This is a genomic window from Marinobacter sp. SBS5 (assembly GCF_048285575.1).
GTDB lineage: Bacteria > Pseudomonadota > Gammaproteobacteria > Pseudomonadales > Oleiphilaceae > Marinobacter.
The window spans coordinates 172,366-403,051 of sequence record NZ_JBLWAZ010000001.1 but is presented as its reverse complement, the minus strand read 5'-3'; the positions used below and the strand labels follow the sequence as shown (position 1 = coordinate 403,051).

Annotated in this window: 212 protein-coding genes and 1 pseudogene (2 of these 213 running past the window's edge); 107 read left to right on the top strand and 106 right to left on the bottom strand. The window is 55.6% G+C overall.

The window, feature by feature from the left end; all coding sequences use genetic code 11:
- From dusB to ACNQ6O_RS01855, 6 genes are all read left to right on the top strand, one after another.
- A protein-coding gene (gene dusB / locus ACNQ6O_RS01880) for a tRNA dihydrouridine synthase DusB (protein WP_418051553.1) crosses the window boundary here: on the top strand, positions 1-382 show its 3' portion. 617 nt of this gene lie to the left of the window's left edge; only the last 382 of its 999 coding nucleotides appear in the window; its start codon lies beyond the left edge, outside the window; its stop codon occupies positions 380-382.
- Positions 379-696: a DNA-binding transcriptional regulator Fis gene (fis, locus tag ACNQ6O_RS01875; protein WP_133007327.1), complete on the top strand. Its 318-nt coding sequence runs from the start codon at positions 379-381 to the stop codon at positions 694-696. The genes dusB and fis overlap by 4 nt, the downstream gene beginning before the upstream one ends.
- 101 nt (positions 697-797) lie before the next feature.
- A complete protein-coding gene (purH, locus tag ACNQ6O_RS01870; RefSeq protein WP_418051552.1) occupies positions 798-2,378 on the top strand; it encodes a bifunctional phosphoribosylaminoimidazolecarboxamide formyltransferase/IMP cyclohydrolase in 1,581 nt (526 codons plus the stop codon).
- A gap of 22 nt (positions 2,379-2,400) precedes the next feature.
- The gene (gene purD, locus ACNQ6O_RS01865) at positions 2,401-3,687 is read left to right on the top strand and encodes a phosphoribosylamine--glycine ligase (protein ID WP_418051551.1); all 1,287 of its coding nucleotides are present in this window, start codon (positions 2,401-2,403) and stop codon (positions 3,685-3,687) included.
- A gap of 110 nt (positions 3,688-3,797) precedes the next feature.
- Positions 3,798-4,766 (top strand): alpha/beta fold hydrolase, encoded by a 969-nt coding sequence (locus ACNQ6O_RS01860; protein ID WP_418051550.1) that lies wholly within the window; start codon positions 3,798-3,800, stop codon positions 4,764-4,766.
- Positions 4,767-4,837: 71 nt separating this feature from the next.
- Complete coding sequence (locus ACNQ6O_RS01855) at positions 4,838-6,436, top strand: cation:proton antiporter (RefSeq protein ID WP_418051549.1); 1,599 nt, start codon at positions 4,838-4,840, stop codon at positions 6,434-6,436.
- Here ACNQ6O_RS01855 and senA read toward each other — a convergent pair.
- From senA to ACNQ6O_RS01840, 3 genes are all read right to left on the bottom strand, one after another.
- The gene (gene senA / locus ACNQ6O_RS01850) at positions 6,428-7,729 is read right to left on the bottom strand and encodes a selenoneine synthase SenA (protein WP_418051548.1); all 1,302 of its coding nucleotides are present in this window, start codon (positions 7,727-7,729) and stop codon (positions 6,428-6,430) included. The genes ACNQ6O_RS01855 and senA overlap by 9 nt on opposite strands.
- A gap of 338 nt (positions 7,730-8,067) precedes the next feature.
- Positions 8,068-11,178 carry an efflux RND transporter permease subunit gene (locus ACNQ6O_RS01845; protein WP_418051547.1) on the bottom strand — a complete coding sequence of 1,037 codons (3,111 nt, stop codon included), beginning with the start codon at positions 11,176-11,178 and terminating at the stop codon, positions 8,068-8,070.
- On the bottom strand, positions 11,178-12,350 hold the full coding sequence (locus ACNQ6O_RS01840; protein WP_418051546.1) for an efflux RND transporter periplasmic adaptor subunit: 1,173 nt from the start codon (positions 12,348-12,350) through the stop codon (positions 11,178-11,180). The genes ACNQ6O_RS01845 and ACNQ6O_RS01840 overlap by 1 nt, the downstream gene beginning before the upstream one ends.
- A 157-nt stretch (positions 12,351-12,507) precedes the next feature.
- Here ACNQ6O_RS01840 and ACNQ6O_RS01835 point away from each other — a divergent pair, with 157 nt between their 5' ends.
- Positions 12,508-13,110 carry a TetR family transcriptional regulator gene (locus ACNQ6O_RS01835; protein WP_418051545.1) on the top strand — a complete coding sequence of 201 codons (603 nt, stop codon included), beginning with the start codon at positions 12,508-12,510 and terminating at the stop codon, positions 13,108-13,110.
- A gap of 17 nt (positions 13,111-13,127) precedes the next feature.
- On the opposite strand, the gene ACNQ6O_RS01830 is transcribed toward ACNQ6O_RS01835, so the two are convergent.
- Complete coding sequence (locus tag ACNQ6O_RS01830) at positions 13,128-14,954, bottom strand: SLC13 family permease (protein ID WP_418051544.1); 1,827 nt, start codon at positions 14,952-14,954, stop codon at positions 13,128-13,130.
- 355 nt (positions 14,955-15,309) lie between these two features.
- Here ACNQ6O_RS01830 and ACNQ6O_RS01825 point away from each other — a divergent pair, with 355 nt between their 5' ends.
- Together ACNQ6O_RS01825 and ACNQ6O_RS01820 are read left to right on the top strand one after the other, a co-directional pair.
- Positions 15,310-16,701 (top strand): sigma 54-interacting transcriptional regulator, encoded by a 1,392-nt coding sequence (locus ACNQ6O_RS01825; RefSeq protein WP_418051543.1) that lies wholly within the window; start codon positions 15,310-15,312, stop codon positions 16,699-16,701.
- Positions 16,698-17,759, top strand: a complete 1,062-nt coding sequence (locus ACNQ6O_RS01820; RefSeq protein ID WP_418051542.1) for a transporter — start codon at positions 16,698-16,700, stop codon at positions 17,757-17,759. Before ACNQ6O_RS01825 ends, ACNQ6O_RS01820 begins: the two co-directional genes overlap by 4 nt.
- A gap of 29 nt (positions 17,760-17,788) precedes the next feature.
- Here ACNQ6O_RS01820 and ACNQ6O_RS01815 read toward each other — a convergent pair whose 3' ends face one another.
- The 7 genes from ACNQ6O_RS01815 to dauA form a co-directional block, all read right to left on the bottom strand.
- Entirely contained in the window at positions 17,789-18,280 is a 492-nt protein-coding gene (locus tag ACNQ6O_RS01815; protein WP_418051541.1) for a hypothetical protein, read from the bottom strand.
- A 4-nt stretch (positions 18,281-18,284) separates the two neighbouring features.
- Positions 18,285-18,977, bottom strand: coding sequence for a C39 family peptidase (locus ACNQ6O_RS01810; RefSeq protein ID WP_418051540.1), 693 nt, complete (start codon positions 18,975-18,977; stop codon positions 18,285-18,287).
- Between the two features lie 13 nt (positions 18,978-18,990).
- Positions 18,991-19,341: a hypothetical protein gene (locus tag ACNQ6O_RS01805; protein WP_418051539.1), complete on the bottom strand. Its 351-nt coding sequence runs from the start codon at positions 19,339-19,341 to the stop codon at positions 18,991-18,993.
- A gap of 53 nt (positions 19,342-19,394) precedes the next feature.
- Entirely contained in the window at positions 19,395-20,363 is a 969-nt protein-coding gene (locus ACNQ6O_RS01800) for a dentin sialophosphoprotein (protein ID WP_418051538.1), read from the bottom strand.
- 378 nt (positions 20,364-20,741) lie between these two features.
- On the bottom strand, positions 20,742-22,340 hold the full coding sequence (locus tag ACNQ6O_RS01795) for an isocitrate lyase (protein WP_418051537.1): 1,599 nt from the start codon (positions 22,338-22,340) through the stop codon (positions 20,742-20,744).
- Between the two features lie 235 nt (positions 22,341-22,575).
- Positions 22,576-24,522: a CASTOR/POLLUX-related putative ion channel gene (locus tag ACNQ6O_RS01790; RefSeq protein WP_418051536.1), complete on the bottom strand. Its 1,947-nt coding sequence runs from the start codon at positions 24,520-24,522 to the stop codon at positions 22,576-22,578.
- A 23-nt stretch (positions 24,523-24,545) separates the two neighbouring features.
- A complete protein-coding gene (gene dauA, locus ACNQ6O_RS01785) occupies positions 24,546-26,288 on the bottom strand; it encodes a C4-dicarboxylic acid transporter DauA (protein ID WP_418051535.1) in 1,743 nt (580 codons plus the stop codon).
- 98 nt (positions 26,289-26,386) lie between these two features.
- Here dauA and ACNQ6O_RS01780 point away from each other — a divergent pair, with 98 nt between their 5' ends.
- The 3 genes from ACNQ6O_RS01780 to ACNQ6O_RS01770 are packed head-to-tail and all read left to right on the top strand — an operon-like array spanning position 26,387 to position 28,317.
- Positions 26,387-26,575, top strand: a complete 189-nt coding sequence (locus tag ACNQ6O_RS01780) for a CopG family transcriptional regulator (RefSeq protein WP_418051534.1) — start codon at positions 26,387-26,389, stop codon at positions 26,573-26,575.
- Between the two features lie 11 nt (positions 26,576-26,586).
- Positions 26,587-27,582 (top strand): ChaN family lipoprotein, encoded by a 996-nt coding sequence (locus tag ACNQ6O_RS01775; protein ID WP_418051533.1) that lies wholly within the window; start codon positions 26,587-26,589, stop codon positions 27,580-27,582.
- 27 nt (positions 27,583-27,609) lie between these two features.
- Positions 27,610-28,317, top strand: a complete 708-nt coding sequence (locus tag ACNQ6O_RS01770) for an SIMPL domain-containing protein (protein WP_418051532.1) — start codon at positions 27,610-27,612, stop codon at positions 28,315-28,317.
- A gap of 4 nt (positions 28,318-28,321) precedes the next feature.
- Here the strand turns inward: ACNQ6O_RS01770 and ACNQ6O_RS01765 are convergent, their stop codons facing one another.
- Positions 28,322-29,389 carry a beta-N-acetylglucosaminidase domain-containing protein gene (locus ACNQ6O_RS01765; protein ID WP_418051531.1) on the bottom strand — a complete coding sequence of 356 codons (1,068 nt, stop codon included), beginning with the start codon at positions 29,387-29,389 and terminating at the stop codon, positions 28,322-28,324.
- 171 nt (positions 29,390-29,560) lie between these two features.
- On the opposite strand from ACNQ6O_RS01765, the gene ACNQ6O_RS01760 reads away from it, so the two are divergent.
- The 6 genes from ACNQ6O_RS01760 (at position 29,561) to ACNQ6O_RS01735 (ending at position 36,405) form a co-directional block, all read left to right on the top strand.
- Positions 29,561-30,598, top strand: coding sequence for an acyltransferase family protein (locus ACNQ6O_RS01760; protein WP_418051530.1), 1,038 nt, complete (start codon positions 29,561-29,563; stop codon positions 30,596-30,598).
- 184 nt (positions 30,599-30,782) lie between these two features.
- Entirely contained in the window at positions 30,783-31,859 is a 1,077-nt protein-coding gene (locus tag ACNQ6O_RS01755) for a TRAP transporter substrate-binding protein (protein WP_418051529.1), read from the top strand.
- Positions 31,860-31,966: 107 nt separating this feature from the next.
- Positions 31,967-32,512, top strand: a complete 546-nt coding sequence (locus ACNQ6O_RS01750) for a TRAP transporter small permease subunit (protein WP_418051528.1) — start codon at positions 31,967-31,969, stop codon at positions 32,510-32,512.
- Positions 32,509-33,804: a TRAP transporter large permease gene (locus ACNQ6O_RS01745; protein ID WP_418051527.1), complete on the top strand. Its 1,296-nt coding sequence runs from the start codon at positions 32,509-32,511 to the stop codon at positions 33,802-33,804. Before ACNQ6O_RS01750 ends, ACNQ6O_RS01745 begins: the two co-directional genes overlap by 4 nt.
- A gap of 166 nt (positions 33,805-33,970) precedes the next feature.
- A complete protein-coding gene (locus tag ACNQ6O_RS01740) occupies positions 33,971-35,281 on the top strand; it encodes a class I SAM-dependent methyltransferase (RefSeq protein WP_418051526.1) in 1,311 nt (436 codons plus the stop codon).
- Positions 35,281-36,405 (top strand): NAD(P)/FAD-dependent oxidoreductase, encoded by a 1,125-nt coding sequence (locus ACNQ6O_RS01735; RefSeq protein WP_418051525.1) that lies wholly within the window; start codon positions 35,281-35,283, stop codon positions 36,403-36,405. Before ACNQ6O_RS01740 ends, ACNQ6O_RS01735 begins: the two co-directional genes overlap by 1 nt.
- 91 nt (positions 36,406-36,496) lie before the next feature.
- On the opposite strand, the gene ACNQ6O_RS01730 is transcribed toward ACNQ6O_RS01735, so the two are convergent.
- From ACNQ6O_RS01730 to ACNQ6O_RS01715, 4 genes are all read right to left on the bottom strand, one after another.
- Positions 36,497-37,435 (bottom strand): porin, encoded by a 939-nt coding sequence (locus ACNQ6O_RS01730; RefSeq protein ID WP_418051524.1) that lies wholly within the window; start codon positions 37,433-37,435, stop codon positions 36,497-36,499.
- A 35-nt stretch (positions 37,436-37,470) separates the two neighbouring features.
- Complete coding sequence (locus ACNQ6O_RS01725) at positions 37,471-38,115, bottom strand: DUF2057 family protein (protein WP_418051523.1); 645 nt, start codon at positions 38,113-38,115, stop codon at positions 37,471-37,473.
- A gap of 275 nt (positions 38,116-38,390) precedes the next feature.
- Positions 38,391-40,061, bottom strand: a complete 1,671-nt coding sequence (locus ACNQ6O_RS01720) for a choice-of-anchor I family protein (protein WP_418051522.1) — start codon at positions 40,059-40,061, stop codon at positions 38,391-38,393.
- A 154-nt stretch (positions 40,062-40,215) separates the two neighbouring features.
- Positions 40,216-40,689, bottom strand: a complete 474-nt coding sequence (locus ACNQ6O_RS01715; protein WP_418051521.1) for a Dps family protein — start codon at positions 40,687-40,689, stop codon at positions 40,216-40,218.
- Positions 40,690-40,913: 224 nt separating this feature from the next.
- On the opposite strand from ACNQ6O_RS01715, the gene ACNQ6O_RS01710 reads away from it, so the two are divergent.
- Complete coding sequence (locus ACNQ6O_RS01710) at positions 40,914-41,189, top strand: DUF2061 domain-containing protein (RefSeq protein ID WP_418051520.1); 276 nt, start codon at positions 40,914-40,916, stop codon at positions 41,187-41,189.
- 25 nt (positions 41,190-41,214) lie between these two features.
- On the opposite strand, the gene ACNQ6O_RS01705 is transcribed toward ACNQ6O_RS01710, so the two are convergent.
- A complete protein-coding gene (locus ACNQ6O_RS01705; protein WP_418051519.1) occupies positions 41,215-42,654 on the bottom strand; it encodes a dihydrolipoyl dehydrogenase in 1,440 nt (479 codons plus the stop codon).
- 136 nt (positions 42,655-42,790) lie between these two features.
- Here ACNQ6O_RS01705 and ACNQ6O_RS01700 point away from each other — a divergent pair, with 136 nt between their 5' ends.
- On the top strand, positions 42,791-43,462 hold the full coding sequence (locus ACNQ6O_RS01700; protein ID WP_418051518.1) for a LysE family translocator: 672 nt from the start codon (positions 42,791-42,793) through the stop codon (positions 43,460-43,462).
- Here ACNQ6O_RS01700 and ACNQ6O_RS01695 read toward each other — a convergent pair.
- On the bottom strand, positions 43,407-44,459 hold the full coding sequence (locus ACNQ6O_RS01695; RefSeq protein ID WP_418051517.1) for a 3-deoxy-7-phosphoheptulonate synthase: 1,053 nt from the start codon (positions 44,457-44,459) through the stop codon (positions 43,407-43,409). The genes ACNQ6O_RS01700 and ACNQ6O_RS01695 overlap by 56 nt on opposite strands.
- A 368-nt stretch (positions 44,460-44,827) precedes the next feature.
- Between ACNQ6O_RS01695 and ACNQ6O_RS01690 the strand changes: the two genes are divergently transcribed.
- On the top strand, positions 44,828-45,652 hold the full coding sequence (locus ACNQ6O_RS01690; RefSeq protein WP_418051516.1) for a secretin N-terminal domain-containing protein: 825 nt from the start codon (positions 44,828-44,830) through the stop codon (positions 45,650-45,652).
- On the opposite strand, the gene ACNQ6O_RS01685 is transcribed toward ACNQ6O_RS01690, so the two are convergent.
- A complete protein-coding gene (locus ACNQ6O_RS01685) occupies positions 45,633-46,148 on the bottom strand; it encodes a DnaJ domain-containing protein (protein ID WP_418051515.1) in 516 nt (171 codons plus the stop codon). The two genes, ACNQ6O_RS01690 and ACNQ6O_RS01685, sit on opposite strands and share 20 nt — an antisense overlap.
- Before the next feature lie 356 nt (positions 46,149-46,504).
- Between ACNQ6O_RS01685 and ACNQ6O_RS01680 the strand changes: the two genes are divergently transcribed.
- The 6 genes from ACNQ6O_RS01680 to ACNQ6O_RS01655 all read left to right on the top strand — a co-directional run bounded on the left by ACNQ6O_RS01680 (position 46,505) and on the right by ACNQ6O_RS01655 (position 54,824).
- Positions 46,505-47,602 (top strand): efflux RND transporter periplasmic adaptor subunit, encoded by a 1,098-nt coding sequence (locus tag ACNQ6O_RS01680; RefSeq protein WP_418051514.1) that lies wholly within the window; start codon positions 46,505-46,507, stop codon positions 47,600-47,602.
- Entirely contained in the window at positions 47,602-50,682 is a 3,081-nt protein-coding gene (locus ACNQ6O_RS01675) for an efflux RND transporter permease subunit (protein WP_418051513.1), read from the top strand. Before ACNQ6O_RS01680 ends, ACNQ6O_RS01675 begins: the two co-directional genes overlap by 1 nt.
- Before the next feature lie 158 nt (positions 50,683-50,840).
- Complete coding sequence (locus tag ACNQ6O_RS01670) at positions 50,841-51,152, top strand: DUF3301 domain-containing protein (protein ID WP_418051512.1); 312 nt, start codon at positions 50,841-50,843, stop codon at positions 51,150-51,152.
- Positions 51,153-51,225: 73 nt separating this feature from the next.
- On the top strand, positions 51,226-52,542 hold the full coding sequence (locus ACNQ6O_RS01665) for a substrate-binding domain-containing protein (protein ID WP_418051511.1): 1,317 nt from the start codon (positions 51,226-51,228) through the stop codon (positions 52,540-52,542).
- 109 nt (positions 52,543-52,651) lie between these two features.
- A complete protein-coding gene (locus ACNQ6O_RS01660) occupies positions 52,652-53,947 on the top strand; it encodes a pyridoxal phosphate-dependent aminotransferase (RefSeq protein WP_418051510.1) in 1,296 nt (431 codons plus the stop codon).
- Between the two features lie 52 nt (positions 53,948-53,999).
- Positions 54,000-54,824, top strand: coding sequence for an inositol monophosphatase family protein (locus tag ACNQ6O_RS01655; protein ID WP_418051509.1), 825 nt, complete (start codon positions 54,000-54,002; stop codon positions 54,822-54,824).
- 11 nt (positions 54,825-54,835) lie between these two features.
- On the opposite strand, the gene slmA is transcribed toward ACNQ6O_RS01655, so the two are convergent.
- From slmA to ACNQ6O_RS01610, 9 genes are all read right to left on the bottom strand, one after another.
- A complete protein-coding gene (slmA, locus tag ACNQ6O_RS01650; RefSeq protein ID WP_418051508.1) occupies positions 54,836-55,423 on the bottom strand; it encodes a nucleoid occlusion factor SlmA in 588 nt (195 codons plus the stop codon).
- A gap of 83 nt (positions 55,424-55,506) precedes the next feature.
- On the bottom strand, positions 55,507-56,316 hold the full coding sequence (locus tag ACNQ6O_RS01645) for a thiazole synthase (protein ID WP_418051507.1): 810 nt from the start codon (positions 56,314-56,316) through the stop codon (positions 55,507-55,509).
- 80 nt (positions 56,317-56,396) lie between these two features.
- On the bottom strand, positions 56,397-56,597 hold the full coding sequence (gene thiS, locus ACNQ6O_RS01640) for a sulfur carrier protein ThiS (RefSeq protein WP_418051506.1): 201 nt from the start codon (positions 56,595-56,597) through the stop codon (positions 56,397-56,399).
- Positions 56,598-56,614: 17 nt separating this feature from the next.
- On the bottom strand, positions 56,615-56,935 hold the full coding sequence (locus tag ACNQ6O_RS01635; protein WP_418052256.1) for a DUF423 domain-containing protein: 321 nt from the start codon (positions 56,933-56,935) through the stop codon (positions 56,615-56,617).
- A gap of 64 nt (positions 56,936-56,999) precedes the next feature.
- Complete coding sequence (locus tag ACNQ6O_RS01630) at positions 57,000-57,803, bottom strand: symmetrical bis(5'-nucleosyl)-tetraphosphatase (protein WP_418051505.1); 804 nt, start codon at positions 57,801-57,803, stop codon at positions 57,000-57,002.
- On the bottom strand, positions 57,796-58,626 hold the full coding sequence (rsmA, locus tag ACNQ6O_RS01625) for a 16S rRNA (adenine(1518)-N(6)/adenine(1519)-N(6))-dimethyltransferase RsmA (RefSeq protein WP_418051504.1): 831 nt from the start codon (positions 58,624-58,626) through the stop codon (positions 57,796-57,798). The genes ACNQ6O_RS01630 and rsmA overlap by 8 nt, the downstream gene beginning before the upstream one ends.
- Complete coding sequence (gene pdxA / locus ACNQ6O_RS01620; protein ID WP_418051503.1) at positions 58,626-59,633, bottom strand: 4-hydroxythreonine-4-phosphate dehydrogenase PdxA; 1,008 nt, start codon at positions 59,631-59,633, stop codon at positions 58,626-58,628. The genes rsmA and pdxA overlap by 1 nt, the downstream gene beginning before the upstream one ends.
- Positions 59,630-60,973 (bottom strand): peptidylprolyl isomerase, encoded by a 1,344-nt coding sequence (locus ACNQ6O_RS01615; protein WP_418051502.1) that lies wholly within the window; start codon positions 60,971-60,973, stop codon positions 59,630-59,632. The genes pdxA and ACNQ6O_RS01615 overlap by 4 nt, the downstream gene beginning before the upstream one ends.
- Before the next feature lie 68 nt (positions 60,974-61,041).
- A complete protein-coding gene (locus ACNQ6O_RS01610; RefSeq protein WP_418052255.1) occupies positions 61,042-63,366 on the bottom strand; it encodes an LPS-assembly protein LptD in 2,325 nt (774 codons plus the stop codon).
- A 239-nt stretch (positions 63,367-63,605) separates the two neighbouring features.
- Between ACNQ6O_RS01610 and ACNQ6O_RS01605 the strand changes: the two genes are divergently transcribed.
- From ACNQ6O_RS01605 to trpE, 6 genes are all read left to right on the top strand, one after another.
- Positions 63,606-64,652 carry an aminoglycoside phosphotransferase family protein gene (locus ACNQ6O_RS01605; protein WP_418051501.1) on the top strand — a complete coding sequence of 349 codons (1,047 nt, stop codon included), beginning with the start codon at positions 63,606-63,608 and terminating at the stop codon, positions 64,650-64,652.
- A complete protein-coding gene (gene murU, locus ACNQ6O_RS01600) occupies positions 64,649-65,341 on the top strand; it encodes an N-acetylmuramate alpha-1-phosphate uridylyltransferase MurU (RefSeq protein WP_418051500.1) in 693 nt (230 codons plus the stop codon). Before ACNQ6O_RS01605 ends, murU begins: the two co-directional genes overlap by 4 nt.
- Positions 65,338-66,087, top strand: a complete 750-nt coding sequence (locus tag ACNQ6O_RS01595) for a DnaJ domain-containing protein (RefSeq protein WP_418051499.1) — start codon at positions 65,338-65,340, stop codon at positions 66,085-66,087. Before murU ends, ACNQ6O_RS01595 begins: the two co-directional genes overlap by 4 nt.
- Before the next feature lie 96 nt (positions 66,088-66,183).
- On the top strand, positions 66,184-66,867 hold the full coding sequence (rpe, locus tag ACNQ6O_RS01590) for a ribulose-phosphate 3-epimerase (protein ID WP_418051498.1): 684 nt from the start codon (positions 66,184-66,186) through the stop codon (positions 66,865-66,867).
- Complete coding sequence (locus tag ACNQ6O_RS01585; RefSeq protein ID WP_418051497.1) at positions 66,867-67,556, top strand: phosphoglycolate phosphatase; 690 nt, start codon at positions 66,867-66,869, stop codon at positions 67,554-67,556. Before rpe ends, ACNQ6O_RS01585 begins: the two co-directional genes overlap by 1 nt.
- Before the next feature lie 31 nt (positions 67,557-67,587).
- Entirely contained in the window at positions 67,588-69,075 is a 1,488-nt protein-coding gene (gene trpE, locus ACNQ6O_RS01580) for an anthranilate synthase component I (RefSeq protein ID WP_418051496.1), read from the top strand.
- Between the two features lie 24 nt (positions 69,076-69,099).
- Here trpE and ACNQ6O_RS01575 read toward each other — a convergent pair whose 3' ends face one another.
- From ACNQ6O_RS01575 to ACNQ6O_RS01555, 5 genes are all read right to left on the bottom strand, one after another.
- Positions 69,100-69,477, bottom strand: coding sequence for a nuclear transport factor 2 family protein (locus tag ACNQ6O_RS01575; protein ID WP_418051495.1), 378 nt, complete (start codon positions 69,475-69,477; stop codon positions 69,100-69,102).
- Between the two features lie 21 nt (positions 69,478-69,498).
- Complete coding sequence (locus tag ACNQ6O_RS01570; RefSeq protein ID WP_418051494.1) at positions 69,499-69,924, bottom strand: group II truncated hemoglobin; 426 nt, start codon at positions 69,922-69,924, stop codon at positions 69,499-69,501.
- 52 nt (positions 69,925-69,976) lie between these two features.
- Complete coding sequence (locus ACNQ6O_RS01565) at positions 69,977-70,363, bottom strand: DUF6632 domain-containing protein (RefSeq protein WP_418051493.1); 387 nt, start codon at positions 70,361-70,363, stop codon at positions 69,977-69,979.
- Positions 70,364-70,602: 239 nt separating this feature from the next.
- Complete coding sequence (locus ACNQ6O_RS01560; RefSeq protein WP_418052254.1) at positions 70,603-70,950, bottom strand: DUF1428 domain-containing protein; 348 nt, start codon at positions 70,948-70,950, stop codon at positions 70,603-70,605.
- Positions 70,951-71,096: 146 nt separating this feature from the next.
- Positions 71,097-71,528: a GNAT family N-acetyltransferase gene (locus tag ACNQ6O_RS01555; RefSeq protein ID WP_418051492.1), complete on the bottom strand. Its 432-nt coding sequence runs from the start codon at positions 71,526-71,528 to the stop codon at positions 71,097-71,099.
- A 339-nt stretch (positions 71,529-71,867) separates the two neighbouring features.
- Between ACNQ6O_RS01555 and ACNQ6O_RS01550 the strand changes: the two genes are divergently transcribed.
- The 3 genes from ACNQ6O_RS01550 (at position 71,868) to ACNQ6O_RS01540 (ending at position 74,658) form a co-directional block, all read left to right on the top strand.
- Entirely contained in the window at positions 71,868-72,572 is a 705-nt protein-coding gene (locus ACNQ6O_RS01550; protein WP_418051491.1) for a PEP-CTERM sorting domain-containing protein, read from the top strand.
- Between the two features lie 354 nt (positions 72,573-72,926).
- Positions 72,927-74,102 (top strand): hypothetical protein, encoded by a 1,176-nt coding sequence (locus ACNQ6O_RS01545; RefSeq protein ID WP_418051490.1) that lies wholly within the window; start codon positions 72,927-72,929, stop codon positions 74,100-74,102.
- A 13-nt stretch (positions 74,103-74,115) separates the two neighbouring features.
- Positions 74,116-74,658, top strand: coding sequence for a hypothetical protein (locus tag ACNQ6O_RS01540; RefSeq protein WP_418051489.1), 543 nt, complete (start codon positions 74,116-74,118; stop codon positions 74,656-74,658).
- A gap of 51 nt (positions 74,659-74,709) precedes the next feature.
- On the opposite strand, the gene ACNQ6O_RS01535 is transcribed toward ACNQ6O_RS01540, so the two are convergent.
- On the bottom strand, positions 74,710-75,249 hold the full coding sequence (locus ACNQ6O_RS01535) for a GNAT family N-acetyltransferase (protein WP_418051488.1): 540 nt from the start codon (positions 75,247-75,249) through the stop codon (positions 74,710-74,712).
- 236 nt (positions 75,250-75,485) lie between these two features.
- On the opposite strand from ACNQ6O_RS01535, the gene ACNQ6O_RS01530 reads away from it, so the two are divergent.
- Entirely contained in the window at positions 75,486-76,028 is a 543-nt protein-coding gene (locus tag ACNQ6O_RS01530) for a hypothetical protein (protein WP_418051487.1), read from the top strand.
- A gap of 69 nt (positions 76,029-76,097) precedes the next feature.
- On the opposite strand, the gene ACNQ6O_RS01525 is transcribed toward ACNQ6O_RS01530, so the two are convergent.
- Both ACNQ6O_RS01525 and ACNQ6O_RS01520 read right to left on the bottom strand, forming a co-directional pair.
- Positions 76,098-76,715, bottom strand: coding sequence for a DJ-1/PfpI family protein (locus ACNQ6O_RS01525; protein WP_418051486.1), 618 nt, complete (start codon positions 76,713-76,715; stop codon positions 76,098-76,100).
- Positions 76,716-76,781: 66 nt separating this feature from the next.
- Entirely contained in the window at positions 76,782-77,153 is a 372-nt protein-coding gene (locus tag ACNQ6O_RS01520) for a DUF805 domain-containing protein (protein ID WP_418051485.1), read from the bottom strand.
- Between the two features lie 507 nt (positions 77,154-77,660).
- Here ACNQ6O_RS01520 and ACNQ6O_RS01515 point away from each other — a divergent pair.
- A complete protein-coding gene (locus ACNQ6O_RS01515; RefSeq protein ID WP_418051484.1) occupies positions 77,661-77,906 on the top strand; it encodes a type II toxin-antitoxin system CcdA family antitoxin in 246 nt (81 codons plus the stop codon).
- Positions 77,907-77,918: 12 nt separating this feature from the next.
- Complete coding sequence (locus tag ACNQ6O_RS01510; protein ID WP_418051483.1) at positions 77,919-78,110, top strand: CcdB family protein; 192 nt, start codon at positions 77,919-77,921, stop codon at positions 78,108-78,110.
- 276 nt (positions 78,111-78,386) lie between these two features.
- On the opposite strand, the gene ACNQ6O_RS01505 is transcribed toward ACNQ6O_RS01510, so the two are convergent.
- The gene (locus tag ACNQ6O_RS01505) at positions 78,387-79,127 is read right to left on the bottom strand and encodes a hypothetical protein (RefSeq protein ID WP_418051482.1); all 741 of its coding nucleotides are present in this window, start codon (positions 79,125-79,127) and stop codon (positions 78,387-78,389) included.
- Between the two features lie 250 nt (positions 79,128-79,377).
- On the opposite strand from ACNQ6O_RS01505, the gene ACNQ6O_RS01500 reads away from it, so the two are divergent.
- The 12 genes from ACNQ6O_RS01500 (at position 79,378) to ACNQ6O_RS01445 (ending at position 92,302) form a co-directional block, all read left to right on the top strand.
- Positions 79,378-80,739 carry a hypothetical protein gene (locus tag ACNQ6O_RS01500; RefSeq protein WP_418051481.1) on the top strand — a complete coding sequence of 454 codons (1,362 nt, stop codon included), beginning with the start codon at positions 79,378-79,380 and terminating at the stop codon, positions 80,737-80,739.
- Positions 80,740-80,764: 25 nt separating this feature from the next.
- Positions 80,765-81,151 carry a hypothetical protein gene (locus ACNQ6O_RS01495; RefSeq protein ID WP_418051480.1) on the top strand — a complete coding sequence of 129 codons (387 nt, stop codon included), beginning with the start codon at positions 80,765-80,767 and terminating at the stop codon, positions 81,149-81,151.
- Between the two features lie 166 nt (positions 81,152-81,317).
- Positions 81,318-81,896, top strand: coding sequence for an aminodeoxychorismate/anthranilate synthase component II (locus tag ACNQ6O_RS01490; RefSeq protein WP_114335463.1), 579 nt, complete (start codon positions 81,318-81,320; stop codon positions 81,894-81,896).
- A gap of 16 nt (positions 81,897-81,912) precedes the next feature.
- Positions 81,913-82,941, top strand: a complete 1,029-nt coding sequence (gene trpD, locus ACNQ6O_RS01485; RefSeq protein ID WP_418051479.1) for an anthranilate phosphoribosyltransferase — start codon at positions 81,913-81,915, stop codon at positions 82,939-82,941.
- 7 nt (positions 82,942-82,948) lie between these two features.
- Positions 82,949-83,761: an indole-3-glycerol phosphate synthase TrpC gene (gene trpC / locus ACNQ6O_RS01480; protein ID WP_418051478.1), complete on the top strand. Its 813-nt coding sequence runs from the start codon at positions 82,949-82,951 to the stop codon at positions 83,759-83,761.
- Between the two features lie 22 nt (positions 83,762-83,783).
- Complete coding sequence (locus ACNQ6O_RS01475; RefSeq protein WP_418051477.1) at positions 83,784-85,151, top strand: MATE family efflux transporter; 1,368 nt, start codon at positions 83,784-83,786, stop codon at positions 85,149-85,151.
- Positions 85,152-85,237: 86 nt separating this feature from the next.
- Entirely contained in the window at positions 85,238-87,055 is a 1,818-nt protein-coding gene (locus ACNQ6O_RS01470; protein WP_418051476.1) for an IucA/IucC family protein, read from the top strand.
- Positions 87,042-88,868: an IucA/IucC family protein gene (locus ACNQ6O_RS01465; protein WP_418051475.1), complete on the top strand. Its 1,827-nt coding sequence runs from the start codon at positions 87,042-87,044 to the stop codon at positions 88,866-88,868. The genes ACNQ6O_RS01470 and ACNQ6O_RS01465 overlap by 14 nt, the downstream gene beginning before the upstream one ends.
- Positions 88,865-90,166: an AMP-binding protein gene (locus tag ACNQ6O_RS01460; RefSeq protein ID WP_418051474.1), complete on the top strand. Its 1,302-nt coding sequence runs from the start codon at positions 88,865-88,867 to the stop codon at positions 90,164-90,166. The genes ACNQ6O_RS01465 and ACNQ6O_RS01460 overlap by 4 nt, the downstream gene beginning before the upstream one ends.
- A complete protein-coding gene (locus ACNQ6O_RS01455) occupies positions 90,163-90,426 on the top strand; it encodes a phosphopantetheine-binding protein (RefSeq protein WP_418051473.1) in 264 nt (87 codons plus the stop codon). The genes ACNQ6O_RS01460 and ACNQ6O_RS01455 overlap by 4 nt, the downstream gene beginning before the upstream one ends.
- Positions 90,423-91,439, top strand: a complete 1,017-nt coding sequence (locus ACNQ6O_RS01450) for a DUF6005 family protein (protein ID WP_418051472.1) — start codon at positions 90,423-90,425, stop codon at positions 91,437-91,439. The genes ACNQ6O_RS01455 and ACNQ6O_RS01450 overlap by 4 nt, the downstream gene beginning before the upstream one ends.
- Positions 91,436-92,302, top strand: a complete 867-nt coding sequence (locus ACNQ6O_RS01445) for a sugar phosphate isomerase/epimerase family protein (protein ID WP_418051471.1) — start codon at positions 91,436-91,438, stop codon at positions 92,300-92,302. The genes ACNQ6O_RS01450 and ACNQ6O_RS01445 overlap by 4 nt, the downstream gene beginning before the upstream one ends.
- Here ACNQ6O_RS01445 and ACNQ6O_RS01440 read toward each other — a convergent pair.
- The 9 genes from ACNQ6O_RS01440 to ACNQ6O_RS01400 form a co-directional block, all read right to left on the bottom strand.
- On the bottom strand, positions 92,278-92,568 hold the full coding sequence (locus ACNQ6O_RS01440; RefSeq protein ID WP_418051470.1) for a DUF2218 domain-containing protein: 291 nt from the start codon (positions 92,566-92,568) through the stop codon (positions 92,278-92,280). The genes ACNQ6O_RS01445 and ACNQ6O_RS01440 overlap by 25 nt on opposite strands.
- 16 nt (positions 92,569-92,584) lie before the next feature.
- The gene (locus ACNQ6O_RS01435) at positions 92,585-93,370 is read right to left on the bottom strand and encodes an ABC transporter ATP-binding protein (RefSeq protein ID WP_418051469.1); all 786 of its coding nucleotides are present in this window, start codon (positions 93,368-93,370) and stop codon (positions 92,585-92,587) included.
- Positions 93,367-94,461 (bottom strand): FecCD family ABC transporter permease, encoded by a 1,095-nt coding sequence (locus tag ACNQ6O_RS01430; RefSeq protein ID WP_418051468.1) that lies wholly within the window; start codon positions 94,459-94,461, stop codon positions 93,367-93,369. Before ACNQ6O_RS01430 ends, ACNQ6O_RS01435 begins: the two co-directional genes overlap by 4 nt.
- Positions 94,458-95,606 (bottom strand): ABC transporter substrate-binding protein, encoded by a 1,149-nt coding sequence (locus tag ACNQ6O_RS01425; RefSeq protein ID WP_418051467.1) that lies wholly within the window; start codon positions 95,604-95,606, stop codon positions 94,458-94,460. The genes ACNQ6O_RS01430 and ACNQ6O_RS01425 overlap by 4 nt, the downstream gene beginning before the upstream one ends.
- Before the next feature lie 8 nt (positions 95,607-95,614).
- The gene (locus ACNQ6O_RS01420; protein ID WP_418051466.1) at positions 95,615-97,582 is read right to left on the bottom strand and encodes a TonB-dependent receptor domain-containing protein; all 1,968 of its coding nucleotides are present in this window, start codon (positions 97,580-97,582) and stop codon (positions 95,615-95,617) included.
- 123 nt (positions 97,583-97,705) lie between these two features.
- Entirely contained in the window at positions 97,706-98,410 is a 705-nt protein-coding gene (locus ACNQ6O_RS01415) for a response regulator transcription factor (RefSeq protein WP_418051465.1), read from the bottom strand.
- A 70-nt stretch (positions 98,411-98,480) separates the two neighbouring features.
- A complete protein-coding gene (locus tag ACNQ6O_RS01410; protein WP_418051464.1) occupies positions 98,481-99,095 on the bottom strand; it encodes a DUF4202 domain-containing protein in 615 nt (204 codons plus the stop codon).
- Between the two features lie 39 nt (positions 99,096-99,134).
- On the bottom strand, positions 99,135-99,752 hold the full coding sequence (locus ACNQ6O_RS01405) for a glutathione S-transferase family protein (RefSeq protein ID WP_418051463.1): 618 nt from the start codon (positions 99,750-99,752) through the stop codon (positions 99,135-99,137).
- An 18-nt stretch (positions 99,753-99,770) separates the two neighbouring features.
- Positions 99,771-100,748, bottom strand: coding sequence for an META domain-containing protein (locus tag ACNQ6O_RS01400; protein ID WP_418051462.1), 978 nt, complete (start codon positions 100,746-100,748; stop codon positions 99,771-99,773).
- 172 nt (positions 100,749-100,920) lie between these two features.
- Between ACNQ6O_RS01400 and ACNQ6O_RS01395 the strand changes: the two genes are divergently transcribed.
- From ACNQ6O_RS01395 to modC, 6 genes are all read left to right on the top strand, one after another.
- Positions 100,921-101,658, top strand: a complete 738-nt coding sequence (locus tag ACNQ6O_RS01395; protein ID WP_418051461.1) for a glutathione S-transferase family protein — start codon at positions 100,921-100,923, stop codon at positions 101,656-101,658.
- Positions 101,659-101,766: 108 nt separating this feature from the next.
- The gene (locus ACNQ6O_RS01390; protein WP_418051460.1) at positions 101,767-102,741 is read left to right on the top strand and encodes a sterol desaturase family protein; all 975 of its coding nucleotides are present in this window, start codon (positions 101,767-101,769) and stop codon (positions 102,739-102,741) included.
- Positions 102,707-103,639 carry a lysophospholipase gene (locus ACNQ6O_RS01385; protein WP_418051459.1) on the top strand — a complete coding sequence of 311 codons (933 nt, stop codon included), beginning with the start codon at positions 102,707-102,709 and terminating at the stop codon, positions 103,637-103,639. Before ACNQ6O_RS01390 ends, ACNQ6O_RS01385 begins: the two co-directional genes overlap by 35 nt.
- On the top strand, positions 103,573-104,379 hold the full coding sequence (gene modA, locus ACNQ6O_RS01380) for a molybdate ABC transporter substrate-binding protein (protein ID WP_418051458.1): 807 nt from the start codon (positions 103,573-103,575) through the stop codon (positions 104,377-104,379). The genes ACNQ6O_RS01385 and modA overlap by 67 nt, the downstream gene beginning before the upstream one ends.
- Positions 104,380-104,394: 15 nt before the next feature.
- Positions 104,395-105,072: a molybdate ABC transporter permease subunit gene (modB, locus tag ACNQ6O_RS01375; protein WP_418051457.1), complete on the top strand. Its 678-nt coding sequence runs from the start codon at positions 104,395-104,397 to the stop codon at positions 105,070-105,072.
- Complete coding sequence (modC, locus tag ACNQ6O_RS01370; RefSeq protein WP_418051456.1) at positions 105,069-106,151, top strand: molybdenum ABC transporter ATP-binding protein; 1,083 nt, start codon at positions 105,069-105,071, stop codon at positions 106,149-106,151. The genes modB and modC overlap by 4 nt, the downstream gene beginning before the upstream one ends.
- A gap of 57 nt (positions 106,152-106,208) precedes the next feature.
- Here modC and crp read toward each other — a convergent pair whose 3' ends face one another.
- Positions 106,209-106,850 carry a cAMP-activated global transcriptional regulator CRP gene (gene crp, locus ACNQ6O_RS01365; protein ID WP_114335439.1) on the bottom strand — a complete coding sequence of 214 codons (642 nt, stop codon included), beginning with the start codon at positions 106,848-106,850 and terminating at the stop codon, positions 106,209-106,211.
- Between the two features lie 206 nt (positions 106,851-107,056).
- On the opposite strand from crp, the gene ACNQ6O_RS01360 reads away from it, so the two are divergent.
- Together ACNQ6O_RS01360 and speD are read left to right on the top strand one after the other, a co-directional pair.
- Positions 107,057-107,479: an OsmC family protein gene (locus tag ACNQ6O_RS01360; RefSeq protein ID WP_418051455.1), complete on the top strand. Its 423-nt coding sequence runs from the start codon at positions 107,057-107,059 to the stop codon at positions 107,477-107,479.
- A 232-nt stretch (positions 107,480-107,711) separates the two neighbouring features.
- The gene (gene speD, locus ACNQ6O_RS01355) at positions 107,712-108,503 is read left to right on the top strand and encodes an adenosylmethionine decarboxylase (RefSeq protein WP_418051454.1); all 792 of its coding nucleotides are present in this window, start codon (positions 107,712-107,714) and stop codon (positions 108,501-108,503) included.
- Positions 108,504-108,536: 33 nt separating this feature from the next.
- Here speD and ACNQ6O_RS01350 read toward each other — a convergent pair whose 3' ends face one another.
- The gene (locus tag ACNQ6O_RS01350) at positions 108,537-109,403 is read right to left on the bottom strand and encodes a phosphoribulokinase (RefSeq protein WP_418051453.1); all 867 of its coding nucleotides are present in this window, start codon (positions 109,401-109,403) and stop codon (positions 108,537-108,539) included.
- Between the two features lie 21 nt (positions 109,404-109,424).
- Positions 109,425-113,150: a DUF1631 family protein gene (locus tag ACNQ6O_RS01345; protein WP_418051452.1), complete on the bottom strand. Its 3,726-nt coding sequence runs from the start codon at positions 113,148-113,150 to the stop codon at positions 109,425-109,427.
- A gap of 256 nt (positions 113,151-113,406) precedes the next feature.
- On the opposite strand from ACNQ6O_RS01345, the gene ACNQ6O_RS01340 reads away from it, so the two are divergent.
- Positions 113,407-114,411, top strand: coding sequence for an aminopeptidase (locus tag ACNQ6O_RS01340; RefSeq protein ID WP_418051451.1), 1,005 nt, complete (start codon positions 113,407-113,409; stop codon positions 114,409-114,411).
- Here the strand turns inward: ACNQ6O_RS01340 and argA are convergent.
- The 7 genes from argA to coaBC form a co-directional block, all read right to left on the bottom strand.
- On the bottom strand, positions 114,385-115,692 hold the full coding sequence (gene argA, locus ACNQ6O_RS01335) for an amino-acid N-acetyltransferase (protein ID WP_418051450.1): 1,308 nt from the start codon (positions 115,690-115,692) through the stop codon (positions 114,385-114,387). The two genes, ACNQ6O_RS01340 and argA, sit on opposite strands and share 27 nt — an antisense overlap.
- A 52-nt stretch (positions 115,693-115,744) precedes the next feature.
- Positions 115,745-116,914, bottom strand: coding sequence for an acetylornithine deacetylase (gene argE, locus ACNQ6O_RS01330; RefSeq protein ID WP_418051449.1), 1,170 nt, complete (start codon positions 116,912-116,914; stop codon positions 115,745-115,747).
- 20 nt (positions 116,915-116,934) lie between these two features.
- Positions 116,935-118,179 (bottom strand): acetylornithine deacetylase, encoded by a 1,245-nt coding sequence (locus tag ACNQ6O_RS01325; protein ID WP_418051448.1) that lies wholly within the window; start codon positions 118,177-118,179, stop codon positions 116,935-116,937.
- Positions 118,180-118,202: 23 nt separating this feature from the next.
- Positions 118,203-119,099: an acetylglutamate kinase gene (gene argB / locus ACNQ6O_RS01320; RefSeq protein ID WP_114335430.1), complete on the bottom strand. Its 897-nt coding sequence runs from the start codon at positions 119,097-119,099 to the stop codon at positions 118,203-118,205.
- A 39-nt stretch (positions 119,100-119,138) separates the two neighbouring features.
- The gene (locus tag ACNQ6O_RS01315) at positions 119,139-121,769 is read right to left on the bottom strand and encodes a phosphomannomutase/phosphoglucomutase (protein ID WP_418051447.1); all 2,631 of its coding nucleotides are present in this window, start codon (positions 121,767-121,769) and stop codon (positions 119,139-119,141) included.
- Between the two features lie 97 nt (positions 121,770-121,866).
- Positions 121,867-122,328, bottom strand: coding sequence for a dUTP diphosphatase (gene dut / locus ACNQ6O_RS01310; RefSeq protein WP_418051446.1), 462 nt, complete (start codon positions 122,326-122,328; stop codon positions 121,867-121,869).
- Positions 122,328-123,539: a bifunctional phosphopantothenoylcysteine decarboxylase/phosphopantothenate--cysteine ligase CoaBC gene (coaBC, locus tag ACNQ6O_RS01305; protein WP_418051445.1), complete on the bottom strand. Its 1,212-nt coding sequence runs from the start codon at positions 123,537-123,539 to the stop codon at positions 122,328-122,330. The genes dut and coaBC overlap by 1 nt, the downstream gene beginning before the upstream one ends.
- A gap of 174 nt (positions 123,540-123,713) precedes the next feature.
- Between coaBC and radC the strand changes: the two genes are divergently transcribed.
- From radC to rpmG, 3 genes are all read left to right on the top strand, one after another.
- A complete protein-coding gene (gene radC / locus ACNQ6O_RS01300) occupies positions 123,714-124,388 on the top strand; it encodes a RadC family protein (RefSeq protein ID WP_418051444.1) in 675 nt (224 codons plus the stop codon).
- A gap of 218 nt (positions 124,389-124,606) precedes the next feature.
- On the top strand, positions 124,607-124,843 hold the full coding sequence (gene rpmB / locus ACNQ6O_RS01295; RefSeq protein ID WP_114335425.1) for a 50S ribosomal protein L28: 237 nt from the start codon (positions 124,607-124,609) through the stop codon (positions 124,841-124,843).
- A gap of 11 nt (positions 124,844-124,854) precedes the next feature.
- The gene (gene rpmG / locus ACNQ6O_RS01290; protein WP_114335424.1) at positions 124,855-125,010 is read left to right on the top strand and encodes a 50S ribosomal protein L33; all 156 of its coding nucleotides are present in this window, start codon (positions 124,855-124,857) and stop codon (positions 125,008-125,010) included.
- 75 nt (positions 125,011-125,085) lie between these two features.
- Here rpmG and ACNQ6O_RS01285 read toward each other — a convergent pair whose 3' ends face one another.
- From ACNQ6O_RS01285 to ACNQ6O_RS01275, 3 genes are all read right to left on the bottom strand, one after another.
- Complete coding sequence (locus ACNQ6O_RS01285; RefSeq protein ID WP_418052253.1) at positions 125,086-125,946, bottom strand: endonuclease/exonuclease/phosphatase family protein; 861 nt, start codon at positions 125,944-125,946, stop codon at positions 125,086-125,088.
- A 54-nt stretch (positions 125,947-126,000) separates the two neighbouring features.
- The gene (locus ACNQ6O_RS01280; protein ID WP_418051443.1) at positions 126,001-126,636 is read right to left on the bottom strand and encodes a thiol:disulfide interchange protein DsbA/DsbL; all 636 of its coding nucleotides are present in this window, start codon (positions 126,634-126,636) and stop codon (positions 126,001-126,003) included.
- A gap of 185 nt (positions 126,637-126,821) precedes the next feature.
- The gene (locus ACNQ6O_RS01275) at positions 126,822-127,436 is read right to left on the bottom strand and encodes a c-type cytochrome (protein ID WP_418051442.1); all 615 of its coding nucleotides are present in this window, start codon (positions 127,434-127,436) and stop codon (positions 126,822-126,824) included.
- 179 nt (positions 127,437-127,615) lie between these two features.
- Between ACNQ6O_RS01275 and yihA the strand changes: the two genes are divergently transcribed.
- Positions 127,616-128,254 carry a ribosome biogenesis GTP-binding protein YihA/YsxC gene (yihA, locus tag ACNQ6O_RS01270; protein WP_418051441.1) on the top strand — a complete coding sequence of 213 codons (639 nt, stop codon included), beginning with the start codon at positions 127,616-127,618 and terminating at the stop codon, positions 128,252-128,254.
- A gap of 181 nt (positions 128,255-128,435) precedes the next feature.
- On the opposite strand, the gene ACNQ6O_RS01265 is transcribed toward yihA, so the two are convergent.
- A complete protein-coding gene (locus ACNQ6O_RS01265) occupies positions 128,436-129,107 on the bottom strand; it encodes a TetR/AcrR family transcriptional regulator (RefSeq protein ID WP_418051440.1) in 672 nt (223 codons plus the stop codon).
- A 175-nt stretch (positions 129,108-129,282) separates the two neighbouring features.
- Here ACNQ6O_RS01265 and ACNQ6O_RS01260 point away from each other — a divergent pair, with 175 nt between their 5' ends.
- From ACNQ6O_RS01260 to coaD, 4 genes are all read left to right on the top strand, one after another.
- Positions 129,283-130,728 carry a coniferyl aldehyde dehydrogenase gene (locus tag ACNQ6O_RS01260; RefSeq protein ID WP_418051439.1) on the top strand — a complete coding sequence of 482 codons (1,446 nt, stop codon included), beginning with the start codon at positions 129,283-129,285 and terminating at the stop codon, positions 130,726-130,728.
- 100 nt (positions 130,729-130,828) lie between these two features.
- Positions 130,829-131,461, top strand: a complete 633-nt coding sequence (locus ACNQ6O_RS01255) for a hypothetical protein (RefSeq protein WP_418051438.1) — start codon at positions 130,829-130,831, stop codon at positions 131,459-131,461.
- Positions 131,462-131,485: 24 nt separating this feature from the next.
- A complete protein-coding gene (locus tag ACNQ6O_RS01250) occupies positions 131,486-133,084 on the top strand; it encodes a GMC family oxidoreductase N-terminal domain-containing protein (RefSeq protein WP_418051437.1) in 1,599 nt (532 codons plus the stop codon).
- A gap of 255 nt (positions 133,085-133,339) precedes the next feature.
- Positions 133,340-133,822, top strand: a complete 483-nt coding sequence (gene coaD / locus ACNQ6O_RS01245) for a pantetheine-phosphate adenylyltransferase (protein ID WP_418051436.1) — start codon at positions 133,340-133,342, stop codon at positions 133,820-133,822.
- A gap of 51 nt (positions 133,823-133,873) precedes the next feature.
- On the opposite strand, the gene ACNQ6O_RS01240 is transcribed toward coaD, so the two are convergent.
- From ACNQ6O_RS01240 to ACNQ6O_RS01225, 4 genes are all read right to left on the bottom strand, one after another.
- Positions 133,874-135,166, bottom strand: a complete 1,293-nt coding sequence (locus ACNQ6O_RS01240; RefSeq protein ID WP_418051435.1) for a DUF945 family protein — start codon at positions 135,164-135,166, stop codon at positions 133,874-133,876.
- A 56-nt stretch (positions 135,167-135,222) separates the two neighbouring features.
- Positions 135,223-137,370, bottom strand: coding sequence for a polyphosphate kinase 1 (gene ppk1, locus ACNQ6O_RS01235; RefSeq protein WP_418051434.1), 2,148 nt, complete (start codon positions 137,368-137,370; stop codon positions 135,223-135,225).
- Between the two features lie 43 nt (positions 137,371-137,413).
- Complete coding sequence (gene hemB / locus ACNQ6O_RS01230) at positions 137,414-138,463, bottom strand: porphobilinogen synthase (RefSeq protein WP_418051433.1); 1,050 nt, start codon at positions 138,461-138,463, stop codon at positions 137,414-137,416.
- A gap of 136 nt (positions 138,464-138,599) precedes the next feature.
- Positions 138,600-138,821 (bottom strand): hypothetical protein, encoded by a 222-nt coding sequence (locus tag ACNQ6O_RS01225; protein ID WP_418051432.1) that lies wholly within the window; start codon positions 138,819-138,821, stop codon positions 138,600-138,602.
- Between the two features lie 272 nt (positions 138,822-139,093).
- On the opposite strand from ACNQ6O_RS01225, the gene ACNQ6O_RS01220 reads away from it, so the two are divergent.
- From ACNQ6O_RS01220 to panP, 4 genes are all read left to right on the top strand, one after another.
- Entirely contained in the window at positions 139,094-139,723 is a 630-nt protein-coding gene (locus ACNQ6O_RS01220) for a TetR/AcrR family transcriptional regulator (RefSeq protein WP_418051431.1), read from the top strand.
- 2 nt (positions 139,724-139,725) lie between these two features.
- Entirely contained in the window at positions 139,726-141,432 is a 1,707-nt protein-coding gene (locus ACNQ6O_RS01215; protein ID WP_418051430.1) for an isovaleryl-CoA dehydrogenase, read from the top strand.
- 126 nt (positions 141,433-141,558) lie between these two features.
- A complete protein-coding gene (locus ACNQ6O_RS01210; RefSeq protein ID WP_418051429.1) occupies positions 141,559-142,002 on the top strand; it encodes a DUF503 domain-containing protein in 444 nt (147 codons plus the stop codon).
- A gap of 196 nt (positions 142,003-142,198) precedes the next feature.
- Positions 142,199-143,869 carry a pyridoxal-dependent aspartate 1-decarboxylase PanP gene (gene panP / locus ACNQ6O_RS01205; protein ID WP_418052252.1) on the top strand — a complete coding sequence of 557 codons (1,671 nt, stop codon included), beginning with the start codon at positions 142,199-142,201 and terminating at the stop codon, positions 143,867-143,869.
- 54 nt (positions 143,870-143,923) lie between these two features.
- On the opposite strand, the gene ACNQ6O_RS01200 is transcribed toward panP, so the two are convergent.
- Entirely contained in the window at positions 143,924-144,190 is a 267-nt protein-coding gene (locus tag ACNQ6O_RS01200; protein ID WP_418051428.1) for a hypothetical protein, read from the bottom strand.
- Positions 144,191-144,292: 102 nt separating this feature from the next.
- The gene (locus ACNQ6O_RS01195) at positions 144,293-145,858 is read right to left on the bottom strand and encodes an inorganic phosphate transporter (RefSeq protein ID WP_418051427.1); all 1,566 of its coding nucleotides are present in this window, start codon (positions 145,856-145,858) and stop codon (positions 144,293-144,295) included.
- 187 nt (positions 145,859-146,045) lie between these two features.
- Between ACNQ6O_RS01195 and ACNQ6O_RS01190 the strand changes: the two genes are divergently transcribed.
- The 3 genes from ACNQ6O_RS01190 (at position 146,046) to ACNQ6O_RS01180 (ending at position 150,323) form a co-directional block, all read left to right on the top strand.
- Entirely contained in the window at positions 146,046-147,143 is a 1,098-nt protein-coding gene (locus tag ACNQ6O_RS01190) for a GGDEF domain-containing protein (RefSeq protein ID WP_418051426.1), read from the top strand.
- A gap of 71 nt (positions 147,144-147,214) precedes the next feature.
- A complete protein-coding gene (locus tag ACNQ6O_RS01185; protein ID WP_418051425.1) occupies positions 147,215-147,661 on the top strand; it encodes a flavodoxin in 447 nt (148 codons plus the stop codon).
- A 106-nt stretch (positions 147,662-147,767) separates the two neighbouring features.
- Positions 147,768-150,323, top strand: a complete 2,556-nt coding sequence (locus ACNQ6O_RS01180) for an EAL domain-containing protein (RefSeq protein ID WP_418051424.1) — start codon at positions 147,768-147,770, stop codon at positions 150,321-150,323.
- Here ACNQ6O_RS01180 and tesB read toward each other — a convergent pair.
- From tesB to ACNQ6O_RS01165, 3 genes are all read right to left on the bottom strand, one after another.
- The gene (gene tesB / locus ACNQ6O_RS01175) at positions 150,290-151,150 is read right to left on the bottom strand and encodes an acyl-CoA thioesterase II (RefSeq protein ID WP_418051423.1); all 861 of its coding nucleotides are present in this window, start codon (positions 151,148-151,150) and stop codon (positions 150,290-150,292) included. The two genes, ACNQ6O_RS01180 and tesB, sit on opposite strands and share 34 nt — an antisense overlap.
- 143 nt (positions 151,151-151,293) lie before the next feature.
- Positions 151,294-152,451 (bottom strand): NAD(P)/FAD-dependent oxidoreductase, encoded by a 1,158-nt coding sequence (locus ACNQ6O_RS01170; RefSeq protein ID WP_418051422.1) that lies wholly within the window; start codon positions 152,449-152,451, stop codon positions 151,294-151,296.
- Positions 152,452-152,467: 16 nt separating this feature from the next.
- Positions 152,468-152,635 carry a rubredoxin gene (locus tag ACNQ6O_RS01165; RefSeq protein ID WP_114335399.1) on the bottom strand — a complete coding sequence of 56 codons (168 nt, stop codon included), beginning with the start codon at positions 152,633-152,635 and terminating at the stop codon, positions 152,468-152,470.
- A gap of 272 nt (positions 152,636-152,907) precedes the next feature.
- Between ACNQ6O_RS01165 and ACNQ6O_RS01160 the strand changes: the two genes are divergently transcribed.
- The 5 genes from ACNQ6O_RS01160 (at position 152,908) to phoR (ending at position 157,134) form a co-directional block, all read left to right on the top strand.
- A complete protein-coding gene (locus ACNQ6O_RS01160) occupies positions 152,908-153,465 on the top strand; it encodes a hypoxanthine-guanine phosphoribosyltransferase (RefSeq protein ID WP_418051421.1) in 558 nt (185 codons plus the stop codon).
- Positions 153,446-154,012 (top strand): chorismate--pyruvate lyase family protein, encoded by a 567-nt coding sequence (locus ACNQ6O_RS01155; protein ID WP_418051420.1) that lies wholly within the window; start codon positions 153,446-153,448, stop codon positions 154,010-154,012. The genes ACNQ6O_RS01160 and ACNQ6O_RS01155 overlap by 20 nt, the downstream gene beginning before the upstream one ends.
- 55 nt (positions 154,013-154,067) lie before the next feature.
- On the top strand, positions 154,068-154,964 hold the full coding sequence (gene ubiA, locus ACNQ6O_RS01150; protein ID WP_418051419.1) for a 4-hydroxybenzoate octaprenyltransferase: 897 nt from the start codon (positions 154,068-154,070) through the stop codon (positions 154,962-154,964).
- A gap of 105 nt (positions 154,965-155,069) precedes the next feature.
- Complete coding sequence (phoB, locus tag ACNQ6O_RS01145) at positions 155,070-155,762, top strand: phosphate regulon transcriptional regulator PhoB (protein WP_418051418.1); 693 nt, start codon at positions 155,070-155,072, stop codon at positions 155,760-155,762.
- Positions 155,763-155,814: 52 nt separating this feature from the next.
- Positions 155,815-157,134: a phosphate regulon sensor histidine kinase PhoR gene (gene phoR / locus ACNQ6O_RS01140; protein WP_418051417.1), complete on the top strand. Its 1,320-nt coding sequence runs from the start codon at positions 155,815-155,817 to the stop codon at positions 157,132-157,134.
- Here phoR and ACNQ6O_RS01135 read toward each other — a convergent pair.
- Positions 157,131-158,024, bottom strand: coding sequence for a response regulator (locus ACNQ6O_RS01135; RefSeq protein ID WP_418051416.1), 894 nt, complete (start codon positions 158,022-158,024; stop codon positions 157,131-157,133). The two genes, phoR and ACNQ6O_RS01135, sit on opposite strands and share 4 nt — an antisense overlap.
- A 229-nt stretch (positions 158,025-158,253) precedes the next feature.
- On the opposite strand from ACNQ6O_RS01135, the gene ACNQ6O_RS01130 reads away from it, so the two are divergent.
- The 4 genes and pseudogenes from ACNQ6O_RS01130 (at position 158,254) to ACNQ6O_RS01115 (ending at position 162,184) form a co-directional block, all read left to right on the top strand.
- Positions 158,254-159,489 (top strand): lytic murein transglycosylase, encoded by a 1,236-nt coding sequence (locus ACNQ6O_RS01130; RefSeq protein WP_418051415.1) that lies wholly within the window; start codon positions 158,254-158,256, stop codon positions 159,487-159,489.
- 758 nt (positions 159,490-160,247) lie between these two features.
- Positions 160,248-160,331: pseudogene (locus ACNQ6O_RS01125) on the top strand (PEP-CTERM sorting domain-containing protein); the annotation flags it as partial.
- 123 nt (positions 160,332-160,454) lie between these two features.
- Complete coding sequence (locus ACNQ6O_RS01120; RefSeq protein ID WP_418051414.1) at positions 160,455-161,483, top strand: metal-dependent hydrolase; 1,029 nt, start codon at positions 160,455-160,457, stop codon at positions 161,481-161,483.
- Complete coding sequence (locus tag ACNQ6O_RS01115; protein ID WP_418051413.1) at positions 161,483-162,184, top strand: pseudouridine synthase; 702 nt, start codon at positions 161,483-161,485, stop codon at positions 162,182-162,184. Before ACNQ6O_RS01120 ends, ACNQ6O_RS01115 begins: the two co-directional genes overlap by 1 nt.
- Here ACNQ6O_RS01115 and ACNQ6O_RS01110 read toward each other — a convergent pair.
- Positions 162,181-162,672: an asparaginase domain-containing protein gene (locus ACNQ6O_RS01110; protein WP_418051412.1), complete on the bottom strand. Its 492-nt coding sequence runs from the start codon at positions 162,670-162,672 to the stop codon at positions 162,181-162,183. The two genes, ACNQ6O_RS01115 and ACNQ6O_RS01110, sit on opposite strands and share 4 nt — an antisense overlap.
- Before the next feature lie 3 nt (positions 162,673-162,675).
- Positions 162,676-163,590: a D-alanyl-D-alanine endopeptidase gene (pbpG, locus tag ACNQ6O_RS01105; protein ID WP_418051411.1), complete on the bottom strand. Its 915-nt coding sequence runs from the start codon at positions 163,588-163,590 to the stop codon at positions 162,676-162,678.
- A gap of 194 nt (positions 163,591-163,784) precedes the next feature.
- Between pbpG and ACNQ6O_RS01100 the strand changes: the two genes are divergently transcribed.
- Entirely contained in the window at positions 163,785-164,414 is a 630-nt protein-coding gene (locus ACNQ6O_RS01100; RefSeq protein ID WP_418051410.1) for an HPP family protein, read from the top strand.
- Between the two features lie 5 nt (positions 164,415-164,419).
- Here ACNQ6O_RS01100 and ACNQ6O_RS01095 read toward each other — a convergent pair whose 3' ends face one another.
- The 7 genes from ACNQ6O_RS01095 to cysZ all read right to left on the bottom strand — a co-directional run bounded on the left by ACNQ6O_RS01095 (position 164,420) and on the right by cysZ (position 172,779).
- Positions 164,420-164,710 (bottom strand): type VI secretion system PAAR protein, encoded by a 291-nt coding sequence (locus ACNQ6O_RS01095; protein WP_418051409.1) that lies wholly within the window; start codon positions 164,708-164,710, stop codon positions 164,420-164,422.
- A 112-nt stretch (positions 164,711-164,822) separates the two neighbouring features.
- Positions 164,823-165,434: a Yip1 family protein gene (locus ACNQ6O_RS01090; RefSeq protein WP_418051408.1), complete on the bottom strand. Its 612-nt coding sequence runs from the start codon at positions 165,432-165,434 to the stop codon at positions 164,823-164,825.
- 261 nt (positions 165,435-165,695) lie between these two features.
- Complete coding sequence (locus ACNQ6O_RS01085; protein ID WP_058341996.1) at positions 165,696-165,902, bottom strand: cold-shock protein; 207 nt, start codon at positions 165,900-165,902, stop codon at positions 165,696-165,698.
- 264 nt (positions 165,903-166,166) lie between these two features.
- A complete protein-coding gene (gene crcB, locus ACNQ6O_RS01080) occupies positions 166,167-166,547 on the bottom strand; it encodes a fluoride efflux transporter CrcB (protein ID WP_418051407.1) in 381 nt (126 codons plus the stop codon).
- Between the two features lie 14 nt (positions 166,548-166,561).
- A complete protein-coding gene (locus tag ACNQ6O_RS01075) occupies positions 166,562-169,009 on the bottom strand; it encodes an acyl-CoA dehydrogenase (protein ID WP_418051406.1) in 2,448 nt (815 codons plus the stop codon).
- Between the two features lie 138 nt (positions 169,010-169,147).
- Positions 169,148-172,012, bottom strand: coding sequence for an RNA polymerase-associated protein RapA (rapA, locus tag ACNQ6O_RS01070; protein WP_418051405.1), 2,865 nt, complete (start codon positions 172,010-172,012; stop codon positions 169,148-169,150).
- Between the two features lie 17 nt (positions 172,013-172,029).
- Positions 172,030-172,779: a sulfate transporter CysZ gene (cysZ, locus tag ACNQ6O_RS01065; RefSeq protein WP_418051404.1), complete on the bottom strand. Its 750-nt coding sequence runs from the start codon at positions 172,777-172,779 to the stop codon at positions 172,030-172,032.
- A 95-nt stretch (positions 172,780-172,874) separates the two neighbouring features.
- Between cysZ and ACNQ6O_RS01060 the strand changes: the two genes are divergently transcribed.
- Positions 172,875-173,255 (top strand): VanZ family protein, encoded by a 381-nt coding sequence (locus ACNQ6O_RS01060; protein ID WP_418051403.1) that lies wholly within the window; start codon positions 172,875-172,877, stop codon positions 173,253-173,255.
- 483 nt (positions 173,256-173,738) lie between these two features.
- Here the strand turns inward: ACNQ6O_RS01060 and ACNQ6O_RS01055 are convergent, their stop codons facing one another.
- Positions 173,739-174,401, bottom strand: coding sequence for a class I SAM-dependent methyltransferase (locus ACNQ6O_RS01055; protein ID WP_418051402.1), 663 nt, complete (start codon positions 174,399-174,401; stop codon positions 173,739-173,741).
- A 113-nt stretch (positions 174,402-174,514) separates the two neighbouring features.
- On the opposite strand from ACNQ6O_RS01055, the gene mnmH reads away from it, so the two are divergent.
- From mnmH to ACNQ6O_RS01030, 5 genes are all read left to right on the top strand, one after another.
- Positions 174,515-175,624: a tRNA 2-selenouridine(34) synthase MnmH gene (mnmH, locus tag ACNQ6O_RS01050; protein WP_418051401.1), complete on the top strand. Its 1,110-nt coding sequence runs from the start codon at positions 174,515-174,517 to the stop codon at positions 175,622-175,624.
- 128 nt (positions 175,625-175,752) lie between these two features.
- Positions 175,753-176,586, top strand: a complete 834-nt coding sequence (locus tag ACNQ6O_RS01045; RefSeq protein WP_418051400.1) for a mechanosensitive ion channel family protein — start codon at positions 175,753-175,755, stop codon at positions 176,584-176,586.
- A gap of 165 nt (positions 176,587-176,751) precedes the next feature.
- Positions 176,752-177,306, top strand: coding sequence for an aminoacyl-tRNA deacylase (locus ACNQ6O_RS01040; RefSeq protein WP_418051399.1), 555 nt, complete (start codon positions 176,752-176,754; stop codon positions 177,304-177,306).
- 92 nt (positions 177,307-177,398) lie between these two features.
- A complete protein-coding gene (locus ACNQ6O_RS01035; protein ID WP_418051398.1) occupies positions 177,399-178,694 on the top strand; it encodes an FAD-dependent monooxygenase in 1,296 nt (431 codons plus the stop codon).
- Positions 178,695-178,735: 41 nt separating this feature from the next.
- Positions 178,736-179,101, top strand: coding sequence for a histidine triad nucleotide-binding protein (locus ACNQ6O_RS01030; protein ID WP_418051397.1), 366 nt, complete (start codon positions 178,736-178,738; stop codon positions 179,099-179,101).
- Positions 179,102-179,263: 162 nt separating this feature from the next.
- Here ACNQ6O_RS01030 and phoU read toward each other — a convergent pair whose 3' ends face one another.
- The 5 genes from phoU to ACNQ6O_RS01005 all read right to left on the bottom strand — a co-directional run bounded on the left by phoU (position 179,264) and on the right by ACNQ6O_RS01005 (position 184,732).
- Complete coding sequence (gene phoU, locus ACNQ6O_RS01025) at positions 179,264-179,986, bottom strand: phosphate signaling complex protein PhoU (protein ID WP_418051396.1); 723 nt, start codon at positions 179,984-179,986, stop codon at positions 179,264-179,266.
- 30 nt (positions 179,987-180,016) lie between these two features.
- Positions 180,017-180,895 carry a phosphate ABC transporter ATP-binding protein PstB gene (gene pstB / locus ACNQ6O_RS01020; protein WP_418052251.1) on the bottom strand — a complete coding sequence of 293 codons (879 nt, stop codon included), beginning with the start codon at positions 180,893-180,895 and terminating at the stop codon, positions 180,017-180,019.
- A 20-nt stretch (positions 180,896-180,915) separates the two neighbouring features.
- Entirely contained in the window at positions 180,916-182,193 is a 1,278-nt protein-coding gene (gene pstA / locus ACNQ6O_RS01015; RefSeq protein ID WP_418051395.1) for a phosphate ABC transporter permease PstA, read from the bottom strand.
- Positions 182,186-183,574 (bottom strand): phosphate ABC transporter permease subunit PstC, encoded by a 1,389-nt coding sequence (gene pstC, locus ACNQ6O_RS01010; protein WP_418051394.1) that lies wholly within the window; start codon positions 183,572-183,574, stop codon positions 182,186-182,188. Before pstC ends, pstA begins: the two co-directional genes overlap by 8 nt.
- 108 nt (positions 183,575-183,682) lie before the next feature.
- Positions 183,683-184,732, bottom strand: a complete 1,050-nt coding sequence (locus ACNQ6O_RS01005) for a substrate-binding domain-containing protein (protein WP_418051393.1) — start codon at positions 184,730-184,732, stop codon at positions 183,683-183,685.
- 207 nt (positions 184,733-184,939) lie between these two features.
- Here ACNQ6O_RS01005 and ACNQ6O_RS01000 point away from each other — a divergent pair, with 207 nt between their 5' ends.
- Positions 184,940-185,344: an acyl-CoA thioesterase gene (locus tag ACNQ6O_RS01000; protein WP_418051392.1), complete on the top strand. Its 405-nt coding sequence runs from the start codon at positions 184,940-184,942 to the stop codon at positions 185,342-185,344.
- An 11-nt stretch (positions 185,345-185,355) separates the two neighbouring features.
- Here the strand turns inward: ACNQ6O_RS01000 and ACNQ6O_RS00995 are convergent, their stop codons facing one another.
- From ACNQ6O_RS00995 to ACNQ6O_RS00980, 4 genes are read right to left on the bottom strand one after another with little or no spacing between them, the layout of a single operon-like run.
- Complete coding sequence (locus tag ACNQ6O_RS00995; RefSeq protein WP_418051391.1) at positions 185,356-186,465, bottom strand: tRNA-queuosine alpha-mannosyltransferase domain-containing protein; 1,110 nt, start codon at positions 186,463-186,465, stop codon at positions 185,356-185,358.
- Positions 186,458-187,669: an organoarsenical effux MFS transporter ArsJ gene (gene arsJ / locus ACNQ6O_RS00990; protein ID WP_418051390.1), complete on the bottom strand. Its 1,212-nt coding sequence runs from the start codon at positions 187,667-187,669 to the stop codon at positions 186,458-186,460. Before arsJ ends, ACNQ6O_RS00995 begins: the two co-directional genes overlap by 8 nt.
- Position 187,670: 1 nt before the next feature.
- Positions 187,671-188,675: an ArsJ-associated glyceraldehyde-3-phosphate dehydrogenase gene (locus ACNQ6O_RS00985; RefSeq protein WP_418051389.1), complete on the bottom strand. Its 1,005-nt coding sequence runs from the start codon at positions 188,673-188,675 to the stop codon at positions 187,671-187,673.
- 37 nt (positions 188,676-188,712) lie between these two features.
- Positions 188,713-189,105: an ArsR/SmtB family transcription factor gene (locus tag ACNQ6O_RS00980; protein WP_418051388.1), complete on the bottom strand. Its 393-nt coding sequence runs from the start codon at positions 189,103-189,105 to the stop codon at positions 188,713-188,715.
- A 138-nt stretch (positions 189,106-189,243) separates the two neighbouring features.
- On the opposite strand from ACNQ6O_RS00980, the gene arsH reads away from it, so the two are divergent.
- The 3 genes from arsH (at position 189,244) to ACNQ6O_RS00965 (ending at position 191,974) form a co-directional block, all read left to right on the top strand.
- A complete protein-coding gene (arsH, locus tag ACNQ6O_RS00975; RefSeq protein WP_418051387.1) occupies positions 189,244-189,960 on the top strand; it encodes an arsenical resistance protein ArsH in 717 nt (238 codons plus the stop codon).
- Between the two features lie 9 nt (positions 189,961-189,969).
- Positions 189,970-191,040, top strand: coding sequence for an ACR3 family arsenite efflux transporter (gene arsB, locus ACNQ6O_RS00970; RefSeq protein ID WP_418051386.1), 1,071 nt, complete (start codon positions 189,970-189,972; stop codon positions 191,038-191,040).
- A gap of 136 nt (positions 191,041-191,176) precedes the next feature.
- Positions 191,177-191,974: an undecaprenyl-diphosphate phosphatase gene (locus ACNQ6O_RS00965; protein ID WP_418051385.1), complete on the top strand. Its 798-nt coding sequence runs from the start codon at positions 191,177-191,179 to the stop codon at positions 191,972-191,974.
- Positions 191,975-192,412: 438 nt separating this feature from the next.
- On the opposite strand, the gene uvrD is transcribed toward ACNQ6O_RS00965, so the two are convergent.
- Together uvrD and ACNQ6O_RS00955 are read right to left on the bottom strand one after the other, a co-directional pair.
- Positions 192,413-194,578, bottom strand: coding sequence for a DNA helicase II (uvrD, locus tag ACNQ6O_RS00960; RefSeq protein WP_418051384.1), 2,166 nt, complete (start codon positions 194,576-194,578; stop codon positions 192,413-192,415).
- A gap of 241 nt (positions 194,579-194,819) precedes the next feature.
- Positions 194,820-196,268, bottom strand: a complete 1,449-nt coding sequence (locus ACNQ6O_RS00955; RefSeq protein WP_418051383.1) for an NAD-dependent succinate-semialdehyde dehydrogenase — start codon at positions 196,266-196,268, stop codon at positions 194,820-194,822.
- A 167-nt stretch (positions 196,269-196,435) separates the two neighbouring features.
- Between ACNQ6O_RS00955 and ACNQ6O_RS00950 the strand changes: the two genes are divergently transcribed.
- A complete protein-coding gene (locus ACNQ6O_RS00950) occupies positions 196,436-197,449 on the top strand; it encodes a histone deacetylase family protein (RefSeq protein WP_418051382.1) in 1,014 nt (337 codons plus the stop codon).
- Here ACNQ6O_RS00950 and thiI read toward each other — a convergent pair.
- On the bottom strand, positions 197,446-198,900 hold the full coding sequence (gene thiI, locus ACNQ6O_RS00945) for a tRNA uracil 4-sulfurtransferase ThiI (RefSeq protein ID WP_418051381.1): 1,455 nt from the start codon (positions 198,898-198,900) through the stop codon (positions 197,446-197,448). The two genes, ACNQ6O_RS00950 and thiI, sit on opposite strands and share 4 nt — an antisense overlap.
- A gap of 140 nt (positions 198,901-199,040) precedes the next feature.
- On the opposite strand from thiI, the gene ppnN reads away from it, so the two are divergent.
- Entirely contained in the window at positions 199,041-200,423 is a 1,383-nt protein-coding gene (gene ppnN / locus ACNQ6O_RS00940) for a nucleotide 5'-monophosphate nucleosidase PpnN (RefSeq protein ID WP_418051380.1), read from the top strand.
- Between the two features lie 34 nt (positions 200,424-200,457).
- Here ppnN and ACNQ6O_RS00935 read toward each other — a convergent pair whose 3' ends face one another.
- A complete protein-coding gene (locus tag ACNQ6O_RS00935; protein WP_418051379.1) occupies positions 200,458-200,793 on the bottom strand; it encodes a c-type cytochrome in 336 nt (111 codons plus the stop codon).
- A gap of 219 nt (positions 200,794-201,012) precedes the next feature.
- On the opposite strand from ACNQ6O_RS00935, the gene ACNQ6O_RS00930 reads away from it, so the two are divergent.
- Complete coding sequence (locus tag ACNQ6O_RS00930) at positions 201,013-202,116, top strand: enoyl-CoA hydratase/isomerase family protein (protein ID WP_418051378.1); 1,104 nt, start codon at positions 201,013-201,015, stop codon at positions 202,114-202,116.
- Positions 202,117-202,131: 15 nt separating this feature from the next.
- Here the strand turns inward: ACNQ6O_RS00930 and ACNQ6O_RS00925 are convergent, their stop codons facing one another.
- Together ACNQ6O_RS00925 and ACNQ6O_RS00920 are read right to left on the bottom strand one after the other, a co-directional pair.
- Positions 202,132-202,707: an ankyrin repeat domain-containing protein gene (locus ACNQ6O_RS00925; protein ID WP_418051377.1), complete on the bottom strand. Its 576-nt coding sequence runs from the start codon at positions 202,705-202,707 to the stop codon at positions 202,132-202,134.
- Between the two features lie 74 nt (positions 202,708-202,781).
- Entirely contained in the window at positions 202,782-204,914 is a 2,133-nt protein-coding gene (locus ACNQ6O_RS00920) for a tRNA(Met) cytidine acetyltransferase TmcA (RefSeq protein WP_418052250.1), read from the bottom strand.
- Between the two features lie 253 nt (positions 204,915-205,167).
- Here ACNQ6O_RS00920 and ACNQ6O_RS00915 point away from each other — a divergent pair, with 253 nt between their 5' ends.
- Both ACNQ6O_RS00915 and ACNQ6O_RS00910 read left to right on the top strand, forming a co-directional pair.
- Entirely contained in the window at positions 205,168-207,444 is a 2,277-nt protein-coding gene (locus ACNQ6O_RS00915; RefSeq protein WP_418052249.1) for an ATP-dependent helicase, read from the top strand.
- 136 nt (positions 207,445-207,580) lie between these two features.
- Positions 207,581-208,768: an OmpA family protein gene (locus tag ACNQ6O_RS00910; RefSeq protein ID WP_418051376.1), complete on the top strand. Its 1,188-nt coding sequence runs from the start codon at positions 207,581-207,583 to the stop codon at positions 208,766-208,768.
- A gap of 57 nt (positions 208,769-208,825) precedes the next feature.
- On the opposite strand, the gene ACNQ6O_RS00905 is transcribed toward ACNQ6O_RS00910, so the two are convergent.
- The gene (locus ACNQ6O_RS00905) at positions 208,826-209,962 is read right to left on the bottom strand and encodes a methyltransferase (RefSeq protein ID WP_418051375.1); all 1,137 of its coding nucleotides are present in this window, start codon (positions 209,960-209,962) and stop codon (positions 208,826-208,828) included.
- An 82-nt stretch (positions 209,963-210,044) separates the two neighbouring features.
- On the bottom strand, positions 210,045-211,322 hold the full coding sequence (locus ACNQ6O_RS00900) for a D-amino acid dehydrogenase (protein WP_418051374.1): 1,278 nt from the start codon (positions 211,320-211,322) through the stop codon (positions 210,045-210,047).
- Positions 211,323-211,456: 134 nt separating this feature from the next.
- Between ACNQ6O_RS00900 and ACNQ6O_RS00895 the strand changes: the two genes are divergently transcribed.
- On the top strand, positions 211,457-212,266 hold the full coding sequence (locus ACNQ6O_RS00895; protein ID WP_418051373.1) for a TatD family hydrolase: 810 nt from the start codon (positions 211,457-211,459) through the stop codon (positions 212,264-212,266).
- Positions 212,263-213,471: an HD-GYP domain-containing protein gene (locus ACNQ6O_RS00890; RefSeq protein ID WP_418051372.1), complete on the top strand. Its 1,209-nt coding sequence runs from the start codon at positions 212,263-212,265 to the stop codon at positions 213,469-213,471. Before ACNQ6O_RS00895 ends, ACNQ6O_RS00890 begins: the two co-directional genes overlap by 4 nt.
- On the opposite strand, the gene ACNQ6O_RS00885 is transcribed toward ACNQ6O_RS00890, so the two are convergent.
- The 5 genes from ACNQ6O_RS00885 to ACNQ6O_RS00865 all read right to left on the bottom strand — a co-directional run bounded on the left by ACNQ6O_RS00885 (position 213,468) and on the right by ACNQ6O_RS00865 (position 218,112).
- Positions 213,468-214,376, bottom strand: coding sequence for a lysine exporter LysO family protein (locus tag ACNQ6O_RS00885; RefSeq protein ID WP_418051371.1), 909 nt, complete (start codon positions 214,374-214,376; stop codon positions 213,468-213,470). The two genes, ACNQ6O_RS00890 and ACNQ6O_RS00885, sit on opposite strands and share 4 nt — an antisense overlap.
- A gap of 69 nt (positions 214,377-214,445) precedes the next feature.
- The gene (locus ACNQ6O_RS00880; RefSeq protein WP_418051370.1) at positions 214,446-214,757 is read right to left on the bottom strand and encodes a DUF2288 domain-containing protein; all 312 of its coding nucleotides are present in this window, start codon (positions 214,755-214,757) and stop codon (positions 214,446-214,448) included.
- A gap of 97 nt (positions 214,758-214,854) precedes the next feature.
- Positions 214,855-215,250: a response regulator gene (locus ACNQ6O_RS00875; protein ID WP_418052248.1), complete on the bottom strand. Its 396-nt coding sequence runs from the start codon at positions 215,248-215,250 to the stop codon at positions 214,855-214,857.
- Entirely contained in the window at positions 215,240-216,385 is a 1,146-nt protein-coding gene (locus ACNQ6O_RS00870) for a response regulator (protein ID WP_418051369.1), read from the bottom strand. Before ACNQ6O_RS00870 ends, ACNQ6O_RS00875 begins: the two co-directional genes overlap by 11 nt.
- Positions 216,386-216,396: 11 nt before the next feature.
- Positions 216,397-218,112 carry a diguanylate cyclase gene (locus ACNQ6O_RS00865; protein ID WP_418051368.1) on the bottom strand — a complete coding sequence of 572 codons (1,716 nt, stop codon included), beginning with the start codon at positions 218,110-218,112 and terminating at the stop codon, positions 216,397-216,399.
- 97 nt (positions 218,113-218,209) lie between these two features.
- Between ACNQ6O_RS00865 and ACNQ6O_RS00860 the strand changes: the two genes are divergently transcribed.
- Together ACNQ6O_RS00860 and ACNQ6O_RS00855 are read left to right on the top strand one after the other, a co-directional pair.
- Positions 218,210-219,985, top strand: a complete 1,776-nt coding sequence (locus ACNQ6O_RS00860) for an ATP-binding protein (protein ID WP_418051367.1) — start codon at positions 218,210-218,212, stop codon at positions 219,983-219,985.
- The gene (locus tag ACNQ6O_RS00855; protein ID WP_418051366.1) at positions 219,982-222,045 is read left to right on the top strand and encodes a GAF domain-containing protein; all 2,064 of its coding nucleotides are present in this window, start codon (positions 219,982-219,984) and stop codon (positions 222,043-222,045) included. Before ACNQ6O_RS00860 ends, ACNQ6O_RS00855 begins: the two co-directional genes overlap by 4 nt.
- A gap of 34 nt (positions 222,046-222,079) precedes the next feature.
- Here the strand turns inward: ACNQ6O_RS00855 and acnA are convergent, their stop codons facing one another.
- The gene (gene acnA / locus ACNQ6O_RS00850; RefSeq protein WP_418051365.1) at positions 222,080-224,848 is read right to left on the bottom strand and encodes an aconitate hydratase AcnA; all 2,769 of its coding nucleotides are present in this window, start codon (positions 224,846-224,848) and stop codon (positions 222,080-222,082) included.
- Between the two features lie 212 nt (positions 224,849-225,060).
- Between acnA and ACNQ6O_RS00845 the strand changes: the two genes are divergently transcribed.
- Positions 225,061-226,341, top strand: a complete 1,281-nt coding sequence (locus ACNQ6O_RS00845; RefSeq protein WP_418051364.1) for a diguanylate cyclase domain-containing protein — start codon at positions 225,061-225,063, stop codon at positions 226,339-226,341.
- A gap of 114 nt (positions 226,342-226,455) precedes the next feature.
- Positions 226,456-227,910, top strand: coding sequence for a hypothetical protein (locus ACNQ6O_RS00840; protein ID WP_418051363.1), 1,455 nt, complete (start codon positions 226,456-226,458; stop codon positions 227,908-227,910).
- Positions 227,911-227,934: 24 nt separating this feature from the next.
- Here the strand turns inward: ACNQ6O_RS00840 and ACNQ6O_RS00835 are convergent, their stop codons facing one another.
- Complete coding sequence (locus ACNQ6O_RS00835) at positions 227,935-229,386, bottom strand: rhomboid family intramembrane serine protease (RefSeq protein ID WP_418051362.1); 1,452 nt, start codon at positions 229,384-229,386, stop codon at positions 227,935-227,937.
- A 231-nt stretch (positions 229,387-229,617) separates the two neighbouring features.
- Between ACNQ6O_RS00835 and ACNQ6O_RS00830 the strand changes: the two genes are divergently transcribed.
- Entirely contained in the window at positions 229,618-230,058 is a 441-nt protein-coding gene (locus ACNQ6O_RS00830; protein ID WP_418051361.1) for an OmpA family protein, read from the top strand.
- A gap of 55 nt (positions 230,059-230,113) precedes the next feature.
- On the opposite strand, the gene ACNQ6O_RS00825 is transcribed toward ACNQ6O_RS00830, so the two are convergent.
- Positions 230,114-230,515: an MAPEG family protein gene (locus tag ACNQ6O_RS00825; protein ID WP_418051360.1), complete on the bottom strand. Its 402-nt coding sequence runs from the start codon at positions 230,513-230,515 to the stop codon at positions 230,114-230,116.
- A 1-nt stretch (position 230,516) separates the two neighbouring features.
- A protein-coding gene (locus tag ACNQ6O_RS00820) for a GlsB/YeaQ/YmgE family stress response membrane protein (protein WP_418051359.1) crosses the window boundary here: on the bottom strand, positions 230,517-230,686 show its 3' portion. Its footprint extends 73 nt past the window's final position; 170 of the gene's 243 nt are visible here — the last part of the coding sequence; its start codon lies off the right edge, out of view; it ends in the stop codon at positions 230,517-230,519.

Below are 230,686 nucleotides of genomic sequence, written 5' to 3'. Positions count from 1 at the left end.
CATCACCACACCAGAGAAAGCCCGGCATGTGCTGACTTATACCGGCTCTGACGGGTTGCTGATCGGCAGAGGCGCGCAAGGCCGGCCATGGATTTTCCGGGAAATAATGCACTTTCTGGAAACCGGCGAACACCTTGCGGCACCGCCCCTGAATGAAGTGGAGCAGATTCTCCAAGAGCATCTAGCCGAACTGCACAGCTTCTACGGGGAAAAGATGGGCGTGCGTATCGCCAGAAAACATGTGGGCTGGTATCTGCAGACCCACGATGAAAGCAAACAGTTCCGCAGTCGCTTCAATGGGATCGAAGATCCACTGGAGCAAAAAGACAGCATCGCACAGTACTTTGCACGCTTACGAAATGGAGAGGTATTCGCAGCATGACCGCTGAGACTTTGGCACACGATAATCTGAGCACCCCGGCCAACGATGAATTGCATCAGTTGCACACGGTAAACGGCAGCGGCAATAGCGTCACCCTGCGCGACAGCGTAGAAGTTGCTCTGAAGAACTACTTCGCGCAACTGGACGGAGCACCCGTCACCGATGTATATCAATTGGTGCTCTCTGAAGTTGAAGCGCCCCTGCTCGAGCAGGTAATGAAGTACACCCGCAACAACCAGACCAAGGCATCCACCATGCTTGGCCTGAACCGCGGAACCCTGCGCAAGAAACTGAAGCAGTACGGTCTGCTATAATCAGACTCGATCCACAAGGGCCTCCCGGATTCGTTCGCGAGGCCTTTGTTCTTTATATTCAGGCTACCCCCGGCTTATCTGAACAGCGAAGAAACTGAACCATGGCAAACCAGGCTAACACCCCCGTCCGTCGCGCCCTGATCAGCGTGAGTGATAAAACCGGCATCGTCGATTTCGGCCGTGCCCTGACCGAACGCGGCATTGAGCTGCTCTCTACCGGCGGCACGTTCCGACTGCTGCAAGAGCACAACGTACCGGTTACCGAAGTATCCGATTACACCGGTTTCCCGGAAATGATGGACGGCCGGGTAAAAACCCTGCATCCGAAGATCCACGGTGGCGTTCTGGGCCGTCGCGGTACCGACGACGCCATCATGGCCGAACACGGCATTAACCCGATCGATATGGTGGTGGTGAACCTCTATCCGTTCGAAGACACCGTTGCCAACCCGGATTGCGATCTGGCTACCGCCATCGAAAACATCGACATCGGTGGCCCGACCATGGTTCGCGCCGCGGCTAAAAACCACAATGATGTTGCCATTGTTGTGAACGCCTCTGACTACAGCCGGGTACTGTCCGAACTGGAAAACAACGACGGCGAGCTGACTTACAGCACTCGTTTCGATCTGGCGGTTAAAGCCTTCGAACACACCGCTGGCTACGACGGTGCCATCGCCAACTATCTGGGCGGGCGCACGCCAGACAACGACAACGCTGATTTCCCTCGTACTTTCAACGCTCAGTTTGTGAAAGTTCAGGACATGCGTTACGGCGAAAACCCGCATCAGCGCGCTGCTTTCTACGCCGAACGCAATCCGCGTGAAGCCTGCGTCGCCACCGCCAAGCAGTTGCAAGGCAAAGAGCTGAGCTACAACAACGTAGCCGACACCGATGCCGCCCTGGAATGCGTTAAACCGTTCGCGGACCCGGCCTGTGTGATCGTTAAGCACGCTAATCCTTGCGGCGTAGCCATTGGTGCCGACATTCTTCAGGCCTACGACCTGGCCTTCGCTACCGATCCCACCTCAGCCTTTGGCGGCATCATCGCGTTTAACCGCGAACTGGACGCCAAGACCGCACAGGCCATCGTCGATCGCCAGTTTGTGGAAGTCATCATTGCCCCCAGCATTGCGCCGGAAGCCGTGGAGATTGTGTCCGCCAAGAAGAACGTCCGCCTGTTGGCCTGCGGTGAATTTGATAGCCACCGCGCCAAGACCATGGACTACAAGCGTGTCACCGGCGGCCTGCTGGTTCAGGACCGCGACTTGGGCATGGTAGCGATGGAAGACGTAAAGGTTGTTACCGACCGCCATCCTACCGAACAGGAACTGAACGACCTGCTGTTCGCTTGGGAAGTGGCCAAGTACGTTAAATCCAACGCCATCGTCTACGCCAAAGCCGGCCGCACCATCGGTGTTGGCGCAGGCCAGATGAGCCGTGTCTACAGCGCCAAGATCGCCGGCATCAAAGCCGCTGACGAAGGTCTGGAAGTGAAAGGTTCAGTCATGTCCTCCGACGCCTTCTTCCCGTTCCGTGATGGCATCGATGCTGCGGCCGCAGCAGGCATCACTGCGGTTATTCAGCCCGGCGGTTCCATGCGCGACCAGGAAGTGATCGATGCTGCCAACGAGCACGGCATCGCCATGGTCTTCACCGGCATGCGCCACTTCCGTCACTGATCAAAGCATTCAGGAGCACAACATGAACATTCTGATTATCGGCAGTGGCGGACGTGAGCACGCACTGGCCTGGAAAGCCGCCAAATCACCAATGGCCGACAAGGTTTTTGTCGCACCGGGTAATGCTGGCACCGCCCGCGAGCCCGGTCTGGAAAACGTGGATCTGGACGTCATGAATCTGGACGGATTGGCCAACTTTGCCGAACAGAACAACGTCGGCCTAACCATCGTTGGCCCGGAAGCCCCGCTGGTTGCCGGCGTGGTCGACAAGTTTGAAGAGCGCGGCCTGCGCATTTTCGGCCCCAGCGCCGGTGCAGCTCAGCTCGAAGGCTCCAAAGCCTTCACCAAGGACTTCCTGGCACGCCAGAAGATCCCGACCGCCGATTACGCAAACTTCACTGACGTCGACGAAGCCCTCGCCTACGTTCGTGAAAAAGGTGCACCGATTGTGGTCAAGGCTGATGGCCTGGCCGCCGGTAAAGGCGTCATCGTTGCGATGACGCTGGAAGAAGCAGAAGATGCCATTCGCGATATGCTGGCCGGCAACGCCTTCGGTGATGCTGGCAGCCGCGTCGTTGTCGAAGAATTCCTGGACGGCGAAGAAGCCTCGTTCATTGTCATGGTTGATGGCAAGAACGTACTGGCCATGGCGACCTCCCAAGACCACAAGCGCGTTGGCGACGGCGACACCGGCCCTAACACCGGAGGTATGGGTGCGTACTCTCCTGCTCCAGTGGTCACGCCCGATGTGCACCAGCGCATCATGGATGAAGTGATCATGCCAACCGTCAACGGCATGGCAGCTGAAGGCCACCCGTACAAGGGCTTCCTGTACGCAGGCTTGATGATCGACACCCAGGGTGCACCCAAGGTGATCGAGTTCAACTGCCGCTTCGGTGATCCTGAAACCCAGCCGATCATGCTGCGCATGAAGTCGGACATCGTTGAACTGTCTCTCGCAGCCGTTGAAGGCACGCTCGACCAATGTGATTCCGTGTGGGACGAACGCGCATCTGTAGGCATCGTTCTGGCCGCCGGCGGTTACCCGGGCAGCTATAACAAAGGCGATGTGATCTCTGGTCTGCCGGAAACCGAAGTAGAGGGCGAGAAAGTCTTCCACGCCGGTACCAGCCTGAAAAACGGCGACGTTGTAACTAACGGCGGTCGCGTACTGTGCGCTACGGCCTTAGGCAACACCGTCACCGAAGCTCAACAGCGCGCCTACGAACTGGCGGAAAAGGTTGAGTGGGACGGCGTATTCTGCCGCAAGGACATTGCATACCGGGCCATCGCCCGTGAACAAGGCTGATTTGTAACGCCGTTCACACGCATTGTCAGCCCGGTCATTGACCGGGCTTTTTTATGCCGTAATGTAACCCCCCTTCCAAGAAACGATCTCTACACTCGGGAACCACACTCATGCTGAAACAGTCACCCTTCACCGTCGCATTTCTGCTTCTAACCGTATTGCTCACCAGCGCCTGCTCGCGGCAGGGCATCTACGACACCGCGATTGACTGGGAACGCTCCGGCGCCGGACTGGAAGCCAGCCGGATAACCGTTGGCGAGCTAGAGATTGCCTACCTGCGAAACATTGAAGCCAACAACGGGGACACCATCGTTCTGGTACACGGCTTTGCCGCCAACAAAGACAACTGGACACGCATGGCAGGAGAACTGACCGACGACTTCAACGTTTACGCCATCGACCTGCCGGGCCACGGCGACAGCAGCAAACCGTTAGATCTTGGCTACCAGCTGGAACAGCAAGTCAGCCACCTTGCCCGCATACTCGCGGCGCTGAACATCAATAAAACGCACATGATGGGCAACTCCATGGGTGGGGCGATTACCGCACTCTATACAGCGACCTACCCTGAACAGATCGAAACCGCCGTTCTGTTCAACCCCGCCGGCATTCTTGAATACCCGAGCGAGCTCACGGATTTGGTACTCGAGGGGGACAACCCGCTCATCCCCTCCAAGCCGGGCGACTTCGAGCGCTTGGTAGACTTTGCCATGGAAGAAAAACCGTTTATCCCCTGGCCCATTCTGGGAGTGATGGAAGAAAAAGCGATTGCCAACCAAGCGATCAATGAAGTCATTTTTGCCGACATACGGGAAGCCGGCTTAAACTTCGATTTTCGGGATGCGATCACACACATCCAAGATCCAGTTCTGATTGTCTGGGGCAAGGAGGATCGCATTCTTAATTACCGCAACGGCGAACTCTTCAAGCAGGCCATTCCGGGTTCTCAACTGACCCTTCTGGAAGGCATCGGGCATGCCCCCATGATTGAAACTCCCGAAGAGTCCGCCCGCCTGTTTCTCGAGTTTTCCAAGCCTTACCGATCACAAACCGACAAAGGTCAAAGGACAGCTCGTTAGCTTTAAATCAACTTCAACAAGGGGAAAAAACAAGGTAGCCTTCTTGTTCTGTTCCCCGGGAAGGGCCTTTCATGCCTGAAGCAATCTGGATATCTTTTGCCTTTGGCCTAGGCCTGTTGATCAAGGCTGTGCACCTGCCTCCATTAATTGGCTATCTGGGCGCGGGCTTTATACTCAGTGCGATGGCCGCCAATCCGTCCATTCCCATCTCGCCAGAACCGACCGAGGTACTCGATCACATCGCCCACTTGGGCGTATTGCTCATGCTGTTTACGGTAGGGCTAAAACTCAAACTGAAATCGGTGATCAGCCCCGAAGTCATTGGCGGCAGCCTGCTGCACTTCGCGATAACCGCGCTGGTGTTCGCTCCCGGCATCTATCTGATCCTAGAAGTTACCTGGTACACCGCGCTGATGCTGGCGATCGCCTTGTCGTTCTCCTCCACCGTACTCGCCGCCAAGGTACTGGAAAACAAACGAGAACTCCGGGCCTTCCACGGGCGCGTGTCGATCGGCATCCTGATCATGCAGGACTTGATTGCGCTGCTGGTGATGAGCCTGGCGGCCGGACAAACACCGTCTCAGTGGGCGCTGATCGTATTCGGTTTGCCCTTGCTTCGCCCCGTTTTGTACAAACTTCTGGACGCAAGCGGCCACGAAGAATTGCTGGTTCTTCTGGGCCTGTTATTGGCACTGGTGCTGGGCGGCCTGGGCTTTCAAGCGGTGGGGCTCAGCTCGGAATTGGGCGCTCTGGTGTTCGGCGCTATTCTGGCTAACCACCCGAGAAGCCAAGAACTGGCAAAATCCCTGTGGAGCGTCAAAGAAATCTTCTTGGTGGGGTTCTTTCTACAAATCGGCATCGACGGCTTACCGGGGAAAGATGCCATCATCTTTGCTGTTGTGGTTGCCTTGATCCTTCCTCTAAAAGGCATTCTGTTCTTCTTCCTGATGCTGCTCTTCCGGCTTCGCGCGCGCAGCAGTTTCCTGACGTCATTGGCACTGACCAATTACAGCGAATTCGGCTTGATTGTCGCCAGCGTGGCGCTACCCGAATGGCTGGTACCGCTGGCCTTGTCAGTGGCGCTGTCGTTCCTGATTTCCGCGCCGCTAAACCGTTTGGCTCACCCATTGTATGAGCGCTGGAGCCACCGCCTAGTGCCCTTCGAAAGCGACCGACGGCACCCGGATGAATTGCCCATTTCTTTGGGTGACACCCGTGTTGTGGTCATGGGCATGGGGCGAACCGGAACCGCGGCCTACGATGCATTAAACGCCACAGAAGCCAGACTCATGGCACTGGACTCCGACCTGGCGAAAGTGTCACGACACCAGAAGCAAGGGCGCAACGTGGTGTACGCCGATGCCGAAGACAACACCTTCTGGGAAGCTCTGCACATGCCTTCGGTTGAGGCCGTGATTCTCGCCATGGGTGATATAGAAGCCAAACTGATCGCCGCGCGCATGCTCAGGAAACTCGGATTCACAGGCTACATCGTGGCTCACACCATGTTTGCGGATGAAGCTGAACGCATTCGCGAAGCTGGTGCCAACGAAGCCTATCTCACCATGAGCGAAACCGGGGTCGCCCTGGCCGGTCATTTGCAAAAAATAGCCCCTGAAATTCCCGAGCCCGAGGCAACGCTATCCGACTCGAAGCGACAATCAACTTAAAGCGCAGGTACGGAAACCCGTAAATACATCGTTTCTATGGGGCAAATAAGCCTGCCGATACGTGCCACGAATCAAACTCGATGTCGTGGCACAACTACCGCCGCGAGTGACCTTGTGATCACCGAACTGCAAGGTCGACATAAACGGGTACATATCCACCTTGAATCCGTCATACGGCAAAAACTGATCGCTGGTCCACTCCCACACCGAACCCAACATCTGCCGGCACCCGAAAGGACTCTCACCCGCCGGATAATCAAACACCGGGTTCTGCGCCATGGATCGGCCATTCATATCTACACGTGACACATCGGGCGCCTCATTACCCCACGGATAACGCCGGAAAACCTCGCCCGGCCGATTCCCCAGGGCAGCCACCTCCCACTCATACTCCGTCGGCAAACGCCGCCCAATCCAGCGACACCAAGCCTCAGCCTCCCAATAGGAAACATGCGTCACCGGCGCATCGAGATTCAAAGGCAACCAGCGATCAAACAACCGCACCTGCCACTGCCCCTCCTGACGCCGCCAATACACCGGATGCCCCGGAGCCGACGCCAACCACTGCTGCCCACCAAACGACCACAACTCAGGCTGCCGATAACCACCATCCTCAACAAACGCCAAAAACTCACGATTCGTCACCAACGACCGACTGATCGCAAACCCCGGCAACTCAACCTCAAACCGAGGCTTCTCCGCATCAAACGCAAAATCCTCCGCCGCAAAATCCATAGGGGCCCCGGGCATCCCCATCACCCAACGCCCCGCCGGCACCTCCACATCCCCAGCAACCGCCTCACCCGGCGCAGGCCGATCGCCTTTAAAATCCCCTGGCGCCGGATAACCCACCGTCTGACGACACCAAATCAGAGACTCAATGTGCATGTTCTGGTGAAAAATCGCATAGCGATACAGATACAACTCCTGATCCGTCAGCTCACAGCCACGAATACGCTCCGCCACACGGTCATACACCACATTGAAGTATCGAAGCGTTTCCTCACGCCCGGGAAACAAATCCCTACGCCAACGATCCCGATGCTGAACATGAAACGAATCCCAGAGATCATCCATCGACGGGTTATAACTCTCCGTGCCGTCCAGCAGCTTAAAAACAAACACCTCATAGAAAAACGCCGAATGCCCCATCTCCCAAAGCGGCGGATTCACACCGGGGTGATAAGGAACATCGAGTTGAGCGTCGGATAACGAATTGATGAGTTGCTCTGTTCGAGTTCGAGCGAGCGCCAGCTCCTCAAGCAACTGGGCTTTCATTTCAAGAACAGACATCGAGTTTAGGCTCACTGAAATCATCCCCCTGCGTCTGGGAATCGGCAGAGGGGAAGTGCTTCCAAAAACGTGCGCAGCCATGGATGGCGAAGCAGAAGCGCCACATGGGTTCGGCCGAGCGCTTATGAAGCAACGCTTCATGCGACAGCCGAACGACCGCAATCTGCGATTGCGGGCCGGACCCCGGAGGGGTGCCGAAGGAGCGGTTTTTGGAAGCACTTCCCCTCTGCCGATTCTTACTCCGAAAAACAGCATATCAATAAAAAACCGCCGATGGGCAGAAACCCACGGCGGTTCAATGATCTTAACAAAGAGCTGACCGAAGTCAGCCCCAAAGGTCAGGCCTGTTTACGCTGCTTGCGCCAATCCCCAAAGTCCTCAATTAACTTATAGAACAAAGGCACAAAAAACAGCGCCAACGTACTGGCCGCCAGCATACCGCCAACCACCACCGTACCAATCTCCTGACGACTCACCGCACCAGCCCCGGTACTGAACGCCAACGGCAACGACCCAACAATAAAGGTCAACGCCGTCATCATAATCGCCCGGAAACGCTGACGCGCCGCCATACTGGCTGCCTCAAACGAACTCATCCCCGACTTCCGGTTCTGAGCCGCAAACTCCACAATCAGAATCGCGTTCTTCGCCGCCAGCCCGATCAACACCAACAGCCCCACCTGGAAATAAATATCGTTCGGAAAACCACGCCACAACGAAGCCAGCGCCGCCCCAAACACGCCAAATGGAACCGCCGTCGCCACCGCCACTGGCAACCCCCAACGCTCATACTGAGCAGCCAGAATCAGGAACACCAACAACAAGCCCATACCAAACGCCATGGCACCGGAATCCGCAGAGTCCTGCAACTGATAGGCTTCACCGGTCCAACCCACCAACGTATCCCGGTCGAATTGCTCAGCCGCCACGGCCTCCAAAGCCGCCAGCGCCGCACCCGTGGTATAACCCAGGCCGGGGTCTGCTAGCAACTTGGCCGCCGGATACACGTTAAACCGATTCAGAATATCCGGCCCACTGGTACGCTCCAGCTCAACCAAGGAGCTAAGCGGAATCATCTCACCGTAATTGGACCGCACAAACACCTTGCGCAAATCCCCGGGATGGCTACGGAACTCACCTTCAGACTGAAGATTGACCTGCCAGTTACGGCCCTCCAGCGTAAAGTCGTTCACATACAAGCCACCAAAGGTGCTCTGCATGGTGGTAAAGATCTGATCAATAGGCACACCGGCAGCCTGAGCCTTCTCCCGGTCCACGTTCGCTTTATAGCGAGGGATCCCGGTATCCAGCGTCACCCGCACGTTCGTCAGCTCCGGACGAGCGTTCGCGGCCTGAGTGAACTTATCCGCCATCGCCTTGATTTCGGCCGGGGTACGCCCGCCTCGAGCCTGAATGTAGCCTTCCACACCGCCTGTGGTCGATAGACCTTGAATCGGTGGCGGCGTGAAGGCAATCACGAAGGCTTCCGGCATGCCAAAGCCAATCCCCATGATCTTCTTGGCAATATCCGCTGCGCCCTGACCATCACCTTCACGCTCAGCCCAATCTTCAAGCGTCACGAACGCGACACCGCTGTTGGTTCGCAGCGCACTGGAAATGATGTCGAAGCCGGCAAAGGCCACCACGTCTTTCACTTCCGGCAAACTCTTCATCTTCGCTGCCAACTCATCCCGGGCGGCTTCCGTCCGGCTCATGGCCGACACCGGTGGCAAAGCGTATGCCGCCAGCACAAAGCCCTGATCCTCCTGCGGCACCAAACCCGAAGGCATCTTGTTCATCAGGAACACCACACTCACCAGCATGGCCGCAAACAACAACACACCCACAAAGGCGTGCTTCAGCAGCCAGTCCACCACACCGGAGAAGCCCGCCGTCAACTTATCGAAGCCGGCATCAAACCAGCGAAACACCGTCAGTTGTTTGCTTTCCTTGCCCAGCAACATCGCGCACATAGCCGGCGTGAGCGTCAAAGCCACAATGCCAGAGATCACCACCGACACGGCAATGGTGATGGCAAACTGACGATACAACTCACCACTGAGGCCGCCCAAGAATGCCACCGGGGCAAACACTGCCACCAATACCAGCGTTGATGAAACCACCGCGCCAGAAACCTGCCCGATGGTGGTCACCGCCGCATCGTAGGCGGTCATGCCCTTTTCTTTAATCAGCCGCTCGGCGTTTTCCATAATGATGATGGCGTTATCCACCACCACCCCGATAGCCAGTATCAGCCCGAACAAGGTCAGCAAGTTCACCGAGAAACCCAGTGCCTGCATCCCCGCAAAGGTGCCCACCAGCGACACCGGGATAGCCATCAACGGTATCAGGGTGGCACTGATGTTCTGCAAGAACAGGAATGTCACAAGAACCACCAGCACAACCGCCATAATAAAGGTGCTGAACACCTCCTGAATGGAGATATCGATAAAGCGGGTGGTGTCATAAGGAACGCTGTATTCCAGCCCTTCGGGGAAGCGGTCTGAAATTTCCGCCATGGCCTTGTTCACCGCTTCAGCGGCATCCAGGGCGTTGGCGCCAGGCTGAAGATACACGCCCATTGGCACGGTCGCGCTGCCGTTATAAATCGCCGCAAAGTCGTAGTTCAGAGCGCCGAGTTCAATGCGCGCGACGTCTTTTAACCGCAGCGAAGCGCCCTGCTCATCACTGCGCAGAATCACTTCACCAAACTCCTCAGGGCTGGTCAGGCGGCCAGGAGCCGACACACTGAAGGTGAACGCCTGGCCTTTGGGAGCCGGTTCAGCGCCGATCCGCCCCGCGGCAAACTGGGCGTTTTGAGCACGAAGGGCGTTCGCTACATCGCCCGGTGTCAATTCATACTGGGCGAGCTTATCCGGCCGTAGCCAGATACGCATCGAGTAATCCTGTGCGCCGAACAAGGATGCATTACCAATCCCCGGTAGCCGCACCAACTCGTCGAGTACGTTCAGCAAGGCGTAGTTGGAGATCTCCACCACGTCCATAGAGTTATCAGGAGACGACAACGCAATAACCTGCAAAATCGAGGTGGAACGTGCCTCCACTTTCAGGCCCTGGTTACGGACAGACTGCGGCAATCGCGCCAGCGCTTGCTGCACCCGGTTGTTCACGTTGATAGTGGCCTGATCCGGATCGGTTCCGATCTCGAACGACACCGATATCCGGAAACTGCCGGAGTCGGTTGCGCTGGATTCCAAATAGATCATGTCGTCAACGCCGTTGATCTCCTGCTCCAGCGGTGCAACCACCGAATCAGAAATCACATCCGCGCTCGCGCCCGGGAACCGCCCGTCGACCACGACTTGCGGCGGCACCACGTTCGGGTATTGCTCTACCGGCAATCCGAGCAGCGCCAGCGCGCCGCCCAAGGTAATAAGGATCGATATGACCGTCGCGAAAATCGGCCGGTCTATGAATGTGCGCAACATCAGTTTGCGCCCTCCCCGGCACTCTCATTCGTAATCTTTACCGGTGAACCCGGGCGAAGGTTGGTCAATCCACTGACAATGAATCGATCACCGGCTTCCAATCCTTTCAGGATAATCTGGCGGCCATTGGTCACGGGTCCCAACTCAACACTGCGCACCTGGGCTTTGCCTTCGTCGTCCACCACGTAAATCATCGGCCCTTTTGGACCCTCGGCAACAGCAGCTTCGGGAACCATAATCACGTTCTCGAAGTTCTGAAGTTCAACCCGCACCCGCACAAACTGGCCCGGAACAATGACATGCTCGGGATTCGGGAATACCGCTCGTGCCGAAACTGATCCAGTGCGGGGGTCGAGCGTAGACGCGGTAAAATCGATGCGGCCCTCCAGCGGATACTCCTGACCGTTCGCTAATACCAACCGAGCCGTTACGTCCTGAGTTTCTTCGGAACGGGCCATGCCCTCCGCTGCAGCGCGACGGATGCTGGCGTCGTTTTCTGGCAACGCAAAGCGCACATGAACCGGATCAAGCTGCACAATCGTGGTCAGCAAGGTGCCCGCATCCACTAGGCTGCCTTCTGGCAAGTCCTCGAGACTGGTCACACCGCTCAGTGGCGCAGTCACTTTGGTATAGCCCCGGTTCAGCTCTGCTTTGGTCATACCCGCCTCAGCTACGGCCAAATTCGCTTCCGCCAGCTCTCGGGCAGACTCAGCAGAATCGCGATCCCGTTCACTCACGGCTTTACGCTTATACAAAGATGAAATTCGGGCCCATTCCCGCTCAGCCTGGCGCAAGTTCGCCTCAGCGACCTGACGCTGAGCCTTCGCCAATTGGAACGCAGCCTCTGCCGGCTTAGGGTCTATGCGGAACAGAGAATCGCCTTCGCGCACCATCTGCCCCTCTTCATAAAGCCGCTCCTCAAGAACCCCGCTGACTCGCGCACGCACCTGCACTTCTCTCGCACCTCGTGCCCGACCGGCATAGTCCTGACGCACCTTGGCATTGCTCAGCTCAGCCGTTTCCACCGTCACTGCAGCCGGGGGAAATCCTCCTCCAGCTTGCTGACCTGCGCTGTCTTCACTGCTACAGCCTGCTAACACCAACAAGGTCGATAAGCCTGCGATAATCAGCCCGGCGCGGGCTACTGGGCGATGAAATAGTTCCATGGTCATGTGCGTTCTCCTGAACACGAGGCAAGATCAATCCGGGTAAACAAACAGGCCAGAACGGTCTGCAAAATTAGCACGCTAACATACATTCATTCGTGTATGTATGTAAACAATCCTCAGCTATACTGACGGTTTATACCGACACTATAGTTACCGAATCATGGCACGGAAAACGAAAGCAGAAGCTGCGGCCACTCGCGAGTCCATCCTCGATGCCGCCGAACAGGTGTTTATCGACAAAGGCGTTGCTCGTGCTTCGCTCGAACAAATTGCCAACACGGCCGGCGTGACTCGGGGAGCAATTTACTGGCATTTCCGCAACAAGCAGGACATTCTCGACGCCATGCTTGAACGGGTGCGCGCGCCTCTAGGGGAAATGCTGGCGAGCGCCAGTCGCGGCAGCGGTAGCTTGGCCAATTTGAAAGCGGTGTGCACGCTAGCGCTGAGAAAACTGGCAGAAGACCCGAGGTACTTTCGAGTGCACTACATTCTGCTTCATCGAAACGAGTCTGATCAGGCGCTGAATAGACACCGGGAACTGTCAGCCGGTGCCATTGCTCAGCTGGTCGAGATTATGACCCTGCCCGAGAACCGGACACGCCTGCGTCCGCACCTAACCCCCGACCACGCCGCGTATTTGCTACACACACAAATGCTCGGTCTTTTTTTTCACTGGCTGATCGCACCGGAACAACGTCCACTGGCCGACATCGCCCCGACACTGGTTGAAACTATCTTTTTCGGCCTGCTCTCAGATAACTGAACCGGTAGCCGGCCCGGTCACGCCCAGACCCATAGGATGACGGGAACCGCCACCACCGTGACCACAACCGACAACGGCAGCCCCAGCCGCCAATAATCCCCAAAACGATAGCCGCCCGGTTCCATCACCAACACATTGGACTGGTGCCCAATGGGCGTAAGGAACGCACACGACGTGCCCACGGCAACCCCCATCAAGGCTGCATCGGACGACAGATCAAGCTGGAGTGAAAGCCCAAGCGCAATGGGCGCCACCAAGACCGCTGCCGCCGCATTGTTCACCACATTGGATAACAACATAGAACCCACCAGAATAATGGTCAGCGCTACCCAGCCCGCCTGACCTTCGGCAACCGCCAGTATTTGAGCCGCAATAAGATCTGCCCCACCGGTAGCATCCAGCGCTTGGCCCACCGGGATCATCGCGGCCAGCAAGACAATCACCGACCAATCAATCGCCTTATACGCTTCGGTGGTATCCAGCAGCCCCACCAGCACCATAGCCACGGCACAGGCTACCAACGCCACCGGCGGCGCAAGCAAGCCTGAAAGGATCAGGCCAATCGCCGCCATGAACAGGCCGCCGGCCAGCCACAAACTTTTCTGCCGGCCAAGCGTCAGCTCACGCTCTGCCAAGGGCAGACAACCCAGTGTTTGCAACGTGGCCATAACCTTACTTTCGTGCGCCTGCACCAGCAGAATGTCACCTGACCGGAAGCGAGTGTCCGATAAGCGCTGGGTCAATCGATGGCCCTGACGAGCGATCGCCACCACGTTCAGCCCGTAGTGTTCGCGCAGATTGAAGCGGTTAGTGGTTCGGCCTATGAGTAGAGAGGACGGTGTAATCACGGCTTCGGTCAGGCGGACATCGCCGGTCGCTATTTTTTCCTCTTTATCCTCTCGGGAACGTCCTTTTCCTGCCGGCTCCTCGCCTTCGCTAGCATCATCCTCGCCCTCGACGGCATTCGCCAGCGCCAGACCGGTACTGTCCACAAATTCCTGCAGGCTTTCGGTGTCGGCTTGTACCAGCAAAACATCACCTTCCCGTAACACCAGATACGACGAGGGTGCAGGAGAGTTTTTTTCGTCTCTAATGAGCGCAAGCACCACAACGCTCTTATCTTCCTCTCCGGAGGTCAGCAGGTTATGCAGCGTGCTCCCCGCATAGCCGGATCCTTCCGGAACCCGGAGTTCCGTCACATAGTCGCCGACATTAAACAATTTATCGTCGCTAGCCGGGTCATCCCGTTTCGGCGTAAACCGCCAACCCACCAACCCAATAAACGCAATACCCGCTACCGTGATGGCAAGCCCGGCCGGCGCGAAATCCACCAAACCGAATGTTCCGACCTCGCGGTAACTGGCAATGATGATGTTCGGCGGAGTGCCGATCAAAGTGATGGTGCCACCCAACAGCGAACCGAACGCGAGCGGCATGAGCAACAGAGAAGGGGAGCGGCCAGACTTCCGAGACATCCAGATAGCCACCGGCATCAGAAGCGCCAGAGCACCCACGTTATTGATAAAAGCAGAACACAGGGCAACCACGCCAGTCAGCGTAATCACCTGCAGCACGGCATTCTGCCCTACCTTGCCCAGAAGCTTTGCGATGGCATCCACGAACCCACTATTCACCAAGCCCTGACTGATCACCAGAACCGCCGCCACGGTAATCACAGCAGGGTGGCCAAAGCCGGCAAAAAGATCGGCGGCGGGAACCAAACCCGCAACCGCGATCGCCAGTAACGCAAGCATGGCCACCACATCAAAACGCAGGCGGTTCCAGACAAACATGGCCAGAGTGATTCCAAGCACTAAAAAAACGGTGCCTTGCTCGATATTCAATGGCACACTCCTTTTGCCGGTTGCCTATCAGAATACAACAAAGCGCGGCAAAGTAGAGCCACCGTGCCCTTTCGGACACGCCTGAACAGCGCCGAAAAGCGTCAGCTGTTTATACAGATTCAAATAACATAGTACGGCACCCTCATCGCAACTGTTTGTACAGGGGGATTTAACTCGTTTCTGGCACACAACCTGCTGACTATCGATAAAAACAACTGGATAGACATGGCGGCAGCGTGCTGTCGCAGCGGGTCACACAGGATAGTGATCGGATTATTTGCGGTACCGGTTAAGCAGTCTTTTCCTGAACGGCTGGCAGTCCTATTTCCAAGGCACCCTCCTGTGGAGACTAGCCATGGTGGAAAAGCGGCCGCTCGTTTGGCTATCAGCAACAAACAGCAGCACCAACGTACGAAAGGCACTGGAAGCCAGTTGGCTCCTGGCCGACTACCAGTTTGACCAACCCGTTGCACTGTTTGCAGCAACACCGGCCGAAGCCAAAGTAGGCGTTCTGGAACTCCCGGAATCTGCAGAGGTGGATATATCGCAACTGGAAAACTGGCTGGAATCACTGGGCATGATTTTCTGGGTCGCGCTATCACCCTCGCGGCCCGACCCTGGATCCACTTCGGCGAATGTGATCGTTCGCTATTGCTCGGATTTTCATACCATGCCCGTGGATTGTCAGCGCCTGAACACAGTGCTCGGTCACCTGTGGGGAATGGCTTCAATTATCCAGAACACGAGCCACACACACCTTCATGACTACAGCGATCTGGCACTGATTGGAAGCTCTCAAGCCATCAAACATGTTCACAACCTGCTTCGCCGATATTCCGCGACTCTCGAGCCCGTCTTAATCACGGGCGAAAGTAGCACCGGGAAAGAGGCCGCTGCTCGCTTCATCCACGCCAACTCCGCACGCGCCAACGGCCCACTGATTTTCGTTAACTGTGCAGCACTGCCCAGCACTCTCACCCAAAGCGAGCTGTTCGGTTATGAGAAAGGCGCGTTTACCAGCGCACAGCACTCACACCCAGGCAGGCTCGAGCAAGCAAACGGCGGCTCATTAGTATTTTCAGGCATCAATGAACTGCACTTGGAACAACAATCCGCCCTGCTTCGGTTTCTCCAAGAAGGTGAGGTTCAGCGCGTTGGCAGCAACACCCAGATTTCGGCCGATGGCCGGGTGATCGCAACCACCACTCAACCCCTGCCTGAACTGGTCGCGGTTGGATTATTTCGCAGCGATGTCTGCTTCCGACTAGGCAACCTTGAAGTGACACTTCCACCCTTGCGGGAAAGATGTGAAGACATAGCAACACTGGCACACTCACTACTTGAGGCATCTTTCCCGGGGCTAGAACAAAAACACCTCAGCGATGCTGCGATGCAGAGCCTGATCAACCACTCTTGGCCAGGCAACCTGCAAGAACTGCAAAACCGCTTGCGCCGAGGCGTGCTGCTCAGTGAGCAAACCCTTATCGAACCCAGCGACCTAGGGCTACGCGCCCCTGGCCCTGGAAGCAACCAGCCCTCCAACCTTAGCCTCCAGGCCTTTAGGGACCAGGCCGATCAGCAAGCGTTGATCTATAGCCTTCGTTTGTCGAACAACAACCTGTCTGAGGCCGCACGGGTCCTGAAAATTTCACGTGCATCCCTCTACCGACTGCTGGAAAAGCACAACCCACAACCACCTAGCCGGGGCTTCCGGCAGAAGCCTACGCCCAAGGGAGATGCCACATGAAAACCCAAACGCACCTACTTCTCGCTGTATCCCTATGCCTGCCAAGTGCCTTATCCATGGCAAAGCCGGAACACGAAATGCGCCCGGGTGCCTGGCGTGCTGCCGAACAAGAAAGCGAGAAAGCCTCAAATATCGCCTCTATCACCGCTGATCGAGGCATTGTCACACAGCCCGGGCGATTCATCATCGAGCCGGCCATCTCACACGCTCACAGCACCTCAACCCTGGTTGCGGTAGAAGGCTACACCGTCATTCCAGCCCTATTGATTGGCCTGATCAATATTTCCGAAGTTCAGCGAGATATTTTTGTCGGTGCGGTATCACTCAAGTATGGTTTCAGCAGTCGCTTCGAAGCCTCCCTCCGGGTGCCCTACTTGAGTATTCAGGAAGATCTCCGAGAACGAGAGGCCTTTGAAGGAACCCCGGTTGATACCTTGCGAGAATCGTCAGGGAATGGCCTTGGGGACATCGAACTGGCTGTGCGCTATCAGCTCAACGACGGCCTAGAGGGCTGGCCTTACGTGATTGGCTCTTTCCGGGTCAAAGCGCCGACGGGCGACAGCCCCTACGACGTTGACCAAGAGGTTATCAGAGACAGCCAAGGTAACCCCATTGGGGTTGAACTTGCTGAACGCCCCACAGGCTCCGGCTTCTGGTCCTTCGAGCCGGGCCTGTCGTTTATTTACCCCTCAGACCCAGCCGTTCTGTATGGCAACCTGAGTTATGTGTATACCCAAAAAGACGACAAGGGCTTTGAAAACGGCAAGACCATTGATCCGGGGAACGTCGTGCGATTCGGTTTTGGCATGGGGTTCGCCTTCAACGAGCGTACTTCATTTAGCATTGGCTATGATCAGTCGATTATTGGCGAAACCACTTATGAGCGCAACATTGACCTGTTTGCTGCGAACTTTGACCGTATTCAAATTGGTTCATTATCGTTCGGTCTATCACACAGGCTGAAGCCAAATACGACTCTCAGCCTTACCGTCAATGTTGGAGTTACCGAGAATGCGCCGGATACGGAAATCACCTTGAAGCTGCCCATCAGTCTCTAGAACGGTAGGGCAAGCTCACCAATATGCGACTAGCGTCCTAGGAATTGTAAGGGCGGGTTCCGCAGGTGATCGGGAATACGGTAACCCGTGCCCAAGTTATTCAGTTCGATATTAAGCTGGCGCACATTTTGGATTACAGAGCCATTCAGATCATTCTGAATCAACGTCATCCAGCCGCCCGAGGCCGACGAGGTAGAGACAAGCGCCTGACCGGTCTGCCCAGAATTGATCAGGCCAAGCATGGTCTCTACTTCGTGCCGCACCCCACCGTCATTCACCGTTTGATTTAAATTGGGAATGGTCAGACGATTAATCGCCAGAATTTCTCCGTTCACGGACATAATCTGCTCAAGCCCGATCGAAATCTCCAGATTATCCAACAGAAACCCGCCGCGTTGCGCTGCCAGCTCACTATCTGTCAAAGGCTGAGCTATAAACATGCTTTCAGCGTTAACGGTCAACGTACCGCTAACCAACCCCGCCACCAGCCCGAGGATCAAAAAACCGTGTCGACTCATCATGACACTACCACTCCCTAGTCGAAGGCCAGTACGGCAAGGTATGGCCAAGTGACGGACCTTCCTGTCCTTTATGCAAAGGCGCCCGAACGATCTGCGGCCAGTCGCCTTCTGCAAGGAACGTGCTACGCCCTTGCGCCAAATGGCTGCGGATAACAAATGCGGCACCATCCCAATAACGTTCAAACTCTGCTCTGGGATAGGCTTTCAACCCTCGCGCGGGGTCACCCACGAATACTTCGTCGTCGCTGATTCCTTTGATAACCACAAAGTGTCGAAAACCTTTAAGATTCAATAGAACAATCACCGGCAAGCTTACCTTCTCCCGCAAACCGGATAGCGGCATTCGAAATCCATCGGCCTGATAGCCCTCGGCTTGGAGAAACCGCTTCATGTCCAGCATGGAGAACCCCTCTTTGCGCACTTTCTCGGGGTCGGCCAATGCGAACATTTTGGAGAAAACATCATGCTCCGAAAAATCGTGGTTGTAGTGATAGGAAAGTAATGAAGCGATAGCCGCAGAACCACAACTGAAGTCATACTGCTGTTGCAGCACCGAACCGAACCGCTGCTCTTTGAAACTGCTAACATCAACCTGCAGGCTGCCTCCCATCCCTGGCAAGGTGACTGTACCGGCAAAAGCAGTGGACCAAAGCGCCACAGTGCCCGCCAAACTTAATACAAGCAGCAGCTTAACCATGGCCCACCTCCTGTCAGCGATTGATCAGTATGTTTACCTGAGTGCTGTCCTGAATCACCACTTGGTTACCGGTATTCTGAATAACCGTGGCGATCCCACTCATGTTTTGAAACGCCTGATCGGATATCAGGTTGTTCCCCGTAGTGGAGGTACCCGACAAACTGTTTCCCGTTACCAAGGCATTTTGTTGGTTTTCGTTCAGCTGCCACTGCATCGATACGCCCTGACGGCCACTAGCTTCGGCAAGCTGGTCGCTATCCATAGCCGGTAAATCCATCCATTCTTCTGAAATTGCGCCTCCCGCCAGCCCCATTGCAGCGAATAGCCAAACGACTCTCAAGGTTCCTCTGATAGTGTTCGTCATGACGCGCCTCCCGGCGAGAATCGAGCCACACCTAATGGCATGGCTCGCCTTGCTCAGTTGTCGCTTCCAGCGGTCAGGTTAGACATAACACTCACGTTGGCTTGAGTCACACTGCCCACACCGGCGTTCTGGGCAAATGCCCCCACACCTGTGAAGTTTGCAGAGCCACCGGAGATCTCGTTATGAGCCCGTACTTCGGTGTACGCTTTCTTAGCGGAAGCATCACCGTAGGTCACGCTTGTATCGGCCACCGAACCGTTGAGTTCAGCATCGTTCATGAACACGTCCAGCGAGAGACTCAGCTCAGTAACACTGTTGTTACTGTTGTCGCTGTTGTTGCTATTGTCACTGTTGTCGCTGCTATCGTTGTTCGAATTCGCTGTGTTGTACGAATCATTCGTGCTGCTGTTCGAGTTGTCGGAGCTATCTGAATTATCCGAATTGTCGGAGTTATCAGAGTTATCCGAATTGTCGGAGTTATCAGAGTTATCCGAATTATCCGAGTTGTCTGACATATCGTTACCGCTGTCAGCCACCTTGAACGAATCAGTCACGTTAGTGCTGCTGTCAGAGTTGTCCGAGTTATCGGAGTTGTCTGAGTTATCCGAATTATCCGAGTTGTCAGACATATCATTACCGCTGTCGGCGATCTTGAACGAATCCGTCGCAGTGGCGCTGTTGTCGGAGTTATCGGAATTGTCGGAATTATCCGAGTTGTCCGACATGTCATTGCCGCTGTCCGCTATTTTGAACGAATCCGTTGCGGTAGCACTATTGTCGGAGTTGTCAGAGTTATTCGAATTATCGGAATTATTCGAATTATCCGAGTTGTCCGAACTGTCCGGATAGTTCGAGTTGTCGTTACCCGAATTGGTGTTTCCGGAATAGTCATTGTTAGCCGTCGCATTATCGACAGCATTGGTGTTCGGGTCACCGTCCCCACCTACGTCTGCATAGGCCACACCTGAGAGGCCCAGACCTAATGCAACAGCAATCGCTAGCAAGCTTTTTTGAGTTTTCATGATATCGCTTCCTTCAAACATCATTGCACTTCTCTTTGGCCCGCCCCGCTCGACTACTGTTTGCTTCTATCCGAATAGGTCAGACCCTCAAACTCACTAAAGCGATTAACGTGCCACACCATTAAGAAGGTCAGGCAAGCCGCTGATTTAAGTATTGAAATAATAGAATGGCGGGAATGATAGAAAATCAGAGCCCCCTAAAAACTGTCCCAAATATGGTACAACCGCACGGTTCAAAAACGGCGTCTGACGCATATTCGTTAACTATCATGCGGTTACCAATCACACACTTGTCAGCCTTGCTGACGTTATTTCAGACACAAAAAAAGCGGCCCCGTTTCCGGGGCCGCTTTTCAATCACCTTTTAGGTAGTCGAGATTAGATGTTCTCGAACTGACCCATGGTGTTGTCTTTACCACCAGCCTTCAGCGCAGCTTCACCCGCGAAGAATTCTTTGTGGTCGTCGCCGATGTTAGAACCAGCCATGTCCTGGTGCTTAACAGTAGCGATGCCCTGACGGATTTCCTTGCGCTGTACACCAGCAACGTAGGCCAGCATGCCTTCGTCACCGAAGTAGCCTTTAGCCAGGTTGTCAGTAGACAGTGCCGCAGTGTGGTAAGTCGGCAGAGTGATCAAGTGGTGGAACACACCCGCTTCACGTGACGCGTCACGCTGGAAGTTACGAGTCCACTCGTCAGCCAGCTCAGCCAGCTCGGTGCCATCGTAGTCAGCGCTCATCAGACGATCGCGATCGTATGCAGAAACGTCTTTACCTTCTTCCTTCATGGCGTCGAACACCTGCTGACGGAAGTTCAGAGTCCAGTTGAAGGACGGGCTGTTGTTGTAAACCAGCTTCGCATCGGGAACAACTTCCTTGATGCGGTTAACCATGCTGGCGATCTGACCAACGTGAGGCTTCTCGGTTTCGATCCACAGCATGTCAGCGCCGTTCTGCAGGCTAGTGATGCAGTCCAGAACAACACGGTCTTCGCCTGAACCAGGCTTGAAGCAGAACAGGCCAGAAGCCAGACGCTTCGGCTTCAGCAGCTTGCCGTTAGACTTGATAACAACATCGCCGTTCTCGATCTGAGAAGCGTCTTCGATGTACTCGCCATCCAGGAAGCTGTTGTACTGGTCGCCCAGGTCACCCGGCTCGTTGGTTACAGCGATCTGCTTGGTCAGGCCAGCACCCAAAGAGTCGGTACGAGCAACGATAACACCGTCGTCCACACCCAGCTCCAGGAACGCCAGACGTACAGCGTTGATCTTGGCGAGGAAGTCGGCGTGAGGAACGGTAACTTTACCGTCCTGGTGGCCACACTGCTTCTCGTCAGAAACCTGGTTTTCAATCTGGATGCAGCACGCGCCCGCTTCGATCATCTGCTTGGCCAGCAGGTAAGTGGCTTCAGCGTTACCGAAACCAGCGTCGATGTCGGCAATGATGGGAACAACGTGAGTTTCGTGGTTGTCGATCTGCTTGATCAGCTCTTCAGCTTTAGCAGTGTCGCCAGCTTTTTCAGCAGCTTCCAGGTCACGGAACAAGTGGTTCAGTTCCCATGCATCGGCTTGACGCAGGAAGGTGTACAGCTCTTCGATCAGGCCAGATACAGAAGTCTTCTCGTGCATGGACTGGTCAGGCAGAGGACCGAACTCAGAACGCAGAGCGGCAACCATCCAGCCAGACAGGTACAGGTAACGACGCTTGGTGCTACCGAAGTGCTTCTTGATAGAGATCAGCTTCTGCTGACCGATGAAACCGTGCCAGCAACCCAGAGACTGAGTGTACTTGGAAGTGTCGGCATCGTAGGCAGCCATGTCTTCACGCATGATCTTCGCAGTGTACTTAGCGATGTCCAGACCAGTCTTGAATTTGTTCTGGGCGCGCATGCGAGCAGCGTGCTTAGGGTTGATGGCGTTCCAAGTCGGGTTTTGCTTCACGATGGAAGCGATCTGATCAACGTCTTGTGAGTAGGGCATGATCTCTATCCTTTCTACGTTTGTGTTCAAAAGGTACGGGTTACTGCTGCCAGGCGGTAACCGTTGCCAGCCTGCCACTGTGATAACAAGCAGAGGCTGACGTTGGGCGACACTGTACTGCGTTCAATCTTATAATTGAAATTTATATTATGTATTTTCGGCATTTTTCTTATGAATGGCAGGTTGAACCACTTCTGCCTCAATCACTTGCAGCGCTCACGCGCCTTTAGCGGACTCAGGTCTGACACATCACCAGTAGCTGATCGCCTTTCTGAAGGTCTAGGTATTGCTTCCGAGGCGGGTTCATTTGCAGGTGGCGACCACGCTCGTCCGCCGCTTCCCGGCGGATACCCAACGCAATCTCTCCCCTTGCAGCCACAATTTTCTCCAGAAACTGAAAATCCACGCTGGCAGGCAAGGGGTAGTCTTCGGGATCACGGAACTGAATTTCCGCCCCTCCCACGGTAAACAACTCGTCGAGCACGACTCTCAGCTCACGGCGTAACGCAACCTGAGCCAGCACATGACTCAGGATCATCGGACTGATCAACATTTCACTCTGATGACCGTACATCAGGTGGCGATTGTCCGGGTCGCTCAGTTCGAGTGTGACCTGCGGCCGCACCGTTGCTTCCGACAGAATATCTTCCAACTGCAGGTAACCGACCATAGCACGGGCATCTGCTTCCTCACCGGAGCCAATGCGATCACTGCTCAATAACATCACGGTATGGTAAGAGGCAGGGTCCAGCTTCCTGAGTTCATCCTCCACCATGTAATCGGATTCAAGCAGGCGGCCGTTAATTTTCTCAATATCCACTCCATAGCGGGACAGCTCCCGCTGCCGCTCATCCAACGGCGTGGCAGACACCATGTCCAATTCGAACTGCCGCCCCGAATAGCTGCCAAACTCCGCCACCAAACTCGGCACCCGACGATTCCAACCAAGCACTAGCACACGATGTTTTTCGGACTTTACGCTGGCTGTCACAGGCACCGCCACTCGCTCAACAGGAGCCAAGGGTTCCGCCTTTGGGTCTGGGCCGGTGTGGGCGTAATCTCTGGCAAGCAGCACCACTCGGTCCTCGGTTCGGATCATGGTGTTAGAGGAAGCCAGCAGATTTACTTTCCAAGCACCGTTGTTAACCGGGTGCAGCAGCCCCAATACGATCGCGTGCGGCCTTTGTGAGGCCAGTTCGCCTAACGTTAGCCCCTCGGCAGTTTCCCCGCCACGGACAAAAATCTCGTTGCAGCCATCGGCCGTCAATAACTCGTTATAAACTTCGGATAGATTCGGGTGCAGCACGTTCTGGACCATCAAACGACTGATGGTGGAGCCACCCGCAACCACCTCAACAGCACCCGGGTATGCCCGTTCGATAACAGGCAGTTTGCGCATATCCTGAATTTCAGCAACGACGTAGGGCAAGGGCGCATTCAAGTGTCGGGCTTGGGCGGCAATGGATAACAACGCTTTCACGGTTTCCACATCAGAGGTCACTATGCTACCGGCGTTATAGCCCTGACTGGGCACGATCACCGCCGCTGCATCCAGACAAGCCACTCGATGCAAAGCCTCCGGCTGAATCGCTGAACCGCTTCGCAGAATAACCTCTCGGGCACGACTGCCCACACCGGGCTCGTTGCGCAACTCGTAGAGCTGTTCGACGTTGGCTTCTTCTGCCAGCACCACGAGGCGTAGCCGCTGGGTATCGTGTTTTTCAAGAAAGCGCTGCATCCGGCCTGTTGAACCGAACAGCTCAGCTACTAACGGCGGCGTCTGTGCGGTCCAGCCGAGAACCACCACATGACTTTTCAAGGTAACGGGCGTCAGACCCCGCTCTAGGTCGGTCATTTTAGCGATCAGCCAGCGGGTCAGGATCGCCACCAGCGTACCCATGAACACCACATACCCCAGAATGGTCAGCAAGGTAGAAACGATTCGCTGCCAAGTGCCCACATCATCGCCGAGGTAGCCTGGGTCCGTCAGGCGGAGAAATGCCCACCAGATAGCCGCGGCCGGGTCATCAAATTCACCTCCCTGAGGCACCACCAGCAAACCACCTACTAGAGAGATCAAGCCAATAAAAAGCCCAACCACCAACAATTGGAAGCCGGCACCTTTAAGCAATTGGCGCTCTAAGATGAACTTAACGCGATCGATAATTCGAAATGGAAGCATGACAACCCTCTTTTGAAGGCAGTTTAACTCAGATTCCCACGAGAACCAGAAGATGCCGCTTCAAGTGCTGCCTCAAGTGTCGGGTAGAAGCTGCTGACGCCGGGCTCTGGCTTCACGCCTGCGCGGGCCAACGTTCGCAGAGGCTGAAACTGAAGGTCAGCAATCAGTATTTCTGTCTTGGCCTCACGGCAACTGGCGATCAGCTTGTTCAGTGCCGATAAGCCACCTGCATCCAGCACCGTCACACCATCCATATACAGCACAATGCCTCGGGCTTGCCGAGACAGTGCAGCCAACTCCCCGAACACCCGGTCAGCGGCCGCAAAGAACAGAGGGCCGTTGATTTTGAACACCTGCCAGCCTTCCGGCAATCCAGCCGGCTCCACACGCTTATTGCCGGAAATGTCGGTGACCTTGGTCATCTGCGCCATTTCCTGCATGAACAGCACCGCGGCCAGCAACACGCCGGTGGTTATCGCGATCACCATATCCAAGACAACGGTCAGGCTGAAGCAGGTGAGAAAAACCAGCACATCCATGCGCGGTGCGGTTTTCAGAAGATGTACGGCTTTGGGTGCTTCACTCATGTTCCAGGCCACCATGATCAGCAAAGCCGCCATCGCGGGCATGGGCAGATAGGCGAGTACGCCAGCCAGCGAAACCAGCGCGAGCAAAACCACGAGCGCATGAATGATCGCCGACACCGGCGACTCAGCCCCCGCCCGGTAGTTGGCGGCAGAACGGGCAATAGCGGCTGTGGCGGTAATACCGCCGAAGAACGGCACAACAATGTTTCCGAACCCCTGCCCCATCAACTCACTGTTGGCGCTTTGGCGCTTGCCGGTCATACCATCCAGCACCACCGCGCACAAAAGCGACTCGATGGCACCCAACATGGCAATAGCAAACGCGGCCGGCAACAACGCCTGAACCATGCCCCAAGACAAACCAACCGGCTCCCCCTCGGCGTTCAGTTGCTGCCAGGGCCATGCAAATTCGGGTAAGAATGGGGGGATGCCTGCTCCCATGCTGCCGTCTGGCAACAGGTAGCTGAAACGGGAACCGATAGTTTCGATGGCCGCACCGTTCGAGTTGAACCAAAGTGCTAACAGACTACCAATCACCACCGCCGGGAGGTGCGGAGGCACCGGCGTTTTCAGCCTTGGCCACAGCAGCATGACCGCCAAGGTTGCTCCGGCCACCAGTGTGCTCATGCCATCCATCGCCGGCATCTGCTGGGCCAGCACCGCCAGCTTGTCCCAATAATGCTCGGGTATACTTTCAACCGAAAGCCCAAAGAAGTCTTTGACCTGCAAAGTCGCAATCACCACTGCAATGCCACCGGTAAACCCTAGCGTGACCGACTCCGGGATGTACTCAATAAAGCGTCCCAGGCGCATAAGCGCCATCATCACCAGCAACACACCGGACATCAGCGTGGCCAGCAGCAAGCCGCCCAACCCATAATTCTGGGCAATGGGGTATAAAATGACGACAAAGGCGGCGGTGGGGCCAGAAATGCTGAACCGGCTACCACCAAGCAACGCGATGATAAAACCGGCAATAAAAGCGGTATACAAACCGTATTGAGGAGCCACGCCACTGGCGATAGCCAATGCCATAGCCAAAGGGATGGCAATGATGCCAACGGTAACGCCCGCCATCAAATCCTTCAAAAACCGGGAGCTGGTGTACCGCTCATTAATACAGGCTTCGCGAAGTGCGTGGGCAAACCTCAAGGAAAAAAGATGAGCGCGATGCGGCATTGGCGAACTCCCGGTTGCGAAGACATGCGCACAATTATATGCTCATACATATTACATTCAATGTTAACCTAATTAACATAATTAAGGTTCTGCCAGTCATGACAAAAGAAAACCGTACCGCGCGTCTGACCCTGCTTATCGACCCGGATAAAAAAGCGGTGTTCGAGGAACTCTGCAAACAGGACGACGTCACCCCCTCCCAGAAGGTTCGGCAATTCATCCGTGAATACGTGGAAGAAAAGCTGGGAGAAAACTGGCGAGAAGAACGCACAAAGAACTCAAAATAGGCAGGCATACCATGACCGCGATCAAGCACCTACTGGCTATATCAGCCTCGCTGTTCCTGCTCGCTTTGTCCGGTTGTGCGCTGACCCCAAACACCCTGCGACCCGCCACCTTTTACGACAGCCAGCTCATTGATAGCCAGAGCGGTCAGCCAGTTTCTTTGGTAGACGTAGTGAACGCAGCCATGCACGCCGATGTCGTGGTGATCGGAGAACATCACGGCCATCAGGCGTCGCACCTTCTTCAAGCCCGCATATTGCAACAGCTGCACAACCGCAACCCCAATGTAGTTCTGACCCTCGAACAGTTCGACCTGAACAGCCAATCGGCTTTGAACGACTATCTGGCAGGCATCACTGGCGAGACAGAGCTAGTGAAGGATGCCAAAGCGTGGGACAACTACCGCGGTTCCTACCGGCCTCTCATCGAATACGCTCTTCACCACAAACTACCGGTGCTGGCCGCCAATGCTCCGGCCGATATTGTCCGCTGCGTAGGTCGTCAGGGGCCGGATTACCTCACCCGCCTAGCCGACCCCCAACGCCGACAGCTGCCGGAGCAACCGTTTCTGGACACCCCCGCCTACCGAAAAAAATTCATAGCAGCAATCAGCAGCAGTCACGGTTCCAACGACCCAGCCATCGCCCAGCGCATGGACAACGTCTACAAAGCGCAGTTGGTCAGGGACAACACCATGGCCGACCGTATTCTGCAGGCTCGAAAGCAGCACCCCGGCCACCAGGTTCTGCATCTGACCGGTACATTTCACAGCGAGCAAAAACTCGGTACCGTGGCCTTACTGAAGCAGCGCGCGCCCGAGCTTTCGGTTGTGGTGCTGAGCCCTGTGTTCTGGCCCGAAGACGGAGCCAAACCGCCACTGCTTGAGAACCTGAACAAAGGCGACTTCCTGTACCTGATACAGCCCTTACCGCCGGAATTCCGAAACAGCGACCGTCGCCACAAAGCCATGAAAGAGCGCTTTAAAGACCGCTCAGGCACAGACTGCTAACAAACGTCATGCACAAGGAATCAAACAGTGAAAATCATCGTTGCTCTCATCCTGGGCCTAAGCGCCATCTTCTCTGCATCACTTCTAAAAGAGGGTCTTACAGGGCTGAAAACCGGAGACCGCTATGTCACCGTCAAAGGTGTCGCGGAACGGGAAGTGAACGCCGACCTGACTCTTTGGCCCATTCGCTTTGTCGCCAGCGGCAAAACCCTGGAACAGGCGCAAGCAAAAGCACGAAGCAGTCGGGAAGCCATCATGGCATTCCTGAAGCTCCAGGCCATTGAGAGCAGCGCGGTGGAGCTGCAAAGGCTGGACGTCACCGATACCCGAGCCAATCCGTATCAAGGTGAAGGCGAGCAGAAGTTCATCATCAATCAAACACTGATGGTGCGCAGTAAGCAGATTGAACGCATTCGCCAAGCGGCACAGAATGTTAGCGAACTGGTGGACTCCGGCGTTCTACTCTCGTCCGACTATGGCCCGGGCGGTCCGACCTACCTGTTCAGCGGCCTAAACTCCATCAAACCGGAAATGATTGCCGAAGCCACCAAGTCTGCCCGGCAGGCCGCAAGCCAATTTGCCCGGGATGCCAACGCCAGCTTGGGTGGTTTGCGCAGAGCCAACCAAGGTGTGTTCCAGATCCTTGCCCGGGATCAGGCACCAGGAATTTCCGAACAGCAGCAACCGGTGAAAACCGTACGAGTGGTCTCCACCTTCGACTACTACCTGGAATAACCCCTCACTGGGTTTGCACCATCTCGTCAGTCACCTGATAGTCTCCGGCCAGCCAGCGCATAATTTCGCTGGCAGCCGGGTGATCGAAGGCATCGTAGGTGTGTGCAAGAGCCCGCTTTCGCTCCTCGCTGAGACGCCCCAACCCCGCATCCTGCAAGCTCAACAAATCCTGCTGAATCTGGTTTGCCAATTCTTCGCCAAGCAGCTCACGGGCGGCATGATGAAAGGCCTGGCCGTACTGGTAGTCCGGCCCCAGTCGGTAGGATTCCGCCAGCGTCAACGCCGGGATCGAGGTCAGTACCGGCTGCAGCGCTGGATTAATGGCATGGCCCGCCAAGTGCGCCGCATTCGCGGCCGGCCGGCCGGTAAAGGCCCTGAGATGCAGGTGCCGAGACATTCTGTCGCCATCGTTCACCGGATAGTTGTCCCACAGCACCGGTTTGCGGCCCAGGCGGTCGCCCACGTGCTTTAAATGCCCCGGTGAAATTTCCCGGGAGCAGACTTCCTCACCGGTCCAGAATACTCGTACATCTTTATCAAGCTCGGCCCCCAGCGTTTCAAGATAATCCGAAGGTCGTTCACCAAACACTCGATCCAGCACCGGATCATCGGAATAATAGGTCGGGCAGATGCTGAATATGGTTGCGTCACTGTGCGCCTTGACCCAACGCATAATCTCGGCCTGAGTATTGGCCAGCGACGGCGTTTCCGAGCGCATATCATCAAACAGAATGGCCAGCTCCTGCACCCCGATCCGGTCCAGTGCTTTCAATTTGGCGGCCAGGGCGTGGCGCGCGTTCTCGTCGAACTGGTTAAAGATCTCGAAAGGGCTCAAACCCACGCCAAAACGAACGCCTTCGTGTTTACACAATTCGGCAAACTCAACTAATGCTTCAAACTCTTCAGCCGGATGCGGCTCCTGCCAGCGCCGGCGCAAATAGGGGTCAGCCTTAGGCGCGTAAAGGTAAAAGCCATAGCCGTGCCCAGCCAAGGTCTTTAACAGCTTGCGCCGTTCGGCCCACGTCCACATAGGGCCGTAAAACCCTTCGATCATACCGAGTTCAACTGTCATACCTTGCTTGCTCCTTGGCACTGGCTTTCAGCCATCATACACCCGTGTTGAAATCCACTCCGAACCTTCAACCATGAACAGATGGTCAGCTCCGGGCAACCGAATCGTATATCCGCTACCTGCCAGGCCGGTTATGATGAGCGTACAGCTTTATTGGAACGCATCAACACCATGCAAAACAACCAAAGCCGCCTAACAGCCCTCGACGCACTTCGTGGCATTGCCGCGCTTGGCGTTGTTTTGTTCCACTACCTGCCCTACTACCACGAGCTGTATGGCCACAGTTTTGACAGCCCATCCTTTCTCGAGTTCGGGCGCTACGGTGTGCACCTGTTTTTTATGCTCAGCGGCTTCGTCATTTTCATGACTCTCGAACGCACTCAAACGGCCGGCTGGTTTGGCCTCGCCCGGGCGTTCCGGCTATTACCCGCATTGTGGGCTGGTATCGCATTGACCTTTCTCTCGGTGCACTGGCTCGGGCCCGAGGATCGTGCCGTCGAGCCAGTATCCGCGCTGTTAAACATGACTCTCCTGCACGAGTACCTCGAACACCCACACGTTGATGGCGCTTATTGGAGTTTGGTGATTGAAGCCACCTTTTATGTCTGGATCGCACTGCTGTTCTACGGATTAAAGAGCTGGCAAAGACTGCGCCCAGTGCTTTGGCTCTGGACTGTCATCAGTTACATCGGCGTACTATGGTGGAAGGCGATCCCGGATGCTCTGGATTTTCTGGTGAAGGACCTTTTGTTCGTGCGCTATGCCCCTCTGTTTATCAGTGGCATGCTGCTCTTTCGCTGGTATAAATACGGCAAACCGCCCGCCGCCGATATCGCATTACTAACCCTGACCATCGGCCACTGCTTGATCGCCTACAAAGCGCCCTTCAATGTATTCGTACTGGGTTGCTATGGTGTTTTCATCCTGGCCACGGCTGGCCGCTTGAACGTGCTGTCCCACCCCGGACTGCTCTGGCTGGGCAGTATTTCCTACACGCTGTATCTGATCCACCAGAACATCGGCTACGGGCTGATCACCCTATTCTACCAATGGGGAATTCCTGGCCCTGTTGGCGTTGCCCTGGCGTTAGGGGCGATTATCTCTCTCGCGGCCCTCTTGCACTATGGCGTTGAGAAACCCGCGTTAAGTGCATTCCGCCGCTACCGACAGTACCGCACAAGAACACCGGTCTTCAGTCCCCGAGCGTAATGATCGCGCCTTTCGCTCGACCGCCCCACTCCTAGACATACGTCGTAATTCGAGCAATTTTTTGCTGCACAACACCCACCAAATATGCAAACCTCAACTAAACTATTCAGCAATGCCGGCTAGCAAACACGCTGGCCAATAACTCGACAAACAACTAAAACAATTCGACAGGTTGGAAAGAACCATGAAAATCCGATCCATTTTATCGGCGACCGTGCTCGCCATTGCTACCACATTCTCTGCATCACAGGTTCTGGCACAGGAAAAGTTCACCCTGAAACTCGCCGAAACTTGGGGGCCGAACTTCCCCATCTTCGGTGATACCACCAAACGCTTTGCCGAAACCGTTGAAAAAATGTCCGACGGTCGTCTGAAAATTCGTATCGACTCGGCCAACAAGCACAAAGCCCCGCTGGGTGTTTTCGACATGGTGAAGGCCGGTCAGTACGACATGGGCCACTCCGCTTCTTATTACTGGAAGGGCAAAGTGCCCGAAACCCTGTTCTTCACCAGCATGCCGTTCGGTATGAACGCCATGGAACAGTACGCGTGGTTTTACCACGGCGGTGGTATGGAGCTGATGCAGGAAGTGTATGAGCCCCACAACATGCTGTCGTTCCCCGGCGGCAACACCGGCATTCAGATGGGCGGCTGGTTCCGCAAAGAAATCAAATCACTGGATGACCTTCAGGGTCTGAAAATGCGAATTCCCGGTTTTGCCGGTGAAGTCTTTGCCGAAGTGGGTGTAAACCCCACCAACATTGCCCCCGGCGAGCTCTACACCGCCCTGGAACGCAATACCATTGATGCCGTTGAATGGGTTGGGCCAGCACTGGATTTGCGCCTTGGCTTCCAGCAAATTGCTGACTACTACTACACCGGCTGGCACGAGCCTGCGACCGAACTGCAGTTCCTGATCAACAAGCGCGTATGGGAAAAACTGCCGGCTGACCTGAAGGAAATCATGCGAGTGGCCATGCGCACCGCATCCTACGACATGCTGGTGCACTCTCAGCACGCCAACGCGGAAGCTTGGGCGAACATCAAGAAAGACTACCCCAACGTCCAGATCAAACGGTTCCCAGCTGACATCTTCCAGGCCATGTACGATGCCAACAAAAAGCTGCTTAAAGAAACAGCTGAAAAAAGCCCAATGGCCAAGAAGATCATCGACTCACAGTTGAGTTACCAGAAACAAAGTCGCGCCTATACCGAGATTTCTGAACGCGCATACCTCAACACCATGGGAGAAGTTCAGTAAACTCTGGGTCATGCTAAATCAGAGCCGGGATCGCTCTTGAAAAGTGGTTCCGGCTTTTTTCATTAAAAAGCCACACAAAACATCCGCTCAGCGGAGGAAGAGGTTTAATGCGCTGGATTATCAGACTGGACGAGGGCCTGGCCTGGCTCTCCAAACTCTGCGGCTGGATCGCCTGCGTGGCCATGATCCTGATGGCCGCCAACGTGTTTTATGACGTTGTCACCCGATACGTATTCAGTGACGTGTCGATTGGCATGCAAGAGATGGAGTGGCACCTGTACTCGGTGGTCTTCCTGATGGGGATTCCCTATGCCCTGCGCACGGATGGCCACGTACGAGTGGACGTGTTCTACACCAACTGGCAACAAAAAAACAAAGCCTGGATCAACCTCATTGGCGCCCTGATCTTCGTCATCCCCTTTGCGTACCTGATCGGTGTGTATGGATACAGCTTCGCAGTTGACGCCTACGAGATGGGCGAAGGCAGTGGCGATCCCGGCGGCTTACCCCATCGCTGGATTATTAAGTCCATCATTCCCCTCAGCGCGTTCTTTATCGGCACCGCGGGCTTAAACATGATCACCTACGCGATCCGCGTACTGGCCGGAGAAAAATCCTATGAAAGCGAGCACAGCGCAGGAGGTTTGGCATGATCGGTATGATTATGTTCCTCGTTGCCTTGTTCATGCTGATGCTGGGCTTCCCGGTGGCTTTCACCTTTGGTGGTGTTGCGCTGTTCTTTGGCGTCTTCGCCGAAGGCATGGACCTGTTTGCCTTCATGCCGTATCGCATCATGAGTGTCATGCAGAACACCGTTCTGATGGCCGTGCCCTTGTTCATTTTCATGGGCGTGATTCTGCAGCGCACGAAGCTGGCAGAGCAGCTTCTAACCTCGATGGGCCGTTTGTTTGGTGGCTTGCCGGGTGGTCTGGCTATTTCCACCATTCTGGTGGGTGCACTCCTCGCCGCATCTACCGGCGTGGTGGGTGCAAGCGTGGTCGCCATGGGTTTGATATCCCTTCCGGTCATGCTCGCCCACGACTACGACAAGCGACTGGCTACAGGCACCATCTGTGCGTCTGGCACCCTCGGACAGATCGTGCCGCCATCGATCATTCTGATTATTCTGGGTGATGTACTGGGCCTACCGGTTGGCGACTTGTTTAAAGCCGCGGTCGGGCCGGGCATGGTGCTGATTGGGCTGTATATTGTTTACATCCTGTTCCTGACCCGCTTCAAGCCGCAGACGGCTCCGGCCATGCCGCCGGACGACAGCATCAGCCGCAGCAAAGAAATCCGCAACGCGCTCCTAGCCATCATCCCGCCTTTGGCGCTGATCGTGGTGGTTCTGGGCTCTATCTTCACCGGTATCGCCACACCCACCGAATCCTCGGCATTGGGCGGTGTTGGCGCCGTGGTTCTGGCCATCGTTTACGGCCAGTTCAGCTTTAAAATGGTGTGGGATGCCTCCAAAGACACCGTCAAAGTAACGGCCATGGTCTTTGCCATTTTGATCGGAGCGACCGCCTTCTCCATGGTGTTCAGCTATACCGGCGGCGATTACCTGCTGGAAGAGTGGCTGATGATGCTTCCGGGCGAACAGTGGGGCTTCATTATCTTGGCGATGGTGGTGATTCTAGTGCTGGGTTTCTTCATCGACTTCGTGGAGATTTCCTTCATCATCGTGCCGATTTTGGCACCCGTGGCGGAAGCCATGGGCATCAACATGCTCTGGTTTGCCATCTTGATTGCCATGAACCTGCAAACGAGCTTCCTGACGCCGCCCTTTGGCTTCTCCTTGTTCTACCTCAAGGGTGTGGCGCCCGACGAGGTGAAAACAACCGATATCTACAAAGGCATTATTCCGTTCATTCTGATTCAAATTCTGGTACTGGCTATGATCGTCATCTTCCCGGGTTGGTTCGGGATGAGCTCCAGTTACTGAAACTCACCTCATAATAGGCAGGACCGGCCTCAAACTCGGTCCTGCCCCCTACTATCATTCCTCTAAACCTGACAAAACCTGATCATTTTCTATACTAAGTAAGTAGCGCGACTCTCAGTTTGGCTTTCGGGACCGCCCGGCATTGTCTCCAACGGGAGTCATCACCATGACAAACAGCAACGTCCACAGGGCGCCGCGTTCGGGCAAGGACAACACGCACCTTCTGAGCATCCCTCATGAGAGCCACCAGCCCAACCGCGAACCCCGCAGTTACGAGCGCTGGCTGCTCGACAAATTCATTCGGATGGCCGGCTCACCACCTGTTTGTTTTCAACTCTGGAATGGTGACCGGCTCGAACCGGAACATCAGGTTGCTCGCTTCACACTGACCCTGAACGACCCCAAAGCCCTGTACTCACTGGTGACCACTCCGAATCTGGCCATTGGCGACTTATACAGTGCCGGGCGCCTAGATATTGAAGGCGATCTCACTGAATTCATGGAGACGGTGTACCGATCTGTACACGCCGCCCAAGAACAATGGCCAAAATGGCTGGACAGCCTATGGAAGAACCCGAACCCACGATCATCGGGCATTGCTGAAGCGAAAGAGAACATCCACCACCATTACGACTTGGGCAATGAGTTTTACAAACTGTGGCTGGACAGGGCTGAAATGCAGTACACCTGCGCCTACTACGAACATCCGGAGAACACGCTGGAGCAAGCTCAGCTGGCCAAACTTGAGCACGTCTGCCGCAAGCTTCGGCTAAAACCGGGTATGACGGTCGTGGAAGCAGGCTGCGGCTGGGGTGGCTTGGCTCGCTATATGGCGAGCCATTATGGCGTCTCGGTCCGTTCCTACAACATCTCTCGGGAACAACTCGACTACGCCAAAGCCGAGACCGAACGGCAGGGCCTAACCCAACAAATCACCTATATAGAAGACGACTACCGCAACATTGAAGGTCAGTACGATGCGTTTGTGTCCATAGGCATGCTGGAGCACGTAGGCAAAGAGAACTACCCGGCCCTGTCAAATCTGATCATGCGCAGCTTGAAACCCAACGGCCTAGCCTTGCTACACAGTATTGGACGCAACCGCCCCATGCTAATGAACGCCTGGATCGAAAAGCGCATCTTCCCCGGCGCCTACCCACCCAGCATCGGGGAGTTCATGAAAATCTGTGAGCACAATGACTTTTCGGTGCTGGATGTGGAAAACCTGCGTCTGCATTACGCCAAGACCCTGACTCACTGGATGGAGAACTTCACCCACCACCAAGATGAAGTGACCCGCATGTACGATGAAAGCTTTACCCGTGCCTGGCGGTTCTATTTGGCAGGCTCCATCGCAGCATTCCGTGTGGGCTCGCTGCAGCTGTTTCAGGTGGTGTTCAGCCATGGTGATAACAACCTCATTCCCCAAACCCGTCATGATCTATACGCCACCCCGACAACACCGGAGCACTCATAATGGACAACTTCGATGCCATCATTGTGGGCGCAGGCCCGGCTGGCGCCACCGTTACCCACGCACTAGAATGCGCGGGGAAGAAGGTGCTGATCATTGATAAGGCAGACTTCCCGAGAGATAAAACCTGCGCGGGCTGGGTAACCCCCGCCGTACTTGCAAGCCTGCACATTGACATAAAAGACTACCGCCGCGGGCGAACACTGCAATCCATCAGCCGTTTCCGGATCGGCATGATGGGCCAGAGCCCGGTGGAAAATCATCATGGCGGAGTCGTCAGTTACGGCATAAGACGCTGCGAGTTTGACGCCTATCTTTTGGGCCGGGTTACGTCCGAGAAACAACTGGCCACTCCTGTAAAATCCATCACTCGGGACAACGGCAACTGGGTTATTAACGAGCAATGGCAATCCCCCCTGCTGATCGGGGCCGGGGGACATTTCTGCCCGGTGGCCAAGCTTATAGGCGCGGGCCCCGGAAAACATGAAACGGTGGTCGCAGCCAAGGAAGTGGAGTTCGAAATGACGCCGGAGCAAGCCAAAGCCTGCGCAGCCCGTGGTGACACGCCGGAACTCTGGTTCTGTCGCGATCTTAAAGGCTACGCGTGGGTGTTCCGCAAAGGTCACTTCCTGAATATCGGCCTGGGGCGTGAAGACAACCATCAGCTGACGGAGCACTTGGAAGCCTTTGTGCAAGACATGCAACAGTCCAGGCGAATTCCCAGCGACCTGCCCGGCCGTTTCAAGGGGCACGCTTACTTACTGTATGGCCATGCCCAACGGCCCCTACTGGATGACGGGGTTCTATTAATTGGTGATGCCGCCGGACTGGCTTACACCCAGAGCGGTGAAGGCATCCGCCCCGCCATTGAGTCCGCATTAATTGCCGCCAAAGTAATTCTGAACGCGCCGGATTATTCCGCTTCGTCACTGCAACGCTATGGTGAGCAAATTTCTAAGCGGTTTGGCCACCGTGCCCGCGAACAGGAGCGCGGATTTGAAGTGCCCGATTGGCTCAAGCAACCCATTGCCAGTTCCTTGATGCGTTCACATTGGTTCACTCAGAAAGTCGTCACGGAAAAATGGTTCCTGCATCAAGAGATTCCGCCCCTGGATCTTGCTGTCTAGAACGCACAAAGGCCGGGCAATGCTGCCCGGCCTTTGGTTTTCCTCGCGCCAACCGTTGGCGTGACCATGGTTGGCGGTTTGGAGGTACTGCTTAGAACTTCACGCGCATACCGGCGAGGAAGCCCATGTCAGTGTCGTCTTCATCGGTGTCGGCGATTTCAGCAAACACGCTGACGTTCTTGGCAGTCGGGAACTTGTAGGTCACGTTCGCGTACCAAGCAGTCACGTCGTCACTGTTGTCTTCTTCCTGGTTCTGCATGCCAAGCGCGACAGCAGTGGTGCTGGTAACGTCGATGGTGGCCGCAATGTTGTACAACGTCGTCTCAAGATCCGTGTTGCTGTCATCAGTGACACTGTAGTCAGCGGCCAGACCAAACATACCGAAGTCATAACCAGCACTCAGCCCCCAAGTGTCTTTTTCGTCCAGACCAATGGGAGTATTACGCTGGTACGCAGCAGCTAATTCCAAGCCAGCAATTTCGGTAGATGCAAACAAATCGAAGAACTCACCGGTAATACCGCCTTTGTCCTCAGCCTCCAGTTCGTAGGAAGCAACCAGGTAAACATTGTCCAGTTCTACATCAACGCGGAACGTATCGTCACCATCCGTTTTCACTGCGTCAAACTGATCTTCGTCCAGCGGTGATTCATAAGCTTCTTCGATGCCGAATTCGTCAGAGGCAAAGTTTTGCTTACCCATGGAGAAAGAAGTTACGCCATACTGGATACCAACGTAAGCTTCTTCAATTGGCTCATCGACGTCTTTGCCGTTGGCGTGATCTTTAAAGTCAAAATCCAGACGACCAAAGGCTTTCATATCGTTACCCAGGTCATAGCTAACGTAGTTTTTTAGCTCCAGGTCATCGAAATCCACATATTCATTGGTGTCATCACCAATCTTCTTGCGCAACTGAATCTGGAAATCACCGTTCAGCTTGTAAGTAAAACCATCTTTCTCGTAAACAGTCGCCGCATTGACAGAACCTGCAGCAACAGTAGACACAGCAACAGCCAGAAGAAGCTTCTTCATTTTTTATAACTCCACTTTCATTTTTGGTTTGGTGTTTATCGGTTGCTGGATTCGACCCAGCTGTCCCACTCTTTTCGAGTCTGTTCGTCGGCTTTCAGATACCAGTAACGCAGCATCCTGCTGACCATTTCCTGATCCGCATCGGCTTGCGGATCCAACAACAATCCTTCCGGGTTTATTTGCAACTCCGCACCGGCGGTTTGTGCTCGCACAGCTACCGCCGCAACATCGCCCGACCGATTGTAAGCGGCCAGCTCTCGTGGATAGTCCCGCACCAGCTGAAAGCCCTCTTTCTCGAGCACATCGGTAGTGAACCCCACTGCTCGGCCCTGACCATCCGTCAGCTGCCAATTGCCCTGCTGATTGAAGCTCGCCATTTCATTTCGGGTATCGATTTCCGGAGCACTCAGCCTCAGTTCGGCATCCTCAGCGCGGAAGCGGATAACAAAGGCATCACTGATTTCCCGAATTTCCTCCCGGCCGACTTCGGTGGCGCACTCCACCACCAACTGTTGTGTGCCGTCAGCCAACGTGAGGGACTGGCCGGAGGAGGCGGTCTGTTCGCTGCCCTGCACCGCCTGCACGTTTACACAAGCCCCAAGCGTCAGCTGAACCTCAGCCAGAGCCGGCAATGGCAGCAGTGCAATCATCAAATGGGTAATACGGGTATATCTCGTCACGCTCTAAATCCAATTACTGATCACCGGCAACTTGTGCTAGCAGGCTAACCACTGAATGTTAAAAACAGGTTTCAAAAAATCCCTTTAACGCCAAGGCGTTAAAAAGCCGGGCGCGCCCGGCAACGGTGTTAACTCAACTGAAATGACACTATGGAGGGGGGGTATGACAGCGCTATTACAAAGCGTTATGTGCAGGCGGTTTTTATTACTCTGTGCCTGAAAAAACAAAACCGCACCCGAAAGCGCGGTTTTGTTGGGCGATTAAGACTTCAATATCAGTTGGTTGATGCGCCCGCCACATCAACTCGGTAGAGCGTAGTGGTACCACTCACCTCGTTACCCACCGCCAGGATTGGCTGGCTGGTCGGGCTGTCTTCTGCCCGAATGAAAGCCATGCCCTCAGGCCCCAAATCTCCGGCCTTGCCAGCTTCAACCTCAGCCGTGCTAACAGAGAAATCCCGGTTGTTCAGGTACTGCACGAATTGTGGACTCTGAGGGTTGGACACGTTGTAAACCATAATGCCCCCCACTCGCTCCAAACCGATAAAGGCATAATTCTGACCTTGGATCTCGCCAACGGCCACGGCTTCGGGTTCCGGACCTTTATCATCAGAACGGTCATCCGCACCGTTATCATCGTTGGTTGCATTGAAGCCTTCAGGAATCAGATTAGCCGTGATGCGCTCGAAGTCGTTGCCAGAATCAAACACTCGCTGCCCCTGCTCGTTCCAAATCGAGAACGACCGGGCACCATAGCTGTACAGCTCACCGAACACGCAATCTTGCTCTACATCGGTGGCCTTGCTGGCCGGATCACAGCCGTTGATCACGCCCATAGTGGAAGTCACCTTCAAGCGGCCCAGGTTGGCCTTATCCTGCAGTTCCTTGCGCTGAGCCTCGTTACCGAAAGCCTCGCTCAGCTGCAGATCCTTCACCCGGAACTCTTCACTGAAACCGTCATAATCCCGAGAGTCACCTTCGTTCGCGGTAATGTAATAGGTCATGCCGTTGTAGCCATAGCTGGCAATAGCATCTGGCTGATACATACCTTTAACGGGCCAGTTCTGAAGGTTGATACCGCCATCCTTGTTACTGGCATCCATCTCGTTGCCAAACAGGCGATGATCTTTGAAGCCCAGCGGCAGAACATCGACAATCCGGGCGTTCTCAATATCCAGAACGGCCACCGCGTTGTTCTCCTGCAAAGTCACCCAGGCCCGGGTATTGTCTTGGGATACCGCAATGTACTCTGGCTCGAAGTCCTGAGCGGCTGAAGCCCCCGGTCCAAAAATACGAATACCAGATTCACGCAGCTCCTGCTCACGACCGTTGTAAGCACGGAAGTCAGCGGTTTTTACCGTAGCGTTTGCAACACCATTGGCAAGGTCGATCACGCTTACGGAACCTTCCGGGTCTGTGGTGTAGTCGTCGCTCGGTTCGCCCTCGTTAGCCACCAATACTTTTTGACCATCGCGGGTAAAGGTCACCATGTCTGGCAGCGCACCCACCGTCACCTCACCCACTTTGGACAAGTCGGATGCGTTGTAGAACACGACTTTGCCTTTCGCCTGCTTCACTTCCGCTTCAATGGCTACCGCCAGTAGGCCCCCATATACCGCGACACTGTTGGCAGATGCCCCTTCCCGGCTGGCGTCGATGGTGTCGATCAGTGCAGGCGCTGCCGGGTTGCTAATATCCAGCACATCCACCGTGGCCGCCTGGGCGTTAACGACAAACAGCCGCTGGTGAGAGGGCTCGTGCGCGATGATTTCCGCAGCGCTTTCATCGAACACATCCCCTTCTGGCACATAGCTGCCCAGCACGCTCAACTCAATCAGCCCGGGCACTTCAGCGTTGACCTGAGAGTCAGTGTCTACTGCACAAGCAGCAAGGCCACCCGCGGCAGCGAGCATGGCGGAGGTCAGGAGAGCACGTTGATAAGTCATGTTTACCTCTAGTTTGCGTCGACGTTGTGTAAATGACGACTCACCCTATGGCAAACAGATGACAGAAAAGGGACGGAAATAAGACAAGTTAAAGACTCAAATAAAAATGGCGGCTCCGAGAGCCGCCATTTGAGATACCGTTACCTTACAGGGTTTAGTGACCCAAGTAGCTCCGGTACATCCAGACTGTTTTTTCCTGCTCTGAGATGTAATCGCTCATCAGTGCAGAAGTACCTTCATCGTCGGCTTCGCCGGCAAGGCTAAGAATATCGCGCTGTTTGGCGATCAGCTTACTGAAGCTATCCACGATGTTAGTCACAGCTTCTTTGCCATCCGAAACGTTCTTGCGCTCAACCACTTCAGACTGCTCAATGTATGTGCTGTAGGCGTGAGCTGGCACGTGCCCCAGTGTCAGAACGCGTTCCGCAATCTCGTCAATTTTAAGCAGCAGGTCGTCATACAGCTCTTCAAACTTCGCGTGCAATTCGAAGAAGTTCTCGCCCTTGATGTTCCAGTGGTAGCCGCGAACGTTCATATAGAAAATTTGGTAGTTCGCCAAAAGCCCGTTCAGGGAGTCCGCCAGCTTCTGAGTTTGTTCCGTATCAAGACCGATAAAATTCTTACCCATGTTGAACCTCCTGGTTTTGTTTTGGGCTTGGAATAACTAAAACAATAAGCCCATTCGTTTCGTCATTGAAGTTTAGTTCTCCAATGGTGACGATAGCGTTAACTTATAAAAATATATTGCCACCCATAGAAATACACTATCAAGCTTCGCCAAACTTTCTATTTGCGAAATTTTCTCATTTGTCTTGGAATGAAGTTCTCGAAATCATTCTCCCGGAGACAGCCATGAGCGCCTTAAAACAGTACGTTCACAACCACGGGTCTCACGTTGACCAATCACTACTTAAAACGATTACGTTTGCCGCCACTCACTTTACCGTAGCCTTCTCCGTCGCTTATTTGCTGACCGGCGACCTTTTGATCGGTGGACTGATTGCCATGGTGGAGCCGGCCATCAATACCGTTGCTTACTTCTTCCATGAAAAGATGTGGGCACGCCACTCCCAAAATTCAACCACCCAGCCGGTAAGTAGCTTTCAACCCGCTGCACAACACGGCTGATCGGCGCCAGTACGCCCGGGATAACCTAACTTCCCGGGCCACAGTCCATGCACTCATCCACCGCTTGCGGGCCTTCCTCGAGGCTGTAATGAAGATCTTTCAATGCCGTTCTCAGCCCCTCTTCAATCACCGGGTGGTAGAACGGCATCGCCAGCATCTCGCTGACAGTCATGCGTTTTTGCGCACACCACGCCAGTAAGTGCGCAATATGTTCTGCTGCCGGGCCAAACATCTCGGCACCGAGAAACAAGCCGCTGCCGTGTTCGCCATACAACCGCAACAAACCGCGATTTTTACCGATCACTTTGCTGCGGCCCTGATTCTCGAAACTGACTTCTCCAACCGCAAATCCGCCCGGGCACTTTTTGTCTGCGTCGTGGTAGCTCAAACCGACGAAGGCAATCTGCGGATCGGTAAACACCACCCCCATCGAGGCTTTCCGCGTCACCGCACGCACGTCCGGCCAGCTGCCGGCGTTATCACCAGCAATACGGCCTTCATCAGCCGCTTCATGCAGCAAAGGCCGTTCGTTATTAACGTCGCCAACCAAAAAGATGTGGCTATCGCCGCAACGTAAGGTGTTGGGGTCAACGTCTGGCATACCGCGGTCATCCAGGTCGATACCGGCATTCTGAATGTCGAGGTTATCGATATTCGGCCGGCGGCCTGTAGCCGCCAACAGGTAGTCAAACGTATCCTTATGCTCTTTACCGTCCTCTACCCACGTAATCTGCACGCCCTTTTCAGTTCGCTCGATTCGCTTGGTCTCGGCTTTTGCGCTCAGAGGGAACTCATCACCGAAGGTATTCAGCGCGTAGTCACGAATTTTTTCATCGCGAATGCCACCAATACCGCCTCGCACGCCAAACAGCCGAATACGAACGCCCAAGCGGTTTAACGCCTGCCCCAACTCCAATCCGATAATCCCGGGGCCAAACACAGCAACCGATTCCGGCAAGTCGTCCCAGCTGAAAATGTCATCGTTCACCACCAACCGGTCTTTCGCGTCGGTAAACATACCCGGAACATTGGGCCTCGAACCGGTGGCAATAATAATGCGGTCAGCGATAACCTCCGTATGCTCACCCACCACGAGCCGGTGCGGACCCGCAAACCGGGCGTGCCCCATCAGCCGCTGTGGCTCGGGTTGATTTTCCATTGACCGGACAACCGACTGCACAAACCGGTCGCGCTCACGGCGCACCCGCTCCATCACTTGCCCGCCATCAATCTTGATATCACCAACCTGCACACCGAACAGACCAGCCTTACTAGCGTTGTGAGCACTTTCGGCGGCCGCAATCAGTAACTTGCTGGGCATGCATCCCACTCGGGCACAGGTGGTGCCGTATTGCTTGCCTTCGATCAGCAACACCTTGTCGGTTTTCTTTCGTGCCCGTTGGTAAGCCACCATGCCTGCGGTGCCAGCACCGATAATGGCGACATCTACTTCACGCTTTTCCATCAGGCCTCCTCATACAACATTTCGCTGATTTTTCTATAACTTACGCTTCGAGTATAGAAGCTTATTGACTCATGACAGGTGAAAGCGATAAAAAATCCGCTTATGCTTTCAACTTACATTACGATGGGGACGACAGGTGCAGAACTACTGGCTGGAATTTTTTACTGTGGCGTTGATTCACCTGTTGGCGGTCGCCAGCCCCGGGCCGGATTTTGCGGTAATGCTGCGCCAGGCCATCACCCAATCGCGCCGGAACGCACTGCTCAGTGCCGTTGGCATCGGGCTGGGCATTTTGTTACATGTTGGCTATTCACTACTGGGTATCGGGCTGATCATCCAGCAATCGGTCATGCTGTTTACCGTGCTGAAGGTCATCGGTGCACTGTATTTGTTGTGGATCGCTTGGCACTGCCTGCGGGCCAAGCCCGGCGGCGTTCATGTTGAAACTAAAAACGGAAAAGTTCAGTCAGGCTGGGCCGCGTTCCGGCTCGGCTTCCTGACCAATGTACTCAACCCGAAAGCGACACTGTTTTTCGTGTCCTTGTTTTCCGTGGTCATTAACCCGGACACACCCGTGTTGCTTCAGGCCGGCTACGGTCTATACATGGCCCTGGCCACCGGCCTCTGGTTCACTTTGGTGGCGCTGTTCTTCACCCACCCCCGTGTCCGCCGGGGCTTCAATCGGTTCGGACACTGGCTGGACAGGGTCATGGGTGGCATTCTGGTGCTGCTGGCCGGTCAGCTCTTGTTTTCTACAGTGAGCGGATCAGAGCCTCTGTCTGCTCCCAGCCCAGGCACGGGTCAGTAATCGAGCACCCGTAAATCAGGTCTTCGCCGTCGTCCTGACGGCCGAAGGCCAAGAAGCTTTCCAGCATCAGGCCTTTGATGTGGGCGTTACCGTTACGCTTCTGAGCCATCACCTCTTGGGCAATCTCAACTTGCCGTTCGGCCTGTTTGCAGGCGTTATCGTGGCTGCAATCCACCATCACCGAAGCCGAGACACCGGCACTCTGCAATTCCTTCACCGCCCGGGTGATACTCGCCTCATCGTAATTGGTCACGCCTCGACCGCCGCGCAGCACCAGATGCGTGTCCGGATTTCCGGCGGTGGTGATCATCGCCGGCGCTCCCGAATGAGAAATTCCCATGTGATGATGGGAATGCGCTGCAGATTTCATGGCATTGATCGCCACCGCAACGCCACCATCGGTGCCGTTCTTGAAGCCGGTAGGCATCGGCAAGCCGCTGACCAGTTCCCGGTGAATCTGAGACTCTGTGGTGCGCGCACCGATTGCCGTCCAGCTCACCAAATCGCCGAGGTAATCCATCATGAACGGACTCAATGCCTCGGTCGCCAACGGCAAACCCAGCTCAGACAGAGCCAACAGCAACTTACGGGAACGAACCAAGCCCTGATTCAAATCGCCCGCACCGGTGCGGGCCGGATCGTACAACAGCCCTTTCCAGCCCACCGTTGTACGAGGCTTTTCAAGGTAAGCACGCATCACGATCAGGAACCGGTCACTGACCTCATCCGCCAGTGCTTTCAGCTTGGTGCCGTAGTCCAGCGCTGCCTGCTCATCGTGAATAGAGCAAGGCCCGATGACGATCAAGGTGCGCGGATCTTGGCCATTCAGCACGTTGCGAATCTGCTCTCGATAACCGGCAATGGCCCGAGTCAGTGGCTCACCGGCAGGAAACTGTTGGCACAGCTCATTGGCGGTCGGCAGCTTCGCTTCCTGGCGAGGCTGGCATGTAGTCGACGATACCGTGCCCAAAGTTTCAGTTTTCAGAGGCATGTTCATATCCGTGTTCCCGTTTTCCCTAAGTCAGAATCAAAAAAGCCCCGGCTGGGCTACCAGTCGGGGCTTTTTGAGTCCGGTGGCAGCCTGGGTTGTTTGCCGGGCTGCCTTCCTCGCTAAATTCGGTCGATGAAGATCTTATGGGCGGCCCGAGCTCTGGCTAAAATAAAAGCCATAACCACACCACCAAAAATACACAGCAGAACCTGCGGCCTTCAGGTTTTCACCGAAAGCTTTCAGAACATTCAATTGACAGGCTGCGTGTAAGGTCTTCATGCTTTTTACTATATACCCACGGTTTTAGGGTTGGCAACCGGCAATTCTGATTAATTTATCGTCAGCGGCCGGAATAAAGGATAGTGGAGGTCTGCATGAACATTGTAAAACTGAGCCAGTTCGCCCGCTCGTCAGCGCTCGGCACTGCCCTTCTGTTGGCCCTGTCAGTATTTGCCAGCAACGTTCAGGCAGAACCCGAAGCTCGCATCTATCAGCTTAAAAACCGAACCGCCGAAGACGTGTCGCAGCAAATCCGAGTGCTCTATCAACAGGCACCCGTTACCGTCACCGCCCGGGGCCTCCAGCTGGTGGTTCGGGGCGAACCGGCACTGCTGGATGAAATCGGCACACTGGTGAACACCCTAGACGTACCGCCCATTCAAATGCGCATCAGCGTGCGCTACCGGCAGGATATCGGGGGCAAACAAACAGGGGCAGGCGTCAGCATTTCCAATAACAAGGCGAACGCCAGCGTGCAGCGCCGCACCTACAGCACCAACTCCAACACGGAACGGCAGCTGATCGTTCAAGATGGCCAGTCGGCACACATCACCTCGGGCAACGTGCGCAGCTTGCCGTTCGCCGTACAAGGTGGCCGTAACCCGGCGGTGATTCTGGAAAAAGTTGAAACCCGAAGCGGCTTCGTCGTCAGCCCACAGGCCATTTCAGATCAATCCATCGAGCTGAACATCGTTTCCTTTGAGGAAGACCCGGCCGCACTGGAAGGTTATGAAACCGAAGCGTTGATGACCATCCGCCGCGTTCAACCCGGGCAGTGGGTCTCACTCGGCGGCACCCGTACGCATGAAACCCACCAACGGGACGGCATTCTCTATCGGGTCAACGGCCAGCAGGCCGAAAACCAATCCATTGAAGTGAAAGTGGAAATGGTGCCCCGATTTAAACGCCGCGTTTACTGATCAGGACATCTCGGGCTTCATTCAGCTTGGCCGCCAGATAGTCATTGCCACCGCGATCCGGGTGCACTTTCTGCATCAGCTTGCGGTGGGCAGCAACAATCTCATCCCGTGAGCAACCCGGCTGCACTCCGAGAATGTCGCAGGCCTCCTGTTCTGACATTGCCCCTCGGGCAGAAGCATGTTGCCCCGACGAAGAACCACTCTGGCCGGACTGCTCGCCACTTTGAGGCCCCGACGAATCGCCCATCATTTTCCGAAACATCGGCGCATAGCGAAGTAACGCTGGCAGCTTGCGCAATAAAGGAATGAGCGCAGCCACTGCCGCCGTTAAAACGTGTACACGTCCAGTCAGTACCATAAACAGCAACATCGCACCGCCAGCAACCAGAACAATTTTCCAGATTGCGGCTTTCTGCCCTTGCGGTGACAAGGCCCCCCACTTTTTAAGCACAATAAACACGGCAGCGGCCAGAGCCAGGCCAAGTATCAGCTGCATGGTTCCATCCTCTCCTGTCCCGGCTCAGGGACCATCTCATTAGGGTTTGAAAAGCCAATGTACTGCGTTCTTTCATCCTACGCACGAATGATTTCAGAGCGCCAACACCCAAGTGATCAAAAAAGCCGCAGATTGGCGAGAATGGGCTATATTTTCACCAAAAAAAGTCTTATTAAGAAACCAAGTTAATGACAAAACACCGTAGCTTTTGTAGCATGCTACCCGATACGCTCGCTGACCATTTGTGACTCCATGACGCAATCGTCATCAGCCCTTGGTTCGCCAAGACAAGCTTTCGCTTTTCTTAATATTGGCGACGGAATACGCATCAGGAAACCAGCCCCAGGAACTCATCTATGCGCACCGCATCCCGTTTTGTCATCGCCATCATTTTTCTAGGTGTCGTCCTAGGCGGCATCTTCGGCTACAAATTCATGCAGTTTGGCCAAATGAAAGAGATGCTGTCACAGCCTCAACCACCCGCCATTATCTCCGTTACCAAAGCAACGACCGAGAACTGGCAGCCCTCTATCAAGGCCGTTGGCAGCATTGAAGCTGTAAACGGCATCGCCGTTTCCAACGAAGTTCCTGGCGTCATTAAAACCATCAACTTCGAATCCGGCGACAACGTTAAGAAAGGCGACATTCTGATCGAATTGGATGCCGCAATTGATGAAGCGGCCTTGCGCACCCGCCGGGCCGAAGCTCAGTTGGCAGACCAAGACTTCAAGCGAATCTCTGACCTGCTGCCCAAGCGCGCAGTGTCCCAGGCTCAATACGATACGGCAAAAGCCAATTACGACGCCGCTCGTGCTCGCGTCAACGAAGCCCAAGCGCAGCTCGACAAGAAAATCATTCGGGCGCCTTTTGATGGCAGGCTCGGCATTCGTATGGTCAACCAAGGCGAATATCTGCCCACCGGCAGCCCGATTGTCGAAGTGAACATGCTGAACCCCATCTACGTGGACTACACGCTGTCCGAGAAGCACCTGGCCAACGTTGACCGGGGCTTCCCGGTGTCCGTCACCGTTGCCGCCGTGCCCGACCAGAAGTTCGAAGGGAAAGTCAGCGCCATCAACACCTCTGTCAGCCCTGAAACCCGCACCGTTCGGATTCGCGCCACTTTGAACAACGATGAGCACCTGCTGCGCCCTGGCATGTTCGCGACCATTCAAACCGGTCAGCCCCGTGACAACAAAGTCGTTACGCTGCCGCGCACCGCAATCTCCTACAACACATACGGAAACTTCGTGTTTGTTGTTACTGAAAACGACAACGGTGACCTGATCGTCGAACGCCGCACCGTCATCACCGGCGAAGTTCGCAACGGCCGCACCTCCATCACCTCTGGGTTGGAATCGGGTGAAACGGTGGTGTCCAAAGGACTGCTGAGGTTACGCGCCGGTCAGCGAGTCCAGATTCAGGACGAATCTGAAAAGGAGGCGTCTGAATAATGCGTTTCACCGACATATTCGTCCATCGGCCGGTTCTCGCCACAGTGGTCAGCTTGCTGATCCTGCTGGTCGGTGCCCGGGCCGCCATGGAAATGGAAATCCGCCAGTACCCGAAACTGGAAAGCACCACGGTCACCGTCACCACGGCCTACCCTGGTGCCAGTTCGGACCTGATCAAAGGTTTCATTACCACGCCCTTGCAGCAGGCCATTGCTGAAGCCAGCGGTATTGATTACCTGACCTCCACCAGCTCCCAAAGCGTGTCGACCATTCAGGCCAAAATGGAGCTGAACTACGACGCCAACGACGCCTTGGCTGAAATTCAGGCCAAGGTCGCCAGTCAGCGCAACGTCTTGCCAGCAGAAGCTCAAGACCCGGTGATCACCTCCACCACCGGTGACAGTACCGCGCTAATGTACATCGCTTTCTACAGCACCGAACTGGATGTCCCGCAGATCACCGATTACCTGACCCGTGTCGTGCAGCCCAAGCTGCAGGCCTTGCCCGGTGTCGGTAAAGCTCAGCTGCTGGGCCGAACCTTCGCCTTACGAGTCTGGTTGGACCCGGAACGTCTGGCCGCGGTTGATATGACGCCGACGGAAGTTGTCGCTAAGCTAAGAGCCAACAACTATCAGGCCGCCGTGGGTAAAACCCAAGACAAATACACCGAAGTCAGCCTGACCAGTGATACCGACATCGCCGACCCGGAAGCATTCCGCAACCTAGTGGTTAAGCAATCCGGCGGCACCTTGATTCGGCTGCAGGACATCGCACGCGTCGAACTCGGTTCCCAGACCTACGACAAGCTTGCCCTCTACAAGGGCCAGCCGGCCACCTACGTCGCCATTGAAATCGCCCCCGGCGCCAACCCTCTGACGGTCGCGGATCTGGTGAAAGGAGAACTCCCAGACATTGAAAGCCAACTGCCTAGCGGCATGGGCGTTCGCCTTGCATACGATGCTTCAGACTTCATCGAAGACTCCATCAACGAGGTTATCCGCACCCTGATCGAAGCCATGATCATCGTACTGGTGGTGGTATTCCTTTGCTTGGGTTCGGTTCGGGCCTCGATCGTACCCTCGGTGGCCGTCCCGCTATCGCTGATCGGCGGCGCCTTCATCATGCTCATATTCGGCTTCTCCCTGAACCTTTTAACCCTACTCTCGATGGTTCTGGCGATCGGCCTAGTGGTGGATGACGCCATCATCATGGTGGAAAACGTTCACCGACACATTGAACAAGGCGAGTCTCGCTTCGAAGCCGCCATTAACGGCGCCCGGGAAATGGCCACGCCCATCATTGCCATGACCACCACTCTGGTGGCGGTTTACGTGCCCATTGGATTCATGGGCGGGCTGGTCGGCTCGCTGTTCACCGAATTCGCCTTCACTCTGGCCGGCACCGTGGTTATTTCCGGCATTGTCGCCCTGACTCTCTCGCCCATGCTGTCTGCCAAGGTATTGAAGCCCCATGGCGAACCCGGCAAGTTCGAACAATTGGTAGAGAAGTTCTTCAACGGCATAGCCAATGGATACAAATCGGCGCTGTCATCGTTGATGCAAACCAAGTCTGTCGTGGTGTTCTTCGCACTGGTGGTGCTGGGTTCCATCTACTTCATGGAGATGATGAGCCAGAACGAACTGGCTCCTACCGAAGATCAGGGCATTCTGTTCCACCAAGGCCTGGGCCCTGAAACGTCAACTCTGGACTACCTGCTCGAGCACGGTCAGGAAGTGCAAGAGCGGATGTCTGGCCTACCGGGCTACGAAGAAGATTTCATGATCATCGGCATTACCAGCCCGAACGCCGTGTTTGGTGGTTTCAAGTTGGCGCCCTGGAGTGAGCGTGAAATCAGCCAGTTCGACGTTCAGCCGAAGTTGAACGCAGAACTGAAAAAAGTAACCGGCCTGCAAACAGCCGTGTTCCCGCTGCCTTCATTGCCTGGCTCGGGCGGCGGCCTGCCCTTCCAGTTCGTGATCAGTACCGGTGGTACCTATGAACAGCTGGACCAGGTAGCCGACGAAATCCTTGGCAAAGCGATGCAAAGTGGCAACTTCATGTTCCTGAAGAAGTCGATCAACTTCGACAAGCCGGTTACCCGCATCCACATTGATCGTGACCGTGTCGCAGATCTGGGTCTGTCGATGCAGGAAGTTGGGCAATCGCTTTCCAGCATGCTCAGCGGTGGTTACATCAATCGCTTCAACATGGAAGGTCGCTCTTATCAGGTTATTCCACAGGTAGACGACCAGTTCCGCCCCAGCAAAGAATCGCTGGACGATTACTACATCCGCACCAGCGGTGGAGAACTGGTACCGCTATCCAGCGTGGCCAGCTTCACAGAAGAAGTAGAGCCGTCGAACCGTACCCAGTTTAACCAGCAAAACTCGCTGACACTGGAAGGCGTCGTCATGCCGGGCGTTGCCGCCGGTAGCGCTATGGAGTTCATTGAGAAAACTGCAGAGGAAGTGTTCCCGCAAGGCTTCAGCTTTGACTACACCGGGGCTTCACGTCAGCTGGCGAACCAGGGTAGCGCCCTGATGGTGACCTTCTTCCTGTCGCTGTTGGTGATCTATCTGGTACTGGCGGCTCAGTTTGAGAGCTGGCGCGATCCGATCATCATTCTGGTTTCCGTACCCATGTCGGTGGCGGGTGCCATGGTGTTTATCGTGCTTGGCTTTGCCACCATGAACATCTACACCCAGGTGGGCCTGATCACGTTGATCGGGGTGGTGTCCAAGAACGGCATATTGATCGTGGAATTCGCCAACCAGTTGCAGAAAGAGCGCGGCCTGAACAAGGTAGACGCTGTGGTCGAAGCAGCAGCCATTCGTCTGCGACCGATCATCATGACCTCTCTGGCCTTGATATTCGCGATGATCCCGCTGCTGATCGCGGTTGGCCCGGGTGCGGAAAGCCGTTTCGCCATTGGCCTGACCATCAGTGCCGGCCTTGGCATTGGCACCTTGTTCACCGTCTTCGTGCTGCCAGCGTTCTACATCCTGCTGGCCCGTGATCATCACAGCACGGCCGGTGACGAGTACAACGATGAGAAAGAGGTTGCCAAAAGCTCTAGCTGACCTCAAGTTTGACCCGCCACCAGAGCTGACCGCTTCTGGTGGCGGGTCAAGCGCCACAAGCTGCAACAATTCCCCGAACCGACACAATCAGGTAGTCTGGCGCATTATCGGTTTAATCGGCCGTTCATCTCCATACAACCAACAGGGCCGCCAGCACTTTGACTCTCGGAACCCTCTTCTGGATTTTCACCGCCGGCTTTGCCGCGTGGTATTGGTGGCAAGCCAAAGCCATCAAAGACTTCGTACTCGAGTCCGCTCGCCGTTACTGCAAAACCATGGACGTGATGCTGCTGGACGACGCGGTATTTCTTAGAGGCATCTGGTTCAAGCGTGACGACACCGGCAGCGTTCGAGTCTGGCGCCGCTTCTTGTTTGACTTCACCACCACAGGCGAAGAGCGATACACCGGCCGAATCATCATGCTCGGGCGCAAGATCATTCAAATGGAACTCGAACCTCACAAATTCTGAGTTCTGAAACATAGATGTCACATTTCTGTAGCATGCTGCACCCATCGCAATTGTCCTGCATGGGTGTTCATAAATGTCTGTTCCCTATCGAATTTCTTTCTCCCGCTTCACACTCTGCGTAGCGCTGACGCTACCTTCACTCGCGTTTGCCCATGATCTGGAGATTCATGGCTCCAATACGGTTGGGGCCACTCTGGCACCCTCGTTGGTCGAAGGCTATCTGGAACAGTTGACCGACGATAAGGTCTATAGCCAACCGACACCTCGCGAGAACGAGCAGATACTGGTCGCCAACCAGCAGGGAGAAAAACTGTCTGTACTGGTCGCCGCCCATGGCTCCAGCACCGGTTTTCGCACCCTGGCCAACGGCCAAGCCGATATCTGGGCTTCTTCACGTCCGGCACGGGCAACCGAGGTGGAACAAGTCAGCAATCGAGCGGACCTCACCGGCCTTTCGAGCGAGCACGTCATTGCCATCGACGGCCTCGCCATTCTGGTTCATCAATCAAACCCGGTCAGCCAGATGAGCATCGAAACGCTTCGGAAAGTGTTTAGCGGCCAGATCCGAAACTGGTCAGAGATCGGCGGTAGCAACAACCCCATTCGCCTGTATGCTCGAGACGACCGCTCAGGTACTTGGGACACCTTTAAGTCTCTGGTGCTCGATAAAACGGCCCCTCTGCATGATTCAGCACTTCGATACGAATCCAACGATCAACTGTCCGATGACGTATCCCGCGACCCATACAGCATTGGCTTTGCCGGGTTGGCGTCTGTTCGTAACAGCAAACTGCTCGCCATCTCTGACGGCGACGCCCCGGCTCTCAGGCCCAACCAGCTCACTGTCGCCAGCGAGGATTACCCGCTGTCCCGCAGGCTGTTCATGTACACACTGGGCGAGCAAACTCCCGAGCTGGCCCAAGGGCTGATCGAGTATGCACTCAGCGCCGAAGGTCAAGGACGGGTAGCGGGCTCCGGTTTCATTTCCCAGAACCCGATCGCCGTGAAGCCCGAGCTTGATGCCTCGGTCCCGAAAAGCTTCAAACGCCTGACCCAAAGCTACCAGCGCCTAACGGTGAACTTCCGATTTTCGGAAGGCCGCACCAAACTTGATAACAAAGCACACCGGGACTTGCTGCGCGTGAAACACTATTTGCAGCAACACAAACGCTCTGCCGATGATCTGCTTCTCATTGGTTTTGCCGATGCCCAAAGCGATGAGCTTCGCGCCCAGATGATCTCCGAGCTGCGGGCTCTGTCGGTGCGCCGTGCCCTGAATCACGTCGGCGTTCCTTACGTTTCGTATACCGGTTACGGCCACTACATGCCCGTCGGCGGCTCGGGTAATCAGCGCAACGGGCGGGTGGAAGTGTGGATAAAATCCCGGTGATGAACGTCCGCTGTAAAGCGTAGCGGGAAATGCCTACGCCAATACCAAACACAGGCCCGTTGAGCGGGCCTATACTGCCATTGTCACCTCCAACCAATAGACTGGGACAATGGACATCAAAAAAGACCACCTCTTCGCGATCAACCTGAATGTTCGGGGCATCCAGCCCTCGGCCACGCTTCGCATCAACGAGCAAAGCAACCAACTGCGCTCTGAAGGCAAAGACATCATCAAGCTTGGCTTGGGGCAATCGCCGTTCCCGGTTCCCGAGCGGGTGGTAGAGGCACTCAAAGAGCACGCACACGAGAAGGACTACCTTCCAGTAAAAGGGCTTAAAGGCCTGCGTGAGGCCATCTCCGGCTACATCAACCGCAATGAGCGTATGCGTTCCACCTGGGAAGACGTATTGATCGGCCCGGGCTCTAAGGAGCTGCTGTTCATCCTGCAGCTGGCTTACTACGGCGACCTGCTGATTCCGCGCCCGAGCTGGGTTTCCTATGCGCCGCAGGCCCGCATCATCGGTCGCTCGGTACATTGGCTGCCTACCCACGCAGACAATAACTGGCAGCTGACGGCTGAAGAGCTGGACATCGTTTGCCGTGATGACCCGTCACGGCCACGCATTCTGATTTTGAACTACCCGTCCAACCCCACCGGCTGCACCTACACCGACGATCAGCTGCTGGCCATCGCCAACGTGGCCCGCAAGTACAATCTGATCTTGCTGTCGGACGAAATCTACGGCGAAGTACACTTCGAAGGCCGGCACAAATCCATTGCTCGCTACTACCCGGAAGGCACCATCATCAGCACCGGTATGAGTAAATGGCTGGGTGCTGGTGGCTGGCGTTTGGGTACGTTCATTTTCCCACCCGAACTGCGGCCGCTGCAGGACGCCATGGCGATCATCGCCAGCGAGACCTTCACCTCGACGGCAGCGCCCATCCAGCATGCCGCCATCACCGCGTTCAACGGCGGTGACGACATCAACGAATACCTAAACCAGTCTCGCCGGGTGCTCAAAGTGGTGGGCGAGTACGTTCACTCTCGCCTGAGCGGAATGGGTGCCATCGTGCAAAAGCCCGAAGGTGCGTTTTATGTGTTCCCGGATTTTTCCGGCTTCAGCGAACGATTAGCCAATCGAGACATCAAAACCTCGCAGGCATTCTGTTCAGCGCTGCTGGAAGATACCGGCGTCGCCATCCTACCCTCCAGTGATTTCGGTTTTGTGCCGGACCACATGGGTGCGCGTTTGGCGTTTGTCGATTTTGACGGCGCACAGTCGCTGGCTCTGGCAGGCGGCGATTACACCGATCAGGAACTGGGGGATGAATTCGTCCAAAAGGCCTGCCCTCGCATCGTGCTCGCCATGGACAAAATGGAGAAGTGGCTGAACAGCCTGTAATGCTCGAGCATGCTAGACTGGCACCCTCACGCTTAATTTCTCTGGGGGTGCCATGTCTGATTCTCTCTCTCTGCGCGACATTACCGACTTCGCCGAAGCTCTGGCCAAAGAGGCCGGCGAGCTGATCCGCCGCGAACGGGAAGAAAGCACCCTCCGCACCGATTACAAAGACCAGACCGAACTGGTCACCCACGCCGACGTTCTGGCCGATGAGTTCATCACCAACGCCATTCGGGAACGGTTCCCCAACCACCGGATTCTGTCGGAAGAAACCATGCCGGACCTCACTCAGGCCGAGCATCTGGACACCCCGCTGTGGATCATCGATCCCATCGACGGCACCGTAAACTACGCTTACGGGCACCCGCAGGTAGCTGTTTCCATTGCCTATGCCGAACGCGGACAGGTTCAGGTGGGCGTAGTGCATGCGCCCTTCCCCGGTGAAACTTTCCGGGCCACCAAGGGCGAAGGGGCAACCCTGAACGGCCAGCCCATACAGCACAGCGGCGCGACCTCGCCAAGGCAGTCGCTGTTCGCCACAGGTTTTCCTTATACCAAAGACAACCTGGAACCCTTGATCAAGCGGCTCGACGCCATGATCCACCAGTGCCGCGACTTACGCCGGATCGGCTCGGCCGCACTGGATATTTGCTGGGTGGCCTGTGGCCGGCTGGATATTTACTACGAAAACGTCAGCCCGTGGGATTTCGCGGCGGCGCGCCTAATCGCCTGGGAGGCGGGCGCAACCGTGGGCCATTTCGGTGACGTGCCCGCCGGCTACCCGGCGGACCTATGGGGCCGCGACATTCTCATCTCGGCACCCGAGTTGTGGACACCAATACGGGCCATTCTGCGGACGGCATCGGGGTACGATTGATCCGGGGCGCTTTAGCCCCAGACCGACTCCGCTACCAAGGCCCAGGCCTCGTCAAAATCCGTGCTCGGCAGCCGGGAGAAAGACGAGCGAACAAAGCGCTGAATGCGCCCTTCCAGAAACACCATCACGAAGTCCGCACCGCGCGCCGCACTGGTGCGGGGGCGTAATCCTTGCCGGATCTCCCCTTCCTTCAACGACTGGCGCACCTGAGTTTCCAATCGCTCAAAGAACTGAGACGCACGCTTACGCAACGACTCGTCTTCCCCCATCAGGGCATCGCCTGTTAATACACAGCACAAGCCCGGGTTACGCTCGGAAAACACCAGCACCAGATGCACGATCTGCTGCAGACGCACCCGCACATCCTCTTGCTCCTGCAGGACAACCTGACAACGGGAAAATACCGCGTCCTCGGCAAACTCGATCAGCGCTTCGAACATCTTCCGTTTGCTGGGAAAATGCCGATACAGCGCCGCTTCGGTAACGCCAACGGACTTGGCCAGACTGGCCGTGGTAATGCGGACACCCGGGTCTTTTTGCAGCAATTCAACAAGGGCCTGCAGGATGGTTTCCCGCCGGCTCGGTTTTTGGTTGGTCATATCAGTACTACAGCGCTCTGGAATTCTGGTTTTAGTTTTATACGCCCTCTCCTCTGGCGGGAGAGGGTCGTTAAAGCAGGCTTTTAGAAGAAGGTGCCGTCAATCGGTGAAGACGCACTGGCGTACAGCTTCTTCGGCATACGGCCCGCCAGATAGGCTTCGCGGCCGGCTTCGATGGCCAAGCGCATGGCGTTCGCCATTTTGATCGGGTCTTTGGCCTGAGCAATGGCTGTATTCATCAGCACGCCATCACAGCCCAGCTCCATGGCGATGGTGGCATCAGAGGCGGTACCTACACCGGCATCAACCAATACCGGCACCTTGGCATTTTCCACAATCAAACGGATGTTATAACGATTCTGAATCCCCAACCCGGAACCGATCGGTGCTCCCAGCGGCATGATGGCAACGCAGCCCATCTCTTCCAGACGCATGGCCAGAAGCGGGTCGTCCGAGCAGTACACCATCACCTTGAAGCCGTCTTTGATCAGTTCTTCAGCGGCGGCCAGGGTTTCCGGCATGTTCGGATACAGAGTCTTATGCTCTCCCAGCACCTCCAGCTTCACCAGATCACGGCCGTCGAGCAGCTCGCGGGCGAGCTTACAGGTGCGCACAGCGTCTTTGGCGGTGTAACAACCAGCGGTGTTCGGAAGAATGGTGTAGCTATCGGGTGAAATCACATCCAGCAGATTCGGCTCATCCGGATTCTGACCGAGATTGGTACGACGCACCGCCACCGTCACAATCTCTGCCCCACTGGCCTCAATGGCATGACCAGTTTCCATCAGGTCGTTGTATTTTCCGGTACCCACCAACAGACGGGACTGGTATACCTGACCTGCAATTTCCAGAGGCTTATCTTCGGGGAGCTGGATTTCTGGTGTATCTGTCATAACCTACCTGAGTTGTATGAATAAAGAGGGGGCATTCGCGGGTATAAACGCATCGCGGGCTAACCACGAGAATCGTTGAATCAACCGCCACCTATGGCGTGCACGAGCTCTACCCGGTCGTTTTCACTGAGGGTAAATTCCGCGTGCTTGCTACGAGGCACTATGTCCTCGTTCACCTCAACCGCGACCCGTTTACCGGTCAGCGCGAGGTGCTCAATCAAAGCCGAAATGGTCACTCCACTGGGGAGCTCCATCACTTCTCCATTAACCTGAACCTGCATAGCTCTGCTTGTCTCCATCATCGTTTCAGCGCTGCTGCAACCAACAACGCCCAACCAATCATCAGGCACACCCCACCCATCGGTGTCACCGGCCCAAGCCAATAGGCGCCGGTCAACACCAGCAGGTACAGGCTGCCGCTAAACAGAAAAATACCCGCCAACCAGAAGCCACAGGCAATGCTCAGCAAGCGGTGATTCAGGCGCAGCGCGGGCATCAAACTCGCAACCACCAACGCCAAGGCATGGTACATCTGATAGCTGACGGCGGTCTGGAACACCTCCAACCCGCGTTCACTCACTATATGGCGCAGGCCATGGGCACCGAAGGCACCCGCCATCACCGCCAACAAACCCGCAAATGCACCGGCCACCAGCGCCCAGCGCAACACAATCGTTTTGGGGCTAACTGCAATCACAGTGAACTTTCTCCCCGGTATCCAGATTCATCAACGTCAGGGCTCCGCCCCACACGCAACCGGTATCCAGACCAATGAACCGGTCGCTGCCGGTAGCACCCTCGATGGCCGCCCAGTGACCAAAAATCACTTGCACATCGTCCTGTCGGGAGTAGCTGAACCACGGCGCGTAACCGTCCGGGGCGCTGTCGGCCGATTCTTTGGCCGTCAGTTCCAGACTGCCATCTTCGGCAATAAAACGCATACGAGTGAAGTAGTTAGTAATCACTCGCCAACGGTCCATGCCAGAAAGGGTATCACACCAGCGCTCAGGCTTATTGCCATACATTTGGCTGAAGTATTCGTCAGCATCGCTGCCTTGAATAACCGCTTCCACTTCTCGGGCGTAGGCCACCGCCTGCTCAACACCCCAGATATGAGGCAGTCCGGCATGGGTCATAAGCAAGTTGCGGTCGGCATCGTGAACACACAGCTGCTGCTGACGAAGCCAGTGCACCAAGCGGCCACAATCCGGCGCTTCGAGGATGTCGTGCAGCGTGTCTTTCTTTTTCGGGCTGTGGCCGCCCAACGCCACCGCCAAAAGGTGCAGGTCGTGGTTGCCCAGCACCACCTTAGTGGCATCGCCTAAGCCTTCAAGATACCGCAAGGTTGCCAGCGATGAAGGCCCGCGATTGATCAAATCCCCAGCCACCCAAAGCCGGTCGCGTGAGGGCGAGAAATCGACTGAGGCCAGCACATCCCGTAATCGGTCGTAGCAACCCTGAATATCGCCAATGGCGTAGTCAGTCATTACTTACCTCATCCGCGCCGCTGTTCGCTGATTTCGCGTCAGCCAGCAGATCAGCAATTCGAACATAGTCGGCAAGGCTCAGGTTTTCCGGGCGAAGGCCGTCGTTGATGTCCAGCGACTGCAGCTGCTCCACCGTCACCATCGCCGCTAGTGCTTTGCGCAGTGTTTTGCGGCGAGCATTAAAGGCCGTACGTACCACCGACTGCAGAGTTTTCAGATCTTTGGCCGGGTGTGGCAGCTCCTTGTGGGGAACCAGCCGAACAATGGCGGAATCTACCTTCGGCGCAGGGCGGAAGGCTCCCGGGCCCACTTCAAATAACGGCTGCACTTTGCAGAAGTACTGGGCCATGATGCCCAAGCGGCCGTAGTTGTTGTCGCCCGGCACTGCCGCCAAGCGTTGCACCACTTCTTTCTGCAACATGAAGTGCATGTCCTGCACCACACCGGCTTGGGCCAACAGGTGGAAAATCAGCGGGGTCGAGATGTTGTACGGCAGGTTACCGACAATCCTCAGCGGGCGATCCGTTGCCAGCTGGCTGAAATCAAAGCTAAGCGCATCGGCTTCGTGAATTTTAAAGTCCGGGTAGTTGAAGAACTTGGTACGCAGCACCGGAATCAAATCCCGATCCAGCTCAACCACCTGCAAGCGCGGGTTGATCGCCAGAATTTCTTCGGTAATCGCACCCAAACCCGGGCCGATCTCAACGATCACGTCTTCGGGCTTCGGGTTGATAGAGCGGACAATCTTTTCGATCACGCCCGGATCGTGCAAAAAGTTCTGGCCGAAGCGTTTACGGGCCTTATGGCCATGTTGGTTACTCATTAATGCTCTCCGGCTGTAGCTGCCAGACGGCAGCGGGCCATGTGTTCACCTACGCGAATGGCGGTGTGCAGACTGCCAGCATCGGCTTTGCCGGTGCCAGCCAGGTCTAAAGCGGTGCCGTGGTCCACCGAGGTACGCACAATTGGCAGCCCCAGTGTAATGTTGACCGCACGGCCAAAGCCCTGATACTTCAGCACCGGCAGGCCCTGATCGTGGTACATGGCGAGTACCGCATCGGCGTCGTTCAACCAATGCGGTGTGAATAAAGTGTCTGCCGGCAGCGGGCCGGTCAGCTGTATATTTTCTTGGCGAAGCTGATCCAGCGTAGGCTCAATCACTTCGATTTCTTCCCGGCCCAAATGACCGCCTTCACCAGCGTGAGGATTCAGCCCGGTCACCAGAATGCGCGGTTGCTCAATGCCGAAGAAGGTTTTCAGGTCTGCGTTCAGAATCCGCGTCACCTGCGTCAGGCGTTCGGGGGTAATCGCCGCGGACACGTCCTTCAGCGGTAAGTGAGTGGTTACCAAGGCTACTCGAAGCTCCTCGGTCGCCAGCATCATCACCACTCGCTCAACGCCGCATAATTCCTGCAGGAACTCGGTATGGCCACTGAAAGCAATGCCAGCTTCGTTGATCACGCCTTTGTGCACCGGCGCGGTTACCATACCGTCGAAGTCGCCTTTCAGGCAGCCTTGCGCGGCCAGCGTAAGCGTATCCAGCACGTACTGACTGTTGCCGGTATTCAGCTCGCCAGCTTCCGTAAAACGGCAACCCTCAACGTGGCAAACCGACAAATGCCCCGCCCGGGTTTCCGGCAGCACGCCCGGTTGCCAGTCGTGCAGCTCAACCGCGAGGCCCAACTGCCGGGCCCGCTGTTCCATCAGGTTTTTGCCGGCGACCACCACAATGCCTGCGGCCCGGCTTTCACCCGCCAGCTGCAAGCACAGCTCCGGCCCGATTCCGGCCGGCTCGCCGGCTGTCAGTGCCAGAATGACCGGTTTCGTCATGATGCGTCGTCTTCCTCACTGCCTTCGTTCATGCCTGCGTACTCGCCTTTGAACTCGACAAAGGCTTCGTCACGGATTTCCCGTAACCAGTTCTGCAGCTCGGTTTCAAACTTGCGCATGTAAATCGCCTGGCGAGCTTTTGAAGCGCGGCTCTCTGCCGTTACGTCCTGATTCCGGCGCTCTTCCACCAAGATCAGGTGCCAGCCAAACTGGGAGCGAACCGGGCCGTACACTTCGCCAATCTCGGCTTCAACCATGCCTTTTTCGAACTCAGGTACCATCTGGCCGGGGCTGACCCAGCCCAGATTTCCGCCGTCCGAACCGGATACCGGGTCATCCGACTCTTTACGGGCCAGCTCTTCAAAATCGGCGCCGTTTTTCAGCTGCTGACGGATGTCGCGAACCTTGCGCTCGGCCTCAACTTCGGTCACCGCCTCAGACGGACGAACCAAAATATGGCGGGTACGGTGCTGTTCAATAAAGGTTTGCTGCTCACCACCACGCTTATCCATCACCATCACCAGATGGAAGCCGCTGTTGTTTTCCAGCACGTCGGATGGCGTACCCACTTCCAGATTTGGCACGACCGGAGCGACCAATGATGGCAGCTGGCTTTCTGCGCGCCAGCCCATGTCGCCGCCTTCAAGGGCGTTGCTGGCATCCGATTCGGCAACCGCCACTTCCCGGAAGTCGCGGCCGTTCAGGATTTGCTCACGCAAGCGCTCAGCCGTTTCCCGAGCTTCCCTCGCAGAAGCTTCATTGCCGGGATCGTCCACCTGAATGAAGATGTACGCCAAACGGTATTCAGCGCCCTGGCTGCCGGAAGCTTTCTGAGCTTGCAGGTAGTTTTCTACTTCGCGGTCGGTAATACGAATGCGGTTACCTACCCGGCTTTGCTGTACCCGGCTGGTCAGCATTTCATTGCGAATCTGTTCGCGAGCCTGCCGATAGGTCACACCTTCCTCAGCCAGCTGATCCTCAAATTGCTCCAACGTCAGGCCGTTGCTGGCCGCGATGTTACTCAGGGTTTCGTTCAGCTCGTTGTCGCTGATCCGCATGCCCATCTTTTCCGCCATTTGCAGCTGAACCGATTCCACAATCAACTGCTCGAGCACTCGCTCTTCCAGCATTCTGCGAGGCGGCAAACCGGTGCCTTGCGTGCTCAAGCGGCCGACAATCGTGTTCAGCCGTGCTTCCAGCTCGGTTTGCAGAATCACACCGTCATCGACGATGGCTACCACGCGATCCAATACTTTTCGTTCCGCTTGGGCTGCCACTGACAATACCATCATGGTCAGTGCCAACAGCAGAGTCAGTCCGTGGCGTACAGTCGCCTTCATAGTCACCTCTTGGTTTTTACATTCTCAGCCGCCCCGGCGTGCGTCAGGGTTAACAGCCTTAGTTCGTTTTAACGGTACGTAGTTCCAAAACGGCGGCGTTCGCGCTCGTCATAACCGTAGATCGCATCACCGATGCTGTCAGACGCGCCGCCGCTGCCGCCAAGCCCTTTCAGCTCAATACGGAACAGCAAACGGGTATCCAGTTGTTCGTCATCGGTCAGGTAGTTCTGGTGCACCACCTGGAAACTCCAGCAGCAGTTGTTATATTCAAGACCCGCCAGCGACCCCACCGTGCGGTCGAGTTCCGAGTCCCACACCCAGCGGCCAATCGCGCTGAGTTTATTGGTTACCGGGAATACCGTGCCAATATCGGTTTGTTCAATGTCATCCGGGCGACTGTAGGTGTGCCCCAGCGTGGCCAAATAGCGGTAATCCTCGGAATGGAAGATCAGCTGGCTGCGCCCTTCTTCGGTTTTCTGGGTGTCGTGGTCCCACAGGCCCGAGGTACGAATTTCCAGATTATCCAGCGGGTTCAACACCAACTCGCCCGCCAGCGGTGAATTCGCGCGATCAGACGCGCCTGCACCAAACAAGTTCACGTCCCGGTCATCAAAGTAACGGATCTGACCAATACTGATCCGGGCGCGCTCGGCACCGGTGATCAGATCATTGAACCGGCTGGTCAACGCCACCGTCAGCTGGTTTGCATCCCCTACCCGGTCGCCGCCGTTAAAACGGTTGCGCTCGAACAACTGATCAAACCGGAAGCTTTTCACATCGGTATCAAAATCCGGAATGTCATTCTGATCCGCGTCGGCATCGGCCCAAGCGTAATACAGCCGGGGCTCCAATGTCTGGTTGTAGGGAATATCAAACAGGCTGGAGCGACGATCGAAATACAGCCCGTTATCCCATTCGAACACCGGCACGGTGCGGTCAACACTGCGGTTGGCCAGCGTGTAATCTTCCAGCTCATAACGGGTGTAATCCAGGCTCACCGAAGGCCGGCTAAAGCCCCACAGCGCCCGCATCGGCAGGGCCACTTCCGGAATAGCCCGTAACCGGTGGCCGTTGGCCTTATCCAATCCGGTCAGATTGTCGTTATCCCGGTAGAACCAGGTGTACTGGCTTTCTATTCCGGTCTGGAACGCGCCCACATCCACCGCTCCGGCGTACAGCACTTCCGGCAGCTGCGCATAGGGTTTGTTAACGTCGGCAATGCGTTCAGCCACCGTCTGGTAATCGTTCAGGTAAGCATCGAAATACTGGTACTGATCCGAATAACTCACCCCACCACGGCGTTGCAGGTGGGTCGTTTGATCAATTTCCAGCGAGCGGTTCAAATCGCTCAGGTAATCGTCATCCGACACCACGGAGAAATCTCCGTAGCCCCGCCAGCCGCCCCCGAAACTGGCACGAGTGGAGAAGTCCAAAGCCCAGCGTTCACCGTCGGCACCGGCAACTTCGTCTTTGTAGGCGGAGTCGTCATTGATGTAACCCAGCTGTAGCACCGATTCGCCATACCGGCTTAGATAACGCCCTTCCGCTTCGGTAAACAGACCGCGGCCGTGAATGTACTGCGGCGTGAGCGTGGCATCGTAATGCGGTGCCAGATTCATGTAATAAGGCAAGGCAAAGAAAGCACCGCTGCCGGCACTGGAAGATCCAAACTGCGGGTACAGAAAACCGGTCTTGCGGCGGTCATCAATGGGGAACGTAATGTACGGCCAATAAAACACCGGCGCATCCAACACTTCCAGACGCACATGCTTGGCGGTACCGAAGCCTTCGGCCTGATCCAGCTCGATGTCGGAAGCCACAATGGCCCAATCGTTCTCGCCGGGGCCACAGGTTGTAATCAAACCATCGGTGATCACCACTTGATGCTCACCCACCCGCGACAGCGAAGACGCCTCGCCGCGAATCTCGGATTGGTGCAGCAGGAAGGTGGCCGTGTTGATATCCAATTGGCCAGAATCGGCCGAGTAATTAGCGTTCTCGCCAGTCAGCAAAAAACCTTCGCCCCGGCTAACCATGGGGCCTTGCAGGCTCAACTGACCAGACTGAGTGTTATAACGGGCCTCAGATCCAGACGCCTGAAAACTGCCCTGACGCAGGCGAACATCGCCCTTCAGATACAGCTCCGCGTCTACTTCATAACGGGCATCCAGTGCACTGGCTTCCAGAGGCTGATCACCCACCGCACCGGCGGGAAACACGGGAACCTGCCCACTCTCTGAGGTCGATGGCAAATACCCGCCGCCGCAAAACACCGGAACCTGAGCCTGAACCTCGGGAGGCAATTCGCTTCTGGGGCGCCAATCCATCTCGGCAGCACTCAGGGCTTTGCCCTCATGCTCTTCCGCCTGGGAAGCCACTGGCGCAACAACCATTGCCAGCAAAAGCCCGGCTAAACGGGGCTTAAACCACAACTGCTGACGGTAACGGCTGGGCACGACGGCAGGCTTCCTGTTTCAGATGAATGGTGGCTGTTTTCAAGAACAGCTGCCTAGTTTACACGCGCCCCCCGAGCTTGTTAACGGAAACACCGCTGCAAATCCGTTTTACGCTCTTTATACTCCTCTGCTAACGTTGCAACACAACAGAACAACTCAGGAATTACCATAAAATCATGGATACCCGTCTGCAGCAGCTGACCGATTGGGTCAGGCAATTTCCCGGCTTTGACAGCGCCAGCCCGGAACCCGTTTCCGGTGATGCCAGCTTCCGCCGTTACTTCCGGGTATGGCGGGAAACCTCCGGGCAACCGCGCACGCCGTTTATCGTGATGGACGCACCGCCCGAACACGAAAACTGCGAGCCGTTCATCGCCATCGCCAAGCACTGGCACCAGCACAGCATTCATGTGCCCGACATTGCCGGCGAAGACCTGGATCAAGGTTTCCTGTTGCTGGAAGATTTCGGCGACAACCTGATGCTGGGCGCGACCACCGCTGACAATGCCGACACCTATTACCGGCAAGCTCTGGACGAGCTGGTCCGCATCGCGCAGCAGCCCTCACCCGCTGACTACCCGCTGCCCCAATACGACGACGCCATGCTGGACCGGGAAATGGCACTCTTCCCCGACTGGCTGCTGGAACAACATCTCGGCCTGAATCTCAGCAATCAGGAACGAGCGCTGCTAGACACCACCTTCAGCCTGCTGAAAGAAAGTGCGCTGACGGAGCCGGAAGTCACCGTGCACCGCGACTACCACTCCCGCAACCTGCTCATCCGCGCTGGCAAAACCGCTCCCGGCGTGATCGATTTTCAAGACGCAGTGATCGGCCCGGTCACCTACGACGCCGTCTCACTGCTCAAAGACTGCTACGTGCGCTGGCCGGAAGAAAAAATTGTGGAGTGGCTGGAACATTACCGAGTGGCCAGCCTCAACGCCGGCTTGCACCGGGCCGACCCGGACACCTTCCGCCAGTGGTTCGAACTCATGGGCATGCAGCGGCACCTAAAAGCCGCCGGCATTTTCGCCCGACTGGCGATTCGCGATGGCAAAACCGGTTATCTGGGAGACATTCCCCGCACCGTCAGCTACATCCGCGATGCCAGCGCCCGCCAGCCAGCCTTCCGGCACTTCCACGAGTGGCTGTGCGGCACCGTGATCCCGGCGATTGAAAGCAAAATCGGCCCCGTGCCCATCCCGGGGAAACGCTCATCGTGAAAGCCATGATCCTGGCCGCCGGTAAAGGCGAACGTATGCGCCCACTCACGCTGACAACGCCGAAACCACTACTCCGCGCCGGCGGCAAGCCGCTGATTGTTCATCATCTGGAAAACCTTCAACGTGCCGGTTTTCACGACGTAGTGATCAACCACGCCTGGCTGGGTGAGCAAATCGAACAGCAGTTGGGCAGCGGCCAACAATTCGGTCTGAACCTGCATTACTCCGCGGAAGGCGAACCTCTGGAAACCGCCGGCGGTATCGTGCGAGCCATGCCCATGCTCGCCAACGAAGACGACGAATGGTTTCTGGTGATCAACGGAGACATCTGGACTGATTTCCCACTCAGCCAGCTGCAACCACCGGCTGAGCCCAACTGCGATGCCTTGTTGGTGCTCACCGACAACCCCGAACACCACCCGGCTGGCGATTTCCACCTATCAGCCGATGGGGTGCTATCCTCAGAAGGCGATGCCAAGCTCACCTTCACCGGCATCAGCTTGTTGCGCCGCCGGTTGTTCAACGGGCTCGACGACACCGCGGGCAAACTGGGCCCGGTGCTTCGCGATGCCATGGCACAACAACGTGTACGAGGCTTGAAACATTCAGGCCATTGGATTGATGTGGGCACCCCTGCCCGGCTTGAACAACTCGACACCTTGCTGACGGAAAGCACACCGCAACCATGACCAAAGCCACAGGGCCGTCTTTGCCGGCAAGCATTGAATCGGTTTTCTCGGACCTGCTGCACGAACTGTCCAGTTGCGGGCATCAAGCCAACACCCTGATCGAGCGCGCGAAACTGCCACGCCGCTGCCGGAAGCCGCTGTTCTTCTTTCTGGGCTACATCGCCAAAGCCGATGGCCGAGTGATGGAAGGCGACATCCGTTATGCCGAATTACTGATAAAAGCCTTGCGCCTGTCCTCGCGGCAACGCAAAAAGGCGATCGAACAATATCAACGCGGCAAAGACGCCAGCGGAGTACCACTTCACCGCGGGCTCTGGAACCGCATAGTGGCGAAACTGTCACCCGGCGCAGCCATCAAAATGGCCATGTGTTTGTGTCACGGCGCGCAGATCCTCGGCAAGCCCAGCAAAGAGCGGCGCTACCGCTGTGAAGACGCCATCGACAACCTCGGCTTGCCAATGACCATCAGCGATGACATATTCTCCAGCTACGCCAGCAAAGTCTGGATTCGCTCCGCCGGTACCGCAGAAAAACCCAAAAACTATGAGCAAGCCTGCGAGATTCTGGGGGTTACCCGCAGAGACAGCTTAGAAACCATAAAACGCACCTACCGCAAACGCCTGTCCACCTGCCACCCGGACAAACTGTCGCAGCAGAAACTGTCGGCCTACGAGCTGGCCGCCGCCAAAGACCAACTTCTTCGCTACCAACAAGCCTGGGAGCTGATCAAACGGCATAACCGTTAACAAAACCACATCCCCCGCGCTGCGAAAACCGGCTACAAGCTGATAGACTTACTAGCTTTAACAGCTGCGATAATTCACCTGACCGAGAGTGCGCCGATGAACCCATACCTGATTGCTCCGTCTATCCTCTCTGCCGATTTCGCCCGACTGGGTGAGGAAGTCGATAACGTACTGGCCGCCGGTGCTGACGTAGTGCACTTCGACGTCATGGACAATCACTACGTGCCCAACCTCACCATCGGCCCCATGGTGTGTGAAGCACTGCGCAAGCACGGCGTAACCGCACCGATTGACGTACACCTGATGGTGTCTCCGGTGGACGATCTGATCCGCATGTTCATCGACGCAGGCGCCAGCTACATCACCTTCCACCCGGAAGCCTCCAGCCACATCGACCGCTCCCTGCAGCTGATTCGCGATGGCGGCTGTAAAGCCGGGCTGGTGTTCAACCCGGCCACACCGCTGAGCTACATGGATTACGTGATGGACAAGCTCGACATGGTGCTGATGATGTCAGTCAACCCTGGCTTCGGCGGCCAGAAGTTCATTCCCGGCACCCTCGACAAACTGCGGGAAGCGCGCAAGCGCATTGACGACAGCAACTACAACATCCGCCTGGAAATCGACGGCGGTGTGAAAATCGACAACATTCGTGAAATCGCAGAAGCCGGTGCCGACACCTTCGTAGCCGGTTCCGCCATCTTCAACACCCCGGATTACAAAGCCACCATCGACGCCATGCGCGAAGAGCTGGAACAGGCCCGCAAGGTGATTGTCTAATGAGCCTGAAAGGCTTGTTTAACCCCCGCTGGCCTGCAGCTGCCCTGTTTGACCTGGACGGCACATTGGTGGACAGCGCGCCCGATCTGGCCGCTGCCATCGACGAGATGCTCACCAAACTGGGCCGGAGCCCGGCCGGGCTTGAGAAGGTGAGAAACTGGGTCGGCAATGGCGCCAGCGTTCTGGTGCGCCGCGCACTGGCAGGGAAAACCGACTGGGAGCCCGCGTCACCCAAAGACGACGCCCTGCACCCGGATGCGCTGGGACTTTTCTACCAGAGCTATGCCAAACTGAACGGCCGCCACGCGGTGGTGTTTGATGGTGTATTCGAATGCCTGAATCACCTGAAAACCAACGGCTGTCGCATGGCCGTGGTCACCAACAAACCCGACCAGTTTGTTGCGCCCTTGCTGGAGCAAACCGGACTGGCGCCCTATTTCGAACTGTTCGTGGGCGGTGATACCTTAGACGTGAAAAAACCGGACCCCGCTCCGCTGCTGCACGCTATGGAAAAACTGGGCAGCACGATAGGCACCACAGTGATGGTGGGTGATTCCGCCGCAGACGTGAACGCGGCCCTGAAAGCAGGCATGCCCTGCGTTGCCGTGCGCTATGGTTACAACTTCGGCGCCTCCATCGACAGCCTCGGCGCCGATGCGGTGGTGGATTCGCTGACCGAGCTTTTATAAACACGCAGACCCGAATTCAGGAAACGACAAGATGACACCTGAGCACTTCTCCAGACTGGCCCAAGACGGCTACAACCGGATTCCGGTGTACCGCGAAGTACTGGCTGATCTGGACACACCTCTGAGCACCTACCTGAAACTGGCCAGTGGCCCGTATTCCTATCTGTTCGAATCCGTTCAGGGTGGTGAGAAGTGGGGCCGTTACTCCATCATCGGCCTGCCCTCGCGAGAAGTGCTGAAAGTCTACGATCACCGCATTGAAGTGAGCCAGAACGGCAAGGTGGTGGAACAAGCCGAAGTGGAAGATCCGCTCGCCTTTGTCGATGAATACCAGAAGCGCTTCAACGCGCCGGACCTGCCCGAGCTGCCCCGCTTTAACGGCGGACTCGTGGGCTACTTCGGGTACGACACCGTGCGCTACATCGAAAAGCGCCTGCGCAAGAGCTGCCCGCCCGACAAAATTGGCACCCCGGACATCCTGCTGATGGTGTCGAACGAAATCGTGGTATTCGACAACCTGCGCGGCAAGCTGCATCTGATCGTGCACGTTGACCCGGCCATTGAAGGTGCTTACGAACAAGCCCAGGCTCGCATCAACGAACTGGAAAACCAGCTGCACCGCACCACCGCCGACGCGCCGCGTACCCCAGAACATCTACGAGGCAAAACCGTGGACGAAAGTGATTTTGTCTCCGGTTTCTCGCAAGACAAATTCGAAGCCGCGGTCGAAAAAATCAAAGGCTACGTGCTGGACGGCGACGTGATGCAAACCGTCATCTCCCAGCGCATGTCAATCCCGTTTGAAGCGCCCCCACTGAACCTGTACCGCTCGCTTCGAGTACTCAACCCGTCGCCGTATATGTATTTCCTGGACTTGGACGACTTCCACATTGTGGGTTCATCACCGGAAATCCTGGCTCGGGTAGAAGACGAGGAAGTAACTGTGCGCCCCATCGCCGGCACCCGCAAACGCGGCGCCACCGATGCTCAGGATAACGCACTGGAAAAAGAACTGCTGGCCGACCCGAAAGAAATCGCCGAGCACCTGATGCTGATCGACCTGGGCCGCAACGACGCTGGCCGGGTGTCAGAAACCGGCACGGTGCGCCTGACCGACAAGATGATTGTGGAACGTTATTCCCACGTAATGCACATCGTCTCTAACGTCACCGGCCGCCTGAACAAAGACATCAGCTGCCTGGACGTACTGCGCGCCACCCTGCCCGCAGGCACCCTGAGCGGCGCTCCGAAGATTCGGGCCATGGAAATCATTGATGAACTGGAACCGGTGAAACGTGGCGTGTACGGCGGGGCTGTGGGATACCTGTCGTTCAACGGCAACATGGACACCGCTATTGCGATCCGCACCGCCGTAATCAAAGACAACACCCTGCACATTCAGGCAGGCGCCGGCGTAGTCGCTGACTCAGTACCTCGCCTGGAATGGAAAGAAACCATGAACAAGGGCCGGGCCATCTTCAAGGCCGTCGCCATGACTTACAACGACTACGACCACTAACGCCCGATACGAATTACCTGCCGATCAGTTCGCTGACGGCAGGTTTCCTCCCAACATATTCTCAACCACGGCGGCGTTGTAGAACGCTTCCACGGTTTGAATCTTATCGTCCCGAACCCGGAACCAAACCGCCAGACGCACATCGCCAATCTGCTCGAAGTAGGTCTGGTAATCCAGAATCGCAAACACATGCTCGCCGTCGGCACTGAGCTGGCGCAGCACCAGATCTTTCTGGATGGCCACCATACCGAACTGGTACGACACCATATCATCGCGATTCAGGAAACGCATGTTCGGGCCGACATACTCGAAGCCCTCTTCAGCCAGCAGCGTCTTTGCCTGATCCAAACGCTGACCATGAACGTCAGCGATAAATTGCGCCACAATGTCTTTCGGCTGCATGACTAAAAACTCCGATTATTATTAGCGTGAAATAGGTGCACTACAGACACTTCGAATTCGCTCGGCCGGCACCCAAAGCTGCTCAATCAAATACACCTTGAACGACTCATCAAAAGGCTGATCCGCCACGGCTTTCTGCATGCAAAGCATCCAGGCATCGCGGTCTTCTTCGCCCACGGGCAAATGCCGATGAACCATAGGAATGTTGATGCTACCGAAATGTTCCGCATAAAGCCTTGGCCCGCCTAACCAGCCCGATAAAAAGTAAGCCAATTTGGTGCGGGATTCGGTTAAATCCGGCCGGTGCATCGCCAGAATCTTCCGGGCTTCGGGAAGTGTTTCCATGTAATCGTAAAACGCGTTCACCAACCGGGTAATGCCTTCCAACTCCCCGGCGGCGCGGTAAGAGGTGTCACCCTGACCGTATTGCAGTGCTTCAGAATTCAAACAACTCACCTCAACTCTTGCGTGACACTACCGCCTTCCGTGTATCAGTTAGTCACTGAGCCCCGGAACGTTTTGGCATCAAATAGAAAAGAACGAAAGCAACTAAAAACAAGGCTGGAATATCGCCCAATAGGTTCGCGCGCTCGGCTTCATCCATAAGCGCTTGCACGAGCATAATGCCAGCGTGCACAACACTGGACCAAATAGTAAACCAGATAAGACTGGCATGTTCCATCGGTGCTTTAGCAGCACGAATCAAAAACACGCCGAGCGTAATGTACATACCCATGATCATTTGTTCGTATTCGGGCTGCGCCGGTTCCCAGCTCCAACCGGAGGGCCAAACAACCATCATCATGGCGGGGACACCAACTATGAAAATCACCCCGAAGACATACAGGGCAACACTGAGGTACTTGGTTTTTTGAGCATCTTGCATGGCCGTTCTCCAGCATTTGTTGGTCAATAACAATGCCAAGCAATGCCTTCCGAATACGTGCCTCGTTGTTGCTCACACTCCGTACAGAGCGGCAGGAAGTGCACCATCCCCTATGCCGACACAGCCGCTGGCTCTATACAGACCAGTCACGAAAACAGCTCAGAGAACGAACATCATTAAGTTTAGGGTAGTTCGTTAACCCGTGGGGCACCACTTTGGGGGGTAGTGCCTAGAGCGCACTACTGGTTCACTACCATCTCAAAACCACCGTAAATCAGCCGGCTGGCATCAAAGGGCATCGGGTTTTCCAGCATGCGGATATCTTCCCCAATCGCCTTCATGCCAACATCTCTTACCTGCCGGGACGGCCAGATCACCCAAGAAAACACCACGGTTTCGTCTTCACGGCATTGCACCGCCAGCGGGAAGGATGTTTTTACGCCTGCCGGCACATCGTCGCCCCAACACTCAACCAACCGGGTGGCGCCGTGCTCTTTAAACAACTGCGCCGCTTCCGTAGCATGGCGAATGTACTCTGCTTTATTCTTGGTAGGCACTGCGGCCACAAAGCCTTCTACGTAGTCCATCACTTCCCCCTTGAAGCTCACCCGCTTCATGCCGAATAGCCGCTGCAGCGGCTTATAGAAGAAAACTCACAAAATAAAGAGTAGTTCTCTCGCTGGGGGTGCACCATATTTTGGCGGAACACCAGCTTGAGCGACGAAGCGCTCTGTTAGCCGGAAAACTCTGAGGCCAGCATCGAGTACATCGCCTGATCGACATACCGGCCATACAAATACTCCCGCTCCCGAAAACCCTGCTCGACCAGTGCCTTCACCGCCAGCGCCATGATGCCCTTGCCTGAATAAGATTGGCTCAGCCAATACCCAAGGCTACCGGTGCGATTTGCCAAATCGAAAGGATGAAAGCCGCACACCCCGCATAAAATCGAGCCCGAGAAAATGGCGTACTGCGGGCCTTGGCCGGATTGGAATTGGTTAATTGCCGATTCGAGGAAGGATTCGGAATCTACCGGCGACTGGGTTGCATCGACCCAGGGCAACCATTCGCGCAGGTGTTCGCGATTGCTGTCTACGAGGGGGAATAGCTCGTCTTTGTGGTCCAAACTGAGCAATTTCAGCTCGAGGGATTCGGCTATGAGCAACTTGTTCTCCAAACGATCGCGTAATACTAAAACCGGCTCTTGGCCTGCTGCACATTGCTGACCCAGAAAGGCCTGAAAACAACTATAAACCAGCAGTTTACATCGGAAGAATCAACGTAGAATGTTTATGCAAGGCGCAGCAAATTTATGCTCAATCCTTTGTGTCGAGATCTTTAACACTTATGCATTACCAATACATTTTTTTATTTGCAAACCCCTGATAGTTGGCATTTACACCTAAACTGGCTTCAAGCTTGCATTCCAAAAGTTAAGCTTCACAGCTGCAAAAAGAACGAAAAAGCTCTGTAAAGCTTTCCCTTTTGCCGATGGAGAAAGGCCATGAAAACCAAACTAGCACTATTATCGACAGCTCCCTTATTGATGTTTGCGTTAACCGCTCAAGCAGTGCCGGTCACATACATTGCAGCCGACAATAATGTGTCTTCGCTAGCGCAAATGGTGAATTCTCAAGCCGCAGCCAGCGACTTCCTATCTGTCGCAGGCGCACTCGACACCTACGATTTTGAGTCACCGCTTCCAAGCAATCTCACAATAACCGGAGGCAGCACCACGAACAATTCTGGCTGCGGGGCACCGTGTGGCTTTAATACAACGCCGGGTGGAGGCTTTTTCCGATTGCTTTATGGCGGAATGGTAACCTTTAGCTTTACGGATCCGGTAGATGCATTTGGTTTCTATGTAAACGGCCTTCAGACTGACATTGTGCCTCAGCAAACGATCACATATGTCGACGGCTCCTCAGCCACTCAAACCATTGATTTTCCGTCAGCGACTGGCGGCGGTGGCGCTTTCGTGGGCTTTATTGATTTCGGCCAGCTCATATCCAGCGTGACCTTCAACGCGACCAACGACATTCTAGGCTTCGATGACCTCCGCTTTGGCCGGTCTGTTTCCGACCCCGGTGACCCAGGTAACCCCGGCGATCCTGTCAGCGTGCCCGAACCTGGCTCATTGGCCCTTCTAGGCCTTGGCCTACTGGGCTTAGGCATCTCTCGCCGGAGAAAGCTGAACGCCACCTCCTGAACATCTATTCTGGATGACCCCTGTGACAGGCCACTCCCTGAATGCGAGCCAAAACTCGCATTCAGGGGTTTGCCTCATCATCCCTACCGTCCAACACAGAACATTATATCGAACGCCTTAAAGGCAACGACACCCGCACCATTCTGCATACACAACATCCAGGCATCGCGATCTTCTGCACCCACCCCACAGGCAAATACCTTCCAATTCGCCGGCGACGCGTTGGTTCAGGTTCAGGTTCAGGTTCAGGTTCAGGTTGAGCAATAACAGAGATAAGTATTACCACCTACAAAAAAGCTGATCGCGACCAAATTTCATGCAATACTCAGCCTTCATACCAAAAGCGGCCGAAGAATGACCTCTTTAAAGCGAACCATTTGCATACTGACTCTACTACTGACATTTGGCGGCTGCAGCAGCAACAAGAGCATTCAGTTCGAAGGAGAAGACCTCGAAACCTCCGCTTACGACGGCACCCTGGCCCGCGTTTCGATTTACGGCATTAATGATGGTTACGACTCTGCCGACGGCGATGTTCTGGCGGAGCTACAGACTGTCGCCAAAGAGAAGCTACAGGGCAACCGCAGCCTTTTCAGCGGCTCTCGCGACAAGCTGTACATTTTAAAAATTAAGGCCTCCCCTTCAGAAAGCGGTGTGGAGTGTCTCAATACCAAATTCAGCCACACCTCAGAAGGCACGCTCGACACCCATTTCACGTTGGCGACTCTGGAACGGACTCCCCAAACGTTATTCGATGTGGAGATCGAGACAAACGGCCGCCACGAAGTTTCAACGTTCTCCGATGTCAAAGACTGGATAAACTGTGGAACGGTAACCGCCATCGCGACCGATGCCATCTCCCGAAGCATCCGTATATTTGATCTCTTGATCAAAGAGGCCAACGGCCTGGATGTCACACGTGAACTGGAAACGGTGAAAAACGACGAAGATATAAACGGTAGCACCATTGTTATGAAAGCCGTCAGCAAAACGCTTTATGGTGTCTTAGCGCCCGTTGCTATCGTTATCAACAGCGCCGCAGAAGCGGATTGGAGCAGTGCGATTTCATCAGCAGCCAAAGCCGCGGATAACATGCCCACAGCCAGTTATGACCCGCTCACAACACCCTATAAAGCACCGGTTTATACCGTTAACAGCCCTGTAACTCATCAGCCGCAATCAACACAAACCACGCCACCCCAAAACCAGCCTTCTGGCAGCTCAACTCAAAGCCGCCCGAAAACTCCGGCCGCAGCCAAGCCAACGGCAACCAGAGCGCCCCGCAAAACGGCCACGGCAGAAATCCAGGCCCGCGGAACAACTGATATGCACTTCCCTTATGACCAAGCTCTGAACCTGGCGGCCACCAATGCCGACACCCAGGCCCGACAGTCATGCCGAGAAAACTACCGGGGCAAGATCAGTACGCTGGGCGACCCGAACATGGAAAAGAAAGAATGCGTAGAAAACCGCAATCAGGAATATCGCTGCGTGGTTCAGATCGTTCATACCTGCGAATACAAACAATAGAAGGGCAATCGTTATGAAGTACCTGCTACTTCTGGCTCTAACGCAGTCTTTGCTAGGCTGCGCCATCGCGTTCCCGCCCAGTGACAAAGGCTTCAACCAACAAGCCGTAACCGGCAAAGAAAGCGTTTACATCGCCAGCGCAAGCAACAGCAACCCCGCCTGTCATGACAGCAGGCTCATCGAAGAGCTGAAAGGTCGCTTTGAGGCATTGAACTACGTTGAAGCCGAATCCGAATATAAAGCGGATCTCGCGCTTTTTCTCGATTCAGAGTGCGGCGTGGAACAAACCGGCGCAGATATGGCCACGATGATCTTCCCCATTGCCTCTTTCTTCATTCTGCCCATTACCACAACAACGGAATACGAGGTTCGTGTCGAGGCCTTCGAACACGGCGCGCCGGCAAAAGACTATTTTTTCGATGGCAGCAGCAAAGTGCTGACGCATCCGTTTTACTTTGGGCAACTCGCGGACAAGCATAAAGAATACGTGGAGCAGTCCACGCCGGCGATGAGCAGCAGGATCATCAATGCGCTTGAGGAAGATTACTTTTTGTAGGATTTCAGAGCTTGGCAGCTAGCATCAAAGTCAGCGAGTGGGCGCTCCACTTTAACTCTGCGCTTGAAACTCTGAGGCCAGCATCGAGTAAATCGCCTGATCGAGATAGCGGCCGTTCACATACTCCCGCTCCCGAAACACGCCTTCAAGCTTGAACCCCAAACGCTCCGGAATGGCTCGGCTTTTAGTATTACCGGTGGCGCAGGCAATCTCGATTCGGTTCAAATCGTATTCCCGAAAGCCTTGTTCAACCAGCGCCTGCACCGCTCTCGCCATGATGCCTTTACCCGAACAGGCTTCACCCAACCAATATCCGATGCTGCCAGTGCGATTAGACAAATCGAACGGATGAAAACCGCACACACCGCATAAAGCCGAATCGGAGAAAATGGCGTACTGCGGGCCTTGGCCGGATTGATATTGATTGATGGCGGATTCGAGAAAGGATTCCGTGTCGGCAGGGGACTTGGTTAGATCGACCCAGGGCAACCACTCGCGCAGGTGTTGGCGGTTGGTGTTAATGAGAGTGAACAGCTCATCTTTGTAGGTCAGGCTAAGCGGTTTTAGCTCCATGAGTTCGGCTATGAACAATTTTTCCTCCCGTTCTCCAAGACAAGCAAGTGTCGGTATTACCACCTACAAAAAAGCTGATCGCGACTAGATTTCATGTAATACTCAACCTTCATATCAAAAGCAGCCGTAAAAAGCCCCCTTTAACACGAACCTTTTGGATTCTGACGAATGCGTAGAAAACCGCAATCAGCAATATCGCTGCGTGGTTCAAATCGTTCATACCTGCGAATACAAACAACAGAAGGGCAATCGTCATGAAGTACCTGCTACTGCTGGCTCTGACGCAGTCTTTGCTAGGCTGCGCCATCGCGTTCCCGCCAAGCGATAAAGGTTTCAACTCGGAAGCCGTAACCGGCAAAGAGAGCGTCTACATCGCCAGCGCAAGCAACAGCGACCCCACCTGTCATGACGGCATACTCATCGAAGAGCTAAAAAGTCGCTTTGCATCATTGAACTACGTTGAAGCAGAAACCGAAGACAATGCGGATCTCTCGCTGTTTCTTAGTTCGGAATGTAGTCTGGAGCATACTGGCGCAGACTTGATCACGGGAGCCTTCAACATTCTCTCTGCGTTTATTCTGCCCAACACCGCGACAACGGAATATCATGTGCGTGTCGAGGCCTACGAATATGGCGCTCCGGCAAAAGACTACTTTTTCGATGGCAGTAGCAAAATACTGACTCATTTTTTTTACTACGGGAGTCTAGCGGAAGAGTACAAAGAGTATGTCGAGCGAACGACTCAGGCTATGAGCAGCAGAATCATCAATGCACTTGAGGAAGATTACTTTTTGTAGGCTTTCAGAGGTGTGCAGGCAGCATCAAAATCAGCGGCTGGGCACAAGCCCAGCTCCAACGATTATCCGTTAAACGAGCCCATAGAATCGCGCAAATGGATCCCAGCTCGAGTCGCTATGCCATTCGTATTCGGTCCATGTTGCGATGTCTTTCGCCATTTCCGGGCCAAGCATTTTCTGAATCAGAGCCAAGGTCATATCGATTCCAGCCGATACGCCGGAAGACGTAATAAACCGACCATCCTCAACCCAACGCGCTTCTTTTACCCAGTGAACCCGCTCGCCTTGAGACGTGGCCCAATCAAACGCTTTCTTGTTGGTTGTGGCCCTCACGCCATCCAGTATTCCGGCCTTTGCCAGCAATGCGCTGCCCGTGCACACGGAGGTAACGTATTCACAGGATTTGGATTGATCCACAACCCACTGAAGGAATACGTCGTTCAAAACTTCCGCCCGCGTTCCTATGCCACCCGGCACCAAAAGAATATCGAAGTTCGGTGCATCGCAAAATGCCACATCAGCGACCGACCTCGGCCCCTGAGCGCTGGCCACTTCACCGCCTTCTTCCGACACCAACTGGATCTCGAAATGGCCCGGTGCCTGGCCATACATCTCAAGCGGGCCAAATACATCGAGAAGCTCAAATCCGGGGAAGAGAACAACGCCTATTGATCGTTTGTTTTTCATGGGGCCTATCCTTCCTAACGAGCGATTTTGTTTAGCGGAGGGGCGAACGCACCTCCGCTGAACGTCTTAGGCAGCGGCCTCCTTCGGATTCGAGCCGTACTGGTTTTGCCCTGGCTTACTGTCCAGAACCATAAACACCAGCAGCGCAAGTGCACCGATAACCGGGACAAGTACAATCAAAAACCACCAGCCACTCCGCCCCGTGTCATGAAGCCGACGAACGGTAACCGCTATCCCCGGAATTAAAACGGCGAGCGAGTAAATACCTCCAAGCAACCCTAACCCGGCAGCTTCGCTATAGCTCCCCGTGAATCCGTCAATTACACCAAGCACAAGGCTGATGATGATATTGAACAAGATGAAAAACCAATATTCCTTACGTCGCGCCCGGCCGCTGAATACTGCGTATTTCTTTAATACTTCCAGATACCAGTTCATCTAACATCCTTTTAAGCCCCGAGTTTAATTGGGCCCGTCGGCAGAGGGGCATGCTGCCGGCGGGCCATTACTGCACAGGAAGAAGGCTAAAACCCCCACCAATTCCATATCTTGCCGATACCGCGCCAGATTCCCCCGAGAATAGCTGGAAACAGTTTCGGGAGCAGCAGGGCCAACACGGCAAAAACGATAATACAGGTGACGAGGTAACGACTACTGAGAAAACCATCCCAATACACGGCCAGTTCCAGGTTTACCCAGAACCAAACGAACGCTGCCGTTGGGATAGAGAAGAACAACGATGCGAAGAGGCTGATCAACCTTGATTCAACCGGCCCACATTGGCCGCAATTATTTGCCATAATTTTTGAACATTCCTTGTTTATTGCGCTTTGGCTTTGCCGCGCGAAGGAGCGCCAGCGTATGAGCGACGACAACAGTCATTGGTTAAATGCTTGCATGCGTATAAGGTCAAGCTGTGTATTCTATATCTTCTTGGAGGCCCTCATGGCCGGACTCTATAATTCAGCCGCCCCCAAAAAAGCAGCGAACCTCTCAATCAATAGCGACCTTCTGCGTATAGCCCGGGAACTGAACATCAACTTGTCTGCCACCTTGGAGCGAGCTCTGAAAGAAGAGCTTTCGAAACGCGAAGCCGCACAATGGGTTGAAGAAAATCGCGCTGCGATAAAAAGCTACAACGATTTCGTCGAACAACATGGATGCTTCGGCGACGAATTCAGGGAGTTCTGATGGCACAGTTCGATGTGTACCCCAACCCGAGCAAAATCAGCAAGGCTCTCTACAGAAATCAGCTTTGCCGATCAGGAGCTGTTGCTGTCAACTCCGCAAATTTCCTCCGTACCTGAAAAACACCTCAAAAACCCCATCGGTTCTCTCTCGCATTTCAGAAACCAGATTGTTGGAGCTCTGGACCTGGCTATCACCGGCATTTAACGCCAAAGCTCAGCCGCCGCTTTAGCGGTCGGCTGGAGCGCATTGTTATAAGTGCTTGATAGCCTCACCGGGTTCCAGAGGCAAAGTTCCAATGTTGAGATGTTTGTAAATAGCATCAGCTTTTTTCAGGAAGGCTACGTCTTGCGAGATGAGGAGTGAACAACGTGCCCCGCTTTGAACATGTGCTAAATCGTTACTTGAAGCATTAAACCTATCCTTTCCCTTTTTCGTGCTTGTAAAATCATCTGCACAGTAGCCAGCCCAGTTTAAAAGAGACTAACAAACAGCAATCTTGTTCTCGGGAGTATCGTCAATATGGTTACTCCAATGGAAATCAGGGTTCGACTCACGGAAAAGCTCTTCTATCAAGCCGATGACATGGGCTGCTGGGCTCTTTTCAATTTCCTTTAACTTCTCAAGCTGTCGAAATGGTCTAGGCCCTAACTCCTGGTCATTTGGTATGTCGAACCTTGGAAGATTCTCCAAATTCGACAATTGATCGCTAATTTGTATCTTTACTGATTCAATCTGAACCTTGTCGAGTTCAGTTGTCGATACGATCTCAATCTGAGCCAAGCTATCTTCCAGAATTGAACGCAAACTTGCTCGAAGCCTTGAGTTTAAATCATCAAACGTTTGGTCTACTGGAAGACCGCACAACTTTCGATTGATAAGGTCTTGAGTCTCCATGACCGAATCTATCCCGGCCGCATAGTTTTGAGATTCATTCTCAATAAAGCCATCCCAGACTGTTTTTGGATGATTCCTTACGAGCATGTTTGTTACTGGAGTTAAATAAGCGGCTCCAAGCCCATTCAAAAGCCTTAGATGTTCCAATCTAAACTTCTCATGAGGAATCTGTCGGATTTCACGCAAGTGTGTCGCCGTGTACAGGACCTCAACGTCTTTGAGAGTGCAAAGAGTTTTGAGAGCACGCAAATCCTCATTAGCAGATTCGGAAAGGACTCGCTCTCTCATGTCAGATAATACGTTTTGATCCAAATAAACGTAGGGCATGGTAATTACTTATAACTCCGTCCCTTTAAATAAAATTCAGCGCCCCACGCGGCTCCACAGAAACCATATCAAAAGCTTACTAACAGTCACGCTTTTTCCCACAAAATTCCGAGAACCGCTTCCCAATCGACATACAATACCCGAGGGCACATCCGTGGCTTTGCCCCACCCCATTCAGAACCCCACCCAATCCCGCTATACTCCAAAACCATCAGTTCTTCACCCCGAGTTCAATTCCGTAAGGCCGTCAATGACAAACAAAACCACACTACGGATTGCCACCCTTTCTCCGGTGCGCTCGCCCATCAGTGCCAACAGCGAACACCGCGCGGCCAAGGCCTTGCAGGGCGGTTCGGGGGAAGCTCCTAAGCGTTTACTGCCGGCGTCGGACGTGCTTCTTCCTTTCGATTGGCCCTGGGCCAACGGCTACGGCACGCTTGCCCACGACAGCTTGCCGACTTTCTTCCAGCCGTTTGATTGCTACGACATTGATACTGAGGCAGTTAGGGATCGTTCCGAGAACCTGGCGCGCATCTGCCATGAGTGGAACGGCGAGATCGAGGCTTGCCAGTTGTTCCTGTACGACGACACGGTGGCACTGCTGCGGTTGGATGTCATGATCCAAGTAAACGAGGCCACGCTGGCAACGCTGATTGAATCCGGCCTGCTAGATCGTTCCCTGTCGGATGCGGCGGGTGATGTTTACGGGGCGCTTATCTATCCGTGTTTTCAGGCTTACTGTCGGGAGTTTTCTGCTCGGTTTGGCAAGAACAAATCCGCCGATGAACAACAGCTTCGGGACCCGAACAAGCTGACCGTTTTTAAAGACGTTGATTTCAGCGAAGCAACCGCTCCTGCCAGCCATGTGCTCTGGACCGGGCGCAGTATTGTGGCCAGCCCGAATGAGTTGGATCAGCCTGTGGGTGAGCTATTGCGCCAGTGGGCGTCTTACGCCGGTTCCCTCGACGATCTCAAACAGGCGCGGCACTACGTGGGCTCTGGCAACATTCTGGTGGTGAGTGACCAGCCGCAAGACTGCCGCGATGATTGGTTCCGGGGCTTGTCCATCTGCCAGTTTTACAACGCCATTTTGTTTATTTACGGCGCCATTCTGAAATCCAGTTATTCACAGCTCACCGACCTGCTGGGCGCAAAGCGCACCCGCAACGGTGAACTGAACCGGTTGATGGCGAATATCACGGTGAGCCTGGATCACCTCGAGTTCAGCCGGCTGGAATTCAAGGAAGCCCGGGCGGGCGTTCAGGCTGAACGGGCCCGCATCGTGGAAGACACCTGCGTGGCCTGGCAACTGGATACCCTGATCAGCAGTGCGCTGGAGCGCACGGATTTGATTCGCTCACGCATTGCCCGGCTGCTGGAGGCGCGCAAATCCCGAGTCGATAAAACCGTCGAGTTGATCTTGGCCGGTATCGGGGGCGTGGCACTGGTGGAGCTGTTCCTCTCACTAACCACGGCCTCTCGCAGCCTACCCATAGACGACTTCCCGGGCATTCTGGATGTGTTCTTGTGGTTACCGCCGAACGGTGCCATTGCGTTATCGTCCGCCCTGTTGGTGGCGATCTTCATCTATATTTATCTCGCCAAACGCTGATCCGCGACTGATAGGTAACTCAACCATGACAGACAATGCCCGTATCCGCTTTTTGGTGCTGTTCTCAATCAGCCCGGAAAAAATGGCCGAGGTCGGCGACTTTGTGGCGGGCCAGCTGTCGCGGCGGTTTGGTGGGGCCACTGTGCTGCACTCTTCCGACAGCGCGACGCTAACCGGGTTCTGGGCCGATGATGGCCAGCAGTTCAAAACCGCCTATGAAGGGGAAATCCTTAAGGAGCCGGTTATCAGCCTGATGCTGTCGGTATTACCCGAGGATGAGGAAGAAGCCTACAGCCAAATCAAGGCCACCTTGGCCGAGGCTGCTAAACGCTTTCAGCTGGATTGCCGCCACGTGCATGTGGAAACCCTGCGCGCATCGGCACGGCATTTTGACCTTCAGGCCGAGGCTTAATGCCGCCCTCCCCGCCAGCCCGATATTGTACCTAGGCCAGTGGGCTGCAATAATCCACTGTCTGTTTGCGCCAAACCTCCGGCAATGTGCGCTGTAAATGCCTTTATGCACAGCACCGCCCGCATGGCGAACACATCCACTGCTAGAACATACGGTCCCGATCGCTATGCTGCTGATGATTGATAACTACGATTCCTTCACCTACAACATTGTCCAGTATCTGGCCGAGCTGGGTACCGAGGTTCAGGTGCACCGGAACGATGAGATCACCATTGAGGAAATCGAGGCGCTGAACCCGGAACGGCTGGTAATTTCCCCCGGCCCCTGTACCCCGAATGAAGCGGGCATTTCCATGGAAGCCATTCGCCATTTTGCCGGCAAACTTCCGATTCTGGGCATTTGCCTTGGCCATCAATCCATCGGTCAGGTGTTTGGCGGCGACACCATTCGCGCCGGGCGCGTGATGCACGGCAAGGTGTCCCCCGTTTATCACAAAGACACGGGCGTATTCCGGGGCCTGAACAACCCGCTGCAAGCCACCCGTTACCACAGCTTGGTGATTGATCAGAACACCCTGCCGGACTGCCTGGAAGTGACCGCCTGGACCCGCAACGAAGACGGCTCCATCGAAGAGATCATGGGCGTTCGCCACAAGACCTTGCCGATTGAAGGCGTGCAGTTCCACCCTGAGTCGATCATGACCGAGCAGGGCCACGAATTGCTGCGCAACTTCCTCAAATCATAAGAAAGGACACTCACGCATGGATATGAAACAAGCCCTCGACCGCATTGCCTCCAATCTGGATTTGTCCCGTGAGGAAATGAAGGATGTCATGCGCATCGTGATGAACGGCGAAGCCACCGATGCTCAGGTAGGTGCCTTTCTGATGGGGTTGCGCCTGAAGAGCGAAACCATTGACGAGATTACCGGTGCCACCGAAGTCATGCGGGAGCTGGTCACCAAGGTTGATATTAAGGCAGAGCCTCTGGTGGATATCGTGGGTACAGGCGGTGATGGCGCCAACCTGTTTAACGTGTCCTCGGCGGCGTCTTTTGTTGTAGCCGCCGCCGGCGGCTTCGTAGCCAAGCACGGCAACCGGGGCGTGTCGTCCAAGAGCGGCAGTGCGGATTTGATTGAGAAAGCCGGTGTGAATCTGAACATGTCACCGGAAGAGGTCGCCCGTTGCGTGGAACAAATCGGCGTGGGCTTTATGTTCGCCCCGTCTCACCACGGCGCGATGAAGCATGCCATTGGCCCCCGTAAAGAATTGGGTTGCCGGACCATCTTTAACATTCTGGGCCCCATGACCAACCCGGCGGGCGTAAAGCGCCAGCTGATCGGCGTGTTCACCAAGGCCCTGTGCCGCCCTATGGCGGAAGTGATGCAGCGTTTGGGTGCCGAGCACATCATGGTGGTGCACTCGAAAGACGGGCTGGATGAAATCAGCCTGGCCACCGAGACATATGTAGCCGAACTGAAAGACGGCAAGATCACCGAATACAGCATCACCCCGGAAGATCTGGGCATCAAGAGCCAGACCCTTGTAGGCCTGACCGTGGATTCGTCTGATGAATCCTTGAAGCTCATTCGCGCCGCCTTCGGTCGTCAGCACGACGAAACCACCGAAAAAGCCCGCGACATGATTGCTCTGAACGCCGGTGCTGCTATCTATATTGCCGGCCTGGCCAACACGCCACAAATGGGCGTAGAGATGGCTCTGGATGCCATGGGCTCTGGCCTGGCTGCGGGCAAGATGTCTGAACTTGCCGATTTCTCCCAATGTTTCTGAGGCCGCAATGACCAATAGGCACAATGACCGTACCCCCACCATTCTGCGCAAAATTGTTGACCGCAAATGGCAGGAAGTAGACGAGCGCAAACCGAAAACCTCCATCGCTGACCTCAAAGCCATGGCGGGTGATCAGCCACCGGCGCGAGGCTTCGCCCATGCTCTGCGTTCGCGCGTTGAGCAACAGCAAGCGGCGGTGATTGCCGAGATCAAAAAGGCCTCCCCTAGCAAAGGCATTCTGCGCGACCCGTTCGAGCCGGAAGTCATTGCTGAAAGCTACGAGAAAGGCGGCGCGGCCTGTTTGTCCGTACTGACTGATCAGGACTTTTTCCAAGGCCACGAAGACTATCTGAAAGCGGCCCGAGCGGCCTGCAGCCTGCCGGTGATCCGCAAGGACTTCATGGTAGCGCCCTATCAGGTGTACGAAAGCCGCGCCATCGGGGCCGACTGCATTCTGCTGATTGCCGCCTGCCTGACCAAAGACCAGATGCAGGAACTGGAAGGCATCGCCCACGAAATCGGGCTGGATGTGCTGGTAGAAGTACACAACGGCGAAGAGATGGATGATGCCTTGACCCTGAGCACGCCGCTGGTGGGCATCAACAACCGCAACCTGCACACCTTTGAGGTGTCGCTGGAAACCACCTTCGATCTGTATCAGCGCATTGGTTCTGACCGTTTGGCCATTACCGAAAGCGGCATCATGACCCGGGCAGACGTGCAGGCGATGACCGAGCGCGGCATTTACGGTTTCCTGATTGGTGAGTCGTTCATGCGCGCGCCAAACCCCGGCGAGAAGCTGCAAGAGCTGTTCAGCTGATTCATCTAGCCACGGCAGCGCCATGACCCATTCCAGCAACGAAGCGACCGATCCGATATTGGCCGGCCCTTATTGGCCGGCCTTTTTCCGCTATGCCCTGCCCTCGGTGGCCGGATTATTGGCCCTGACCACCGCCAACATTGTCGATGGCATTTTCATCGGTAACTTTGCCGGGGCCGATGCCCTCGCGGCGCTGAACCTGCTGATTCCCTGGTTTACCTTACTGTTCGGGCTGGCGCTGGCGCTGGCCATTGGCGGCACTGTGCGCGCTGGCCGTTATCTGGGCGAAGGCAACCGGGCTGCGGCCTCCGCGATCTTCAGCAAATGCCTGATGGCAACACTGGCGCTGGCGTTGTCCGGCGCGCTGCTCGGGTTACTGTTTCACGAATCCATCTATCGCTTGTTGGGTGCCTCGCCCGCTATTTTCCCGCTGATGTCCGAGTACTTTCTGGTGATCATCTGGGTGATGGTGCTGCAGCTGTTCACCATGGTGCTCTATTACTTTGTGCGGGTAGACGGATTCCCCGGGCTGGCCACCACGGCACTGGTGCTGGGCGCTGCCGCTAACATTGTGCTGGACGCCCTGTTGGTGGGGTATTTGGATTACGGCCTGCGCGGTGCCGCCATCGCCACGGGGCTGGCCCAGTTGCTGCAGTTTGCGGTGCTGGCGCTGTATTTCTACAAACCGGCGCGAAAGCTGGTGTTCCGGCTGCGGCAACAGAATTGGCGCGAAGTGGCCAAGGCCTTCGCCAACGGTGTGTCTGAGTGGATCAACGAGATGTCGGTCGGCTTGGTGATGCTGTTGATCAACTGGCTGTTGATGACCTCTCAGGGCTTGGCTGGCGTGGCGGCATTCACCGTGGTGAATTACCTGATCTTCCTCAGCCTGATGGTGTTTTACGGCATTTCAGACGCCATGCATGTGTTGATCAGCCACAATCTGGGGGCAGGCAATGCCGAACGCATCCGCCGGTTCATGGGCTGCGGGGCCACGGTGATTCTGACATTGGCGCTGACGCTGGTGGGCACGGTCTGGCTATTTGGCAATGATGTGATTCGGCTGTTCCTCGATACCTCGGCGGACCCGGCCACGGCGCAACTAGCCGACCAGTATCTCGCCATCCTCTGGCCGCTGTTTCTGGTGAACGGCATTAACGTACTGCTGTCGGTGTACCTCACCGCCACCCACCAACCCCTGCCTTCTGCAATGGTGGCCTTCTCGCGGAGCCTGGTGTTACCGGCTCTGCTGCTGGTGGGCATCGCCCGCTTTGCACCGGACTGGCCACTGCTACTGGCGCTGCCGATGGCCGAGTGGCTGACCTTCGGCCTCGCGCTGGCACTGTTTGTTCGCTTTCGGCCGCAGCGTTTGGTCACATCCAGCACGGCCTAGAGCCAAATGTAAAAGATGTAAATACATTTCAATTGCGCATAATTCTCATTTAGATTGACTCCAAATTCTGACTTTGGAGTGTCGACATGGGACCGTCTGCCCGCGCGATTGCCGAACAAGCAAGCTTTCAAGCTTTTCTTCATGGTTACCTGCAGGAGATTGACCCCGGCCAGTGGCGTGAAAACACGGTTTCAACGCGCCCATCCGGCCAGTGGACTTGCGAACTGTCGCTTGAGAGCCAGCGTTCCCGCCTCGCCATCGACATCGTCTATCGTTCTGATCTTGGCCGGCATCGCTACGGCAAAGTACAACAATGGCTGAACGGCCGTTATAGCTGGGCCGAGATTGAACCCTTTCAGGCCATGTGTCTGCTGGTGCGGGAACTCTATGCCCGCTCGGCCGGCATGGTGCCCGAGCTGCGCAAGCTGCGGGAACTGGAACTACTGCACCGGCTGACCGACAGCTACGGAGTGATGACCCGCTACGTTGCCAAACGCAGGCACGACCCGAGACTTTACCAAAACCGGTTTCTTGAAGCCGAGCAATCCTTACTGTTTGGCCACGCCAGCCACCCAACTCCGAAAAGCCGGCAAGGCATGCCGGAATGGCAGCAAGACGCCTACGCGCCGGAGCTGGCGAACCGGTTTCAGTTGCATTACTTCATGGTGCACCAATCCTGCGTGGAAGAGGATTCGGCAACCGCTTTGCCCGCCAGCACTATGGCGGAGTTTCTGATCAAAGGTGGTCACCCCACGTTAAACCTGCCCGACGACCACGTTCTGATACCGGCTCACCCGCTGCAGGCCCAGTGGTTATTGCTGCAACCTGCGGTGCAAAGCGCCATTCAGGATGGGGCAATTCACCCCCTCGGGGCGCTGGGGCCGGAGTTCTCCGCAACCTCTTCGGTGCGCACGCTGTACAGCGAGCAAACCGATTGGATGCTGAAGTTCTCCATTCCGGTGAAAGTCACCAACTCATTGCGGGTTAACAAGGTGCCGGAGTTGCGGGCCGGTGTGGTGATGGCGCGCTTGATCCAGCGAACCGGCTTTGCCGAAAGCGAACCGGCGTTTCGTATCCTGCAGGACCCCGCCTACTTAACGGTAAAACTGCCCGGGCAGGCTGAAAGCGGGTTTGAAGTGATTTTTCGGGAGAACCCCTTCCCCAAGGGCGAGGATCACGGCGTGATTAGCCTTGCCGCTTTGACTCAGGACCCGCTGCCCGGGCGTAATTCCCGCTTGCTCAGCCTAATTGAAGGTGTCGCACTGAATGAAAACCGCAGCCTGGCCTCGGTCAGTCAGGACTGGTTCCAGCACTACCTTGCCTGCGCCATTGCGCCAGCCCTGAGGCTTTACGACGAACACGGCATTGCGCTGGAAGCCCATCAACAAAACAGTCTTCTGGACATTCGCGGCGGCTACCCGGACGGCTATTACTACCGGGACAATCAAGGCTATTACCTGTCGGAAAGCCGGCGAGAATCGCTGACTGCCCTGTGCCCGGATGTGCTCGATACCCCGGAGCTGTTCTATAGGGACGCGATGATCCGCGACCGCTTCTGCTACTACCTGATTGTGAATCAGCTGTTTTCGGTGATTGCCCGCTTTGGTGTGGACGGATTGATTTCAGAAGCCGTGTTGTTGCGCCAGCTGCGCTGCTTTTTGCAGTCGGAACTGGCGCGCCTGGATGGCCCGGCCCGCCCGCTGGTGGCCATGCTGCTGGAAGACAGCTGCCTGCCTTACAAAGGCAACCTGTTGACCCGTGTACACGATGTTGACGAGCTGAACGCCGAACTGGAAATGGCGGTGTATACCAGCATTCCCAACCCGCTGTGCCGGCGTGTGCAATCCCTGCTCCCCAGCCAGATCCGCAAACAAGCCGTTGAGGTGCATCATGGCGCTGCGTAATCCGGTGGCCGAGTCGGCTCTGGCGGCTGCACTTTCGGAAACCCCGCGGCAACGGGTGCTTCGGCAACTGCTGGAAGCCTTGCTGTTTGAAGGCCTTGTGCCCTGTTACAAAGCCGATTCCCGCAGCGAAGGCTGGCAATGGCTGAGCTTTCCCGTGGGCACCTTGCAGGCCCGATGCCGGGGCCGGGTGCGGGGCTTCAGCCGCGTTCGTTTAGACATAGAAACGCTGAGCTTCAGCCGCAATCAACGCCCGTTGACCGTGGACTTGCCAGCGCTTATTCAGGAGTTACCCGGTTCCCGCTCACGGCACCAGATACTGTTGAAAGAACTGGCCGCCACCATCGCGAACGAAGAACAGCTTCGCAACAGCCATCAAACCCGCAGGTTGCACAGTCGGCGCTCGCTGCACGGCGAAGCGCTGGACCGGGCCATTCATGAGGGGCACCCCTATCACCCGTGTTTCAAAAGCCGGCTGGGGTTCGGGGCCGACGATCTGATGCGCTACAGCCCGGAAACCAGCACAGGGTTTCGGCTGCACTGGGTAGCCGTACCGCGCCGTTATCTGGCCAGTCAGTTGCCGGTTTCAGACCTGGCGTTCTGGCAGGCCGAGCTGGGCGAGGAAACCGCCTTTCTGCTGCGGGCCGCGTTTCATCGGGTTGGCATTGATTGGCCGCACTATGGCGCACTGCCAGTACACCCCTGGCAATGGCGACACCTCTACACCGGCGCACTGGCCGAGCACCTTGAGCGTTTCGACATCCGCGATCTCGGGCCACTGGGCGACCGCTACCAGCCTAGCCAGTCCTTGCGTTCTCTGTTCAACATGAACCACCCCCGCAAGGCCTGCATCAAGCTGCCACTAGGTATTCACAACACCTCTTCCCGACGGCATCTGGAGCCGCATTCGGTGCCATCGGCACCCGCCATCAGCTACTGGCTGGAAGCGATTGTTGAATCAGACCCACGGCTGTCGCGCGATTACCCTCTGCGACTCTTGCCGGAATACGCCAGCCTGAGCTTTACGGCGGAACCCGGCACGCTGCCCGGGCAACACCCGCTTGAAGGTGAGCTGGCCGCCATCTGGCGCACCAGCCTTAGCGCCCGGCTGAACGAGGGTGAACAGGCGGTGCCGCTAAATGCGCTGTTTCAATGGCAGCCCGACGGTCAGCCGTTCATTCATCCGTGGGTGCAGCGTTACGGCCTTGAGCCTTGGCTGAACGCCGCCCTCGCGGCCCTGATTCTACCGGTCTGGCACATGCTGGCCGCCCACGGCGTTGGTCTGGAAGCGCACGCCCAAAACAGCCTGCTGGTCATGCGCGAGGGCTGGCCGAACGCGCTCTTATTACGTGATTTTCACGACAGCGTGGAGTACACCCGGGACTATCTCGCGCCCGGTACGCCAGAGCCGGATTTAGGCGATCGCCAAGCGCTGTACGACCAGGCGCCGGACGATCTCTATTACCGAATGACCGGCCCCGAAGCCCTGCGGGAGTTGGCGGTGGACACCCTGTTCATCTACAACCTCAGTGAATTGGCCCTGCTGCTCGAAGACGCCTACGGGTTTTCAGAAGCCCGGTTCTGGGCGCGGGTGCGCAAATTGCTGAATCAATACACACAGCAGCACCCGGAACTCCGGCACCGGTTAACGCAACTCGGCTGGGCCCAGCCAAGGCTGAAAACCGAATCGCTCATCACCCGAAAACTTCAGCCGGGCACCGGGAGCCTCAGCCATTGGGTACCCAACCCCTTGGCCCTCGACTCTCTTGGTTCCCCCGTTTCCCTCAATGATCACCAGCAAGTGAGGTTATCGTGACTACCCCTTTGTTTTACGTTGATAACACCCCATACAGCCAGGACGATTGCGACCGCATCGTGGCGCCACTGGCCGGAGCCGAGCCGTTTCAGAATCCCAGTAATTGCCGCTTAGCCGTTTGCTTGCAAGACACCGCACACTGGCTGGCCCTGTGTCTTTGGCTGAAGCCGCTGGGTGCCAGTGTGTTGCCCATTCATCCCGGCACGCCCCGGCAAGCAGCAAAAACTCTAGCAATCGACACCGGCTGCAGCCATTTGCTGTTCGGTGACAACCTGCGCGATGCCGCCCCGGAGGCCCTTGAAGCTACCGAAAATCCGGGCCAAGCCGCGGGTGGCGAGTTGATTCAACTCAGCTCTGGCACCACCGGCAAGCCGAAAACCATTACCCGGCCCTGGCGCGATATCGACCGGGAACTCACGGCCTACGTCGACCACTTCACCGAAGCCCAGCCACTCACACCGGTGGTGGCCTGCCCGGTCACCCATTCCTACGGTTTGATCTGTGGCGTGCTGGCCGCGCTGGAACGGGGTGCCACCCCGCATGTGGTGACCAACCTGAACCCGAGGTTCATATTGTCCCGGCTGCGGTCGGTGCCAGAACATCTGCTCTATGCTTCGCCCACACTGGTCAGTCTGTTGATCCGGATTCTGCCCGCAAGCGAGACGCTGCATACGGTGATGCTGTCCGGCGCGCCTTTGCCCGCGCCAGTGCTGAACCAGCTGCGAGACCGGTGCCAACGGTTATGTCAACAATACGGTTGTTCGGAAGCCGGCTGTGTTGCCCTCACCCCGAACGTGACCGAGCCCGGCTTGCTGGGTACCCCCCTACCCCACGTATCGCTGGATGCGGGCACCTCCGCAGCGCAACCCGATGACGTAATGATCACTATCAAAGGCAGCGGCCAGCACATTAATACCCGGGATCTGGGCTATTTCGATGTCCACGGCCAACTGCATTTTCTCGCGCGCACCGACGACACCATCAATGTGGCGGGGATCAACGTTTACCCCGGCGCGGTGGAAGACGTATACCTGAGCTATCCGGGTATAAGGGAAGCGGTGGCCTACAAGCAAGCCGACAGTTTTGCCGGTGAACGGGTATGCCTGCGTTTCGTGGCCGATTCCGAGCTGGATATCGATCAGCTGAAACAGTGGAGCCGTGAACACCTGTCGCCCCATCAGGTGCCCGCCTTCATCGAGCAGGTCGAAACCATTCCGCGCCTGCCCAATGGCAAGGTCAGCCGACGGTTATTGAGCGAAGCGCCTGCGAACACCCTCGCTGCGGAGGTGCCCGCATGATCACCAACCGCCATGCCGCCATTAAGGCGGTTCTCCAGCAGCACTTACCCAACGCCCGACTGTCGGCGTTCGATGGCGGCGCCCGCTTGAATGCCGATCTGGCCATAGATTCCATCATGTTGCTGCAACTGATCGTGCATTTGGAGTTGGAACACGGCCTAAACCTTCCGGAAGAAACCTTGCTGACGCAGGAACTTGAAACCGTAGATGATCTGGCCCGGCTGCTGGTCGCCAACGACCAAAAGGAGCCGGCGCTGTGATCAAAGTGCACTGTTTCGTCAGTTGCGTGTGCGAAATCATCAAACGCACACCCGGGGTGGACCACCGCCCGTTCTACTTCGGGGTTTGGGATGCCGATTTTTCAGTGAACGATGAAATGGAGCTGTCGTATCACTCGCCCCACACTCGGCATAACGAGTTCCGCGATTGGTACAAATTGCTGTACGGCATCAGCATTGAACCTTGGTACGACCACAAAGCTGACAAAGAAACCAACATTCAGACGCTGGTATCGCTGGTGGAAAACCGGCCCTCGGACCGGCAAGTGATGGTGATGCTCGACCTGTACCGGCTGCCCGAACGGGAAAACAAGTTTCACCAGAATCCGTTCCCGCACTACGTGATGCTGGAAACCACCGACAACCCCGATGAATGGTTCATGTCTGACCCGGATTTCCGCTGGGAAGGGGTATTACCCAAAGCCCGGATTCTGGAATCCGTGCGTTCCCCGGCCGCTGCGGGCGGTTTCTATTTCGATGGTTTGAACATACGCCATACGCCGGCAGAAACCGTGGCCGCCTACTTCGCGCAATGCATGAAGACCGACCACAACCCGTTCACCGATGCCGTGCGGCGCATCCTTTACGCCCATACTGGCCCCGATGCCCGCCAGCCGCTGGCGCACCTGCCTCATGCCTTCCGGGAAATTCCGGTGATGGCGATTCGCAAGTACGCCTTCGAACACGCCTTCGCCTGGCTGCTGGAAGATCAGGGCAAACAAGCGGAAGGCGCGCCCTGGTTTGAAGCGGTGTGTGAAGACATCGAACGGCTGGTAAAAACCTACACCCAGATCCAGTTCCGGGCCCTGAAGCTGGTGATGTCCGGCGATAACGCTCTACTGGCAAGTGTCGAGCAGTTACTGGATGAACAGGATGAGCGGGAGTTTGCCATCAAGGCCAGCCTAATGGCGCTGTTCAACGAGTGGCAGCGGTATCGCGACATCGGGGTTCCGCAAACCCATACCGAACAAGCCCCTCTGGAGGTGCTGTCATGATTCGTTTTCACCTGTGTACCATTTCCTTTCGGCACCATCTGGTGTCGTTACCCGAGCTGGCCGACTGGGCCAAACGCAACGGTTTTGACGGCATTGAACTCTGGGCCGTCCATGCTCGCCATCTGGCCCGGCAACCTGCCTTGGATGGCCACTGGATAGAGCGCCAAGGGCTGCGTATTCCCATGGTCAGCGATTATCTGCCGCTGGATGGCAGTGAAGCAGAAGCACTTCGTAAAACTCGGGAGGCCTGTCAGCTGGCAAAGCGCTGGCACGCAAACAAGGTGCGCACCTTCGCGGGCCCATTAGGCAGTGACGAGGTTTCGCCCAGCCAGCGCCAGGCTATGACCCGGCGGCTGCAAACGCTGACCCAATGCGTGGCTGAAGAAGGTCTTTCTTTGATGTTGGAAACTCATCCGGGCACGTTGGCCGACACCGTGGGCTCCACCCTCGAACTGTTAAGCGACATTGATCACCCGGCCCTGGGAATCAACTTTGACGTGCTACACGTTTGGGAATCCGGTGCGAACCCTTTGGTTGCTCTGAAGCAGCTGGCACCCTGGGTACACCATTGTCACTTCAAGAACATTCAACAACACAGCCAGCTTGGTGTGTTTGCCCCCGCTAACGTGTATTCGCCGGCGGGTACGCGTGAGGGCATGGTGCCGGTCTTGGAGGGCGCCTGTGATTACCGACCAGTACTGGCAGAGCTAGGGGCATGGCAATCAGAAGGTATCGATCTGGACGTGTCTCTGGAATGGTTCGGTTCAGACAGCTACCGCGTACTGAACAGCGACCTCCGCCAGCTACGCAAGGTGCTGGCAGAGCAGTGCCCGCAACCTCAAGCGGTCGCGGGCTTCCACTGAACCTCAGCCACCTCATCGGCAGCAAAGCGGATGAGGTGGGACGCCACCACCTGCCCCAGCTCATCCAACTCTTCTGCTGTCGGGGACTGGCATTCAAGGGCCAGCGCTCCGTTTAGGGTGCTCAACCTGCATTCTCCGATGGAGAAGGTGAGCAACCCGTTGGTTTCGCTCCACTCGGCTTCGATCTTGTGGCTGAAGTGTTTGCACAAGCGGTTAATCAAACGGCTAGGGTTAGCGGTGGATACTCGAGCATTCATAAACGGCATAACAATCTCCTTGGGTTCAGCGAACACTGGCGGGCAACGGGCGGTCCGCCAGCACAATGGGTTGGCCCTGCGAGCAGCGTTCAATGCGGGCTTCAATGCCGTAGGTGTGCGCCAGCAACTCCGGCGTTAACACCTGTTCTGGCGCACCGAGCACAGCTTGGCCACCGGGCGATAAAACCAGAACCTGATCGCAATAGCGCAGGGCCAGGTTGAGGTCATGACACGCCACCAGAGCAACCGACTTAGCTTCGGTGGTGGCATCGCGCACGGCGTTCAGAACGTTCAGTTGCCAGTGCAAATCCAGCGCACTGGTGGGTTCATCCAGCAGCATCAGCGGGGTCTGGCGCACCAATACTTGAGCCAGACCCACCATTTGCCGCTGACCACCAGACATTTCCGACAGGCGCCGCAAGGCGAGTTCGCGAATGCCCAGCGTGTCGAACACGTTTTCAATGGCCTGTTCGGTCTGTTCACGTGTCCAGTCGCCCCGAGCGGAACGGCAGGCGCTGAAAACGGTTTCGTAAGCCACCAGCGGAATGGCCTGCGGCAATGGCTGAGGTAGATAGCCAATTCGATGAGTGCGCTGGTAGGAACTCAGTGCCGCCAGGTTTTCTCCGGCAAAAGTCATGTCACCGGAAATTGGCAGCAACCCGGCGATGGATTTCAACAGAGTGGATTTACCCACCGCGTTTGGGCCGATCACCGCCACTAACGCACCTGCCGGTATTTCCGGTAAGGACAAATCACTGAAGACCGACCGATTTCGATAGCCGGCGGTTACCGATTGCAGTTTCAACGTCACAGCGCGACCCTCCGACTACGGCCAATGATCAGCACGATGAACAGCGGAATACCCACCAACGCAGTGACGATGCCCACGGGTAAGACCACCCCGGGCACCAGTAATTTGCTGGCAATGGACGACAGCGACAGCAACACCGCCCCGGCCAGCGCACTGCCCGGGAGCAAAAAACGGTGATCTTCGCCGAGCATCAGGCGGGCAATGTGCGGCGCCACCAGACCGATAAAACCGATTTCGCCCACAAAGCACATGGCAGCGGCGGTCAACAGGCTGACCCGCATGAGCACGGTCAGGCGCAGCCGTTCAACGCGAATACCCAAACTGCGCGCCTGCTCTTCGCCACTGCGTAGAAGGGTCATAGCCCAGGCGTTGCGCAGTGAAAACGGCACACAGACCGCCAGCACAAGCGCAACAATCAGGACTTTATCCATGCTCGCCCGGGCCAGGCTGCCCATGGTCCAGAACACGATTTGCTGCACGGATTCGGCATCTGCAACAAACTGAATCAACCCCACCACGGCGTTAATGCCAAACAGCAAGGCAATACCGAACAGCACCACCGCATGCACTGAAGCGCCCAACGTGCGCGACAGAATCAGAATCAGCAACGATGCCACAGCGGCAAACACAAACGCCGACAACGGCAACAACACGTGGGCGGCCAGCCCCAGAAAAGAAATATTGAAGGCAATGACTAGGGAGGCGCCCAGAGTGGCGGCGGCCCCCACGCCCAAGGTGAAGGGGCTGGCCAGCGGGTTGTTCAGCACGGTTTGCATCTCCGCACCGGCGAGACCAAGACAAGACCCGACCACTACGGCCATCAGTGCGTAGGGCAAACGAATGTCTTCAATGATGACCCGGGTGCCGGCATCGATGCTGTCCGGGTTCAATAGTCCATGGATAACATCCCCAAGCCCAAGCATGGACGGCCCGCTGGCGATATCCACCAGCAAAGCCACCAAAGCGGTTACGGCCAAGGCAGCCAGACACACAACCCGGCGCAAGACAAAACGACGGTATTGGGCGGCCAGTGAGGTTCCCGGGGCTGAGTTATCCACAGCGCGATTTGACGATGGAGTCACGGCGCTCATTCGCGGGCCTCCTGTGCGCTAACCCAATAGACCCCATCCAGCTCGACTGGCTGGAAGCGTTGGTAAAATTCCGCCAGCGTCGCCTCCGGGTTCAGGTCGGCGAGGGCTTCCGGATGAAACCATCGAGCCAGCGCCTGAACGGCAACGACGTTCATCGGGGTGTTGTAGAAATGGTGCCAGATAGCCATCGCACGACCTTCGCGAATAGGCTCTACTGCACGCAATCCGGGTCGGTCGGTGGCCTGAGCCAGCGACGCCAGGGCCATTTCCTCATCGATACCGGCACCGAGCATCACGTAACTGTAGTCAGCGTCAGAGCGGGCGTACTTGCGCGACCCGATGGCCGTCGCTACGTAATAATCCGGCGGGTTGCTGATCAGGTATTCCAGATTCAATACACCGCTGACACCTGGCACCTTGCCCTCGGCAATGTTGCGCGCGCCGGCGGCTTGGAGGAAGTGCCCCATCATGCCTTCCACCATGGTTTCACAGCAGCTGTCGTGCAGGCCCAAGCGGCTGTGCAGGAACACCTGGGGTTTTTCCGATTCCGGAATCTGCTCAACCACTTCGGTGACTTTCACCAGCTGTTGCTGATAGAACTGATTGAAGGCTTGCGCTTCCGATTGCCGACCGAGCACTTCGCCCAACAAGGCCATGCTCTTCGGGGTATTCACCAGCGGGTTCTGCCGAAAATCGATAAACACCACCGCTATGCCTGCCCGTTGCAGCTGGTCGATCAGCATTTGGTTGCGCGCACCGGGGCCGTGACCTTCCAGACTGAAAATCGCCAGATCTGCTCCCATGGCGAGCACGCTTTCCAAACTGAAACTGTCAGCGGAGGTATGCCCTACCCGCGGCACATCCGCCAGCGCGGGGAAGGCCTTCAAGTATTGGGCATATCCGCCGGGGTCGGTCATTTCGAAATCGGGCAGCATGCCCACCAGGCGATCAGGCAAAGCATCCCCATCCAGAATAGCGAGCGCCGGGATGTAGCGGCTTTCGCCCAGCACAATGCGGTTGACCTCATCGGGAAGTTCAACCGAACGGCCGGCCAGATCGGTGACCGTGCGGGCTGCCAGAGAGAGGTCGGCCCACAAACAGAAAAGGCCGCCCAAAAGGGCGGCTAGAACTCGGGTGCGTAACATCAGTGGCCTCAGAAACGCATGGCCAGACCAAGGCGAACATCCCGGCCCGGTGCGGGCAAGCCAACCACGCCTTCGTACCCGGCTATGTGCTCGTAATTGGCGTTGCTGGCGTGATCAAGATACTGCTTGTCTCCCACATTTTTAACCGCCAGGGTCAGGCGCAAATCTTCGTTGCCAGTAGGCAGCCAGTTCACGAACAGGTCATGCACGCCGTAGCCCGGTTTGTCGATGGTGCCCACTGACGTTTCCAGGTTGTCGATGCCCTGCACAAACTGGCCCTGCCAGCCAAACTCGAGATTGCGGTTCCAGCGGTAGGCCAAATCCGCCACCCAGGTGTCACCGATGGTGTTGCCGAGCAGGTTATGTTCGTAAACGGTCAGTGGCTGGCCATCCACTTCGGCATCGTTGCTGTGGAAGCTCAAGCCTGCGCTCAGGGCGTCCCACTGATAGCCCGCGGATATGCGGTAGCCGTCGGATTCCAGATCACCAATATTCTCGTAAATGGCAGGGCCGAATAGAGCGTCCGCGATGGCATCTTTTACTTCAGAGCGATACACCTCCGCCGACAGGGTGAAGTTCTGATACACGTAGTCGAAGCCCACTTCGGTGTTCTTCGCCTTCTCGCCTTTCAAGTCCGGGTCGTTCTGGCCGCGGTCAATCTTGAACGCATCGTGAGGCATGGGGCCACGGAAGGCTTCGGCGTAGCCGGCTTTCAGGGTCAGGCCATCTAGCACGTGCCAGGCGAGGCTGGCATTGGGGCTGACAGCATCTTCACTGAACTTCTGGTCGTTGTTGTCGCGCAGAGTGTAATCGTCGTAGCGGGCGCCGGTACTGAGCAATAGTTGCTGGGTGAGCCACAAGTCCGCCTGCAGGTAGATCCCCAACACATCACCCGTTTCTTCTTCAGCACGCTTGTCGGTTTCACCACCAGCATTCACTTTATCTTCCCGGTAGTCGACTCCGTAGGTCAGACTGTGGTCGCCTAGCTGACTGGTATTGCGCAGGTCACCTCCGATGCTGCGGCTGAACCCGTAGTAGCGTCCCCAACGGTCGTCCACATTCTGCTCGACTTCAGATTCGGTCTGGTACACGGTGAACTCTGCATCCACCCAAGGATTGCCTTCCGGCGCCACACCATAATTCAATGTGGTGGTATCCCGGCGGCCATCCAGGTCGTACAGCTTGTTGAAGCTGCTGACCGCCCACTGAGGGCGCTGCGGACGCTCGCCTTCATCCGTGCGCACCTCATGACTGAGGCGAAGCGTCTGGCCATTGCCAAAATGCCCCACCAATTTCGCCATGCCCATTTGCTGGCGAGCATCGGTACCGGGTACTTCATCACCGTTGCCATCTTCATAGCGCTCGTGGTCACTTTGGCTGACCGACACCAGAGTGCTCCACTGCTCGTTCAGGCGGCCAAAAATCGTGGTGTTCGCACTGTAGCCCTTGGTGTTCGAGAAGGAGCCCAATTTCACCAGTGCACCTACATCCTCACCCTCACGTAGCAGATCTTCGGGATCTTTGGTCACGAAGCGAATGGCACCGCCCAGCGCGCCTGCACCCGCCGTGGCTTTGCCGGCACCGGTGTCAACTTCCACCCGCTTCAGCAAATCCGGATCAACAGCAATTCGACCAGTGTGATGGAACAATACGCCCGCCTGAGTAGCGCCATCCACACTGACGTTCAGCAGCGGGTCTTCAAAACCACGCACGTAGACCTTCTGAGCCACGCCCACTGAACCACCCACACTCACTTCCGGCTCGCCAGCGAAGACATCTTCAAGATCATCCGCTTGGAAGCGCTCAAGCGCTTGTGCGTCCACGACCGCGTCTGATTCTTTCGTACGCTCCGCAGTGACCTGAATGGGGTCCAGCGTGACGGGTTCAGCCTGCGCCAACGGCGCGGCTAATAAGGCCAGCCAGAGGGCACTGCGGCGAAATTGTGTGGGCTGTGCAACCGAGGAAGAAACTGCCATAACGACCATACTCCATTATGATAATGATTCGTATTTGGCACGCATTCTCGATAACTTGTGTCGCTAAGGGAACCGGTTTTACATTTGTTACATCTTTACCTCGATTCACGACCGGGATATGACCTACAAGAAGCAATACCCTTTGCCGTGAACCGTTTGCAGCCGGTCGCCCGCCACGCCGGCCTCCACCAACTTGCGGCGAATGCGGCTCAGGTGCATGTCCAGACTGCGGTCGTATCGACTGAATTCTTTTTCGAGCACCACTTGATAGAGATAGGGCTTGCTCAGGGGTTCACGTTGATGCAGCACCAAAATCCAGAGCAAACGAAACTGAATGGGGGTCAGGCTTACCTGCTGCCCCTTATGGGCAACATGCATGGTTTGCCGGTCTAGGTGTAACTCCCCTACCGAGAGGGTAGGTGGCTCAGCGCGGTGATCACTATCACCACGGGTACGCCGCAGCAGGGCTTCAATTCTCAGGAACAATTCTGTGAAGCTGAAAGGCTTGGGCAAGCAATCATCAGCGCCTTGTTGATAGCCCCTGATGCGCTCGTCTTCGGCATCGCAGGCGGTCAACATCATGACGGGGGTCTGGCAGGTTTTCCGAAGCCGTTGCAGCACTTCGAAGCCGTTCATTTTGGGCAAAAGAACATCCAGGAGGATCATATCCAGCCGCTGTCCCAAAGCCGCAACCAAGGCCTTATCACCCTCATGGCTTTGCAGGACCCGATACCCGCGAGAGGCTAACTGGCTTGCCAGCTGCTCTCTCAGCAACGGGTCGTCCTCGGCGATCAGGATCTTGGGGGTGTTCTTGGCAGGCACAGCCATTTATTGACATCCAATATCAAATGATAATGAATATCATACTCACCACCCTTGTCTACCTCAAGTGTCGTGATTATTCGCCGGTTTCAGACAAGGCTTCTTGCAGTAACGCCAATAGATGCGGCGGCAGGTTGCCCGCCAGCTGCAGCGCAGCCTCATGGCCCCGGGGGGTCATTTTGCCCCAGGTACGGCGCACGATGGTGAGCCACTTTTCCCGATCGTAGTCCGGATTTTCATCGTAGAACTGGGCAAAGTAACGTTCCAGAAACACCATGCAGGCCACATCTTCCAACAACTGGGTGTCTGGGTCGTTGCGCAGTTCGCGCTTGGTCAGGATGGTTTCTACGCGCTCGCACTCTTCCTGCGAATAGCCACAGTCGGCCATGATTTCCGCCGCGCGCCGACCGTGCATACGGCCACAAGACTGACGCCACTGGTAGTAATTCTTCCGGCCTTCTCCGAAATCACTTCTCGGTATGGTCCAACGTTCAATGTGCTGGGCACGGCAAGCAATCTGCATCCGCTCGGAAGGCTCCGCCTCCAAAGCAAACAACCAACGCGTCATGTGCAGGCTATAGGCGTATTCCTTGGGTAATTCTTCGCCCTCGACCTGTTCAATATTCGGGTCGGCCCGATTGGCCCGATCAATGGCCTCAAGGGCCTGCGTTAGCTTTTTCGTTTGAGTCATTTCTGATCCTTATAGCAAGCGGATGCAGCCGCTTATCACTTATGCCTGAGCCGACGGCCGCGCTTTGATGCGATCGTACCAGGCCAGCAGGTTAGTTTGCTCCGGCTTGGGGCGAATATTCACGACGCGAGCAAAGGCGACGGTGGTAAAGGCGTTGATGTCTGCCGCGGTAAATTTATCGCAGCAGATATACTCTTTGCCTTCAAGGTGTTTGTTCAGGAAGTGCATGAACTTTTCCACACCCAGCCCGCACTCTGCACCCCATTCTTTGATCGGGTTCATGCGATCTTTGAAGTACCCGGTGGTGTGCTGAAAGCACATGCCGGTGGGCATGAAGAAATACAGTTCGATCCAACGCAGCCACTGCTCAATCTGGGCTTTCTCCAACGCGGTTTCACCCAGCAGTTTCGGCGTGTCGGGGTAATTTTCTTCAAAGAAGCGGCAGATGGCCATGGTTTCTGCCAGGCAGGAGCCATCATCCAGCTCCATCACCGGGACTTTCTTCATCGGGTTCCGGGCTTTGAATTCCGGTGTCAGGTTTTCACCCTTTTCGATGTCTACTTGCACGAACTCGGCTTTATCCAACAGGCCTTTTTCAGCCATAAAGATACGGACGCGGCGCGGGTTAGGTGCACTTTTCGTTTCGAAGATCTTCATATTGTTGTTACCTTCGTTTTAGGGGTTTTCGATATCCGACTTATAAGCCTTGATGGTGTCACCGGATTGCGTTTTCAGCAACAACTCACCGTGACGGCCAATGTGGCCGGACACCACTTCCGACATCAGTGTCAGGAATTTCTGCTCTTGGTTCATCAAGGATTCGTGGCACGCCATCATGGTGCTGCCCATCTGGCCGAAGGTCAGGCTCTCGCCGGTCAGGGAGTAGTTGCCCATGTACCGGTTACACGAGGCGCGGCCAGAAATCCGGTTTTCGTCATGGAAGCGGATCGTCATCATTGAACGATCAATAATGCCGTCTCCGGCCAGATCTTCAACGACCCATTCAGCGCCCTGGAACAGTCGCTCACGATCGCCACCACACCCTTCGAAGGTGTTGCCATCCACGGTCAGGCGAACCTGCGCCGGATACTGGGCCCCGGACATGGGGTTTTCACACAATTGGTGGGCAACAGACACTTCAATTTCGCGTTCATCGACCTTGCCTTCATAGTCACGCCCGTGGCGGTTAGCAACCGTCTCACGCAGCCACACACCTTCCAAAACTTCGCCATCGTACGGGAGGGTCAAGTCCATCTGGTTGTTCGCGATCTCAGCCGACCAGTTAGGCTCGGTACCCATTGCTTTGAACGAGGATTCGATAGCGCCCGGCTCCAGACATTCGGGCAGGGTATTGCCTTTCAGAGTTAGCGTGGCGCGCTCTCCCTTGGCCCAAAACCGTGTTTGGGTGTCTCCCGGCGCGACGTACAAGGCGCCTTCATCCGTCGGAGAGGGCCTGAGCAGTACACGCCGGTTCAGGTATTCGATACCCAGAAGTCCACTTTCTTCAACTCCCGCAACGTTCAGGTCTAGCTGGCCGCACTGGTACACCCCGTAATCCGACACACTTTTAACTTCGGGCTTGGTGGCACAAGCTGATACAGCAAAACCTGCCGCGACTACGGCAGAAACAAAAAGGGCGCGGCGCAACAACATAAAGACATCCTCTGAAATGACAGACTGTAGCAAGCTAGTTTAGTGATTCCCGCTCGTTTTAACCATGACCATCCTGTCAGTCACCCGGTGAGCCCTTTTCTTGCCCACCTTGCCATGGGAATTGGCTGAAAGTCGGGGTAATCTTGGCCAAACTCTTTACGGAAGACCTTTCATGGCCATAAAACTCTACCAATTCTGCATATCCCACTACGCCGAAAAGGTCCGCTGGGCTTTGGATTACAAGGGCATCAATTACCAAGCGGTGAATCTGCTGCCCGGTCAGCACGTTAAAACCATCAAGCAACTGACCAAGGCCGAGTCATCCGTGCCGGTGCTGGATCACGATGGCCACATTGTTCAAGGATCCTCAGCTATTCTGGACTATCTTGAGAAAACCTTCCCGGAACGGCCCCTGACACCCGAATCCCCGGAAGCGCGGGAAGAAGCGTTGGCTTGGGAGAAGAAGTTGGACGACCTGGCCGGCCCGGCCATTCGCACCTGGGTCTACCATTACTTCCTGCAGCGTCCGAAGGTGGTGATCCCGCTTCTGGCCGCCGGCACTCCGTTTTACAACAAGATCATGCTCAGCCTGGCCTTCAGCCGGGTTGATGACATTATGCGCAAGTGGATGAAGATCAATCAAACCACCGCGGATGCCTCCCAGCAGACTCTTGAAGACCTGCTCACCGAGTTGGCCGAGGTGTATGGCAAACAGCCCTACCTTGCCGGCGACCGATTCTCCCGCGCGGACCTGACCGCTGGCGCCTTGCTGGCACCGTTGTTCCAGCCAGAGCAGTACCCGGTGCCCTGGCCCAAGCCCGCGAAAGTTCCAAAGCCGGTTCAGGCGGTTTTGGCCGAGTGGCAGGACATCGTGGCACCCGTTGAAGAGATGTACCGTAACAACCGATAACCGCAGGGGCTGTCGCAAAGCGCCACTCACAATGGCGCTATAGGACATCGGAAATACCCGGGCACGTGCCATGATATAGCCTGAATAATAACCAACATGGGTTTTGTTATGGCTCTGATCGATATGATGCATTCGGTGCTTGAAAACAGCGGTCTGCTCGCACTCTGGGAGACGCTGGCCCCTTGGTTAGCGCTCGATGAGAGGCAGCTGATTTTTGTAATCGCCACCCCGGTCTTCATTGCCGTGGCGGTTTGGGAATACCTGAAAATCCGCCACAATCCGAAGCTGATGGATGTGCCCGAGGCGATCCGCAATTTCATGCTAGGCGCAGGCTATCAGACCACTGAGCTGCTGTTTGCCGGGATTATTGCGTTTCCGGTGTATGCGCTGTGTTACCACTATCGCCTGTTCGACATCGAGCTGAACGCCTTCACGGCGGTACTGACCTTCATCGGCGTGGACTTCTGTTATTACTGGATGCATCGTTCCAGCCACCGCATTCGCTGGTTCTGGGCCGCCCATGTGGTGCATCACTCATCCGAACGCCTGAACTTTTCCACCGCGATGCGCCAAAGTGCCACCAACATTTTCAACGGTAACTGGGCGTTCTACCTGCCCATGGCCTTGCTCGGCTTCAATCCGGTGTGGATCGGCGTGGCCTACGCGCTATCTCTGGTGTATCAGTTCTTCATTCACACCACGTTGATTCATCGCCTTCCGGCTGCGGTGGAATGGGTGTTCAACACGCCCAGCCATCACCGCGCTCATCACGGACGGAACAGACAGTACATCGACCGGAACTACGGCGGCGTTTTGATCATTTGGGACCGTCTGTTTAACAGTTTCGTGCCAGAGAGCGATGACCTGCCGCCGACTTACGGCATTCCCCGACAGGTACATTCGAACAATCTGCTGGTGTTGTGGACTCACGAATATGTGGATATGTTCCGCGACATGGGCAAACCGGGCAGTCTAAGCTCTCGTTTAAAACATTTATGGAAACCGCCGGAGTGGCAACGCCCGGTTTCACAGGAACCGGTTACACACTATGAACCAGCACACTCTGAACCTGACCGCCGCTGACGGCCACCGGATTACCGGCACTCTGTTTCAGCCTAAAGCACCCGCCGCTTGCCTAGTGATCAGTCACGGCATGGCCGAGCACGGCAACCGCTACGCCGCGCTCGCGCAGTGGCTGGGCGAGCATCGAATCGCAGTGGTAAGCTTCAATCATCGGGGCCACGGCCCGGACTGTTCAGAAGCCGATTTAGGCCACTATGCCGACAGTCAGGGCTGGGCCAAGGTGGTCAGCGATCTCGGACTCGTCGTCGACCATGCCCGAACCACCTTCCCTAACCTGCCCCTGAGCTTACTGGGCCATAGCATGGGCTCGTTCATTGCTCAGAGTTATACACAGCAACAAGGTGCTTCCATCGATGCGCTGATACTGAGTGCATCCAACCGCATCAACAAAGCGGAGCTGGTACCCTCGCGCTCACTCATTGGCTTAATTAAACTGATTCGCGGCAAACGTCACCAAAGTAAACTGATCGCCAATCTGACGTTTGGCAAGTTCAATCGCATGTTCCGGCCTAATCGCACCGACTGTGACTGGCTCAGCCGGGATGAACAACAAGTTGATCAATACTTGGCCGACCCGTTGTGCGGATTCGAATGCAGCACCGGGCTGTGGCATGATTTCCTCGGCGGCATGCTCTCGATTAACCCGGAGTTATGGCGCAAAGACCTGCCGATACACCTGTTTTCCGGCAGCGACGATCCCGTCGGTGAAATGGGCAAAGGCATCCGTCAGCATTTTCAAACGATCCGCGAAGCCGGCATTCAGAAAGTGACCTTCCGGCTTTTCGACGGTGGCCGCCACGAGATGCTGAACGAACTCAACGCCGAGGATGTATGGCAACACCTGCTAACGTGTATTCCTACCGCCCAACCCGTGTGCGCCGAACCCTTGTCGGCCTGATCACGGCCTGCTTCGTACTAGCAATCGGCCCCGCCCGGGCCGAGCAAGCCACGGTGGCCGTGGCCGCAAACTTTACCGGCACTATGACGAAGCTGATTTCGCTCTTCGAGCAGCAAACCGGGCATCAGGTTCAAGCCAGTTATGGCTCTACCGGCAAGCTCTACGCCCAGATCCGGCACGGCGCGCCCTACGATGTCTTCCTGGCTGCCGATTCAGAACGCCCTCGCCTGTTGGCCGAACACGGCGTGGCCGTTGTCAGTTCACAGTTCCCCTACGCAGAGGGTCGGCTGGTGCTCTGGAGTCGCAATCCGGATCTATTCCGCGATGGCCTGCAGTATCTGCAGAGCGAGCCCGAGCGCTTGGCGATCGGCAACCCCAAAACCGCGCCCTACGGCATCGCTGCGATCGAGGTTCTGGAGAATCTCGGGCTTGCCGACTCACTCAAGCCGAAACTCGTGAGTGGTGATTCCATTGCTCAGACGTTTCAGTTTGTCGCCACCGGCAATGCGCACGCCGGCTTTGTGGCTCAAGCTCAGGTGCGAGCTTGGAAGGGAAGCAAAGAATCGGCGTGGCTGGTGCCAAAAACACTGCATCAGCCCCTTAGCCAACACGCCATTTTGCTCAACCGGAGCGCGAGTAACGCCGCAGCTCTGGCTTGGCTGCAGTTTCTGAAAAGCGTTAAAGCACAGGCGATCATTCGTGAAGACGGGTACGATATCCCGCAACAGTCCAATCACTGAACTGGCGGAGATTTCATGAGCCCGGAATGGCAGGCCGTTTGGCTGACGTTGAAACTTGCAGGCATCACCACCTTACTGCTGCTTTTTATCGGCACCCCCATCGCTTGGTGGCTAGCCCGCACCCAGCACTGGCTGCGCCAACCTATTGCCGCGATCGTGGCACTACCTCTGGTGCTCCCCCCTACGGTACTGGGTTTTTACCTGCTGATCGTAATGGGGCCAGATGGTGCCGTTGGCCAACTGACAGAAAGTCTTGGCTTGGGTCTGCTACCGTTTACCTTTGAAGGTTTGGTGGTGGCATCGGTCATTTACTCGCTGCCCTTTACCGTTCAACCCTTACACAATGCCTTTCTGACTCTCAACGAAAACCTGCTTGAGGCCGCGGCCACGCTTCGCGCCTCAGCCTGGGACCGTTTCTTGTCCATTGCGATTCCGTTGGCACGCCCGGGATTTCTAACCGCTGCGGTGCTGAGCTTTGCCCATACCATCGGCGAATTCGGCGTAATCCTGATGATTGGCGGCAACATTCCCGGTGAAACCAAGGTGCTGTCGGTCGCTATTTTTGATCACGTGGAAGCACTGGAATACACACAGGCTCATTGGCTGTCGGCTGGCATGCTGGCGTTCTCCTTTGTGGTGCTGGTCACCCTGTACACTCTGAACGGACGCTTCCAGCCGGGAGTGGTGCGATGAGCGATTCCAATCATATTCAGGCCCGATTTAAGTGCCACTTCGATGATTTCACACTCGATGTACACCTCAATCTGCCCGGCTCCGGCATTACCGCCATTTTCGGCCATTCCGGCTGCGGGAAAACCACCCTGCTGCGTTGCATTGCCGGCTTGCAGGCTGCAAAAGGCCATCTTTCGGTGCTAGGCCAACTCTGGCAAACCGCCAGCCACAGTTGGCCAGTACACCAAAGGCCTTTGGCGTACGTGTTTCAGGACACCAGTTTGTTTCCGCACCTGTCGGTTCGCAAAAATCTGCTGTACGGCTACCGCCGGGTGCCAGCCGAACAACGTAAGATTACCCCGGAACAAGTCTACGACTGGCTTGGCCTAACACCGCTGCTGGATCGCATGCCGGACCGGCTTTCCGGGGGCGAGCGCCAGCGTGTGGCCATCGGAAGAGCGCTGCTGACCAGCCCTCGCTTGCTGCTGATGGACGAGCCTTTGTCAGCGCTGGACCAGCAAAGCAAACTAGACATACTGCCCTATCTCGAACGCATGCGAGACACTCTGGAGATACCGGTCCTCTATGTTTCCCATTCCACCGCAGAGGTCGCGAGATTGGCCGACCATATTGTGATGATGGATCGCGGACAGATAGTCGCCCAAGGGCCGCTTCAGGAAACGCTGGCCCGAACGGATCAACCATTCCGACTGGAAGAAGACGCTGGCGTGATTCTGAATGGGGAAATAGCGGAAGTGGATGTACGCTGGCAGCTGAGCAAAGTGGTATTCAATGGCGGAGAACTTTGGCTGCGCCATCACGACCACCTGAATACGGGCATGTCGGTACGCATCCAAGTGTTGGCTCGGGACGTCAGTATTTCCTTACATGAACACCGTGACCAAAGCATTCAGAACCTGCTGCCGGCAACGGTCGATCACATTGCCCGGGAAGTGAGGCCCGGCATCAGCCTGGCTCGATTGCTGGCGGGAGGTACTCCGTTTCTCGCCCGGTTGACCTCGCGCTCGGTGCATCAACTTCAGCTTACCCCGGGGCAGCGGGTGTGGTTGCAGATCAAATCGGTGGCTCTGGCAGACTAACGCCCACAAAAAAGCCGCTGCGATGCAGCGGCTTTCAGTTGATTCTGCCTAGGCCAATCAGCGTGTGCCGTAAACCACCATGGTTTTACCTTTAACCTGCACAAGCCCTTGCTCTTCCAGCGTTTTCAATACTCGACCCACCATCTCGCGGGAGCAACCCACAATGCGGCCAATTTCCTGACGAGTGATCTTGATCTGCATACCGTCCGGGTGCGTCATGGCATCCGGCTCTTTGCACAAATCCAGCAAGGTACGGGCTACCCGACCGGTCACGTCCAGGAAGGCCAGGTCGCCCACTTTACGGGTAGTCTGGCGCAGACGAGAGGCCATCTGCTCACCAATGAAATACAGAACTCGAGGATCCTGCTGGGCAATTTCGCGGAATTTGGTGTAGCTGATTTCAGCCACTTCGCATTCAGTTTTGGCTTTGACCCAAGCGCTGCGCGAATCCATGTTGTCGAACAGGCCCATCTCACCGAAAAAGTCGCCGGTGTTCAGGTAGGCCATGATCATTTCGCGGCCATCATCGTCTTCAATAATGACGGTAACCGACCCTTTAACGATGTAGAAGAGAGAGTCACTTTTATCGCCCGCATAAATGATGGTGCTTTTGGCTGGGTATCGCCGGCGATGGCATTGGGATAGAAAGTAATCCAGATGTTTGGTTTTCTGCTCAACCGGCTTGATGATAGTAGCCATAATGCGAGACGTGCCTCCTCAGCGTAATGCCGATCCTGATCCTTGTTATATCCCCGCTTTTCCCTGCAGGTTACGGGTTTTCTATTTAGCCACGCAACTTATAACAAGATGGCTGCGCCGGGGCAACTCGAATGCAAAGGCGTGGGTTTCCGAAAGTCTGTGCTAGCATCCGTGCTCATCACCGATTCAACATGGGAGAACCGCACATGAAAGCAACCGTAGACTGGACAGGCAATGTCAGTTTCAAAGCCACCAGCGGCACCGGCCACAGTGTACAGATGGACGGGCCACCCGATCTCGGCGGGCAGAATTTGGGGCCCCGTCCCATGGAAATGCTGCTCATGGGTGTCGGCGGTTGTTCTTCTTTTGACGTCATGTCCATTTTGCAAAAAAGCCGGCAAGAAGTGACGGCATGCCACGCCGAACTGGAAGCCGAGCGGGCCGATGCCATACCCGCTGTTTTCACCAAGATTCATCTGCATTTTGTGGTAACCGGCCATAATCTGAAAGAAAAGCAAGTAGAACGGGCGGTTAGCTTGTCTGCCGACAAGTATTGCTCGGCGTCTATCATGCTCGGCGCGGCTGGCGTGGAGATCACCCACAGCTTCGAAATTCGAGCTGCTGAATAAGTTCGTAGAGCCCCGCGAGCCGCAGCTTTGCGGGGCATTTTCGGGTAGTGAAAAAAAGTCGCGGCAAACACTATCCATTGGCATATGCGGTATGCATAATACGCACCTTTCTCCGCCGGTCTGCGCAAAAGGTGAACAATATGTTCGCCGGGTCAGTAGTCGGTGGCGGCCTCGGTAGGGGGAGTCACCTCACCCTGTCACCATTCATCTCCACTCAACGGAGGGGCTGAGCATGGAATCAAAACTCCAACTGCACGGTTTTAACAATCTGACCAAATCCCTGAGCTTCAACATCTACGATATCTGTTACGCGCAGACCAACGAGCAACGTGAAGCTTACATCGACTACATCGACGAGATGTATAACGCCGAGCGTCTGACTCAGATTCTGTCTGACGTTGTCAAAATCATTGGCGCGAACATTCTTAACATTGCCCGTCAGGATTACGAACCTCACGGCGCATCTGTCACCATGCTGATCGCTGAGCATGACGTGGAAGACTGCGAAGAGAATTACGACGAATCGCCGGGCCCGCTGCCAGACACGATCGTGGCCCATCTGGACAAGAGTCACGTGACCGTTCACACCTACCCGGAAAGCCACCCTCACGATGGCGTCAGCACGTTCCGTGCAGATATCGACGTGTCGACCTGTGGTTTGATTTCACCGCTGAAGGTATTGAACTACCTGATTCACAGCTTTGATTCCGACGTGGTCACCGTAGACTATCGGGTACGCGGTTTCACCCGCGATATTGATGGCACCAAGCACTACATTGACCACGACATCAATTCGATTCAGAACTATCTCACTGAAGACACCCAGAACGCCTATCAGATGATCGACGTGAACGTGTATCAGGAGAACCTGTTCCACACCAAGATGATGTTGAAGGACTTCAACCTCGACAATTACGTGTTTGGCACAAACGCGAAAGAGCTTGATCCTACTGAAGCCAAGTCCATCGAAGACCGGCTACGCCGGGAGATGCTGGAAATCTTTTATTCCCGTAACGTGGAATGATCGCATTGAGAGGCAGCCTTGCATGGCTGCCTCTCAAGCAAATGCCTTACCTGCCATTAGCTTCTGAACCATGGGGCGCACAATCAAATCCATAGCCAAAGGCATTTTCGTGCCCGGGATCACCAAGGTGTCGTGCCGGGACAAACGGCTGTGGGGAATCGCCTGCAACAACCAGCTGAAGTCCACACCAGCAACTTCACGAAAATGAATTACCAACATGCTTTCGTCTTCACTCGGCACTTCCCGAGCAATGAATGGGTTGGATGTATCAACTAACGGAACGCGCTGAAAGTTGATATGAGTGTGGGAGAACTGCGGCACGATGTCTTTCACGTAGTCATCCATGCGGTTAATGATGGTCTCAACAACCGCTTCCTGACTGTAGCCTCGCTTGTTTGTATCCCGGTTGATCTTCTGTATCCATTCCAGATTCACGATGGGCACCACGCCTATCAACAAATCCACATACTGGACCAGGTTGTAGTTCTCGCTCACCACACCGCCGTGCAGCCCCTCGTAAAACAGCAGATCCGTGTCCGCCGGTAACGAACTCCAAGGCGTGAAAGTGCCCGGCTTGTGGCCGGCAGCTATCAGATCGTAATCTTCATCGTGCACATACTGGCGGCAACGGCCATTGCCGGTGTGACTGTAGTCGTACAGTAGCGCTTCCAGTCGGTCGATGTGATTGGCCGCAAGGGCGAAATGGTTGCGCTCACCAAACTGGCCTTTCGCGGCCAGCCGGGCCATCTGCTCACGGGTATAGCGATGAAAGCTGTCACCACTGACCATCGCGGCATTGATATCTTCTCGGGCGAACAGCCGGGCAAAAATCTGACCGGTGGTACTGGTGCCAGCCCCGGAGGAGCCGGTCACCGCGATAATCGGGTGACGCTTAGACATAAAAAGCAGAATTCCTGAGGGTCAGATCAAACTGTTCAATAGTTTGGGCTTTTCGATCACGAAGCCCTGAGCATAGTCCACGCCCAACTGCGCCAGCTTATCCAGAACCTCACGGGTTTCAACCTGGGTGGCTACCACTTCCCGCTCCATAAAGTGCGCCATATCAACCATCGACTTGACCATGGCCTGATCGGTCGCGTTTGTCGCCAACTGACGAGTGAAGGCACTGTCAATTTTGATCAGGTCAATCGGCAACGAGCGCATGAACTCGTAGGAGTTAGGGCCGGTACCAAAGTTACCGAGGCAGAACCGGCACCCAAGCTCTTTCATTTCTCCAATAAACCGAGCGACGGCCTGCACATCGTGAATGGCTGAGGCTTCGGTCAGCTCAAACCACAACCTTTCGATCGGGGCGTCTTTTTCGCTGAGTTTTTCGTAAATGAATTCGAGAAGGGACTGCTCGTTCAACGAGTGGCCGGAAAGGTTAATGCAGATACCGCCAACATCCCGCGCATCCGGTTTTTTCTCTCGCAGCCAATCCAGCATGTGGCCGACAACCCAACGGTCGACCGCCTGCATCCGATCATAACGCTCTGCCATGCGAACGAGATCGCGGCCGGTAACAAGTTCGCCGCTATCGTCGTACATGCTGATCAGGATTTCATATTGAGCCGACATGCGGGCGTCCGAATGCAACGGGATGATCTTCTGGCACCGCAGCAACATACGGTCATCTGTCGGGTCACCCAAGTTGGCGACACGGGCGGCAATTTGATCCTGACGCGCCTGATCCTCGTTATCCTGACTGTATACGGAAATGTGCCCTGTGCCGCCACGCGGTGCGGCAGACAGCACCTGCTCGGACGTTCTCAACCAGCGTTCGGCGGAGGTTACTGCCGGAACCGCCGGCACAATGCCGATGTTGGCGGTCAACTCATAGGCTTTGCCATCAAAGCTGTATTCTCCGGCCTCGATGGCACTGACAAGTGACTTGGCAACCGTTTCCGCCTGATCATCCGGTACCAGCATCGCAAACTCGGCGCCTTCAATACGAGACACCGGCATGCCTTCATCGACGCGTTTGCACAGGATGTCGGCCACCTGTTTCAGGGTTTCTTCGGCGGCTTTCTGGCCAGCCACATCACTCAGCAAGCGGAAGCCTTTCAAATCCAGATGCAGGAGCGTGCGGGCGGATTCTTTATTCGCCAGCTGCTGTTCCAGCATACGCTCAAATTCGCGGCGGTTAAGCAGGCGCGTCAGATCATCATGAGTCGAGACCCAAGACAGCTGGTCGTAGACGTTCCGAACCATGCGATCAATGCTTTCATCCACTAAGGGTTTCTCATACTGGCTGTCCAGAATAATGGCACCCTCTCGCATTTTGCGCGCCAATGCGATCACCTCCAACTCGACCACACGCATGCCCTGATGATTCACGAAAACATAGCGCGAAAAGTTATCGGCAACCCAAACCAGCCGAATGTAGTGCGGCTCATCGGATTTGCTTTGGTCTTTAAACCAGTCCCCGACCTTCAATTGCTGGGCGCGATTGATCCAACGCTGGAGGCTCTTCATTTCCCGTTCATCAGCAGCCGACTTTGTGGACTGCTCCGACTGGGACTTCGGCATTTCGACCAAATCCAGAGGTTCACCAGGCTGGCGAACCATCAGCTGCTTCAACTCATCCCGTATCTGGGACGACGGCGTGCGGTTGCTGGAAATCGAGGCCAAACCGTCCTGAATCAACCTCAAGAGTTCGGGCAAATTACTGCTGTTGCCGGGGCTTTCCGCATACGCCATTAACGAGTCAATGACGGCCAGGTAATCCTGCCAGAGTTGCCCCTCTTCCCCCTGCCGTATCCAGGTCAAAGACAAGAGATCTCGCCAGCCGCCTTCCAACAGGCTCACAACGGCCTTGGGTACCTTGCGGCCGGCCAGTTTTTCATCCAGTGCTGCGGCCACCGCGGCTTTAGATTCAGCCACCTTCTGTGAACCCTGGGCCGCCGCCGTCACGCGTTCTACATTGCGGCGATAGGCTAGGTTCTGGCGTTCGATCAGCGTATCGAGTTCCTCGACAGCTTCATCAAAAATAACGGTATCCTGGTCAAAATCCGTCGCTATACGCTGTACCAGTTCATCGACCTTACGCTGGACCATAGGGTTCGGACGAGCGCCTTTCACGCCGATTTGCGCCAAGCGGTTCATCACGTTCCGGACCGGGCTGGACTGATCCTCAAAAAAGCCGGGATCACGCATAACCACTTTAAGCACCGGAACCTGCAGTTGACGCATTTTGTCTTGGGCATAACGGCTGAGTTTCGGGCTTTCGGTCACACTGCGAAAGAACCGATCCACAACATCCAACGCGTCTTCGCTGTCTTCGTTCAAGCGCGCATTTTCAACGCTGCCTTTCACCTTGGCCACAACCCGCTCTTTGAGCGGAACATCGGGCTCATTCAGATCAGCGGCCTGAATTTGGAGTTCTTGCAACTCTTGGTTCAGCTCACTGCTGGACAGAGGACGAGCATCGGGTTCGAACGATTCTGATGCAGACTCTTCCCTTTCGGAGCGGCTTAGCTTCAGGGACGACAACAGATTCCGGACCGTTGCGAACGCCGTCTGCGCATGTTTGGAGTAGCCACTGAACTCACCTGAAGCCCGGGACTGGGATTTGTCCTCGGTCTTGGCCGGCGACGGTTTCGGCTCTTCGTTCTTTTCTTTGGGTTGCGCCGGTTTAGGCGTAACCCGCTCGGCCGCTTGTTCACTGAGGTATTTCGTTAAGTCGAGGTCAGGCAGCACACCGTGCCTGATAAGAATATTGTTCAGTTCGCGATAAAGCGGGGCCAGCTGGCGAATCACGGCTTGCTCAAAGACTTTCAGACAAACCTTTTCAACGTCTCGGTTCACCTTCAACTGCACCAAGGCATGGTGGAACGCTTCGCAAACCAGCGCGGGCCCTAGCGGATTATGGTGACCGGTTCGATTGGAGATGCCCAGATGATCCAACCGCAGTTTGAGCTCAAGCAGATCTCCCCGGTACATGGTGTCTGCACGAGTGACCATGACCTTGACCGCCAGCCAGTCTTCGAATTCGTTCTTATCGACCACCGACAAGAGCGCGCCGGGCGCACCTTTTGGCTCGGGCTTTAAAGGGGACTCCAAACTTCGGGCCATGTGATGCCACAGCACCCTCTGGCGACCTTCTATCTGCCCGGAGGCATCCATATATTCATTGGCCAACTGATCGTTGGGAGCGTTCTGAGCCGCGGTTTTTAGAGCGTCCACCGTGTTTACAAAACAGGCGTCCATCAAAGGCTCAATGAACTGGGTTATCACGCGCGCACATTGGTGCAGCACAAACTGAACCCTATCGCTGGGCGCTTGCAGTGACGATCGGCTTTGATTGTTGCCACTACCGCACAGCCGTATTAGCGCCTCAATCGCGTCCGGGCTCGAACGCACAAACGAGACCCCCATAGCGCGTTCAATTCGCCGCGCGGGACGAACATGCAACTCATGGTGAGCGTTGCTATCCAAGCCACGAAAGCGCACAACAACTTCTGTCGGCTCAGACCGTTCAAACGCACGATCAAGCTTGGTAGAGGTTTGGCCGGAATAACGTATGTACAGACCTTCTGCACAGAAATCGGCTATTTGGCATGGTAATGACTCACCGCTACCCACATCGATTTGAGCAGCGAGTTTGATTGGCTGTCGGGGGCTACTGCGTCGTTCTCTCGGATCCATCAATAATTAACCAGTTATAGAGCCGGTTCCGCCACCGGGAGGTAAAATCCCGGCAAATGTCCCTGTTTAGGTGGAACGTACCACCCGCGATGAAATCGGTTAAAGTGGCCGAAGGGAAATCCTGCAACCCGGCCCGGGTAAAGACAAAATGCCGTATCCGAGCCCACACTTCACCATAACATTATGATTTATGAAACAGCTTAGTCAGGTCTATCTCATTTTGCTACTGTTGGCAGCACTTCAAGGCTGCTCATCAATGAGTTACTACAAACAGGCCATTTCCGGCCATGTTTCTTTAATGATGCGTAGCGAGCCTGTCGATGACGTCATGCAACAACCCCACACCCCGCCCGAGCTGTATCAGGCGCTGTCTGTCGCCCAAGCTGCCCGCACCTTTGCGGACCAAACGCTCAAACTGCCGGTTGGCGGCGCATTTTCCAGTTTTGTTCCGCTCAAGCACCCATGGGTGGTGGTCAATCTGGTGGCGGTGCCAGAGTTTTCCCTGGCACCTAAGCAGTGGTGTTATCCGCTTGTCGGCTGTCAGGCCTACCGGGGCTATTTTGATCTGGCGATGGCAAAAAAAACGCAGAGGCACTTCGACAACAACGGGTACGACACGTTTATCGGCGCCGTAACGGCTTACTCCACTCTGGGCTGGTTTGACGACCCGCTGCACACGGGCTTCACCAGCCTTGCCGAAGACAGGATGGTTGCCCTGATGTTTCATGAACTGGCCCATCGTGTGGTCTATCTGACTGGCGATACGGCCTTCAACGAGAGTTTTGCGACGGCGGTTGAGTTGGAAGGTTTGCGTTTGTGGCTGGAACGTCAGGGCCAACCGGAGGTATTCGAACGCGCACTGAAGCAGCTGGAGCACCGCAATCGCACGCTTGAGCTGGTAGGTGAAGCCAGTGAGACGTTACGCCGGCTTTATCAACAGCATGGTGAACTTGGTCTAGAGCAACTTAGGGTGCGTAAGCAGGAGACGCTGGACGAGCTGGCAGGCCGTTACGAAGCCCTGTCGTCGCAATACCCGGACCCCGGGCCATTGGGCTCGGCGCCGGTGCAGCTTAACAACGCAAAGCTGGCGCTGTTTCAGCAGTACAACCAGCATGTTCCGGCGTTCAGGCAGTTACTCAGGGAATCCGGGTTTGATTTCGAGCGGTTTTACGAGGCGGCTTCCCGACTGTCAGAACAACCGGAACCCAAACGCCAGAAAACCCTCAAAGCACTGTCAGAGCGGCTTCACGAACACCTTTGATTTACGGAGCGGGTTATAGACTGCCAATTTGGGACCCGGTAAATTCTCCACCGCTGTCGGCTCAAACCCTCGCTCCCGGAACCAGTGTTCGGTTTGGGTGGTCAGCACAAACAGCTTCTCAATGCCCTGCCCCCGGGCCTGCTTTTCGATCATCATGAGAATGTCATCGCCGCGCCCTGCGCGCCGATAGGACGGATCCACCGCAAAGCAAGACAGCTCTCCGGCCGCTTCTTCCGGGTAGTGATACAAAGCCGCACAGCCAACCACTGTGCCGTCCCGCTCTGCCACCACGAATCGATCGACCTCGGTCTCCAACATTTCACGGGACCGACGTACCAGTATGCCCTGCTCTTCCAAAGGCTGAATCAATTCCAGGATTCCGCCGATGTCCTCCACCCGGGCCGGGCGAATCTGTTCGTAATGGTCACCACTGACCAGGGTGCCGGAGCCATCCCGGGTGAACAGCTCTTCCAACAAAGCGCCGTCTTCGGCGTAGCTGATGATGTGAGCGCGGCGCACGCCTTTGACACAGGCATCACAGGCCGCTTTCAGGAGGACAGCGTCGTGACCGGTGACGTTGTTGGCGTTCAATCGCTCCGTTGCCTGATGGGCACCCAGTTCCCGAATAAGCGAGCCATCTTCGTCCAGCAAGCCTTCGTCGTCGATGAAGACAATCAGTTTTTCGGCTTTCAAGGCAGCGGCTACTTGGCTGCCCACGTCTTCGTACGACAGGTTGAACGCGTCACCGGTCGGTGAGTAGCCCATGGGCGGCAGCAGCACGATGTGCCCCTGCTCAAGCAGCCTCTCGATACCCGGGGTATCAATCCGGCGCACCCGGCCGGTGTAACCGAAATCGATGCCATCCAGCACGCCCACCGGTTTGGCGGTGACGTAGTTACCGCTGCTGACCCGAATTCTGGCGTTGTGCATGGGGGAATTCACCAGCCCCATGGACAGCTGGCTTTCCAAGTATGCGCGCAAGCCGCCAATGGCTTCCATGACCAGCGGCAAGTGATCATCCGGCGTGATCCGCAGCCCACGCTCGAAGGTGGTCTCCAGACCGGCGTCTTCCAAACGTGACTGGATTTGCGGACGGCCACCAAACGCCACGACAAGGCGCACACCCAGGCTACTGAGCAACGCGATGTCGTGGATGATGTTGATGAAGTTCCGGTGCTCAATGGCATCCCCGGGCATGGTCAACACCACGGTACGGCCCCGATGGGCGTTTATGTACGGAGATGAGTGGCGAAACCCATGCAGCCAGTCGTTTGATTTCAATCCGGTCTCCCTTTTGAATCCTTTGTGCCCGGTTTCATCGGCCACACGTCTGTTACAAACAATACTGTTTTATCAATCCACGCAGAACATCGATGGTCGGCTGCAATTGCGACAATTCCAGAAATTCGTCCGGCTGGTGGGCCTGATCAATCGAACCCGGCCCCATCACCAACGTTTCCAGCCCAAGCTTTTGCAGCCACGGTGCTTCTGTTGCGAAGGCAACCGCATGGGCCTTGTGGCCAGTCAGGGCTTCACACGCTTTCACCAGCCCGGCATCTGCCGGCGTTTCAAACGGGGGCACGCCATCAAACAGCGGCTCAAAAGTCAGGCTTAGCTGGCGTCGCTCGGCCAACGGCTGGATGCGACTCAGAATTGCCTGGCGCAGGGTTTCCATATTCATGCCCGGCAACGGGCGCAAGTCAAAGTGCAATTCACACTGGGCGCAGATACGATTCGGGTTATCGCCGCCGTGGATACAGCCCAGGTTCATGGTTGGCACCTGTACCGCAAAATTCGGATTTCGATATTGTTCCTGCCATTCGGACCGTAATGCCAGCAATTCCGTCATGGCTTCGTGCATGCCTTCCAAAGCATTGCGGCCAAGATCTGGATTAGAGGAGTGGCCCGACTGCCCCTGAAACCGCAGCCGCTCCATCATGATGCCTTTATGCATCCGCACAGGCCGGAGTCCGGTCGGCTCACCAATCACGGCATAGCGTGCCTGAGGCTTACCCGCTTCGGCCAAAGCTCGGGCACCGTTCATCGAGCTTTCTTCGTCTGCGGTTGCCAGGATGATCAACGGTTGTTGCAACGGCTGGTCAATAAAGGTTTTGGCGGCTTCGATAGCCAGTGCGAAGAACCCCTTCATGTCGCAGGTGCCCAGCCCGTACCAACGGCCGTCTTTTTCGGTCAGGGTAAAGGGGTCTGTCTGCCAGCGCTGATCGTCGAACGGCACGGTGTCGGTATGGCCGGACAACACCAGGCCACCGGGGCCACTGCCTAGCGTGGCAATCAGATTGTACTTGCCGGGCATACCCGGCACTTCAAGAATTTCAATGGCGAAGCCCAATGCTTCCAGCCACTCGGCCAGTGTCCGCACGACAGCTTCGTTGCTGTGATCCCAATCCGGCGATGCACTGCTGATGGACGGCAAGGATATCAGCCGAGCCAACATGTCGTGAACGCCCGGCACCCGGTTTTTCGTATCCGTACTTTGCACCATGCCCGCCTCCCGGCTTTAGATCAGTTTGCCCGGCCCCTCCGCCAGACTTCGAAGCGCTCAACCGCGCGAATCAGCAGAGGGTAAGCCACTTCGCCGCCGGCAATCATACGGGCCACTTCAAGCTCCCGTTCACCGACCCTCACTAGCCTGCCCTCAACCGACTTACCATTAGAAAGCGTTACCCGCACCGTTTGCCCCTGCCACAAACTGGCGTTTTCCACAGGCTCCGCAAACCATTGCACGCGGCTCGATGTTTCAGGCTGAGTGACCGGCTCGTAGGCTTCGGGAGCAACCACAGGTGCTACAGGCTCGATTCTGGTTAAATAAACATCCGGCACCTGAGCGCCGTTATACATCACTTGCCAAGCGGCCCGGGGCTGCTCTTCGGTTCGCATTGGAATCCCGAATGTCTCGTTGCCCGGATTGAAGCCGAATTGGAGCTCGCCCCCTTCGGTCAACCACTGGCGATAAAGCGCAATCAGCTGCTCACTGGCTTGATAGCCGCGCCCTTCGATCGCTCGCGCCAACGCTTTCGCAGCCGTGACACTCCATTCATTGACGGTCAGGCCGGTTTCCCGGGAGCAGTATGCTGAAATACGGCGCATCAACCCACCGTCCCGCAAGGTGACCTCGGCCGGCTCTTCATAGCTTGTAAAATCGATACCCGTTCGTGAGAAGCTCAGGCGCGCGCCGGGCCAGTTAAGCTCCAGACTCCCCATAGCGGTGGTGTACAATTCTGCCTGGAGGCCGTTCCGGTTTTGAGCCAGCCGAAAATCGCCACCAATCGCATCGATGCCCATGCGTTTCAAATCGCCACTGCCCAGATGCTGTCTGGGATCTGGCGCGCAGGCCAAGGCAATCAGGGGAGCACTGGCCGACGACTCGTTAACATTGTCAGTCACCCAGTTCCGGAACATGGTTGGCTCCAGCACCATGCGAGCCTGTTCGACGACCAGGGTCCAGTTGCCAGTCATGGTTCCAGGATTGGCCAGCCCGGTCACCAATGCGACCGGGGATTCAGCATCAAGCTCAACCAGCCCCATACTCAGAGGCTGAGTCAATCGGAAGTCGAGCCAGCTTGCGCCTTTCAGCAACAAGCGCCCGTCCAGAGCAGAACCGATCTGCCCCCGCTCGAGAACACCGATGCGGGATAATTCGGTGCGTGCTTCCGCCAACCGCTGATCCGCCAGCCACCAGACTCCGGCTTTGTAGCCAGCAAAAGCGAGCAAACTGAATACAACAAGAAAAGACAGCAGACGCTTCATCCAATGACTCCGAGTCAGGCCGATCAGTTACGGGAAATCAAAGTACCGACGCCTTCGTCGGTGAAGATTTCCAGCAAGCAGGCGTTCGCGACTCGGCCATCGATAATGTGCGATGTACGCACACCGTTTTCCACCGCACTCAAAGCGCAACGGATCTTCGGTAGCATGCCGCCATGGATGGTGCCGTCTTCGATCAGCTCATTAACCTGCTGGGCGGTGAGGCCGGTGAGCACTTTGTCTTCTTTGCTCTTCAGGCCGGCCACGTTGGTCAAAAGCATCAGTTTTTCGGCCTTCATGGCCTCGGCCACCTTACCGGCCACCAGATCGGCGTTAATGTTGTACGAAGCGCCATCCGGCCCAACACCGATGGGAGCGATCACTGGAATGACATCACTTCGCGTCAACATATCAATCACATTGACGTTTACGCTGGCCACTTCGCCCACGTGACCGATGTCGATAATTTCAGGACGCTCAAGCTCTGGTGAACGATCAACCACTTCCAGCTTGCGGGCGCGAATCAGGTTCGCATCCTTGCCGGTCAAGCCGATGGCAGTGCCGCCCTGAGCATTGATCAGCGATACGATCTCTTTGTTGACCTGTCCGCCCAGCACCATTTCCACCACATCCATGGTTTCAGAGTCGGTCACTCGCATGCCGTTCACAAAACGGGACTGGATATTCAGACGCTCAAGCAGCTCACCAATCTGAGGCCCGCCGCCATGCACCACGATCGGGTTAATGCCGACCAGTTTCATCAACACCACGTCACGGGCAAAGCTGCTTTTCAGCTCCTCATTTTCCATGGCGTTACCGCCGTACTTAATGACGACGGTCTTACCCGTAAACCGTTGGATATAAGGCAGGCCTTGGCTCAGTACCGAAGCGACCTGCATGGCTGTTTCACGATTCAGCGCCATGATGATGTGTTGATCCTTACTGTCAGAGAATGGTTAAAATCAGAAATTTGCGACCAAATCCGGCGCAGCTTTCTGTAGTTGTTCCCGGAACACGGTCTTGATTCGTTCCAGAGCCTCTTCGGTTTCTGCCTCAAACCGCAGTACCAGAACAGGTGTGGTATTGGAGGCCCGGCACAGGCCCCAACCGTCAGGGTAATCTACGCGAATGCCGTCAATGTCGCTGACGTTGCCGTCACCAAAATCACCCAGCTCGCCAAAGCGCTCAATGATCGCGAATTTATCGCTTTCCGTCACCTCAACATTCAGCTCCGGGGTGCTGATGTCTTCGGGGAAGTCTTCAAACACTTCATCGCTGTGCCGGTCTTCGATGCCCAGAATTTCCAATAATCGAGCCGCTGAATAGAGGCCGTCATCAAAACCGTACCAACGCTCGCCAAAGAACACGTGACCGCTCAGTTCGCCGGCTAGCAAAGCGCCGGTTTCCTTCATCTTGGCCTTCATCAGCGAGTGACCACTTTTCCACATGACAGGTCGACCACCCGCCTCCGAAATCACCCCCGCCAAGCGGCGGCTGCATTTCACATCGTACAGCACATCGGCGCCGGGGTTACGGGACACCACATCCCGGGCAAACAACATCATCAACCGATCCGGCCAGATGATTTTGCCTTTGTTGGTCACCACACCGAGGCGATCTCCGTCACCGTCGAAGGCCAGACCAATATCCGCGCCGACTTCTTGCACCTTGGCAATCAGATCCTGCAAGTTTTCAGGTTTGCCAGGGTCCGGGTGATGGTTCGGGAAGTCACCATCAATGTCGCAGTATAGAGGCACGACTTCACAGCCCAGTTCTTCGACAAGAATGGGGGCCAGTTCTCCGGCAATACCGTTACCGGCATCCACCACTACTTTTAGCGGAGCGGCCACCGCAATATCACCTACGATCCGGTCTAAATAGGCCCTACGTACATCCTCATCAGTCTGAGCACCCTGTCCGGAAGTGAAGTCGCCCGACTGTATGCGTTGATAAAGCTTCTGGATCGCATCACCGGAGAGGGTTTCACCGCCCAACATGATTTTCAGGCCGTTGTAGTTGGCCGGGTTATGGCTTCCGGTCACCATGACACCCGAACCCGTGTTGAGATGATGCGTGGCAAAGTAGAGTACCGGGGTGGGCACAGCACCAACGTGAATCACGTTGCAGCCGGTCGACATCACTCCTCTGGCCAAGGCATCCTCCAGCTCCGGGCTGGAATGGCGTCCGTCGTAACCGATACATAAAGACGCGATACCGCGCTCCGTCGCCTCTGATCCAATCGCCTGGCCGATCACTTCCACAACACCGGCTGAAAGTGTTTCACCAACAATGCCCCGGATATCGTAAGCTCGGAAGATCTCGCCCTCGACCTCTACATCCGGCACGGTATTTTCAATTACCTCAAGAATGTCCTCATCAAACAACGGCGCATCGGAGCTGCCAAGACCCAAGACATCATCATCGCCATCAAGCATGTCCATGCCCAGAGTATTCTCACCCTTAAACAGGGGTTCCGCTAGTTCGCTCGGCTTTTTCTCAGGCGCCGGAGCGGCTTTCGGGGCCGCCGTTCCTTTCGCTTGGTTAATCCGCTTATCAACCACTTGAGACAGTCGGGACAACACTTCTCCGGTCGATGCGACCAGATCCCACTGAGTACTTGGCAGTTTCAAGCGTTCGCCACCAAACACTTTTTGGGCCCATTGCGTCAGCGCGGCAACGTCTTCACGCATGCTCCGCTGAGCCTTACCCAGCAACAGCCACACAATAGCTGCTGCCAGTACAACAGGAATGAGCACCAAAAGTGCGAGCAACAAGATGCTCACCGGGAGCACGGGGGCCTTGCCCGCTTGGTACACCACCTCCCAATCCGGATTCACCAAGCGGCGTGATACCTCGTCACCGCTACCACGGCCCACCCCGATCACCGGCCGAGCACTGCCAGCCGCTGTCTGTACCAGCGCCAGACGACCGCCTAACGTTTGGTTACCCACTTGCAGCAGTGGCGCAAGATGATCGGCTTTAAACACCACCAAGACCGTCCCTAACACCGCATTACCGACGGAGTTTCTAACCGGAGCGGCAAATTGCAGGTACCACTGGTTATCTCGGGGGAAAGCGTCGGGCAGCATCGGCTGGCCACTTTCAGCTCGCTGCGCCAATTCCAATCCGGCAAAGCCGAGGAGGTTATCGCCGTTTCCGGTTCTGGGAATGCCCCGCCGCGGAAACACGAAGACCGCGCTGGCGCCGTCCACAGCCGACTCCAGCTGGCTGGATAAGGGCCCAAGATCGGTTTCGCTGGACAGCGTATCGATCACGAACGGCTGATTAGCCACTGCCTGAACCTGTCCTTGCAGAGCTTTCAGGTAATGGTTCAGCCGGTGTTGCGCGCTATCGGCTTCAACGTTTACTGCGCGATCAAAATCTTTCTGTGCAACGGGTACCGAAACCAGAAAATGCAGCGATGCTGCAGAGATCACTCCAGCAAGAACCACCACCAACGCCTGAGTGACCGCCACCGAACTGAGTTTTTTCAGACCGTTACCGGCTCCGCTGAGTTTTACTTTGCCTTCCGGTACGGCCTGTGGCTGATCTTCTGCGGTAGAGTTATTGGTTTTGTTCTTACCGAATTTCATAGCGCATCCCATCGTTATTTTCTTGTTCCGGACAAACACTTACCTTCGCAGTATAGTCGTCAGACTTCCAGCGCGCTGCCATTAAGCGGCAAGGTAATCAGTGACTTCCAGTCGACCCAAAACCGCCCTCACCGCGATGACTGGCATCAAACTCGGACACAACTTCAAAATCTGCCTGCACCACTGGCACCAGCACCATTTGGGCAATGCGTTCGCCAATCTCAACGGTGAACTCCGTTTGGCCACGGTTCCAGCAAGACACCATCAACTCGCCCTGATAATCCGAATCGATCAGGCCCACCAGATTGCCCAGTACAATCCCGTGCTTATGCCCTAAACCGCTGCGCGGCAAAATCATGGCAGCAAGAGACGGGTCGGCTATGTGCACCGACAACCCCGTCGGGATCAAATGGGTGTCACCGGGGGCTACGATCAATGGCTCTTTCAGGCAGGCGCGCAGGTCCAGACCGGCAGACCCTTCGGTTGCATATTCAGGAAAGGGAATCTCTGAACCGATGCGATCATCCAGAATTCTTACCTGCAATTTTTTTCGAGTCATTACTTGTCGGCCTTCTTGCTGTGTTCTTCGATTAGCGCCACCAGACGGGTGGCAATGGTCTGTTTACTGTCAGGCCCGATGGATTCCTGACCATCCGGCCAAAAAACAGTGACTGCATTCTGGTCGCTGTTGAAACCTAATCCGGGGGTCGATACATCGTTGGCCACGATCATCTGCAACTTCTTGCGCTGCATTTTATCCATCGCGTAGCGAGCGACATCAGTAGTTTCAGCAGCAAAGCCCACGGTAAACGGCGCATCGGCTCTTGCTGCGATGGTGGCCAAGGTGTCCGGGTTACGCACCAGTGACAGGCTCATCTCATCATTGGTTTTCTTGATTTTGTCTCCCGCGCAGGACTCAGGCCGGTAATCGGCCACGGCAGCGGTGGCAATAAAAACATCGCAACCTTCGCTGACGGCCTGTTCCGACACCTGGAGCATATCCTCAGCGGTGACCACGGACCGAACCTCAACACCTTCCGGCGCCGGTATATTCACCGGACCACTGACCAGCGTTACCTGTGCACCCGCCGCAACCGCAGCCCGAGCAATGGCATAGCCCATCTTGCCGGAGCTGTGATTGGAGATGTATCGCACCGGATCGATCGGCTCCCGCGTGGGGCCGGCGGTAACCACAAACCGCTTACCGGCGAGCGCACCCTTAACCTGTGGCATCTGTTCGGTCAGAATCAACGTGGCGAGCGCTGCAGGCTCCAACATTCGACCGGGCCCGGTGTCACCACAAGCTTGTTCGCCCTGATCCGGGCCCCAAACCGTAATTTGCGGGTCTTCCGACAGCAATTTCAGGTTGCGTTGAGTGCGGTGATTCTTCCACATGGCCTGATTCATCGCCGGCGCCACCGCGATGGGCGCTTCGGTGGCGCAACAAACCGTGGTTAGCAGGTCATCCGCCATGCCGTGCGCCAGGCGCGCAAGAAAGTCTGCGGAGGCAGGCGCAATCACCACTTGATCGGCCCACTTTGCCAGTTCGATATGCCCCATGCCGGCTTCGGCTTCCGGGTCTAGCAATGATGTACGCACCGGTTCGCCGCTCAACGCCTGAAACGTCAGCGGTGTGATAAAGGCTTCTGCCCCCTGCGTCATGATCACTCGAACGTCCAACCCGGCTTTCTTCAGCTGCCGAACCAGCTCAGCGCTCTTATAGGCGGCGATGCCACCGGTGATTCCCAGCAGTATTCGTCTGACGGCCATGAGGGCTCCGTAATCCCGTAAAATGAAAGACTTGTAAGATAGCACGCGCGCCCTGACAGCGCAGCCTGCACGCACCTTGTTCCGTTTAACAAATGTTACCTTTTCGAGTACCCTTTGTAACTTTGAGAACCGCGTGCAGGACGCACGGGTTAATAACACTCGCAAGGAAGCAATATGAATGAATCCAACTGGCCCAGCGATGAGCGGCCAAGAGAGCGCCTGCTTGCCCACGGCGCCGAATCTCTGTCTGACGCCGAACTGCTGGCCATTTTTCTGCGTACCGGAACTGCCGGCATGCCAGTGATGGCCATGGCTCGCCACCTGATCGAAGAATTCTCCAGCTTACGCGGCCTGATGACGGCCTCCCGCCGCCAGTTTTGTCAGGTGAAAGGTCTTGGCACCGCAAAATACGCTCAAGTGCAGGCGGCTATGGAAATGGCCAGGCGCGTGATGGATGAACCGCTACGCCAGGGCGATCCGTTACGGTCTCCGGCCGATACCCGACGCTTCCTCACCAGCCGCCTAGCCACCTACCCCCACGAAGTCTTCGCAGGTTTGTTTCTTGATAACCGCCACCGCGTCATTCAGTACCGCGAGCTGTTTCGGGGCACCATCGATGGCGCCGCCGTGTACCCTCGAGAAGTCGTCAGACAGGCCTTGGAAGATAATGCAGCGGCCGTGATCTTTGCTCACAATCACCCGTCCGGAGTGGCCGAACCGAGCCAGGCAGACATCTCTCTGACTCGTCGTTTGAAAGAAGCTTTGGGTTTGGTCGATATCAGGGTTCTTGACCATATGGTTATCGGCCACGGTGAGGTAATATCCCTCGCTGAAAGAGGGTTGATGTAACCGCCATGAAGTCGCCACCGGAAAACTGGCCAAAATCCCAACAATTTTTTGCGTTGGGCCCCCGGTTCTGGTATAAAAGCGTCCCTTTCTGGCGGTATCTGGCGTGTTGCGCCCAGTTTACAGGCGCGAACCGGTAGCAAAGTTAGCTCCGGAGCAACCAGAGACGCGTTAAATAACGAATTCGCATTGATAGACCAGTGCTCAGGTCGGAGGCATGTATGTCCAGAGTTTGTCAGGTTACCGGTAAGCGTCCGGTTACCGGTAACAACGTATCCCACGCGATGAATCACACTCGTCGTCGTTTTCTGCCGAATCTGCAGAACCACCGTTTCTGGGTTGAGTCCGAGAAGCGTTTTGTGAAGCTGCGCGTATCCACTAAGGGCATGCGCATCATCGATAAAAAAGGTATTGACGCTGTACTGGCCGATCTTCGTGCCCGCGGCGAGAAATTCTAAGGAGCTGCATCATGCGCGAAAAAATTAAGCTGGTATCGTCAGCAAACACCGGTCACTTCTACACGACCATGAAGAACAAGCGTAACACTCCGGAAAAAATCGAGATCAAAAAGTACGATCCGGTTGTCCGTAAGCACGTTGCGTACAAGGAAGCCAAGATCAAGTAATTGATCCTGCCTCCATAAAAAAACCCGGCCTTAAAGCCGGGTTTTTTTATGCCTTACCGCTTATTACCGCGATCATCAGAACGTCTCGACATAACCTTTCGGCAAGGCCACATCCATAGCGATCGGTAGGTGATCTGAAACCGGATAACTCACCACCTCAGCCCGGCGAATCTCCAGGCTCGGACTCACCATAATATGATCCAACGCTTTTTCAGGGCGCCAGCTGGGAAAGCTATGAGCCGTGCCCGGCAATGGAATCAGGTTGGTTTCTTTCAACGGCGTTTTCGTCAGTAGCTGCTCTGCGTGGGCGTTCATATCTCCCATCAACACTACATGCTGGTAGCCAGCGATCAGATCCCTGACATACCCCAACTGTCGCTGTTGCGCCGATTTACTGAGGGATAGATGCATTTGCACCAGCACGAGCGGGTTATCTTCCGACCCGTAACGGGCAATAATGGCCCCACGCCCAGGAATCAAACCCGGCAGGCGATGCTCCGTCACATCCAATGGCCGATAACGACTCAATAAACCATTACTGTGCTGAGCAAGCTGCCCCATATTCCGGTTCAGCTGCTGGTACCAATAAGGTATACCTGCCGCCTCTGCAAGATACTGAACTTGATTCACATAACCACTGCGCAGGCTGCCACCATCGCATTCTTGCAAGGCGACAACATCGTACTGCTTCAACAGCGTTGCGATGCGATCAAGGTTTTCAAAACGACGGCGATTAGGAAGGAAATGCTGCCAACTGCGGGTCACGTAGTGACGGTAAGAAGAGGTATTAATGCCAACCTGAATGTTAAATGTTAACAGCCGGATGTGGCGGTTGGGCTCAAAGTCAGGCACGTGCTCGCTCCCCGAACACGCGCCACGCGGGGCTTCCTGTGATTTCAATATACCGTTGATCTGGCTACGAATCCGTTTATACATAATCACCCGGAATCTGAACAGAAACCCTGAAAGCCCCGCATCAGACTTTTCCTTTTATTCCGATGCTCCGCGCTCTTTGCTTACCAGATAGTCGACAACTTTCAGCACGTTTTCATGACCCTTGGCCATGGTCGCATTCACCACGTACTTACCGTTAACCAGCATAGTCGGAGTGCCGGTAACTTGCGCACCCATAATTTTGGTTTGAGCCTGGCGCACGCGCGACCGAACAGCAAAGCTGTTGTAAGCATCAACGAAGGCTTCCGCGTCGACACCATAGCCAGCCACAAAGTCTGCCAGCGATTCCGCCGAATTCAGCGGACGACGCTCGCCAGCCAGAGCTTCAAACAGGGCATCGTGCACTTTATCCAGTTCGCCCATGGATTCCAGTGCATAAAATGCGAAGGCGTGAGGCGCCCAGCTCTCACCCAGCACAGCCGGCAGACGAACATAGTTCACATAATCAGGCGCCTTCTCTTCCCACGCTTCTGACAGCGGCTTGAAGTTGTAGCAGTGCGGGCAGCCATACCAGAACACCTCCGCCACCTCGACACCCTCTTCGGAGGCCGTGCTGACCGGCGTGGTCAACGTGCGGTAATGAACACCGTTTTGCCAGGCATCGGCACTGGCGAAGCCACTGAAAGCCAGCGATGCGGCCATGGTTACTATCAGGCTTAAGGTTCTGATCATGAAACTCTCCGAGCGTTAACGTGTTTGTTCGTACTATTTAAGACGCTTGATTATGACCCAGCCACGCTCAAAAGTTCCACCGAGCGCAACGGTAAATAATTACGGAAGATTAAGAGGTTTCCTTCTCCCGAAAAACAAAAACCCCGCCGCAGCGGGGTTTTCTGATCTGAAAGAACTGAAGGGGATCAGTGCAAACCAGATACGTAGTTGGCTACAGCTTCGATTTCAGCGTCGGTCAACTTGGAAGCCACATCAGCCATGATGCTGGCATTCGCAGTGGTAGCACGAGTGCCTTCGCGGTATGCCTGAAGCTGCTTGGCAACGTACTCTGCATTCTGACCACCCAGAGCCGGGTAACCTGCAGGCTCATTCCCTTTACCGCTCGGGTTGTGACAACCCGAGCAAGCTGGCACGCCAGAGGCCATGTTACCGCCACGGAAAATAGCTTGCCCTTGCGCAATCAGCTCCGCGTCGCCGTTCGCTTGATTAACCACGAGTTCCTGCTTGTTAAAGTAAGCAGCCAGATCTTTCAAGTCCTGGTCCGTCATGCTGGTCAGAATGCCAGTCATCTCCGGTACCGAACGATCGCCGGATTTAATGTCTGTTAGCTGACGGTACAGGTACTTTTCACCCAAACCGGTCAGTTTCGGATAGCTCGCCATCATCGGCTTAGCGCCACCTTGTCCGTGACAAGCTGCACACACTGCTGCTTTCTGTTCACCCGCTGCCGGATCTCCTGCCCCGTGAGCCATAGCTGACAAGCTAACTCCGAGAACCACTCCTGCGATCAGTCTTTTCATGCCCGCTCCGCTTCTCTCATCTTAGAATCGTGAAAATATTCTGGTTGTTCGCCGGATGGCCCTGTGGGATTAGGCTCAAAACCGGGACTGACAGCGGAACGCGCAGCGTGCCGCCGGAAATTGGTGTAGCATTATACATTAATCGTCGATAACTGAAATCCAAAGGAACAGCAACCATCGTGGACCCTGATCTGACTCAAAAAAGCGTCTCATTCAACAGCGCCCGATTTCTCATCAGCGCTTCCAAGCTGGACGAGTGCCCGCCCGATTACGGCGCCGAGGTTGCCTTCGCTGGTCGCTCGAACGCTGGCAAATCCAGCGCTCTCAACGCCATTACCGTCAACGGCAAACTGGCACGCACCAGTAAAACCCCGGGGCGCACGCGGCTGATCAACTTTTTCAGCCTGAACAAAGAAAACATGCACTTGGTGGATTTGCCTGGCTATGGCTACGCAAAAGTCTCCCGAGACATGAAAGATGACTGGCAAAAACATCTGGGGCACTACCTCAACGAGCGTCGCTGCCTTCGCGGCTTGGTATTGGTCATGGACATTCGCCATCCGCTGACCGAATTTGACCAAATGATGATCGAATGGTGTGAGCATAACAAACTGCCACTGATGATCCTTGCCACGAAAGCCGACAAATTGAAGTTTGGCCAAGCCAAAACTGCGATGTTGGGCATTGCCAATAAATTGAAGAAGTATGAGTACGTGGAACACCTGGTGATGTTCTCTGCCACGTCAAAGCTGGGGCTTGATGAATGTCGTGCGGCACTGACGAATTGGCTGGAAGCTCCTGACGAGACTGAAGACTGATTTCTTCGCAGAAAAAGCCGGCCCACTTAGTAGTAGGCCGGTAAAACGTCAGGGTTTGCGACGTGCTTGCCCCCTCAAAAGGGGCAGCCTGAGAACTCACTCAGGAACAACAGAAAAGTCCGATTTTCTGTTGTACTACGTTCGACCGGCGCCGTTCGCAGAAGTTCACTTATCATTCAACTCAAGCGACATTCGACTCGAGCTTTTCCGACAAATTCGGGCGGTACTTCTCTCTCAGTGCCATCACCTGATCGCGATACTCTGGCATCAAATAGGGTATTTCAAGCGTCAGCACCTGATAGATGCCCTGTTTCAGCTCGATCAAGTTTATCCCGGCATCCCCTGTAGTGGCGTGCGCCGTTTTCAAAAACGCCATCCAGTTGGTGATCACCAACCAGACATTCAAGGTCATGGCGGCACGCAACTCTTCCGGTTGCGGCTGCAGAATGCCCGCGTCCGCAAGCTTCTCCAAAATCCTGTTCATCGCAGACAAACACCGATTGGTGAAATCTCGGTAATCACTCCGAAGCCGCACATCACTATCCAGTAAATACTCAAGGTCACGATGAAAAAACCGATAACTCCAAAGGCCGTCAAACACAGACTCAAGATAAAAGGTCATATCTTCTAGCGTTAGAGGCCGGTCTTCCGGAATATCCAAATAGTAATCAACCAGCTTTTCATATTCCTGGAAGATTTCGTAAATGATGTCCGACTTGTTCCGGAAGTGGTAATACAGGTTGCCCGGCGATATCGCCATGTGCGCGGCGATATGATTCGTCGTTGTGTTCCGCTCGCCCCGCTCGTTAAAAAGCTCAAGGCTCGCCAACAATATTTTGTCTCTGGTCTTCATGCTCACGCCGCAGTTTGTTTTTATCACATTGATGATGGCCCGTTAGGCCACCCAGCATTTCTTGACTGAGTAGAGTATATACTCTAATAATAGCTGCCAGCGCAAATTTCATACACCGAGCGCCAACAACAACAGCTTCCAGCGCCTTGACTGGAGAGCTCAGGGAGATAGCAAAATGGTAGCCACAGTCGTTCAGATGACCGAAAGCAAAACGCAGATTCAACACACCCACCGGGTTTTCGAGAACCAGAAAAAAGCGTTCCGGAAAAACCCGATGCCCTCTTCGTCTGAACGCAAAGAGAACCTGAAACGCCTGAAGCGAGCATTGCTGGCCAATCAGGATCGCTTGCTGGAAGCCATTGACCGCGACTTCAGCTGCCGCTCGAAAGACGAGACGCTGATTGCCGAGGTCATGCCGTCGATACAGGGTATCAACTACACCCTGAAAAATCTGGACAGCTGGATGAAGCCTTCAAAGCGCCATGTCTCTGTGCTTTTCCAACCCGCCAGCAACAAAGTTCATTACCAGCCGAAGGGCGTTGTGGGTGTTATCGTTCCCTGGAACTATCCGCTGTATCTTGCCGTAGGCCCGCTGGTTGCGTCATTGGCCGCAGGTAACCGGACGATGGTCAAAATGTCCGAATTCACTCCGCACACCTCATCGCTGTTTAAAGAAATTATCGAGAGTATGTTCCCGGAGGATTTGGTCGCGGTGATTACCGGTGAAGCCGATGTGGCGGCCGATTTCTCTCAGCGCCCGTTCGATCACCTGCTCTTCACAGGCTCCACTTCGGTGGGCAAATTGGTGATGCGAGCTGCGGCCGAAAATCTGACCCCGGTAACCCTGGAGCTCGGCGGCAAATCCCCTGCGGTGGTATCGCCGGACGTGCCTCTTTCCGATGCGGCCCAACGCATCGCTTTCGGTAAAGCCATCAACGCCGGCCAAACCTGCGTGGCACCGGATTACGTGTTGTGTCCAGAAGACCGAGTGCAGGCGTTTGTAGACGAGTTCCGCGCTCAGGCATCAACCATGTACCCGAGCCTGCGCGATAACGACGATTACACGGCCATCATTAACGAGCGCCAGTACGACCGGCTGCAAAGCTACCTTGAAGATGCCCGCGCCAAAGGCGCTGAGGTCATCGAGATCAACCCAGCCAACGAAAACATGAAAGATGGAACCCGCAAGATTCCGCTGACCTTGGTGTTGAACAGCACTCCGGACATGAAGGTCATGCAAGATGAGATCTTCGGGCCGATCCTTCCCATCGTCACATACTCTGACCTGGACGATGCGATTCATTACATCAACGAGCGTCCTCGTCCGCTGGCCCTGTATTTCTTTGGTTATGATAAAACCCAGCAAGAACACATCATCAACCAGACCCATTCCGGCGGCATGTGCATCAACGATGCCTTAATGCACGTAGCGCAAGATGACTTGCCCTTTGGCGGCGTCGGCGATTCCGGTATGGGCCACTACCACGGTAAGGAAGGCTTCATGACCTTCTCCCACCACCGGTCAATCTTCAGTAAACAGAAATTCAACAGCGGCAAATTCGTTTACGCACCTCACGGAACTGCCGCCCACAAGATGATCTACAAACTGTTCATTCGTTAATAACGGCCCTATTTGGCACAGGCCCCGGACAACAGATCCCGGGCCTGTGCTTACCTTCTGGACACGGCCAACCTTCATATACCACCAGCACAGGTGTCACATGCTCGATCAGACAACCCACTCTGCTGAGAACACTCCTCAACTGAGCCGACGAAGCTTCCTGAAAACCGGCGTGGGCGGTGCCTTGTTTTTAGGCACCGTCAGCATGACCGCGGGCCTTTCTGGTTGCGCAACGGATCCTGCGGACCACATCAGTGCCGTTGATAACCGGATGAATGCAAGTTATCAATTTCAGTTCTTGAGCACAGACGACATTGCCCTGTTTGAAGCCTTGGTGCCCGCCCTGTTTGTCGGTGCCTTGCCTGAAGACCCCGACAAGCGCCGGTTTGAGATTGCCGCCACCATCGAGCGAATTGATCAGGGCATCGTCCAGTTCGGCGCACCGAATCAAAAAGAGCTACGCAAGCTCTTCGACTTGCTGAACTTTGCCCCTACGCGCATCGCTCTTGCACGGGTATGGTCCGACTGGCCATCCGTCACCACCAAAGAAGCCGATGCTTTCCTGAACCGCTGGCGCAATAGCCGCCTCGGTCTGTTGAACAACGGCTACATCGCGTTGAGCAAAATCGCCAACGTAGCCTTCTATGGTCACCAGAATCAGTGGCACCTGACCGGTTACCCGGGACCACCCGCCTGGATGGTTGACGCCCTACCTCAATTCAAAAATGCCTGATGACCCCGGAAAACGGAGAGCACTATGTCCATGAATGATCCCATCGCCCGGGGCCTGGCTTCCGGCTGGAACGTTGTCGATGCCAGCAAACTGACTGAAAACCAAACCGTCGAAGCCGACGTTGTCGTCATCGGCACCGGCGCCGGCGGCGGCACCACCGCTGAAATCCTGTCCAAACAAGGCTTTTCGGTAATACTGGTCGAAGAAGGTGGCCTGTATTACCAGAAAGACTTCAAAATGGACGAACAAACTGCCTACGCCACGCTGTACCAGGAAGGCATGAGTCGCACGACTGCCGATGGCGCTATTTCGATTCTACAGGGCCGCTGTGTGGGTGGCTCCACCACCGTCAACTGGACCAGTAGTTTCCGCACACCTGAGCAAACTCTCAACTACTGGAGCCAAAAGTTCGGACTGGAAGGGCTAGCCCCCGACGTGATGGCACCTTGGTTCCAGGGGCGCGAAGAACGCCACAACATGGCGCCCTGGGCGACCCCTCCCAACCTTAACAACGACATCCTGCGACAAGGCTGCGATACCCTTGGTTACTCTTGGAAAACCATCCCCCGCAACGTCAACGGATGCTGGAACTCGGGTTACTGCGGCGTAGGTTGCCCCACGAATGCCAAACTGGGCTCCCTGATGACCACCATCCCCGGTGCGCTCGACAATCAGGCTCAGATGTTTCACGGCTTACGCGCCGAGCGCTTGGTCATGAAGCAAGACCGCATCGACCATCTGGAAGCGTCGGCCATGGGCTCCGACGGCGTCACCCCATCGGGCGTTACCGTCATCCTCAAAGCCAGTCATTTTGTGGTCGCCGCCAGCGCCATCGGCTCGCCCGGACTACTCCTGCGCTCCGACCTGCCCGACCCACACAACCGCGTCGGCAAACGCTCATTCATCCACCCGGTCAGCGCGACCGTCGCCCGCATGTCGGCGAAAGTAGACCCCTTCTACGGCGCGCCGCAATCGATCTACTCGGATGAATTCAACTTCAAAAACGGCAACGACGGCCCCATCGGCTACAAACTCGAAGTTCCGCCTTTACACCCCGGAATGGCTGCGGGCGTTGTTCCGGGCCACGGTAAAACACAACGAGACAACCTGGGCCAACTGCCCTGGCTACAATCCGTCATCGCTCTGCTACGCGACGGTTTCCACCCCGAAAGCCCCGGCGGCACCGTCACCCTGCGAGACGATGGCAGCCCCGTACTCGACTACCCGATGACCGACTACCTGTGGAAAGGCGTCCGCCAATCCTATCTGGACATGGCTGAAATCCAGTTTGCTGCCGGCGCCGAAGCGGTTCAGGCCGTGCACATGGATTCCGCCTGGTACACCAGCTGGAAAGAAGCCAAAGCCGCCATCAACGAACTTCCGATGAAATCCCACCGGGCGCGAATCTTCACTGCGCACCAGATGGGCGGCTGTGGCATGGGCAGCAACCCGGAGGAATCCGTGGTCAACGGCTTCGGTGAGCACCACCACGTAGCCAACCTGAGCATCCACGATGCTTCCATTTTCCCCAGCAGCATCGGCGCAAACCCGCAGCTGTCGGTTTACGCACTGGCGGCAAGAAACAGCGTGAGACTGGCGCAGAAGCTGGCTGCGAAAGGCTGACAGAAAAGGCCGGAGAGTCACGCACAAAGCATCGCAGCGAGGACCGGGTGCCCCTTTCCAGGAATTTTGAGAGCCAAGGATGGCCCGAAATAAGCGCACATGGATGTGCTCGAAGCGGTTCCCGGAAAGGGGCGCCCGGTCCTCGCCCACTCCGGCTCAAGCAATCCTGCACAAAAGCCCCGGATCAAAGCACAGGACTACAGCCAGAAAACCAATACTGCTATGCTACCGAGCATAAAAACCAAGGAGCTGTGCATGCCAAAAGTAATCTACCCAGGCACCTTTGACCCCATCACCAACGGCCACACCGACCTCATCGAACGAGCCGGCCGCATGTTTGATGAAATCGTTGTCGCCGTTGCCTACAACCCCAAAAAGCAGCCACTGCTCAACCTCGACGAACGCTGCGAACTGGTCAGAAAAGCCACAGAACACGTCCCCAACGTCACCGTCACCGGCTTCAGCAACCTGCTGGCAGAATTCGTGCGGGAACAACAAGCCACCGTCATCCTGCGTGGCCTCCGGGCAGTGTCAGACTTCGAGTATGAATTTCAGCTTGCCGACATGAATCGCCGACTGGCGCCAGAAGTCGAAAGCGTGTTCCTGACACCGTCCAACCACCTGTCCTACATCTCCTCCACCCTGATCCGGGAAATTGCCTCTCTGGGCGGCGATGTATCGGAGTTTGTTGATCCAGCCGTTGCTGAAGCCCTGAAGCAGAAATTCAGCAAGGCCTGAGAATACAAAGAAAGGGAAAGCACCACCGAAGAGCGGTGGTGCTGAGACAACCTAAAGCAATGGCGGCAGGGGAATCTGGACACCGTTAATATCCAGCACCAGATCCTTCATCTGCCCGTTCATCACCAACTCATCGCCATCACGCACCAATAACCCTTGCTTGATCAAAGGCGACAACTGCATCCGCACGGCCGGATATTCCTCAGCCAGCGCCAAGGGCATAGTCACGTTTACCGAACCCACCAAACGCTGCATCACCATCAGCATATTGGCACGCTCATCCTCGGAAAGCTCCGGATGCGAGATATCCAAAGAACCCTGAACTTCACCTTTCGGCGTATCCAGACTCAATTCCCGAACACCCACCGAAAAGCCACTTGCAGCCAAACCACGCACCGATTCGTTAAACCGCTGCATCAATGCCATTTGCTGCTCGTATGCTGACCGCGGATCCGCGCTGGTGTCCATCGCCATCACCTGCATGTCCGCCATGGTCGAACTGAACTCATTCCAACTCGCAACATCCAAGTGATCAACCGACACAGCGACCCGATGCGGCCCAAAAACCTTGTCGTCTACGCTGACCGCCTCAACATCCAGTACTGCTCCTGAATCCAGTGTCTGGCCGCTGTTGCTGGCTTCACTGTGGCTCTCGAAGGACAGGTTGCTTACCGACAAGGCGGGGAGTTCGGCGCCCTCGACAACCAAAGAGCCCAGAGTCATCGTGCCAGCCCCGGTCCAGACATCACCACTGAGTAGCGACATGCTCTGCTCGACATGCAGATCTGCAACTTTCACATCGGCCTGAGGCCCCGAAATGCTCAACTCTGGCCACACCATCAACACATCGGCCTGTTCTCCCAGCCGCCCTACCTCTATCCGGGCGAAACCGCCACTGGCGCTGACCGACTCAGGCCTGCCGGGTTGCTCAAACGAGACCGGTGGGGCCTTAAATTCCACAACGGCCGAACCCCAAAGGCGGGTTTCCAACGTCAAACTTGGCTCTTCATCCTCGAACCATTGAGCACCCTCATATTGCCAGCCTCCACTTGGGCTGAAATCCAACAAACTACCGGTGACGCCATGCGAAATGGCAACCTGAAAATCGATCTGGTCTGTTTCGCCGGTTTTGGGGTCTATGAGCGCAAGCGTGCCGCTGGCCTTCGCGCTAAACACCCCTCGCTGGTAGCGATTAGTATCCAATCGAACAAACGGTTGCGACTGGTTCACCTCTTCGGTTGCCTCCAGCCATTGCTGCTCCGTCACGTAACCCACAGCCCAGGGTGCTACACCCGCAACCAGTAAAACGGCTGAGCCAATCATCGTCCATTTGTTCAATTTCAACGTGTATTTCCTATCAGCAGTTAGCGTGGTTCGTTGATTTTCGTTGTTTAAAAGTATTAACTCGATTTACCCGTCAACCGTTCCAGCAAGACCAACTGAGCGGCCATTCTAGGCTCACCCTCCGCTGGCTGATTCTGTATATAGCTGCCATCGGGCTGCAGCACCCAGGACTGGCAATTATCCTCAAGATAAGCCTCCAGATCGTCTTGCAGACGCGCGATCAGCGCGGGCTCCTCAATAGGAAACGCCACCTCGATACGGCTAAGCATGTTGCGCTCCATACCATCGGCACTGGCGCAATATACGTCTGGCTTACCTTTGTTCTGGAAATAATAGATACGAGTGTGCTCCAGAAAGCGACCTACAATGGAACGCACCCGTATGTTATCCGACAACCCCGGCACACCGGGGCGCAAACAACAGATACCCCGAACAATCAGATCAATCTGAACACCCGCCTGCGAGGCACGGTAGAGCGCCTTGATGAGCTGGGCATCGGTCAGCGCATTGAACTTGAAGATAATGCGCCCGTCTTCACCATAACCCGCTTCCCGCTCAATCAAACTGATCAGGCGCTTGTGCATGGAAAAAGGCGCATGGAACAGCTTTTTGATTTTCAGTGCCTTACCCATACCGGTCAGCTGCTGAAACAGCTTATTAACATCATCACCAATGGATTCATCACAGGTCATGAAACTGTAATCGGTATACAGTCGCGCGTTCCCGGCGTGATAGTTGCCCGTACCCAGATGCACATAGCGGGACAATTTCCCCTCTTCACGCCGCACAATCAGCAACATTTTGGCGTGGGTTTTGTAGCCGACAACCCCGTACACCACAATCACGCCCGCTTCCTGCAGCCGGCTGGCCAACTCGAGGTTCTCCGCCTCGCTGAAGCGCGCCCTCAACTCAACCACGGCCGTTACCTCTTTGCCACGACGGGCCGCATCAGCCAGCGCCTCAACAATTTCCGAGCCGGTCCCAGCCCGGTAGAGCGTTTGCCGGATGGCCAATACCTGCGGGTCTTTCGCCGCTTGGCGCAGCAAATCGACCACCGAACTAAAGTTCTCGAACGGATGCGACAACAGGATTGGACGCTTGCGAATCGCATCAAACATCGATTCCTTGCTGCGTATCTGCCGCGGAATGGCCGGCGAAAAACTCGAATAGGTCAGGTCGGGCCGCTCCACCAAACCACTCACCGCCAACAACCGAGTCAGGTTAACCGGGCCGTTAACCCGATAGAGGTCTCTCTCGGCCAGACCAAACTCACGCAGCAGGAAATGCACCAGCTCTTCCGGGCAGTTATCCGCCACTTCCAAGCGCACACCGTCACCAAAACGACGACTCAGTAGCTCACCTCGAAGCGCGGACGCGAGATCTTCCAAGTCGTCCTCCAACTCCAAGTCGGCGTTGCGAGTCAGCCGGAACTGGTAGCACCCCTTCACTTCCATACCCGGAAACAGCTCATCCGCGTGGGCGTGGATCATGGACGACAAGAACACCAGATTCTCACCGCCATCGCAGACTTCATCCGGCAGACGCACCAAGCGCGGCAACGAACGCGGTGCCGGCAGAATGGCCATACCAGTCTCACGACCAAAGGCATCTTTGCCATCCAGTTCGACGATAAAGTTCAGGCTCTTGTTGACCAGGCGGGGAAATGGATGCGAGGGGTCCAGCCCGATCGGACTGACCACCGGAAGGATTTCCTCATCAAAGTAATTTCTGACCCACTCAGCTTGGGCCGGCGTCCATTCCCGGCGCCGGATAAAGTGGATATTTTCCTTTTCCAGTTCGGGAAACAGCACGTTATTCAGGATGTCGTACTGCTCATCGATGTACTCATGAGCAACACGACTGATCTCCGTTAACGCTTGTTCGGGCTGAATGCCGTCAGCACCCACGGTTTCCCGCCCGTATTTCAACTGTTCACGCAGGCCGGCGACCCGAATTTCGAAAAACTCGTCCAGATTGCTACTGAAAATACAGCAAAAAATCAGCCGGTTAATCAGAGGGTGCGCCGGGTCCATCGCCTGCTTTAACACCCGATAATTGAACTGAAGTTGACTCAGCTCCCGATTAAACCAGTTCTCGCTAGCGTCCAGATTGACCTGCTCACCCACAGGAGGAACCTCCAGCGGTGCGGGTACACTCAGATCGTCGCTTGTTACTGCTTTTGCTTTTGTTGTTTCAGTTGTCATCGCTCTCTGCATCCATTTACGTCGCGAACGGCCTGCTCATCCTTTACGCTCGCAGACGATCTCTCATCAACCTGGCGGCGCGCACTGCAAAATAAGTGAGAATGCCATCGGCGCCGGCACGGCGCATCGCCATCAGGCTTTCCATCATCACCGCGTCACCATCAAGCCAGCCGTTTTGCGCAGCGGCCATGTGCATGGCGTATTCACCACTCACCTGGTACACAAACGTCGGCACCTGGAGCTCAGTTTTGACTCGGTGCACTATATCCAGATACGGCATGCCCGGCTTGATCATCACCATGTCGGCACCTTCCGCCAAATCCATCGCCACTTCATGTATGGCTTCGTCGCTGTTGGCCGGGTCCATCTGGTAAGTCGATTTATTGCTTTTACCCAGATTACCCGCCGAACCGACGGCATCTCGGAACGGCCCGTAATAACTCGACGCATACTTGGCAGAATAGGCCAGAATTCGAGTGTTCACGTAACCGGCGGACTCCAGCGCTTCGCGAATCGCGGCGACCCGGCCGTCCATCATATCTGAAGGCGCCACCACATCGGCGCCCGCATCAGCATGAGACAGCGCCTGATTAACCAAGGCTTCAACGGTGACATCATTCAGAACATAACCGTCATTGTCGATGATGCCGTCTTGGCCGTGAGTGGTGAACGGGTCCAATGCCACATCGGTAATCACACCCAACTCAGGGTGCGCCTGTTTCAGCGCCCGGACGGCACGCTGCGCCAAACCATGGGAATCCCAAGCACCGGAACCCGACAAGTTCTTATGCTCGGCAGGCACCACCGGGAACAGCGCGATCGCTGGAATGCCCAGCTCCACCAGCTCTGCCGCCTGCTCCACCAGCAGATCAATACTCAGGCGCTCAACCCCAGGCATGGAAGGAACGGCTTCACGCTGATTCTCCCCTTCCAACACAAAAACCGGGTAGATCAGATTGTCCGGAGTCAGCTGGTTTTCACGAACCATACGGCGGGAAAAATCACTGGCGCGATTACGACGCGGACGGGTAAAGGGAAAGCTTCGACCGGAAAGCGGCAGGTGCGGCTTTGACACAGGTAACCTCCTGAACATGAAACCGTGGGAAGAGGCCTCATCATACACCTAGGAGGCGGCCTGTTGCAGGCCTGCGGTCATGCTCACCATTGACTGGCGGCAATAAAAGACAAATTCGGGCGGTTAGCCAAACACCGCCCGAACGGAAAACCCTTTAAAGCGAGCGGTTATTGAAACCCACATCCACTTTACGGGGTGTATTCGACTTCAAGGTCGTGTCGACCTCTTCAATTTTGCCACCACACTTCAAGAAGGCTTCCATATCCGCTTGCAATTGCGCTCTGACCCGAGCACGGCTAGCGATGGAATGATTATCGTCGCTCTCTCCGGCCCAGCTACCGGACTGATCCAAATTGCCTTCGTCGAATTCACTCATGCTCTTCTCTCCATCAACGAAAACCCCGCTTTCAGTGCCATGAAGGCGCTTTGGCAGGCACACCTTACCTCGACGAAAATCCCACTAAGGCCCCGTCTTGGCGTCTTTATAATCCGGTTTTTTCAACGGCGCTATTTACACGCCCAGTATTTTTTGTAACATTTTGTAATTACTATTAACTTATTGATTTTATAGCCCATAATTAAGAGCTTTCTAAGCTGTCATAAATTGACACAAAGAATGAACAGTGATTCACTACTTGGGAAGGCAGTATGGCCTATCGTGAAACGGACAAAATGCGTCAGCGGAAAGCCGAAACGCGTCAGAACATCCTTGAATGCACGTCTCGATGCGTAGCAGAGAACGGCTTTCGCAGTGCTCGAATCACGACAATTGCGAGTTTGGCGGGCGTAGCAACCGGCACCATCTACCGCCATTTCGAATCCCGTGAAGACTTGTTTGCCGAAATTTTTCGGCTGGCCACACAGCGTGAAGTCGACAAGGTAGCCGAAGCGCTGGCCGTAGAAGGCGATGCTGTTCAACGGTTGAATAACGCCTTGCGGCAGTTCGCCAGACGCGCACTGAAAGGCCCGGTAAGAGCTTGGGCATTGATTGCTGAACCAGTCGATCCGAAAGTTGAAGAAGAACGACTGCTTTACAGAAAGGCCTACGCCAACCTGTTTGAACAAACCATTCAGGAAGGCATAGCAGAAGGTTGCATACCCGATCAGGATGCCCGGATCACCAGCACCTGTTTAGTAGGCGCTATATCCGAATCGCTTGTCGGACCGCTGTCACCCGCACAGACAGCGTCATTACCAACAACAAAAACCGATCAAGAAGCGCTGATCAACACCATCGTTCGCTACTGCGTGAGGGGGTTGACCGGCACCAGGAGCTAACTATGAACAAGCCGCTAGACACCTCCCGCGATCGCAACGCTGGCTCGCCCCGCACCGATCGCTATCTGGCCGCGACACACGAGGTTCTCAACCAGCCAAACGTGCTGGCGAACTACAACCTGTTCGAGCAAGACACCGCTCTACGTGAAGCCGTATTGCGAGAAGGCGCCGCCCACGCCAACGACAGCCTGAACACCTTTGGCGCTTGGGCCGGAAAAGCCGAAACGATAGAGCTGGGCCACCAGGCCAACCACAACAAGCCCAGCTTCCGCACCCACGACCGCTACGGACACAGAACCGACGAAGTCACTTTTCATCCGGCTTACCACGAACTGATGACCGCGGCGCTGGAAAACGGCTTGCACAGCTCGCCCTGGGCCAATCCTGGTCAAGGCGCCCACGTAGCACGGGCCGCCAAATACTACATGCACTCCCAGGTAGAAGCCGCCCACTGCTGCCCCATCACCATGACCTTCGCCGCTATCCCGTCCATCCGCAAACAACCGGAACTGGCGAAGCTTTGGGAACAAAAAATCCTCACCAACGCCTACGACGGCCGCAACCGGCCAGACAGCGAGAAAACCGCCGTCACCATCGGCATGGCGATGACCGAAAAACAAGGCGGCAGCGACGTACGCGCCAACACCACCCGAGCATACGCCATTGGTACCGAAGGCTCAGGCCAAGCCTACGAACTGGTAGGCCACAAATGGTTCGTCTCCGCCCCCATGTGCGACGCCTTTCTAGTACTGGCACAAACCACCAACGGCCTGTCCTGTTTCCTGATGCCCCGGTGGCGCCCGGACGGCACCAAAAACCCGTGGCAGATTCAACAACTGAAAAACAAAATGGGCAACGTCGCCAATGCCTCCAGCGAAGTCGAGCTCCGTGGCGCTTTGGCCTGGATGATCGGCGAAGAAGGCCGCGGCGTCCCCACCATCATCGAAATGGTCGCCATGACCCGCTTTGACTGCATGATCGGCAGCTCCGCCGGCATGCGCCAGGCCGTTGCCCAAGCCACCCACCACTGCCACAACCGCAGTGCCTTCGGTGCCCGCCTGAGCGACCAACCCTTGATGCAAAACGTCCTCGCCGACCTGGCCATCGAAAACGAAGCCGCTCTCGCCTACACCATGCGAGTCGCCCGGGCCTTAGACAACCAAGACAGCGAGCACGAACGCCTGCTGGCCCGACTAGCCACCCCCGTCGGCAAATACTGGATCTGCAAACGCACCCCCAACCACGCCTACGAAGCCATGGAATGCATTGGCGGCAGCGGCGTGATGGAAGACTGCATCATGCCGAGACTCTTCCGAGAATCCCCAGTCAACGCCATCTGGGAAGGCAGCGGCAACGTCCAATGCCTGGACGCCCTACGCGCCATCCAAAAAGAACCCGAAACCCTCGACGCCTTCTTCAAAGAAGCCGCCGAAGCCAAAGGCACCGACCGCCGCTTCGATCAGTTCCTGGCCCAATTGCAAGCCGACTTCTCCGACATCAGCGACTTCCAATACCGCGCCAGAAACCTCGTAGACCGTTTGGCACTTGCCATGCAGGCTTCCGTTCTATTGCGCTTCGGCAACCACCACGTAGCCGATGCCTTCTGCACCTCCCGCCTGCAAAACAACGGCGGCCTGAACTATGGCAACCTCCCCTCCGGCACCAACGCCGCAGCCATTATCAAACGGGCAACACCTATAGTAGGCTAGAGGTATATTTCAGGAGACCTTAACAGGCAACAAGAACCCTGCCGCGATTCTGGTTGCTTGAGGACTCCCCGAACAAAATCTGAGAACCGGCGGGGAAGAGCTTTCCAAAAATGTGCGCAGCCATGGATGGCGAAGCAGAAGCGTCACATGGATGTGCCGCAGGAGCGGTTTTTGGAAAGCTCTTCCCCGGCGGTTCCTGCACCGCATAACGGAACAAGCATGTCGGAATCCCTAAGAAAGCTACTCAAAGAAGGCAAAACCCCAAAACAACAGCAACACACCATCACTCCCCACGTAGGCCTACTCACCCTGCACTTCCAGCTCTACGCCTGCGAAGACCTAAAAGCCAAACGCAAAGCCTTCACCGCCATGAAAGCCATCTGGGGCAAAGAACCCGACTTGGCCGTCAGCGAAACCGCCGACCACGACGTCCTGGACTGCGCCACCTGGACCATCGCTGCACTAGGCGGCACAGCCCCACAAATCACCCAGCGCCTCGACCAAGTCGAAAAAGACATCCAGGACCGAATCGACGCCGCCATACTCGACATCCACCGGGAAATACTCTGACGTCAAACCAACACAACAAAACACAAACAATCAAGGCATAGCGTCAACGCAGATCAAGCCTTATACTACGGCCCCTCAGGGACATATGACCTACTATCAGACAGGTCAGCTGTACATGCGCCAGGCCACGCCTGGCCCCTCATCCGCAGGGTTTCCGGAACCAACCCTCGGACAATCACTGAAAGTGTGTGGCTCTATGACCGGAAATAAAAAATCCGCCCAAGCCTCAGTAGAGGCCATGTATCGCGTATTTACGGTGCCAGAAGCACCGGAATCCACGCTGAGCCGCATCGACCAAAATATCTCCCGCAACCTCGCCGGCTTCCTTCAAGAACACATTGTCGCCGTCGAGCGGGACCTGTCTGACGTAGAAAAGAACTTCGCCGACTCCGCCATCCCGGAAAAACCCGTTTTTGTCTCCGAGCAAGCTCAATTCCTGCTCGACAAACTGGTTGCGAACTCCGTACACACCGCATCCCCGGCCTTCATTGGACACATGACCTCGGCACTGCCCTACTTCATGCTGCCCTTGTCCAAAATCATGATTGCCCTGAACCAGAACCTGGTCAAAACCGAAACCTCCAAGGCATTCACCCCCATGGAGCGCCAGGTACTGGGCATGATTCACCGACTGGTGTACGAGCAAGACGGCTCTTTCTACCGGAAGTGGATGCACAGCCCCCGACACGCTCTGGGCGCCATGTGCTCCGGTGGTACCGTAGCCAACCTGACCGCACTCTGGGTTGCCCGTAACCGCGCCTTCCCTGCTGAAGGCAGCTTCCGCGGCTTGCACGAAGAAGGCCTGTTCCGTGCTCTGAAATATTACGGGTACGAAGGTGCCGCCATCGTTGTTTCCAAACGCGGACACTACTCCCTACGCAAAGCCGCTGACGTACTGGGCTTGGGTCGAGACGCGCTGGTTCCCGTAGAAACCGACGATAACAACTGCATCCAGACCGACGCCCTTCGGGACAAGTGCCTGGAGCTTCAAAAACAGAAAATCAAAGTCATGGCCATCTGCGGCGTCGCCGGTACCACCGAAACCGGCAACGTCGACCCCCTCGATGCCATGTCCGATATCGCCCGAGAGTTTGGCGCTCACTTCCACGTAGACGCGGCCTGGGGTGGACCAACCCTGTTTTCCCGCACCTACCGCGGTTTGCTGCGCGGCATCGAAAAGGCCGACTCGGTTACCTTCGACGCTCACAAACAGCTCTACGTACCGATGGGCGTTGGCCTGGTGGTGTTCAAAGACCCGAGCCTCGCCAGTGCGGTCGAGCACCACGCTCAATACATTATCCGGAAAGGCTCGCGAGATTTGGGCAGCACCACACTCGAAGGCTCACGCCCGGGCATGTCCATGCTGATTCATTCCGGCCTGAAAATCCTAGCTCGTGAAGGTTACGAAATCCTGATCGATCAAGGCATCGAAAAAGCCAAGCTGTTCGCGGACATGATCACCAAAGAGGCGGATTTCGAACTGGTCACCGAGCCTGAGCTGAACATCCTGACCTACCGGTACTGCCCAGACATCGTGCAGGAAGCGCTGGCTGTCGCCAACGAACTGCAAGCCGAAAAGATGAACAGCTGCCTGAACCGCATAACCAAGTTCATCCAGAAGACCCAGCGTGAACACGGCAAAGCGTTTGTGTCCCGTACTCGGCTGGAACCGTCTCGTTACTACCATTTCCCCTGCATCGTATTCCGGGTGGTGCTCGCCAACCCGCTGACCACGCCAGAGATTTTGGAAGACATTCTCAAGGAACAAAAGGAATTGTCGAAAGCAGAGGGTATTGCCGACGAAATCGACATTCTGAACCAAATGGCGAACGCCGTTCTAAAGCAGGCTCAGACCGAAGTCAGGTAAAGCGGTAAGCTGCCAGACAGGGCGCCTGACAGCCTTTTCCGGAATAACCGGGAATTAGTAGAGCGCGTCCTCATCGTCCAGCACTTCGTGCAGGATCTCCAGGAACATCTTATCGGCATCGCTCCAGGTTTCCGGAATACGGATCGTGGTGTTCGCGCTGATCTCGCGAGCGATCAACTCATCAGAATCCGTTTGGCTTTTGTATTTCCGGGCAATGTCCACAGACTTGACCGCAATGGTCGGGTCACTCAGAACTTTCTTGATGAAGACTCGTAGCTCTCCAATCATCTTGGCCTGATGACTTTCAACAGATGAACTCATTCCTTACTCCCGAAATTAGATAGCTGTGGAGCACAGATGCCCCACAAACGTGCTGCCTATAGTATGGACAAAGCGCGGGGCACTAACCAGCCCCGCCAACCATCAGACCATGATTCCCCGCAGCGCAAAGAACAAGAACGCAGCCATCAGCGCCGAGGCCGGTACAGTAATAATCCATGCTGCCGCAATGCGGGTCAGATGGGAACGCTTCACCATTTCCTCTCTATAGATCTTTTTCAGACGCTTGCGCTCGGCCTTGGACAGCGGCACTTGCTGCTTTTTCTTCTTCGCGCGCTTCAGCAAGCTCTCCATCTCTTCGAGCGTTGCATTGCGGAAGTCGTCCAGGAAGGGTTTCAAGCGTTCCTGTTCAGCCGGGTCGTGAGCCTCGATGATCTTGTGAAGCTGGGTCGCATAGTTTGATTTCAGGTACTCCCGAAGGAAGCCAACGCCGAACACGCCACCAATAGCGATGTGGGTCGAGCTGACCGGAAGCCCCAACTGGGAAGCCAGAATCACGGTCAGCGCGGCAGACAAGGCAATACAGAACGCCCGGGTCTTGTCCAACTCGGTAATCTCGCTGCCCACGGTTTTGATCAGACGCGGGCCAAACAGCATCAAGCCAACAGCAAGCCCCAAAGCACCCACCAACATAACCCAAAGAGGAATGCTCGCTGAGGTGACTACCCCGCCACCGGCTTGAATGGCATCGTTAATGGCAGCCAGAGGCCCAATCGCGTTAGCGACGTCGTTGGCGCCGTGGGCAAAGCTGAGCAGAGCGGCGGCGCAGATCAACGGCCAAGTAAACAATGTATTCACACCGTCGGTACTGTTTTCCATGGTGGCCGCACGGCGACTCACCAGAGCCCGCATCGCAAAGAACACGGCTGCAGCCACGGCCAAACCGATCAACGATGCATCAACGATGTCGACCTTTACGATTTTCTTAACGCCTTTGACCATCAAATAGGTGGTGAAGGCCCACGCCATAATTGACACCAGCCATGGCACAAAAGTGCGGGCCGACGACACCAGATTCTGGCGATATAGAACCGTTTTGTTGATGGCAAACAAGAACAATGCCGCCAGCAAGCCGCCCAGCACCGGAGAAATAACCCAGCTGGCAGCAATCTTGCCCATCACAGCCCAGTCAGCAATCTGCCAACCACCAGCCGCGATACCCGCACCCAGCACTCCGCCTACAATCGAGTGGGTGGTGGACACCGGAGCACCCATCCAGGTCGCCAAGTTCAACCACAGGGCACCGGCCAACAGGGCCGCTGTCATTAACCACACAAAAGCGCGTGGGTCTTCAAGAGAGGTGGGATCTATGATGCCGCCCTTGATCGTGGAAACCACATCACCACCGGCAATGAGTGCACCGGCCGCTTCAAAAATGGCGGCCAGAATAACCGCTGCCCCCAAGGACAGTGCACCCGACCCCACAGCGGGGCCCACATTGTTGGCCACATCGTTGGCGCCAATGTTGATGGCCATGTAACCACCAATCACTGCAGCAGCCATCAGCAGCATGCCATTGGGCAAGTCATGACTGAACGATCCGACAACCAGCCAGATACCAAGTAAAAAAAGTAGACTTAAACCAACCCTGTAACGCTCTGTGGTTGGACTGCTGAGAAGAGTATCCAGATAACCGCTGGAACGTGCCATAAGCGCTATGCTCTCTTTAACCATTATGGGTTTGACAGATCATCGGGCGCGCACTATAAAATTTTTGGGCAAAAATTGAAACAAAAGTGCGATTCCGGTCACCCTTCACATTGTAGTCAAGTTGAGCTCCAATCTTGAATGCTTTTGGCGCATACTCGATAAAAATGTGTCAAAAAGAACAACATAAATGCGCGACAACATAACTCTCAGCCAAGCGCTCTCCACCGAGCACGAAGAGCAGCAGGTTTCTCGCTTGCTGACTGTTGTGTCGGTTATGGCTTGTCTGTTTCTGTTCGGCATTGGCGCAAAAGCCTGGCACTCCGGCAACCATACTCACGGGGTAATTCTCTGGCTGTTTAACCTGCCGGTTATCATCAACATGCTCTGGTTCGCTCGCAGCGGAAATCGAGACGCCCAGAAGGCCGGCCTTCTCACATTCGCCGTGTTTTTGCTCTCCTACCTTATTGCCACGGGGGGAGAAAGCAGTACTGGCCCTCTCTGGTTTTATGCGTTGCCGCCTATGCTGTTTTTCCTTACCAGCCTAAAAACAGGCACCGCCGTTCTGCTATGTTGCTATCTGGCAGCCATGGTCGTTTTCCAGTTTCCTGATCTGCCGGGCATCACAGCGGAGTACAACAACGACTTCAAAATTAGGTTCTTTGCCACATTGACCTTCGAATCGATTTTCTGTTTTGTGCTAGAGGCCGCACGCCAATCGGCGCGAAACAAACTGGTGAGCTTTGCTCAAGCCCACGAACATGCAGCTCGTACAGACGAATTAACCGGATTGGCTAACCGGCGGGAAATATTGAATCGATTGAATGTCGAATTTTCACGTTTTCAACGCGCAGGCCACCTTTTCTCCATAGTTTTGATCGATCTGGACCTCTTCAAACGCGTCAACGACACCTACGGCCACGACACGGGTGACAAAGTGCTTCAACGTTTCGCCGAGGTGACTCTCGGAGTCACACGCCAAACCGATGTTGCTGCCCGCTGGGGTGGCGAAGAATTTATGCTGCTATTGCCCGACACCACTCTTCTGCAGGCCCTGGCCTTGGCGGAGCGCCTCAGAGCCGAGATTGCAAGTACTGCATTCATCCACAACGGAGCCTCGGTCCCGGTCACCCTCAGCGCTGGCGTTTGCTCGATCTCAGGCGCGGCCTCAATCAATGAGCTACTGAAACAAGCCGACGTACAGCTTTATATGGCCAAGGAGAGCGGCAGGAACCGAATATCGCCTCGCGTTCGCAGCCAAGATAAAACGCCAGCCTCTTCGACTTGAGTACGGCCATCACGGCCGCTATGATCTCGCCACACATCAAGCCCCATACTCTCTCAAGCGAAGGCAGGATCATGGCAGCAATCCGCATCCTAACTGGCAGCGTCTACGGCGGTGCATTACAAACAGCCAAGACGATTAAGGAAACATTGGAGCCCGAAGGGCACCAAGTGTCTGTACTGGAAACCCCCAGCCTTTCAGACATCACCACCAATGACGACGCTCTTCTGGTGTGCACATCGACCACTGGTCAGGGCGAGCTGCCGCCGAACTTACTACCCTTTTATATCGAACTCAAAGACCAACTACCTCAGCAGCCCGGCCGGCCGTTCGGCATTATCGTGCTCGGCGACAGCTCCTATGGCGATACCTATTGCGGTGCTGGCGATCTGATGGAAGAAGCGCTATACGAAACCAGCGCTCGCAAAGTGGGTGATACTCTTAAAATCGATGCCTTGGAAACGCTTGAGCCGGAAACCGAAGCCTTGGAATGGGCCAAGCAGTGGGTACAAGAAATCTGATCGGGTATTCGACCGGCATCAAATCACTACACTTTCCACCTTGAGCCGCCACCTTCTAGCGTTCATACTCGATGCAAAACTACAAGAATGATAAGAGCGCCAACGCGTGAAACAACTGAACTCGGCACAATGTTTGGCAATGCTATTGTTAATGCTGGCGACCTGGTCTTCAGCATTCGCAGCTAATTCGCCTTATATTCCGGACATGGACTACGTGCGCCTGGCACCGGAAGCCGAGGTTACAGCCTCAGAAATTCTTGAAACAGGTCGCTGGCAGCGGCTGCCAGAAAAAACGGCCAATTTTGGCTACATTCAGGATCAAATTTGGCTGCGGTTCACGATTTCTAAACCCGTTAGCGACCAGCTGGTCGAGATCAGCTATCCAGCCCTCGACTATTTAGATCTTTACGTCTTTGAAGACGGCAAGCTAATCCAGCAGGCAAGCGCGGGCGACCAGCGACTCTTCTCCGAAAGACCCGTGCAACACCCTCTGTTTTTGTTTCCACTGCACCTGCAACCTGACGGTCACTACCAAATCCTGATACGAGCGCAGACCGAAGGCGCCATGCAAATTCCCCTGAAACTGTGGGACCGCCAGCAATACTTCGAACATGCTTCCGTCGAAACACAGCTGCACGCGGGATATTACGGCGCTCTGCTGACGGTCATCTGCTTCAATTTATTCGTATTTCTGGCTCTGCGCGAATCGGTCTACCTATTCTATGTTCTATCAACATTGGGCTACTTGATTCTTATTGCCAGCCTGAACGGCAGTACCTACCAACTACTCTGGCCCCGCAATCCAGATATCCAGAGCATTGCCATGGTGCTCGTTGTGCCACTTGCGGTGGCGTTCTCATCCATGTTCTCTGCCGTCTTTCTGCGATTGAAACAATCCAGCCCGCTCTTGAACCGGATACTCATGCTGGTCATCGGGCTAAATCTCGGACTGGCCGGTTTCAGTCTATTTGCCGACTACAGCACTGCAATCCGATTGGGCGTGGCGTTCGCGATACCCAGCTGCCTGTTCCTGACGCTTCTTGGGCCTGTCCAATGGTACAAAGGTAATCCACAAGCGTCGTACTACACGCTGGCGTGGGGAGCTCTGACGCTTGGCAGCGCGATCACCGGCGCAAACAAAATGGGTTTCATCCCCAACAATTTCATTACCGCCTATGGCATGCAAATCGGTTCCGTACTGGAAGCCCTGCTACTAAACCTTGCACTGGCCTCTCGGCTCTACCATGAGCGACAAGACAAGCTCAGTGCCAGAGATGCTGAAATCAAGGCGCTGGAAGCACGGCGATCGGCGGAATTGAAGTTGATGGAACAAGCTCTGCACTACCCACTGACCGGGCTACCAAACCGAAGCAGCTTCGAGATGCTGCTCAATGAGCTCATTCATCAAAATCCTGCCAAACGCTACGGGGTTGTGCTTCTGCACCTGAACAACCTGGACCCGGTGACCAAGACCTTGGGGCACCGCAATACCGACGCGATCCTGATGAGAGCAGCCAAACACTACAATGCGGTCGCTCGCGACATACATGGCTCCCAGCTGCTCGAAACGAACAACCAATCCGCCTACTATCTGGCGCACTTTGACCCACAAACGTTCGCCTGCATCGTGGATGCCAATCAAACGGCAGCGACCCAAAGGAAATTGCTCCAAAGCCTTGACGAGATTCGTTGTCCCGTTGAATTCCTCGGCATGGAGGTTCCCCTACAGCCCCGCATAGGCATTGCGGTGCACCCTGAAAACGGCAATGACGCCAACACTCTGATCCGCCGGGCAGCCATTGCCGAGGGCTCAGGCCGTGCCATCGAGCGCGGTTTAGCGTTCTACAAGCCTTCAAGAGACTCCTACAGCGCCGATCGGCTAACCCTTGTTTCAGAGCTGCGCCATGCCATCGATAACGATGAGCTTACCTTGTATTTACAACCGAAACTCGCACTAAAAACCCGCGAAATTATCGGCTTCGAGGCGCTACTACGCTGGCGTGGCCGCGAGCAAAGCGTATTCGCTGATGAGATTATTGCCGTCGCCGAACAGAGCGGCCTGATCAAACCGCTGACACGGTGGGTTATATCGGAAGCGTTAAGGATGAGACAGCGGCTAGTCGAGCTCGGCTGCGCAACCAGCATCGCTGTGAACATCTCACCTAATAACTTACGGGAGCCGGATTTTACGCAGTTTGTGCACCAGCAAATGAAAAACTATCCGGCCCACCTAGGCTCCATCATTTTCGAAGTCACCGAAACCTCAATGATGCAGGATCCAGCCAACTCTTTGAAAGCCCTGAACTCGCTCAACCAAGCAGGTATCCCACTGTCGATTGACGACTTCGGTTCCGGGTACTCATCGCTGTCTTACATCAAACAATTGCCGGCCAGCGAGATCAAGATCGACCGCTCGCTCATCACCGACTTATCAGATCGAAAAGAAGACCGGGTGATCGTTCAGACCACCATCAACATGTGCCACAGCTTGGGTTATACCGTTGTGGCTGAGGGGGTCGAGGATGAGGCCACCCTCGACTTGCTGTCAGAGATGGGCTGCGACCAGATTCAGGGCTATTTCCTGAACCGGCCGTTGCCATTTGATGAAACACTTGAATGGCTGGCCGATCAGCCTTGCCGCTCACGTATCAATGCTTCCTGAGTGGTCGATGCCACCAGAACACCTTCCCGCGTATAGAAGTTACCCCGGTTAAACCCACGCCCACCCGATGAGCTCGGGCTGTCTTTGTCGTATAACAGCCACTCATCCATACGGAAATCCCGATGAAACCAGATCGAATGATCCAGGCTGGCCACCTGCATATTCTTGCTCATGAACGTACGGCCATGAGGATCCAGTGAGGTGCCCAGAAAACTGAAATCCGAGGCATAGGTCAGCAAGCAACGGTGCAATACCGGGTCGTCCGGCAGACTCCCAGCCGCACGGAACCAGTTTTGCCGGTATGGTGGCCGTTTCTGAGGGTTGAACGGGTCACCCGGGTTGACCGGGCGAATTTCAATGGGGCGATCGCGAGTCAGTACGTCCCGTAGCTTTTCCGGCACCTGATCGGCAATCATTTTGCCCCACTCCTGCTCGGAGCGCAGGGTCTCCGGCGCTGGCGCGTCGGGCATCTCAAACTGATGGCTCAGTCCTTCTTCAGCGGTTTGAAATGACATGGAGCCGGTTAGTATCTCTTTGCCGTCCTGCCGAGCAATAACCCGGCGCACAGCAAAAGAGCCGCCATCCCGGACCCGCTGCACTTCGTAGTCGATTGGCATACTGTGGTTGCCGGGGCGAAGGAAATAGGCGTGTAGGGAATGGCACAGTCGATCTTCAACGGTGCGACTCGCAGCCATCAGTGCTTGCCCCAGCACCTGTCCGCCAAAGACATGAGGGAACCCCAAGTCTTCACTATCGCCTTGGAAATGATCGTCCCCGATCGGCGATAAATCCAGCAATTCCACCAGCTTCTTGGTTACTTCCAGCATGCCCGCTCCTGTCACGTCATTCGAGAGCTTTTCGTAGCTCCTTAGCTTACGAATAGTTTTCTACCTCAGGCGCAGGCTTTACGCAATGCTAATCGGGAAAAGAAACTTTCCCACCATGCCGTAGCGCCTTGGTAGCCACTCCCTTAATCCTGATGGATCGGCGGGACCTGCTTCGCCAACGCCTGTTTTTCAACGGCAAAGCGGCCTGTCACGGCAAAGCCCAAAATGTCCCCCGAGGAGGCCTTGAACACAGCCTTCACATCGGAACCTTCTTGCTCCACCAGCCATTCACCTTCCGCGCCTTTAGGTGGCGGGCACACGGCCGTTGGGCAGCAGGGTGTTTTGATCATGATAGGCATGGTGCCGTAGCGCACTTCCGTACGCTGGCCCAACAAGGTTTTTGCCAATGCCCGCGCACTCGCCATCAATGGTAGAACGTACAACAATACCTGGCCGTCCACCTCCGCGCAGTCACCAAGCGCGAACACGTCCGGCGCGGAGGTTTCAAGCGCACGATTGACCGTGATACCGCGCCCAATCTCCAAGCCTGCTGCTTTCGCTAATTCGACTCGAGGCCGCAGACCTACGGCCGAGACAACCAAATCTGCGTCCAATTGATCACCATTGCCCAGCGTTAAGCGAACGCCTTGCTCGTGGCGATCCACACGCTCAACCACCGTTCCCAAATGAAAACGTGCTCCCAATTCGGTCAATTCGTGCTTAACCGCTCTGGCCGCCGCCGCGGGCAACAAGCTGGGCATCACTTCGGCATCCGGAGCGATCACATCAACCTCGTATCCGCCATTGCGGAGGTCATTGGCAAATTCGCACCCAATCAGGCCGGCGCCCATAATGGCTACACGCTTGCCACCGTGCAGGGCTTTTCGGAACGCGCGGTAATCGACAAGGTCGTTGATGGAGTGGATATGCTCCTGAGCATCCCCCTCCAAGCCCAGACGAATAACATCAGCGCCCCAAGCCAGCACCAGTTTGCCATACCCCAAACGCTCGTCACCCAGGACCAGCTCGTGACTCGCGGTATCAATACCCGTCACGGTGCTGAACGTGCGCACGGTTACGTTCAGCTGTTCAGCCATGGCTGCCGTTTCAGCCTGAGCCAGACCATCAGCATCTTTGCCTTTGGTGAACCCGGTCGACAGCATCGGTTTGGAGTAACTCACCCCGTCATCGGCGGTGACCATAATGACTGGCGTTTCTTTATCGAGCTTGCGCAGCTCTTTCACCAACGAATATCCGGCTAATCCGGTTCCGACGATGACGATGGGCGCTTGGTGTGACATGATTCTGCTCCGTCTATCAGCTGATTTCGATCATCTCGAAGTCTTCTTTACCCACGCCGCAGTCCGGGCATTCCCAATCGTCTGGCACATCTTCCCAAAGCGTTCCGGGCTCGATTCCATCTTCCGGCCAGCCTTCCGCTTCATCGTATATCAGCCCACAAACCACACACTGCCACTTCTTCATAGTCGCTCCTCAATCAAAATAACTCGGCAAAAACTTGTCAGACAATACATCAATCGCTCACAATTTCAATAGAGCAACCTACTTAATATCGTCTCAGCCTTAAACATCAGCCATCATAACCGCCACACTCGCACCGACCAATGCCAGATACGACAGGCTCCGTCACTTTATCGGCCAATAGCTGTAATTACACATAGCGATCATGCTCTCCGGTCTCCCTTCAGGCGTCTCGGTTCGGTATAATCTGCCGTTTTGAGACAGGACCGACCGTTATGACCGATACCGTCGCCGAAATGAACCAAGTCATGGCTGAAGCCGACTGTTTGGTGAACAACCAAGAAGTTAGTGCAGCGATAGACAACATGGCGAAAGAGATTACTGATCGCCTGAAAGACAGCAACCCGCTGTTGTTTTGTGTCATGAATGGTGGCCTTATCCTGACTGGCCAATTACTGCCAAGGCTTAACTTCCCCGTTCAAGCCGAGTATCTGCACGCCACTCGTTACCGGCAGGAAACTACCGGGGGCATTCTGGAGTGGAAGCTTCAGCCCGAAGCAGACATGAAAGACCGCACCGTACTGATTGTTGACGACATTCTGGATGAAGGCACCACCCTGTGTGCGATCGCCGATTACTGCAAAGCACACGGCGCCAGTGAAGTTCTAACCGCCGTTCTGGTCGACAAAGACCATAACCGCAAGGCAAAACCTGATCTGAAAGCAGACTTTACCGGCCTTTCGGTCGAAGACCGCTTCCTGTTTGGCTACGGCATGGACTACAAAGGGTACTGGCGTAACGCCCCCGGTATTTATGCTGTCAAAGGACTTTGATACTGCTCCCGGGCTAACGATCCCCCCTACCCATTGGTACCGTTCACTGGCGGCAGCCGGACTCCATAACCCTGAGGTTCATGGACCGGCTCGCCACTGGTTGCTGGTTGAGGGCTCCTTTACCAAAGCGTTGCAGCAAAAATGCCGCTCAAGCTTTCAGGTAGATGTCATCAGGGAAGGGTTTGCCGAACCGTCTGACGAGGAAGCGCGGCGCTTATCCATTCCGCATCGTCAAATGGCCTGGATCCGGGAAGTCCAACTGTGCGGCGATGGTCACCCCTGGGTCCTGGCACGGACAATCATTCCGCTCAGTTGTCTCGAAGGCCGTGGCCGGCGCCTTTTGAACCTCGGCAATAAACCCTTGGGCGCATACCTGTTCAGTAGTCCGGATTGGGTGCGAGGCCCGTTAGAAACCGGGTTATGCCAACCGGAGCTCGCCAGCCAGCCTCAACTGGCCCGTCGCTCGCTCTTCCATTGCGGCCAAACCGCCCTCATGGTCTGTGAGTTCCTTTTACCCGCACTGTATCACCCGGAACACCCGCTTTAATCAACACCACACTGGTGGCTATAATCAGGCCTCCACCCCTACGCTCGACGAACGGATGATCATCACCATGTTGCAGAACGCTCTGCCTGAGCACGTTCAAGCACGCCTGACCGACTACGCCAAGCTGCTTCGTATCGACCGTCCCATTGGCACACTGCTGTTATTGTGGCCGACCTATTGGGCGCTGTGGTTGGCAGGTAATGGCAGTCCGTCCATTGCCAACATCATTATTTTTACCCTCGGTGTGTTCATGATGCGAGCCGCCGGCTGTGCAATTAACGACTTTGCTGATCGAGAGTGGGATCGGCACGTTGAACGTACCCAAGACCGCCCCCTGACCACCGGCCGCATCCAAGCTTGGGAAGCCATCGCCCTGTTCGGCGGTCTTTGCCTGATTTCGTTCCTTATGGTGGTGCTGTTTACCAACTCACTAACCCTGTACCTGTCATTTGGCGGCGCAATTCTGGCGTTCATTTACCCGTTCATGAAACGCTACACTCATCTGCCCCAGCTCTTTCTCGGGGCCGCTTTCAGCTGGGCGATTCCCATGGCTTGGGCTGCGGAAGCCAATGAACTCAGCCAACTCACGTGGCTGCTATTCACCGCAAACGTGCTTTGGACCGTTGCCTACGATACCTTTTACGCTATGGTTGATCGCGATGACGATCTCAAGGTTGGCATTAAATCAACGGCCGTCCTGTTTGGTGACGCCGACCGAGCGATTCTTGGGATCCTTCAAGCGCTGGTCATTTTGATTCTGATTCTGGTTGGCCACCAAGCTGAGCTGGGCAGCCTCTATTATTTAGGCCTGACGGCGATGGCCAGTTTGTTTGTTTACCAACAGTATCTGGCGAAAGATCGCGCCCGGGACGGTTGCTTCAAAGCATTCTTGAACAATAATTGGGCTGGACTCGCAGTGTTTGTCGGCTTGATTCTGGATTTGGCCCTGTAACCACATGCGCCTGTCATAAACTTGTAACGAAAGCACGCTGTAATGGGTCGGTAATAATACTGGGAGCGACAAATGGACTCCCCTGCTTGATACAGGTTGAAGCTCATGACTGGAAAAACCGTGCTAATTGTTGACGACGAAGCGTCGATCCGCGAAATGATTGCCGTCGCGCTGGAAATGGCCGACTACAATTGCCTAGAGGCTGCCGATGCCCTTGAAGCGCACACCCTGATTGTCGATAAACAGCCCGACCTGATTCTATTGGATTGGATGCTGCCCGGTACCAGCGGGGTGGAACTTGCCCGACGCCTGAAGAAGGAAGAGGCCACTGCGGATATCCCCATCATCATGCTGACGGCTAAAGTCGAGGAAGATAATAAGATTCAGGGGCTGGAGGTCGGCGCTGACGATTACATCACCAAGCCATTCAGCCCAAGAGAACTAGTTGCTCGCCTCAAGGCGGTGTTACGCAGAGCAACCCCCGCCGGCGTTGATAGCCCGATTGATGTCGATGGCCTTATACTCGACCCCGTCAGCCACCGAGTTTCTACGCCAACCGGCGCTCTCAGCATCGGGCCAACAGAGTACCGCTTGCTCCAGTTTTTTATGACGCATCAGGAGCGCGTTTATACCCGCACTCAACTGTTGGATCAGGTCTGGGGCGGTAACGTCTATGTGGAAGAGCGCACGGTCGATGTACACATCCGGCGGTTACGCAAAGCACTCGGCTCTGACTACGACCACCTGGTACAAACTGTACGCGGTGCCGGTTACCGTTTTTCAACCAAAGCGGCCTGAGGCTGGCGTCTGCCCCACTTACTCTCAAAGCAGCACACTCCGGCAGGTATTGATGCAATATAACTGGTCCCAATATTTGCGCTTGATTATCGCCGGCATCGGCGGAACCACCTTGATTGGCTGGTACTTTGGATATCCCCTTTACGGCCTACTTGCAGGGCTGACACTCTATTTATGGTGGACCCTGCTGCAGGCGCGCCGCCTCTATCAGTGGCTGGGTAACCCCAGCGCTTCCGACGAGCCACCCCAAAGCATCGGAATGTGGGGAAGTATTTTCGATCGCTTGCACAAGCTGCATCAAGGACACCTTAGCAAACAAGACAGCCTGCGCTCGCGCATCAACCGCGTACAAGACTCCACCAATTCCATGCGCGAAGGCGTGATCATGACCAACACCAAGGGTGAGATGGAATGGTGGAACGATGCTGCCGAATACCTGTTAGGCTTCCAACGTAGCACGGACAAAGGCCAGTACATTCAGAATCTGGTTCGCTCACCGGCGTTCAAAGCCTATTTTGACACGCGGGATTACGCCGAGCCTCTCGCACTTAATTCTCCCGCCAAGCCGCACATTCATCTGGAATTTCAGATCAACCTGTTTGGGGACGACGACCGGTTGATCGTGGCCAAAGACGTCACCCGCCTGCACCAGCTTGAGCAAATGCGCCGCGACTTTATAGGCAACGTCTCGCATGAAATGCGCACCCCGCTCACCGTGATCAGCGGGTATCTTGAAACGATGGTCGATCACGGCGATGAGCTGCCCTCGAAGTGGCGCAGAGCCATTCAAACCATGGCGACCCAGTCGTCCCGAATGGAAGCTTTGATTACAGATCTGATCCTGCTATCTAAAATAGAAACCGGTGAGCACACCTCAGACCAAGAACCGACTGATATAGAAATTATGCTCAGGCAGATTGGCAACGATGCCAAAGCGCTCAGTGGTGACAAGGGGCACCAGATTGAAATCAGCATCACTGACCACCGGCTGCTCAAAGGCGATCACAAGCAACTCCGCAGTGCTTTTTCCAACCTTATCTTCAATGCGGTGAAATACACCCCTGCCGGCGGGCACATATCCGTGGTTTGGAGCACCAACCGGGCTGGCGCCCACCTGTCGGTTCAAGACACCGGTATCGGGATAGACCCCGTACATATTCCCAGGCTAACGGAGCGTTTTTACCGGGCAGACCCGAGCAGGCATCAGGGCACAGGCGGCACCGGCCTCGGGCTGGCCATCGTCAAACATGTCTTGATCAACCACGATGGCCATCTGGAGATTCGCAGCAACCTTGGTGAGGGTAGCGAGTTCATCTGTCATTTCCCCAAAGAGCGCCTCGTTGAGCGCGCGTCTGAGAACACCGCGGGTTAACCCGCTCCGGCACGAAACCGAGCGACAAACCGGGACAGGTCTTCCATTTTTTTAGGGTCTTCATCAACAAACCGGATGGTCACGCTGACAAAATCCGTGTCTTGCCGTTTATCGACCGCCTGCAACTGGTGAACGTACCCGTTCAGGCGAGCCACATTGCCTTCACCGATATCGATATCCACAACGGCCTGATCAAGAATGCCCGGGAAGTCCTGATCTCGTTTCGCGATCACACGCACTTCGGTCAGACTGATGTCTTTAACCACCGATTTAAGCGTACTCTCAGAAAATCTCACCGCAGCCACATTCGCCGCACGTGATGCCGGCTTCCGGTCTGTCGATGCACCTTGCGATGCACTCAATAGCGGGTTTTGTTTCGACGGGGCCGCCAGCGAGTCGCTCTGCGCTGTCTCTGACACTTGCCGCTTCTGGGTGAGCAGATCTGCAGATTCTGAAAACGCGCCTGCCGGACTACTTGAGGCCGAGATCTTTTGAGATCCTGCAGCCTGTAACCGGCTCCCCATCACTTTAACGATCTTTTTACTGAGTCCTTCAGGGCTAAACGGCTTGCCCAGATATTCGGAGACCCCCTCCTTGACCGCTTCCACTACATGCCCCTTGTCGCCTCGGCTTGTGATCATAATAAACGGGACGTTCTGGTACTGCGGCTGCTGGCGCATCCACTGCAGCAATTCCAAACCCGACATTTCAGGCATTTCCCAGTCACATAACACCAGATCAAAGGTGGTGCGTGACATAAGCGATTGCGCCCGGCGGCCATTCTGGGCATCGGTTGTTTCGATCATAGGAAAACGCTGACGCACGGTCCGCTTGATAAGGTCCCGCACAAAACTGGCGTCATCCACCACCAGTGCCTTCAAACTCGCCATAACTGCCTTTACTCCGGGGTTACTGAATGTCTTCAACTATAGATCATTCGCTGCCGCCCGTGACCGGACCAACACAAAAAGACAACAAACCCGAAATGGTCCACAAACCCCATTAAACAATTGTCACCTGCGCAGCATTACAGCGATGTTTTCTTATCTGGAAAACACGCTACCATGGCCGTTCCGATTTCATTATTTCAGGCTTACGAGGTTCACTGTGGCTCAGCTCATGACACGGACGACATTACGGCGCGCAATAATCGCCCTAACCTTCTCTGCTCTGTCGCTTACGGCACAGGCGGAAACAGTGTCAGCGGGCGAGCCCACAATGACAGAAAGTGCCTTCGCCGAGTGCAAAGACACCCTGCACAACAAGGTTATTCAGGCAGGCGTGAGCAAAAGTACGGCAACCTCGGTACTGGCAGAAATCCAATACCTGGAACGCGTTATTGAACTGGATCGCCGTCAGCCCGAGTTCACCACCACCTTCGCGGACTACTTCAACCGCAGAGTCAACGAAGCCCGAATAACCAAAGGTCGGGAGCTGCTCAGAGAGCACCACGAGCTACTTGCTCGCGTAACCGATGAGACCGGAGTCCCCGCGCCCTACCTATTGGCATTTTGGGGCCTTGAAACCAACTTCGGCAGTTATTTCGGCAAAATGCAGGTGCCCAGTGCGCTGGCGACACTGGCCTGCGACCCTCGCCGAACCACATTTTTTACCGAACAGTTTGTTGCTGCGCTGCAGATCATCGACGAAGGCGCCATTCCGCTTGAGCAAATGGAAGGTTCCTGGGCAGGGGCCATGGGCCACGTGCAATTCATGCCGACGGTATTCCTGAAGCATGCCGTTGATGCCGACGGCGATGGCCGAAGAGATCTATGGAATAGTCTGCCGGATGCCATGATGTCCGCGGGCCGGTTCCTGCAGTCCATGGGTTGGGACGGCGATTATCGCTGGGGGCGCGAAGTACTGATTCCACGCAACTTTGACTTCAACCTGGCTGATGGTCGCCGCTTGCCACTGAGCAAATGGAAAAAGCTGGGCATCACCGACGTCTACGGCAATGCCCTTGACGACGAACCCATCGAAGCCGCACTGGTGGTTCCGGCGGGGCATCAAGGGCCTGCCTTTCTGGCGTACAACAACTTCCGGGTGATCATGGGCTGGAACCGCTCCGAATTTTACGCGATCGCTGTGGGCCATCTTGCCGACCGCATTGCCGGCGCAGGCGGGCTGAAAAACCCACCACCTGAGGATCAACCCGCCTTGTCTCGGGATCAGGTTATCCAGCTTCAGGAAACACTGAGTAACAAGGGGTATTCCAGCGGTACAGCCGACGGCATTCTGGGCTCCAACACCCGGAAAGCCATTCGGGCTTTCCAGAAGTCTGAAGGCATGATTGCCGATGGCTTCCCCTCGGCGCAGTTGCTCAAAAAGCTCAACATCAGGTCTGAAAACTGAGCGTGACTGTCGACATTCATTACACCTCGTTAGTTTTTGATACTCAAAAAAAACAGCTAAAGCTGAGTGATCAATAGGTTACATGGCTCGGCACAACTGTTGCTCCTTCCTCCTCGCACTACAACGTAAACAGCCAATCCTTTCGCAGTTGTGGAGCGGCAAGCCCCTAGCCACAACAAATAAGGCAAACGGGCTACAAGGAGGAATTAGCCATGATAAATCGATTGCTTTGCAGCGCTCTCGTTGCCGTAGCTGTAACCTTTAGCACCAACAGCTTTGCAGTACCAACACTGGATTTTGACGTCGACGGACCTAATTCGTCAGTGAATTCAAGCGGCCTTTCACTATGCTCAGGGTGTTCTGTAAACCTGACGCTCGACGCCAATCTGGATAATCAGATATTCAGTTTGGCTGCGGGCGACAGCTATACCTTTGATTTTTTTGACGCCGTCCTTTATGGACCCGCTTCAGGCTGGGGCGCCATCGGCGGAATGGTCAACGCAACATTGGCGTTTTCCGCACCCGATGCGGTCGATGCTAACGGAAGCGGACTCGGAGGAGCTCTTTGGGGCTGGGCCTTCGGGTTTGGTGGCGCAGGCGGCCTGACCTTTGGTCTTGGTGGACAACCCAGTGACATTACCTTGGGTGATGGCTCAGTGTTTGGCATTGCGTTTGCCACAGTTGCTGACACCTGCAAAGGCAAAGGCTGTACCTTAGCCCAAACCATAGAAGCGACCATTACTGCTAAAAATGTCGTCGCCTCCGTTCCTGAACCCGGCACTCTGGCTCTGCTCGGCCTAGGCCTGGCCGGCTTGGGTATGACACGCCGTAGAAAAGCCTGATCACATAGGCTTACCCACTGGCGGCATTCGATGCTGCCAGTGGTTTCACTCCCTTCCCCGTGAACTAACGACCGAATCCGCGCATAATATCGACACCTACACCAACGATGTTATCCGGACTCCATGGACTCAATCACTCAAATAGCCCTCGGCGCTTCTATTGCCGGCTCAGTGGCAGGCAAAACGCTTGGCCGCTCAGCTTTGCTGGCCGGCGCAGTTCTGGGCACTCTGCCCGACTTGGATGTGTTGATTGACTACGGCACTGCCATTGCCAACTTCACTCAACACCGAGGTTTCAGCCATTCGTTGTTCGTCTTGACCCCACTGTCATTACTGATTGCGTGGGGGCTGTCTCGCTTGCAACCAAAGCTGTCCTACCTAGGCTGGCTGGTGCTGGTCGGTTTGGTACTGCTCACGCACCCGTTACTCGACACCTTTACTACCTACGGGACCCAACTTTTCTGGCCGCTTGGTCGCCCGCTTGCCGTCAATAGCATCTTCATCATCGATCCGCTCTACACCCTGCCCTTGTTGATAGGTTGCGCGGCATTTCTAATCCGCCCTCCTGCAACAAAAGTACTTACACTGGGCCTGCTCTTGTCATCGCTGTACTTGGGATGGAGCGTTACCGCCCAACATTTGATCACGGAGCGGGTCAAACCTGCCGTAGCTGCCGCTGGCTTAAAAGACTCTGTTCTAATGGTGCAACCCATGCCGTTCAATACCGTATTGTGGCGGGCAACGGCCATCAGCGATGACATGCGAGTGGAAATCGTCACCGGATTTTTCGACGGGGATAATGCACTTACGCTTGAATACTTCCCCCAAAGCCCCGAGCTTGCCCGAGCGGTTGCGGACCTCCCGGAAGCCCAGCGACTGGAATGGTTTACCAACGGTTTCCTGCACTATGAACTTAATAACCAACAAATAACCGCCACGGATATACGCTTGGGCATACCCGGCGCACACCCCTTCACCTTTGCATTGGCCGAAGTTCAGGGCTCAGATCTAACCGCGCTTCCCAGCGGGCAACTTCCTCGACCCGCCATGAATCCGGATGCTCTGCCGGTGCTTTGGTCTCGACTGACCGGCAAAACACCAGCCCTTTGCCTTCGCACCCTCACTGCGCCTCTCGAAGGGGAGAGCTGTTAATGCGGCTGGACCAATACCTTGCCACCAGCACAGAGCTCTCGCGCAAAGATGCCAAGAAAGCCATCACTAAAGGTCGGGTGCGCGTAGATGGCTCCCCCGTCCGATCAGCGAACCTGCAGGTCACTGACAAGGCTGTCGTCGAACTGGATGGCTCAGAGCTTCATTTGCCGGGTGAAATCTACTTGATGATGAACAAGCCAGATGGTGTCATCAGCGCCACCACCGATAGCAGCCAACCTACGGCCGTTGATCTGCTTCCTTCCCAGTTGGCCTCGAAGGTCCACATTGCGGGTCGACTGGATAAAGACACCACCGGCCTGTTACTGCTGACCAGCGATGGCCAGTGGTCACACCAAGTCACATCCCCCCGGCGCGATTGCCCGAAAACCTATCAGGTTCAATTGTCCGAACCACTTTCAAGCGAGGCCAGGGGGAAGCTGGAAACGGGGGTACTGCTTAAAGACGAAGACAAGCCCACCCTGCCGGCTAGCGTGGTGACGTGCTCGGAAACAACGATTGAACTAACGATCAGCGAAGGCCGCTACCATCAGGTAAAGCGCATGCTGGCTGCGGTTGGTAATCACGTGGTGGGGCTGCACCGTTTGCGAATCGGAGAGATTACGCTGGACCCGGCATTGGCGCCGGGCCAATACCGGGAACTTACAGGCGACGAAATCCGCTCGATTTTCGGTTCGGCTTAACCAGCGCCTTCGGTGCGCTCAAACTTTTGGGCTGCAAGGTTTTTGCGCACAGTGCCCGCCTCAAAGACTTCACCATTCATCGCTATGTATACACCAGACGGCAATAGCTGCACTGCCGACCAGGCGAAACCAATATTAAAGAGCGCATCGGTTCGGCGCATTCGTGCAGGCTGCATGGCACCCGTCAAGACAATCGTTTTATCCGGTACCTGCTTCAAAACCTCAGCGGTTTCCGCCATGGTATCGGTGCCGTGGGTAATCAGTATGCGCCGACTGGCTGTTTGGTTCACCGCCTCAAGAATCACCGAACGGTCTTCATCAGTCAGCTCCAAACTATCCTTGCGTACCAACTCACGCAGAGCATAGCCCTCGTGAATATTGGACTCCGTCAACAGCTCTGGTAGCAAACTGTCACCAATTTCAAACTGGCTATTGGCATCAAAGTACACTTTGTCGATGGTACCGCCAGTGGTCAGAATCTGAATCATGATTTACTCGGCCTTGCTATTCATCGGTTCAGACAGGCTGGCGCTCATAGACGGCTCCAGCTCGGCGCTCTTTTCTTTCTCATAACGTTTCGCTGCATTGGCTACCGAGCCAAGCTCACCCGTCACCAGCCATCGTTTAATGCGCCCGGCATCGCCCATCGGAGATCGGGTGCCCAAAGAATCCAGCAGCACGGTGATCACGTCTTTTCCGCCCATATCAGACACCATCACCAAACAGCGCCCCGCTTCTTTGAGATAGCCGGTTTTGCTCAGGCTTACACCCCACCGCTCGCTATGGACCAGTGAGTTCGTGTTGCCATAAGACAAACTGTAACGGGGCTTTCGAAACTCGGCGCGGAAATACCCCGTGGTGGAGTATTCACGAATTTCTGGGTGTTGCAAGGCGGCCTTTGCCAGCAACACCAAATCCGCGGCCGACGACACATTCTCTGCCGACAGGCCTGTGGGATCGACAAACCGGGTGTTGGTCATGCCGAGTGCTTTGGCTTTGTTATTCATAGCCTCAACAAAGCCATCAAAGTCGTTCGGAAATGAGCGCGCCAAGGTATAGGCTGCAAAGTTCTCAGACGCCATCAGTGCGATCCGCAAAACATCTTTCCGAGGTAACTGTGAACCTGTTCGAATGCGAGTCCAGGCATTTGCCGCGGCCGGTCGATGGCGCTCTTCGAACGTCAGCCATTCGTTCATATCCAAGCCCGATTCAACAACAACCAAGGCGGTCATCAGCTTGGTAACAGAAGCCACGGGCACTGGCCGGTCTGCGTGCTTATCAAACAATAAGCCGTTCTCACCCACCACGGCGGCGGCAGCACTCACGGAGGCCAGGTTCGGCCCCCCCGAGCTTGAGGCATGGCTCGCGAATGAAAACAAAACAAGTAACAACAACCACAACCTCATGGAACCACCCGCATCTCTTTTAACCCTATTTTCAACTCGATCTAAAGGGTGCTTACTATATCAGTGCAATTCTTCCGGCGCAGACCCGAGATGCTGTTATTCACCCCCCTCTTAAGCATTATCGAAAATCCATGTTTGTCTTGGTTTTTGGCAAGCCGTATTATTGCGCACCTTTTCGGTGCATGGGAGCAAGCATGGGTATTCGTAACGAAAGGTTGCGCTGGCAACTCGCCACAGGGTTGCTCAAGGCGCTTCACTTGGAAAATCTGGCACAACGCTACAGCCGAAAGACGGTACTCGCGGGCTTTAATCTGGTCAATGGTGGGCTCAGTATCGCTCTGGTGGCTTTTGTCGCCCTGATTACTCAGGAAGCGTTCATCTTCCCCTCTCTTGGCGCGACCGCCTTCATTCTGTTTTACATCCCCATGGCCCAACCCGCATCTCCGAAAAACACCTTATGCGGCCATTTGATCGGGGCGCTGATGGGACTGCTAAGCCTTTACCTATTTGGTTTGCAGGAACAACCGTCAGCCTTCCTGACGGGCGTAGATCTACCCCGCGTTGGCGCCGCTGCTCTCTCCTTGGGACTGACAGGCTGCCTGATGGTGCTGTTCGATGTTGCACATCCACCGGCCGGCGCTACCGCACTGATTGTATCTCTGGGCTTGATGCCTGACCCAGCCCAGCTGCCGGTCTTGATGGCCGGTGTCGCTTTGCTGCTGGCGCATGCCTTTGCGATGAATCGGCTGGCAGGTATCCCTTATCCACTCTGGTCATCGAAAACGACCGAGACGGGCTCGGTCGCTGCCACGACAGCACAGTAGTGCCGTCAGCTACCAATAATAACGGTACCACTGCCGATAGTGACGCCGCCACAGGATACTGCGCCGCCAGTGATTGCTGCTGGCTGCCCATTTATCATGACGGTTGCAGAACCGGCCGCTATGGCTCGAGGGTGGGGAGGGTGTTTAGGCTTAGCGTGAGGCGCTAAAGGATCGCCGAGCCGGGCAACAGGTTTGCCGTCTACCAAGACATCGGGAGAGCCTGCAATAACAGGTGTAGGTGGGAAACCGGCGTGATCCATACCCAGATCACCCAAAAGCACAATGGCCTTACTCATCCTCTGATTCCTTTCAAAACTGAGCGTAGGGCCAACATCCTACAATGATTCCGACGGCAACCCAAGCCGGCACCTCTATCCTTAGAAGTGCCGCACATTAGCCAGCTGGCAATCAGCCACTAATAAAGACTGGACCAACCCCCAAGTTCCACAGAATGACCGATCCGCCGCGAGTTGATACCAGTATCACCAAGGCGACCGTTAACAATGCACCGCCGTACATAACAGCCCGGTCTTTATCAATGCCCATAACAATCGGCAGGCCATCGTACATCAGCCAAGCACTGTAGGCCGCCGCAGCCAAGAATACAAAAGCATTAAACCATGGAACCGGGTACAGCAGAGCAAAGCCTGCAAGGAACATGGGCGTACAAGAATAGGCAGCAAGTGCCATGCCATTGGAGGGCACGTGCTCTTCTTTCGCACCGTAGGTTTTCGCCATCCAGTTGATGGCATAGCCAAGCGCGAATACACCCACCAGCATCGCTATGTAGGTCAGGATACTCAGCTGTATGGCACTGATTTCGGTTAACTTGATCAACCGTTCGCTGCCGATCGTCCAGCCGAAATGGGCGGTGGAGATATAGGCACAAATTGGCGCAATGGCAGCTAGCGCCAGCACATAGGCCACGTAGAGCTTCATCGGACTTTCATGTTCTTTACGTATCGATGCCCATTCCTGGCCTGGATGGGTAAAGAGACCGAACGCATGAGACAGCAGCATAAACTACCCCGCATTATTACTGTTGTTAGTATCGGGACACACGGCACCTGAATCACTTCAAGCTTTCTGCCGTTTGTAGCTTTAACTATAGTCAATAACAACGAACACAACAGGCGCGTTTGATTCTATTTTGTTCATAGCCGCGCGCGGTCAGATCATTTGGTTCTTGCCCCCCAACACGAGGCATGCCCTTTTCCTTTTTTCAGAAACGCAAAAAGGCAGCCGAAGCTGCCTTTTTATGTTGTCCTTAATCTTTACAGATTACAGAGGAACAACGTTCTCCGCCTGAGGACCTTTCTGGCCCTGAGTTACGGTGAACTCAACCTGCTGACCTTCGGCCAGGGTCTTGAATCCAGAGCCTTGGATGGCGCTGTAGTGAACAAATACGTCCGGGCCGCCTTCACGAGTGATAAAGCCAAAACCTTTAGCTTCGTTGAAGAACTTAACAGTACCGGTAACAGTAGACATACGTAAACTTCCTGAAATCAATCATTTTATCTGCCGCCACACACCATTCTGGTGCTGGTCAGCGTGTATACGGAAAAACTGAACTCGCGGGATCAAAAACAGGACGGCACTACTAACTGCGGAGGTACGTCTTATTCATGAACTGCTTTGCTAATCTTTCCTTCAGTAAACACTCTACTCTGGAAAATCGGGCTTGCCAAGGGCCTTGATAAGAATTTGTGTAGGTAAAGATACACAGCCTCAAACCGGCCTATCTCAGGCTGCCTAGCCTCTAAGTATTGCGAACGTCCAGAAGCCAAAAGCGGTCATCAGCAAAGAGCCGATAACGTGCAACAGGATACCCGCTAAAGCCACAGCCCACTTGCCTTCTTGAAGCGCGCCAAACATTTCCAAGGAAAAGGTCGAGAAAGTTGTCAAGGCGCCGCACAAGCCGGTAATTGCAAACAAGCGCCACTCCGGCGCCAGCGCATTACTTTGGGTAAACAAGCCAATCAGCACACCCACCAGCCAGCCGCCAATAAGGTTGGCGGCCAACGTGCCCCAAGGTACCGCGTGGTATGAGGCGTTCAGCCATAGGCCCAGGGCCCAACGAAGGTTGGCGCCAATCACGGCGCCAACACTTACGGCAAGAACTGACAACCACATCTCAGCTCAATTCCTTAAGCCGGATTGTGGTCGATAAGCGTGTCCTTGTTGCGGGCAAACTCATCGAACGGGAAGTCATCCACAGTCAGCATTTCAAGCACCAACTCTTCATACTCGCGCATGAAGTCGGCCTCTTCCTGAGTAAAGACCTCTGCCTTAAGGGCCGCCTCAAAACGCTCTTCCGGATGCAAGGCCGTCATTGGCAGTTCGCCTTTGGCGTAGGCCTTGGTCGCCTTCCGGTAAAGCTGTTCAGCCTTGTCGTAATCCTTCAACAGATGGTTGTACTGAGCTACCGGATTCGGAATGTCTCCCTCTCCGTCAGCGGTCCAGGCACCTGCCAACAACTTGTTACGCAGCGGCGTATCCGTGGAAATTGCGCGAGCCAGCGTACGGGTCAATTTGTCGCTCGGCTCAGCCCAGCGACGGCCAAGTGGCAAAGTAATAACCCGCAACGCGATGGCCACCGGACGGTTTGGCAAGTTCTTGAGGAACTCGTCCAGTGCGGTTTCAGTGCGATTCAACAGCATGGTCATGCTGTATTCCATCAACTCTTTCTCGCCTTCAGCCGGCTGTCCTTCATGCCAGTTCTTCAGCACCATGGAACCCAAGTACAGGTTCGCCAGCATGTCCCCCAAGCGGGCTGATAGCAGCTCACGCATCTTCAGCTCGCCACCCAAAGTAGACATAGCCGCATCGGCACACAGCCCGAACGCGGAGCTGAACCGGGCCAACGCTTGCGCGTATTTGCTGGAAGCACTGTCGAGCGGCACATCAGCTTTACCGATGCCAAAGGCCTGAGTAAAGGCTCGAGCGGCGTTGCCGAAAATCAGGCCGGCATGGCCAAAGAAGGCTTCATCAAACGCCTTCAGATCATCATTATCTTTGGCTGCCAACTCTTTCAGCACATACGGATGGCAACGAATGGCACCCTGACCAAAGATCATCAGGCTGCGGGTCATGATGTTTGCACCCTCCACCGTGATCGATACCGGCATGCCGCTGTAGCCAATGCCCACGTAGTTACGGGGCCCAAGGGTCACCGCTTTACCACCGTGAACGTCCATTGCATCGGTCAGAATGTCGCGCTGGAACTCGGTGAGGTGATATTTCAGGATAGCAGACGGCACCGCCGGCTTCTCACCCTTATCAATCATGTTCGCGGTGTGATTAACCGCGGATTGAGCAATGTATGTCTTGCCGGCAATTCGAGCCAGAGGCGCCTGAACGCCTTCCATCTCAGCAACCGGAGTGTTGAACTGACGACGAACACGGGTGAAACCACCGGCCGTACCCACTGAGTAGGCAGCGGCGCCTGCAGCACCGGAAGGCAGCGTAATACAACGGCCAACGGACAAGCACTCAACCAGCATGCGCCAGCCCTGGCCCGCCATTTCCTGACCACCAATAATGTAATCCAGCGGGATGAAGACATCCTTACCCTTGATCGGTCCGTTCATGAACGGCGAACCGATCGGGCAATGACGACGACCAATCTCCATGCCGTCGGTATCGCGAGGAATCAAAGCGCAAGTAATACCATGGTCTTCGGTTTCACCCAGCAGACCGTCAGGGTCGAACATCCGGAACGCCAGGCCAACAACTGTGGCTACCGGCGCCAGCGTGATCCAGCGCTTCTCGAAGTTAAGGCGAATACCCACGACTTCTTTGCCATCCACTTCCTGCTTACACACGATACCGGTGTCTGGCAGCGACGTGGCGTCGGAGCCGGCACGAGGTCCGGTCAAACCAAAGCAGGGAATCTCGAGACCATCTGCCAAACGCGGCAGATAGTGCTTTTTCTGTTCTTCCGTGCCGTACTTCAGCAGCAGCTCGCCTGGCCCGAGGGAGTTGGGCACCCCAACGGTAACCATCAACATTTCGTTCGCGGCCAGCTTCTGCAGCACCGCTGTCTGGGCTTTCGCAGAGAAACCGAGACCACCGTATTCTTTCGGGATGATCATGCCGAAGAACTTTTCTTTCTTCAGGAAATCCCAAAGCTCTTTAGGCAGGTCCGCCCGCTCAACGGCCAAGTCCCACGCGTTGCACATGCTAATGGCTTGCGTGCACTGGTTGTCTACAAAGGCCTGCTCTTCTTCAGTCAGCCCACTGTGGCGATTGATCAGCAAGTTGTGCCAATCCGGGCGGCCCGTAAAGAGCTCGCCGTCCCAGCCCACGGTACCGGCTTCCAAGGCGACCTTTTCGGTTTCAGAAACCTTGGGCGCCACTTTTTTGAACATGGCAAACACACGCGGGGTCAGCCAGTTGATACGGAATTGTGGCAAACCCGCCGCAGCAGTGATCGCTGCGCCAATGAACAGCACCAAGCTTAGCCAGCCCGAGCCGATAAACAGGGATAGCACGCCCACCACCAACATCACGCCGATGGCATGCTTGGCGCCGGACTCTCTGCGCATCACAAACAGCAAGCCGGCTAGTGCCGCCAGAAAAAGAATCAAAGTCATTTTAGGTTCTCTCTGTCTTCCATGGATTAAAGCCTTTGTCGTATTGACCCAAGGTCTTGGCTAATGATTCGTTTATTCAACTTACCTTAACAGGTGTCCTTGCGCTAGATAACCGAGTGCGCAAAATCACCACTTACCTCACGATGTTACGATGACCCGGATGCCTTCTAAAGCCAGGCTGGCATGCCCCACAGCCTCGCGAGCCGCCGCCAGTTGATCACGCAGGAAGTCGATTTCCTCGTCACGAATCGCCGGATTAACCTTTTGCAAAGCTTCCAAGCGCCGAATTTCGGGCTCAAAACCCGCTGCAACCTGAGCCAGCGCCTGCTCTTTTAAAGGCGAAAGGTGCGGATCAGAAAGCCGTTCCACGTGGTCTACCATAGTTTCTACTTCCGCCCGAATCTTCGGAACAATAGCCTGAGCGGTACGCCGACGAATGTTCGAGCACAATTCGTTGAGACGGTCATGAGGCAAAGCCTTCGACAAATCACGGCCATTTACGTCCACCACCAGTCGCAGCGGCGATACGGGCAAATAGCGAGTCAACTGTAACCTCTCGGGAGCCGGGCAATGCACGGCGAAGACCGCTTCCAGCAGCAGAGTTCCCGGCGGCAGGGCTTTAACTGACAGGCTTGCAAGCGCCGCCTTGCCCAAACCAGAACTGGTGACCGAGTCCATTACCCCGGTCACCATCGGATGTTCCCAGCTCATGAATGCCATATCTTCGCGCTGCAGCGCCTGCTCGCGCTCCCAAGTCACAGTCAGGCCGTCTTCTGGTAGTTCAGACACGTGGCCGGACTGGTACTGCTCGCCAGGTTTAAGCACGTCGGCATGCTCACTGTGGTCCTCGATATCGACGCCCAGAATATCAAACGCCTGAACCATGTAATCGCGAACCTGAGCCGAACTTTCTTCCTTTTCGATCTCGGCGATCAGGGCTTCCGCTTCGTCCCGGCGACAAGAGTTCAATTCGATCAGCGCATCCCGACCGTTATGCAGCAGGGTTTTCAGACGCTTGGTTTCTTCTGCGCTGGCCGACAACAAAGACTCCAGCGCCCCTTCATCACCCTCCAGGGCTTTTTGCCAATCGCTACTGACGTGTTCGTGCACCGCCACACCCACCGCACAGCTTTCTCCGAAGGCATTCAATCCCTCCTGGAACCAGCGGTACTGAACTTCCTGACTGGTGCCCTGAAGGTAAGGTATGTGAATCCGGATAGCTTCAGTTTGGCCAATGCGGTCCAAACGACCAATCCGCTGCTCCAGCAAGTCAGCATTAGCCGGCAAATCAAACAGCACAAGGTGATGAGCGAACTGGAAGTTGCGGCCTTCACTGCCGATTTCCGAACAAATCAGCGCCTGTGCTCCCTGCTCGGTATCTGCGAAGTAGGCTGCTGCCCGATCCCGCTCAACCAAACTCAGATGCTCATGGAAAGCGGCACTGCGAATACCTGCCCGCAACTGCAAATAACTTTCCAGCGCCATCGCCGTATCCGCGCGGGCACAGATAACCACCACTTTCGCCGGGCGCAAACTGGCCAGTTTTTTCTCCAGCCAGGCGACACGCGGGTCTTCCGCCAACCACTGATCTTCCGCAACCGTTTGCTCCGGCGCCAAGCCGATATCGCCGTAGCGGGCCTCCTCATAAAGAGCCGGGCAAGGCAACGGCTCAGACAAAGGCTGCCGTTCAGGGAAGCCTTTAATGGCCGCCCGAGTATTTCGGAACAACACTCGACCGGTACCGTGACGGTCCAGCAAAGCATCGATAACCGCTTGATGCGCCTCGTCCTGCTCCAGCAGTTCGCCGAGCTCGTCGCCCAACCAGTTCGCCAGAGCTGCTTTATCATCCTCGGCAATTTGATCTGGCGATGCCTGCAGGCGACGCACCACTGAGTTGATAGCTTCGTACTGTTGCTCTTCCTCGCGGAACGCTTCCAAATCATGGAAACGGGCGGGATCCAGCAAGCGCAGACGGGCAAAGTGACTCGCGATACCCACTTGCTCAGGAGTTGCTGTCAGCAGCAACAGTCCCTTACTGGCAGCGGACAACTCTTCCACCACTTCATATTCCGGGCTTGCTTGTTCCGGTGCCCACGCCAAGTGATGGGCTTCATCGACCACCATCAGGTCCCAACCCGCTGCCAGGGCGTGGTTACGGGCTTTCTTGCTGCGCACCAGGAAATCCAGACTGCACAGAACCAACTGGTCCGATTCGAACGGATTTTCGCCATCGTCGTCGTCACCAAAAATGTGGTTCACCAGCGCATCCACATCGTCTTGCTGAGCCTTAATGTCGTCGTAACGGCCTTGATCGACAATCGAGAACCTCAGGTTGAACCGGCGCAGCATTTCCACAAGCCACTGATGCATCAGCGAATCCGGCACCACAATCAACGCCCTGCGGGCACGGCCGGTATGCAACTGGTAGTGCAGAATGAGGCCTGCCTCGATGGTCTTACCCAACCCGACTTCATCCGCCAACAACACTCTTGGTGCGTGACGGCGAGCGACTTCATGGGCGATGTACAGCTGATGGGGCAAATGCTGCGTGCGGGCGCCAATCAGCCCTTGCGCCGACGATGCGCGGAGTCGGTCTTGATGTTCGAGCGTAGACACGCGCAGGCGGAAGGCACCGTTGCGATCGAACTGGCCAGCGAACAGACGCTGATGGGGCGCCGAAAAATTCACCGAACCCGCCAGTTTGACCTCAGAAACCTGAACCGTCTCTTCGCCGTCATCGGCGTGGTACATCAGAATGCCGCCCACTTCCTCCACGGCACGCACCGTATACTTGCTGCCATCGAAGGTTTCTATTTCCTCACCCAGCTGGAACACAATTCTCGACAGGGGCGCGTTATCGGTGGCGTACGTGCGTTCTTCATCGGCCGCAGGAAACCCCAGTGTGACTCGGCGACCGGAGATGTCGGTAACGATACCCAACCCCAAAGCCGTATCACTGTGGCTAACCCAACGCTGACCGATGGCAAATTCCGATGTTTCCAAGAAACCTCCGTTACAAATTACTGATGTTTAGAATCGTTTTCGCGAACCCAATAGGCCGTTGCACCGCACACGGCGGCCGGCACAACGATCAGGTTCAGAATGGGCACCATGGCCGCTAAAGCGACGGGCAAACCAAAACCAAGAGCCGACAACCGGGTGGCTGCAAGATCTCTACGCAGTTTGGGGAAACTGACTTTGTGATTGTCGGCAGGGTAATCCACGTACTGCAGAGCCATCATCCAGCTGTTGAAAAGGAACCAGAGCACCGCCGCCACCAGATTGACCACCGGAATGAGACCAATAATGAACAACCCCAGAGCTCGGGGAAGGTAATAGGCGATTTTATGGACTTCCCGCCAGAGTGCCCGGGGAATGTCTTTGATAATCGCAGCCCAACTGCCCTCGGTGCTGACCTCTTGCCCCGTAAGATGCTTTTCTGTCAGTTCGGAGAGATAGCCGTAAAAGGGTGATCCAATCAGGTTGGCGATGATCACAAACCCGTAAGCCAGCATCAGCAGGATCACCACGCCATAGAGCAGCCAGAACAGCCAGTCCAAGGCTTGCAGCCATGCCCAATCGGGCAGCCACGCCATCGCACCGGCGATCATTACCGCGAACAGTTCAGCAAGAAAATAAAACAGCAACCCGAACAACAGGACGTTGATCACAAGAGGAATGATCACGAACAGCCGCAAGCCGGGTTGGCGAATCAGCCTGAACCCCTCTCCCAGGTAGCCCAGTCCTCGAAAAAAGTTTCCCTTGAGCATTGCTGGTGATCCTCCGCTGCCATGACAATAACGGGGCGCAAAGCATATCATGTCAGGCACAATCCCACAGCCCGCAACTACACTCGGATTTCCCTATGCGTCGTTTTCGGCAAACCCTTCATTCACTCTTGCGCATGACCCGGCTCTGGCAAGTGGTGTTGTTCCTGTCCCTTGCCGCTATTTTATATTTGGCGACCACCAGCCAAAGCTACCCCATCACGTCCTCTGCAAACGACAAGATCAACCATCTGATCGCGTTTGCAGAACTGACCATCGTCACCCGACTGGCCTGGCCGCGCCTCAGCTTTTACTGGTATGCGCCCGCACTGCTGGGTTTTGGGTTCACCCTTGAAGCCATCCAGGCAACCCTGCCCTATCGGGATTTTTCTCTGGCCGATGTGCTGGCCGATGCTTTAGGCATTGCCATTGGCATGCTGCCCTGGCCGGGCATCCGGCGTGTCCGAGCAACAACGTAGGACATGAGCCTACAGTCTTGTGCGATATATCTCACAAGACCGTAGGAACTTTCGGCATCATGGTGTACGCAGCCCATCACTCACCCTCAAAATATCATTTAAGTGATTGATTTAAAACAATCTACCTATTAATCATTCAAAACAGATGCAACTTCACTTGCAAAGGTCACAGGTTTGAAACAGATCCCTTGGTATAGTGATTCTCGTCAGGGATGACAGGGAAATGGACGACGCATTGGACGCACCCCCACAAGGATTGAGGGGAGAGGCAAGGATAAAGGGAAGCCTCGCTTAAGGGATATCGAATTGGATTGCCGGCTCGGACGCCAGCACCAGGGAAAGGCAAAGGATCCAGCAACACGGCCGTTGCTCACCGCGCAAGGACGCGCTATTTGTTCCGACTGTGAACTGCGCAGGATGGCGGTTCAGTACCTGTAAAGGGTGACTCTCGAGTCACCCTTTGTTTTTTTCTAGCCCGCGCGTTTACGAACAACACCCCTCAGCAAGATAAATTCGAACCTTATTAAACTCCTCGAATTCATGCAGATCCGGCCAGGTTCTCGCCTCAACGGTGCCCTGAAGCCTATATGCCTCATTCCCAAGATCTTTAACTCTAGAATCCGCCAATAGCACCTGCTCGGCCGCACTTTGAAAAGCTGCCAACAACGGTCGGTTTTCCGGGTCATAGAGCACATCGGCAGCCGTTACCAGATCGAGATCCTTGGGTCGGTTTGCCCAATCGTCACACAACTCCACCTCAACACCGTTGAGCTTGGCATTTGCCGCGGCGGCATCCAACGCTGCTGGGTCAATGTCACAGGCAATTGAGCGTGCCGCGCCCGCTCGGGCCGATGCCACCGCCACCACGCCGGACCCGGAACCGAAATCCAGCACCGTTTTTCCTTCAACCAGTTCAGGGTGATCCAGAATCCACTGAGCAAGGACCTGGCCACTAGCCCAGCAAAATGACCAGTAAGCAGGCTCCGCAACTACCGCCTGCGCCTCATCATGGCTCAGCGGACCTGCCAGAACTGAGGGGTCAAACAAATAAAGCGGCATGCTCGGACAACCCGCGGGCGCTGACTCAGCCACGCGGCCCCGGCTTAGAGTCTTACGAAGGTGCTGATTGAGGTGTTCTGGCGTCATCATCGGTCCTGTCAGGTGCATTAACGGCCGACATTGTACCCTTAGCCATGATGCCGGGATATTGGCAGTCCGGTATACTGCCGATTCACTCAAAACCACAGTGACCTGAGGACATGGCCAGTAGACCCGATACTGATGATTACCTGAATCTGTTCCTGAACGACGTGCCGCTGATGGACGTGCGGGCACCGGTGGAATATGAAAAAGGCAGTTTCCCCGGCGCCGTCAACGCGCCTCTGATGAACGACGAAGAGCGCCATCGCATCGGCATCTGCTACAAGGAAAAGGGACAGGACAAAGCCATCGAGCTCGGCCACCAACTCGTTTCAGGCGACATCAAAGCCCAGAGAATTGAAGCCTGGAAGCGCTTTACCACCCAGCACCCGGACGGCTATCTGTTTTGCTTCCGCGGTGGCCTGCGCTCCAGACTGACGCAACAGTGGATCAAAGATTCCGGTATCGACTACCCCCTTATCAAAGGCGGTTACAAAGCGCTGCGCCGGTTTCTGATCGACAGCCTTGATGCCCTCATTGAAAAACAAGACTTTCAGGTGCTCAGCGGCCGCACAGGCACCGGCAAAACCCGGGTATTGTTAAACCTCCCTAACCCTGTGGACCTCGAAGGCCTGGCCAATCACCGAGGCTCAAGTTTTGGTCGTCAGGTCAGCCCTCAACCTTCCCAGATCGACTTCGAAAACGGTCTGGCAGTGGCGATGCTGAAAGCCCACCACCAAGTAGGTGGCGCTATCTATCTTGAAGACGAAAGCCGACTGATTGGCCGCTGCGCCATGCCCGAGCGCCTCCGGGCACGAATGAGCGAATCGGGCTTGCTGATTCTGGAACAGCCCATGGAGGAGCGCATCGCGATCATTCGTGCCGATTACGTTGAGAACATGCTGGCCGATTACATCGCTCGCGATGGCGAAGAAGCCGGATGGCTGAATTTTCGGGAGTACCTGCTCAGCGCCCTTGATCGTATTCGTAAACGCTTGGGAGGCGCGCGCCACTTGCAGTTACGCACGCTGATGGACCAAGCCCTGGATCAGCAGACAAAAGGCTCACTAGAGGGGCACAACCGTTGGATTGAAAGCCTTCTCAACGACTACTACGACCCCATGTACGACTACCAACTCAGCCAGAAACAAGGAAAGATACTGGTACGCGGCGGCCCGGAGGAAATCATCGAATACACCCAGGCGCACCATAACGTCCGGGCACACTGAGCTGAGGTAATTTGCATCCTGAGACTCGCTGCCCATAGGATACCCGCCTATACTGGAGCAGGTTAAGCCTGTTAAGACAGTGAGTTATTATGTCTCGACGATCACTTTAAAGACCAAGGAGTGTTATTATGGAAGACCTTTTCGGCGAAAGCGGCAAGGCCTCTGAATTACTGGAGCAGGGCATCGCGATGGTCATGACCTATGCTCCCAAAGTCCTGTTAGCCATTGTCACACTCGTCATTGGCCTGTGGCTGATTAATCGCTTTGTGTCAGTACTGGACAACAAACTCGGACAAAAAGATCCGACGCTGAACAAATTTCTGTGCGCCCTGATTGGCGCCATCCTCAAGATTCTCTTGCTGATCTCCGTTGCCTCCATGATCGGCATTGCCACCACCTCCTTCATAGCCATTATCGGTGCTGCTGGTTTGGCTGTTGGTTTAGCGCTGCAAGGCAGTCTTGCCAACTTTGCTGGTGGCGTACTGATCCTGATTTTCAAGCCCTTCAAGGTAGGCGATGTCATCGAGGCACAGGGCTTTATGGGATCCGTGCGCGAGATCAGCATTCTTTACACCATCGTCGATACCTTTGATAACCGTCGCATAGTGATCCCCAACGGCGATCTGTCAAATTCCAGCTTGACCAACATGAGCGTCTACGAAACACGTCGCTGCGACATGACGTTCGGCATCGGTTACGACGACGACATCGACAAAGCCAAGGCCATCTGCAAGCGCTTGATCGAAGAAGACGAACGTGCCCTGAAAGATCCGGAACCACTCATCGTCGTCGGCGGGCTGGGCGACAGCTCTGTTGACCTGAAGGTTCGTGCCTGGACCAGCTCTGCGGAGCTTTGGCCGTTCTACTGGGATATGCAAGAGCGTGTGAAGAAAGCGTTCGATGCAGAAGGTATTTCTATTCCGTTCCCACAGCGCGATGTACACATGATCAAAGCCGACTAATCGGAACCCTGTCACACAGGTAAACCCGGTTATTCGCAAACCGAAAATCCTGGGCTAAGCTGTCGGTAAGGCAGGCGGTTAACGCTCTGCCTGCTACCGGAGCCGGCCCGGGATTTTTTTCGGAAGGCTCTACAACCCTGTCCGTACTGTCAGGAGGTTGTATTTATGCCAGTACAGCAGCTTAAAGATTTCCTGGACAAATCCGGCACAGAATACATGTGCCTCACTCACCCACCCGCGTTCACTGCTCAAGAACTAGCTCATCACGTCCAGATCGCCGGTGACAAGGTGGTCAAAACTGTCATACTGGAACTCGATGGAAAAATGGCCATGTTGGTGATGCCCGCCACCTGGCGCATTCGCTGGGACAGCCTGTCCAGAATTCTCGATACGGACTTCGTGGATCTCGCCGACGAGCAAACCTTTCAGAACCGTTTCCCCGACTGTGAAGTCGGTGCTATGCCACCGTTCGGCAACCTTTTCGACATGACCGTATACTGCGCTGAATCCCTGACCGAACAGGAAGACCTGGCCTTCGCGGCCGGCAGCCATACTGAAACTGTGCACATGAAAACCCGGGACTTCCTGAACCTTGTGCAGCCATTGGTACTGACTCGCGGCTTCATGAAGCCAGGCGCCCAAAAGCCTGCGTGGTTGCGAAAGGGCCGCCAACAACCCAGCGAACCTTCACGCGAGCAGGTGCCTGGCATGACGGGCTAACCGCCACCATAAACCAACGGGTTATATTGCGCTCCATCGCTTGTCTGTTGTTTGCCATCGCGTAAACTGTGGGCATCAGACAGGAACCCGATATGACTCAAGATTTTGATATTGTGATCGTCGGCGCCGGCATGGTCGGCGCTGCTCTCGCCACCGGTCTGGGGCGTGAAGGCTTCAGTGTTGCCATGGTAGACCGCGCTCCGGCTCCGACATTCAACCCGGACACCGCGCCCGACATTCGCGTATCAGCGCTCAGCGCAGGCAGCGAAGCCTACCTTCAAAGTCTTGGAGCCTGGAATCATATCTTGGCTATGCGTACCACGCCCTATCGGCGCCTTGCCGTCTGGGACGAGGCCCCCCATCCGCTCAGCAAACTTCTGCCCCGAACCGCCAATCACGTGGAATTCAATGCCGACGGGCTGAACGCCACGCATTTAGGCCATATTGTTGAGAACTCCGTGACCCAGAAAGGTTTATGGCAGGCGGCAGAAGCCGAGCCGACTGTTTCGATACTGGCCGGTAATGGGGTTTCCAGCATTGCCCAAACAGAGACACAGGCGACCGTTACACTTGAGAACAATCAACAACTGACCGCCGCCTTGGTGATTGGTGCCGACGGTGCGCAATCCCGGGTCCGAGACATGGCCGGTATCGGCGTCACCAAAGATCAATACAGCCAGCAGGCTATGATCATTTCGGTGCGCTATCACGGTGAGGTTCAGGACATTACCTGGCAAGGCTTTTACCCTTCGGGGCCCAGAGCCTTTTTACCGCTTTACAGCGCAGGCCCCCAATACCCGGGTGAAAGCCAAGGATCCTTGGTCTGGTACGACTCTCCCGCTGAAATCGCACGCCTGAAAGGCCTAAGTAATGAAGCCCTGATGGCCGAAATCCAGAAAGGCTTTCCTCAAGAACTACCGCCATTGACCCATATCGAAGACCGGGGCAGCTTCCCCATCGCCCGCCAGCACGCCAAGCACTATTATTCGGGCCGTGTTGTGCTCACCGGCGATTCCGCCCACACCATCAACCCATTGGCTGGCCAAGGGGTGAATCTGGGCTTTCAGGATGCCGAGTGCCTGCAAGGGCTGCTGAAAGAAGCGCGCCGCAGCGGGGAGGATTTGGCCAGCGCACACTGGCTGGGCCTTTACGAACAACAGCGCCGGCCGGCCAACCGGCGCATGATGCTGGCCATGGACCTGTTCTACCACCTGTTCAGTAACACCATTCCGCCGCTGCATCTGGCCCGTAACCTCGGCCTTGGTGCGGCCCGGGCACTGCCCTTTGCTCGCAACAAGGTGGCCCGTTATGCCATGGGGCTGGACAGTCAGCCACCAGCGTTATTTCGGGAAATCACCAATCGGTTACCTATGCCAAACTGGCTTTAAGCTGAAACACGACGGATTCAAAGAACAACCAAGGAGTCATTATGTCTGAAACCATTTTCACCAAAATCATCAACCGGGAAATTCCGGCCGACATCGTTTACGAAGACGACCTGACGCTGGCCTTCAGGGACATCAACCCTCAGGCGCCCGTACACCTGCTGATCATCCCCAAGAAGCACATCGCCACCATCAACGACATCGAAGAAGATGACCGGGAAGTGGTTGGGCACTTGTACTGGGTGGCGGCAAAACTGGCCAAAGAAATGGGCTTTGCCGAAGATGGCTACCGGGTGGTTATGAACTGCGGTGAGAACTCGGGGCAGACGGTATTCCATATCCATCTACACCTACTGGCTGGCAAGCCACTGGGCTGGCCGCCGTATACCGATAAGATGAAGCAGGCCTGACTTGGGAGTAGGCAAGCGGGCCGGTGGTGCTATTCGGGACACGCTCAAGGCATCCCTGCGCGCTTAGCTTTCGCCATCCCTGGCGAAAGATAGTCCCGAATAGCACCACCGGCCCGCTTGCTTCAGGCTGCAGTTAAAGCCTGCTCCACCTAGTCCCAGAATTTAGCGCCCAACCACCCTCTCAGCATCTTCCATGGGCGAGTGTCGAACGTCCTCACCTTTGGCCATGAAAATCACGTGCTCAGCAATGTTGCAGGCGTGATCGCCAATGCGCTCCAAAGCACGCAATACCCACATCACCATCATGCAGCGAGAGATGTTACGGGCATCTTCCATCATGAAGGTCAGCAACGCACGCGCGGCGGCCTGATACTCTTCATCGACCTGTTTGTCTTCTTTCATAACACGTAATGCCTGATCGGAATCCAACCGAGCAAAGGCGTCCAACGCGTCGTGCAGCATGCTCAGTACGTGCTGGCCGATGTGGCGGATTTCCACATAACCTCGCGGCGCCTGACCTTCTTCGGACAGTGTGATGGCCATTTTGGCGATCTTTTTCGCCTCATCGCCCACACGCTCAAGATCGGCAACCATCTTGATTACCGAGATCACCAAGCGCAGGTCTCGCGCGGCTGGCTGGCGACGGGCAATCACCAGAATGGCCTCCTCATCGAGATCCATCTCCATTCGGTCAACTTTTTTATCGTTTTGGCGAACGTCTTCGGCCAGCTGACTGTCGTTATTGGTGAGTGCTTCAATCGCCTGCTCAACCTGGCTTTCAACCAGACCGCCCATGTTCAGAAACTGGGTTTTCAGTTCGGTCAGTTCGTCGTTGAATCTGGCAGAAATATGATCGCCATATACTTCATCTTTTGTGTTCGGCATGTCTTCTGTCTCCAGCTGTTCCAGACCTGATTAACCAAAGCGACCGGTAATGTAGGACTCGGTCAATTCATGGTCAGGGGCGGTGAATACTTTGTCTGTGTCGTTCACTTCCACCAGATGCCCTAGGTGGAAGTAGGCTGTGCGATCCGAAACCCGAGCCGCCTGCTGCATCGAGTGGGTTACGATCACAATGGTGTAGCTTTCCGACATTTCAGCAATCAGCTCTTCCACCTTAGCGGTGGCGATGGGGTCCAACGCAGAGCATGGCTCATCCATCAGGATCACTTCAGGGCTCACCGCAATCGCCCGGGCAATACACAAACGCTGTTGCTGGCCGCCGGACATACCGGTTGCCGTAGCATCCAGACGATCTTTCACTTCGTTCCAAAGCCCGGCTTTGCGCAAGCTATGCTCAACGATGTCGTCCAGATCGGACTTGCGGTTCGCGAGGCCGTGAATCCTTGGGCCGTAGGCCACGTTGTCGTAGATCGACTTAGGAAACGGATTCGGTTTCTGAAACACCATGCCCACCCGGGCACGCAACTCCACCACATCCCGCTTAGGGTCGTAGATATCCTGGTCGTCCAACATCAGTGAACCTTTCACCCGACAGATGTCGATGCTGTCGTTCATTCGGTTCAGGCACCGCAAAAAGGTGGATTTACCGCAGCCCGACGGCCCGATAAACGCAATGACTTCGTTACGGCCGATATCCAGGCTGATGTTTTTGATCGCTGGAGTGTCGCCGTAAAACACTTCAACATTCCGCAGCTTGAACTTCGGGTCGTCAGCAAATGGCTTGCCGACGGTGGCGCCTTCGGTAATTACTGCATTTTCCGGTTTCTCTTCAATCACTGGGCGGACCACCTTTTCGGACGTATTAGCTGCACGCATTGCTGTCGAATTCATACTGTTCATAGCGTTACTCCTTACCACCGGCGCTCAAGACGCTTACGCAGCCAGATGGCCAAAGCATTCATGGAAATCATAAAAGCCAGCAAAACCATGATGCCGGCAGACGCCAACTCCACAAAGCCCTGCTCTGCACTGCTGGCCCACTGATAAATTTGCACGGGCAAAACCGTGGCGGAACTGAAGAAGCCCTCGGGCACCTCGACGATAAACGCCACCATCCCGATCAACAGCAACGGAGCGGTTTCACCCAACGCCTGCGCCATCCCGATAATGGAGCCGGTCATCATGCCCGGCATCGCCAAGGGAACCACGTGGTGAAGCACCACCTGCATTTTCGAGGCACCGATGCCCTCCGCCGCTTCGCGAATGGACGGCGGAACGCTCTTAATCGCCGCCCGGCTGGAGATAATGATGGTGGGGAGAGTCATCAATGCCAGTACCAGACCACCCAACACGGGCACCGACCGGGGCATACCGAAAACGCCGATGAAAACCGCCAACCCCAGCAAGCCGAAGATGATGGACGGCACGGCCGCCAAGTTGTTGATGTTCACTTCGATGAAGTCGGTCAGCTTGTTTTGCGGTGCGAACTCTTCCAAATACACCGCTGCGGCAACCCCCGTCGGGAACGCAATTACCAAGGTCACCAGCATGGTCAGCAAGGAGCCTACAATGGCTCCCAAGATGCCGGCATTGGAAGGCTCCCGGGAATCCCCGCGGCTGAACAACACGTCATTGAAACTGGTTTCAACCACACCCTGCTCTACCAGAGTATCTACCCAGCGCTGCTGCTGATCAGACAGCCGGATGCTGTAGGACGGGTTGTCCGCATGTTTGACGTAAACCGAAACCGTATCGTGCACCAAAAACTCGAGGGTCTGTGTGGTACCCAGCAAGTCTGGCTGCGCTTGCAGCAAATCACGGATCTGGTTACTGGCGTAGTTGCCGGATAACCGGCTCAGCTCACGAACATCCTTTCTGGACTGCGCCTCCGGGAAAACATTTTGCAGAGCCACGATGATCGGCGCCTGAAAATCGGCCATGGAGATCTGATCTTTATCGGTCGGATCGTCCAAATACATCAGCTCACCATCCAGCACCACTTCGAGGGTCATCGTGGTCTTGATGAAGCCGGTATAGCCCTTGCCGATGATGTCAGTGAACAGCACCACCAAAGACAGCAGCGCAATAGCGATGGCGGTCATGCCATACAGCCGGAACCTGCGCTCCTTACGATACCGCTGTTTCAGCGACTGGCGAACAATCTCCGCCTGTGTACGTTGATTAGTCATACTGTTCCCTATATTTGCGAACCACTTTCAGGGCAATCATGTTGAGGGCCAGGGTCAAGATGAACAGCATCATGCCCAGGGCGAAAGCCGCGAGGGTCTTGGCGCTGTCGAACTCCTGGTCACCGGTCAGCAGCGTGACGATTTGAACCGTCACCGTGGTCACCGACTCCAATGGGTTCGCAGTCAGATTCGCCGCAAGGCCCGCGGCCATTACGACAATCATAGTTTCGCCAATGGCCCGGGACGCCGCCAGCAAAATGCCGCCCATGATGCCGGGCAAGGCCGCCGGAAAAATCACGTTTTTCATGGTTTCGGACTGGGTCGCGCCCAGTGCCAGAGAGCCATCCCGCAGGGTACGGGGCACCGCGTTGATCACGTCATCCGACAGCGAGGAAACAAACGGGATGATCATGATGCCCATCACCAAACCCGCTGCAAGAGCACTCTGGGACGACGCTTCAAGGCCAATCATTTCAGCCAGATCACGAATAAAAGGCGCCACCGTTAAGGCGGCAAAAAAACCGTAAACCACAGTCGGGACACCGGCCAGCATTTCCAGCAACGGTTTGATGATGGACCGGGCCGATTTGGAGGCGTATTCAGACAGGTAAACCGCCGACAGCAAACCGGTAGGCACCGCCACCAGCAGGGCAATCGCAGAAATCAGCAGGGTGCCGGTGAACAGGGGAATCACCCCGAAGGCGCCGTCTGACCCCACCTGATCGGCCCGAAGTGCGGTTTGCGGGCTCCAAGACGTGCCAAACAGAAATTCAGTAATGGGCACCTTGCCGAAAAACCGGACGGTTTCGAAAATCACGGAGAACACGATGCCCACCGTGGTCAGAACCGCCAGCGCCGCACACGCAAAGAAAATCCACCGAAGCGTTCGCTCTACATTCTCACGGGCGTTGATCTGGGGTTGCACCCGGCTCCAGGCAAAGGCTGCACCAAGTACCGAAATAAGCACCACCAGAACCGTTTTGAACTGACTGCTCTGAGCTTTCAGAGTGCCCAACATATCAGCAGCGCCCACCACGTCCGCCGGCACAAAATCCGGGTTCAGTTTACCCGCCGCGACGTTGTTGATCTGGGACATCAGCAAGCTGGCTTCGCCCGCTGACTGAGGCAGCAGCTCCGCCGGTAAAGAGCTCACCACCAGGCTCTGGATAACCTTTCCCTCAAACGCTGCCCAAGCGCTCAAGACAATCAAAGCTGGAATGGCACACCACAAGGCTGCACGAGCCGCGTAATAGAAGGGCAATGCCTTGAGGTTGCGGATGCCACCCAAAGGGCCGGCAACCGATCGTGACCGCATGTACGCCAGTCCATAGGCTATGACGGCAATCACCAAAATCAGGGGCAATAGATTGGCCGTTTGCATAGAAATCTCTGTGTTATGTGAATATTAAGCGCCGTCCAGACACAACAAAAGAACGCGAGCCTCTCAGGCTCGCATTCTCTCATCATCCTTGATGACTCTGAGTAATACTCAGAGTTCGTTGCCCGTCATCGGCGTCAGGTTACGGACCTTCTTGGCCACGTCCATGCGCACGTTACGAGGATTCGGGATCAGTCCTACATCAACCAGATAACCGTTGTCTCCCCACGCACCTTCACTGGTGAACGCTTCGGCGTATTCCTTGATACCCGGGATCACACTCACGTGCGCACTTTTAATGTAGAAGAACAGCGACCGGGCGACCGGATAATCTTCATCGGCAATGGTATCCGGAGTGGGCTCAACACCGTTAATGGTGGTGGCCTGAATCTGGTTAGCATTTTCCATCAGGAAGCTGTAACCGAAGATACCCAGCGTGTCTTTATCCTGAGCCAGGCGCTGAACGATCAGATTGTCGTTCTCACCCGCCTCAACAAACAAGCCGTCTTCACGCATGCTGTGGCACACGTTACGCATGTCCTTCTTACCCATCGCCTTGATGAAATCAAAGGTCTTACAGCCACCTTCCATGGCGATTTCAACAAATGCATCACGGGTGCCAGACGTCGGAGGCGGGCCCATTACGCTGATTTCTTTGTTCGGCAGGCTGGAATCAATGTCGCTCCACTTCTGGTAGGGGTTGGCTACCAGCTTGTCACCGCCTTTCGGGTCTGGCACTTCTTTGGCCAGAGCCAGGAACACCTGACGCAGGCTCAAATCCATTTGCTCCGCATCTTTGGAGTTGGCGATCACGATGCCATCGGCGCCGATTTTCACTTCGGTGATGTCTTTAACGCCGTTGTTCTGACACATCTCGAATTCGCTTTTCTTCATGCGACGAGATGCGTTCGTGATGTCCGGGTGCTGAGTACCAATACCGGCACAGAACAACTTAAGACCACCACCAGAACCGGTAGATTCCAGCTTCGGTGTTGGGAAATCGGTGTTGCGGCCAAAACGCTCGGCAACCACTGTCGCAAACGGGTAGACCGTCGACGAACCCACAATGTTCACGGTATCGCGAGCCATGGCCGGTGCAGACATGGCGGCAATGCTACCCGCCAAAGCAACAGACGTCAGAGCTGATTTCAGTTTAATCACGTAGTTATCTCCAATATGGGTGGACGCTGCTTACGTTTCTCGTTCTTCGATAAGTGCATCCTAAGGAGACTGTGTGACAACTTTGTTACAGCTTTTAAGAAATATTGCAGAAAGCTATGCCTATCATTAGTCGAATTAGCTTGCAGACCGCTGCGGCCTCGCTACCATGCATGGAAAACAATTCATAAGTCGTAACAGGCTAACCCAATGACAGCGTTTGATGATGACAACCCGAACCCCCGCGGCGAGCTTACCCTCCAGGTAGTGCCACTTCCTTCTGACACCAATGCTAACGGCGATGTCTTTGCTGGCTGGCTGGTTAAGCAGATGGATATCGCCGCCGCTACGATGGCAGGGCGCATTTCCCGTGGGCGCAGCGCCACGGTCGCCATGGATCGGATGGAGTTTTTGTCACCACTGCGCGTGGGCTCTCAGGTCAGTTGCTACTGTGAATTGGTGGATATCGGGCGCAGCTCGATGAAGATCAATGTGGAAGTATGGATGTTGGATCGCTTCGCCAAGACCCCCCGGAAAGTCACCGAAGGGCTGTTTGTTTATGTGGCCATCGACGATCAAGGCCGCATCCGGGAAGTGCCAGACCAGCCGCAATAAGCAGCTCGCCGTTAAGTGCACCGCCCTGCCTCGATCAGTTCATTAACCAGTGTTCGATAGCGTTGTGCCAGTACGGAGGCTTTCCAAGCCTCCGGCGGCAACGAAGCAGAAGGCATTTCCAGAATGGTTTGCAAACGATCGAGTGCAGCATCCGCCTCTGCACCCGCATCTTGCTCATGGCTTTGGTAGCGACACCTGGCTGGCACGTATTCGCGGTAGGCCAGCCGGTCTGGGGCCAAGGGCATACACCCAGACGCCATAGCTTCCAGCATCGAGAGGCCCTGAAAGTCATGAAGGGCTGTAGAAAGCACCACATCCGCTTTACGCAATAACTCATCGTACTCGGAGCGGCTTGCCAGAAAGCCCCAATGTTCGAGCCGATGGGCGAACTTTGCCTGAATCTCGCCAAACGCATTCGGGTGATGACGAAATGCTTCCCCCACCACACTTAACCTATAGGGCTGCTGACTCTGTTCCAGCCGCTGTAGAAAATTCAGCAACCGGTCCGGGCCTTTGTCGTATTCCCAGCGGTGGTTCCACAGTATGTGTGGGCAGGCCCGGTTGATAACGCGAGGTTCGTCTGTGAACAGGCGGTCTTCGATCGGCACCGGGATCACGTCGGATTTTTGCTGAATACGTTCGATGATCCCGCCGGGTACGGCATCCGGCAGTTTATTCAGCAAGGCTTGAGCGCCGTTTAAAAAACTGTCCCGATTCCAGGCACTGTTGAAGGCCACTCGATCCGCCGCCACCGCGCTGTAAAGGTTCACCATCTGGGGCTCAACGCGATCCTGCTGTTGTTGGCTGATCGGGAAGGCAAACTGGTTTTCGTGCATGTAAAGCAAGCACGGTGTACCCGCCAACTGTGGGTTCAGCCCCCGCAAGGTTGCGAGGTCCACCATGGAGGTGGCAATCACCAAATCCCAGCGCTCTTGTAAACAGGGCTCATTCAGCCAGCTCAGGGCATTGCCCCGGATTCGCCACTGAAAAAAACGTGGGGGCAGTGTCAGGCTGTGCCACTGATACTCCGGCAACAGATGCGTCAACTGCTCCCGCCAGCGCTTGTGACTGGCGGCATCGTAGGCTGACAGGAGCAGAATGCGCGGTTTGGAATCAAGCACGCCCTTGCTCCCCTATCGGTTGAGCCGTTTGCTCGGGCAACCATAACGACAGCAGGGCGGCGATGGCCACCAGTGCTGAAGATATCCACAAGCAAGCTTCCAAACCGTATGCCTGATAAACCCAACCGGACAACACGGTGCCTAGCAATCGGCCAGCTGCATTCGACATGTAATAAAAGCCCACATCCAGCGATACACCATCCCCCCTGGCAAAACTGACAATCAGATAGCTGTGCAGGGATGAATTGATGGCGAACAGCACGCCGAACAACAGCAAACCGCCAATTACAACGACCTGCGCCGACCAGCCCACCATCAGCGCGCCGGCAATGGCCGCCGGAACCACAGCCAGCAACGCCGCCCAAAACACGGCACTGGATTTACCATTGGAATCGCCGGTAATTCGGGGGGCAATGGTCTGGATAAAGCCATAGCCAATGATCCACGTGGCCATAAAACCGCCGACTTTCCAAAAGTCCCAGCCAAATGCCGTGTGTAGATACACAGGCAATGCCACCACAAACCACACATCCCGGGCACCAAACAGGAACATGCGCGCCGCAGACAGCACATTGATGGCACGGCTTTTGGACAGAATCTCCCGAAACTTGGGTTTTGCTTTACTTTTACCCAATTCCTGCTTGAGTAGAAACAGACTGGCTAGCCACACCAGCCCCAGCGCCACGGCCATCAGTATCACAGCCCCCGTGAAGCCGGCCGCCATCAACAAGACACCGCCCAAGAAGAAACCTACGCCTTTCAGCGTGTTCTTCGAGCCGGTGAGAATGGCCACCCACTTATACAACTGGCCTTGCTGTTCATCCGGTACCAACATTTTGATACCGCTCTTGGCCGACATTTTGTTGAGGTCTTTGGCAATTCCGGACAAGGCTTGCGCCGCCATCACCCAGGGTACGGTCAACATAGCGGCAGGCACCGCCAACATCGCCAGAGCAACGATCTGCAGGAACAATCCGATGTTCATGGTGCGGTTCAGGCCCAGGCGGGCACCGAGATAGCCGCCAACCAGATTGGTCACCACCCCGAAAAACTCGTAGAAAATGAACAACAGGGCAATGGCCAACGGCGAGTACCCCAGCTGATGGAAATGCAGCACCACCAGCATGCGCAGCGCGCCATCGGTCAGGGTAAAGGCCCAATAGTTTCCGGTGATCACCAAATACTGGCGAATGACGGCAGTCATATCAGGCCAGACCCACCTTGCGCGCCAGTTCCGCCGTGCGGTTGGCATAACCCCATTCGTTGTCGTACCAGGCGTAAATTTTCACCTGGGTGCCATTAATCACCAGCGTGGACAAGGCATCGACGATGGACGACCGTGGATCAGTCTTGTAATCGATGGACACCAGCGGGCGTTCTTCGTAACCCAAAATGTCCTTCAATTCCCCTTCGGCGGCTTCTTTCAACAACCGATTGACGGTATCGCGGTCGGTGGGAGTTTCCACCTCAAACACACAGTCGGTCAGCGAGGCATTGGTGAGCGGAACACGCACCGCGTGGCCATCCAACCGCCCCTTCAGTTCCGGGAAAATCTCGATAATCGCCGTAGCCGAGCCGGTACTGGTCGGAATCAGTGAGCTGCCACAAGCCCGGGCCCGGCGCAGATCTTTATGGGGCGCGTCGATAATGGTCTGGGTATTGGTCAAACTGTGGATTGTGGTGATTGAGCCGTGCTTGATACCAAGCTTCTCGTGAATCACTTTCACCACCGGTGCCAAGCAGTTGGTGGTGCACGAAGCCGCGGTCACGATGCGGTCGTTGGCTGGATCAAAAATGTGCTCGTTCACGCCCACCACGATGTTCTTGGCGCCCGCTTCCTTCACCGGAGCCGTCACCACCACACGCTTTACGCCCTGATCCAGATAAGCCTGCAATACCGCGACCGTTTTGTTCACGCCGCTGGCCTCGATCACGAGATCGCAGCCAGTCCAGTCTGTGTCGCCGATGGCCCGGTTATGGGTAACGGCAATGCGCTGGCCGTCGATCACCAACTCGTTACCGCTCACTTCGGCTTCATGGCTCCAGCGCCCGTGAACACTGTCGAAATTCAACAGGTGCGCCAACGTCCCGGCGTCTGCGCCCGGATCATTGATCGCCACAAACTCTAGTTCCGGCCACTCCCAAGCCGCCCTCAATGCTAGCCGGCCAATCCGGCCGAACCCGTTAATACCTACTTTGATCTTGCTCATGGCTATCTCCTTTTATGAATGGCCACTTGATCAGTCTTCAGAGGCACCTAGACGCTGGGCGCTCAGCCAATGCGCTAAGCTTTGTCAGCGGTAAGTGAATCAACGCCTCATTGTGCGCCACTGTTTCATCGAGAACTCGTAGGACCCACATGGGCAAACTAGGGTTAATAGAATAATAGACCCACTGCCCCCGTCGCTCTGTTGCCACCAACCCGGAATCCCGCAATATCGCCAGATGCCGACTGACTTTCGGCTGGGACACCTCAAACGCTTCCGTCAGTTCACAGACGCATAGCTCTTTCTCTCGCCGAATCAGTAACAGGGTGGTCAGCCTCAGCTCATCACTTAAAGCTCGGAACAGGCTGACAGGGCTGAACTCGGCCGTTTGTTCGTCGGCTTCAGGTAAAGGCACAGTGCTTTTTGTATCCATCGGGGAAACGTTCCACGCTATTGAACATTCGATTATCCATATATATGCTTTAAGCGATATTAGGTGTGCAAAGTGACAAAGTAAAGACACCAAACCGCGCTTTCTCTTATCCAACTTTCGGGGTTTTCTAGCTGCCTTATGACACCCACCAATCTACCCAACATCGACCGCGATCTGTTCCAAACACCCACCAAAGAACAGCTGTTCGCGAACGCGCCTTCAGAGCACGCACCACGCATTCTTCTACTGTACGGCTCACTGCGTGAACGCTCTTTCAGTCGTCTGGTTGTAGAAGAAGCCGCCCGGCTATTGGAGGCGATGGGTGCAGAAACCCGCATATTCAACCCTCACGGCCTGCCACTGGCCGACGCCGAAGATGCGTCGCACCCGAAGGTACAGGAGCTGAGAGAACTGGCGGAATGGTCTGAAGGCATGGTGTGGTGTTCACCAGAACGCCATGGCGCCATGACCGGCATCATGAAAACCCAAATCGACTGGATCCCGCTGTCCATGGGCGCGGTTCGCCCCACTCAGGGCAAAACCCTTGCCGTGATGCAGGTGTGCGGAGGCTCCCAATCCTTCAACGTGGTCAATCAGTTACGAGTATTGGGCCGCTGGATGCGCATGGTGACCATCCCGAACCAGTCTTCGGTGGCCAAAGCCTTCATGGAGTTCGATGACAACGACCGCATGAAGCCATCGCCTTACTACGATCGCATCGTGGATGTGATGGAAGAATTGGTAAAGTTCACTCTGCTGGTCCGCGACCGCAGTGACTACCTCACTGACCGCTACTCCGAACGCAAGGAAAGTGCGGAAGAACTGTCCAAACGTGTTAACCAGCGGTCTATCTGAGGAAAAGGCATGAGCATCGATACCGAAGCTACAGCGAAGGAGTCTGGTGCCGAGGGCATGGACCTATTCGGCCGCTATCTATCAGTCTGGGTTGCTTTGGCCATCATCGCCGGCGTGGCTTTGGGGCAACTGGCCCCGTCCGTACCGGCAACCCTAGCCCGCTTTGAGTACGCGCAGGTTTCCATCCCCATCGCCATTCTGATCTGGGCAATGATTTTCCCGATGATGGCGCAGATCGATTTCAATGCGGTAGTCGGCGTCAGAAAAGAACCGAAGGGGCTGGCGATTACTACTGTCGTAAACTGGCTGATTAAACCCTTCACCATGTTCGCCATTGCGTGGTTCTTCCTGATGGTGGTGTTCAAGCCTTTTATTGCGTCTGATCTCGCCAGTGAATACCTCGCGGGTGCCATTCTGCTGGGTGCCGCCCCTTGTACCGCCATGGTGTTTGTCTGGAGTTACCTCACCAAAGGCGATGCTGCCTACACGCTGGTGCAAGTCTCCCTGAACGACATCATCATGCTCTTTGCCTTCGCGCCCATCGTGGTGTTTCTTCTGGGCATCTCCGACATTCAGGTGCCTTGGGATACGGTGATTCTTTCGGTCGTGCTGTACATCGTCATCCCGCTGACCGCCGGCTACCTGACCCGCCGCACGTTGATCGCCCGCCGCGGTCAGCCGTGGTACGACGACGTGTTTATGAAGCGCCTCAGCCCGGTGACACCGGCGGCACTGATCGTGACGCTGGTGCTCCTATTTGCCTTTCAAGGCGAAGTGATCTTGAAAAACCCGCTGCACATTGCTCTGATTGCCGTGCCGCTGATCATCCAAACCGTCTTCATCTTCTTTCTCGCCTATGGCTGGGCCCGCCTATGGAACGTGCGCCACTGCATCGCCGCGCCGGGCGCGATGATTGGTGCCAGCAACTTCTTCGAACTGGCCGTGGCAGCCGCCATTGCCCTGTTCGGCCTGCAATCCGGTGCAGCATTGGCAACCGTAGTGGGCGTGCTGGTGGAAGTGCCCTTAATGCTGGCACTGGTTAAAATCGCCAATAACACTCGGGACAAGTTCCCAACGTAATCACCATGATCACTCCGGGTGCTAGTAGAAACAGCACCCGGAGACTACACCTGTTCAGCTAACGACCACCCTGCTAATATCCCGCCCATCGATATCACCCTGAACAGCAACCGCTGACCCGAACGGAACCGATACCATGGATTTTTTTCAGGCCCTTTTCCTTGGCCTTCTCCAGGGACTGACTGAATTTCTACCCATCTCCAGCTCTGCCCACTTGATCCTCACCCCCGCGTTTTTTGACTGGGACGATCAGGGCGTAGGCTTTGATCTATCGGTTCACATCGGCACTCTGTTGGCGGTGGTTTTATACTTCCGCCGCGACGTCTTCGGCATCGCCAGAGATGGCTTGCTCTCCATGGCCCAACGCCAAATCGTCGGCCAAGGCGCCCTCGCCTGGTATCTGGTCATCGGCACCATCCCCGCCGGCTTGGCCGGATTGGCGTTGCTGGACATGATCGACAACGAACTGAGAGCGGTGGAAGTCATCTTCTTCACCACCCTGATCTTCGGCCTGCTGCTGGGCATCGCTGACTGGATTCCCAAACGTCAGCGCACGCTGGAGTCTCTGAACTGGAAAGATGCGGTTCTGGTCGGCATCGCCCAAGCCATGGCCTTGGTACCCGGCACCTCCCGTTCCGGCGTCACCATCACCGCCGGCCTGTTCCTGGGCATGAGCCGAGAAACCGCCTCTCGCTTCTCGTTCCTGCTGGCTATTCCCATCATCGTGCTGGCATCTGCAGTGAAATTACTCGAAGTGGCGACTTCTGATGTGGTCGTCGATTGGAGTGGATTTCTGATTGGCGGGGTCACATCGTTCCTGATGGCCATTACTGCGATCCACTTCTTCCTGAAATGGCTTAACAACGTGGGCATGTGGCCTTACGTGATCTACCGGATTGCCTTGGCTGGGGTTATTTACGCTGTTTTGATGTGATGGTTTTGGCGTGGGAGCTCTGATCTTCGGGGCTTCTGGTTTTGGGGGTGGCAGGTATCGGGGACGGCTTTCCAAAAAGCGCTCGAGCCGTCCGTGGTCGCTTGTGTTCCGCCATCCATGGCTCCACAAATTTTTGGAAAGCCGCCCCCGACACCTGCTCCACACTTTAGAATGGATTTCAGGGGATTTTGAAACGCTACAGCCCAACGTTGGAGCTCAATGCTAAGCCCCAATCTATCATTTCCCTTTGATCGATAACCCCACAAAGCTCTTTTCAAAAGGCTTGCACACAGTGTGGCGTGCGGGGTTGGGGGTGTCCTTCCAAAAATGTGCGGAGCCATGGATGGCGGAGCAGAAGCGTCACATGGACGTGCCGAAGGAGCGGTTTTTGGGAGGACACCCCCAACCCCGCACATACCACCCAACTAACCCAAACCGCTAACAAGCCTCCAAAGGCGCATAAGCCAACACAAGCCACTTAGCGCCCTCATCGAAGTTCACCTGAACCCGCGTATGGTGCCCAGTGCCCTCAGAGTTCATCACAATACCCTCGCCGAACTTCGGATGACGCACCCGCTGCCCCAAACTAAAGCCAGACTGCGCAGCAGAATCCTGCGCAAACATGCTCTCATTCGGCCGCCCCACCATCGCCGGACGCGTCACCGTATTCCGCAACCGAACCTCCTGCAGGCAATCCGCCGGAATCTCACGAACGAACCGTGACAGCGCATGGAACTTCTCCTGCCCGTACAAACGGCGAGATTCCGCGTAAGTAAGTACCAGCTTCTTCATGGCCCGTGTAATACCGACATAGGCCAACCGGCGCTCTTCCTCCATACGCCCCGGTTCTTCCAGAGACATACTATGGGGGAACAAACCTTCCTCGACACCTGCCAAGAACACCATCGGGAATTCCAGCCCCTTGGCCGAGTGCAAGGTCATTAGCTGCACGCTGTCTTCATGGTCCGCCGCTTGAGACTCACCGGCATCCAACGCCGCCTGCGCAAGAAACTCCGCAAGCGGATCTACCCCGTCTTCCACTTCATAATCCGACAAGGCGTTAACCAGCTCCTCCAGGTTTTCTACCCGGGCCTGGCCCTTCTCGCCTTTCTCACTGGCGTGATAATCCTTCAAGCCACTGGCCTCAATCGCCTGCTTCATCAACCCCTGAAGAGAGGCCTCGCCCATCATTTCAGACAAGCCATTAATGATATCCAGGAACGACTGCAACCCGGTTCGAGCGCGACCTTTTACCTGCCCCGCCGCCAGCATGCGCTCCGAGGATTCCCACAACGAAATACCCTGCTCTGTGGCGTAGGCTCGGATTTCTGCGAGGCTCTTAGCACCAATGCCGCGGGTGGGAATGTTCACCACCCGCTCAAACGCCGCATCGTCCCGGTGGTACTGAACCAAGCGCAGGTACGCCAATGCGTTTCGGATTTCCTGACGATCATAGAAACGCAAACCGCCATACACCCGGTAAGGAATGCCTTGGCGCATCAAAGATTCTTCCAACACCCGCGACTGGGCATTAGAGCGGTACAGAATGGCCGCTTCACTGCGTAAATTACCCTGATTCACCCAATCGGTGATGGAGTCTGCGATGTAATTGGCCTCATCCTGCTCGTTAAACGCCGCATACAAACTGATGGGGTCGCCGTCGGGACCATCGGTCCACAGCTCTTTGCCTAGGCGGCCTTGGTTATTCGCAATAACGGCGTTTGCGGCCTTCAGGATCATCTGGGTGGAACGGTAATTCTGCTCCAGCCGCACCATACGAGCATTGGGAAAATCCCGCTGGTACTGCTGAATGTTCTCAATCTTGGCACCACGCCAGCCATAAATAGACTGATCATCATCACCCACCACCGTCAGTGGTACACGGTTGCTGGCCAGCACCTGCAGCCAGGCGTATTGGATGGTGTTGGTGTCCTGAAATTCGTCCACCAGAATATGCTGGAAACGATCTTGGTAATGGGCCAGCAACTCGGGCCGGTGCAACCAAAGCTCGTGGGAGCGCAGCAGCAATTCACCAAAATCCACCAAGCCACCCTGCTGGCACAGTTTTTCGTACTGGCGGTAAATCTTCAGCATGGTATTGGTGAAGTGGTCGCCGGGGTTTTCCTGAATGTGATCAGCCCGCAGACCTTCGTCTTTCTGGCTGTTGATGAACCACTGGGCCTGCTTGGGCGGCCATTGGCTTTCATCAATCTGGAATTCGCGCATCACCCGCTTGATCAGGCGCAACTGATCGTCGCTGTCCAGCACCTGGAAGTTTTCCGGCAGGCCGGCATCTTTCCAGTGGGAGCGCAACAAACGGTGAGCAATACCGTGGAAGGTGCCGAACCACAGGCCGCGAGCGGGGATGTTCATCATCTGCTCAATGCGGGAGCGCATTTCCTTGGCGGCTTTGTTGGTAAAGGTCACCGCCAGAATGCCCGTAGGCGGCACTCGGTCTACGGTCATCAACCACGCCATCCGGTGAACCAGCACCCGAGTTTTGCCACTGCCTGCACCGGCCAGCACCAACAGGTGGTCGTTCTGAGCTGTAACAGCCTCGCGTTGGGCATCGTTCAGGGGGTCAATGATGTGGGAAACGTCCATAGCACCTAGCTTTTCTACTGGTTAAATAAACAGGTTTGAAAGTATAACAGGAGATAACGGGGATTTCTGTGGAGCCTTAGGGTCCGGCTCAGACTCAGGTGCGGACGCCCACGGGCGGGTCAAGCTTTTCAGGACACGCTACGAGCCATCCATGGGGCTTATTTCGGGCCGTCCCTGGCCCTCAATAGTCCTGAAAAGCTTGACCCGCCCGTGCGCTGTTTAACGTTAGGATACGGCCGTCTTAAAAACCTCTGGGAACCGTCTGCGCTTCAACAAACTCAAACAAACCTTCCAAGCCGCCTTCACGACCAATGCCGGAAGCCTTCATGCCCCCAAACGGTGCTTCCGGTGTGGGGCCGGTGCCGGTGTTCCAGCCTACATGGCCAAAACGGAGCCCCGCCGCCACACGTTGGGCCCGTTCGGCATTTGCTGTGAACACATAAGAAGCCAAACCAAATTCGGTGTCGTTGCCCGCTTCAACCACTTCCTCTTCCGTGCGGAACAACGCCATGGGCACCAATGGGCCGAAGGTTTCTTCCCGGTAGCAACACATGTCTCGGGTAACGCCCATCACCGCCGTTGGCGGGAAGAACAGGCCATCGCCCAGTTCCCCGGGCTGTTTACCTGCGACCAGAGTCGCACCTTTGTTCAAGGCATCTTCAAGATGACGCTTTACTTTGTCGAAGCCGGCCTGATTCACCAGCGGGCCAATGTCGACGCCATCTTTCATGCCGTCACCGACGGTCATGCGGCCGATTCGCTCCGCCAGTTTTTCGCCAAAGGCTTCGGCCACGTCCTCGTGGATAAACACCCGGTTGGCGCACACACAGGTTTGGCCGCCGCCCCGGAACTTATTGGCGATCAGGTTATCCGCCGCAGCATCCAGATCGGCATCGTCGAAGATAATAAACGGCGCGTTACCGCCCAATTCCAGGGCCAGTTTTTTCACCTGCTCGGCCGTATCCAGAACCAGCTTCCGGCCAACCTCGGTGGAGCCAGTAAAGCTGATCATCGGCACGTCCTGGTGCTCACACAACACCTTGCCGATCACGCTAGCTTTACCCATGACCAAGTTAACCATGCCCTCGGGTAGGTCGAGCTTATCCATCAGCGTAAACAGCGCCACCATGGTCAGTGGGGTTTCACTGGCGGGTTTGATCACAGACGGGCAGCCTGCGGCCAGCGCTGCCGAGAGCTTTTTCGCGATCATGCCAATCGGGAAGTTCCAAGGAACAATCAAGCCAACCACACCCACCGGCCGATAATGAACGGTCCAAGTGCAGTCTTTCGGCTTTTCAGGAATGGTGTGGGCGTCCAGCGCTTCGATGTGCTTAGCGCAATAATCAAAAAAGCCCGCGGCGTATTCCACTTCACCCTGAGCCTCGGGCAGCGGTTTGCCATGTTCCATACACAGAATACGACCAATCTCGTCTTTATTGGCTTTCAGAGCATCCCGAATGTCTTCCAGCCACTTACGGCGGGTTTCGATCGGCCATGGGTTCGCCAGCCTCAGCGCAGATTTTCCAGCCTCTACCGCAGCCAGAATGTCACTTTCCGGCATGGACGGCACCTCGGCAATCCGCTCTCGAGTCGCCGGATTGAACACCTCAAAGGTGTTGCCTCCGTCATTCTCCACCCAGCGTCCGCCAATATAGCCCTTAACATTCTGCAGCAATGGTGACTCAATCATCTCGGCTCCTTTTGGATCACGGATACCACCCCAGTGCGGGATAGAACAGCTTGTGCATTTATGCCCTTCATAGTGGTAGCTGACAGCCACCCTGTAAAGTTCCAGCGCGTTTTTGACGCAACCAAGTTCGTGCCTATACTCGAAGGAGCTAACCAAGGAGGCCGGACATGAAAGCATTCTTCCATCCGTCGCAGGATCTACACATCCCGAAGACGTATTTTACGCGGGGGCAAATGCGCCAGCCCCAGGAGGTGCCGGATCGAACCGTGCAAATGCTGGAGGGTTTGAAGGAACTCGGCATACCCGTGCTTCAACCGGCAGATCAGGGCACGGCTCCGATTTCCCGCGTACACGACCTGGGCTATCTGCGATTCCTGGAGTCTGCTCACCGCCGCTGGCAGGAAATGGATGATTGGGGCGACGAAGTGATGTCGAACATCTTTGTCCGCTCACCCAATGCCCTGCGGGGCGTTCTCGCGGAAGCGGCTCGCTACCTTGCAGACGGCAGCTGCCCGATCGGGGAGAACACTTGGAAGGCCGCTTACTGGTCGGCGCAAACCGCATTGGGTGCTGCCGATACGTTGATGGCGGGCGAGCGCACCGCGTATGCAGTTTGTCGACCACCAGGGCACCACGCTCGCAAAGATGCCGCTGGCGGGTTCTGCTATCTGAATAATGCTGCGATTGCGGCAGAGCACCTGAAAAGCCGTTTTCCACGCACGGTCATACTGGATACCGATATGCACCACGGCCAAGGCATTCAGGAAATCTTCTACGACCGGAGCGACGTGCTTTATATATCGATCCACGGTGACCCCACTAACTTCTATCCAGTGGTGACAGGCTTTGAAGATGAACGGGGTGAAGGGGATGGCCTAGGCTACAACATCAACCTGCCCATGCCGCACGGTTCCAGCGAAGAGGATTTCTTTACCAAACTGCACGATGCGCTTGCCGCGATCCGCCTGTATCAACCGGACGTGCTGATTCTGACTCTGGGCTTTGACATCTACAAGGACGACCCTCAAGCGAAGGTGGCCGTCACGTCGGAAGGTTTTTGCCGGCTCAGCACCCACATACGCCAACTGGGTCTACCGACACTGGTCATTCAAGAAGGAGGGTATGATCTGGACACCCTCAGCGAGAATGTCCAGCAATTCGTCCGAGGCCTCACTGGCTAACGCGCCGGCGTGTAGACCTTCACATTGCTGTGCCCGTCGGCCTTCAAATGGCCGGCGTGCATGCGACTCATGGTGCCTCGGTCGCAGTACAGCAGGTATTGGCCATCCGCCGGAAGATCCGCCAGCTTTTGATTGATTTCATAGAAAGGAATCTTCAACACGTCATTGCTGGTCAAAGTCAGGGGTGCCCGTTCTTCCTCGGAAGGATGGCGGATGTCGATGATGACATCGCCCACTGCCGGGGTTTCTACCAGCTCTACTTCTTCCGGGGTCACCACGCTGTCGAGCAACTGGCTGACCATCACATCCGTGCGGTCCTCAATGGCCTTGGCCAGAACCTCCGGATTCATTTTCTCTTCTTCTTCCTCAACCCGGTGCAGCTTGGCCCGGGTAACCGGCTTGCTTGAAATCACACCACAATATTCCGGCATGGTTCGGGCAAACGGCTCGGTGCCAATGTCCTTGGCAATTTGAATGATATCTTGCTTGTCCATAGCAATCAGCGGACGCAGTACGACTTCATCGCTGGCGCGGTCGACCACGTTCAGATTGGTCAGGGTCTGGCTCGACACCTGGGCCACTGCGTCGCCCATGACCAAACCGCCCACGTTGTAGTACTGGCCAATCTCGGCCGCGGCTTTCAGCATCATGCGCTTGAGTACCACGCCCCAATGACGGTGGTTCACCGTGCGCATGATTTCTGCCACCACACCTTCAAACGGGACGGAGATGAACTTCACATTGTGCGAGGACGCGTATCGGTCCCACAGATAATGGCTCACTTGGCGAACCCCAACCTCGTGAGCGGCACCGCCCAAATTGAAGAACAAGAAATGGCTGCGCATGCCCCGGCGCATCATCAGGTACGCCGCAACGGAAGAATCGTAGCCACCGGAAATCAGCGTCATAACGGTTTCAACGGCGCCGATCGGATAACCACCCGCGCCCTCGTGACGACGATGGGCTATGTGGAATTGATCGTTTTTAACCTCAATCCGCACTTCCACTTCGGGATTTTTCAGATCGACACCGCGAGCATTGGTTGCCTGCAGCAGCATGCCGCCCACCGTGCGCTCCAAATCAATCGAACGGAAATCGTGATTACCGATTCGCCGAGCCCGCACGACGAAGCTCTTACCCTCAAGCCGATCTGCGAAAGCGGCAATGGCTTTATCACCCACATCCTGAATATCCACGAACGGGAATACGCCGATTTCCTGAATGGTGGAAATGCCAGGAATGCGCACCAGCTCATCAATCACCGGCCCGGCCAAGCCTCGCTCTTCCGGCACATCCACATCGACTCTGTCGAAACTGCCATCCACCCGAATATCGGAATCCAGCCGTGACAGGATTTTTCGAATGTTCTGCCGCAAATGGCGCATTTGCTGTTTACGAACGGGTTTACTCTTGATGGCGACTTCAGAGGCAGGACGAATCAACAATTTCATAGGATAAGGACTTCAAATGGATAGAGACGTTGGTTGGAGAAACGTCGGGTAGCGAATTTGCGGGAAAGGGCCTAGTGTACCCTTAAGACCGATGTGAACAAAATCAGTCATTGCCGAAACACTCAGGAGTTCTTTAAACGATGACAGAATCCACCATGAATGCACTGGTTTCACCCGAAGGCAGCCTCGAGATTTTATCCAGTCACGAGGTCAATCGGCTCAAGGACAAGAGCGAAGGAGGTCTGTATCGATTGTTCCGTCAATGCGCTTTGGCTGTGCTGAACACCGGCGTTGAAACGGACGACTGCAAAGAGTTAATGGAAACCCACGCCGATTTCGACGTGCATCTTGTGCCTCAGCCCAGAGGTTTGAAACTGGAATTGGTCAACGCACCAGCCCACGCCTTCGTGGATGGTGAAATGCTGCGCGCCAACCGGGAGCATTTATTTTCAGTCCTGCGGGATATCGTTTACAGCCACTCTCTTCCCAACTTCGTTGAGGGCTTTAGAAAAGACAACACCGATGATCTGACTAACCTGGTTTTCCACATCCTGAGAAATGCCCGTGTGCTCCAAGCCGGCAGGCAACCGGACATTGTGGTCTGCTGGGGCGGGCACTCCATCAGTCACAACGAGTACCAATATAGCAAAGAAGTCGGGCACCAACTGGGCCTGAGAGGCCTCAGCATCTGCACTGGTTGTGGGCCGGGCGCCATGAAGGGGCCCATGAAAGGTGCCACCATTGGCCACGCCAAACAACGCATCAAAAACGGACGCTACATCGGCATCACCGAACCGGGGATTATTGGCGCGGAAGCCCCCAACCCGATTGTCAATGAATTGGTGATCATGCCGGATATCGAAAAACGTCTGGAAGCCTTTGTCCGCGCTGGCCATGGCGTGATTGTCTTCCCCGGGGGCGTAGGTACGGCCGAGGAAATTCTCTATCTGCTAGGCATCCTGCTGCATCCCGACAATGCAGACCTGCCCTTCCCGGTGGTGTTCACAGGCCGTCAGGAAAACGCCGAGTATTTCGAGATGATCGACCGCTTTATCCGGGATGCATTGGGCGATGAGGCTGCGAGTAAATACGAGATTATTATTGATGATCCGGTGCGCGTGGCACAGACCATGAGCCAAGGCATGAAGGACGTAGAAACCTTCCGCCGCGCCATGCAAGATGCGTACTACTTCAACTGGATGCTAAAAATAGACCCGGTGTTCCAGCTACCGTTCGAGCCGGACCACGACAACATGCGGGCACTGGAACTTCACCGTGACCAGCCAGCTCATATGATTGCCGCCAACCTGCGCAAAGCATTCAGTGGGATCGTCGCAGGTAACGTGAAGGAAAGTGGAATTCGGAAAATTCAAGAGAAGGGCCCATTTGAAATTTCAGGGGACCCGGCAATGATCAAGCCGCTGGAGGAAATGTTGGCGCAGTTTATCGAGCAAAACCGAATGAAACTGCCCGGCTCATCCGCGTACAAACCCTGTTATCGGATTGTCAGTGGTGCGGCCTAAGCCGCACCACTGCACTTCACTGCAAGCCTGAAGCTTACTTACCGCCAGCTGGCAGGCTGGCGAAGTACGCGGCCAGGTTAGCCATGTCAGCATCGCTCAGGGCAGCTGCCTGACCTTGCATAATGGGCGCCTGGCCACCTTGACGCTGTCCAGCTTTATAAGCCTTCAGAGCACTCAAAAGGTACTGCTCGTTTTGGCCTGCCAGGTTCGGGTACATAGGTATCTGAGCGACACCATTCTGGCCGTGACATGCTGCGCAAACAGCCGCTTTTGCTTTACCTGCAGCGGCATCACCTGCAGCCATAGAGGCAGCCGGAGCTACGGCACCCAGTGCGAACAAACCAGCAACTGCGAAATGTTTCATGTTCATAGGGATAACCCTCTCATCTTTTAGGTTTTATAGTCGGCTGAGCGCCGATCCAAATCTGGAGCTTAGTTATAGCACAGCCATCACAGGCTACAAATGCGATAGATCAAGGACATTGAAACCATCATAATGTCCTTTTACTCCTGAATATACGATGCCAAAGTAATAACAAACCAAAAAACCATCAGCTGAATCACCTGCCGATTATCGGAGACAGTGCTCATGCCAGTAGAGGTCCAGGAACTCGCCTGCCGGGAAGGCCACATCGGCCTACTGACCCTGAATTCGCCGAAAACCCTCAACGCCCTAACCGAAGAGATGGTCGTGCAGGCACAGAGCGCTCTTGACCGCTGGGCCGAAGACAGCCGCATTTGTCTGGTGGTCCTGCGCGGCAGTGGTGACCGCGCCTTCTGCGCGGGCGGCAACATTCGCGCCCTCTACGAAGATATACGTTCCGAAGGCAGCAGCGACGCAGCCCAACGCTTTTTTACTCAGGAATACCGCCTGAATTACAGCCTCCACCGCTTTCCAAAACCCGTGATCGGCTTGGTTCAAGGCATTGTCATGGGCGGTGGTATGGGGCTGATGTCCGGCTGCCGCTATCGTTTGGTGACACCGGATGTCACCTTGGCCATGCCGGAAATCAGCATTGGCCTGTTTCCGGATGTCGGCGCCAGCTGGTTCCTCAACCGCCTACCCGGCCGACTCGGTTTGTTCATGGGCCTGACCGGCGCGCGCCTGAACGCTGCTGACGCACTCCGCGTAGGCTTGGCCGACATGATCATTGAACCTGACCACCTCGACCTATTGCTGGAAAAGCTGCAAGAAGAATATTGGCGAGGAGAACCCGCGGCCGATGATAACCGGCTGTTCCGGCTGTTAAACCAAGTGGAAGCCGTGGATTATCGAGCGCTACCGTCCGGCCACTTGGAACAACACGAACAGCGCATTGCCAAACTCACCGCAGGCACAGCACTTCCGACCGTGATCGAACAACTGCTTGGCAGCGAAAGTGACGACCCATGGTGGCATAACTGCATTCAATCCCTGCGCGACGGATCTCCGGTTACAGCTTGGTTAGTCTGGCATCAACTGCAGAAGGGACAGCAAATGTCTCTTAAAGACGTGTTTCGAATGGAGCTGGCCATGGCGCTTGAGTGCGTCCGAAGACCTGACTTAGCCGAAGGCATTCGCGCCTTGATGGTCGACAAAGACCAATCTCCAAAATGGAGCTTCGCTTCGGTTGCGGATGTGCCTCTCGATGTTGTCGAACAGCACTTCCAGCCCGAATGGGACGATCAAACCGACCCCATGGGGCTGGAGTAACCAATTGAGCGGGTGTTACCGCGTGGCACCCGCATGAACCAACAACATTTCCAGATCACGGTTGTTTTGGGCTCGGGCCAGATCCAAGGCAGTACGACCGTCATCGCCTCGATAATTCACATCGGCACCCGCTGCTAACAACATCTCGGCGGTCAGCAAATCACCACTGCCCACCACCTTCATCAGCAACGACTCACCATTCTGGCTCACGTTCACATTAGCGCCCGCGGCCAACAGCGTGCGCACAACGGATAGGTGACCGCTTTCCGAGGCATGAATAACGGGCGTATAACCGGCGGAGTCCTCGCCATTCACATCCGCGCCCGCCGCCAGTAAAAGCCGGACAATTCGCCGATTACCGTTTGCCGCCGCCACCATCAAAGCGGATTCACCCGCCGCCGTTGTCGGGTCAGGGTCAACGCCTTGTGTCAGCAGGTTAAGCACCTCACGGTCTTCATTCGCCGCCACCGCGTTCATCAACGCATTAGAATGCTCGTTCTTGATCAATTCGGGCTTACTATTGATCGCGCTACAGCCGACAAGCAACAACACGACAAAACCCCAGAGGTACTTCAATATGCGTACGTCCATGACCATAGCTTCGAGTCCCTGATTAACGTTCTTGCTATTTTGGGCGGCAACCCATGCCATTTAAATCGAACGGATCACAACTCGGGGCCATTTCTCAGAAGTTCACAAACCAAGTTCCGGAGCCGCTTTTCACCTTCTTTCTGCCCAGTACACAGACCGGCATAGCGAATCGCGTCCCAAGACCACCCCTGAGTGACCATCCGGCACCACAAAGCCAAGTCCGGCTGGGCATGAAGCCAGGCCATGACTCCGGGGCATCGCTCTAATTGCCGCAACACAGGAAGCGTTAACTCAAAACCTCGAAATCCTTCTGAAAAATTAGCCAGATCACGACGATCACCGGCATCCAGCCGGGCTTGGGCCGGCAAGTCGATACCGATCGCCGCCAGCAATTCAGGCGCAAGATCGGACCAATGAAGAGGCACTAACACGGGCCAATGCCGCGCAAAACGATCGCGCAAACTCTGCTCCAATCGCCCCCCAACTTCGGACACGCCGCACAACATCTGCACCGAAAACTCCCCGGTACTGATTTCCTGCCGCAGCCCCAAACGCACCACTCGCAAACCACACGCTTGCCAGAACGCCAGCAGCCCCGACTCGCCGCCAAAACTGGTCCCGAAACCGTCCAGCCCTTGCTCCTTGCCGGCCTGCTTGGCCTTAGCCACCAGCTGCTTACCAATCCCCAAATGACGACACTCTTCCGAAACCGCCACCCGAACCACCCTAAGCGTGCGTTGAACCGCCGCCTCCGGAAAACCGCCGTGAGTCGCCAAAGATTGCGCCAACAGATGACCACGAGGCCTACGCTTGCCCCGCGCAACCTGCTCGGCCAACTCCGGCGCCAAACCGCCCTCCACAGAGGCCCAAAGCACACCTACCGTCACCCCGTTAACCATCGCACGCCAACTCTGGGCACCCGGATCGTCCAGCCACTGCCGGAGATCTGCCGGTGTGCTCCGGTAATGGGCATCCACCAACAAACCAAACGCTTCAGACAGCGCCTGCTCACTGGCCTTCGCAGGGTGCCAGCGCTCAACCACCACCTGCAGTGCCGTGGGGCGAATCGCTTTCGGACTGTCCGCCGACAGCAAAAACAAATCCGAGACCAAACGCTCTAACGGGTCGCCCTCCGCCCAACGCACCGGCTGCTGCAAACTGGCCGACTGCCAATGCGGCGTTTCCCGATCCAACACCTGCCGAAACCGAATAGCAAACCCCCGGCCCGTTCCTTCATAACCGTGCACCGTGCTGGCAAACGCCACCCTCGGCCACCCCAGCAAAACCTCCCGCAACAAATGCGCAGGCACACCGGCAGCCTCATCCACCATCACCACCTCGGCCTCGGGCTTGTTCGTTAACAAATCCTGTACCGACAGATACCGAATCGACGGCCCGCCTTCCACCACCAATTCATCATCACGGCGCTCCGCCAGTCGCTCACCCAGCGTCTCGGCCGCATGCCGGAAAAAACTCGTTAAATTGTCCACCGACGGCGACGTCACCAACACCCGCTGACGCCCCGCAAGCAACAACTCTGCAGCCGCCATACCCAAAGCCGCCGACTTACCCCGCCCCCGGTCCGCCGTCACCACCAACGGCCGACGACGACGCCCTAAACCAAACCGCACCAACTGCGAAACCAACTGAGCCTGCTCCGGCGTAGTAGCAGGCTCAAAATCTGACCGGCCAGACTCCGCCACAGGCATAACCGGCACCCCGTCATCACCCGGCCGAACTCGAATCACATCCGAATCACCAGCCAAAACATCAGCCATGCGCGCTAAAAAAGGATGCTCTTTTGCTTGGTCGAGCCCCGTGCGCGAATAGTCCGGATCGTTAAACGTGGGCCAACTTTCCAGCGGCGGCATCAACCAAAACAACAAACCACCCGCCTGCAACGTCCCCGACAACGCCGCCACCCCATCCGGCGGATTCCCCTGCCAACCGTCCCAAACCAACACCCCGGTTTCACGACCCAGCCAGCGTTTGTACTGCGTTGACGCAATACCGGTTACACCCGAAAACTCTGCATCTTCGGCACGACCAACCCAAAGCGCTTGAGAAGTATCCAGCGTTTCTAGACAACCAGACACCCATGAGCGACACCAATCCGGTTCGCCTTCCACCAGCACCAGGCGGCGTTCACCGGCAGCACGCAGGCTTTCAGCGAGTGCTTGCCAGTCCCTTTTAGCAACAGATGTCATCGTCAAAAACAGACTCCAAGATAGTACGAAGCTTGAGGCCGGTCCGAAGCAGTACCTTGTCGGGGAACGCTTTCCAAAACTGTGCGCAGCCATGGATGGCGGAGCTCAAGCGCCACAAGGATGTGCCGAAGGAGCGTGTTTTGGAAGGCGTTCCCCGACAAGGTGCGGGCCTATAGCACTAGAAATGAACGCGAAGGCAACCATTATGGAGCCCAACTACCCCCACCGCCAGTTGCCAAGTACAATACCCACCATGCCAACCAATCCCCAAACACCCGACACCAGCTTCCTCCCGGATTACCTCACCGACGAACAGCGGAACATCATCACCGCCGGTTACGAACACTCGGTGATCACCGCCGTTGCGGGTAGCGGAAAAACCTCCACCCTGGCCTGGCGCATTCGCTACCTGCTGGCCCAAGGCCACGACCCCAACCGCATACTGGTACTCATGTTCAACCGCAGCGCCCGGGTCGACTTTGAGCGCAAACTCCAGCAAGTCTGCGACCAGTCCGGATTGGCACCACCGGAAATCCGCACCTACCACGCCATGGGCTACCGGCTCTACAAACGCTTCGTGCGGGAAGGCTACCTACCGGGCTTTTCGGACAAAATTCTCACCGAACAGGAAATCGGCTACCAAGCCTGGATGCTCACCCGCAGGCTGGCCCCCGAAGATCTGGCCGATGAAATTCGCCGCAACAAAAAAGACTATGTAGAAACCGCCACCGGCTTCATCGATCTGGTAAAAACCTGCCTGTCCCCCGCAGAAATCGTCTTCGAAGAGCTGGGCTACTCAGACAAGCACAAATACCTGATCGACCTGTTCCACAGCTTCGAACAATGGCGCAAAAGCCAGGGCCGAATCAGCTACGCCGACATGATTTACGAGCCGGTCATGGCCATCCACCAGAACCCGCCACTGCAGCGATTGGTGGGCAATAAAATGGACCTGATTCTGGTGGACGAATATCAGGACACCAATGAAATCCAGCACCTGCTGCTACGCTACGTGGCGGGCGATCGGGCCAGAGTCACCGTGGTCGGCGACCCGGACCAAACTATCTATGAATTCCGCGGCGCCAAGCCGGAGTTTATTTTGCGGCGGTTCAGCGACGAATTCGAAAGCCCGCTGGAACAAACTCTGAGCTACACCTTCCGCTATGGCCATCAAGTTGCCCTGCTGGCCAATCACCTGATCTGCCACAACACCGGCCGGAAAGGCGTGCTCTGCCATTCGCACCCATCCGCGGCGGCAACCCGTGCCGAATTGCACCGCGCGGAGAATGATGGCGATGTAGTACTGAAGATTCTGCAAAGCCACAGCCCTGAAGAAAATAACCAGACCGCCGTGCTGTTTCGGGTCTGGAGCCAGAGCGTACCGATTGAACTAAAACTGCTGGCCCGGCAAATCCCCTACCGGATAGATGCAGGCAAAGGTGCCCTCTTCAGCCGGGAAGTGCAGGCCATGACCGCACTGTTGATGGTGGTCAGTGGCCGCATCAAACAGCTGCCCGATTCAGACCGCGTAGATATAGCCCGGCAAATCTTGCGCTTCCCCCACGCTGGTCTGAAAGAGCCCGAACTGGAAAATCTGGCGCAGTTTTTGGCGGGTTTCGGAGAAAGCTGGCACGAACGCTTGCTGGCGATGGATTTTGACGCCCTGCAACCGATGCCGGCCCGAAAGCTGCGTAAGCTTGGTGAAGTCTTGGCCCAACTAAACAGCTATAAAGGCCCGGTCGCTGGCCTGATTCGAATCTACGCCGAGCACACCGACTTATATGACGGCATCCGGAGTCTGGCACTGACCCACGACAGTGCCGAAGAACGCATAGACACCATCCAAGGCTTCCGGGATTACCTAAAAAGCCTGGACACCGATGCCAACGGTGCACTGGACCACCTCAAAGCTCTGAAACAGCAGGCCGGAGCGAAGGCAGACCAAGGCGTGTTACTGTCCACCATCCATCGCACCAAAGGCTTGGAGTGGCCGGTGGTGATTATTCCCGGCTTACAAGAAAAATACCTGCCGTACAGCCCTCGCCCTCAAGACAACGCACAAGCCCTGCTGGAGAGCGAACGGCGACTGTTGTACGTCGGCATGACCCGGGCGCGGCACGCATTGCATCTAATCACCCGACCCGCCAGTCAAAGGCCCCATTTGGACGGCGATCAAGGGCCTAGTCGGTTTGTTTCGGAGCTCTGCTACGAGCTATCAAACGAGTTGGGTTCGCACCTTGACGAAAACACGGCTGCACCCGAAACCCCTCTAGCACTGGGCCAAGCCACTACTGCGGTCAGTCTCCGCTATGCCAGTCGCGCGGGCTTAATAATTGAGGGTATCGAGCCGGATAATGACTCCGATTTAATGGAACCCGTCTGGCATAGCCGTCGTGTCGCGCATACAGTATTTGGCGCCGGCGAGGTGGTCAGTGAAGACGAAAGCTCCTTCGAAGTCCGCTTTGACAATGCCGACACTCTGAACTTCAGTAAAAAGAGTGCGCACCTGTATTTCACGGCGAGTACGTAGCTGCACTATCCGTAGAACTCCGAAGGCGTTAACACGGTAATAACTTTGTGTTTTTATGACGACTACCCTACTCTTTAGTGGACTAAAGGTCTCCGAAAGATAATCGGACTCTAAAAATCGAAACAGGAGGTTCCGCATGAAGTTCATGCGTCCGGTGGCTCTAGCTGCCCTTGCTACAACCCTTACAGCTCCCGCTTTGGCCGAAAGCCAGCAAACCATTTACCTGAACCCGTTCGCCGGTTACCAGTACTTTGGTGACAAGCGCGACCTAAGCGAAAGCGACACCTACGGTGTTGGTATCGAATACCGCTTCCGCCCTCATTGGGCCGTAGAAGCTGTGTACTCGCGTGCCGATGTCGACCGCAAATACACCTCAGGCGAGTCCGATTTTGATGAAATCCGTTTAGACGGCCTCTACTACTTTGCCGGTCAGGACAAAGCCTGGAACCCGTATGTTTCCATGGGTGCCGGTCACGCTGACTTCGAAGGCGGTCCTGTGCGTACAGCTGGGTCCAACCACGACGAAACTCGTGTCAACGTGGGCGCCGGTTTCCGTTACAACATCAGCGACATGATCTCCATCCGTGCTGATCTGCGTGAATTCCACGGCGTTGATGAAAGCACCTTCGACACCATGGCTTCTCTGGGCCTGAGCTGGGCGTTCCACCGCACCACCTCTGACCCTGTTCCGGCCGATGCCGACAACGACGGCGTGCCTGACACCCGCGACCAATGCCCAAGCACCCCGGCTGGCGCACAGGTTGATAGCCGCGGTTGTGAGCTGGACACCGACAACGACGGCGTAGCCGACAGCAAAGACCAGTGCCCGAACACTCCGGCTGGCGCTGAAGTTAACAGCCGTGGCTGTGAGCTGGACAGCGATAACGACGGCGTGGTCAACAGCAAAGACCAGTGCCCGAACACGGCTGCCGGTGTTGAAGTTGACGAAAACGGTTGTGAAGGTGTTACCGAAACAATCGAAACCATCAACCTGCGTGTTCAGTTCCCTACCAACAGCTCGGTCATTGACTCGGCCTATGACATAGAGATCCGCCAAGTAGCCGATTTCATGGAAGAGTACCCGGGCACAACGGTTGAGATTGCTGGCCATACCGACAACACCGGTAAAGCTGAGTACAACCGCTTCCTGTCACAGCGCCGTGCTGAAGCCGTAGCTGATCGCCTGGTATCCGCACTGGGTGTTGATGCCGATCGCGTCAGCGCCGTTGGCTACGGTGAAGCCGAGCCGATTGCAACAAACGACACCTCTGCTGGCCGTGCCCAGAACCGTCGTGTAGAAGCCCGCATCCAAGTGCTCCGCTAAGACACTTTGATTCGGTCATACCAAAGAAGGCGCCCTAGGGCGCCTTCTTTGTTTTTGCTATTTGCTATTCGTTAGTTTGAGCTGCGCGTCCAGCAGCAAATTTCGAGGCGTCAAAGAACGCTCGCAGAACGTCCCTAAATTCACTCGATAGCCCTGCTCTTCCATATAAACCGCGTAATCCAACACCAACCATAACTCAAGCGGCCGCCGAAACAGGTGCCTGAGCAATTCGTGACGGCGAACCTGCCGGGATCGGCGCTCTCCGACAGCCTGCCAATGTTGCCAATCGACCACAGATGGCAAAACCACTCGTTTCTTGTTGGCAGCCCAACGGCAAAATTCCTCAAAAGTACCGTTATTCAAACTCGGCGGATGGGAAGGCACCGGCAAGTACTGCCCCTTCTCGGAAAAACTTCGTTGAAGCGCGTCGAACCCCAAGCGCCAGGCGCGAATCCGAGCCGACTGAGCCCGTACACGGGCAGGCGCTGTAACCGTCTCTTGCACCGCCAAGCGAAGACTGCTCCGATCCATACTGAGCGCCCCCCGATACTGCTGGGCCCGTTCTGAGAGCATCTGGTATTCGCCACGTCCGCCCAGGTGATAACAACAAGGCGACACGCTTAAACGGGCTAGCCCAGCCGCACTGCCACGGCGCAACAGTTGCCGGTGCAGATCACCACAGGCGTGCAAGGCCGCACCATGGGCCACAGCTGGCCAGCTCAGCTGCTCCGCCATTACATCCTGCTGCGCGACACGCACCGGATCTCCGTACTTTGCCGCGATCCGATTGCCATCCTGCACCAGCTCAGCGTCCCACTCGAAGCCGAACACCTCTTCCGCCCCTTGACCCACCAAGGTCCGGGCCAGATGACCTTTGCCGCAACACCAGTCCAGAACACTGCCGCTCAGGGGCGCAACCGTCGCTGCGAATGCGCCGGCTTGCAATCGTTTGCGGCCGGGCATATCGGCTGCATCGACTTCCTTCAACGCGGCCTTAGTGCCGCCCTCATGACCGAACAAACTCGGTACGGACACCAGCTCGGCGTAGGCCGCCAGCGCCGGCACAAAGTGCGCGGCTTCTTGCGCAAACTCCAGCAAATGCTCGTGCCAATAATCGCAATCTGTATCTGAGAGTTGCTCGAGCCAGCTGGCCAGATCGGGATGCGGCAGACACCAGTCCGGCCTCGGCTCCATGAACGGCACCGGTCGCCAAAAAAGCTCATGCTGCATTAACCAATCATTGGTGGCCTGCCATTTTTGGAAGAACGACGGAATCTTAAAGCCCCCCGGCGAAGCGACCCGGCCGGAACGCATCCAGCGGCACCGCCGGTTCTTCACCATCAATGACTTGAGCAATCACCGCCGCACTACCAGCAGACAGCGTCCAGCCAAAGGTGCCATGGCCAGTATTCAAATAAAGGTTGTCGCGGGGCCCTTTGCCAATAATGGCAGGGCCATCCGGTGTCATCGGGCGGAACCCGGTCCAGGTCTCGGCAGCATCCAGATCGGCACAACCGGGATAGCGGGACTGCACCGATTTTTTAATCGTCGCGATTCGGGCCTCGGGAATCTCTCGGTTGAAATCAGCCAACTCAACAAACCCTGTCGCTCTCAAACGGTTGCCCAGCCGGGTAGAAACCACTTTAAAATTGTCATCGTGAACCGTTGCCTTAGGCGCCTTTTCAGGATCGCTCAGCGGAACGGTAATACTGTAGCCCTTGATCGGATAAATGGGCAGCGTCAGCCCCAGAGGCTTGACCAGTTCCGGTGACCAACAACCGGCTGACACCACAACAGCATCCGCCTCCAAGCGTTCAGGCTTGCCGCTCGCGGTGCGGAACTGCACCGCATTAACACGCTGCTGATCCGCCAACAAAGCTTCCACCTCCACCTCGTAACGGAAGTTCACGCCCAGGTCTTCACACACTTTGGCCAGAGCCCGGGAGAACAAATGACAATCGCCGGTGCCATCGGTGTCGTACCGTATCGCACCGTATAACGGCCCACCGCCGGTCATGCCCGGCTCCACTTCGCGAACTTCTTGCGGCGAAAGCAGATGTGAGGACACACCTACCTCGTTGAGAAACTCATGCATCTTCCGCAAATCATTCAAAGCGTCTGGCGTACTGGCCAGGTGCAGAAGCCCGTCATGGGCGCCGTCAAACGCCAGATCGTGCTCTTGTTCCAATGCCAGGAATCGTTCCCGACTGAAAGCTCCCAGCCTCAACATGGCCCGCTTGTTAAGTCCGAACAATCCGGGGGACCACGCGTAACGAAGGGTCGCCAATAAAAACCGGGTGGCCGCCAGTGAGGGTGGCATCCGCATTTTCAGGGGCCCATCGGTTTTCAACAGCCAAGGCAACGCCTTCAGCACCATCGACGGATCGGCCCAGGGATAAACCACGCCGTAAGAACGCTGAGCCGCATTGCCCTTGCTGGTTTCGTTACCCGCCAACGAATGTCGCTCCAGAACCGTTACCTGATGGCCCCGTCGCACCAGCTCCCTTGCTGTTGTTATGCCCACTACACCGCCACCGACAACCACAATATGCATGGTGCTCTTCCCCTAATCACCGCTTCTGAAATGACACCCTACTCTCTTCGTTCAGCGCAAACTGGTAAACTCGACCATAGTCGCTCTCAGCATAGCACCCACTCAACTTCCGAGATGGAGTCAGGACACCGGACATGAGCAAGAAACGCCGCGAGATTCCCGTATTTGACCACCCAATCATCGAGACCCACTGCCATCTGGATTACCTGAAAGATCGGCCGCTGGAAGACACCCTCGAACAAAGCCGGCAGGTGAATATCGAAAAGGTCATCACCATTGCCGTGTCTCCAGATAACCTGGCGGCAGTCAGAGAGCTCAGCCAGATCAAAGACTGGGTATATGGAACTCAGGGCATTCACCCCCATGAGGCGGAAACATACAACGATCAGGTAGAGGAAGAAATACGTACCCATGCTCAGGACGAGAAAATCGTTGCCGTGGGGGAAATCGGGCTGGATTATTTCTACGACAAGGCCGACCGGGCCACCCAGCGCGAGGTGTTTCGTCGCCAGCTGCAAATTGCCTGTGACAGTGACCGCCCAGTGGTTATCCACAGTCGTGAGGCCGATGATGAAACCATCGAGATCCTGAAAGAGTTCGAAACCTCCCTCAAACGCCGCGGTGTGATCCACAGCTTCACCTCCGGCCCGGGCTTAGCTCAATATGCATTGGATCAAGGCTGGAACTTAGGCTTTAATGGTATTACCACGTTCAATAAAGCGGAGAACGTAAGGGACATCGTTCGAATGACGCCAATCAGCCAGATTCTTCTCGAAACCGATGCCCCGTTCCTGACCCCGGTACCTTATCGTGGCAAGGAGAATGCGCCGTTCTACCTGCCTTTTGTCGCCGAAAAAATTGCGGAGGTAAAAAACTTGCCACTGGAAGAGGTAATCATTCAAACCTATCAAAATAGCGTACGGACGTTTTTCCCCGAGCGATGATCAAACGCATTCCTATCGCCGCGTTGAAGGTCGGTATGTACATTACCGACCTCAACAACGACTGGATACCCCACAACACCGATCAAAGGCGCGGTGTGATCCGGAATGAAGTAACCATCGAAAAAATTCGCGCCATGGGCGTGCAGTTCGTCTACATCGATGCTGAAAAGGGCCTGGACACTCAAGACTACGAAACCGCCGCAGAAGTCGATAAACGCAACGAAGACGCGCTACAAAAAGCCGGCGAGCAAAAGCCCGGGGTCGCCCCAAAAGTGCCCCTAGAACTGGAAATGGGGACTGCGCAAGGCATACACACCCAAGCGCAAGGACTGGTCGACAGCTTTATGGGCAACGTCAAAATCGGCGCTGCCATTGATATCAGCCCCATTCACAAACTGGCCGACGAGCTGCAAAGTTCCGTGATCAGGAACCCTAATGCACTGGGGTGTCTGGGGCGCATTCGTGACAAAGACAACTACCTGCTTGAACACTCCGTTAACCTGAGTGTCTTGATGACCCTGTTCGGGCAATATCGCAAGCTGTCTGCCGATGTCCTGCACCAAACGGTTGTCGGTGCCTTGCTTCACGATCTTGGAAAGATTCTGACACCGGATGACATTCTGCATAAGGCCGGCCGCCTTACAGCCGAAGAGTTTGAGGTGATGAAGCTTCACGCCCGTCAGTCCCGTGACATTCTGCTCGCGACCGAAGGTATCGGCGAACTTACCGTCATCACAGCGGCACAACACCACGAGCGTATAGATGGCACAGGGTATCCCGAAGGTCTGAAGGGCGAGGAGATCTCAATCTACGGGCGCATGGTCGCCATCGCCGATGTCTACGATGCCATCACCGCAGACCGTGCCTATCACAAGGGAATGACTCCAACCCAAGGCCTTAAGAAACTGCTGGAGTGGAGCGGCTCTCACCTTGACGCTACGTTAGTGCAGGACTTTATACATTGTGTCGGCCTATACCCAGTAGGCTCACTGGTGCTGCTGGAAAGCGGCCGGCTGGGTGTTGTCACCGAAACCAACGAAGACGATTTGCGCCTCCCCGTCGTGCGCGTCATGTACCATACGAAATTTCGCATGCCGATCACGGTCACCAGCGTCGACCTTTCCAAACCGGGGACTCAGGACCGCATTCAACGAGCAGTCGATCCCAGTGTATACAAAATCAACGTGGGTAAATTTTTGATCTAACCCAGTGACAGAAACACCCCCATCAACACAGGCGACAGAAACGACAGCAAAAACCCTGAGGCGATGGCGACCGGCACACACGTCAAGCCTCCACTGCTACGAATCACCGGCAGGGTAAAGTCCATAGAGGTTGCCCCTCCGTACCCAATCGCCATAGCGGGCCGAGCCGAAATGACTACCGGAATCAGTGCCAAGGCGATGATCTCTCGCAAAACATCGTTCAAAAAGGCCACACCGCCCCAAGCTGGCCCCATGGCATCACCAATCATAATGCCGGACAAGGAGTACCAGCCAAAGCCCGAAGCAATCGCCAGCGCCTGATTCCACGGAACACTTAACCAAGGTGTCAGAGCCAGCCCGGCAATCAGTGAACTCGCCCCCATAGTCAGGGCAATCCCCAAGCCCTGACGATTCATCAAGAGCTTGCGCAACGACAAGCCTGCATTGCGAAGCTGGAGACCAATCAAAAACAAAAGCAGCATCAACGCCCAAGTGGCAACGTCTTCAACCATGGGCAGCTCGGAGAACCAGAGGTAGCCCAGAAATCCACCCAAAACCACCGCCAGAAGCGGTTTCAGGCCCGCCATAAAAAGCCGCCGATACCCCGGCTTGGCACCCTTATCACTCGGCCCGATATCTAACGGCAGAAAGTAGTGAAACAACCAAAGCGCGGCCAGATTTGCCACCAACATGGCGACTACTAGGCCGGTCACCTGATAGGCCATAGTGCCAAGGTGCGCCAGCAAGTCCTCCATTTGCCCCAGGCCCAGCCCCAACAACACCAAAATGAAGTACACCAACCCTTCGACGAGATAGTGAATCACCGTCATCAGGCGACGATTGGAAAGTGCAAACGCAAAGCCCAAAAACAGCGGGGCCAGAATCAGCAAAGCGCCGGTGAGCATAACAGCCTCTGGGAAACAGATATGAAAGAGCAAGAAGGCAGACGGATGCCCGCCATCGGAGAAAAAGACTTAGTGGAGCTTGTTCGCGGAGCGGTCCTGCACTAACACCCAAGGTGCGACCACGACAGCCCACAGTTCGCTGTTTTTCTCGTACCAGGCGCGGGCAAGATCTGGCGACACATCCCCAACCGAACCACTCGCCAGCCACTGTTCGAACTGCGCTTTATTATCGGCCGTAAGCTGCGCAGCAACTTCAAGAAGGTCCAGATTTGGCTCTACGCGCACAACGTGGCCCCGAGCATAATAAGTCTGCAATTCATGCCAATGAATGCGGGAGGTTTCCAGGTTGAGCTTGGCTTTCAGTTCGTCCGGAGATGACATGCAATCCTCAATAAATCTTGCGCTTGTTTCAAAGCCGACAGCCTATCTCAAATCGCCTTTCTTCGCACCTGGGTCGACCGTCAGAGCTGGGCTCAATTCAGGCGCTTTCTTGAAACATCCGGCGTATCTCATCGGCTAGCGTCATAGGATCGAAAGGTTTGGGGATAACACCTAATGCACCAAGCGATAGATATTCATCAATTTCCGAGCGCTGAATCCGAGCGGTCATAAAAATGACCGGAGTGCTTTGAGTCGCTTCAAGCTTGCGCAATTCCTGCAAGGTTTCGGGGCCGTCCATTTCCGGCATCATGACATCCAAAAGAATCAAATCCGGCTGAAAGTTCGGAGCGACTTCAATGGCCTCTGCTCCTGAACTGCAGAGCGCGGCGGAAAAACCTCCGACGTCCTGCAAAGCCAACTCCGCGATGGCGCGAATGTCGGCATCGTCTTCCACGTATAAAACTTTGTTCAATTTCGTCCCCTCATACGACATCACTCGGCGCCTCCTTAGCATACTCACTTGCGTCCAAACCGAGCTGGCGCAACAAGCGCTGGCACTCGTTCTCGTCTTGGCGGTTTTCAGCGATCAACGCCGCAGCTCGCATAATAATCGGTCCTTCCCGGTGATTGTCTAGCGACAAGAAATGTACAGCGCCTATTAATTCCCTCAAACCTAACGGGAACTTCCAGTGAACTTTCAGCCGATTGCCGTACTCCTCAGACCATCGGGCCACACATTGTTCAATCTCGGCTTGAGCCAATGTTCCGCCCGCAGCATCAAACTGATTCAGCACTTTGAGCACCGCCATTTCGCCCAGACGACTCAAGAGCCCGGCACTCCGATACATGGTGGATGTTTTTCCCAATCGGATCGCAATCTGGTTTGCATCCCGAGCGACCCGAAGCGAAACCTCCTGATAACGGTCGGCGAACGATTTCAGTTCCGGGCGGGTCAGTTTGGCCGACACATCCAACGACAGAGCCAATGCCTGGCTCAGGGCCATGGAAACGCCAATACTCCCGATAGCGGCCCTCAGCGACTCCACCGGTTCACCGGTGCGCCGGAACGAATTGCTGTTTGCCACGTCAAGAATGCGGGCCGTCAAACCGATTTGTTCACGCCAGCGCTCGGCCAATTCCGAGGCTGACAAGGTATCGGCTCGCCCGATCAACTCAAGAATGTCGGTCGGGTCCAGATCGGTCGGCAACTGAACCACCGCATTCGAAGACTTGGCCATAAACTCGTGCACGGAAGCGTTTTCAACGCTGAGAGCCGGGATAAGATCCATCAGACGACGATGCAGGAGTTCTACATCCAGCGGCTTGGTGATGTACCCGCTGATGCCATAATGGGCGGCTTTAATAACAGACTCGCGATCCGACCGCCCCGAAACGATGACCACAGGCACCACCGAATCGGTTCGCCTTATCTGCTTCACCAGCTCCAAGCCCGACCCGTCTGGCAACTCCCAGTCCACCAGATACAATTCATGCGGGCTTTCTGCCAAATACCTTTTTGCTTCCGTCAATGAACGTGCCAACGTGACTTGCACGCCATTGAATCCCGCCACAATCGTTTCAATCAACTCACCGACTAACTCGTCGTCTTCCAGTACCAAGGCCTTCAATGGTCCATTCCTCAATCATCCTGATATCCGTCTTGGCGTTTATACACGGTCACACCATTACGCCCTGCCTGCTTTCGTTCGTAGAGTGCCTGGTCTGCTGCCTCAATGGCCTCACTGGCTAATGGGTAATCATTAATGGCGGCAACGCCCGCACTCATCGTCACATGAAAGCTGTCGTCGCCCGAGGTGAATACCAGCTCGGAGAATCTGATCCGGATGTCGTCTATCAACTCCGCGGCTTGCTCGGCCGAGCAGTCGGACAACACCACCAAAAACTCTTCGCCTCCATAACGCCCGATGGTATCGGACTCTCTGAGGCGATTACGCAATAGGTGCGCAAGCGTTCGAATGACGATATCCCCCTGTCCATGACCCCAGGTATCGTTCACCCTCTTGAAGTGATCCAGATCCAACATCACTACGCAGGATAAATGACCGGCGCGACGGCAACGGGCTAGCTCCCGCTCTACTTCCTGCTTGATCAATGAGTGTTTGAGCAAGCCCGTCAGGCTGTCGCGGTTCATCAAATCGGACAACTGGCGAGCTCGGTAGCAACGAATGCGAACAGAGCGAATCAAATACTCGTCGGTGACCGGCTTTACCAGAAACTCGTCGGCTCCTTTAGCCAGAGCGTCGAGCTGGGTTTCCGGGTTGTCTTCTGACGACAAATACACAATGGGCAAGCCCAACCAACGCGGCTCATAACGTATCATTCGAGCCAAGGTGACCCCCGAATGGGCGCGCAATTGCACGTCCATCAAAACGATGTCTGGTTCGAACGCTGACAAGGCAGACATCATCTTCGTCGGGTCAGAGACCAGCTTGGTTTTCATGCCAGCGTTGCTCAACACCAGACAATAACGTTCACCCAGCTCCTTATCATCATCAACGATCAGCACGCGGCCCTGAGGACGGGCTCCACGCTCCAATGCAAGCGATTCAATTCGTTCCGCCAGCGCAGGCATATCCAGAGGTTCACTGAAATACGCCGTCGCACCCTGTTCCGCAACTTGATAAAGGCTCTCAAACGTATTTTGACGACCGATACCAACCACCGGAAAACGGCGATGATCGTTTTTTTCCAGGTGTGCTTCGCGAAAGCTGAGTACATCACGCAGGTCGGAGTCCTGACACAAAAGAATGGTCGCACCCACACGCTGCTTCAGGTCTGCTACAGCAGCGTGTGGATCGCTCAAGGACACCAAGTCACCGGCAAACCCGTAACCCTGCAAATCGGCCATCAGGCCCGACAGATAGCCCGCATCATGCGCAAGAGCCATCACCTGAACTTGCATGCCGTGAGCGCCTTCATAAGCATCTATCGGCTGATGGGGCTTCGCATCAACAAGCTGTGCCTTCGATTGATCCGTACCTTTTTGAACCAGTACCGCCAGCTTGTGAATAGCCGTGGCGACATCGACCGATAAGGCAACACCGACCGCCTGACTCTTCTCTCGCCGGGCCGTTGTCTCAACAATAGGTTTGAGCTGATTTTCGATCGTGCGTGCCGCTGCACCAAGCTCCGGAAGCCCGAACGTCCCCGCAGACCCCGCCATTCGATGCAGCAACTGGTAGCATTCCACCAAATCTGCACGGCTCACTTGTTGTTGCTCAATCTGCCGGGCAAAATTGCCCAATATTTCTACATCGCCTTGAGCTCTTTCAACAAACCGATCTTGCAGCAGTTTCAAGCGTTTCTGAAGTTGATCATTGGCTGCGGTGGTCAAAGCATCCCCTCACCAGTTCATTCAGCAGAAGAATTCCACTATCCTCACTTATGTAAGCATGTTTTCATCATTACGACCACAACGATAAGAGTCTTCCTTGAAAACACTCAACCTTGGCACCCGAGTTGTCCTGATTACCAGCCTGAGCATCATTTTCAGCGTATGCCTGATTTTGTTTATTGCTTACGGCCGATTACTCCACGATTTCGAAGAGGTCTTGACAGAAAGACAAGCACTTCAAGCCAACTCGATCGCTAGCCGGGTTAATGAAGAACTGTCCATTCGGCTGAGTTCTCTAGGCGCCTTCGCCAGCACCTTAACCGATGGTCAAAATCTGCTGCCAATGGCACAACTCCAGTTTTCGATGGGGCGACAGCCAGGATTGGAACGATTGTTTCAGGGCGATTTGCTCATTTTCGATAGTTACGGCGTGGCGATTGCTGAAAACCGCTTCGTACCTAACCGAATAGGAACGTCGTATGCGGACCGCCCTCACTTCAAACGCGCCATGGCTATCGATGAACCCTTGGTCAGCCGTCCAATCATTGGCCGGAGGACCGGATTACCGCTGCTCTCCTTCCTGGCCCCAATACGGAGCGACGATGGCGATTTATTAGGCCTTGCAGGCGGCACGATCAACCTGACTCAACGAGGCATTCTTCCTGACGACCTGGATCCCGAAACCGGCACCCTCCTGAAAGTACTGGATACCGGGCACTTTATTCAGGTAGATGCGCTACAACCGGGAGCCCCAGCACCCGACCTACCACCGCCGGGAGAAGATATCCTTGTTGATGCAGCTTTATCCGGAGTGCACACCGGGGTGGTTACCGATCGATCCGGCAAACGATGGGTGTACGCAACCCAACACCTTGACCGACTTGGCTGGCTCTTTCTCAGCGCAGCCCCTTATGCTAAAGCTACTCAACCCGCTCAAGCCTGGTTTCAGAATTTCCTTTGGGCCAGCGTTGCGGTCATGGTGCCACTGCTGTTTTTCTCTTATCTCCTGACCCGAGCCGCAACCCATAGCCTCAGCAGTATGTCCGAGAAAATTCACGAAATGACCACCGGCAACGCATTAAACCGGCGGTTGAGCGTAACCGGCACAACCGAAACCCGGAACCTGGCCCGAGCGTTCAACGCCATGATGAACGAGCGGGAAAACCTGGATACACTCAAGAGCCAGTTCGTCTCCAACGTCAGTCATGAGCTTCGCACCCCACTGACATCTATCAACGGCTCCTTGAAACTACTGAACTCCGGAGCTACTGGGCAGCTTCCGGACAAGGCCACTTACTTAATCAAAGTGGCCCTGCGCAATGGTGAGCACTTACAAGCACTGATCACCGACCTGTTAGACTTTGACAAAGCGATATCGGGCAAACTGAGCATCAACACCACGACAACCCAGATAGGTGATGCCATCCAAAAAGCCTGCGAAGGCAATCAAACCATGGCAACGCAGTACGGCGTTCATCTGGCACACGAACACACTGAGCACTTGACCGCGTGTGCCGATCCAGAGCGATTAAGACAAATCCTCAATAACTTCATCAGTAACGCCATCAAGTATTCGCCACGGGACGGGCTGATCGTCGTGAAGGCCGAAGCTAACCCGACAGGTCATGTCCGCATTACCGTTAGCGACCAAGGCGAAGGCGTACCCGAACACTTTGTACCGAATTTGTTCCAGAGATTCGCACAGGCAGAGATCGGATCGTCTCGGGCCAAATCAGGCACCGGACTGGGGCTGGCTATCTGCAAAGAGCTGGCCGAACTCATGCAAGGTGACGTGGGCTACTTTTACGATAACGGTACCCACTTCTGGCTTGATCTACCCAAAAACAACTCGCCCGAAAGGAAGCCCTCATGAAAGCGCCTGACTACCCTTCGAATGAGGCCAGCAGGCTCGCCGCTCTCCGCACAACCCAATTGCTCGACACCCCGCCGGAGGAGCGCTTTGATCGGATTACCCGCCTCGCCGCCCGGCTTTTCGAGGTACCGATTTGTTTAGTATCACTGGTCGATTCAGACCGTCAGTGGTTTAAATCCTGTTACGGCCTTGACGCGAAGGAAACTGGGCGGGACATCTCGTTCTGCGGGCACGCCATCCTCGACCGCAACGTTTTCATTGTGGAGAACGCTCTCGAGGATGAGCGATTCGCCGACAACCCATTGGTTACAGGCCCTCCCGACATTCGCTTTTACGCAGGGGCGCCCTTGGCTGACCTTGAAGGTTACCGCTTGGGGACCTTGTGCCTGATCGATAACTCGCCAAGGAGTTTTTCCGAAAAGGATCAGCAAGAATTGCGAGACTTCGCGGATATCGTGGAACGGGAATTCCGATATCAGGAGCTGAACAGCTACTACACAGAACGTACTCGGGCCCTTAATATTCTCAATGACATCGCGCTAGATACGAGTGGTACTACTGGCGAACGAATCGAACGCGCATTGGCTATCGCCTGCCAGTACCTGAATATCGATACCGCCATCGTCAGCAAAATCGAAGGTGAAGCTTACACCATACTCTGGCATCACGAGCGGCAAGCACCTTCGTTGCAGAATGGACTGACTCTGCCTCTTGCCCAGACCTACTGCGCCATTTTGATGAATCAGCCCGACGTGCTGGCGATCGATCACATGGCGGCTTCGCTCTATCGCGACTTGCCTTGTTACGAGCTTTTCGGGCTGGAAAGCTATTTGGCTGGCCCCATATGGGTTAATGGCGAGGCCGTTGGCACGCTGAATTTTTCATCCTCCTCACCACGGCTGCCGGGATTCACCGAGACGGAAAAAACCTTCGTCAGCCTGCTCGCCCGCTGGGTCGCAGATCTTATACAGCAACAAGACCAAGCCGCAACTCTCGATAAACTGGTCTCGAATGCCCCTGGCATGCTCTACCAGTATCGGCTGTGGCCCGATGGCCACAGCAGTTTCCCCTACACCAGCGAAGGCATTCAGAATATCTTCAGCCTGGCTGCCGACGACGTTCTCGAAGATGCGACTCCGGCGTTTGACCGCATACACCCGGACGATCTGCCTCGAGTAGCCGAATCCATCAAACAATCCGCTGAGGCTCTCGAGCCTTGGGAGACGCAATACCGCATTCTGTCCCCGGAAGGCCACTGGCGCTGGATAGAGGGTAAAGCCAATCCTGAGAAGCTGCCTGAAGGCAGCATCTTGTGGCACGGCTATATCGTCGATATCGATGAGCGGCGGAAGAACGAAGAAATGAAGAACCAGTTCGTCTCAACCGTCAGTCATGAGCTGCGAACACCATTGACCTCGATTGCCGGATCTTTAGGGCTGATTATTGGGGGGGCGACAGGCCAGCTTTCAGAGAAAACACAGCAGATGTTGCAAATCGCGCATCGCAATACCGACCAACTCCGTACGCTGATCGATGATCTTCTCGACATCGAAAAGCTGATCAGCGGAAACATGATGATGGCCTTGGAACAGAGTTCCATCGCTGAGGTCGTCTCAACCGCTGTCGAACACATACAGTCTTATGCCAATCAGAAGCACATCCAATTGCGACAACTGGAAAAGTCCCCGGGCCTTAAAGCCCATATTGATCCACAACGGCTTCAACAGGCGGTCACTAATCTGCTCTCCAATGCGGTGAAGTTTTCACCTGCTCACGAGGATGTCACGATCGAAATCCGCAAAGTTGGCGATCAGGCGGTGGTCGAGGTTTCAGACAAGGGCACCGGGGTTCCCGAGAGCTTTCGAGATCGCATTTTCGAGAAGTTTGCTCAAGCAGACGGCTCGTCAGCCCGCGCAAAGGAAGGTACAGGGCTCGGCCTTGCGATCACCAAACAGCTTATGCAAGCCATGGGTGGAGATGTCGGCTACGAATCGGAGGAAGGGGCCGGAGCCACGTTCTGGCTTTCAGTGCCCATTCAGGGCCCGGCCGAGAAGAAGTAACCGAAGCAGGCGAGTTACCTGCTTCGGTTCAATCTCATGCAGATTTCAGCATTTCTCGCACCACATAGTGCAGGATGCCTCCGTGCATGAAGTAGACCGCCTCATTAGCCGTGTCGATCCGTGACTTCAAGTCACAGGTTTTGGTAGAGCCATCCGCGTACTTCACGGTCATTTTCAGGGTCTCACCCGGCTTGATGTCACCCGACAGCCCTTCGATGCTGATGGTCTCTTCCCCAGTCAGTTTCAAGGATTGTCGGTTTTCACCATCCGGGAACTGCAGGGGCATCACCCCCATACCGATCAGGTTAGAACGGTGAATCCGCTCGTAGGATTCTGCCACTACAGCCCGCACGCCCAGTAGCCGAGTGCCTTTAGCGGCCCAGTCCCGGCTTGAACCGGTGCCGTATTCCTTACCGGCAATGACCACCAGAGGCGTTCCCTTCTCCTGATACTTCATGGCGGCATCGTAAATCGGCATTTGCTCGCCGGTGGGTACGAATTTCGTGAAACCTCCTTCAACACCGTCCAGCATCTCGTTTCGGATGCGCACGTTGGCAAAGGTGCCCCGCATCATCACCTCGTGGTTGCCTCGACGGGAACCGTAAGAGTTAAAGTTCTTCGGTTCAACGCCCCTCGCCTGCAGGTACTTCCCGGCAGGACTATCCGGGCTGAAGGAGCCAGCGGGGGAGATGTGGTCAGTCGTCACCGAATCACCCAACAAAGCCAGAATATGCGCATCCCGGATATCTTCCACTGGGTCCGGCTCAGGGCCCATGCCTTCAAAGAACGGCGGGTGCTGGATGTAGGTGGAATCGTCGGACCAATTATAGACCTTGGTGTTCGGCACATCGATCGCCTGCCAGGTGGCATCGCCATCGAATACGGCTGCGTATTCACTGCGGAACATACTGGTTTTCACCTTTTCCACAGCGTCGGCAACTTCCTGCTGGCTGGGCCATAGGTCTTTCAGATAGACCGGGTTGCCATCCTTGTCGTTACCCAGCGGATCTTCGTGCAAGTTCAACCGGACGTTACCGGCCAGGGCATAGGCCACCACCAACGGGGGTGACGCCAACCAGTTGGTTTTCACCAGCGGATGAATACGCCCTTCAAAGTTACGGTTACCCGATAGCACCGATGCCACGGTGATATCGCCATCTGCGATGGCTTTTTCGACTTCATCCGGTAGGGGGCCGGAGTTACCGATACAGGTTGTGCAGCCGTAACCCACCAGGTCAAAGCCCAACGTGTTCAGGTCTTCCTGGAAGCCACCGGCATTCAGATATTCCGTCACCACCTTGGAACCGGGTGCTAAAGAGGTTTTCACCCAAGGCTTGGTTTTCAGACCTTTTTCCACCGCTTTTCGTGCGACCAAACCGGCAGCCATCATCACACTAGGATTGGACGTGTTGGTACAGGAGGTGATGGCCGCAATGACCACCGCGCCCGGGTCCAAACGGGTTTCCTCACCGTTCACGGTTATCGACCGGCTGCAGTGGTGGTGGTAGCTTTTATCAACGCCTACCGCGGTTTGCCCACCCTCGGACTCCAGCTCGGCATCACGCTTATCAGCCGTATTAGGGCCACCCTCGTTGGTTGCCATCAGCAGCTCAAAGGCGGCCTTCATGTTTTTCAGAGCGACCCGGTCCTGAGGCCGCTTCGGCCCGGCCATACTGGCTTCAACATCATCCATGTTGAGTTCCAATGTGGCAGTGTATACCGGCTCATGGCCGGGCTCACGCCATAGACCTTGCGCTTTGGCGTAGGCTTCAACCAGTGCGATCTGCTCGTCGTCACGGCCAGTCAGGCGTAAATACTTCAGGGTTTGGTCGTCCACCGGGAAGAAACCGCAGGTAGCACCGTACTCCGGTGCCATGTTAGCAATCGTGGCACGGTCAGCTACTGGCATGTCTTTCAAGCCATCGCCGTAGAACTCCACAAACTTACCGACCACACCTTTTTTACGCAGCATTTCGACCACGGTCAGCACCAAGTCGGTGGCGGTGATGCCTTCACGCAATTTACCGGTCATTTTGAAGCCGACCACTTCCGGAATCAGCATCGACACCGGCTGCCCAAGCATCGCGGCTTCGGCTTCAATGCCACCTACGCCCCAGCCCAAAATGCCCAGGCCGTTAATCATGGTGGTGTGGGAGTCGGTCCCCACCAGCGTGTCTGGATAGGCGATGGTTTTATCACCTTCCTGCTTTTGCCAAACGGTCTTACCGAGGTATTCCAGGTTCACCTGGTGACAGATGCCGGTTCCCGGCGGAACCACACGGAAGTTATCAAAGGCTTGCTGACCCCAGCGCAGAAATTCATAGCGCTCTTGGTTTCGCCTCATCTCGATTTCAACGTTCTTTCCAAACGACGAAGACGAGCCGAAGCTATCCACCATCACCGAGTGGTCAATCACCAGATCCACTGGCGACAACGGGTTGATCAGGGCCGGGTCGCCCCCGGCCTTTTTGACCGCTTCGCGCATCGCGGCGAGATCTACAACACCGGGCACCCCAGTAAAGTCTTGCATCAACACCCTGGCCGGGCGGAACTGGATTTCAGTGTCGGATTTTCGATCTTTCAGCCACTGCACCATGGCGTCGATATGGGAACGGTCGACAGTCACGCCATCTTCGTTGCGCAGCAGGTTCTCCATTAAAACCTTTAAAGAGAAGGGCAAACGCTGCAGATCGCCCAAAGATTCTTCGGCCTTTTTCAGACTGTAATAGTGAAATGTCTTGCCACCGGCATCGAGGGTGGAGAGAGTACTCAGACTGTTGGAACTTGACGATCGATTCGACATGCGTTGCCTCCTCTAATTACGCTCTCGGTTTTGTCCTTATACTTAACTATCGCACCGAAAACGCAGACTTCAACCATTGGTCGGTAAATACTCATGCACACGACTAAAATAGCGACACAACTATTATCACCCTATTGTTAACATCAAAAGCTTTGGTGAATACTGCTAGACGTTAGCAAAAGCTGACGAACACCTAGAAAACGGTAAACACCTTGCGTCCGAAAGATCCGAACAACCTCCCCGGCCTATCCAGCAAAGATTCGCTGATGCTGTTACGCTCAACAGCCGAGCTTTCTTTTAACTCCATCGTGATCACCAACCGGCAACACGACATTGTGTACGCTAACCCAGCCTTCTGCCGGATGACGGGTTACTCGCTAGATGAACTCTACGGCCAAAACCCCAGAATTCTGCAAGGCCCTCTGACCGACCCTCTGGTCATCGAGAAATTGCGACGCGGGCTGACAGAACGAGGCTTCTTCGCAGGCTCTACGATCAATTACCGAAAGAACGGCAAGCCGTACCTGTTGGAGTGGACGATCACGGAAATTACCGACGATGCCGGTGAGCCTCGTTTTTTCCTGTCCGTCCAGAAAGACATCACGCAACTGGACGCCGAGCGGTCCACAGGCAGTTTGTTCGCCAAAGCCATTGACGCGGCCTACGACGGCATTTTCATCACCGATTCAGAAGGCGTGATCGAGTTTGCCAATCAGGGCTTTGAAATCATTACCGGGTACACGCCAGCCGAAGTCATCGGCCAGACACCCGCGGTGCTGAAATCAGGCAAACACGACAAAGCTTTCTACAAGCGGCTCTGGCACCACCTCAATGAAGGGCTCCCGTTTCGGGCCATGGTGATCAACAAGCACAAAAATGGGCGAGAAATACACTGCCAACAAACCATTACAGCTGTGAAGGGAGCCAACGGCGCCATCACCCATTACGTAAGCATAATTAAAGACATGACAGAGCGAGTCTTTGATGAGCTCAAGCTTCAGGAGCAGGCTTCGCACGATGCCATGACGGGCCTGTTAAACCGCCGGCGCGGAGAGTGTGAACTGGACGTTTTGCTGACTCAATCCGATGAACGCAGCTCAACGTTCTGCATTCTGATGGCAGACATTGATAACTTCAAAGTAGTGAACGACACCTATGGCCACCCACGCGGCGATGAAATCATCAAAGTCGTCGCTGATGTTCTTGTTGAACACACCCGTAAATCCGACAAGTGTGTACGCTGGGGCGGAGAGGAGTTTATCGTGCTATTGCCTTTCTGCGACCTGGATAGGGCAACCGAGATTGCCGAAAACATCCGGGCTGATCTCGCCGCCATGACGTTTGATGACATTGGCGGTATCACTCTGTCACTGGGTGTCACCGAATCTACGACGGGTGATGCACCAAGCCAGATCCTGGATCGGGTTGATCAACTGCTTTACCAATCCAAACGCAACGGCAAGAACCGTGTCACCAACGAGAAAGCCGCGTAGCGATAATGCTGTTTAGGCCTCGAGCCAGTGTCTGATATGAGAACAGAGCTGATGCGAGGTTTTGGCACATCTGTCATTATTGCCTCTGATTTCTGACGGATCAGGACGTTTGCCTTGAAACACGATTGTCATTACCACCCGGGTGACCCCGCAAAATGGCACTGCAGTGAGTGCCAAATGCACTATTGCAACCGGTGTATGCCAGACGCGGATACCCGCCAGCGGCAAGCACTCTGCCCGAAGTGCAGCAAAGGGATGCGCTACCTGGGTGCCGCCACGGAAGTGGTGCCCTTCTGGCAACGGATCGGCGCGTTCTTCCGGTACCCGTTCCATACCGACCCACTGATCGTTATTGCCATCTGCACACTGGTGCCGATTATCGCTCCCGCCAACCTTATCGGACTGCTCATTTGGGTGGTCTTAGCGCTGGCACTGTTCAAATACACTTACGCGGTCATCAATCGCACCGCCGAGGGGCACCTTAAACCGCCCCCTGTGTCAGAAGCTTTTTCCGGTAGCGGCTTCAATATCGTGATATTGCAGCTTCTGGTATTCGTCTTGATGGGTGCTTTGGTGACGGCCGCCGCTATGCTCGGCGGCTCCATCTTGATGATGTTGGCCATCGCGTTTGTGGTGCTCGGTTTACCCGCCAGCATCATGGTGCTGGCGATGGAGCGCTCTGTTGGCGCCGCGGTGAACCCGCTGAATCTCGCGGTACTTATCTCCCGGATTGGCACGCCCTATTTCTTACTGTACGGCTATTTAATTCTGCTGACACTGGCTTCGGGCGCGGCCCAAGACTTCGCCGTTACCCATTTCCCATTGTGGGTAGCGCAGCCATTGGCAGGCTTTCTGAACAGTACCTTTACCCTGATTCTGTTCCACATGCTGGGCTACCTGTTGTTCCAGTATCAGGAGGAGCTGGGCTTTGCTGCGGACCTTCAAGATGAAGAGGAACTGGCGAGCCATCAGCATCGAGACCGCTCCAGCCGGCTGGATGCGGATCTGGACATGAACCTGAAAGACGGCAATTACGACCGCGCTCAGGCGATCCTCAAAGAAGCTCTCAAGAAAGAGCGGGACGATCCTCGCAGGCTGGGTCAGCTTTACCAGCTACTCACCGCTCGCAACGATGTGTCAGAGCTTTACCGGTATCATCCGCGAATAATGACCTGGCTGGCAGACCGTAACGACGGTGACGGCCTGAACGGGCTGATCAAAACCCTGCAAACGCTGGAACCCAACTTTCAGGTGGACGACGCAGACCTTGCTTTGGCCTGCGCCAAGGCCTTGTATCACCGGCAGCACTTCAAGCCCGCGCTGCGTCTGCTGCAAGACTTCCACAAGCGGTTTCCGGACAGCGAACAATTGGCCCCGGCCTATCTGCTGGCAGCACAAGTACTAGCGAACGGCCTGCAGCAGTGGGAAAAGGCGAGCGCGTTTCTCAGCTACGTGCAGAAGCGTTGCAGCGGCCATCCTGCCCACAAACACATTGATGTCTGGTTAGAGCAGGCACAAAACCGGGAGCCGCTAAAAGGCCCCAAAGCAAGTTTTCAGATCGCTGAATAACCCTGCAGAAGAAGGGCCTGACGCTCAGTTCAGGCCCTGAAGCAGTTGCCGGTAGTGTCGGGCTTTCGGTTCCATCTGCAACTTATCAAACTCGCTGACCAACAGCTGACAGGCTTCATACACCATTTCAGGCTCTGCGCGCGTGCGCATCCGTTCAAACGCCTTCTCGGCGACCTTCAAGTCATTGTTCTTCAAGCTGGCAAACAACACTCGGTTGTGATCTTCTCCTGCCAACGAGTGGTGTGCTTCGCCCTTACTGAGGTACTCCTGCCATACAGCAACCAACTGCTCCGGCTGACGTCGGGCTAACGCATCCGACATGAGTTCGGTGGTCAGGTCCCGATAGGCCGGAAGGTCCGGCCGGAGTTTGGCGATTTGATACAGGTGTTCCAACAGGATAGAACGCTCGGGGTAATGCTCTCTAAGTGCCTCAAACTGGCGCCTTGCCAAGGCAAACTCCATGCGCCCAAGACTGGCCATCGCTTGAGCATAGCCGCTCGTAAAACGGGCATCCTGCTCATCGGGCTCTGGCTCATAAAACTCTTCTTTCACTTGCAGCCAGCTCTTCCCGAGCAACCACACCAGACCTGCACCGGCGACTAGCCCGCCCGCGTGGGCCATGTAAGCCACGCCGGTGGCGCCGGCAAACCAGTAATCGTAAATTTCCTTGCCGAGCCACACCGGCAGCACGGCAATGGCCGGCGCCCGGAAGTAGTTAAAGTACACCCCCAGAAAATAGAAAAAACGGATTTTCTGCAGGCCGTAAATGGCCACGTACATTCCCATCAACCCGGAAATGGAGCCCGATGCGCCGACCAGAGGAATCTGGCTGCCAGAGGAAAACGCGGTAAACACCAAGCCCGACAGTGCACCACACACCAGGTAAGCCACCAAAAACCGGCCCGGCCCCAAGGCTCTCTCTACCGTGAAACCCAGCAAAAACAGGAACAACAAGTTACCAATTATGTGGCCCCAGCCGCCGTGCAGAAACTGATAACTGATAAGGGTATAAAGCGAAAGTTCAGCCGGCACCAAGCCAAGCTGAAACGCACTCATCTGACTGATCCAGCGGTCTTCTATCGCAGCCCGCTCCTCAACCCATTGCCGGCGTTCTGCGGGAGCCCAGATGATGTCGGTGTTGTCTTGCAGGTACTGGTAATACTCCCGGTCCATCAGCAGGGTAACGGCTTGCCAGAGCTCATTGTCCTGCTCCCGCAGTTGTTGAAACTCCTGCAAGTCCAGAACGCTTTGCTGATCGCCCTCGAAGCGGATTTCCCGTTGCAGATAATCCTCATAAGCCGGCGCTTCCAGTTTCAGCAATCCGCTATCGATGTACTGTTCAAGCGCAGATTCCAGTTTCTGGTCATCACCGCCCTGATAGAACAGGAACACCAGCAAACACGCCATGATCAGGCTCAACGTTACCCACGGTGGGCGCTTCCAGTTAACGGTGTTCTCGGCAGGGATAATCAACATAGGCGGTCACTATTCATCACAATCGGTCCTTGATAGGCTGCTTTTTTACCACAGCGGTGCCTTATTTTCGCGGTGTAATGTCATCAGGCAGTCATACAAGCACTCTTCAATGGGTAACCGTATTCGCGGATCTTGTATCGACTATTCGCCAATTGCTGTTATTGCTCTATAACTAAATAGTACCTGAGCGATAACAAAAAGAACCTGACTTTGATTGCAAGGATACTGCAGATGACGACTCTCGTTTTAGACAACCCTGAAATGCTGGCCAAAGCCGCGCTGCTTTCCGGATTTAACGTAGCTCAGCAACGTCAGGAGGCAGGTCGCCCTCACCGCACTCGCTTTCACTACGGTTTTAACAAGCACACACTGGATGCGACCGATACTGAGATTCTCAAACAGCATGCGGCCTATCTAAAACGCAATCCCGGCACGCGGGTGAAAATCCACGGGCACTCAGACAACTTCGGGCCGGGCGACTATAACCAGTTTTTAGCCCGCCTGAGAGCCCATGCTGTGGTGAAGCTGCTGACGGAAGAAGGCGTTTCTCCCTCAGCGATGATCATGTCGACGTGGGGTGCAGAACGCCCTCTGGCTCGGCCGGAAGACCACGCGGCCAACCGCCGGGTTGAGCTGGAATACCTTTCAATGGACATCGCTCAAGCCCTTTAACAGCCGCCAATACGAAAACGGGGCCACTCAGGCCCCGTTTTGTTCATTCCCGGTGTTAACCGTAAACCTTGCCAACATTCCACAGCAGCAAAATCGCCGCCACCAGAATCGACAACCAAGTCAGTACCATGCCCACTAACCGAGCCATGTGGGTTTTTCCCTTGCCCTTTATCATGCCGAAGGCGTGCAGGATTCGACCGACCACCAACGCCATCCCGGTCCAGTAGATCCAGGTTGACGACACACCGTTCAATTCAGCAATGGCCAACATGATCAAGCCAATCGGAGCGTACTCCACCAAATTCGCGTGGGCCCGAACCGTTGCTTGGAAGGCGGGGTCGTCGTTGACCCCCATGCCGATTTGATACTTGAGCCGGAACCTAACCGCCATGACAGACAGAACCAACAACAAAATGCCTATGACCGCAGCAAAGACAGCCGTAACGGGTATGATCATGTCAGCCCTGCTTTATCTTGTTAACGATGGCTAAAAGCAGTACCGCGCCTGCAGTCGCTGTCACCAGCTCTCCAACCATGCTTTTCACGGCTAGCCCGAGCAGGCCGAAGACAACCCCACCAATGACGGAGCCGACAATACCGATACCAATATTGACCAGTACGCCAAAAC

Excerpts from the sequence above, each read along its gene's own strand:
- uvrD (WP_418051384.1), bottom strand. The coding sequence starts at position 194,578 with ATGGACGTTTCCCACATCATTGACCCCCTGAACGATGCCCAACGCGAG.
- ACNQ6O_RS01800 (WP_418051538.1), bottom strand. The coding sequence starts at position 20,363 with ATGAAAACTCAAAAAAGCTTGCTAGCGATTGCTGTTGCATTAGGTCTG.
- ACNQ6O_RS01415 (WP_418051465.1), bottom strand. The coding sequence starts at position 98,410 with ATGGCTGTGCCTGCCAAGAACACCCCCAAGATCCTGATCGCCGAGGAC.
- ACNQ6O_RS01360 (WP_418051455.1), top strand. The coding sequence starts at position 107,057 with ATGAAAGCAACCGTAGACTGGACAGGCAATGTCAGTTTCAAAGCCACC.
- ACNQ6O_RS01550 (WP_418051491.1), top strand. The coding sequence starts at position 71,868 with ATGAAAACCAAACTAGCACTATTATCGACAGCTCCCTTATTGATGTTT.
- ACNQ6O_RS00880 (WP_418051370.1), bottom strand. The coding sequence starts at position 214,757 with ATGTCATCTCCGGACGAACTGAAAGCCAAGCTCAACCTGGAAACCTCC.
- modB (WP_418051457.1), top strand. The coding sequence starts at position 104,395 with ATGAGCCCGGAATGGCAGGCCGTTTGGCTGACGTTGAAACTTGCAGGC.
- ACNQ6O_RS01390 (WP_418051460.1), top strand. The coding sequence starts at position 101,767 with ATGGCTCTGATCGATATGATGCATTCGGTGCTTGAAAACAGCGGTCTG.
- ACNQ6O_RS01545 (WP_418051490.1), top strand. The coding sequence starts at position 72,927 with ATGACCTCTTTAAAGCGAACCATTTGCATACTGACTCTACTACTGACA.
- thiI (WP_418051381.1), bottom strand. The coding sequence starts at position 198,900 with ATGAAATTGTTGATTCGTCCTGCCTCTGAAGTCGCCATCAAGAGTAAA.
- ACNQ6O_RS01085 (WP_058341996.1), bottom strand. The coding sequence starts at position 165,902 with ATGTCTACTGTTACCGGTACTGTTAAGTTCTTCAACGAAGCTAAAGGT.
- ACNQ6O_RS01055 (WP_418051402.1), bottom strand. The coding sequence starts at position 174,401 with ATGACGCCAGAACACCTCAATCAGCACCTTCGTAAGACTCTAAGCCGG.
- ACNQ6O_RS01735 (WP_418051525.1), top strand. The coding sequence starts at position 35,281 with ATGGACAACTTCGATGCCATCATTGTGGGCGCAGGCCCGGCTGGCGCC.
- ACNQ6O_RS01465 (WP_418051475.1), top strand. The coding sequence starts at position 87,042 with ATGGCGCTGCGTAATCCGGTGGCCGAGTCGGCTCTGGCGGCTGCACTT.
- ACNQ6O_RS01035 (WP_418051398.1), top strand. The coding sequence starts at position 177,399 with ATGACTCAAGATTTTGATATTGTGATCGTCGGCGCCGGCATGGTCGGC.
- ACNQ6O_RS00855 (WP_418051366.1), top strand. The coding sequence starts at position 219,982 with ATGAAAGCGCCTGACTACCCTTCGAATGAGGCCAGCAGGCTCGCCGCT.
- hemB (WP_418051433.1), bottom strand. The coding sequence starts at position 138,463 with ATGTTCAGGAGGTTACCTGTGTCAAAGCCGCACCTGCCGCTTTCCGGT.
- ACNQ6O_RS01445 (WP_418051471.1), top strand. The coding sequence starts at position 91,436 with ATGATTCGTTTTCACCTGTGTACCATTTCCTTTCGGCACCATCTGGTG.
- arsH (WP_418051387.1), top strand. The coding sequence starts at position 189,244 with ATGACACCCACCAATCTACCCAACATCGACCGCGATCTGTTCCAAACA.
- dauA (WP_418051535.1), bottom strand. The coding sequence starts at position 26,288 with ATGCCGCATCGCGCTCATCTTTTTTCCTTGAGGTTTGCCCACGCACTT.
- ACNQ6O_RS01510 (WP_418051483.1), top strand. The coding sequence starts at position 77,919 with ATGTGTACCCCAACCCGAGCAAAATCAGCAAGGCTCTCTACAGAAATC.
- phoU (WP_418051396.1), bottom strand. The coding sequence starts at position 179,986 with ATGCCGAACACAAAAGATGAAGTATATGGCGATCATATTTCTGCCAGA.
- pstC (WP_418051394.1), bottom strand. The coding sequence starts at position 183,574 with ATGCAAACGGCCAATCTATTGCCCCTGATTTTGGTGATTGCCGTCATA.
- ACNQ6O_RS00890 (WP_418051372.1), top strand. The coding sequence starts at position 212,263 with ATGATCAAACGCATTCCTATCGCCGCGTTGAAGGTCGGTATGTACATT.
- ACNQ6O_RS01420 (WP_418051466.1), bottom strand. The coding sequence starts at position 97,582 with ATGGCAGTTTCTTCCTCGGTTGCACAGCCCACACAATTTCGCCGCAGT.
- ACNQ6O_RS01130 (WP_418051415.1), top strand. The coding sequence starts at position 158,254 with ATGACACGGACGACATTACGGCGCGCAATAATCGCCCTAACCTTCTCT.
- ACNQ6O_RS01765 (WP_418051531.1), bottom strand. The coding sequence starts at position 29,389 with ATGACAGTTGAACTCGGTATGATCGAAGGGTTTTACGGCCCTATGTGG.
- ACNQ6O_RS00980 (WP_418051388.1), bottom strand. The coding sequence starts at position 189,105 with ATGGATACAAAAAGCACTGTGCCTTTACCTGAAGCCGACGAACAAACG.
- ACNQ6O_RS01585 (WP_418051497.1), top strand. The coding sequence starts at position 66,867 with ATGAGCCTGAAAGGCTTGTTTAACCCCCGCTGGCCTGCAGCTGCCCTG.
- ACNQ6O_RS01275 (WP_418051442.1), bottom strand. The coding sequence starts at position 127,436 with ATGAAAAGACTGATCGCAGGAGTGGTTCTCGGAGTTAGCTTGTCAGCT.
- ACNQ6O_RS00885 (WP_418051371.1), bottom strand. The coding sequence starts at position 214,376 with ATGCTCACCGGCGCTTTGCTGATTCTGGCCCCGCTGTTTTTGGGCTTT.
- ACNQ6O_RS01540 (WP_418051489.1), top strand. The coding sequence starts at position 74,116 with ATGAAGTACCTGCTACTTCTGGCTCTAACGCAGTCTTTGCTAGGCTGC.
- ACNQ6O_RS01215 (WP_418051430.1), top strand. The coding sequence starts at position 139,726 with ATGAACAAGCCGCTAGACACCTCCCGCGATCGCAACGCTGGCTCGCCC.
- ACNQ6O_RS01715 (WP_418051521.1), bottom strand. The coding sequence starts at position 40,689 with ATGGGTAAGAATTTTATCGGTCTTGATACGGAACAAACTCAGAAGCTG.
- ACNQ6O_RS01440 (WP_418051470.1), bottom strand. The coding sequence starts at position 92,568 with ATGCCGTTTATGAATGCTCGAGTATCCACCGCTAACCCTAGCCGTTTG.
- ACNQ6O_RS01495 (WP_418051480.1), top strand. The coding sequence starts at position 80,765 with ATGACAGACAATGCCCGTATCCGCTTTTTGGTGCTGTTCTCAATCAGC.
- arsB (WP_418051386.1), top strand. The coding sequence starts at position 189,970 with ATGAGCATCGATACCGAAGCTACAGCGAAGGAGTCTGGTGCCGAGGGC.
- trpC (WP_418051478.1), top strand. The coding sequence starts at position 82,949 with ATGACCAATAGGCACAATGACCGTACCCCCACCATTCTGCGCAAAATT.
- ACNQ6O_RS01680 (WP_418051514.1), top strand. The coding sequence starts at position 46,505 with ATGCGCACCGCATCCCGTTTTGTCATCGCCATCATTTTTCTAGGTGTC.
- ACNQ6O_RS01195 (WP_418051427.1), bottom strand. The coding sequence starts at position 145,858 with ATGGCACGTTCCAGCGGTTATCTGGATACTCTTCTCAGCAGTCCAACC.
- ACNQ6O_RS01565 (WP_418051493.1), bottom strand. The coding sequence starts at position 70,363 with ATGCAAGATGCTCAAAAAACCAAGTACCTCAGTGTTGCCCTGTATGTC.
- mnmH (WP_418051401.1), top strand. The coding sequence starts at position 174,515 with ATGGCCAGTAGACCCGATACTGATGATTACCTGAATCTGTTCCTGAAC.
- pstB (WP_418052251.1), bottom strand. The coding sequence starts at position 180,895 with ATGAATTCGACAGCAATGCGTGCAGCTAATACGTCCGAAAAGGTGGTC.
- ACNQ6O_RS01720 (WP_418051522.1), bottom strand. The coding sequence starts at position 40,061 with ATGACTTATCAACGTGCTCTCCTGACCTCCGCCATGCTCGCTGCCGCG.
- ACNQ6O_RS00965 (WP_418051385.1), top strand. The coding sequence starts at position 191,177 with ATGGATTTTTTTCAGGCCCTTTTCCTTGGCCTTCTCCAGGGACTGACT.
- ACNQ6O_RS01475 (WP_418051477.1), top strand. The coding sequence starts at position 83,784 with ATGACCCATTCCAGCAACGAAGCGACCGATCCGATATTGGCCGGCCCT.
- ACNQ6O_RS00920 (WP_418052250.1), bottom strand. The coding sequence starts at position 204,914 with ATGACATCTGTTGCTAAAAGGGACTGGCAAGCACTCGCTGAAAGCCTG.
- ACNQ6O_RS01250 (WP_418051437.1), top strand. The coding sequence starts at position 131,486 with ATGTCCATGAATGATCCCATCGCCCGGGGCCTGGCTTCCGGCTGGAAC.
- ACNQ6O_RS01040 (WP_418051399.1), top strand. The coding sequence starts at position 176,752 with ATGCCAGTACAGCAGCTTAAAGATTTCCTGGACAAATCCGGCACAGAA.
- speD (WP_418051454.1), top strand. The coding sequence starts at position 107,712 with ATGGAATCAAAACTCCAACTGCACGGTTTTAACAATCTGACCAAATCC.
- ACNQ6O_RS01835 (WP_418051545.1), top strand. The coding sequence starts at position 12,508 with ATGGCACGGAAAACGAAAGCAGAAGCTGCGGCCACTCGCGAGTCCATC.
- ACNQ6O_RS01695 (WP_418051517.1), bottom strand. The coding sequence starts at position 44,459 with ATGAACATGCCTCTGAAAACTGAAACTTTGGGCACGGTATCGTCGACT.
- ACNQ6O_RS01210 (WP_418051429.1), top strand. The coding sequence starts at position 141,559 with ATGGCGAAGCAGAAGCGTCACATGGATGTGCCGCAGGAGCGGTTTTTG.
- ACNQ6O_RS01790 (WP_418051536.1), bottom strand. The coding sequence starts at position 24,522 with ATGCTTCCATTTCGAATTATCGATCGCGTTAAGTTCATCTTAGAGCGC.
- ACNQ6O_RS01710 (WP_418051520.1), top strand. The coding sequence starts at position 40,914 with ATGAGCGCCTTAAAACAGTACGTTCACAACCACGGGTCTCACGTTGAC.
- ACNQ6O_RS01665 (WP_418051511.1), top strand. The coding sequence starts at position 51,226 with ATGTCTGTTCCCTATCGAATTTCTTTCTCCCGCTTCACACTCTGCGTA.
- ACNQ6O_RS01200 (WP_418051428.1), bottom strand. The coding sequence starts at position 144,190 with ATGAGTTCATCTGTTGAAAGTCATCAGGCCAAGATGATTGGAGAGCTA.
- ACNQ6O_RS01170 (WP_418051422.1), bottom strand. The coding sequence starts at position 152,451 with ATGTCACACCAAGCGCCCATCGTCATCGTCGGAACCGGATTAGCCGGA.
- crp (WP_114335439.1), bottom strand. The coding sequence starts at position 106,850 with ATGGCTACTATCATCAAGCCGGTTGAGCAGAAAACCAAACATCTGGAT.
- ACNQ6O_RS01525 (WP_418051486.1), bottom strand. The coding sequence starts at position 76,715 with ATGAAAAACAAACGATCAATAGGCGTTGTTCTCTTCCCCGGATTTGAG.
- ACNQ6O_RS01660 (WP_418051510.1), top strand. The coding sequence starts at position 52,652 with ATGGACATCAAAAAAGACCACCTCTTCGCGATCAACCTGAATGTTCGG.
- senA (WP_418051548.1), bottom strand. The coding sequence starts at position 7,729 with ATGTCTGTTCTTGAAATGAAAGCCCAGTTGCTTGAGGAGCTGGCGCTC.
- rsmA (WP_418051504.1), bottom strand. The coding sequence starts at position 58,626 with ATGAGTAACCAACATGGCCATAAGGCCCGTAAACGCTTCGGCCAGAAC.
- ACNQ6O_RS01425 (WP_418051467.1), bottom strand. The coding sequence starts at position 95,606 with ATGTTACGCACCCGAGTTCTAGCCGCCCTTTTGGGCGGCCTTTTCTGT.
- acnA (WP_418051365.1), bottom strand. The coding sequence starts at position 224,848 with ATGTCGAATCGATCGTCAAGTTCCAACAGTCTGAGTACTCTCTCCACC.
- ACNQ6O_RS01775 (WP_418051533.1), top strand. The coding sequence starts at position 26,587 with ATGACCGCGATCAAGCACCTACTGGCTATATCAGCCTCGCTGTTCCTG.
- ppk1 (WP_418051434.1), bottom strand. The coding sequence starts at position 137,370 with ATGACAACTGAAACAACAAAAGCAAAAGCAGTAACAAGCGACGATCTG.
- radC (WP_418051444.1), top strand. The coding sequence starts at position 123,714 with ATGAATGAATCCAACTGGCCCAGCGATGAGCGGCCAAGAGAGCGCCTG.
- ACNQ6O_RS01855 (WP_418051549.1), top strand. The coding sequence starts at position 4,838 with ATGCCTGAAGCAATCTGGATATCTTTTGCCTTTGGCCTAGGCCTGTTG.
- ACNQ6O_RS01265 (WP_418051440.1), bottom strand. The coding sequence starts at position 129,107 with ATGAAGACCAGAGACAAAATATTGTTGGCGAGCCTTGAGCTTTTTAAC.
- ubiA (WP_418051419.1), top strand. The coding sequence starts at position 154,068 with ATGATCATCACCATGTTGCAGAACGCTCTGCCTGAGCACGTTCAAGCA.
- ACNQ6O_RS00825 (WP_418051360.1), bottom strand. The coding sequence starts at position 230,515 with ATGATCATACCCGTTACGGCTGTCTTTGCTGCGGTCATAGGCATTTTG.
- ACNQ6O_RS01490 (WP_114335463.1), top strand. The coding sequence starts at position 81,318 with ATGCTGCTGATGATTGATAACTACGATTCCTTCACCTACAACATTGTC.
- ACNQ6O_RS01675 (WP_418051513.1), top strand. The coding sequence starts at position 47,602 with ATGCGTTTCACCGACATATTCGTCCATCGGCCGGTTCTCGCCACAGTG.
- ACNQ6O_RS01630 (WP_418051505.1), bottom strand. The coding sequence starts at position 57,803 with ATGACTGACTACGCCATTGGCGATATTCAGGGTTGCTACGACCGATTA.
- rpmG (WP_114335424.1), top strand. The coding sequence starts at position 124,855 with ATGCGCGAAAAAATTAAGCTGGTATCGTCAGCAAACACCGGTCACTTC.
- modA (WP_418051458.1), top strand. The coding sequence starts at position 103,573 with ATGGCAACACCTGCTAACGTGTATTCCTACCGCCCAACCCGTGTGCGC.
- cysZ (WP_418051404.1), bottom strand. The coding sequence starts at position 172,779 with ATGCTCAAGGGAAACTTTTTTCGAGGACTGGGCTACCTGGGAGAGGGG.
- phoB (WP_418051418.1), top strand. The coding sequence starts at position 155,070 with ATGACTGGAAAAACCGTGCTAATTGTTGACGACGAAGCGTCGATCCGC.
- ACNQ6O_RS01560 (WP_418052254.1), bottom strand. The coding sequence starts at position 70,950 with ATGGACTACGTAGAAGGCTTTGTGGCCGCAGTGCCTACCAAGAATAAA.
- ACNQ6O_RS00935 (WP_418051379.1), bottom strand. The coding sequence starts at position 200,793 with ATGAACATGAAACATTTCGCAGTTGCTGGTTTGTTCGCACTGGGTGCC.
- arsJ (WP_418051390.1), bottom strand. The coding sequence starts at position 187,669 with ATGACTGCCGTCATTCGCCAGTATTTGGTGATCACCGGAAACTATTGG.
- ACNQ6O_RS01165 (WP_114335399.1), bottom strand. The coding sequence starts at position 152,635 with ATGAAGAAGTGGCAGTGTGTGGTTTGTGGGCTGATATACGATGAAGCG.
- ACNQ6O_RS00875 (WP_418052248.1), bottom strand. The coding sequence starts at position 215,250 with ATGTCGTATGAGGGGACGAAATTGAACAAAGTTTTATACGTGGAAGAC.
- ACNQ6O_RS01815 (WP_418051541.1), bottom strand. The coding sequence starts at position 18,280 with ATGATGAGTCGACACGGTTTTTTGATCCTCGGGCTGGTGGCGGGGTTG.
- ACNQ6O_RS01470 (WP_418051476.1), top strand. The coding sequence starts at position 85,238 with ATGGGACCGTCTGCCCGCGCGATTGCCGAACAAGCAAGCTTTCAAGCT.
- ACNQ6O_RS01000 (WP_418051392.1), top strand. The coding sequence starts at position 184,940 with ATGACAGCGTTTGATGATGACAACCCGAACCCCCGCGGCGAGCTTACC.
- pdxA (WP_418051503.1), bottom strand. The coding sequence starts at position 59,633 with ATGACGAAACCGGTCATTCTGGCACTGACAGCCGGCGAGCCGGCCGGA.
- modC (WP_418051456.1), top strand. The coding sequence starts at position 105,069 with ATGAGCGATTCCAATCATATTCAGGCCCGATTTAAGTGCCACTTCGAT.
- thiS (WP_418051506.1), bottom strand. The coding sequence starts at position 56,597 with ATGCAGGTTCAGGTTAATGGAGAAGTGATGGAGCTCCCCAGTGGAGTG.
- ACNQ6O_RS01845 (WP_418051547.1), bottom strand. The coding sequence starts at position 11,178 with ATGTTGCGCACATTCATAGACCGGCCGATTTTCGCGACGGTCATATCG.
- ACNQ6O_RS01825 (WP_418051543.1), top strand. The coding sequence starts at position 15,310 with ATGGTGGAAAAGCGGCCGCTCGTTTGGCTATCAGCAACAAACAGCAGC.
- ACNQ6O_RS01185 (WP_418051425.1), top strand. The coding sequence starts at position 147,215 with ATGGCAGCAATCCGCATCCTAACTGGCAGCGTCTACGGCGGTGCATTA.
- ACNQ6O_RS01100 (WP_418051410.1), top strand. The coding sequence starts at position 163,785 with ATGGGTATTCGTAACGAAAGGTTGCGCTGGCAACTCGCCACAGGGTTG.
- ACNQ6O_RS01410 (WP_418051464.1), bottom strand. The coding sequence starts at position 99,095 with ATGACTCAAACGAAAAAGCTAACGCAGGCCCTTGAGGCCATTGATCGG.
- ACNQ6O_RS01750 (WP_418051528.1), top strand. The coding sequence starts at position 31,967 with ATGCGCTGGATTATCAGACTGGACGAGGGCCTGGCCTGGCTCTCCAAA.
- ACNQ6O_RS01575 (WP_418051495.1), bottom strand. The coding sequence starts at position 69,477 with ATGCAGCCGAAAGACATTGTGGCGCAATTTATCGCTGACGTTCATGGT.
- purH (WP_418051552.1), top strand. The coding sequence starts at position 798 with ATGGCAAACCAGGCTAACACCCCCGTCCGTCGCGCCCTGATCAGCGTG.
- ACNQ6O_RS01860 (WP_418051550.1), top strand. The coding sequence starts at position 3,798 with ATGCTGAAACAGTCACCCTTCACCGTCGCATTTCTGCTTCTAACCGTA.
- ACNQ6O_RS01780 (WP_418051534.1), top strand. The coding sequence starts at position 26,387 with ATGACAAAAGAAAACCGTACCGCGCGTCTGACCCTGCTTATCGACCCG.
- ACNQ6O_RS01255 (WP_418051438.1), top strand. The coding sequence starts at position 130,829 with ATGCTCGATCAGACAACCCACTCTGCTGAGAACACTCCTCAACTGAGC.
- ACNQ6O_RS01135 (WP_418051416.1), bottom strand. The coding sequence starts at position 158,024 with ATGGCGAGTTTGAAGGCACTGGTGGTGGATGACGCCAGTTTTGTGCGG.
- ACNQ6O_RS01190 (WP_418051426.1), top strand. The coding sequence starts at position 146,046 with ATGCGCGACAACATAACTCTCAGCCAAGCGCTCTCCACCGAGCACGAA.
- ACNQ6O_RS01760 (WP_418051530.1), top strand. The coding sequence starts at position 29,561 with ATGCAAAACAACCAAAGCCGCCTAACAGCCCTCGACGCACTTCGTGGC.
- ACNQ6O_RS00930 (WP_418051378.1), top strand. The coding sequence starts at position 201,013 with ATGCCAGTAGAGGTCCAGGAACTCGCCTGCCGGGAAGGCCACATCGGC.
- ACNQ6O_RS01820 (WP_418051542.1), top strand. The coding sequence starts at position 16,698 with ATGAAAACCCAAACGCACCTACTTCTCGCTGTATCCCTATGCCTGCCA.
- coaD (WP_418051436.1), top strand. The coding sequence starts at position 133,340 with ATGCCAAAAGTAATCTACCCAGGCACCTTTGACCCCATCACCAACGGC.
- ACNQ6O_RS01755 (WP_418051529.1), top strand. The coding sequence starts at position 30,783 with ATGAAAATCCGATCCATTTTATCGGCGACCGTGCTCGCCATTGCTACC.
- ACNQ6O_RS01405 (WP_418051463.1), bottom strand. The coding sequence starts at position 99,752 with ATGAAGATCTTCGAAACGAAAAGTGCACCTAACCCGCGCCGCGTCCGT.
- panP (WP_418052252.1), top strand. The coding sequence starts at position 142,199 with ATGACCGGAAATAAAAAATCCGCCCAAGCCTCAGTAGAGGCCATGTAT.
- ACNQ6O_RS01120 (WP_418051414.1), top strand. The coding sequence starts at position 160,455 with ATGGACTCAATCACTCAAATAGCCCTCGGCGCTTCTATTGCCGGCTCA.
- ACNQ6O_RS01840 (WP_418051546.1), bottom strand. The coding sequence starts at position 12,350 with ATGACCATGGAACTATTTCATCGCCCAGTAGCCCGCGCCGGGCTGATT.
- tesB (WP_418051423.1), bottom strand. The coding sequence starts at position 151,150 with ATGCTGGAAGTAACCAAGAAGCTGGTGGAATTGCTGGATTTATCGCCG.
- ACNQ6O_RS01225 (WP_418051432.1), bottom strand. The coding sequence starts at position 138,821 with ATGAGTGAATTCGACGAAGGCAATTTGGATCAGTCCGGTAGCTGGGCC.
- ACNQ6O_RS00910 (WP_418051376.1), top strand. The coding sequence starts at position 207,581 with ATGAAGTTCATGCGTCCGGTGGCTCTAGCTGCCCTTGCTACAACCCTT.
- pbpG (WP_418051411.1), bottom strand. The coding sequence starts at position 163,590 with ATGAGGTTGTGGTTGTTGTTACTTGTTTTGTTTTCATTCGCGAGCCAT.
- pstA (WP_418051395.1), bottom strand. The coding sequence starts at position 182,193 with ATGACTAATCAACGTACACAGGCGGAGATTGTTCGCCAGTCGCTGAAA.
- ACNQ6O_RS01400 (WP_418051462.1), bottom strand. The coding sequence starts at position 100,748 with ATGTTGTTGCGCCGCGCCCTTTTTGTTTCTGCCGTAGTCGCGGCAGGT.
- ACNQ6O_RS00915 (WP_418052249.1), top strand. The coding sequence starts at position 205,168 with ATGCCAACCAATCCCCAAACACCCGACACCAGCTTCCTCCCGGATTAC.
- ACNQ6O_RS01030 (WP_418051397.1), top strand. The coding sequence starts at position 178,736 with ATGTCTGAAACCATTTTCACCAAAATCATCAACCGGGAAATTCCGGCC.
- ACNQ6O_RS01350 (WP_418051453.1), bottom strand. The coding sequence starts at position 109,403 with ATGTCTAAGCGTCACCCGATTATCGCGGTGACCGGCTCCTCCGGGGCT.
- ACNQ6O_RS01155 (WP_418051420.1), top strand. The coding sequence starts at position 153,446 with ATGCTGTCAAAGGACTTTGATACTGCTCCCGGGCTAACGATCCCCCCT.
- ACNQ6O_RS01530 (WP_418051487.1), top strand. The coding sequence starts at position 75,486 with ATGAAGTACCTGCTACTGCTGGCTCTGACGCAGTCTTTGCTAGGCTGC.
- ACNQ6O_RS01635 (WP_418052256.1), bottom strand. The coding sequence starts at position 56,935 with ATGGCGGGTGCCTTCGGTGCCCATGGCCTGCGCCATATAGTGAGTGAA.
- ACNQ6O_RS01610 (WP_418052255.1), bottom strand. The coding sequence starts at position 63,366 with ATGGTTGTTGCGCCAGTGGCTTCCCAGGCGGAAGAGCATGAGGGCAAA.
- rpe (WP_418051498.1), top strand. The coding sequence starts at position 66,184 with ATGAACCCATACCTGATTGCTCCGTCTATCCTCTCTGCCGATTTCGCC.
- trpE (WP_418051496.1), top strand. The coding sequence starts at position 67,588 with ATGACACCTGAGCACTTCTCCAGACTGGCCCAAGACGGCTACAACCGG.
- ACNQ6O_RS01395 (WP_418051461.1), top strand. The coding sequence starts at position 100,921 with ATGGCCATAAAACTCTACCAATTCTGCATATCCCACTACGCCGAAAAG.
- ACNQ6O_RS01505 (WP_418051482.1), bottom strand. The coding sequence starts at position 79,127 with ATGCCCTACGTTTATTTGGATCAAAACGTATTATCTGACATGAGAGAG.
- ACNQ6O_RS00985 (WP_418051389.1), bottom strand. The coding sequence starts at position 188,675 with ATGAGCAAGATCAAAGTAGGTATTAACGGGTTCGGCCGGATTGGCCGG.
- ACNQ6O_RS00950 (WP_418051382.1), top strand. The coding sequence starts at position 196,436 with ATGAAAGCATTCTTCCATCCGTCGCAGGATCTACACATCCCGAAGACG.
- ACNQ6O_RS01075 (WP_418051406.1), bottom strand. The coding sequence starts at position 169,009 with ATGACTTTGATTCTTTTTCTGGCGGCACTAGCCGGCTTGCTGTTTGTG.
- ACNQ6O_RS01685 (WP_418051515.1), bottom strand. The coding sequence starts at position 46,148 with ATGCAGCTGATACTTGGCCTGGCTCTGGCCGCTGCCGTGTTTATTGTG.
- ACNQ6O_RS01810 (WP_418051540.1), bottom strand. The coding sequence starts at position 18,977 with ATGGTTAAGCTGCTGCTTGTATTAAGTTTGGCGGGCACTGTGGCGCTT.
- coaBC (WP_418051445.1), bottom strand. The coding sequence starts at position 123,539 with ATGGCCGTCAGACGAATACTGCTGGGAATCACCGGTGGCATCGCCGCC.
- ACNQ6O_RS00900 (WP_418051374.1), bottom strand. The coding sequence starts at position 211,322 with ATGCATATTGTGGTTGTCGGTGGCGGTGTAGTGGGCATAACAACAGCA.
- ACNQ6O_RS01455 (WP_418051473.1), top strand. The coding sequence starts at position 90,163 with ATGATCACCAACCGCCATGCCGCCATTAAGGCGGTTCTCCAGCAGCAC.
- ACNQ6O_RS01690 (WP_418051516.1), top strand. The coding sequence starts at position 44,828 with ATGAACATTGTAAAACTGAGCCAGTTCGCCCGCTCGTCAGCGCTCGGC.
- ACNQ6O_RS01515 (WP_418051484.1), top strand. The coding sequence starts at position 77,661 with ATGGCCGGACTCTATAATTCAGCCGCCCCCAAAAAAGCAGCGAACCTC.
- ACNQ6O_RS01090 (WP_418051408.1), bottom strand. The coding sequence starts at position 165,434 with ATGCTGCTGTCTCATGCGTTCGGTCTCTTTACCCATCCAGGCCAGGAA.
- crcB (WP_418051407.1), bottom strand. The coding sequence starts at position 166,547 with ATGTGGTTGTCAGTTCTTGCCGTAAGTGTTGGCGCCGTGATTGGCGCC.
- ACNQ6O_RS01500 (WP_418051481.1), top strand. The coding sequence starts at position 79,378 with ATGACAAACAAAACCACACTACGGATTGCCACCCTTTCTCCGGTGCGC.
- ACNQ6O_RS00955 (WP_418051383.1), bottom strand. The coding sequence starts at position 196,268 with ATGATTGAGTCACCATTGCTGCAGAATGTTAAGGGCTATATTGGCGGA.
- ACNQ6O_RS01160 (WP_418051421.1), top strand. The coding sequence starts at position 152,908 with ATGACCGATACCGTCGCCGAAATGAACCAAGTCATGGCTGAAGCCGAC.
- ACNQ6O_RS01315 (WP_418051447.1), bottom strand. The coding sequence starts at position 121,769 with ATGAAATTCGGTAAGAACAAAACCAATAACTCTACCGCAGAAGATCAG.
- dut (WP_418051446.1), bottom strand. The coding sequence starts at position 122,328 with ATGACTCGAAAAAAATTGCAGGTAAGAATTCTGGATGATCGCATCGGT.
- ACNQ6O_RS00905 (WP_418051375.1), bottom strand. The coding sequence starts at position 209,962 with ATGGAGCCGAGGCCGGACTGGTGTCTGCCGCATCCCGATCTGGCCAGC.
- ACNQ6O_RS01745 (WP_418051527.1), top strand. The coding sequence starts at position 32,509 with ATGATCGGTATGATTATGTTCCTCGTTGCCTTGTTCATGCTGATGCTG.
- ACNQ6O_RS00925 (WP_418051377.1), bottom strand. The coding sequence starts at position 202,707 with ATGGACGTACGCATATTGAAGTACCTCTGGGGTTTTGTCGTGTTGTTG.
- ACNQ6O_RS01655 (WP_418051509.1), top strand. The coding sequence starts at position 54,000 with ATGTCTGATTCTCTCTCTCTGCGCGACATTACCGACTTCGCCGAAGCT.
- ACNQ6O_RS01095 (WP_418051409.1), bottom strand. The coding sequence starts at position 164,710 with ATGAGTAAGGCCATTGTGCTTTTGGGTGATCTGGGTATGGATCACGCC.
- ACNQ6O_RS01595 (WP_418051499.1), top strand. The coding sequence starts at position 65,338 with ATGACCAAAGCCACAGGGCCGTCTTTGCCGGCAAGCATTGAATCGGTT.
- ACNQ6O_RS01325 (WP_418051448.1), bottom strand. The coding sequence starts at position 118,179 with ATGAAGCGTCTGCTGTCTTTTCTTGTTGTATTCAGTTTGCTCGCTTTT.
- ACNQ6O_RS01645 (WP_418051507.1), bottom strand. The coding sequence starts at position 56,316 with ATGACAGATACACCAGAAATCCAGCTCCCCGAAGATAAGCCTCTGGAA.
- argE (WP_418051449.1), bottom strand. The coding sequence starts at position 116,914 with ATGGTGCAAAGTACGGATACGAAAAACCGGGTGCCGGGCGTTCACGAC.
- argB (WP_114335430.1), bottom strand. The coding sequence starts at position 119,099 with ATGGCGCTGAATCGTGAAACAGCCATGCAGGTCGCTTCGGTACTGAGC.
- ACNQ6O_RS01285 (WP_418052253.1), bottom strand. The coding sequence starts at position 125,946 with ATGTATAAACGGATTCGTAGCCAGATCAACGGTATATTGAAATCACAG.
- ACNQ6O_RS01385 (WP_418051459.1), top strand. The coding sequence starts at position 102,707 with ATGAACCAGCACACTCTGAACCTGACCGCCGCTGACGGCCACCGGATT.
- ACNQ6O_RS01115 (WP_418051413.1), top strand. The coding sequence starts at position 161,483 with ATGCGGCTGGACCAATACCTTGCCACCAGCACAGAGCTCTCGCGCAAA.
- ACNQ6O_RS01430 (WP_418051468.1), bottom strand. The coding sequence starts at position 94,461 with ATGAGCGCCGTGACTCCATCGTCAAATCGCGCTGTGGATAACTCAGCC.
- rpmB (WP_114335425.1), top strand. The coding sequence starts at position 124,607 with ATGTCCAGAGTTTGTCAGGTTACCGGTAAGCGTCCGGTTACCGGTAAC.
- ACNQ6O_RS01740 (WP_418051526.1), top strand. The coding sequence starts at position 33,971 with ATGACAAACAGCAACGTCCACAGGGCGCCGCGTTCGGGCAAGGACAAC.
- ACNQ6O_RS01705 (WP_418051519.1), bottom strand. The coding sequence starts at position 42,654 with ATGGAAAAGCGTGAAGTAGATGTCGCCATTATCGGTGCTGGCACCGCA.
- ACNQ6O_RS00830 (WP_418051361.1), top strand. The coding sequence starts at position 229,618 with ATGACGACTCTCGTTTTAGACAACCCTGAAATGCTGGCCAAAGCCGCG.
- trpD (WP_418051479.1), top strand. The coding sequence starts at position 81,913 with ATGGATATGAAACAAGCCCTCGACCGCATTGCCTCCAATCTGGATTTG.
- ACNQ6O_RS01220 (WP_418051431.1), top strand. The coding sequence starts at position 139,094 with ATGGCCTATCGTGAAACGGACAAAATGCGTCAGCGGAAAGCCGAAACG.
- slmA (WP_418051508.1), bottom strand. The coding sequence starts at position 55,423 with ATGACCAACCAAAAACCGAGCCGGCGGGAAACCATCCTGCAGGCCCTT.
- ACNQ6O_RS01060 (WP_418051403.1), top strand. The coding sequence starts at position 172,875 with ATGCGTCGTTTTCGGCAAACCCTTCATTCACTCTTGCGCATGACCCGG.
- ACNQ6O_RS01730 (WP_418051524.1), bottom strand. The coding sequence starts at position 37,435 with ATGAAGAAGCTTCTTCTGGCTGTTGCTGTGTCTACTGTTGCTGCAGGT.
- ACNQ6O_RS01345 (WP_418051452.1), bottom strand. The coding sequence starts at position 113,150 with ATGGATCCGAGAGAACGACGCAGTAGCCCCCGACAGCCAATCAAACTC.
- ACNQ6O_RS01045 (WP_418051400.1), top strand. The coding sequence starts at position 175,753 with ATGGAAGACCTTTTCGGCGAAAGCGGCAAGGCCTCTGAATTACTGGAG.
- ACNQ6O_RS01110 (WP_418051412.1), bottom strand. The coding sequence starts at position 162,672 with ATGATTCAGATTCTGACCACTGGCGGTACCATCGACAAAGTGTACTTT.
- ACNQ6O_RS01615 (WP_418051502.1), bottom strand. The coding sequence starts at position 60,973 with ATGAAGGCGACTGTACGCCACGGACTGACTCTGCTGTTGGCACTGACC.
- ppnN (WP_418051380.1), top strand. The coding sequence starts at position 199,041 with ATGACAGAATCCACCATGAATGCACTGGTTTCACCCGAAGGCAGCCTC.
- ACNQ6O_RS01280 (WP_418051443.1), bottom strand. The coding sequence starts at position 126,636 with ATGATCAGAACCTTAAGCCTGATAGTAACCATGGCCGCATCGCTGGCT.
- ACNQ6O_RS01340 (WP_418051451.1), top strand. The coding sequence starts at position 113,407 with ATGAGTTACTACAAACAGGCCATTTCCGGCCATGTTTCTTTAATGATG.
- ACNQ6O_RS01805 (WP_418051539.1), bottom strand. The coding sequence starts at position 19,341 with ATGACGAACACTATCAGAGGAACCTTGAGAGTCGTTTGGCTATTCGCT.
- purD (WP_418051551.1), top strand. The coding sequence starts at position 2,401 with ATGAACATTCTGATTATCGGCAGTGGCGGACGTGAGCACGCACTGGCC.
- ACNQ6O_RS01795 (WP_418051537.1), bottom strand. The coding sequence starts at position 22,340 with ATGCCCTACTCACAAGACGTTGATCAGATCGCTTCCATCGTGAAGCAA.
- phoR (WP_418051417.1), top strand. The coding sequence starts at position 155,815 with ATGCAATATAACTGGTCCCAATATTTGCGCTTGATTATCGCCGGCATC.
- ACNQ6O_RS00835 (WP_418051362.1), bottom strand. The coding sequence starts at position 229,386 with ATGTTGATTATCCCTGCCGAGAACACCGTTAACTGGAAGCGCCCACCG.
- ACNQ6O_RS01520 (WP_418051485.1), bottom strand. The coding sequence starts at position 77,153 with ATGAACTGGTATCTGGAAGTATTAAAGAAATACGCAGTATTCAGCGGC.
- fis (WP_133007327.1), top strand. The coding sequence starts at position 379 with ATGACCGCTGAGACTTTGGCACACGATAATCTGAGCACCCCGGCCAAC.
- ACNQ6O_RS01260 (WP_418051439.1), top strand. The coding sequence starts at position 129,283 with ATGGTAGCCACAGTCGTTCAGATGACCGAAAGCAAAACGCAGATTCAA.
- ACNQ6O_RS01605 (WP_418051501.1), top strand. The coding sequence starts at position 63,606 with ATGGATACCCGTCTGCAGCAGCTGACCGATTGGGTCAGGCAATTTCCC.
- ACNQ6O_RS00895 (WP_418051373.1), top strand. The coding sequence starts at position 211,457 with ATGAGCAAGAAACGCCGCGAGATTCCCGTATTTGACCACCCAATCATC.